This window comes from Sphaerotilus natans (assembly GCF_900156335.1).
In the GTDB taxonomy this organism is placed as follows: Bacteria; Pseudomonadota; Gammaproteobacteria; order Burkholderiales; family Burkholderiaceae_C; genus Sphaerotilus; species Sphaerotilus natans.
Genome location: NZ_FTMZ01000002.1, coordinates 1 through 223,515, shown reverse-complemented (window position 1 = coordinate 223,515; position 223,515 = coordinate 1). Strand labels below are relative to the sequence as shown.

The following is a 223,515-nucleotide window of genomic DNA, read 5'->3' as shown; positions in this document are numbered from 1 at the left end:
CGGTCGAGCCGGATCTGGTGATGCTGCCGCAGTGGGTGCCGTCGGACAGCCAGTTCGCCAGCCAGTGGCACTACTACGAGGCGGTGGGCGGCATCAACCTGCCGGCCACCTGGGACCGCTCGTTGGGCGCGGGCGTGCGGGTCGCGGTGATCGACACCGGCTACCGGCCGCATGCCGATCTGGCGGCCAACATCGTCGGTGGCTATGACTTCATCGCCGACACCGCCACCGCCAACGACGGCAACGGCCGGGATGCCGATGCCCGCGACCCGGGCGACTGGTGCTCCGGCTCGAGCAGCTGGCACGGCACCCATGTGGCCGGCACCATCGCCGCCGTCACCAACAACGGCCTGGGGGTCGCGGGCGTGGCCCCTTCGGCCAAGATCGTGCCGGTGCGGGTGCTGGGCACCTGCGGCGGCTACACCTCCGACATCGCGGCCGGCGTGGTCTGGGCCTCGGGGGGCACCGTGTCTGGGATTCCCGCCAATGCCTATCCGGCGCGGGTGCTCAACCTGTCACTGGGCGGCTCGGGCGCCTGCGGCACGACGATGCAGAACGCGATCAATTCCGCCCGCTCGCGCAGCGCGATGCTGGTGATCGCGGCCGGCAACTCGAACCTCAATGCGTCCAACGCCAGCCCGGCCAACTGCGCCGGCGTGATCACCGTCGGCGCGACCACGCGCACCGGTGCGCGGGCCTCGTTCTCGAACTATGGCTCGGTCGTCGACGTGGCCGCACCGGGTGCCGGCATCCTGTCGACGCTCAATGCCGGCAGCACCGTGCCCGGCGCGGACAGCTATGCGTCCTACAACGGCACCTCGATGGCCACGCCGCATGTGGCCGGCGTGGCCGCGCTGATGCTGGCCAAGAATGCCGCGCTGACGCCCGATCAGGTCGAGAGCATGCTCAAGAGCTCCGCGCGGGCCTTCCCGGTCAGCCCGGGCACGACGACGACGATCGGCACCGGCATCGTCGACGCGAAGAAGGCGGTCGACACCGCGATGGGCTCGCAGCCGACCGCGATCACCGAGGTCGAGTCGAACAACACCGCCACCACGCCCAGCGTGATCGCCGCGACCCATGCGCGCATCGCCGGCACGGTGGCCTCGACCACCGACACCGACTATTTCCGGGTGAGCGTCGCGGCCGGCCGCACGCTGTCGGCGACGCTGAACCACACGGTCAGCACGCAGAACTACCAGCTCTATCTGTACAACGCTGCGGGCACCTCCGCGCTGGCCTCGAGCACGCGAGCAGCCGGCCTGCCGGAGACGGTCACGGTGCGCAACAGCACGACCGCAGCGGTCAACTATCTGGTGCGGGTGGTCTATGCCAGCGGTGGCACCGGCAGCGCTAGCGGCCAGTACGTGCTCAACCTGCTGCAGCAGTGATGGAGATCCGGCCGGTCCGGTGAGCCAGGCCGCGGGTCGGCTCCGGTGCCGCGCTGGTGCCCGCGCCCGTGCCGGGGCCGGTTCCGGTCGTGCAGTCCAGCACCACCCGGTGCTGGACCCGGGCATGCATCAGCACCTGGGTCATCGTCGTGGCGCCGACCGGCAGCGACAGCACCGGGCCCTGGAACTCGTCGCAGTGGCGAGCGCGCAGAAAGTCGAGCTGCTCGTCGCTGCGCACGCCCTCGGCGACCACCCGCAGTCCCAGCGCCTGGCCCAGGCCGATCAGCGCGGCGGCCATGCGGGTGCCGTCACGCTGGCCGAGGCGCTCCAGCACCCGGGCGTCGAGCGTCAGCTCGTCGAGCGGCAGGCGACCGAGCGTGTCCAGCGAGACCGGTCCGGCATCGCCCAGGCGCGCCAGCCCGACCCGCACGCCGGTGGCGCGCAGCGAGCGCAGCATGCCGCGCAGCAGGTCCGCGTCGCCCGACAGCGCCGCGCCGGGCATCAGCAGCGTCAGCGTGCCGCCGGGCAGGCCCTGGTCGACCAGCGCGTCGAGCACCATCGACACCAGCGTGCGGTCCTGCCAGAGCCCGACCGGCAGATCGACCGACAGGCTGGGCACCTCCAGCCCCTGGTCACGCCACTGGCGCACCTGGCGGCAGATGCCGTGCAGCAGCATCAGGGTCAGCCGGTGCATCAGCCCGGCGTCGGCGGCCACCGCGGCCCAGCCGCGACCGCTGTCGGCCACGCCCGCGCCCAGCGCCGGGGTCCAGCGCGGCAGGGCGACCGCACCGGTCAGCGCGCCGGTGCACATGTCGGCCTGGATCTCGAACAGCAGGTCGAGCCGGATCTGGTCGACGCCGCGGTGCAGAGTGTCCTCGGCGCGCAGCCGACGCATCGCGGTCATCGTGGTGGCCGCCTCATGCCGGACACACTGGCCGCGACCGAGCCGGCGGGCCTCCAGGCTGGCCAGATCGGCCTGGCGCAGCAGCGTGGCGACCTCGTGCCCGCTCTGCGCATCGAAGTCGACCCGGCCGGCGCAGCCGCCCAGGCAGAAGCGCTGGCCGGCGACCTCGACCGGATGCTCCAGCGCATCCAGCAGCCGGTGCGTCACGGTGTCGGCATGCTCGGGCGACGCATCGCCCAGCACCACCAGGAAGCCGTCGCCGCGGCGGTGCAGGACTTCGGCCTCGCTGGCGGCTTGCAGGGCGCGCAGCGCCGTCTCGAGCGGCAAGGCGGCCGCCTGCAGCACCGTCTCGCGCAGGGCCGCGCCCAGCAGGGCGGCCATCTCGTCGAGCCGCGCCGGCACGATCAGCAGCAGCGTGCCGCGGGCGCTGGCGCTCAGCGCGCGTGACAGGCGGGAATCGGTGACAGGGGGCGCAAGAGGGCGGTCCATGGCATCGATATCGGTTGGCGCTTTTGCCGCCTTGACCCCCGGCCCGGGCGGGTGGGGTCGCCCGGGGTCCGGTCGGTTTCCGGACACCCCTACAATCGTGCGCTTTTTCCCTTGTTTCCCCTTTGCAGGAGCCGAACGTGTTCATTTCCAATGCCTACGCCCAGGCGGCTGGCGCCGCACCCGCAGGCGGCTCGTCCCTGATGCAGCTGCTGCCGCTGGTGCTGATGTTCGTGGTGCTGTACTTCATCATGATCCGGCCCCAGATGAAGAAGCAGAAGGAGCACAAGGCGATGATCGACGCGCTGGCCAAGGGCGACGAGGTCGTCACCGCCGGCGGCCTGCTGGGTCGGGTCACCAAGGTGGCCGAATCCTTCGTGTCGCTGGAAGTGTCCTCGGGCGTCGAGGTCCAGTGCCAGCGCAGCGCGGTGGTGCAGGTCCTGCCCAAGGGCTCGATCAAGTAAGCCGGGCCGTCGCCCGCTGCCTTGCTGCTTCCCTGCCGATTTCTTGCTCTCAGGCTGAACGATGAACCGCTACCCCTGGTGGAAGTACCTGATCCTGGCCATCGCGATGGTGGTGGGCCTGCTCTACACGCTGCCCAACTTCTTCGGCGAGGCGCCGGCCGTCCAGGTCTCCAGCGGCAAGGCCACGCTGAAGGTCGATGCCGGTCTGGTGCCCCGGGTCGAGCAGGCCCTGCAGGCTGCCGGCCTGAAGCCTGATTTTGTCCAGCTCGAGGGCAATTCGGTGCGCGCCCGCTTCGGCGACACCGACACCCAGCTCAAGGCGCGTGATGCGATCATCCGCGCGCTCAATCCCGATCCGGCCGATCCGTCCTACATCGTCGCGCTGAACCTGGTCTCGCGCTCGCCGCAGTGGCTGACCGGGCTGGGCGCGCAGCCGATGTACCTGGGTCTGGACCTGCGCGGCGGCGTGCATTTCCTGATGCAGGTCGACATGGCCGCGGCGCTGACCAAGAAGACCGAGTCGCTCGCGGGCGACGTGCGCACGCTGCTGCGCGACAAGTCGATCCGTCACGCCGGCATCCAGCGCAGTGGCGATGCCATCGAGGTGCGCCTGCGCGACCGCGAGACCCTGACCAAGGCGCGCGAGGCGCTGACGCTGGCCCAGGCCGACATGCTCTGGACCGAGGCCGGCGACGCCGCCGAGCCCCGGCTGATCGGCCGCATCAAGCCCGAGGCGGTCCGCAACGTCCAGCAGCAGGCGCTGACGCAGAACATCAACACGCTGCACAACCGCATCAACGAGCTCGGCGTGGCCGAGCCGGTGATCCAGCAGCAGGGCGCCGACCGGGTGGTGGTGCAGCTGCCGGGCGTTCAGGACGTGGCCAAGGCCAAGGACATCATCGGTCGCACCGCCACGCTGGAAGTGCGCATGGTCGACGACGGCCCCGAGGCCCAGGCCGCGCTGGGCGGCGGTGCGCCGGTGCCCTTTGGCACCGAGCGCTTCCTGGAGCGCGGCGGCGTGCCCATCATCGTCAAGCGCCAGGTGGTGCTGACCGGCGAGAACCTGACCGACGCGCAGGCCGGCTTCGACGACAACCAGCAGCCGGCGGTGCACCTGACGCTCGACGCACGCGGCGCGCGCATCTTCCGCGACGTCACCCGCGAGAACATCAACAAGCGCATGGCCATCCTGCTGTTCGAGAAGGGCAAGGGCGAGGTCGTGACGGCCCCCGTGATCCGCTCGGAGATCGGTGGCGGCCGGGTGCAGATCTCCGGCTCGATGACGCCCGTCGAGGCGGCCGACACCGCGCTGCTGCTGCGCGCGGGCTCGCTGGCCGCGCCGATGGAGATCATCGAGGAGCGCCTGATCGGCCCCAGCCTGGGCGCCGAGAACATCGCCAAGGGCTTCGACAGCGTGCTGTACGGCTTCCTGGCCATCGCCGTCTTCATGTGCGCCTACTACATGCTGTTCGGCGTGTTCTCGACGCTGGCGCTCGGCGTGAACCTGCTGCTGCTGGTGGCGATCCTGTCGATGATGCAGGCCACGCTGACGCTGCCGGGCATCGCCGCGATCGCGCTGGTGCTGGGCATGGCGATCGACGCCAACGTGCTGATCAACGAGCGGGTGCGCGAGGAACTGCGCGCCGGTGCCTCGCCGCAGAAGGCGATCCACATGGGCTACGAGGCCGCCTGGGGCACCATCCTGGACTCCAACGTGACCACGCTGATCGCCGGCGTGGCGCTGCTGGCTTTCGGCTCCGGCCCGGTGCGCGGCTTTGCCGTCGTGCATTGCCTGGGCATTCTCACCTCGATGTTCTCGGCGGTGCTCTTCTCGCGGGGGCTGGTCAACCTCTGGTACGGCCGCAAGAAGAAGCTGCAGGGCGTCTCGATCGGCCAGGTCTGGAAGCCGGCCGCGCAGCCGGGACCGGCCGACGCCGCCTCGGCCGTCACCTCGCCCAAGGCCTGAAGGGAGTCACCTCATGGAATTCTTCCGCCTGCGCCGCGACATCCCGTTCATGCGGCATGCGCTGGTGTTCAACATCATCTCCTTCGCCACGTTCGCGCTGGCGGTGTTCTTCCTGCTGACCCGCGGGCTGCACCTGTCGATCGAGTTCACCGGCGGCACGGTCATCGAGACCGAGTACGCCCAGAGCGCCGACATCGCCAAGGTGCGCACCACCGTCGAGGCGATGAACTTCGGCGAAGTGCAGGTGCAGAAGTTCGGCACCTCGCGCGATGTGCTGATCCGCCTGCCGCTGCGCGAGGGCGTCAAGCAGAACGAGGTGGTCGGCCGCGTCTTCGCCCAGCTGTGCTCGGCCGAGGGCGGCCTGGTCAAGCCGGTGCAGATCACCACCGACAAGGGCGAGAGCATCAGCCGCCAGGTCTGCGAGGCCGGCAGCAATGGCAGCGCCACCGAGCCGCTCAAGCTCACCCGCAGCGAGTTCGTCGGCCCGCAGGTCGGCAAGGAGCTCGCCGAGGACGGTCTGAAGGCGCTGGCCTTCGTGGTCGTCGGCATCATGATCTATCTGGCGATCCGCTTCGAGTGGAAGTTCGCGGTGGCCGCGATCATCGCCAACCTGCACGACGTGATCATCATCCTGGGCTTCTTCGCCTTCTTCCAGTGGGAGTTCTCGCTGGCGGTGCTGGCGGCGGTGCTGGCGGTGCTGGGCTACTCGGTCAACGAGTCGGTGGTGATCTTCGACCGCATCCGCGAGGCCTTCCGCAAGTTCCGCAAGATGACCACGCCCGAGGTCATCGACCACGCGATCACCAGCACGATGAGCCGCACCATCATCACGCACGGCTCGACGCAGATGATGGTGCTGTCGATGCTGCTGTTCGGTGGCCCGACGCTGCACTACTTCGCGGTGGCACTGACGATCGGCATTCTCTTCGGCATCTACTCGTCGGTGTTCGTCGCTGCAGCCATCGCGATGTGGCTGGGCGTCAAGCGCGAGGATCTGGTCAGTGCGGGCGCCAAAAAGGACCAGGATCCGAACGATCCGAACGCCGGCGCGGTCGTGTGAGGCATCGACCGGCTGGTGTAAAGTAGTACACACTATTTTTCCAGATTCCGACGGTCGATTCCTCCTTCCCCCACCTTTCCCATGGCTGCCGCAACCCCCTCCTCGCTGCTGGCCGCACAGGCGCGGCGACTCTATTGCGAGCAGCTGCAGCGGCTGATGCCCCGGGTGGCCGGCTCGCTGACCGAGCGGGTGCGTGACCGCATCGCCGAGCAGGCACGCACGCCGTCGGCGCATCATGCGGTCTACCGCGATCTGCTGGTGGATCTGCCGCTGCAGTCCGGCCGCTGGGCCATCGCCTTCGGGCAGCAGCTTCAGCAGGCGGCGGCCGGTCGCCAGGTCGCGCCGCAGGGTGCGGGGCGCAACGCCACCCGTGCCGACGAGCTCGCGATCGTCGACGACGCCTCGGTCGACCAGGAGATCGTCGTCTCGCACATGGCGATGGCGCTGCTGGACAAGGCCAGCTGGGAGTTCTCCGACCTGCGCTACCGGATGGCGGCGCTGGATCACCGCGACGAGCTCGACGAGCTGGATGTGCTGCGTCCGCACGCGCTGGCCCGGGCGGTGTCGGAGAGCTGGTTCACGGCCGGCTTCAGCGCCGAGGCCTGGCGGGCGCTGCAGCCGATGCTGCACGAGGAATTCGCGGTACTCATCCATGAGGCCTACCACGAGGTCAACCGCTGGCTGATCGGGCAGGGCGTTTGTCCCGAGGTCAATCTGCGCCATTTCATTCGCCGCAGCAAGGACGGCAGCCGCGTGTCGCGTGCGGGCGGCCTCTCGCCGGAGGCAGCGGTTGGCGCTGCGGTCCCTGCAGCCCGACCCGGGGGGGCCGCCCAGCCGCCGCAGGAGCGCTTTCCCTCGCCAGCCCATCTGAACCGCAACGACAACCGCAACGACAACCGCCCCGGCTCCGATTCGTCGACGCCGTCCCGCTGGGCTTCGGGTGGCGGCCCCGGTGCGGGCTCGGGCGTCGGCGGCGCGGCGGCCGGATCGGGCGCTGCGGGGGCGAGTGCAGGCAGTGGCCCGGCCTGGGGCGGCGGTGGCGGCTCAGGCGGCGCAGCCCGTGCCGACCAGCCTGGCGACACGACGGCACCGGACAGCCGCGATGCCCATCTCTATGCGCCGACGATGATGGCGGATGTGTCGCCGCCGTCTTCCGCCGGTGCGGCCACCGTGCCGGTGCCGCTGCGCGACGTGCACGACGAGACGCGCATGATGACGCACTCGCCGGGCCTGCTGCGCAGCATCGAGCAGGCCGAGGCGGTGCTGGGCCGGCTCAACCGGCTGGTCGCGCGGCAGGTGCCCGACTTCTACAGCTCGACCATCGCGCATCCGCAGGTGCAGCCCTCGCCCGGGCTGAGCGCGGCGATCAGCGATGCCGAGCAGGCGGTGCGCCGTCGCTTCGAGGGCGGGGCCTCCGCGGCCGGTGTGGCTTCGGGCGTGCCGGTGCTGTCGCAGGCAGTCGCGGTGTCGACGCCGGGGCTGCTGCAGGAGCTGCAGAGCCGCAAGGTCGCGCTCAAGCAGGCCGCGACCACGCCGGTCGAGCGCGCCACCATCGAGATCGTCGCGCTGATGTTCCAGAGCCTGCTGACCGAGGAGCGCATCCCGGCCACCGTGCGGGTGTGGTTCGCGCGGCTGCAGATGCCGGTGCTGCGGGTGGCGATCGCCGAGCCCGACTTCTTCGCCACCATCGACCATCCGGCGCGCAAGCTGATCGACCGCATGGGCGGCTGCGTGATGGGCTTCGAGGTGGGCGCAGCCGGCGTCAGCGAGCCGATGGAGCGAGAGATCAAGCGGGTCGTGCAGGTCGTCGAGGCCTATCCGGACACCGGTCGGCGGGTCTTCCAGACGGTGCTGACCGAGTTCGAGCGCTTCATCGAGGAGTATTTCAAGACCGAGCATGTCGCCGCGAGCAAGGGCGTGTCGCTGGCGCAGCAGATCGAGCAGCGCGAGACGATGGCGATCCAGTACACCATCGAGATGCGCAAGATGCTCGACAAGGTGCCGGTGCATGACAGCGTGCGCCAGTTCCTCTTCCATGTCTGGGCCGACGTGCTGGCGACCACCGCGGTCAAGACCAGCGCCAGCAGCGAGCAGACCCGGGCGATGAGCAAGGTCGCCTCCGACCTGATCTGGCTGGCCAGCGCCAAGGTCTCGCGCGAGGAGCGGGCCGAGGCGATCCGCCGGCTGCCGCCGCTGCTCAAGCGCCTGCGCGAGGGCATGGGCTCGGCCGGCGTGCCGATGCCGCGGCAGGACGAGTATCTGCAGTCGCTCAACAATGCGCTGCAGGCGGCCTTCTCGGCCCGCACCGCGACCATTCCGACCGAGCGTCTCGACGAGCTGATGATGCAGCTCGAGGCGCTGGAGGATCTGCTGCCCGAGGCCGGCGACATCGAGATCGACGAGTCGATGGTGCGCGATCTCTCGGGCCACGAGACCCAGGATCTGGAGGTGGTCGCCGAGGGCGGCTCGATGCCGACGCCGGCGATGGTGGCCTGGGTGGCCGACCTGACGGTCGGCAACTGGTTCCGGCTCGACTACCGCGACCGCATCGAGCCGGTGCAGCTGGCCTGGCAGGGCAGTCGCAAGCAGTTCAGCCTGTTCGTGTCGGTGCAGGGGCGCGGCATCATGTTCCAGAAGCACCGCCTGGCGTCCTTCCTGCAGGCCGGCCTGCTGGTGCCCTTCGAGGAAGAGTCGCTGACGGTGCGCGCCACTCGCAACGCGCTGGCCAAGCTCGACGCCGATCCGGCGCGGCTGCTGCACTGAGGCGCTGCAGTCACGCCACCGCGCCCTGCACGTCCGGCCTTGGCGCGTCAGTGAATGAGCCGGTCGGCGTCGTCGACAAAGAGCTCGTCGAGGATCAGCGCGTCGGGCTCCTCGCCCATGCTCCAGAAGACCATCAGCACGATGATCTTCAGGTCCTCGAGCGCCAGCGATCCACCCGGGGCGGCCATCGCCCGGTCGACGGCGATCTCGCGCATGTGCGCCGGCAGCACGCCGGCCGACTCCAGGAAGCTCAGGAAGGCGATCGAGGTGGTGCCGAGCCGGTCCTGCTCCGAGGCGGTGTAGATGCGCATCGACAGCGCGCTCTGCATCTGCGCCTGGGTCTCGGCCACGCTGGTCAGGCCGTCGAGCCAGCTCAGCGCCTCCTCGATCTCGTCGTTCTCGAAGCCGACCGAGGTCAGCTTGCGCGACAGCTGGTCATGCTCCGGACAGGAGTCCGGCCGCCAGTAGTTTTCGTAGAGGTAGACGAGCACGTCGAACATGGATTCACTATACCCGAGGGCATGGTGACCCGGAGAACCCGTGCCGGTCGGCCCCCGTGAGCGGGGTCACGCACGATTCTGGCGTTGAAAGATCTGTCCGGGCAGCCGAACGATCTGTTCCAGCATTTCCAGCTCGAGCAGCCGCGCCTGCAGCTCGGGCGTCGGCCAGCCGGTGCGTGCCTGCAGCGCGTCCAGCGTGGCCGGGCTCCAGCCCAGGGCCTGCAGGATCGGGTCGGAGGCTTCCTCTTCCCCCTCGGACTCCGCGACCGCGACCGCTGCCGCTTTCGCTTCCTGCTGCGCGTTCGTGGCGGGCGCGCGGCGCAGCGGCCGCAGGTCTTCCAGGATGTCCTCGACCGATTCGACCAGCCGCGCGCCATCGCGGATCAGCCGGTGGCAGCCGCGCGACTGCGGGCTGCGGATCGGGCCCGGGATCGCGAACACCTCGCGGTTGCTCTCCAGCGCCAGCCGTGCGGTGATCAGCGAGCCCGACTGCAGCGCCGCCTCCACCACCAGCGTGCCCAGCGACAGCCCGGCGATCAGCCGGTTGCGCTGCGGGAAATGCGGCGCCAGCGGCCCGGTGCCGAGCACATGCTCGCTGACGATCAGGCCACCTGCAGCGACGATGCGCGCGGCCAGCGCCTCGTGCTGGCGCGGATAGCAGCGGTCGATGCCGGTGCCGATGACCGCCACCGTGGGGGCGCCCGCGTCCAGCGCGCCCAGATGGGCGGCCGCGTCGATGCCCTGCGCCAGTCCGGAGACGATGCCCAGGCCGTCACGGCCCAGCCCGGCGGCGAACTCGCGTGCCAGCGCGGCGCCGCTGGTGGTCGGATGACGGCTGCCGACCAGCGCGATCAGATCCCGGTCGTTCAGGCGCTGCGGTGCGCCGTGCAGGTGCAGCAGCAGCGGCGAGTCGGGCATGTGCATCCAGCCCGGCGGGTAGCCCTCGTCGCCGAGGGTCAGCAGATGGTGGTCGGGATGCGCGAGCCAGTCCAGCGTGGCGGCCACCAGCGCATCCAGTCCGTCGGGCGGCGAGCGCAGCGCCTGCACCAGCGCTTCGCCGACGATCTGGCGCTGCGCGATCGTCGAGGCCGCGAACACGCCCTCGGGCGAGCCGAAGGCCGCGAGCAGCTGGCGCGCGCGCTGGCGGCCGCAGCCCGGCGTCTGCAGCAGCCGCAGCCAGGCGGCGATCTCGTCGGGCGCGTGTCCGGCCAGCGGCATCGTCGCGCTCCCGGCCGGACTCAGGGCTGGGTGAAGCGGTCGCCGGGGCGCACCGCGGTCTGCGCGTCGAGGATCAGCGCGTAGGCCACCCGCTCGAAGACGCGGAAGACGAACAGGTGTCCGTGGGTCTCGTCGGGCAGCTGCAGTGCGGCGCGCTGCGGGTCGGTGCGGTCGGCGATGCGCTCGCCGGCGCGCTGGATCGCCAGCACATGGCCGCGCTCGATGCCGTCGACCCGGCCGCGGTTCAGCGCGACGATCTGGTTCTGGCCGGCCGACATGCCGTCGCCGTAGATCGAGACGATGCGCCCTGCGATCGGCGCCGAGGGCGCATGCGGGACGAAGTTGGTGGTGTCGCGGGTCGGGGCCTGGGCCAGACGGTCGCCGGCGCCGGCCTCCTGGCGCAGCGTCGTCAGCACCACCGTGCCGGGCACGATCTCCTGGGTCTTGCCGTCGGCGCTCGGGGTCACGCTGCCCGGGCGGACATATTCCGCCGAGCCGACGAAGGCCGCCTCGTAGCCGAGCAGCGCCTTCGTGTCCGGATCGAGCAGCGGCCGGGCCTGGCGGAAGACGCGCCAGTTGCGCAGCGGCGGCATCTCGCCGCGCACATAGGCGGTGTCGCCGCGGCCGAGCAGCACCCGGCCCTCGCGGCCGGCGACGATGCGCGGCGCGTTGTCCAGCTCGTCGGCCTCGAGCACGATCGCGTCGTTCAGGAAGGGCTCGATCAGGTGCAGCGAGATCGAGGCGACCGGCCCGTTGTCGACATCGCCCGCGCGCACCCGCGGCGAGAGCTTCACGGTGCCTGAGCCGGCGCGGCCGAACTGCAGCCGCGCGCGGCCGCCCTCGCGCACCAGTACCAGCTCCTGGCCCGGATAGATCAGGTGCGGATTGCGGATCTGCTCGAGGTTCATGCCCCAGAGCTCCGGCCAGCGCCAGGGGCTGCGCAGGAAGAGCTTCGAGATGTCCCAGAGCGTGTCGCCGCGGCGCACGACATGGCTTTCGGGCGCGTTGGGCGCGAGCTCGGAAAGCGGCACGCCGGCCTCGGCGACCTGACGGGCCGTGCTGCGCTGCGCGGCAGTGACCGGATAATCGGGGGCTGCGTGAGTCGCCTGGAGCGACAGGCCCAGCAGCGTCGCCGCCAACAGCCTCAAGGGACTGGCGAGGGCGCGCCGGGTTCGAGCGTGCTCGCCGTGGCACAGGATCATGGAGTTCTTCTCCGTGCGCCGACCCGGCAGGCCCGCGCGAAACACTTCATTCAGACTCGTCGATTCTGCCCCCGAAGCCCTGAGGCTGCAATGAAATCGGCTGTTTTGCCACTTCTGCCGCTTCGGGCCTGCCCTTCACTGTCGCGTCGCGACCGATCGCCCTCGTCATCGCCATGAGCCTGCTGACCATTCTTCGCTATCCCGATCCCCGCCTGAACAAGGTCGCCAAGCCGGTGGCGGCCGTCGATGCGCGCATCCGCACGCTGATCGACGACATGTTCGAGACGATGTACAAGTCACGCGGCATCGGCCTGGCCGCGACCCAGGTCGACGTGCACGAGCGGCTGATCGTCATCGATGTGTCCGAGGACCGCTCGGAGCAGCTGGTGCTGATCAACCCGGAGCTGATCGGGCGCAGCCCGGAGCGGGTCGTCGGCGACGAGGGCTGCCTGTCGGTGCCGACGATCTACGACAAGGTCGAGCGCCATGAGCGCGTCACGGTGCGCGCGCTCGACCGCGAGGGCCGCTCCTTCGACCTCGAGGCCGACGGCCTGCTGGCCATCTGCATCCAGCACGAGATGGACCACCTGATGGGGCGGGTCTTCGTCGAGTACCTCTCGCCGCTCAAGCGCAACCGCATCCGTACCAAGCTGCTCAAGCGTGGTCGCGACGAGGACGACGTCGCATGAGCGCCGCAGTCATGATCGCTGAACCTGCACAGGGACTGCGCGTCGGCTTTGCCGGCACGCCGGAGTTCGCCCGCGAGGCGCTGGCGGCGATGCTGGGGGCCGGCCTCTCGGTGCCGCTGGTGCTGACCCAGCCCGACCGCCCGGCCGGGCGCGGCATGAAGCTGCAGCCCTCGCCGGTCAAGCAGCTGGCGCTGGAGCACGGCATCGCGGTGGCGCAGCCGACCAGTCTGAAGCTCGACGGCCGCTTCCCCGACGAGGCGGCGGCCGCGCGCGAGGCGCTGCAGGCCGCGCAACTGGACGTGCTGGTGGTCGCCGCCTACGGCCTGATCCTGCCGCGCTGGGTGCTGGCGCTGCCGCGCCTGGGCTGCCTGAACATTCACGGCTCGATCCTGCCGCGCTGGCGCGGCGCCGCGCCGATCCACCGCGCGATCGAGGCGGGCGACGCCGAGACCGGCATCACCCTCATGCAGATGGACGAGGGCCTGGACACCGGTGACATGCTCGCGGTCGAGCGCGAGCCGATCGGCCCGGACGACACCACCGCGCTGCTGCACGACCGGCTGGCGCGGCTGGGCGGGCGCATGATCGTCGCGGCGCTGGCCGACGCGGCCGCCGGGCGTCTGCAGCCGGTGCCGCAGCCGCTGGAGGGCGTGACCTACGCGCACAAGATCGACAAGAAGGAGGCAGCGATCGACTGGACGCTGCCGGCGGCCGTGATCGCGCGCCGGGTGCGCGCCTTCGATCCCTTCCCTGGTGCGAGCTTCGTGCGCGGCGCCGAGACGATCAAGGTCTGGCAGGCGCGCCTGGCCGACGGGCAGGGCGCCCCCGGCGAGGTGCTGGTGGCGGAGGCGGGCGTGCTGCGGGTGGCCTGCGGCGAGGGCGCGCTGGAGATCGAGCGGGTGCAGCGCCCGGGCGGGCGGCGCCAGCCGGTGCGCGAATGGCTGGCGGGCTGTGACATCCGCCCTGGCGAGCGGCTGGGCTGAAACGGGACGCGTCGCCCGGAATGCTCAAGTCGCTCCGGGCGACAGACGATAAGCGAGGCAGCCCCCGCCCTTCGCTTGCCCTCCTCCCGCCATGAGACTGCCGAGACTTTCCGTCATCGCCCTGCTCGCCGCGCTGCCCCTGCTGGCCAGCTGCGACCTGCTCGGCATCGAGTCCGGCGAAGCCGTCGCCGCCCGCAACGAGGCCGAGGGCAAGGCCATCGGCAGCGCCTGCCGCCACGCGATGCGTGCGATCGAGGACTGCTACACCCTCAATCCGAAGGCGGTGAAGGCCTCCGTCTACACCGGCTGGCGCGAGATGGACGAGTACATGCGCGAGAACAAGCTCGAGGGCATCGCGCCGGTCGTGCCGCGCCCGGTCGAGCCGTCGAAGAAGAAGAAGCCCAAGCCGGCCGAGGATGAGGACATCATCGACGAGCCCAAGGCCAAGGCGGACGACAAGGCCCACGGCAAGTCGACGCACTGAGGCGCAATCCCTGAGGTCCGCGTGCCGGACCTGATCCGTAGGACCTCTCCCGATGTGACAATCGCGGGATGTCTTTCCCCGGCTCTACTGCGGCCGCACTGAAGCGGCATGTGCAGTCCCTCTGTCGCCATCCGGAATTCCGGCGTGGCCTGCGGGACATGGCGCCGATGGTGCCGGGTCTGGCCGCCTGGGGCCTGGTCACCGGCGTGGCGATGGTGCGCAGCGGGCTCGACCCCTGGCTGGCGCTGCTGATGTCGCTGACGGTCTATGCCGGCTCGTCGCAGCTGGCCTCGCTGCCGCTGATCGCCGCCGGCGCGCCCATCTGGGTGGTGCTGCTGACCGGCTTCGTCGTCAACCTGCGCTTCGTCATCTACAGCGCGCAGTGGCGCTTCTACTTCGGCCACCTGCCGCGCTGGCAGCGCATGTCGCTGGGCTATTTCGGTGCGGACATCAGCTACGCGATGTTCATGCGCCGCTGGACCGAGCCCGAGCCGCAGCCGGGCCAGATCGCCTATTTCGCCGGCGGGGCGCTGCCGCTGTGGCTGGGCTGGCAGATTCCGTCGATCCTCGGCATCGTGCTGGCCGACGGGGTGCCGGCGCAGTGGGGCCTGGGATTCGCCGGCACGCTGGCGCTGATCGGCCTGACCTGCTCGCTGCTGGTCGACCGCGCGACCTGGGTCTGCGCGGGCGTGGCGGCCGCTGCCGCGGTGGCGGCCTTCGCGCTGCCCTACAAGCTGCACATCGTCGTCGCGGTGGCGGCGGCGGTGGCCGCCGGCCTGATGATGGAAATGCCCGGCGGCGGGGGCGGCCGGCCGATCGGCCCGCAGCCGGCCCGGCGCCCGTCCTGACCCCTTGCCCGGAGCGCGCACGCACGATGTCCAGCCTCGAAGCCTTCTTCACCATCCTCGGCCTGGCGCTGGTCACCGTGCTGACCCGCGGCTTCCTGATGCTGCCCGCGCGCGAGCTGCCGATGCCGCCATGGGCGCGGCGCGCGCTGAAATACGCGCCGCTGGCCGCGCTGGTGGCGATCATCGCGCCCGAGGTGCTGATGAAGAACGGCGCACTGATCGCCACGCCGCTCGACGCCCGCCTGATCGGTGCGGCGGCGGCAGTGGCCTGGTTCTTCTTCCGTCGCGGCATTCTCGGCACCATCGTCGTCGGCATGGCGGTCTTCCTGCCGCTGCGCATCGGTCTGGGCTGGTAGCCGCGCGCCTCTTTCATTTCCTCAACTCCGCAACTGCGACCCACCATGAAAGTTCTCCGCCTCCAGGACCTGATCGCCGACGGCCAGATCGCCGGCAAGCGCGTCTTCATCCGTGCCGACCTGAACGTGCCGCAGGATGACGCGGGCAACATCACCGAAGACACCCGCATCCGCGCGTCCGTGCCCTGCGTGAAGATGGCGCTCGATGCCGGCGCCGCCGTGATGGTCACCAGCCACCTGGGCCGCCCGACCGAGGGCGAATTCAAGCCCGAGGACACGCTGGCGCCGGTGGCCGCGCGCATGAGCGAGCTGCTCGGCCGCGAGGTCAAGCTGGTGTCGAACTGGGTCGATGGCGTGGACGTGGCCCCGGGCCAGGTCGTCATGTTGGAAAACTGCCGCCTGAACAAGGGCGAGAAGAAGAACAAGGAAGACCTGGCGAAGAAGATGGCCGCGCTGTGCGACGTCTTCGTGCACGACGCCTTCGGCACCGCGCACCGCGCCGAGGCCTCGACCTACGGCATCGCCCAGTTCGCCCCGGTCGCCTGCGCCGGCCCGCTGCTGGCCGCCGAGATCGACGCCATCTCCAAGGCACTGGCCAACCCGAAGCGCCCGCTGGTGGCGATCGTCGCCGGCTCGAAGGTCTCGACCAAGCTGACCATCCTGAAGGCGCTGTCGGCCAACGTCGACGGCCTGATCGTCGGCGGCGGCATCGCCAACACCTTCATGCTGGCTGCCGGCCTGAAGATCGGCAAGTCGCTGGCCGAACCGGATCTGGTCGGCGAAGCCAAGGCCGTGATCGAGGCGATGGCCGCACGCGGCGCTGCCGTGCCGATTCCCGTCGACGTGGTCTGCGCCAAGACCTTCTCGGCCGACGCCGAAGCGACCGTCAAGGCCGCTTCTGAGGTCGCCGACGACGACCTGATCCTGGACATCGGCCCGAAGACCGCCGAGATCCTGGCCGCCCAGCTCAAGGCCGCCGGCACCATCGTCTGGAACGGTCCGGTCGGCGTGTTCGAGTTCGACGCCTTCGCCCGTGGCACCGAGACGCTGGCGCGCGCGATCGCCGAGTCCGAGGCCTTCTCGATTGCCGGCGGGGGCGACACCCTGGCGGCAATCGCCAAGTACGGCATCGAGAAGGACGTGGGCTACATCTCCACCGGCGGCGGCGCCTTCCTGGAGGTGCTGGAGGGCAAGACCCTGCCGGCGTTTGAGATCCTGGCGAAGCGGGCGGCTGGCTGATCACGTCCCAGACTCGACCTGTCCAGGCCGCCTTCGGGCGGCCTTTTTATTGACACTGCAGCTGCGTGAGCTTGCCGGAAATTCGCCTCTTTTCGAAAAATACGCGCAAGCAAGCGCGTTTTCTGGGAGGCAGGAAGGGTTCAGCGCGGGTGGCGGTGGACAACAAGCTGGACACATCGAAGGGCGAGCCGCCAAAGCCGTTGCCCAAACGGCGGCCGAGGTTCGTCGTCTGACCGGCCGCCCATGCCAGAAGGATCAGGCTGCCAAGCTCAGCGGATGGCTCAACTCGAACACCCGCGCCCCACTCAGTTCCAGCCCGTTCGGCCAGCAGACAGCGCCCGCTTCGACAAAGCAGCGCCGGAAGTAATCGGCCTGACGCAGTGGCTCCAGCAACGGTCCTTGACGCGTGAGCAGATAGGCCGCCCCGTCGAAACGTCCTCGTGCGCCGTTCGAGAAGGTCAGGACCAGTTCGAAGTCCCCTGCAGGGTCGAGGGTCAGCACTTTAATCACGGTCAGCTCCTTGGATGCGTTCCAGCGGCTCGAAGCGTTGTGCCCGATCCCAGTTGGCGCGCAGTTCGTCGCGGTGGGTGGCACACCATTCCTTGAGGATGGCGGCCACCTTGCGTGGCAGGTTGCCTTGGACCACCTCTCCGGTGTCGATGGCGATCAGTGCCTCGAAGCCTTGGTACTCCGCGTGGATGTGTGCGGGCGGGTGGTCGTCGTGCCACATCCGGACAATGATGCCGAAGAAGATGGCGATGGTGGGCATGGGCGGATTCTAGGCATCCGCGCTATCGGTGGCGCCGCTGTCGATGTGCAGTGCGCGTAGAGGCAGCCGCGCCGCAGGCTGGTTCCGCGCGCTCACGCCGGGCCTGTGTCGTTCTGGTACAGGGGCGTGTTTGGCGCATCTTCATGCATTTTCTGCATGAGCACTGCGGCTGGCGGCATGAACCCCGCTTTCAGGCCCTTTCACGCGGGAAGTACGCATGCGAGCAACTTTTGTCGGCAGTAATCTGCGCTCCCCTTGTTGATTTGTGTGCTTCAGGAGCGCCCTCGATGACCCAACCCTTGTCGCCCGCCGAACAGGCTCTGCATGATGCCGCGCTGGAATACCACCGTGCGCCGGTCCGGGGCAAGATCGCCGTCACCCCGCTCAAGCCGCTGATGAACCAGCGTGACTTGTCGCTGGCCTATTCGCCGGGCGTGGCCTATCCCTGCCTGGCCATCGAGCAGGATCCGTCCAAGGCGGCCGAGTACACCTCGCGCGGCAACCTGGTGGCCGTGGTCACCAACGGCACCGCGGTGCTGGGCCTGGGCGACATCGGCCCGCTGGCGTCCAAGCCGGTGATGGAGGGCAAGGGCTGCCTGTTCAAGAAGTTCGCCGGCATCGACGTGTTCGACATCGAGCTGGCCGAGCGCGATCCTGACAAGCTGGTCGAGATCATCGCCTCGCTGGAGCCGACGCTGGGCGGCATCAACCTCGAGGACATCAAGGCGCCCGAGTGCTTCTACATCGAGAAGAAGCTGCGCGAGCGCATGAAGATTCCCGTCTTCCACGACGACCAGCACGGCACCGCGATCATCTCGGGCGCGGCGCTGCTCAACGGCCTGGAGCTGGTCGGCAAGAAGATCGGCGAGGTCAAGATGGCGGTGTCGGGCGCCGGCGCGGCGGCGATCGCCTGCCTGGACCTGATGGTGGGCCTGGGCGTGAAGGTCGAGAACATCTTCGTCTGCGACTCCAAGGGCGTGATCCGCGAAGGTCGCGGCGACCGCCTCGACGAGTCCAAGCAGCGCTACTGCCAGAAGACCGAGGCCAGGACGCTGGCTGACGTGGTGCGCGACGCCGACGTCTTCCTGGGCTGCTCGGCCGCCGGCGTGCTGACCGCCGAGATGGTGGCCACGATGGCCGACAAGCCGATCATCCTGGCGCTGGCCAACCCCGAGCCGGAGATCCGCCCCGAGGTCGCCAAGGCCGCGCGTCCCGACTGCATCATCGCCACCGGCCGTTCGGACTATCCGAACCAGGTCAACAACGTCCTGTGCTTCCCCTACATCTTCCGCGGCGCGCTGGACTGCGGCGCCACGAAGATCACCGAGGCGATGAAGCTGGCCTGCGTGCGCGAGATCGCCGCGCTGGCCAAGGAGGAGACCAGCGACGAGGTCGCGGCCGCCTACGCTGGCCAGGACCTGAAGTTCGGCCCCGAGTACCTGATCCCGAAGCCGTTCGATGCGCGGCTGATCCTGCGCATCGCGCCGGCGGTGGCCGCGGCCGCGGTCGAGTCGGGGGTCGCCGAGCGCCCGATCGCCGACCTGGACGCCTACCGCGACTCGCTGACGCGCTACGTCTACCAGACCGGCATGTTCATGCGCCCGGTCTTCGCCACCGCCAAGGCCAATCCGGCGCGTGTCGTCTACGCCGAGGGCGAGGACGAGCGCGTGCTGCGCGCGGTGCAGGCGGTGCTGGCCGAAGGCATGGCCCGGCCCATCCTGGTGGGTCGCCCGGGCGTGATCGCCTCGCGCATCGAGCGCGCCGGCCTGCGCTTGAAGCCGGGCGTCGACTTCGAGGTGGTCAACCCCGAGGAAGACAGCCGCTTCCGTGCCTGCTGGGAGGAGTACCACCGCATCATGAAGCGCGACGGCGTCTCGGTCGAGGCCGCCAAGGCGGCGGTGCGCCGCTCGACGACGCTGATCGCGACCATGCTGCTCAAGCTCGGCCATGCCGACGCGATGCTCTGCGGCCTGCATGGCCGCTACGACACCCACTTCGAGTACGTGAAGAGCGTCATCGGCCAGAAGCCCGGCGCCAAGGTCTTCGCGACGATGAACGCGCTGATGCTGGAGGAGCACAACCTCTTCATCACCGACACCTTCATCAACGAGCAGCCCAGCGCCGAGGAACTGGCCGAGATCGCGCTGATGGCCGCCGACGAGGTGCGCCGCTTCGGCCTGCCGCCGAAGGTGGCCTTCCTGTCGCACTCGATGTTCGGCACTTCGCACCGGCCGTCGGCCAAGCGGGTGCGTGCCGCGCGCGATCTCTTCGTCGAGCGTGCCCCCGAGATCGAGTGCGACGGCGAGATGCACGGCGACGCGGCCCTGTCGGAGGCGATCCGCCGCAACATCCTGCCGGATTCCAGCCTGAGCGGGGCTGCCAACCTGCTGGTGCTGCCCAACATCGACGCCGCCAACATCCTGTTCAACGTGCTGAAGGTGACCGCCGGCAAGGGCGTGACGGTGGGGCCGATCCTGCTGGGCTCGGCCGCGCCGGTGCATATCCTGACGCCGTCGGCCTCGATGCGCCGGGTGGTCAACATGACCGCGCTGGCGGTGGCGGATGCGGCCGAAGCCCGGCGTTCTTCGTAACCACCTTGTACTGAACGGCGGTCGATAATCCCCGGACTCGAGATTTTTCGACACCCAGGAGACCGCCCGATGCCTCGCCACACCAAGATCGTCGCCACCCTCGGCCCCGCCTCGTCCGACCCGGCGGTGCTGGAGCGGATCATCCGCGCCGGGGTCGACGTTGTGCGGCTGAACTTCAGCCATGGCAAGGCGCAGGACCACATCGACCGCGCCACGCTGGTGCGCGAGGTCGCCGCCCGCGTCGGCAAGCCGGTGGCGATCATGGCCGACCTGCAGGGGCCGAAGATCCGCGTCGGCAAGTTCGCCGAAGGCAAGGTGATGCTGGAAGCCGGCGCGCCCTTCGTGCTTGATGCCTGCCGGACCGAGCCGGGCGATCTGGGCGGCGTGGGCCTCGACTACAAGGAACTGCCGCGCGACGTCCGTCCCGGCGACACGCTGCTGCTCAACGACGGCCTGATCGTTCTGGTCGTCGAGCTGGTGCGAGGCGACAAGGTCCACACCGTCGTCAAGATCGGCGGCGAGCTGTCCAACAACAAGGGCATCAACAAGCAGGGCGGGGGCCTGACCGCCCCGGCCCTGACCTCTAAGGACATGGAGGACATCAAGACCGCGATGTCCTTCCAGTGCGAATACCTGGCGGTGAGCTTCCCCAAGAGCGCCATCGACATGGAGATGGCGCGCCAGCTGGCCAACGTCGCCGGCGAGCCGTGGCGCCACAAGCCGGGCATGATCGCCAAGATCGAGCGCACCGAGGCCATCCCGCAGCTCGAGGCCATCCTGAAGGCCTCCGACGGCATCATGGTCGCGCGCGGCGACCTGGCCGTCGAGGTCGGCAACGCCGCGGTGCCGGCGCTGCAGAAGAAGATGATCCGCATGGCGCGCGAGATGGACAAGGTCGTCATCACCGCCACGCAGATGATGGAGTCGATGATCCAGAACCCGGTGCCGACCCGCGCCGAGGTGTCTGACGTCGCCAACGCGGTGCTCGACGGCACCGATGCGGTGATGCTCTCGGCCGAGACGGCCGCCGGCAAGTACCCGGTCGAGACAGTCGAGCAGATGGTGGCGATCGCCGAGGCGGCGGAGGCCGCCGAGGAAGTCCGCTTCGAGGCCGACATGGGCAGCCGCACCGTCGGCCGCATCGACCAGTCGATCGCGATGGGCGCGCTGTTCACCGCGCATCACCTGGGCTGCAAGGCCATTCTGGCGCTGACCGAATCGGGCTCGACCGCGCTGTGGATGAGCCGCCACCGCATCGACGTGCCGATCTACGCGCTGACGACGCAGCCGTTGTCCGAGCGCAAGATGGCGCTCTACCGCAACGTCCGCCCGATCCTGATGCCCAAGTTCGAGGACCGCGACACCGCGCTGGCTGCGGCCGAGCAGCTGCTGGTCGAGCGTGGCGTGCTGCGTCCTGGCGACACCTACGCGATCACCTGCGGTGAACCGATGGGGTACCCGGGCGGAACCAACATGCTGAAGGTCTGCCGCGTCGGCTGAGGACACGGACTCGCCCGCGGTCCGCGGGGGTGGCGATGTAACCCGGTGGGGGTGGCGTGTAACGCACCACCCTCGTTGTGCAAAATTGGCACGCATCGGGCCTCGTGCAAGGGGCCGCTTCAGCGGAAAACGCGCATCTGCACGATGGCGTGCCCGTAGAATCTCGGAAGTTTCAGGGTGGTTTCAGGGGTGTTCGACCCATCGGGTGCCCGGTCAGCCGCCCGCGCCGGTTTCCAGTCCCTTCTGAGGTTCTTCCCATGCCCCTCGTTTCCATGCGCCAGCTGCTGGACCATGCCGCCGAAAACGGCTATGGCATCCCGGCGTTCAACGTCAACAACCTCGAGCAGGTCCAGGCCGTGATGGCCGCCGCCGACGAGGTCGGTGCCCCGGTGATCCTGCAGGCCTCGGCCGGCGCGCGCAAGTACGCGGGCGAGCCCTTCATCAAGCACCTGATCCAGGCCGCGGCCGAGATGTATCCGCACATCCCGATGGTGATGCACCAGGATCACGGCACCAGCCCGAAAATCTGCGCCGGCGCGCTGGAGCTGGGCTTCGGCTCGGTGATGATGGACGGCTCGCTGCGTGAGGACGGCAAGACCCCGGCCGACTTCGGCTACAACGTCGACGTGACCCGCCAGGTCGTCGCGATGGCGCACAAGATCGGCGCCACCGTCGAGGGCGAGCTGGGCTGCCTGGGCAACCTCGAGACCGGTGACGCCGGCGAGGAAGACGGCATCGGCGCCGAGGGCAAGCTGGACCACAGCCAGATGCTGACCGACCCGGAAGAGGCCGCTCGCTTCGTCCAGGAAACCCAGCTGGACGCGCTGGCCATCGCCATCGGCACCAGCCACGGCGCCTACAAGTTCAGCCGCCCGCCCACCGGCGACATCCTGGCGATCTCCCGCGTCAAGGAAATCAATGCCCGCATCCCCAACACCCACCTGGTGATGCACGGCTCCTCGTCGGTGCCGCAGGACCTGCGCGCGATCATCAACCAGTACGGCGGCGCGATGAAGGAGACCTACGGCGTGCCGGTCTCCGAGATCCAGGAAGCCATCAAGTACGGCGTGCGCAAGATCAACATCGACACCGACATCCGCATGGCGATGACCGGCGCGGTGCGCAAGTTCCTGGCCGAGAACCCGGAAAAGTTCGACGCCCGCGAGTGGCTCAAGCCCGCCCGCGAAGCCGCCAAGGCGATCTGCAAGCAGCGCTACATGGAGTTCGGCTGCGAAGGCCAGGGCTCGCGCATCCAGGGCGTCTCGCTGGCCGTGATGGCCCAGAAGTACGCTGCCGGCGAGCTGGCGCAGAAGGTGCTCTGATCCCCGGAGTTCGCGCGGCCCGCTGCCGGGTGCCTGCGCGTTTTTCCTGATCCGACGGCCCGCCTCTGGCGGGCCGTTCTTCTTGGTACCCGGGGGCGCGCGCCTACAATCGGTCGGTTCCAAGACAGCCTCAGCCGAGTCCACGCCGTGACCATCGCCCTGCACAACTCCAGCCTCCACTCCCTGCCGCTGCTCGCGCGCGGCAAGGTGCGCGACAACTACGCCGTCGGCGAGGACCGCATCCTGATGGTCGCCACCGACCGGCTGTCGGCCTTCGACGTCATCATGGAAGAGCCGATTCCCGGCAAGGGCGCGCTGCTGACGCAGGTGGCGCTGTTCTGGTTCGATCGCCTGGGCCACATCGTCCCGAACCACCTGACCGGCGAGGATCCGCTGTCGGTCGTCGCCGACGACGAGAAGGACCAGGTCAGCGACCGCTCGATGCTGGTCAAGCGCCTGAAGCCGCTGCCGGTCGAGGCGGTGGTGCGCGGCTACCTGGCCGGCTCGGGCTGGAAGGAATACCAGGGCAGCCGCTCGGTCTGCGGCGTGGCGCTGCCCGAGGGCCTGACCAACGCGGCCAAGCTGCCCGCGCCGATCTTCACGCCGGCCACCAAGGCCGACGTCGGCGACCACGACGAGAACATCAGCTTCGACCGCATGGTCGAGATCATCGGTCGCGAGCTGGCCGAGCAGGTGCGCGACATCTCGATCCGCCTGTACACCACCGCGGCCGAGCATGCGCTGACCCGCGGCATCATCATCGCCGACACCAAGTTCGAGTTCGGCCTCGACGAGAACGACACGCTGGTGCTGATGGACGAGGTGCTGACGCCCGACTCCTCGCGCTACTGGCCGGTCGAGCACTACGCCGCGGCGCTGGCCGCCGGCGAGAACCCGCCCAGCTTCGACAAGCAGTACCTGCGCGACTGGCTCGAGGCGGTGCGCATCGACGGCCAGCCCTGGGGCAAGGTCAAGCCGGCGCCGGCGCTGCCCGCCGAGGTGATCGAGCACACCGCGGCCAAGTACCGCGAGGCCCTCGAGCGCCTGATGGGCTGAGCCGGCGCACCCGGACGGATCCCGATCGCCCGCCGGCAGGTGAAGCGATGATGAACCGGCTGCTGTCCCGGCTCGATGATGCGATCGCCGCCTCGCGCCTGCCGCGCGAGGTGCCGCTGCTGCGCGCCGAGCGTGCGGTGGTGCTGGCGCGGCTCGGCGAGCTGGACCGCATGCGCCAGGAGGTGGCCACGCTCAGGGCCTCGCCCGAGATGCTGACGATGCCGGTGCTCAACGCCTGGCTGCTGCTGGCCGAGGGGCTGGGCGACTTCTACGCGGACCTGTCGCTGCGCTCGCACGAGCGCGTGCGCCGCTCGCTGGCGCTGGGCAAGACCGCGCGCAACGCGCGGGTGCAGTCGCTGGCGGCGGCCTGGCTGGCGCATCTGGATTTCTATGTGCGCGACGACGCGTCGGCGCTCGAGCATGTCGCGCTGGCGCTCAAGCTGGCGCGTGCCGATCATCACGGCGCGCGCTCGCGCGCCAGCCTGGTGGTGGCGGGCATGCTGCACTACGCGCGCCGGGACGAGGAATCCCAGGCCTGGTACGCCCTGGCGCGCCGCCACGCCACCACCGAGGGCGACGGCGCCGCGCTCAGCTCCATCATGTATAACATGGCCTTCCTGCGGGTGCTCGACGCCCGGGTGGCCGATCTGCGCGATCCCGGTGGCTGCCCGGAAGGCGTGCTGCGCCGCGCGGTGCTGGGCACCGAGTCCTCGGTGCATCTGGACCGCAGCGTGCAGACCCGTGCGCTCAGCAACCATCCGCCGATGCGCCGGGCGCAGATCCTGCTGCTGACCGGCGAGTTCGAGGCCGCGCTGGCGCTCTACGAAGAGCACACCCGCAAGGCGCTCGAGGAGGGGCTCGGCGTCTCGGAAAGCGTGTTCCGTGCCGATCAGGCCTGGTGCCTGGCGATGCTTGGCCGCAGCGACGCGGCGCTGCGCACCGCCCGCGATGCCGAGGCCGCGCTCCATGGTGCCGTCGAGCCCGAGGATCTGGTCATCGCCCACGGCATGCTCGAGCGGGTCTTCCGCCGGCTCGGTCTCGACGAGGTGGCCGCGATCCATGCGGACCGCGGCGCGGCGCACTACCGCGTCTACAGCGATCGCATCGCGGCGCTGCTGGCCGGGCTGGACCGGCTGGGGCTCAGAACAGCACCATGCTGAGCTTGCGGCGGTAGCTGTCGATCACCGGGTCGCCCGGCACGACCACCGCCTTGCCGGCGATCTCGACGGCGCCCTTCTTGGCTTCCGGCGTCGCGGCCTTCGGGGCCGGCTTGCTCATCAGCTCCAGGATGGCGACATAGGTCTTGCGCGCCAGGCCGTCGCTCCAGCCCTTGTCGCGCATCAGGATCTCGAGCAGCTCGTCCATCGCCTCGGTCATCGCGCCGGCGGCGAAGAAGTGGCGGGCCAGCTCCAGCCGGGCGGCGAAGTCGCGCGGCGTGGCGGCGATGGCCGCGCGCAGCGCCTCGGGGCTGCGGCCGGCGGCGCGGGCGTCGCGCACCGCCTCGGCGGCCAGCAGCCCGTGCTCGAGCGCGGCGAAGCGCGCATCGGCCAGCGCGCGCGGCGCCACCTGCGCGTAGGCCTGGCGGGCCTCGGCCAGCGCCGCGTCGTCGTGGCGGGCCAGGCCCAGCAGCACCTTCAGGTAGTCGATCCAGGCGACGTCGTTGGCCGGATCGGTCTCGACCGCGGCGCGCAGGCGCTCCAGCACCGCGTGAATGTCCGGCTTGTCGCTGGCGAGCATCTGCTCGGCCTCCTCGACCTCCTCCTCGGCCTCGACCTGCTCGGGCGTGGCCACATGCTTGGCGAGGAACTCGCGGATCTGTGCCTCGGGAATCGCGCCGACGAAGCCGTCGACCGGCTGGCCCTGCGCGAACATCACGCAGAAGGGGATCGAGCGCACGCCGAACATCTGGCTGAGCTGGCCGGCGATCTCCGGCACCTCGTCGGCGTTGAGCTTGGCCAGCACGAAGCCACCGGCGTATTCGGTCTCGAGCTTCTCGAGCACCGGGCCGAGCTGCTTGCACGGGCCGCACCACGGCGCCCAGATGTCGAGCAGCACCGGCTGCTGCATCGAGGCCTGGATCAGTTCGGATTCGAAGTTCTGGAGGGTGATGTCGATCATCGCGGCACCTGGTGGGCGGCATGCGCGCGGCGCATGCGCAGGGGTCTGGTCGGACGGGTCTGGCCGGTTCATCTGAGGGCGGCGCGGGGGAAAAGCAAGTCCGGCGCGGCCGGCACGCCTAAAATCCCTCCTTTGCCCAAGCCCGGAGCCCCGCCTTGAACAGCGCCTCGCCCGTGGTCGGCATCGTCATGGGGTCCAACAGCGACTGGGACACCATGAAGAACGCCGCCCAGATTCTCGCCGACTTCGGCGTGCCCTTCGAAGCCCAGGTCGTCTCGGCGCACCGCATGCCCGACGACATGTTCCGCTACGCCGAGCGCGCGCGCTCGCGCGGCCTGCAGGCCATCATCGCCGGCGCCGGCGGCGCGGCCCACCTGCCGGGCATGCTCGCGGCCAAGACGCCGGTGCCGGTGCTCGGCGTGCCGGTGGCCAGCCGCCACCTGCAGGGCGTGGATTCGCTGCATTCCATCGTGCAGATGCCCAAGGGCGTGCCGGTGGCGACCTTCGCCATCGGCGTGGCTGGCGCGGCCAACGCGGCGCTGTTCGCGGTGGCGCTGCTGGCCAACCACGACGAGCGGCTGCGCGCCGAGCTCGACGCCTTCCGTGCCCGCCAGACCGAAGCCGCCCGCGCGATGGAGCTGACACCGCTGGAGGGCCAGGGCTGATGAGCACCCGACTGCTGCCCGGCGACCGCGCCGCGGCCGATCCCGAACGCGCCCTGACGCTGGGCGTCATGGGCGGCGGCCAGCTCGGCCGGATGTTCGTCCACGCCGCGCAGCAGCTCGGCTTCCGCACCGCGGTGCTCGACCCGGACGCGACCAGCCCGGCCGGGCTGGTCGCGCACGCGCATGTGCAGGCCGAATACCTCGACGAGGCCGGTCTGCAGGCGCTGGCTGACACCGCCGACGCGATCACCACCGAATTCGAGAACGTGCCGGCCGAGGCGCTGCGCCGGCTGGCCGCGCGCCGCCCGGTGGCGCCCTCGGGCGACGCGGTGGCGGTCTGCCAGGACCGAGCCGCCGAGAAGGCGCACTTCGTCGGCTGCGGCGTGCCGGTGGCCCCGCATGCGGTGATCGCCGACGAGGCGACGCTGGCCGCGGTGTCCGACGACCTGCTGCCCGGCATCCTGAAGACCGCCCGCCTGGGCTATGACGGCAAGGGTCAGATCCGGGTGGCCGACCGCGCCGCGCTGGAGGCCGGCTGGGCCGAGCTTGGGCGCGTGACCTGCGTGCTGGAGAAGCGCCTGCCGCTGGCCTTCGAGGTCAGCGTGATCGTGGCGCGCGGGCGTGACGGCCGCGTCGTCGCCTTCCCGCTGCAGCAGAACCTGCACCGCGACGGCATCCTGGCGGTGACGACGGTGCCCGCGCCGGCCGGCACGCCCGCGCTGGAGGCCGAGGCCATCGGCTGCGCCGCGCGCATCGCCGCCGACCTGGGCTATGTCGGCGTGCTGTGCATCGAGTTCTTCATCCTGGAGGACGGCTCGCTGGTCGCCAACGAGATGGCGCCGCGCCCGCACAACTCCGGCCACCACACCATCGACTCCTGCGACCTGTCGCAGTTCGATCTGCAGGTGCGCACGATGGCCGGCCTGCCGCTGGCCAAGCCGCGGCTGCATTCGCCCACCGTGATGCTGAACCTGCTGGGTGACCTCTGGTTCGACGCCGCGGGCGCGGAGCGCACGCCCGACTGGGCCGAGGTGCTGGCGCTGCCCGGCGCGAACCTGCATCTGTATGGCAAGGAATCGGCGCGGCGCGGCCGCAAGATGGGCCACCTGACGATCACCGGCGCGACGCCGGCGGCCGCGCGCGAGACCGCGCTGCAGGCCGCGGCGCTGCTGGGCATCGCGCCGTTCTGAGCCACGCCATGCCGCGCCTGCTCGACGCCACGACGCCCGAAGGGCTGACCGTCGCCGTGACCGAGGCCGCCCGGCGGCTGGCCGCCGGCGAGCTGGTCGCGCTGCCGACCGAGACGGTCTACGGCCTGGGCGCCCGCGCCGACCAGGCCGGGGCGGTCGCGAAGATCTTTGCCGCCAAGGGCCGCCCGAGCGATCACCCGCTGATCGTGCATGTGGCCGATGTTGCCGGGGCGGAGGTCTTCGCCCGCGACGGCGCGCTGCCCGAGGTGGCGCGCCGGCTGATGGCCGCGTTCTGGCCGGGGCCGATGACGGTGATCGTGCCGCGCCGCGCCGACCTGGCGGCCGAGGCGGCGGGCGGGCAGGACACCGTGGGCCTGCGCTGCCCCGATCACCCGGTCGCGCTGGCGCTGCTGCGCGAGGCGGCCGGCCTGGGCGTGCCCGGCGTGGCCGCGCCCAGCGCCAACCGCTTCGGCCGCGTCAGCCCGACGCAGGCCGCGCATGTGGTGTCCGAGTTCGCGGGGCAGCCCGGCCAGGAGGACCTGCTGGTGCTCGACGGTGGCGCCTGCGAGGTCGGCATCGAATCGACCATCATCGACTGCAGCCGCGACCACGGCCGGCCGGTGCTGCTGCGTCCCGGTCGGCTGACGGTGGCCGAGATCGAGGCCGCCGCCGGCCAGGTGCTGGTGGCCAGGGACGGCTCGGCGCCGCGTGCGTCGGGCACGCTGGAGGCGCATTACGCACCGACCGCGAAGGTGCGGCTGATGACGGCCGCGCAGATCGACGCGGCGCTGACGGTGTGGGGCGCGACGGCCGCCCCGCTCAAGGGCGCGACATCTTCCGCACCGACGCTGGCGGTATATTCCCGCAGCGCCCGCGCCGCGGTCGCCGGCACGGTGCTGCGCCGGATGCCGGCGGATGCGGCGGCGGCCGCGCACGCGCTGTTCGCCGACCTGCGCGCGCTCGATGCCAGCGGCGCGCCGCTGATCTGGGTCGAGACGCCGCCGGACGATGCCGCCTGGGATGGCGTGCGCGACCGGCTGCAGCGCGCCGCCGCGGCCTGAGCGCTGAGAACCCCTCGCTGGAGATTGCATGAGAGTCCTGAAGTCCATCCTCGTCCCGGCGGCCCTGGCCGCGCTGCTGGCCGCCTGCGGCGGCTCCGAGCGGGTCGAGGACTATGTGCCGACGAAGCTGGTCGCCTTTGGCGACGAGCTCAGCGTCATCAACAGCGACGGCAGCAAATACAGCGTCAACGCGCTGAAGACCAATTCGACCGAACTGGACTGCGCGACCTACCCGGTCTGGCCGCAGGCGGTGGCCTCGGGCTATGGCCTGGTCTTCCCGCAGTGCAACAGCTCCGGCGTGCTGACCACCTCGGCCGAGATGAAGGCGGTGGCGGGCGCGAAGGTCGCCGACGTGGTCGCTGCGGTGCAGGCCTACCAGGGCACGACCGGCTTCACCCGCGCCACGCTGGTCACGCTGATGGCCGGCCAGAACGACATCCTGGCGGCCTATGCCGACTGGGTGGCTGGCACGCTGACCCGCGCCCAGGCCACCGCACAGGTCGCGGCGGCCGGCAAGACGCTGGGCACGCTGGTCAACACCATCACCGCGTCGGGCAATGGCGGCCGCGTGCTCTACGCCACGCCGCCCAACATCGGCTACTCGCCGTTCGCTGCGTCCGAGGTGGCCAGCTCCGGCTCGGAAGACCGCCGCACGATGCTGCGCGAGCTGACGGCCGCCTTCGTCGAGGCGATGCGTCTGGCCGTCACCAATGATGGCGCCTACGCTGCGCTCATCACTGCCGACCAGCTGACGGTCAGCATGGCCACGAACACCAATCTCTCGGCCTACGCGCTGACCAACAACACCGAGGCGGCCTGCACCGTCACGCCGCTGACCTCGTGCACCGTGGCCACGCTGGTGTCGGGCGCGGCGTCCAGCGGCACCACCTACCTGTGGGCCGACGCCAAGGTGCCGGGCCCGAACTGGCAGGCCCGCGTCGGCAGCGCCGCGCTGAGCCGCGCCCGCAACAATCCGTTCTGAGCGATCTTCGGCTCAGGCCGGCCGGCGGCCGAACCAGAGCTTCATGCCCAGGATCGACGCCGCCAGCGCCAGCGTCAGCGCGTTGGCGATGATGACCGGCCAGGCGCCGAGCGTCAGCCCGTAGACCAGCCACAGCCCGACGCCGAGCGTGAAGGCGCTGTACATCGACAGCGAGATGCCGCTGACATCGCGGGTGCGCAGCGTCAGCAGCGCCTGCGGCAGGAAGGACAGCGTCGTCAGCAGCGCGGCGACGAGGCCGATCAGCTCGTTCAGGGGCAAGGCGGTCGGGTCGAGGCTCACGGGGAATCCTTCGGGGCAGAGAGAGCGTGCGGGCCGGGGCGGGAGAGATCGTCGGCGGCCCAGCGCACGATCTCGTCGAGCACGGCGCGCGCCTGGGCGCCGCCGGCCTTCGGATGATTCAGGATGGCGACCAGCGCATGGCGGCGGCCGTCGTCGCCGTGCACATAGCCGGCGATGGCCGCCACGCCGTCGAGCGTGCCGGTCTTCAGGTGCGCGCGGCCGCTGGCGCCGGTCATTCGGCGCGCGGTGGTCTCGATGCCGGCCACCGGCAGCGAGGCCAGCAGCTCCGGCATCCACGGCTGGCGCCAGGCCCACTGCAGCAGCCGGCCCAGGCAGCGCGGCGTGATGCGTTCCTGGCGTGACAGGCCCGAGCCGTTGTCGATCACCAGCTCGCCCTCGCGGCAGCCGCGTGCCAGCGCCAGCGCCTGCACCTCGGCCCGGGCGGCCTCGAAGGTGGCGGGCTGCGCCGGCTGACCCGGGGCCAGCGCCAGCAGCACCTGCTGCGCGATCATGTTGTTGCTGTGCTTGTTCATGTCGCGCAGCACCTCGGGCAGGACCGGCGAGCGCCATTCGGTCAGCACGGTCGCGCCGGCCGGCGTGAGGCCTTCGCGCACCCGGCCCTGCAGACGGCCGCCCAGCGCTCGCCACTGCGCCTCGATCGCGCGGGCGGCAAAGCCGGCCGGCAGCGGATCCGGGAAGGCGACCGGCCAGCTGCGTTCGCCGCAGGTCGCCGGGAAACTGCCGGTCAGCCGGGGGCGCGACAGATCGGCAAAATCCGGCGCCAGCTGCGCACGCCAGTCCTGGCAGTCGCCGCCGGCCAGCGGCACGGTCTCGGGCCACTGCACGCCGGCCAGCGGCAGATCGACCGCGATGCGCGCCACGCCACGCGTCGGATCGGGCCGCAGCGTCAGCATCACGCTGCGGTGCGCCACCATCAGCGCGTCCGGTCCGACGTTGTAGGGCCGCAGCGGCTGGCCGTCGAAGGCCGCCGGATCATGGGCGGGCAGGGCGTAGGCGCTGCGGTCGAGAATCAGGTCGCCGTCGATCGTGGCGCCACCGGCGTCCATCGCCTGACGCAGCAGCGGTGCCAGCCGCTCGGCGGTCAGACGCGGATCGCCGCTGCCGCGCAGGATGCGGTCCGGCCCGGCCGCCAGCACCGTCGTTGGCCACTGGAAGACCGGGCCGAGCCGGTCCAGCGCCGCGATGCCGGTCACCAGCTTCATCACCGAGGCGGGTGCGGCCATCTCGGCCGGGCGCAGCGCCAGCCGGGCCTCGCCGCCCTCGGCCGGTGCGACCCAGGCCGACAGCGCCCCCGGCTCGATGCGTGCGCGCTCGAGCGCGGCCCGCACGCCTGCGGGCAGGGCCTCGACGCTCGTGGCGGCGGGCTCGGCCTGCACGCTGCAGGACGTGGCGGCCAGCAGCAGCGGCAGCACGGTCAGCAGCGGGCGCAGTCCGGCGCGAAGCCGGGTTGAAGGCAGGGCGGGCATGGGGAGGAATCAGGGAAAGCCCTGATGATACGGATCAAGACCCGCTCCGGTTGACGCTCAGGCCTTCTTCCGACCGTGCTTTTTCCGGCTCCGGCCTCGATCCGGCGTGAATGGCTCGCCCCGGGAGGGCGCCGCTACACTGGCGGACCGCCGTCGCTCGCTCTGCCCCATGTCCTCGCCCCGTCTTCTTGCGGTCGATACCGCCACCGACACCGTCCATCTTGTGCTGGTCGACGGCCCGGATGCGCTTGTCCGGGCGCTGCCCGGCGGTGCACAGGCCTCGGCGGCGCTGCTGCCGCAGGTGGCTGCGCTGCTGGCCGAGGCCGGTCTGGCGCTGCGCGATCTCGACGCGATCGGCTATGGCCGTGGCCCCGGCGCCTTCACCGGTCTGCGCACCGCCTGCGCGATCGCGCAGGGCCTGGCGGTCGGCGCCGACCGGCCGATGCTGGCGCTCGACACGCTGGCGGCGCTGGCAGCGTGTGCGCGGCGTCGGCTTGGCGCGGCCGCCACCCCGACGGTCTGGAGCGCGCTCGACGCACGCATGGGCGAAATCTACGCGGCGCGCTGGATCGCCATGCCGGATGGCGGCTGGCAGGCCGACGGCGCGGTCGCACTGTGGTCCCCTGCGGCGCTGGCCGAGGCCATCACGGCGCGGCCAGCGCCGATCGTCGGCAACGCGCTGCTGGCACAGGCCGAGGTGCTGCCGCCGCTGGCCGCCGCGCTCGGCCTGGCGACCGACGCGCAGGCGGTGCCCGACGGCCTGGCGCTGGCCGAGCTGGCACGTGCGGCCTGGGCGGCCGGCGCGACGCTCGATCCGGCGCTCGCGCTGCCGCTCTATGTGCGCGACAAGGTCGCGCAGACCACCGCCGAGCGCGAGGCCGCGGCCCGCGCCGCCCGCGGGGAGGCCGCATGAGCGCCGCGGTCGGTGCGGCCGAGCCGATGCTGCTGCCGATGGGCGTGCAGCTGCTCGACGCGGTGATGGCGATCGAGGTGCGCGCCTATCCCTTCCCGTGGAGCCGAGGCAACTTCGTCGACTCGATCGCGGCGGGCTACCTGACCCGCTGCCTGGTCTCGCCCGAGGGCGAACTGCTCGGCTACATGGTGGCGATGGCGGGCTTTCGCGAGTGGCATCTGCTGAACGTGGCGGTCGCGCCCGAGCACCAGGGCCGCGGACTGGCGCGCCAGCTGATGCAGGCGCTGCGCGAGCATGCCGAGATCGAGGGCGCCGACTGCCTGTGGCTGGAGGTCCGCCCCAGCAACCACCGCGCCCGGGCGCTCTATGCGCGGCTGGGCTATGCGCAGGTCGGCGTACGGCGCGACTATTACCCGGACGCCGGCGGCCGGCGCGAGGACGCGCTGGTGCTGTGCCTCGAGCTCCAGCCCGGAGCAGCCGGATGAGCGCGCGCTGGAGCGAGCGCCAGCAGGCGATGCTGCGCGAGATGGGCGTGACGCTGTGGCTGCCGCCGGCGCCCGCCGAGGCTGCCTTGCCCGAAGCGGCGACGCCCGAGCCGGTGCCCGCTGAGGCGCCGGTGCCGTCTCCTGCACCCGCACCTGCACCGCCGCCGGTCCTGATGTCCCGACCGGCGGTGGTGTCGGCCGCGCCGAATCCGCCGTCCGCCCCGCGGCCGCTGGCCGCGCGTCCGTCCGGCGTGGCGGCGATGGACTGGCCGGCGCTGCGCGAGGCGGTCGCCGGCTGCGAGGCCTGCGGCCTGTGCCGCAGCCGCCGCAACACCGTCTTCGGCGTCGGCCATCAGCAGGCGCAGTGGATGATCATCGGCGAGGCGCCCGGCGAGCAGGAGGACCGACAGGGCGAGCCCTTCGTCGGCAAGGCCGGCCAGCTGCTCGACAACATGCTGCGCGCGGTCGGCCTGACCCGCGCCGAGGCCGGGCCCGAGCAGCAGGTCTACATCGCCAACGTGCTGAAGTGCCGCCCGCCGCTGAACCGCAATCCCGAGCCGCAGGAGGTCGCGCAGTGCGAGCCCTTCCTGAAGCGCCAGGTCGAGCTGGTCGCGCCGAAGCTGATCCTGGCGATGGGGCGCTTTGCGGTGCAGTCGATCCTGCAGACCGGCGAGCCGATCGGGCGGCTGCGCGGGCGGGTGCACGCCTACCACGGCGTGCCGGTGGTGGTCACCTACCACCCGGCCTATCTGCTGCGCAACCCGGCCGACAAGGCGCGCTCCTGGGACGATCTCTGCCTGGCGCGCGAGGTGCTACGCGGGGGCGCGACGCCCGCCTGAGCGCGGGCGCCGCTCAGTGGCGCGTGCCCAGGTAGCGCTTGCGCCAGAACAGCGCGCCCAGCCCGCCGCCGATGCCGGCCATCAGCAGCAGCGCGATCCAGAAGCCGGTCGCGTCGTGGATCAGCGGCAGCGCGTCGAAGTTCATGCCGAAGATGCCGGTGATCAGGTTCAGCGGCAGGAAGATCGCCGTCAGCACGGTGAGGGTGCGCATGATGTCGTTGGTGCGCTGGCCGACCGCCGAGAAATGCATCTGCACCGCGCTCTCGATCGAGGATTCCAGCCGGCGCACATGGCCGAGCACCCGCTCGATGTGCTCGAGCACATCGCGCGAGCGCACCCGCAGCAGCTCGCGCTCGCGCCGCGCCAGCTCCTCCGGCTCGACCGGCCACTCGTCGAGCGCGTCGATCCATTCCTGCACCGCGCTGCGCTGGTCCTCGCAGATGTCCTCGAGCATGTGCAGCGTGTTGCGCGACTCCAGCAGCATCTGCCAGTCGACGCTGCGGCTGCGCGGGCCGAACAGCTCCTGCTGCAGCGTCGCGAGCTGGCGGGTCAGCAGCCGGCGCAGCTCGAGGTAGCTGTCGACCATGTGGTTGACGATGCGCAGCATCAGGTCGGCCGGGCTGGGCGGGATGCGGCTGCTGCCGTTGCCGCCGGCCGGCATCTGCAGCAGCCGCTGCGCGAAGTGGTCGCGCACCTGGCAGTCGGCCGGATGCACCGTCAGCAGCAGCCGGTCATAGACCGCAAAGCCGACCGGGCTGGTGTCGATCGCCTGCAGCGCGCGCCGTGCCGAAGCCAGCGTGCCATGCTCCTCGTCCAGGAACAGGCTGCTGCTGCCGGGAGCCGCCGCCAGCCGGCGAAAGACCATCAGGTCGTACCAGGAGGTGTAGTCGAACTGCGAGGGCAGCTGGTTGCTGAGCAGGTCGGAGACATGCAGATCGACCAGCGGCCCGCAGCCCCACTGGTGCAGCCGCGACTGCAGCACCGGCACGCCGACCTCGAACTCGCGCCGCGCGCTGGCGATCCAGACGAAGCCGCGCTCGGGCAGGCTGTCGGGCAGGGCGTCGAGCTCGGTGCAGGTCTCCGTGATCAGGAAGATCCGCATTGGAGGATGCGGACTCAGCCGCGCTGACGCAGCAGCCGTGCGGCCTCGAGCGCGAAGTAGGTCAGGATGCCGTCGGCGCCGGCGCGCTTGAAGGCCAGCAGCGACTCCATCATCACCGCGTCATGGTCGAGCCAGCCGTTCTGCGCGGCGGCCTTCAGCATCGCGTACTCGCCGCTGACCTGGTAGGCGAAGGTCGGCACGCGGAACTCGTCCTTCACCCGGCGCACGATGTCCAGGTACGGCATGCCGGGCTTGACCATCACCATGTCGGCGCCCTCGGCGATGTCGAGCGCCACCTCGCGCAGCGCCTCGTCGCTGTTGCCGGGGTCCATCTGGTAGACCTTCTTGTTGCTCTTGCCCAGGTTGCCGGCCGAGCCGACCGCATCGCGGAAGGGGCCGTAGAAGCTGCTCGCGTACTTGGCGCTGTAGGCCATGATGCGGGTGTGGATCAGGCGCCGGGCTTCGAGTGCCTCGCGGATCGCGCCGATGCGCCCGTCCATCATGTCGCTGGGCGCGACGATGTCGACGCCGGCCTCGGCCTGGGTCAGTGCCTGCTGCACCAGCACCTCGATGGTCTCGTCGTTGAGCACGTAGCCGGTCTCGTCGATCAGGCCGTCCTGGCCATGGCTGGTGTAGGGGTCGAGCGCGACGTCGGTCATTACGCCCAGATCGGGGAAGCGGCTTTTCAGTTCGCGCACCACCGTCGGTACCAGGCCCTCGGGGTTGCAGGCCTCGCGGCCGTCGGGCGTCTTGCCCTGCGGGCCCAGCACCGGGAACAGCGCCATCACCGGGATGCCCAGCTCGACGCACTGCTCGGCCACCGGCAGCAGCTGGTCGAGGCTGCGGCGCTGCACGCCCGGCATCGAGCCGACCTCCTGCACCTGACCCTGGCCCTCCAGCACGAAGACCGGATAGATCAGGTCGCTCGGGTGCAGGCGGTGCTCGCGCACCAGATCGCGGGTGAAGGCGTCACGGCGCAGGCGACGGGGGCGGTGCAGCGGATGGCGAGCGGAGGTCGGCATGGGCAGGATCGATGGAAGCGGAGGATTCGTGAGTTGCGGCACGCGGATCACGCGGCCTGCCAAGGCCTGCCAGTGTCGGCGAAGTCCTGCCGATCGCCTACACCATGCCCACCCGCAAAGCCACCGGGAGTCCCCGGGCATTGTCAAAACCGGGGGCGGTGTTAAGATTCATCCTGAATGACACGCCGCTCGGCGTTCATTCCCTGCTTTTCCTCCCTGAGCAGGTGCCTTACCGTGTTGACAGCGCTAAGGCTTCGAAGCCCCGGCACATGCCGGGGCTCTTTTTTTGTCTCGCCGCTTTTCAGCGATTCATCAGCGATTCAGCGCGACTGCAGGACGGGTGCAGCGCGACCCGGCGCCAGCGCCTGCGGCGGCACCGGCGCATCGATCGACACATCCACGCCTTCGTCGAGCCGGACCGGCTGGGTGGCGTGCAGCTCGTCGAACCAGGTGCTGCGTGGCGGATCGAGGTCGCGTGTGCCCGGGCGGCGTGCGCCGGCCTGTCCCAGCGGGTGGGTATCCGGGCCGGTGTCGACATGACGCTCGGCATCCTGGTCCTCGGGCAGCAGGGCCCGACGCACCGCCACCGGATCCGGCAGGACCGACTCGTTCCAGACATGCAGCGGAATGCCCGCGGCGCGCAGCACCCGCTCGACGCGCTGGTGGCGCTTGCGGGCTCGCTCGGATTCGGTCCTGTCGGCCTGGCGCACCTCGATGATGGCCACCACGTTCGAGGCGGCGTCGCACACCATCAGGTCGACGCAGACATGGCCGACACGGCGCAGCCATTCCACATACGACAGCCGCGTCGGCACCTTGATGAAGTGCGACAGCGGCACCTGCGCCAGGATCAGATGGCCGGGCATCGCGCGGCGCAGCACCTCCATCGCGCGCTGGTGGCGCACTGTCAGCACCCGGGTGGCCTCCGGCGGCCAGCCGATCACCGTGTCGACCGCATCGAGCGTGCGCGGCCGTCCCGGGCGGCTGGCCGGGGTGCCGCGCTGGGCGCGCAGACGCCAGACCAGCAGGGCGACGAGGATCAGGCCGCCCGCCAGAAGCAGTGCGCCATCGAGTGGGTTGGCAAGTAAAAAATCCATTCCGTCAAGCTATCCGTGCGCCTGCTTGACGTCAATCCCGCCGAGGGTGTGATGGATGTAACAGAAGTCGGGGTGGTGCCCAGGTCACCGATGTGGCGTTACAACTGTGAATCTTCGCTTGAAAACACCGCCGGGGGTTTTCAGGCCAACTCAGGCCCTGTCAGAACCCCATGCCGCCCATGCCTCCGCCCATGCCGGGCAGGCCCTTCTTGCCGCCGAAGCGTTTCATCATCTTCATCAGGCCGCCGCCCTTCATCTTCTTCATCATGCCCTGCATCTGCTCGAACTGGTTGAGCAGGCGGTTGACCTCCTGGACCTGCACGCCGGCGCCGGCGGCGATGCGGCGCTTGCGGCTGGCCTTGATCAGCTCGGGCTTGCGGCGCTCCAGCGGCGTCATCGAGCGGATGATGCCCTCCATGCGGCGCACGTCGCGCTCGGCCTTGTTCATGTCGGCCTGACCGGCCTTGGCGGCCAGCTCGGTCGGCAGCTTGTCGAGCAGGCCCGAGAGCCCGCCCATCTTCTTCATCTGGCTGATCTGGGCCAGGAAGTCGTCGAGGTCGAAGCCGCCGCCGCCCTTGACCTTCTCGGCGAGCTTCTGCGCGGCCTCGATGTCGACGCCCTTCTGGACCTCCTCGACCAGCGCGACGATGTCGCCCATGCCGAGCACGCGTCCGGCGTGGCGCTCGGCGTCGAAGACTTCCAGGCCGTCGATCTTCTCGCTGACGCCGGCGAACTTGATCGGCGCGCCGGTGATCTGGCGCACCGAGAGAGCCGCGCCGCCGCGGCTGTCGCCGTCGAGCTTGGTCAGCACGATGCCGGTCAGCGGCAGCGCTTCCTTGAAGGCGCGGGCGGTGTTGATCGCATCCTGGCCCTGCATCGCGTCGACCACGAACAGCGTCTCGACCGGGTCGAGCGTGGCGTGCAGGTCGCGGATCTCGGCCATCAGCGCCTCGTCGATCGCTAGGCGGCCGGCAGTGTCGACCAGCAGCACGTCGATGAAGTGCTTCTTCGCGTAGTCCAGCGCGGCCAGCGCGATGTCGCGCGGCTTCTGGTCGCCCGAGGAGGGGAACCACTCGCCGCCGGCCTGCTTGGTCACGGTCTTGAGCTGCTCGATGGCGGCCGGGCGGTAGACGTCGGCCGAGACGGTGAGCACCTTCTTCTTGCGGCGCTCGATCAGGTGGCGGGTCAGCTTGGCGGTGGTGGTGGTCTTGCCGGCGCCCTGCAGGCCGGCCATCAGGATGATCGCCGGCGGCTGGGTGGCCAGGTTCAGGTCGGCCACGCCCTCGCCCATGGTCGCGGCCAGCTCCTTGTGCACGATGCTGACCAGCACCTGGCCGGGCGTGAGCGAATTGGCGACCTCGGCGCCGAGCGCGCGCTCCTTGACGCGGGCGATGAAGTCGCGCACCACCGGCAGCGCCACGTCGGCCTCCAGCAGCGCCATGCGCACCTCGCGCAGCATGTCCTGCACGTTCGATTCGGTGATGCGGGCCTGGCCCCGCATCGTCTTGACCATGCGTGACAGGCGTTCAGAAAGAGCGGAGGCCATCGGGTGTCCCGGGTAAGGAGGATAAGTACACTGTGCGGGTGATTCTATCGACCCCCATGTCCCTCGGACTGACCCCGTGGCTGGTGCCGTCGCTGGCGGCGCTGGCGGGCTATCTGCTGGCGATGCGCCCGGGCGAGCGGCCCTGGCGGGTCCGGCTGCTGCCGCTGGCCTGGCTGGCGCACGGTCTGGCCGGCGTGCTGCATCTCTTCGGCATCGGCGAGCCTGGCCAGGGCGTGCGCTTCGGCTTCGCGCCGGCACTGGCGGCCACCGCCTGGCTGGTGATCGGCCTGCATGCGCTCGAGAGCCGCTTCGTGCCGGTGCCCGGGGTGCGGCGCTGGCTGGCGCTGGCCGGGCTGATGACCCTGGCGCTGGCGATGCTGTTTCCCGGCGAGGGCCTGCGCTCGAGCTCGCCCTGGGCGCCGCTGCACTGGATGATGGGCCTGGCCTCCTACGGCCTGGTGGCGGCCGCGGTGCTGCACGCGGCCTGGCTGGACCGGGCCGAGCGCCAGATGCGCGACCGCTCCCGCGCCCGGCTCGAGGCGCCTGCCGGCGCCATCGGCCTGCCGCTCCTGACGCTGGAGCGGCTGACCTACCGCTTCGTCGCCGCCGGCTTCGTGATGCTGACGCTGGCGCTGCTGCTGGGCGCGTGGTTCACGCCGGTCTGGCACTGGGACCACAAGACGGTGTTCTCCCTGTTGGGCTGGGTGGTGCTGGCCGGGCTGATGGCCGGGCGGCAGTTCTTCGGCTGGCGCGGCCGGCGCGCCACCCGCTGGCTCTATGCGGGCAGCGTGCTGCTGCTGCTGGCCTATGTGGGGTCGCGCTTCGTGCTGGAGGTGCTGCTGCAGCGCCTGCCGGCCAGCGCCTGACCGGACCGCCTCCTTCCCGAACCCGACGACGACACGCACTCCTTCACCATGCTGGGCAAGCTGCTGCTGATCATTCTGGCCGTTCTCGGCATCGTGTGGCTGCTGCGTGGTGCGCGTCGCACTGGGGGCGACGCTGACCGGACTTCGCGCGCGCCGCAGGACGCCGGGGCGCTGCAGCCGATGGCGCGTTGCGCGCATTGCGGCTTGCATCTGCCCCAGGCCGAGGCGCTGCTCCACGACGGCCAGGCCTACTGCGGCCGGCTGCACCGTCTGGCCGGTCCGCGTGCGCCCTACGGGCGGCGCTGAGGCGGTGCCGGGGCGGGCATGACGGGCGGGCAGGGTCAGCAGCGTCGGCGGGGGCGCCACGGCGGCATCTGGTTCCAGACCATGGTGCTGGGGGCCGAGCGCACCGGCCCGCTCGACGCTGATCTCGACACCGACCTGTCGCCCGACACCCGGCCTGGACCGAGCACCGCCCCGGCCGCTTCCGAGGCGGGCGAGCCGGTGCGACCCTTCGTGCGACGGGGCCCGCAGACGCCGCCGGCCGCTGCCGAGACGCCGGGGCCGGCCGCGCCCGACAGCCCGCCCCGGCCGCGCAGCGAGCCGCCGGCGCCGCTGCTGCGGCTGTTCCGCGCCTTCTCGATCGCCCGGCTGCTGCTGGGGCTGCTGCTGCTGGGCATCCAGGGCCTGGTGGTCTTCTATCTGGGCGGGCGGGCGCAGTGGCCGACGCTGGCCGTCTGCGCGCTGCAGGTGGCCGCCGCGGTGGCGGTGCTGGCCTGGCCGGTGCCGCCGGACGGCTACATGGCGATTTCCGGCCGGCTGCGCGGGCGCTGGGCGCTGGCGACGGTGGCGGTGGACCTGATCGCCTTCACGCTGCTGCTGTCGCTGAGCGGGCCGTCGGTCAACGCGGTGGCGCTCTACATGCTGCCGGTGCTGATGGCCGCCACGCTGATGCCACGCCGCCCGGCGCTGGGTGTGGCCTCGCTGGTCGTGCTGCTGATGCTGGCCGCGGCCTGGTGGGGCACCGACACCCCGGCCGAGCTGGCCGCCGCGATGATGCATGCCGGCATCGCCGGCGGCGGCGTGATGACCGTCGCGGCGCTGGCCGGCGAGCTGGCCGACCGGCTGGCGCGTCAGGAGCTGGCCGCGCGCAACACGCTCGAGCTGGCGCGCCAGCAGGCGCGGCTGAACCGGCTGATGATCGAGGAGATCCAGGACGGGGTGATGGTCGCCGATCGCCACGGGCGGGTGCAGGCGGCCAATCCGGCCGCGCTGCAGCTCATCGGGCTGCCGGAGGGCGGGCGCTTCGAGGCCTTCGGGCTCGACCGGTCGCCGAGCTGGGCGCCGCTGCAGCAGGCGCTGGCGCAGGCCTTCGCCGAGGGCGCCTGGCCCGAGGCAGGCCGCGAGCTGAGCCTGCGCCTGCCCGGCCCGGGCGGCGACGAGCGCCAGGCCCAGGAGCGGCCGCTGCGCCTGCGCATGCGCTTCGCCCGGCGCCGCACCCGTCCGGGCGAGGCGCTGTGCGTGCTCTTCCTGGAGGATGTGCGCACGCTGCGCGCCCGCGAGCGCCAGGAGCGGCTGGCGGCGATGGGCCGGGTCTCGGCCGGCATCGCGCACGAGATCCGCAATCCGCTGGCGGCCATCGCCCAGGCCAACGCGCTGCTGGCCGAGGAGCTGCTCGACCCGGCGCAGCAGCGCCTGGCGCGCATCGTCGCCGACAACGTGGTGCGGCTGCAGCGCATCGTCGACGATGTGGCCGAGGTCTCGCCGGGCGCGCCGCGCGAGGCGCCGGTGATCGATCTCGGCGCCCAGGTCAGCGCGCTGTGCGCCGACTGGTCGCGCACCGCCGGCATCCGGGCCGACCGCGACGCGGTGCTGTTCGTCGATGCCGGCGACCAGCCGCTGCCGGTGCGCTTCGACATCGAGCATCTGCGCCGGGTGCTGGTCAATCTGCTCGACAACGCGCTGCGCCACGGCAGCGGCCAGCCGCATGCGGTCTGGGTGCGCGCCTGCGCACGGCCGCAAGGCCTGGTCGAGCTGTCGGTGGCCAGCGACGGCGCGGTGATCGCGCCCGATGTCGAGCCGCATCTCTTCGAGCCCTTCTTCTCGACACGCAGCCGCGGCACCGGCCTGGGCCTGTACATCTGCCGCGAGCTGTGCGGGCGCTACCGCGCCGCGATCGAGTTCCGTCCGCGCGGCCCCGGCGCGCGCCACCGCAATGTCTTCGTCGTCACCATGCCGCGGGTCGCGCTGGCTTCGGGCGCGACGATGCTTCCTGCCGCCGCCCCATGACTCCGCCCCTGGTTGCCGCCGCGCCGCGCCTGCTGGTCGTCGATGACGAGCCCGATCTGCGCACCCTCTACGAGCTGGCGCTGCTGCGCGAGGGCTACGACATCGAGACGGCAGACTGCGTCGAGGAGGCCTGGGCGCTGCTGCAGGCCGCTCGCTTCGATGCCGTCATCACCGACATGCGCCTGCCCGACGGCAACGGGCTGGAGCTGCTGCGCCGGCTCGAGCAGGCCGGCCGGCCCGAGAAGACGCTGGTCATCACCGCCTACGGCTCGGCCGAGAACGCGGTGCTGGCGCTCAAGGCCGGTGCCTTCGACTATCTGACCAAGCCGGTCGACCTGCGCCAGTTCCGCAGCGTCGTGGCCTCGGCGCTCGGGCGGGTGCCGGCGCCGCCGCGTGCCACCGCGGCCGTGATGGGGATCATGGGCGCCGCCGTGCTGGCGGCCCCGCCGGTCGCGGCGCTGCAGCGCCTGTCGGGCGGCTCGGCGGTGATGGGCCAGGTGCGCGAGCTGGTGACCAAGGTGGCGCGCAGCATGGCGCCGGTGCTGGTGCACGGCGAGTCCGGCACCGGCAAGGAGCTGGTGGCCCGCGCGGTCCATCAGGTCAGTCACCGCGCCGCCCAGCCCTTCGTCGCGGTCAACTGCGGCGCGATTCCCGAGCCCCTGCTCGAGGCCGAGTTCTTCGGCTACCGCAAGGGCGCCTTCACCGGCGCCAGCGAGGACCGCGAAGGCTTCTTCCAGGCCGCCAGCGGCGGCACGCTCTTTCTCGACGAGATCGGCGAGCTGCCGCTGGCGATGCAGAGCAAGCTGCTGCGCGCGATCCAGGAGCGCGCGGTGCGCCCGGTCGGCGCCACCGCCGAGCAGGTGCTCGACGTGCGCATCATCAGCGCGACGCACCGCGATCTCGAGGCCGAGGTGCGTGCCGGGCGCTTTCGCCAGGATCTGTACTACCGCCTCAACGTCATCCAGGTGCGGGTGCCGCCGCTGCGCGAGCGGCTCGACGACCTGCCGCTGCTGTGCGAGACGGTGCTGGCGCGCATCGCCGCCGAGTCCGGCCTGACGACGGTGCCCCGGCTGACGCCGTCGGCCCTGGCCCGGCTGGCCCGGCACGACTTTCCCGGCAATGTGCGCGAGCTCGAGAATCTGCTGCACCGGGTGGTGGCGCTGTCGGGCGGCGGCCGGGTCGATGTCGACGATCTCGGGCTGCCGGGCGCGTGCGTGTCGGATGCGCCGGCCGTGCCGCCGGCTGCCGTGCCTGCCGGGCGCACGGGTCCGACGGGTCTGGTGGGTCCGACGGGCGAGCCCCCGTTGCCCGCGGACCTGATGGCCCATCTCGACGAGGTCGAGCGCGAGGTCCTGGTGCGCGCGCTGGCGCTGCACCGTGGCAATCGCACCGCCGCCGCCGCCGCCATCGGCCTGACGCTGCGCCAGATGCGCTACCGCATGAGCCGGCTGGGCGTGCAGGCCGCCGGCGACGGCAGCGAGGGCAGCGACGAGGGCGAGGAGGGCGGCGCATGAGCCCGGTTGCCGTCCGGCGTCGCCAGCCTGCGCCGACGCCCGTCTCGCCCTGGCAGGACGGCTGGCACCGCGACGCGCGTCGGGTGCCGAGCCCGAACTTCGGGCCGCGTCCCCCGGGTCGGGCGGTCGCGCTGGCGATCATTCATTCGATCAGCCTGCCGCCCGGCCGCTACGGCGGCGACGCGATCGAGCGGCTGTTCACCAACCGGCTCGACCGGGAGGCGCACCCGTATTTCGCCGGTCTGGCCGGGCTGGAGGTGTCGGCGCATTTCCTGATCCGCCGCGACGGCGAGCTGGTGCAGTTCGTGCCGGTGGACGGGCGCGCCTGGCATGCCGGGCGCTCGTCGTGGCGCGGCGTCGACAACTGCAACGACCACTCGCTGGGCATCGAGCTCGAGGGCCTGGAAGGACACGCTTTCCGCGCCGCGCAGTACCGGGCGCTGGCGCGGCTGCTGCGGCAGGCCGCGCAGGCCTGGCCGATTCTCGAGGCGGTCGGCCATGAGCATGTCGCGCCCGGGCGCAAGCAGGATCCGGGCGCGGGCTTCGACTGGCGCCGACTGGCGCGCCACCTCGGCGCACGCAAGCCGCTCCTGCCGGTCCTGTCAAGAGGCATGTGAACTGAGGAACACTAGCCATAGTGTTTTGCAGATCGCAGCACACTACAGCTAGTGTTATGCTCGCGTCCGTCGCGGCTGCGGGCTCTCCGCAGAACGGCCGCGCGTCCCGCACAGCAGAGCCAGAACCACTCCCCATTCCACCGTCCAGGACGGCCCGCCACAGGCAGGTCGACCGGGGCGGCGCATTGCCGACGACGACCGCCTGACGTCCTCAGGGAACGAACCCAGGAAGACTCCATGTCCATGCAGACCACCGACTTCAGCTCCATCGATCCGACCTCGACCGCCCCGACCGCGCCGTCGGCCTCCGCCTACGCCGGCTACCAGATCATCCGCCGCAACGGCGCGGTGGTCGCGTTCGAGCCGCACAAGATCGCGGTGGCGCTGATGAAGGCCTTCCTGGCGGTGCGCGGCGCGCAGGGCGCGGCCTCGGCCAGCGTGCGCGAGACGGTCGACGTGCTGACCGAGTCGGTGGTGCGCGCGCTGCTGCGCTCGCGCCCGAGCGGCGGCACCTTCCACATCGAGGACGTGCAGGATCAGGTCGAGCTGGGCCTGATGCGCGGCAGCCACCATGATGTGGCACGTGCCTATGTGCTGTACCGCGAGCGCCGCGCGCAGGAACGCCTGAGCCAGGGCCGCGCGCCGGCGCAGGCGCCGGCCGACGTCGTCGTGCAGGACCACGGCCAGCGCAAGCCGCTGGACAAGGGCGGCCTGCAGGCGCTGGTCGAGTCGGCCTGCGCCGGCCTGGGCGAGGAGGTCACCGCCGCGCCGGTGCTGGCCGAGACGCGCCGCAACCTGTATGACGGCGTGCCGGTCGAGGAGGTCTACAAGGCCGCGATCCTGGCCGCGCGCACGCTGATCGAGAAGGACCCGGGCTACACCCGCGTCACCGCCCGCCTGCTGATGCACACCATCCGCCGCGAGGTGCTGGGCGACGACGTGACCCAGGCCGAGATGAGCCAGCGCTACCCGCTGTATTTCCCCGAGTTCGTGCGTCGTGGCGTCGAGGCCGAGCTGCTCGACGAGCGCCTGCTGCAGTTCGACCTGCCGCGCCTGGGCGCCGCGCTGCGTCCCGAGCGCGACATGAACTTCGACTACCTCGGCCTGCAGACGCTGTACGACCGCTACTTCCTGCATGTCCGCAAGGCCCGCATCGAGCTGCCGCAGGCCTTCTTCATGCGCGTGGCCATGGGCCTGGCGCTCAACGAGGTCGACCGCGAGTCGCGCGCGATCGAGTTCTACGAGGTGCTGTCCTCGTTCGACTTCATGTCGTCCACGCCGACGCTGTTCAACGCCGGCACGCGCCGCTCGCAGCTGTCGAGCTGCTACCTGACCACGGTGCCCGACGATCTGGATGGCATCTACGAGGCGATCAAGGACAACGCGCTGCTGAGCAAGTTCGCCGGCGGCCTGGGCAACGACTGGACCCCGGTGCGCGCGCTGGGCTCGCACATCAAGGGCACCAACGGCGAGTCGCAGGGCGTCGTGCCCTTCCTGAAGGTGGTCAACGACACGGCGGTGGCCGTGAACCAGGGCGGCAAGCGCAAGGGCGCCGTCTGCGCCTACCTGGAGACCTGGCACCTCGACATCGAGGAGTTCCTGGAGCTGCGCAAGAACACCGGCGACGACCGCCGCCGCACCCACGACATGAACACCGCGAACTGGATTCCGGACCTGTTCATGAAGCGCGTGATGGAGGGCGGCGAGTGGACGCTGTTCAGCCCGTCGACCTGCCCGGACCTGCATGACCTGTTCGGCACCGCCTTCGAGCGCGCCTACGCCGCCTACGAGGAGAAGACCCGCTCCGGCGAGATCAAGCTCTTCAAGCGCGTGCGTGCGGTCGACCTGTGGCGCAAGATGCTGACGATGCTGTTCGAGACGGGCCATCCGTGGATCACGTTCAAGGACGCCTGCAACCTGCGCTCGCCGCAGCAGCATGTCGGCGTGGTGCACTCGAGCAACCTCTGCACCGAGATCACGCTCAACACCAATGCCCAGGAGATCGCGGTCTGCAACCTCGGCTCGGTCAATCTGGCGCATCACCTGACCACCGGCGCGGACGGCGCCAAGGTGCTCGACCAGGCCAAGCTGAAGAAGACGGTGTCGGTGGCGATGCGCATGCTCGACAACGTCATCGACATCAACTACTACGCGGTGGCCAAGGCGCGCAACTCGAACCTGAAGCACCGCCCGGTCGGCCTGGGCCTGATGGGCTTCCAGGACGCGCTCTACCAGCTGCGCGTGCCCTACGCCTCGCAGGCGGCGGTGGAGTTCGCCGACCGCTCGATGGAGGCGATCTGCTATCACGCCTACTGGGCCTCGACCGAGCTGGCGGCCGAGCGCGGCCGCTACGCCACCTACGACGGCTCGCTGTGGTCCAAGGGCATCCTGCCGCTGGACTCGCTCAAGCTGCTGGCCGAGGCGCGCGGCGGCTATGTCGAGGCCGACACCTCCTCGACGCTGGACTGGGAGGCGCTGCGCCTGCGCATCCGCGACAACGGCATGCGCAACTCCAACTGCGTGGCCATCGCGCCGACGGCGACCATCTCGAACATCATCGGCGTGGACGCCTCGATCGAGCCGTGCTTCGGCAACCTCTCGGTCAAGTCGAACCTGTCGGGCGAGTTCACCGTGGTCAACGAGTACCTGGTGCGCGACCTGAAGAAGCTGGGCCTGTGGGATGACATCATGGTCATGGACCTGAAGCATTTCGACGGCTCGCTGCGCCGCATCGACCGCGTGCCCGAGGAGCTCAAGCAGCTCTACGCGACCGCCTTCGAGGTCGAGCCGCGCTGGCTGGTCGAGGCCGCCTCGCGTCGCCAGAAGTGGATCGACCAGGCGCAGAGCCTGAACATCTACATGGCCGGCGCCTCGGGCAAGAAGCTCGACGAGACCTACAAGCTCGCCTGGATCCGCGGCCTGAAGACCACCTACTACCTGCGCACGATGGGCGCCACGCACGCCGAGAAGTCGACCGGCCGCGCCGGCCAGCTCAACGCCGTCAGCGCCGGTGGCAGCAGCACCGGCCAGAGCGCGATGGAGAAGGCCGCCGCCGCCGCGCAGGCGCAGATGGCCGCCGCCAGCGCCGCCTCGACGCCGGCCACCGACGTCAAGTTCTGCGCCATCGACGACCCCGGCTGCGAAGCCTGCCAGTGATCGCCCGGCATCGCCGGCGCCTCATGCGCGCCGCAGCGATGCCCCCGCTGCCACGGTCCATGACCCCGTGGTGAAACCGGTCCGCGCACCTCGCATTTCGCCGAAGAAATGCTTGGTGTTTGCGGGCAAGGTTCCGATAATTCACCCCCACTAGGAAGTCAGACATGTCAGACATGCTGGACTGGGACGACACCCCTCTCTCCACGCTCACTCCCCCGAACACGAACGCGTCGAATCTTGACGGCGCCGGCTCGGCAGCGACCGTCACTGCTGACGAAGGCGCCAGCCAGCGCCGCGTCAACATCGCCGACAAGCGCATCATCAACGGCCAGACGGACGTCAACCAGCTCGTCCCGTTCAAGTACAAGTGGGCCTGGGACAAGTACCTCGCCACCTGCGCCAACCACTGGATGCCGCAGGAAGTGAACATGAGCCGCGACATCGCGCTCTGGAAGGACCCGAACGGCCTGAGCGACGACGAGCGCCGCATCATCAAGCGCAACCTCGGCTTCTTCGTGACCGCCGACTCGCTGGCGGCCAACAACATCGTGCTGGGCACCTACCGCCACATCACCGCCCCGGAGTGCCGCCAGTTCCTGCTGCGCCAGGCCTTCGAGGAGGCGATCCACACGCACGCCTACCAGTACATCGTCGAGTCGCTGGGCCTGGACGAGAGCGAGATCTTCAACGCCTACCACGAGGTGCAGTCCATCCGTGACAAGGACGAGTTCCTGATCCCGTTCATCGACGCGATCATGGATCCGAACTTCGTCACCGGCACGCCCGAGACGGACCGCACGCTGCTGAAGTCGCTGATCGTCTTCGCCTGCCTGATGGAAGGCCTGTTCTTCTACGTCGGCTTCACGCAGATCCTCGCTTTGGGCCGCCAGAACAAGATGACCGGTGCCGCTGAGCAGTACCAGTACATCCTGCGCGACGAGTCGATGCACTGCAACTTCGGCATCGACCTGATCAACGCGATCAAGCTCGAGAACCCGCACCTGTGGACGGCCGATTTCCGCGAGGAGATCAAGGCGCTGTTCCTGAAGGCGGTCGACCTCGAATACCGCTACGCCGAGGACACCATGCCGCGTGGCGTGCTGGGCCTGAACGCGTCGATGTTCAAGGGCTACCTGCGCTTCATCGCCAACCGCCGCGCGACCCAGATCGGTCTCGACGAGCTCTTCCCGAACGAGGAAAACCCCTTCCCGTGGATGAGCGAGATGATCGATCTGAAGAAGGAGCGCAACTTCTTCGAGACCCGCGTGATCGAGTATCAGTCGGGCGGCGCCCTGTCCTGGGACTGAGTCCTGCCGTGCTGCTGCCGTCGGTCGTCCGCCTCTCGAGACTTTCCCATTCACGGCCCCGGGCGTCTGTGCTGAACAGCTGCGCGGACCGAGGATCACCCCCGGCTCCTGCGCCTGCGGCCAGCCGGGTGCGCAATGTCAATCTCATCTAGGAGAACTGTGATGGCAACGAAGAAGACGGCTGCGGCCCCGAAGGCTGTCGCGGCAACCCCGGCCGCCGCACCGGCCGAGAAGCCGGCCCGCAAGACCACGAAGAAGGCAGCCGCTCCGGCCGTCGTCGAGACGGTCGCTGCAGCACCTGCCCCGGCGCCTGCCCCGGCCCCGGTGGTCGAGGAGGCCAAGCCGGTCGCCAAGAAGGCTGCGGCCAAGAAGGCCACGCCGAAGCCGGCGCTGAAGAAGGCTGCCGCCGCCCCGGTCGTCGCCGAGCCGGCCCCGGCACCCGCCCCGGCCCCGGTGGTCGAGGAGGCCAAGCCGGCCGCCAAGAAGGCCGCGGCCAAGAAGGCCACGCCGAAGCCGGCGCTGAAGAAGGCGGCCGCCCCGGTCGCCGCCGAGCCGGCTCCGGTGCCCGCCCCGGCCCCGGTGGTCGAGGAAGCCAAGCCGGCCGCCAAGAAGGCCGCGGCCAAGAAGGCCACGCCGAAGCCGGCGCTGAAGAAGGCCGCCGCCCCGGTCGCCGCCGAGCCGGCCCCGGCGCCCGCCCCGGCTCCGGTGGTCGAGGAAGCCAAGCCGGCCGCCAAGAAGGCTGCGGCCAAGAAGGCCACGCCGAAGCCGGCGCTGAAGAAGGCGGCCGCCCCGGTCGTCGCCGAGCCGGCACCGGCACCCGCCCCGGCCCCAGTGGTCGAGGAAGCCAAGCCGGCGAAGAAGGCTGCGGCCAAGAAGGCCACGCCGAAGCCGGCGCTGAAGAAGGCGGCCGCCCCGGTCGTCGCCGAGCCGGCACCGGCACCCGCCCCGGCCCCAGTGGTCGAGGAAGCCAAGCCGGCGAAGAAGGCTGCGGCCAAGAAGGCCACGCCGAAGCCCGCGCTGAAGAAGGCCGAGCCGGCGAAGAAGGCCGCGAAGAAGAGCGCCACCGCCGCCGCGCCGTCGACGACCGCCAAGACGACGCTGAACCCGAAGGCCGCCTGGCCCTTCCCGACCGGCGAAAAGCCGTGATCGCGGCCTGACCGGGAGCCTTGGCTTCCAGCCTGACGAAGCCCGGCCCTGGCCGGGCTTTTTCATGCCTCAGCCGGAAAAGAGCCGGCGGAAGTCGGCCAGCACCCGTGTGACGTCGACGCCGGTGCAGGCCTGCTGCTCGGGCTGCGCGTCCCAGTCGGTGGCGGGAAACTGGCTGCCGCGCACGCGCTGGATGGTCTGGCCGGCCGCCATTCCCTCGGTCACCACCCGCACCGCGCCGGGTCGGCGCACGAAGGCCGAGGCGTCCAGCGCGCAGGCCACCGCGGTGGCGTCATGGCAGCAGATGCCGCCGCCGGTGCGGAATTCGTAGAAGGCCTCGTAGAAGCGGGTGATGTCGCGGATGAAGGCGCCGTGCGCGCCGCCCTGCGCGCCCAGTTCGTCGAGGTAGGCGGTCGTCATCACCACCTCGTGCGTCACGTCCAGGCCGACGAAGGTCACCGGCCACGGTGCTGTGGCGACGAGGTCGGCTGCGTGCGGGTCGTTGAAGATGTTGGCCTCGGCCACCGGCGACATGTTGCCGCCGTGGCCGTGCGTGCCGAAGGCGCCGCCCATCAGCACCACCTCGCGCACATGGCGGGGCAGCTCGGGGTCGAGCTGCAGCGCCAGCGCCAGGTTGGTCAGCGGCCCGACCGGCACCAGCACCAGCTCGCCCGAATGCTGGCGCGCCATCTCGACGATGAACTGCGCCGCCGGCCGCGGATCGAGCGCACCGGCCGGCTCGGGCAGCACGACGTTGCCCAGGCCGTTGGCGCCATGGACGAAGTCGGCAAAGTCACCGGCCGGCTTCACCAGCGGCCGCGCCGCGCCGCGCGCCACCGGGACGTGGTCGATGCCGAAGCGCTCGCGCAGCGCCAGCGCGTTGCGGGTGGTCCGCTCGATCGGCACATTGCCGAACACGGTGGTGATGCCGATCAGCTCGGCGCGCGGGTCGAGCGCCAGCATCGCCAGCGCCATCGCGTCGTCGATGCCCGGATCGGTGTCGAAGAGGATGCGGGTGCGGTTCACGGGGTGTCTCCCTGAAGGGGCTGGGCGGCGACGAGGCGATCGACCTCGGCGGCCGTGGGCATGGCCGACTGGGTGCCGAGCCGGGTGACGGCCAGCGCGGCGGCGGCCTGGGCGCGCACCAGCGCCTCGCGCAGCGGTCGGCCGGCGGCCAGCGCGGCGGCCAGCGCGCCGACCACCGTGTCGCCGGCGCCGGTGGTGTCGACCGCCTGGACCCGCGGCGCCGGCAGCGCCAGCGTGCCCTCGGGGCCGGCCAGCACCAGGCCCTCGGCGCCGAGCGTCACCAGCACCTGGCGCGGGCCGCGCTGGCGCAGCCGCTCGGCGACCTCGCGCGCCTCGGTCGGGCCGGGCACAGGCATGCCGGCCAGCGCCGCCGCCTCGATCTCGTTGACCACCAGCCAGTCGAGCTGGCCGAGCAGCGCGTCGTCCAGCGGCTGCACCGGCGCGGCGTTGAGCACCGTGATCGCGCCGGCCTCGCGCGCGATCGTCAGCGCCTCGGTCACCGCGTCGAGCGGGCATTCGAGCTGCGCGACCACCACGCGCGCCTGGCGCAGCCGCCCGGCCTGAGCGCGCACCCGCTCAGGGGTCAGCGCGTGGTTGGCGCCGGCAATGACGACGATGCTGTTCTCGCCGTCGGGCATCAGCAGGATGGCGGCGGTGCCGCTGGGCATGCCCGCGATGCGCTCGACCGCGCCGGTGTCGATGCCGTCGGCCTGCAGCGCCGCGAGCAGCGCGGCGCCGTGGGCGTCCTGCCCGACCGCGCCCAGCATCGCCACCCGGGCGCCCTGGCGCGCGGCGGCCACCGCCTGGTTGGCGCCCTTGCCGCCGCCGTCGGTGTCGAAGCCGCTGCCGGTCAGCGTCTCGCCGGGTGCGGGCAGGCGCGGCGTGCGGATGCGCAGGTCCATGTTCAGGCTGCCGACCACCAGCACGTCGGCGGCAGTCGCGGCAAAAGGCTCACTCATCGGCGTCTCCTGGATCGCGGCATCAGGGCGGGGCAGGGCGCCGGGCTGCCGCGGTCAGCGCGGCAGCGGCCGACCTCAGAACGGCCAGGCGCCGTAATGCTGCTCGAACTGCGCGCGGATCTCCTCGCGCGTCGGACGGTGATTCTGACAGCCCTGCACCGCGATCTTGATCGAGCCCAGCACGCTGCCCAGGCGCGCGCCGTCGAGCAGCGGGCGGCCGGTGGCCATCGCCAGCAGCAGGCCGGCGCGGTAGGCGTCGCCGCAGCCGGTCGGGTCCTTGACGGCCGCGGCCGGCACCGGCGCGATGGCGTGCTCGGTGCCCTTCTGCCAGACGATCGATCCCTCGGCGCCGCGGGTGACGATCAGCGTGTCGACCCGCGCGGCCAGCTCGGCCAGCGTCAGGCCGGTCTTGTCGCAGATCAGCTCGGCCTCGTAGTCGTTGCAGACCAGCACCGGCGCGCGGTCGATCATTTCCAGCAGCTGCTCGCCGCTGAACAGCACGATGTTCTGGCCGGGATCGAGGATGAAGGGCAGGCCGGCCTCGGCCATCTCGCGGCTGTGCTGCTGCATCGCGTCGGGCGCGTCCGGGCCGACCAGGCCGACCGCGACCTCGCCGGCCTCGGCCAGCGCGATCTCGGCCGAGCGACCCATCGCGCCAGGGTGGAAGCCGGCGAGCTGGTTGTTCGACAGGTCGGTGACGATGAAGCACTGCGCGGTGTAGCTGTCGGCGGCGACGCGGATGGCGCGCTGGTCGATGCCGCAGCGCTGGTAGTGCTCGCGGTAGGGGCCGAAGTCGTCGCCGACCATGCCCATCGGCACCGCCTCGCCGCCGAGCAGCGCGTAGTTGTAGGCGATGTTGCCGGCGCAGCCGCCGTACTCGCGGCGCATGCGCGGCGACAGGAAGGACAGGTTGATCTTGTGGATCTGGTCCGGAAGGATGTGGTCGGTGAACTGGCCCTCGAACACCATGATGGTGTCGTAGGCGATCGAGGCGGCGATGGCGGCGCGGGTGCTCATGCTCATGGGTCGCGGTCAGCGGCAGGGGAGGGAGGGCCGGCGCGGCGCAGGCCGGGCGCGGAAGTGGCCGCGAGAATACCGCAGCGTCTGCCAGGCGGTCGGCTGAAACGGTGGTCAGGGGGCGGGGTGTTCTTCGGGCGCCGGCCTCGACGCCGGTGGCACGGGGTATGCCCAAAAAAGAAGGGAGGCGGGACGTGGAAACCGGGTGCTCGCTCTCTCAGGCCCGGATCGCCCGCCTCCCTGGGACTGGACCCAGTCCCCAAGGCTTCTCTGAGGAGGAGTTGCTCGGACGCGGACCTTCAGCGCGCAGGCAGCGCAGGCGCGGGGGCCTGCGAGACGGTGGGCTCGGGCGCGACATCATGGGCGATGTCGGCACCGGCAAAGGCGCTGAAGGCGAAGATGAGGGCGGCTGCGGTGAGCCATTCGGACCAGCGGAACTTCATGTCGGACTCCGTTTGAAGCCTAATCGCCAGCGCAGCGTACGCCCGGGCGCTGCGGTCCGCTGCGTCAGGTTGCAACGGTGACGGCGCTGTGCGGCAGAAGTTCACGCATTCTTGCGACTGCTTGCGCTTGCGATGTTTCCGACAGGTTTCCGCGGCGTGTCAGCAGAGCATCAGCGGGCGCGGGCGAGCACCGGCGTGTCGTCTGGCGGCGAGACGGCGGCCCCGGCGCTCAGGGCCAGGGCCAGGGCAGCGGCGGCAAGCCAGTCGGTCCAGCGGGGTTTCATGGGGGATCCTTGCGAGATGGCGGACAGCCAATAGTCGCAAGGCGAGGCCGGTCCGCATCAGCGGATGAATGCGGGCAACCGGACCCAGAAAAGTCGATGCGGGAAACGGCTCAGTTCATGGGGCCGGTGCGTTGGGCGCGTCCCGCCAGGCCGCGCGGCACGGCGGCCAGCAGCCGGCGCGTGTAGTCCTGGCTCGGTGCGGCCAGCAGCGCGCGGGTCTCGCCCTGCTCGACGACGCGGCCGTCCTTCATCACCAGCAGCTCGTCGGCCATGAAGCGCACGACGGCCAGGTCGTGGCTGATGAAGACATAGGCCAGGCCCAGCTCGTCCTGCAGGTCCTTGAGCAGGTTGAGCACCTGGGCCTGCACCGAGACGTCCAGCGCCGAGACCGCCTCGTCGAGCACCAGCACCTCGGGCGAGAGCGTCAGCGCGCGCGCGATGGCGATGCGTTGGCGCTGGCCGCCGGAGAACTCGTGCGGGTACTTGCCGAACGCCGTGGCGTCCAGCCCGACGCGCTCGAGCAGCGCCAGCGCCCGGCCCTCGCGCTCGCGGTCGTCGGTGCCGAGGGCGTGGATCTGCATCGGCTCCAGCAGCGTCTGGCCGATGGTGAAGCGCGGGTTCAGCGACGCGTACGGGTTCTGGAACACGATCTGGATGCGCCGGCGCAGCGCCTGCCGCGCCGGGCCCTGGTGTGCGAACAGGTCCTCGCCGTCGAACAGCACCTGCCCGGCGCTGGCCTCGTGCAGCCGCAGCAGCGTCAGGCCCATCGTCGTCTTGCCCGAGCCGGATTCGCCGACCACGCCCAGCGTGCGCCCGCGCCGCAGCCGGAAGCTCACCTCCTGCACCGCCTTGAACTCGCGCCGGCGCCACAGGCCCTCGCGGAAGAAGAAGGACTTGCCCAGGCCGCGCGCCTCGATCAGCACCGGCGCGTCGTCGGCCGATTCGGGGCGGGGGCGGCGGGCCGGGGCGGGCGCGCGGCCGGCGAGGTGGTCGTCGATGACCGCCAGTCGGGGGGTGTCGCTGTCGAGCGCCGGCCGGCAGGCCAGCAGCGCGCGGGTGTAGGCGTCCTGCGGCGCGGTGAAGATCGCCTCGACCGGGCCCTGCTCGCGCACCTGGCCGTGGCGCATCACCACCACCCGGTCGGCGATCTCGCCGACCACGCCGAGGTCGTGGCTGATGAACAGCAGGCTCATGCGCCGCTCGCGCTGCACCCGCTCCAGCAGCTCCAGGATCTGGCGCTGGATGGTGACGTCGAGCGCGGTGGTCGGCTCGTCGGCGATCAGCAGGCGCGGCTCGCAGGCCAGCGCCATGGCGATCATCACCCGCTGCTGCTGCCCGCCCGAGAGCTCGTGCGGATAGGCCGACAGCCGCCGGCGCGGCTCGGGCAGGCCGACCTCGGCGAGCAGCTCCTCGGCCCGCGCCAGCGCGGCGCGCCGGCTCAGGCCCAGGTGCAGCCGCAGCGGCTCGGCGATCTGCGAGCCCACCGTGAAGACCGGGTTCAGCGAGCCCATCGGGTCCTGGAACACGCAGGCGATCTGGCGCCCGCGCAGGCGCCGCAGCTCGGCCGGCGTCGCGCCGAGCAGGTCGCGACCGTCCCAGAGGATGCGCCCGCTGCGCTCGGCGTTGTCGGGCAGCAGGTTCAGGATCGACATCGCCGTGACGCTCTTGCCCGAGCCGGACTCGCCGACCAGCGCGACGGTGGTCTCGGCCGGGATGTCGAGGTGCAGGCCGCTGCCGGGCGCCTCGCCGCCGACCGCGCGGCCCCAGCGCGGCGCGCTGCCCGGCCCCGCCTCGCGGCCGAGGCGAAAGCGCACCCGCAGGTCCTCGATGCGCAGCAGCGGTGCATCCGGGCGCGCCAGACCGGCGGGCAGGGCGAGGTTCGGGATCGGCAGGTCCATCGCGTCAGCCCTCCAGCCCGCGCAGCTTCGGATCGAGCGCGTCGCGCAGCGCGTCGGTCATCAGCGAGAAGGCGGTGACGAACACCGCCATGAAGGTGGTCGCGGTGGCGATCTGCCACCAGTAGCCCAGGATCAGCTCGCTCTGCGCCTCGGCCAGCATCGTGCCCCAGCTGACCTGGTCGACGCTCACGCCCAGGCCCAGGTAGGACAGGATGACCTCGTACTTGATGAAGCCCACGACATGGATCGAGAGCTGCACCAGCACCACATGGCTGACGTTGGGCAGGATGTGGCGGAACATGCGCTGCATGCGGCTGGCGCCGATGGCCTCGGCGGCGCGGACATAGTCGCGTGCGGCGTGCTTCATGAACTCGGCGCGCACCAGCCGGTAGATGCCGGTCCAGCCGGTCAGCCCGAGGATCAGCACCACGCTGGTCACGCCCCGCCCGGCCACCGCCGCGAAGGCGAAGATCAGCAGGATGCCGGGAATGGACGTGAAGACGTTGTAGACCCACTCCAGCAGGTCGCCGACGCGCCCGCCGAGGAAGCCCGCCAGGGCGCCCAGCACCGTGCCGATCGCTGCAGCCACCACCGCCGCCAGCACGCCGACCAGGATGGAGATCTGCGAGCCCTTGATCGCCTTGTCGAGCACGCTGCGCCCGAGCCGGTCGCCGCCCAGCGGCAGCGTCTCGGCCGGTGTCGTCGTCTCGATCGACTGGCGCGCGGTGGCCTCGTCCCATTCGCGGTAGCGCGGGGCGAGCGGGTCGACGCTGGAGAGATCGAGCAGCGGCGCGCTGGCCGAAGGCGCCGGCAGCCCTGGCATCGGCAGCGCCTGTGGCGCCGGTCCCAGCAGCGTCGGCGGCGCGTAGGACACGCCGCGCTCCTGCTGCCAGTGCGCGCCCGCCAGGCCGGTGACGGCCGCCAGCACCAGGAGCGCATACAGCGCCACGACGACGATCGCCGTCATGCCGACGCGGTCGCCGCGCAGCCGCCGCGCCGCCAGCGCCCAGACGCCTTCGGAGGGCGCGCTCATTTCAGCGTCACCCGCGGATCGACCGCCTTGTAGAGCAGGTCGGTGAGCAGATTGATCAGCATCGTGATGACCGCCAGATAGATCGTCACCGCCTGGATGACGGGGTAGTCGCTGCGGTTGACCGCCAGCATCACCTCGCGGCCGATGCCGGGGATGGAGAAGAAGACTTCGATCAGGAAGGAGCCGACGAAGATGCCGGGCAGCTGCATCGACACATTGGTCAGGATCGGGATCAGCGCGTTGCGCAGCACATGCCGCATCAGCACCGCACGCTCGCCCAGGCCCTTGGCGCGCGCGGTGCGCACATAGTCCTGGCCGATCTCGTCGAGGAAGAAGCTGCGGTACAGGCGCATCTGCGGCGACAGGCCCACCATCACCGCCAGCAGCACCGGCAGCGGCGCGTAGGTGGTGAGGTTGGTCCAGACGCTGTCGGTCCAGCCCTGCACCGGGAACCAGCCGAGCTGGAAGGCGAACAGCCACTGGCCGACGATCACATAGACCAGGAAGCTGATCGACAGTGCCACGGTGGTGACCACCATGATCGCGCGGTCGGTGAGCGAGCCGCGCACGGCGGCCACCGCCAGCGCGAAGGGAATCGCCAGCAGCGCGTCGAGCACCAGGATCGGCACCATGACCGTCAGCGTCGCCGGCAGCCGGGTGGCGAAGAGCTGCGCGACCGGCTCGTTGGTGGCCCAGCTCTTGCCCCAGTCGAACTGCAGGATCTGGCCGACGAAGATCGCCAGCTGCTCCCAGACCGGGCGGTTCAGGCCGAGCTGATCGCGGATCTGCTCGACCTGCTCGGGCGAGGCGTTCAGGCCGGCGAGGATCTCGGCCGGATCGCCGCCGAAGCCCTTGAACAGGAAGAACACGCCGAGCACGACGCCGGCGAGCGTCGGCACCATCTGCCAGAGGCGGCGCATCAGGTAGGCCATCATCCGAGTCGGTCTCCATCGACGAACACCGCCAGCTCGCCCGGCGCCAGCGCCACCCAGGTCTCGTTGGTGGTCAGCGGCTCGGTGACGATGACGGCGACGCGGTCCTGCGGCGTGGTGTGCTCGGCGAAGTCGACCGTCAGGTCGGCGTCCTGCAGCTGCGCGTCCGCGAAGGGGTGGCGGCGCAGCACGTAGTGCAGCTGGGTGGTGCAGTGCGCCCACAGCGCCTCGCCCTGGCTGAGCAGGAAGTTGAAGGTGCCGTGGCGGGCGATCTGCGGGGCCAGCTCGGCCAGCGTCTGCGTCAGGTCAGGGATGCTCGGCATGCGCGCGTGGTTCTTCGCCAGCTCCTGCATCAGCCAGCAGAAGGCGCGCTCGCTGTCGGTGTCGCCGACCGGGTGGAAGCTGGCGTGCAGCTTGGGGTGGTAATCGACCAGATTGCCGTTGTGGGCGAAGACCCAGTAGCGCCCCCAGAGCTCGCGCACGAAGGGGTGGGTGTTCTCCAGCGCGACCCGGCCCTGGGTGGCCTTGCGGATGTGGGTGACGATGTGGCGGCTGCGGATCGGGTAGTGGCGGATCATCGCCGCCACCGGCGATTCGGCCGCGCTCTGGTGATCGACGAACAGGCGCAGGCCCGCGCCCTCGAAGAAGGCGATGCCGAAGCCGTCCCGGTGCTCGACCGCGCGGTGGGCGAAGCCGGTGAAGCTGAAGACCAGATCGGTCGGGGTGTTGGCGTTGAGGCCGAGCAGCTGACACATGGCCCGAGACACTAACATGCCGGACATGATTTTCAGTGCCGGGGAGCCTGCGGATGATGGACGGATGGATGGACGGATTCCTGTCCCGGCTGGGACGACAGATCGCCGACCGCTGGCACACGCCGCGCCAGCCGCGCACGCCACGCGCCTACCGCTGCCTGTGCGGCGCGGCGGTGTTCTTCCGCAACAGCCGCTGCCTGAGCTGCGGCCGCGGTCTGGGCTTCGATCCGGCCGGGCGCACGCTGCTGGCGCTGGAGCCTGACCGCGAGGACGCCAGCCTGTGGCTGGAGGCGCGGCCGGCCTCGGCGCTGCACCTGCGCTCGGCGCGGCGCTGGCGGCGCTGCGCCAACGCGGTGTCGGCGGCCGGCTGCAACTGGCTGGTGCCCGACGAGGAGCGCACCGGCGCCGGCGAGCGGCCGGCGTTCTGCATCGCCTGCCGGCTCAACCGCATCATTCCGGACCAGACCTTCGAGGCCAACCAGCGCGACTGGGGCCGCATCGAGCTGGCCAAGCGCCGGCTGGTGTCGCAGCTGCTGGCGCTGGGGCTGCCGGTGCAGTCCCGCCTGGCGGGCGCCGGCGGCGAGGACAGCACGCGCGGTCTGGCCTTCGACTTCCTGCGCCCGGTCGACGGCATGCCGGTGATGACCGGCCACGCCGGCGGCATCGTCACGCTCAATGTCGACGAGGCCGACGACCCGGTGCGCGAGCAGATCCGCGCCCGCCTGCGCGAGCCTTACCGCACGCTGCTGGGCCATCTGCGCCATGAGGTCGGCCATTACTACTGGGACCGGCTGGTGGCCGACAGCGACTGGATCGGGCCCTTCCGCGCCGTCTTCGGCGACGAGCGCGCCGACTACGGCGCGGCGCTGGAGCGCCATTACCGGCGCGGTCCGGCGCCGGACTGGGCGCAGTGGCATGTCAGCGCCTATGCCGCCAGCCACCCGTGGGAGGACTGGGCAGAGACCTGGGCGCACTACCTGCACATGGTCGACGCGCTCGACACCGGCCTGAGCTTCGGGCTGGATGCCGACGATGTCGAGGTCGATGTGGCGATGTTCGGCGCGGACGTTCTGGAGACGCCGGACCCGGCGTTCCTGCGCCTGGTCAACGCCTGGGTCGAGCTGACCGCGCTGCTCAACGAGATGTCGCGCAGCATGGGCGTGCCGGACTTCTATCCCTTCGTGCTGGTGCCGGCGGTGGTGCGCAAGCTCCACCTGGTGCATCGCATCGTCACGCCGCCTGCAGCGGCGCCGCACTGAGCGGGCCGACCGGCACGCGCTGCGCCGCCACATGCTCGCCGAAGGCCTGCGGCGGCATCGGGCGGCCGTAGAGCCAGCCCTGCGCCAGCTCGCAGCCCTGCTCGCGCAGGAAGGTGGCCTGCTCCTCGGTCTCGACGCCTTCGGCGACCAGGCCGAGCTTCAGGCTGTGGCCCATCAGGATGATCGCGCGCACGATGCCGGCGCGGTCCGGCCGGGTGGTGATGTCGCGCATGAAGGACTTGTCGATCTTCAGCGTGCCGATCGGGTAGCGCGTCAGGTAGCCCAGTGCCGAGTAGCCGGTGCCGAAGTCGTCGATCGCCAGCGTCAGGCCCAGCGCGCGCAGGCCGTTGAGAATGTCCTCGGCCTGGTTGCGCTCGTCGAGCAGCAGCCGCTCGGTGATCTCCAGCTCGATCCACTCCGGGCGGCAGGCGCTGGCGTCGAGCGCGTCGCGCACCGTCTGCACCAGGTCATGGTTCATGAACTGGCGCGGCGACAGGTTGATCGCGATGCGCAGCAGGTCGCCGGCCGGGCGATCGCGGTTCCAGGCGGCCGCGGCGGCGCAGGCCTGCTGCAGCACCCAGGTGCCGATCGGCACGATCAGGCCGCAGTCCTCGGCCACCGGGATGAAGCGGTCGGGCGGCACCATGCCGCGCACCGGATGCTTCCAGCGCAGCAGCGCCTCGGCGCCGACGATGTGCGCGTCGCCCAGGCCGACCTTGGGCTGGTAGTGCAGCTCGAACTGGCCCTCGGCGATCGCGCGGCGCAGGTCGGCCTCGAGCGCGAGACGCTCGCGCGCGCGCTCCGACAGCGATTCCGAGTGGAACTCGTGGCGTGCGCGGCCGCGTGCCTTGGCTTCGAACAGCGCGGTGTCGGCCTGGCGCATCAGCAGCTCCGGCTCCGACAGCGTCTGGCCTTCGCCCACCGTGGCGATGCCGATGCTGGCCGACACGAAGACCTGCTGGCCGTCGATCTCGTAGGGCTGCGACAGCGCCTCGACGAGGCGCCGGGCGATGCGCTCGAGCGTCTCGCGTCCGGGCGCGTTGTGCGTCAGCACCGCGAACTCGTCGCCGCCCAGGCGTGCCACCGTGTCGCGATCGCGCAGGCAGTGCAGCAGGCGCTGCGCCGCGGCGACCAGCAGCCGGTCGCCGGCGGCATGGCCGAGCGTGTCGTTGACGTTCTTGAAATGGTCCAGGTCCAGCATCAGCACCGAGCTGACCGGCTGCGCGCGCAGCCGCGCCTGGAAGCCGGCGCGGTTGATCAGGCCGGTCAGCGTGTCGCGGAAGGCCAGGTCGTGCAGGTCGCGCTGGGTGGTCTTCAGCTCGGTGATGTCCTGCGTCGTCGTCATCGTGAAGCGCGCGCGCCCGTCCGCCCCGTACTCGAAGCGGTGCACGACACGCAGGTCGCGCAGGCCGTCGGGGCCGTCGATGCGGGTGTCGAAGTGCAGCTCGGCCTCGCCGCGCTGCATCGCCTCGCGGGTCAGCGTCTGCACCCGGTCGCGGTCGCTGGCGACGACGCGGGCCCACAGCGGCGACAGGTCGCCGACCGTCTGGCTGTCGATGCCGAACTGGCGCCGCGCATGCGCCGACAGCGTCGCGGTGCGGGCCTGGTGGTCCCACAGCACATGGCCCATGCGGCCGACCCGCTCGGCATCCTCGAGCCGGCTGACCAGCAGCTCGCGGTCGCGCCGGCCGTCATGCAGCGCCTGCATCGCCCGACCGGTGCGCCCCGGGCCCTTGACCATCACCAGGTGCAGATACCACAGCAGCGCCAGGCCCAGGAAGAGGTGGGCGGTGTCGCCGCGCAGCACCAGCAGGACCGACAGCGGCCCGAGCGCCAGCGTGCCGAAGATGGGCAGCGTGCCCTTGACCATGCCGGTCAGCGCGGCGCTGCCGGCACACACGCCCATCAGCGTGAACAGGATGATGATCTGGTGCAGCGGGTTGGCGCTCTGGTCGAAGAACAGGCCCAGCGCACCCCAGGCCAGACCGCTGAAGACCGTCTGCCCCAGCGCGATGCGGCGCCATGTGGGGCTGCGCCAGCGCAGCCGGCCGCCACCGCGCAGATAGAACCAGGTCAGCGCCAGGCGCGAGGCCATCACCAGCTCGGCCACCAGCACCCAGGCCGGCAGGGCCAGGCCCGGCACCGAGTCGTGGATCACCAGACCGACGGCCGCGGCCACGACCATGCCGGAGCCGAGCGTCAGCGGCGACTCCTCGTAGTGCATGTCGATCAGGCTGCGCTCCCAGGCGTCGTCGGCCTGGGGCGGGTGCGGTGTGCTGCTCATGATGCCGGGGCCGAGGCCCGTCTGTCCCTGGCGGGACATCGGCCGTGGCGCCGGAAACTGGAGCCCGCGACCGGGCGGGGTGGCCCGTGCCGGCGATCCGCTCAGCGGGTCAGCGGGTCAGCAGCCGCAGCATGCCGCGCAGCGACACCAGATGGCCGGGATTGGCGGTCTCGTCGAGCACGCCGCTCATGCGCTGCAGCAGTCGCGGGCTGCGGCGGGCGCGCCAGATCACCAGATCGGCTAGCCAGGGGTGGCGGTTGACGCTGTTGGCGCGCTCGTAGAGCGCGAACTTCGGCTTCAGCGCCGCCAGCCGGGTCGCGTAGTCCTGCCGGATCGCCGCTTCGTCCTGGCCGGCGCGCTCGCCCGCCAGCAGCGTGTCGGCGGCCAGGATGCCGGTCTCGAGCGCCTTGCCGATGCCCTCGCCGGTGAAGTCGTAGGTCGAGCCGAGCGCCTCGCCGGTGGCGATCAGGCCGGCGCGGCCCTCGTGCCGTGCGCCCTCGAGCGTGCAGCGCAGCGGCGCGCCCTTCAGGCCGCCCAGCAGCTCGCCGCCGTCCATCAGCCGGCGCGCCGGCTCGTAGACCCGGGTGAAGTCGTCGAACATCTGGCGCAGGTTGGCGTCGGCGGCGCGGTCACGGCCGTCGTCGCCGCGGCGGAAGAAGGCGCCCACGCCGATGTTCCAGGTCGCCTCGCCGCAGGGGAAGATCCAGCCGTAGCCCGGGCGCAGCGCGCGGTCCCAGACGACGTCCATCGTCGCGAGCTGCCCGGCCAGCGCCGGATTGCGCACATGGCCGCGCAGCGCGATGCCGCTGGGCGTGCGCCGGGTGCACAGGCCGGTGGCGACCATCGGCCCGACCGTGGCGCCGGTGGCCAGCACCACCCAGCGCGCGCACACCTCGTGCGTCAGGTCGCCCTGGCGCAGCCGCGCGCCGACGACCCGGCCGCCGGCCTCGATCACCGCATCGAAGCGCACCGGCGTGACCCGCCGCGCGCCGGCGCGCTCGGCATGCCGCGCCAGCAGGAAATCGAGCTGCCGGCGCGGCAGCACCGCCAGCGTGCCGGGCACGTCGACCTGCCCGCCACGCGGCGCCACGCAGCGCACATGGCTGACCCGCGTCGCATGGCGCATCACCTCGTCGAGCAGGCCCAGCCGGGCCAGCGCCGCGTGGGCGTCCGGGATCAGCCCGTCGCCGCAGACCTTGTCCCGGGGAAAGTCATGCTGGTCGACCAGGCAGACCTGCAGCCCCGCGCCGGCCAGCACCGTGGCGCAGGCGCTGCCGGACGGGCCGGCACCGATGATCAGCACGTCGCAGGCATCCGGCAGCGTGCCGGCGGGGGCGGGTTCGGGCAGGCTCAGCATGAGCCCGATTCTAGGCAGCGCGACTAGGCAGCGCGAATGGCGCGCAGCGTGTCGAGCGTGATGTCGGCGATCACCGTGCCGTCGTCGGCCAGGATCTCGTAGAGCTTCTGGCCGGGCTCCGGGCGCATGCTGAACAGCACGATCGCGTCCTGGTCCGGGCCGCCGCCCTCGCGGTGCGGCACCTCGCTGGCGGGCGAGACGGTCAGCGTGCCGGCCGGGCGGATCTCGCGCAGCGCGCCGTCGGCCTCGTACAGCCGGTGTTCGCCCTGGATCACGAAGGTGTGGTTGGCCGCGAGGTGGCGGTGCAGCACGATCTGCTGCCCGGCCGAGAAGCGGAACAGCACGTCGGCGATGCCGCGCGGCTCGTCGATGTGCAGGATCGAGAACAGGAAGTGCGGCATGTCGCCGAAGGGCATCCAGCGCACCTGGCGGTCATCGAAGCGGGCGGGGGGCATGGGCAGTCTCCTCTTGGGGGTGGGTCACGCCGGGATTGGAGCGTGCGTGCGGGCCGGATGTCCCGGGCAGGCTGCCCGCGCAGGCCGGGGCAGTCTGCCTGGCGCAGGTCATGCAGCTTGAGCGGGATCAGTCTGGCCGCACCGCGACGGTGCGACGATGGTCGCCAGGCGGGTGCTGCTCGCCGCTGTCCAGGAGATCCGACGCCATGACCACGCTTGCCTGTTCCCCCGTTTCCACCGGTGCCGCGCTGGATGCCGCGCAGCGGGGTTCGCTGCGCGAGGTGCTGCTGGCGCGTCGCCAGGCGCTGCTGGACTCGCTGGCGCTGCACACCGGCGGGGCCAGCCGCGCCCAGCATGCGCATGAGGTGCTGCAGCAGGGCCGCGACGATCTGCGCGAGCATGCGGCCGACCGCGAGGTCGATCTGGCCTTCACCGATCAGGAGCGGCTCGAGCTGGCCGCGATCGGCCAGGCGCTGCAGCGCCTGGAAGCCGGCGCCGAGGGCGACTACGGCCTGTGCGAGGACTGCGGCGCCGCGATCGCCTTCGAGCGGCTGCAGGTGCAGCCGCAGGCGCTGCGCTGCATCGGCTGCGAGACCTTGCGGGAGCGGCGCGGCGGCCGCAGCGCTGCCGGCACGCTCTGAGCGCTCTGATTCGTTCTGATTCGCTCCGATTCCCGCTGATCAGGGGGTCCGGGCACCGGCACAATCGGCGCCCATGATCGGATCAAGATCCTGGTGCGCGCGCCTGCTGGGCGTCGTGCTGGCCCTGCTGAGCTCCGCCGTGCACGCGCAGATGCCTGCGGGCGTGTCCGGCGGCGACCCCGAGGTCGACACCCTGGTCGGGCCGGCGCTCGGGCGCCCGCGCATCGGCCTGGTGCTGTCGGGCGGCGGTGCGCGCGGCCTGGCGCATGTGGGCGTGCTGGAGGTGCTCGAGCGCGAGCGCATCCCGGTCGACGCGATCGCCGGCACCTCGATGGGCGCCATCATCGGCGGGCTCTACGCCAGCGGCATGGGCGCCGAGGAGATGCGCCGCGAGCTCGGCGCGATCGACTGGGGTGCGATGTTCGCCACCCGGCTGCCGCGCGAGAGCCTCGGCCAGCGCCGCAAGGAGGAGGACTTCGAGATCTCCCCGGCGATCGAGGTCGGCCTGAGCCGGCTGGGGGGCGATCCGATGCTGCCGATCGGCTCGGTGTCGAGCCGCGAGCTCGAGCTGCTGCTGCGCCGCCACACGCTGGCGGTGCGCCGCGCGCCGAGCTTCGACGGCCTGCCGATTCCCTTCCGCGCGGTCGCCACCGACATGGAGAGCGGCGAGGCGGTGGTCTTCCGCGACGGCGACCTGGCGCAGGCGCTGCGCGCGAGCATGTCGGTGCCCGGCCTGTTCGCGCCGATCGAGGTCGACGGGCGCATCCTGGGCGACGGCGGGCTGGTCGACAACCTGCCGGTCGACGTGGCCCGCGCGATGGGGGTCGACCGCATCATCGCGGTCAACATCGGCACGCCGCTGGCCGGGCGCGAGACGCTGGGCACGGTCACCGGCGTGACCACGCAGATGATCAACATCCTGACCGAGCAGAACGTGCAGCGCTCGCTGGCGCGGCTCGATCCGCGCCAGGATCTGCTGATCGCGCCGCCGCTGGGCCGGCTGACCTCGGCCAGCTTCGACCGTGCCGCCGATCTGGTGGCGGCCGGACGCGAGCATGCCGAGCGCATGCTGCCGCAGCTGGCCGCGCTGCGCCTGAACGAGACCGACTGGCAGGCGCACCGCCGCGCCCAGGCGCGGCCGCAGGATCCGCCCGAGCCGATCGCCTCGGTGCGCTTCGAGGGCCAGGAGCTGACGCAGCCGCAGCGTCTGGCCCCGGTGCTGGCAGTGCGCCCGGGCCAGGACTTCACGGTGGCAGGGGCCGAGCGCGACAGCCGGGTGCTGGCTGCCAGCGGCGACTACATGCAGGTCGACTACCGGGTCGAGGACCTGCCCGCCGGCGCCGGCCTGGTCTACCGGCTGGCCGAGAAGCCCTGGGGGCCGAACTATTTCCGGCTCGGTCTGGCGCTGCAGAGCGACTTCGCCGGCCAGGGCGAGTTCAACATCCAGCTCAGCCACAACCGCCACTGGCTCGACGAGGCCGGCAGCGAGTGGCGCAACCGGGTGCAGCTCGGCTCGGTGCCGCGCTGGTTCAGCGAGCTCTATGTGCCGCTGGGCGCCGGCAGCGGCCCGGCCAGCGACTGGTTCGTCGCGCTCTCGACCGATCTGTCCCGGCGCCGGCAGACCACCTACCGCACGATCGGGCCGGACCAGGACGGCGGTGACCCCGAGGTGCTCGGCCGCCATGTGCGCGGCAGCCTGGGCGTGGGCATCGACCTGGGCCAGCCGCTGGGCGAGCTGGGCGAATGGCGCATCGGTCTGGTACGGCAGATGTTGCGCATCCAGCCGGAAAGCGCCTACACCGTGCGCACCGAGACCGGCAGCGTGGCGCTGCAGTCCCTCCATGCCCGCGAGGAGGCGCTGCGCAGCACCCTGGTGATGGACCAGCTCGATCATGCGGTCTTTCCGCGCAGCGGCTGGCGGCTGAGGCTGGAGGCGCAGACCGGCCGGCGCCGCCTCGACGAGCTGGCGCTGGAGGCGGCGCAGCGGCGCTTTCACCGGCTCGAGCTCGATCTGGCGGAGGTGGCCAGTCGCGGCCGCCACACCGTCGATCTGACGCTGAAGCTGCGGGCGGCGCGCCAGTCGCAGGTCGACGGCGCGCCGGGGCACTACACGCTCGGCGGCTTTCACCAGCTCTCCGGCTACGAGACCGATCAGCTCTCCGGCGACGGGGTGCTGCTGGGCCGGCTGACCTGGCAGGTGCGACTGACCGGCCGGCCGGTGCTGACCCGCGGCGTCTTCGCCGGCATGACGCTGGAGGCCGGCAATGCCTGGGCCCTGCCGCGCGAGATGCGCCTGACGCCGCTGCGCTGGGGCACCAGCGCCTTCCTGGCGGCCGACACCGGCATCGGGCCGCTCTACCTGGGTCTGACTTGGGCGCCGCAGGGGCGTGCCGGCATCACGCTGATGCTGGGCCGGCCCTGAGCGGGCGGTGGCCGGTTCAGCGCATCGAGCTCTGGCGCACCACCAGCTCGACCGGCAGCGTGCGCGGCGGCGCATCGCGCCCGGCCACCCGCTCGAGCAGCGCCTCGACCATCTCGATGCCGGCGCGCGCCACCGGCTGGCGCACCGTCGTCAGCGGCGGGTCGGCGTGGCTGGCCCACTCGATGTCGTCGTAGCCGACCACCGCGACATCGCGCGGCACCTCGCGGCCGTGCAGCCGCAGCACCGGCACCACCGCGGTGGCCAGCACGTCGGAGCAGGCCACCACCGCATCGAAGTCGACGCCCTGCTCGAGCAGCCGGCCGACCTCGGTGCGTGCGCGCGCCGCGTCGAAGCCGACCGCCAGAACCCGGCAGGCCTCGGGCTCGAGCCCAGCCTCGGCCAGCTCGTGCTGGTGGCCGCGCAGGCGCAGCGCCGATTCCGGCGTGGTCGGATCGCCCAGGAAGACGAAGCGCCGGCAGCCGCGCTCGATCAGGTGCCGGGTGGCCAGGCGGCCGCCGCCGAGGTTGTCGCCGCCGACCGAGCAGTAGCGCTGCTGCGGCAGCTGCGCGCCCCAGACCACCAGCGGCACGCCCTGGTCGGCCAGGCGGTTGAGCTGATCGTGGCTGTGCCACTGGCCGATCAGGATGATGCCCAGCGCGGTGCCGCTGTCGTAGGACAGCGAGGCGTTCTCAAGCTGGTCGGCGTCGATGCGCGACACCAGCATGTCGTAGCCGCGATCGGTCAGCGCATCGGCCAGGCTGCCCAGCATCGACAGGAAGAAGGGGTCCGAGACATGCAGCCGCGTCTGCCGGTCGTACGGGATGACGACCGCGACGGTGCGGTTGTGGCGCAGCCGCAGGTTCTTCGCGCTGATGTTGATGGTGTAGTTGAGCGAGCGCGCCAGCTCGGTGATGCGCTGGCGGGTGGCGGCGCTGACCTCGGTGCTGCCGTTGAGCGCACGCGAGACGGTGGCCACCGACACGCCCGCGATGCGGGCGATGTCGGCCATCTGCAGCCGGCCCGGGCGCGTCTGCGTGCCCGGGCCGGGCGGATCGGACTCAGGCGCGGCCGGCGGCAGGCTCATCGTCGGGCTCGGCGGCAGGGGGCGGGGTGAAGTCCGGCAGCACCATCGCACCGAGCGCCCACTGCTGCAGGATCTCGGCGGCGTCGCCGACGCCCTGGCGCTTCAGCGCGGAGAACAGCGTGATGCCGATGTCGGACTCCTCGGTCGAGAGCTCGCCCAGCACCTCCTGCGCGCGGCGCAGCGATTCGGCCTGCTCCTTGCGGTTGAGCTTGTCGGCCTTGGTCAGCAGCACCAGCAGCTTGACCTCGCCGTTGACCACGCGCGGCGCCACGAAGCTCAGCAGCTGGCGGTCGAGGTCGGTGAAGCCGTGGCGCGAGTCCACCATCTGCACCACGCCGGCGAGGTTGCGCCGCACCCGCAGGTAGTCGGCCATCACCTCCTGCCAGCGCAGCTTGGAGGCGCGCGCCACCGCCGCGTAGCCGTAGCCGGGCAGGTCGGCCCACAGGGCCTGCGGCGTCTCGCGCGGGCCGACCTCGAACAGGTTGATGTGCTGGGTGCGCCCGGGCGTCTTGGACGCGAAGGCGAGCTGGCGCTGCTGCGCCAGGGTGTTGATCGCGGTCGACTTGCCGGCGTTGGAGCGTCCGACGAAGGCGATCTCGGGCAGTTCATGGGCCGGCAGCTGGTCCAGACGGCTGGCCGTCGTCAGGAAACGGGCCGTGTGGGTCCAGGCGAGTGCCGCGCGCGTGGCGTCGGCGCCACCCGGGGGTGGTGTGGTGGTGAGGCTCATCGCTGGCATTGTAAAATCGTCCGGTTTCACGTCTGCCACCTTCCCGCCAGCCCACGGGGCCGCTTCATCATGAAATCGCACTTCAAGTCGCTTCTTGCTCTGCTCGCGGCAGCCGCCATGGCCACCCCGCTTGCCGCTTCCGAGTCCAAGCCTGCCGCGAAGGCCGATCTGGTGAAGGGTGAGGCCATCGCCACCCAGGTGTGCAGCGCCTGCCACACCGCGGACGGCTCGCGCGGCTCGGCCGCCAACCCGATCATCCAGGGCCAGCACCCCGAGTACCTGGTCAAGCAGCTGACCGAGTTCAAGTCCGGCAAGCGCGACAACGCGATCATGAAGGGCATGGCCTCCGCGCTGAGCGAGGACGACATGAAGAATGTCGCCGCCTTCTACGCCAGCAAGCAGCCCAAGCCGGGCGCGGCGCGCAACAAGGAGCTGGTCGCGCTGGGCGAGAAGATCTACCGCGGCGGCATCGCTGACCGCCAGGTGCCCGCCTGCGCCGGCTGCCACAGCCCGAGCGGCTCCGGCATCCCGGCCCAGTACCCGCGCCTGTCGGGCCAGCATTCGGACTACACCGAGCTGCAGCTCAAGAACTTCCGCGACAGCGTGCGCAAGAACAATGCCGTGATGACCGGCGTGGCCGCCAAGATGAACGATCGCGAGATCAAGGCGGTCGCCGACTACATCGCCGGCCTGCACTGAGGCGGGCGGCTTGCCGGAGATTTCATCTCGGGCGCCGATTGACGAAGATCAAAAAGGCCGGTCCCAGACCGGCCTTTGTGCATCTTTACACTGTCTTCAGTCCCTGTTCGCATAATCCGGTCCGCCATGTCCGCCTCATCCTCCTCCTCCACCGCCGGCCTCGAGATCGGTCGCGGCTCGCGCTGGCTGCGGGAGAGCGTCGAGCTGCTGTCGTCGATGCGCTTCGCCATCGCGCTGCTCACGATCATCTGCATCGCCTCGGTGATCGGCACCGTCATCCAGCAGCACCAGCCGCCGGTCAACTATGTCAACCAGTTCGGCCCGTTCTGGTCCGACGTGTTCGGCCGGCTCGGGCTGTATGCGGTCTACAGCGCCGGCTGGTTCCTGGTGATCCTGGCCTTTCTGGTGCTGTCGACCAGCCTGTGCATCGCGCGCAACACGCCGAAGATCCTCGCCGACCTGCGCACGACGAAGGAGGGCATCCGCGAGAGCGCGCTGCAGGCCTTCCCGCACAAGGCGCGAGGTGAGCTCTCGCTCAATCGAGACCAGGCGCTGGCCCGGGTGCAGGCGCTGCTGTCGGGTGCGGGCTGGAGCGGCAAGGCCCAGATGCGCGAGCGCGGCGTGATGGTGGCGGCCCGCCAGGGCGCGACCAACAAGCTGGGCTACATCGCCGCGCATGGCGCCATCGTGCTGATCTGCATCGGCGGCCTGTTCGACGGCGACCTGATCGTGCGCGCGCAGATGGCGCTGCTGGGCAAGACGCCCTTCGAGGGTGGCGGCATGATCCGCGACGTGCCGGCCGAGCACCGCCTGTCGCCGTCCAATCCGACCTTCCGGGGCAATCTCTACGTGCCCGAAGGTGCCACCGCCGGCACCGCGGTCATCAACCTGAGCCGCGGCATCGTGCTGCAGGACCTGCCCTTCAGCATCGAGCTGAAGAAGTTCGTGGTCGAGTACTACGACACCGGCATGCCCAAGCTCTTCGCCAGCGACATCGTGGTGCATGACGCCGACGGCACCAAGACCGAGGCCAAGATCAAGGTCAACGAGCCCTTCATCCACAAGGGCATCGCGATCTACCAGTCGAGCTTCGAGGACGGCGGCTCGAAGCTGACGCTGCTGGGCCGGCCGATGGGGCGTCCCGGCGCGCCCTTCGAGGTCAAGGGCGAGGTCGGCGGCGTGACCACGCTGAGCAGCGGCGCCGACGCGAAGAACAGCTTCCAGCTCGAGTTCACCGGCCTGCGTGTCATCAACGTCGAGAACATGGCCGCCGAGGCCCCCTCGGCGTCCGGCGCCGACGTGCGCAAGGTGGATCTGGTCGATTCGCTCGGCCAGCATCTCGGCTCGGGCGCGCGGCCGTCGGGCGACAAGCAGCTGCGCAATGTCGGCCCTTCGGTGGTCTACAAGCTGCGCGATGCCGCCGGCCAGGCCCGCGAGTACAGCAACTACATGCTGCCGGTCGACCTGGACGGCCTGTCCGTCTTCCTGGTCGGCGTGCGCGACACGCCCGATCAGCCCTTCCGCTACCTGCGCATTCCGGCCGACGAGCGCGGCACGATCGACGACTGGATGGGCCTGCGCGCCGCGCTGGCCGATCCGGCCAGCCGCATGGAGGCCGCGCGCCGCTATGTGCGCAAGTCGGCCCCCGAGGGCAAGCCCGAGCTGGCGACCCAGCTCGAGGCCTCGGTGCTGCGCGCGCTGACGCTCTACGCCGGCGACGAGGTGGTGCGCAAGTCCGCGCCCAGCGCCGGCCTGCAGGCGCTGCAGGACTTCATCGAGGACTCGGTGCCCGAGGCCGACCGCGCCCGCACCTCCGAGGTGCTGATCCGCATCCTCAACGGCGGCCTGTTCGAGCTGACCAACCTGGTGCGCGAGCGCGCCGGCCACGCGCCGCTGCAGCCCAGCGATGCCACCCAGCGCTTCATGGGCCAGGCGGTGCTGTCGCTGTCGGACTCCTTCGCCTATCCGGCGCCGGTGGTGCTGAGCCTGACCGGCTTCGAGCAGATCCAGGCCAGCGTCTTCCAGCTCACCCGCGCGCCGGGCAAGACCCTGGTCTACGCCGGCTGCGTGCTGCTGATCATCGGCGTGTTCGCGATGCTCTACATCCGGGAACGCCGGCTCTGGATCTGGATCGAAGGACCGGCCGACGCGACGAGCACCACGGTGACGATGGCGCTGTCGGCCACCCGCCAGTCCCTGGACAACGACAAGGACTTCGACGCGCTGGCGTCGAGGATGCTGAAGCCATGAACACCACCACCGCGTCCCCGACGACCACGACGACGACACTGCAGCTCGGCCGCGCGTCCTACTTCGGTTCGCGCAGCCTCTACGACTGGCTGTTCGCGCTGCTGCTGCTGGGCGGCGCGGTCTTTGTCTGGCAGCGCTACGGCGCGGCGATGAACGGCTACGAGGAGGGCATCCTGATCGGTGCGGTGCCCAGCCTGATCGCGCTGGGCTGGTTCTGGGGGCCGCTGCGCACGCTCAGCCTGGGCGTGGGCGCAGCCTCGCTGATGGCGATCTCGCTCTACCTGCGCCAGACCGACGCCTTCGGTGCCGATCTGGCCGCCGCCGAGCAGGTCTTCCTGCTGAAGTACATGCTTTCCAGCCAGAGCGCGATTCTCTGGATGAGCGTGCTGGTCTTCATGAGCACGATCGCCTACTGGGCCGGCCTGCTCGCGGGGTCCGAGGCGGCGCAGCGCATCGGCTCCTGGCTGGCCTGGGGCTCGGTGGTGATGGCGCTGATCGGCACCTTCGTGCGCTGGTTCGAGAGCCATCAGATCGGCCCCGACATCGGCCACATCCCGGTCAGCAATCTGTACGAGGTGTTCGTGCTGTTCGTCTGGATGACGACGCTGATCTACCTCTACTACGAGCGCCACTACGCCACCCGCTCGCTGGGCGGCTTCGTGATGCTGATCGTCAGTGCGGCGGTCGGCTTCCTGCTCTGGTACACCGTCTCGCGCGGCGCGCACGAGATCCAGCCGCTGGTGCCGGCGCTGCAGAGCTGGTGGATGAAGATCCATGTGCCGGCCAACTTCGTCGGCTACGGCACCTTCGCGCTGGCGGCGATGGTCGCGCTGGCCTATCTGGTCAAGACGGCGCCGCCGCGCTCGCTGTGGATCGGCCTGGTGGGCGTGCCCGGCGCGATGCTGCTGGTGCTGGCTGGCTTCTGGGCCTTCGGCGGCGTGTCGCCGGAAGTCTCGCAGGCGCTGCTCAAGACGATGCGCATGCTGGGCGGCTGCCTGGCGCTGTTCGCCTTCACCATCGTGGCGCGTGGCGTGATCGGCGCCCGCACCCCGGCGCCCGAGGTGCTCGACGACGTGATGTACCGCGCCATCGCGCTGGGCTTCGCCTTCTTCACCATCGCCACCATCCTGGGCGCGTTCTGGGCCGCCGAGGCCTGGGGCGGCTACTGGAGCTGGGACCCGAAGGAGACCTGGGCGCTGATCGTCTGGCTGAACTACGCCTCGTGGCTGCACATGCGTCTGGTCAAGGGCCTGCGCGGTCAGGTCGCGGCCTGGTGGTCGCTGGTCGGCCTGGTGGTGACGACCTTCGCCTTCCTCGGCGTCAACATGTTCCTGTCGGGCCTGCACTCCTACGGCGAGCTGTGAGCGCCTGAGCTGCGCTTCAGCCCGGGCGGCGCCCGGCCGATAGCGCGGGGCAGAGAGGTTCCCTGCCATGCCCCACATCCTGCGCGACGCCAGCGGTCGCATCGCCAGCGTGCACCGCGATCCGCAACCCGGCAGCGAGGCGGTGCCGGCCGATCACCCGGAGCTGGCCGAGCTGCTGGGGGAGTCCGCCACCGAAGCGGCCTTCGCCAGCCTGGACGCCGGACTGATCCGGGTGCTCGAGGATCTGGTCGATGTGCTGGTGGCGCGCAACATCATCTGCATCACCGACCTGCCGCCCGAGGCGCAGCACAAGCTCTTCACCCGCAAGAACTTCCGCGACCGATTCCAGCGCAATGCGCTGCAGCTCTGGGGCGACGGGCCCTCGACTGCCTTTGGTGGCGACACGCTGATCCCCACGATCGGCGGGGACGAGCCGGTGCCGCCTCGTCCGCGTCGCCGGCCGCTGTAAGAATTGGGCGTCTTCCCCGACAGAAGGGCTGCCCTGCTGCCCTGCTGTCTGCCCTGGAGCGCCCGATGCCCGTCCGACCCCACGCCCATTCCGATCACGGCTTCATTCATCCGCGCTCGAGCGAGATCACGCCGCGCGCGCTGCACGACGGTCGCCGCGACTGGCTGCGCCAGCTCGCCGCCGGCGCGGGCGGCCTGGCACTGGCGGGCTGGGCCGGGCGCGAGGCGATGGCGCAGCCGCAGCCGCAGCCGACTCCCGCACTGGCCCGTCCGGGACGTCTGGCCGCGCTGCCGGGCGCGCGCAGCGCGGTGGCCGGCGCCACGACGATGGAGCGCGCCACCGCCTACGCCGACATCACCGCCTACAACAACTTCTACGAGTTCGGCACCGACAAGGCCGATCCGGCGCGGCTGGCCGGGCGGCTGCAGACGCGGCCCTGGAGCGTCGTCATCGACGGCGAGGTGAAGCGGCCGCAGACGCTCGACCTCGATGCGCTGCTGCGCCTGGCGCCGATGGAGGAGCGCATCTACCGGCTGCGCTGCGTCGAGGGCTGGTCGATGGTGATCCCGTGGGTCGGCTGGTCGCTGGCCGAGCTGATCCGCCGCGTCGAGCCGACCGGCAACGCCAAGTACGTCGAGTTCCACACGCTGGCCGATCCGAAGCAGATGCCCGGCGTGGCGTCCCGGGTGCTCGACTGGCCCTATGTCGAGGGCCTGCGCCTGGACGAGGCGATGCATCCGCTGACGCTGCTGGCCTTCGGCCTCTACGGCGAGGTGCTGCCGAACCAGAACGGTGCGCCGGTGCGGCTGGTGGTGCCGTGGAAATACGGCTTCAAGAGCGCCAAGTCGATCGTGAGGATCCGCTTCACCGAGCGCCAGCCGCTGACGGCCTGGAACCGCTCGGCGCCGCAGGAATACGGCTTCTTCTCCAACGTCAATCCCGAGGTCGATCACCCGCGCTGGAGCCAGGCGACCGAGCGGCGCATCGGCGAGGACGGCCTGTTCGCCCGCAAGCGCCCGACGCTGCCCTTCAACGGCTACGGCGCGCAGGTGGCCTCGCTGTATGCGGGCATGGACCTGAAGAAGTTCTTCTGATGGCGACCCCTGCGGCCCCTGCGGTCGCGCGGCTGGATGCGGTGCTGCGCCGGCTGGGTGCCAAGCGCGTCGTCTGGCTGCTGTGCCTGCTGCCGCTGCTGGGCTGGGTCATGCGCGGCAGCACTGGCTGGGCCGGCGGCCTGGGCGTCAATCCGGCCGAGACGCTGCTGCGTGGCACCGGCGACTGGACGCTGAACCTGCTGCTGGCCGGCCTGGCGCTGACGCCGCTGCGGCGCCTCTTCAGCCTGAACGGCCCCGTGCGCTGGCGCCGCACCGTCGGGCTGTGGGCCTTCGCCTATGCGCTGCTGCATGGGCTGGCCTATGCCTGGCTGGACATGGGCCTGGATCCGGCCGCGATCGTCAAGGATCTGGGCAAGCGGCCGTTCGCACTGGTCGGCTTCGTGGCCTTCGTGCTGCTGCTGCCGCTGGCGCTCACCTCGACCGACCGCGCGATGCGTGCGCTCGGCGGCCGGCGCTGGCAGCGGCTGCACCGGCTGGTCTACCTGATCGCGCCGCTCGGGCTGCTGCATCTGGCCTGGATGCGGGCCTCGAAGGGGCGGCTGGCCGAGATCGCACCCGAGGTGCTGGCACTGCTGTTGCTTCTCGGGCTGAGACTGTGGCGTCGTCCAGCCCCACGTTCCCTGGATTGACGCAGCAGGAGGCTCTCCGAATGCCACCCGATCTGCTCCGGGTGTGACAAAGTTGGCAAATTTGTTGACACAATTTTCAGGCATCCTTAGGATTGATGTAACAAATTGTCAGGGAGGGGATCGTGAATGCCAACACGACAGAGACGGACATCGAGACCCAGCCGCCCTGGGATCTGATCGCGCTTCTGGTGCTGGCCTTCATCGTGCTGGGCTGGATGGCGCTGGCGGTGTCCTACAACCCGAGCCGGGGCGCGCAGCACACCTTCGAGAGCCTGCACAGCGTGGTGCTGCACCAGTACCAGACGCTGCCCTGGCGCAGTTTCCTGACCGAAATGCACAGCCGCCATGGCCCGGCCTTCTATGCGCTGGTCAGCGCGCTGGGGCTGTCGCTCGAGGGCATGCGTGCGGCCGGGCTGGTGATGCATCTGACCTCGACGCTGCTGCTGCTGCAGATCGCCTTGCGTCTGGGCACGAGCTGGCAGAAGGCGGCGCTGCTGGCCAGCGCCTTCTTCGCTTCGCCCTTTCAGTTCGGGCCGGCGCTGTGGGGGCATCCTGAAGCGCTGGCCATGCTGCTGCTGGTGCTGGGTCTGGCGGTTCCGCGCCTGACCCGCGGCCTGTCGCGGCATGCGCCGGTCGTGCTGCTGCCGCTGACGGTCACGGTCGAGCCGTCCGGGGCGGCGGCGGTGGTCGCCTCCTGTCTGGATGATTGGCGCCGTCGCCGCTGGCTGGCGCTGCTGCCCAAGGCGGGCGTGGCGCTGCTCGCGCTGCTGACGATCCATCTGACCTGGCGCGAGATGGCGCCGCCCGACCTGTCGGGCACGCTGCCGCTGCCCCATGCCCGGGCCTTCCTGATCGCGCTGGCGCTGCTGGTGCTGGGGCTGCTGGCGGGCGAGCGCATCAACCGGCGTGTCCGGCCCGCCGTGCTGCTGCATCGCTTCCTGCTGCTGTGGCCGGGGGTGGTGCTGCTGTATGCGCTGTCGCCCGCGCTGGTCGGTGGGGGCTTCGTGTTCTCGCGGCTGGATCGCATCGAGGGCGTGCTGCTGGGGGTGCATCTGGCCAGTCCGGCGCTGATCGCCCTGGTGCTGGCCTGGAGCTGGAACGCGCTGCGCGGCGACCGGCTGGCCAGCGCGCAGATCCTGATCTGTGCGGCGGCGCTGGCCTGCGCCGGCCAGGGCTCGCTCTATCTGAAGGATGTGGATTTCTTCTTCTGGCCCCTGCTGCTGATGCGGCTGCTGCGCTGGGGCGCGTGCCGTCCGGCACTGCGCGAGTCGCTGCTGCAGGCCGCGATCCTGTGGACCGGCATCGCGCTGACGCTGGCGACCCTGTCCTATCCGACGCGCTGAGCCACCGGCTGCACGCACATCGATCGTGCTGATTGCACGGCGATCCTGCCGCTTTTCTCGCGCACCCTGAGGCGAGGGGGAGGCATGGAACGTCGGTCTGCCTAGGATCGAGGCCTGTCGAGCGACCGGTTTCAGCGTCGCCGGCAAGCGGGGGAAAGAAGCGATGTCGATGAACATGCATCACGAGAAGGCAGCCGGCCGGCTGGAACAGGAGGCGCGTCAGGACGGCTGGATCCAGCGGCTGGAGCTGGCCCGCCAGCGGCGCGACCATCTCGAGATGGCGCGGCTGCTGCTGGCGGCGGCCGACCAGGCGATGGCCGAGGCCGGCGCAGATGACGAGACGCTCGAGCATGCGCAGTGGCTGCTGGCGCGCACGCAGCGCTCGGTCAGCGCCACCGGCAGCCATGCCGAGGGCATCCGGGCGACGGCCGAACTGCTCGAGGCGATGGCTCGGCTGCTGCGGATGTGGGTCGAGCGAGATCGTCCGGCCGCTGCGCGGCTGGCCATCGAGCAGGTGCGCGACACCGCCTTCGACCTGGCGCGCCGCGTCGAGCGCAGCGAGGATCTGGGCCTGCGCTGCACCCTGCTGCTGCGCACCGCCGACGTGCTCGAGCGCATCGGCGATGCGGTGGACGCGCAGTCGCTGCGCGCACGGGCCTTCCACCGGCTCGGCAGCGCGCTGGGCGGGGTCGACATCGCGCTGGCCGCCTGACGGACTGTGGCGGGCAGGGCGGTGTGACAATGCCGCATGACTGCCGCCACGATCCCTGCCCACGCTGACCTGTCCGGCCCGCTGCTGCGCATGCTCGGCCGGGTCGAGCACGGCCCCACCTTCGACGCGATGCGCGCCTTCACCGAGGCCCGCACGCCCGACACGCCCGACGAGATCTGGCTGTGCGAGCACCCGCCGGTCTTCACGCAGGGCGTGGCCGGGCGGCCCGAGCATGTGCTGGGCGCGGGCAGCATTCCGGTGGTGGCGACCAACCGCGGCGGCCAGGTCACCTTCCACGGCCCCGGCCAGGTGGTGGCCTATCCGCTGATCGACCTGCGCCGGCTGGGCATCTTCGTCAAGGAATACGTCTACCGCGTCGAGGAGGCGGCGATCCGCACGCTGGCCGAGTTCGGCGTGACCGGCCACCGCGTCGCGGGGGCCCCCGGCATCTACGTGCGGCTGGACGATCCGTTCGCGCACGGCGCGCTCACCGGCCCGGCCGATCCGCGCGACCCGTTCCGCGGCCTGGGCAAGATCTCGGCGCTGGGCATCAAGGTCAGCAACCACTGCACCTACCACGGCGTGGCGCTGAACGTGGCGATGGACCTGGAGCCCTTCGACAGGATCAATCCCTGCGGCTATCCCGGGCTTCGCACGGTCGACTTGGCTACACTCGGCGTCTCGACCGACTGGGCGACGGCCGCCGACCTGCTGGCCCGCTACCTCGCCCGTCTGCTGAGCCGCTGAAGGCTCGCCGCCGCCGCCCCCGCTTCGCCGCCTCTCCGTCCCCATCGGGATCCTGGACGCACCATGCCGACCGACAACGTCACCCACACCGCGCAGACCGGCGCGAACTACGACCCGACCGCCAAGCAGAAGGCCGAGGCCAAGACCGCGCGCATCCCCATCAAGATCGTGCCGGCCGAGACGCTGAAGAAGCCCGACTGGATCCGCGTCAAGGCGGGCAGCCCGACCACGCGCTTCTACGAGATCAAGCAGATCCTGCGCGAGCACAAGCTGCACACCGTCTGCGAGGAAGCCTCGTGCCCGAACATCGGCGAATGCTTCGGCAAAGGCACCGCGACCTTCATGATCATGGGCGACAAGTGCACCCGGCGCTGCCCGTTCTGCGATGTCGGCCACGGCCGCCCGGACCCGCTGGACGTGGACGAGCCGGCCAACCTGGCCAAGACCATCGCCGCGCTGAAGCTGAAGTACGTCGTCATCACCAGCGTGGACCGCGATGACCTGCGCGACGGCGGCGCCGGCCACTACGCCGAGTGCATCCGCGCCACCCGCGAGGCCTCGCCGCAGACGCAGATCGAGGTGCTGGTGCCCGACTTCCGCGGCCGCCTGGACAAGGCGCTGGCGATCCTGAAGGACGCGCCGCCCGACGTCATGAACCACAACCTCGAGACCGTGCCGCGCCTCTACAAGGAAGCGCGCCCGGGCGCCGACTACCAGTTCAGCCTGACGCTGCTCAAGCGCTTCAAGGAAGAGGTGCCGCACGTCCCGACCAAGAGCGGCCTGATGGTCGGCCTGGGCGAGACCGACGAGGAGATCCTCGAGGTCATGCGCGACATGCGCGCGCACGACATCGACATGCTGACCATCGGCCAGTACCTGGCGCCCTCGGGCCACCACCTGCCGGTGCGCCGCTACGTGCACCCGGACACCTTCAAGATGTTCGAGGCCGAGGCCTACAAGATGGGCTTCACGCACGCCGCCGTGGGCGCGATGGTGCGCTCGAGCTACCACGCCGACCAGCAGGCGGCGCACGCGGGCGTGACGCCGGCGGCCTGAGCGGCACCGCCGGATCAGGCGGTCCGCGCCGCGTCCTCTCCGAAGCGGTGGCCGCGGGCCGGATGCAGCGACCAGCCGCCGTCGCCATGCAGCCGCAGCACCTGCTGGTGATAGGCCAGCAGCGCCGGCCGGTGGCTGATGCTGACCGGCGTGCTGCCGGCGGCCACCAGCCGCGCGTACAGCAGCGCCTCGTTGGCCGCGTCCAGCGCGCTGGAGGCCTCGTCCAGGATGACGAAGCGAGCCCGCGAGCGCAGCGCCCGCGCGAAGGCCAGGCGCTGCTGCTCGCCGGTCGACAGCACCTTGGCCCAGTCGCGCACCGCGTCGAGCCCGCCGACGCGGTCGGCCAGGTCGGGCAGGTTGACCTCGCGCAGCAGCGCCCGCAGCTCCTCGTCGGGCAGCGGTCGGTCCGGATGCGGGTAGAGCAGCTCGTCGCGCAGCGTGCCGGTGCCCAGGTAGGGGTGCTGCGGCAGGAACATCACCTCGTCGCCGTCGGGCCGGACGATGCGGCCCGAGCCGGTGGTCCACAGCCCGGCGATCGCACGCAGCAGCGAGCTCTTGCCGCAGCCGCTCGGGCCCTCGATCAGCAGGCCGTGGCCGTCACGGATCGTCAGCGACAGGTCGCTGATCAGCAGGTGCTCGCGCTGCGGCGTCATCACCGCGACATGCTCGAGCGCGAAGTCGCGCCCGGGCAGCGTCTCGATGCGGCTGTCGCTGCGGCCGCCGCCGGCCTCGAGCCGGTCGAGCGCGAGGCTGAACTCGTGCAGCCGGTTCACGCCGGCCCCGAAGCGGCTCAGGCTCTCGAAGTGCTGCACGATCAGCGTCAGCGCGCCGAGGATGGCCGAGAAGGCGCCGGCGGCCTGGATCGCGCGGCCGACCTCCATCTCGCCCGACAGCACCTGGTCGGCGATGATGACGCTGGGCAGCGCCATGGTCAGGAAGCTGTGGCCGTACTGGAACAGGTTCAGGCCGAACTGCCAGCGCAGCACCTGGCGTGCATTGCCGTACAGGCTGGCGAACAGGCCGCGCAGCCGGCCGAGCTCCTCGTGCTCGCCCTCGTGGAAGGCGATCGGCTCGGCATGCTCGCGCAGCCGCACCATGCCGAAGCGGAAGTCGGCCTCGCGGCGCAGCTGGCGGAAGTTCAGCCCGATCAGCGGTCGGCCGAACACCGCGATCGTGATCCAGGTGCCCGCCACCGCGTAGACGATCAGGAAGGCGACGAGCAGGCGCGAGATCGACCACAGCACGCCGGTGAAGGCCACCAGCTCGATGAGCGCACCCAGCAGCACCATCAGGAAGTACAGCGACTGGCCGGTGAAGCTGTTGACGTCCTCGGCGATGCGCTGGTCGGGGTTGTCGATCGCGGCGCCGGACTGCTGCGTCAGCCGGTAGAAGGCGCGGTGGCCGAGGTAGCGGCCGAGCAGGTGCGTCGTGAGCCAGCGCCGCCAGCGCAGCCCCAGCGTGTCGCGCACGAAGTAGTAGCAGGCCCACAGCGGCACGGCCACCACCAGCAGCAGGCTGAAATGGCGGATCGCGCGCCAGAAGCGCTCGGCGTCGCCGGCAGCCAGCGCCGAGGTGAACTCGCCGCTCTGCTGGTTGAACAGCACGTTGAAGCTGGTCTGGCCCAGCAGCAGCACGATCAGCAGCGCCATCAGGCCGATGGCGTGCGTGCGCTCGGCACCGCTCCAGTACGGACGGGCCATCGCGACGAAGCGCCACCACAGGCGGCGGTCGACGGGAGGATGGTCGATGGGTTCGGCTCGGTTCATCGGGAGGCGGGTGCAGGACAGGACTGTCGCGGTCCGGACTCACAGGCCGGCACAGGCGCGATGCCTATCCGGAAGTCAGTGGTCCCGTGGGCTTCGGGGGCGGATCATCATGGGCCCTGGAGTGTTCATCATGGATCTTTCTGTCCGCTGCCTGTCCGTCCACCGTGTGCGCCCGGGGGCGCTGATCGCCTGCCGGGCGGGCAGCTCCTCGCGGCTGCGCCGCCAGGGGCGCAGCCTGGTGCCGGCCGGCGTGGGCACGATCGTGCGCTGCCGGTGGAACGAGCGGCTGCACGGCATCAGCCTGCAGGCGAGCTGCGGCTGAGCACGGCCTCGCGCACGGTCTGGTGCACGAAGGCAAGCCGGTCCAGCACCGGATCGGCGACCACGAAGGGCCAGGCGTCGCCCTGGCCGAGGCTGCGGCCCATGCTGTTGAGAAAGCGTGACAGCGGCAGCCACTCGTCGACCAGCGCCCGGCGGAAGTCGCGCGTGCCGGGCAGCGCGGCCAGCGTGGTGTCGGGCGAGTCCGAGATGTGCATCCAGTGCGCCTAGGTCTCGGCCCAGTCTTCCCAGGGGTGCATGGTCGCGTAGGCGCTGATGTGGCGCTGCGGCCAGTCGGCTGGCACGCCCTCGCGGGTGGCCGCAGGCCTCGCAGCGGGTGTTCTCGAAGAAGACGGTCTGGCTGCAGTGACAGGTGTTCATGACGGGTCGAAAGAGGCGGCGGGGGGCAGGGGTGGAGGGCGCGCGGTCGTCGTCCGAGGGTGTGAGCGTGCGTCGGTGCCGTCCTACAGCGGGCGTGGCGCTTCTCCGATCGAGATGTCGCAGACGGGCTCCCACAATGAATTCATCGGGAATCGAACCCGATGATCGGTGGATCGATCCTGATCGCCACCACTTCCAAGGAGATGCACCATGTTCCGTACCACCGTCGCCGCTCTTGCCGCCGTGTCCGCCCTCGTCGTCCTGCCGGGCTGCGCCGTCAGCCGCGGCCAGTCCACCGTCGGCCAGTATGTCGACGACACCGCGATCACCACCGCGGTGAAGGCCCGCTTCGTGGAGGCCAAGAGCGTCGACGCCACGGCCATCAGCGTCGAGACGCTCAACGGCACGGTGATGCTCTCGGGCTTCGCCAAGAACGCGACCGAGAGGAGCTCGGCCGAATCGCTGGCCCGTGCGGTCAACGGGGTGAAGGAAGTCCGCAACGAGATCGTGGTCCGGATGTGATGCTGTGCGACGGATCGCCGCCCGAGCTGCATCCGGCTGGGCTGATGCCGTGCAAGGCCGGGGCGCTGCTGCGCCGCGGCGCCGCCGGGTACGATCAGGGCATCATGAAGACCACCGGATCCTGCGCGAGTGGATGACGCTCCGTCTCCTTCACCGGGGCCTGCGCCCCATGTCCATGCCGCCGGCGAACCCGGCGGCATGACCGTCTGGACGCTGTCGGGCGACTGGCGCGCCGCTGCGCTGCCGGACTGGCCGCAGCGCCCGGCGGCCGCGGGCCTGAGGCTGCGCGCCGAGGCGCTGCAGGGCTGGGACGCGCGCCTGGCCGCGCGCCTGTGGGGCCTGCAGCGGGACGGAGCATCGCCGGCGGTGGTGCTCGACGACTCGTTGCCCGAGGGCCTGCGCGCGGTCATCGCCCAGGCGGGAGCGCTGGCCGCAGCAGATCCCGCAGCCGCTGCCTCGCCGCAGCGGGCCGTTTGGTGGCGCGGGCTGGAGCGCCTGGGCCGGCGCGTGCTCGACGGTCACGGCCAGTTCGCGGTCAGCCTGGGCTTTGTCGGCCAGACGCTGCTGGCGCTGGCGCGCGTGCCCGGCGGCGGCAGCGGCCTGCGCGGGCGCGATCTGGTCTGGCAGGTCGAGCAGACCGGCCCGCGCAGCCTGCCGATCGTCTCGCTGGTCAGCCTGCTGGTCGGCATGATCCTGGCCTACATGGGCGCCGAGCAGCTGCGCCGCTTCGGCGCGCAGGTCTTCATCGCCGATCTGGTGACCATCGGCAGCGTGCGCGAGATCGCCGCGCTGATGATGGCCATCCTGCTGGCCGGCCGGGTCGGCGCCGCCTTCGCCGCCGAGCTCGCCAGCATGAACGCCAGCGAGGAGATCGACGCGCTGCGCACGCTCGGCCTCGATCCGGTCGAGCATCTGGTGCTGCCGCGGCTGCTGGCGCTGCTGCTGGTGGCGCCGCTGCTGACGGTCTATGCGGCGCTGCTGGGCATGGTCGGCGGCTGGGTGGTCGCCGTGGGCGTGCACGGCGTCGATTCCTTCCAGTACCTGCAGCGCGCCCGCGAGGCGCTGACGCCCGCCCATCTCGGCATCGGCCTGTTCAAGGGCACGCTCTACGCCGGCCTGGTCGGGCTGGCGGGCTGCCGCCAGGGGCTGAACGCGCAGCGCAGCGCCGAGGGCGTCGGCCGGGCGGTGACCGCCTCGGTGGTGCAGGCCATCGTCTGGGTCGTCGTGGCCGCCTCGGTGACGACCATCGTCTTCCAGCGGCTCGGATGGTGATGGCGACGGAGGCCGACATCATGCGGGTCGAGGGCCTGACGATGGCGCACGGCGAGCGCATCATCCAGCAGGGCCTGGACTTCGCGGTGCGCCGTGGCGAGATCCTGGCGATCATGGGCGGCAGCGGCTGCGGCAAGAGCACGCTGCTGCGCCACATGATCGGGCTGCAGATGCCGGCGGCCGGGTGCATCCGGCTCGAGGGCGAGGACCTGAACGACGCCGACGAGCGGGTGCGCCGGCGCCTGCGCCGCCGGCTGGGCGTGATGTTCCAGGCCGGTGCGCTGTGGAGCTCGATGAGCGTCGGCGAGAACCTGATGTTCGCGCTGCGCGAGAGCCTGCGCGACGACGATGGCCGACTGCGCCAGCGCCAGCGCATCGACGACGAGGCGCTGGCGCTGCAGGCGCGCTTCCGGCTCGCGCTGGTCGGGCTGGACGGCAGCTTCGAGCGCCTGCCCGCCGAGCTCAGCGGCGGCATGCGCAAGCGCGCCGCCATCGCGCGCGCGCTGTGCGCCGACGCGCCGCTGCTCTTTCTCGACGAGCCCTCGGCCGGGCTGGACCCGCTGGCCTCGGCCCGGCTCGACGCGCTGATCCTGCAGCTGCGCGACCGGCTCGGCACGACGGTGGTGCTGGTCACGCACGAGCTCGACAGCCTGTTCGCGGTCGCCGACCGCGCGCTTTTCCTCGACGCGCGCCAGCGCACGATGACCGCGCTCGACAACCCCCACCATCTGCGCGAGCACGGCCCCGACGAGGTCCGCGCCTTCCTGCGCCGCGACCGGAGCGATTCCCGATGAACGACGGCCCGTCTTCCCGAGCCCCCCGATCTCCTCGGCCTTCCCGCGCCTCACGCCCGGTGCTGATCGGCGCCTTCGTGCTGGGCGCGATCGTGCTGATCGTCGCGGCGGTGCTGGCCAGCGCCGACGGCCGGCTCTTTGCGCGCAAGGACAGCGTGGTGATGCACTTCAGCGGCTCGATCTTCGGGCTGCAGGTCGGCGCGCCGGTGGTCTTTCGCGGCGTGCGCCTGGGCAGCGTGACCTCGATCGGCCTGAGCTACGACGCCGGCCAGGACCGATTTTCCATCCCGGTGGTGGCCGAGCTCGACCCGGCGCTGATCGACCAGGTCGGCGCCGGCGGCGAGCGCCGCGACGGGCTGCGGCTGCAGACGCTGGTCGAGCGCGGCCTGCGCGCGCAGCTGCAGATGCAGAGCCTGCTCACCGGCCAGCTCTACGTCGACCTGGATTTCCGGGCCGACCGGCAGGCCTCGCGGCTGGGCGCGCGCGGCGGCATGATCGAGATCCCGACGGTGACCACCGCGATCCAGGACATCAAGAACCAGGTCGACGGCATGGACCTGCGCCGCATGGTCGACGATCTGGCCTCGATCGCGCATTCGGTGCGTCAGACGGTGGGCTCGCCCCGCATCGCGTCGACGCTGGACCAGGTCGAGCAGACCGCCGCCAGCCTGAACCGGCTGGCCGAGCGGCTGGACCGGCGCAGCGGCCCGCTGCTCGATGCCGCCGATCGGGCGCTGGGCGACACCCGGCGCTCGATGGGCGACATGTCGGCGGCGGCAGCGCGGGTCGGCGCGGCCGCTTCGGGCGCCGAGGCGCTGCTGCAGCCCGATGCGCCGCTGATGCGCAGCCTGGGCCGCAGCGCCGACGAGCTGGCCCGCACCGCCGCGGCGCTGCGCGAGACGGCCGAGGCCGCTGGCCCCGACAGCGTGCTGCAGCAGAAGCTCGAGCAGACGCTCGATGACTTGTCCCGTGCCGCGCGCTCGCTGCGCGCGCTGTCCGACACGCTGGAGCAGCAGCCCCGCTCGCTGCTGACCGGCCGCCCCCAGGAGCTGCCATGACGATCTCGCGCCGCCGGATGCTGTCCGGCCTGGGCCTGAGCCTGCCCCTTGGGCTGACGCTGGCCGGCTGCGCCGCAGCGCCCACCCGGGTGCCGCGCCTGTTGCGCCTGGAAGCCGATCCGGAGCCCGAGCTCGGTGCCGCGATCGATCTGTCGGCCGCACCGGTCTGGCACCTGCAGCGCGTCCAGCTGCCGGCCTATCTCGACCGCGAGCTGGTGCTGGCCGGGCAGGGCGCGGGGGCGCTGCAGGCGCTGCCGGAGGTGCGCTGGGCCGAGCCGCTGGCCGAGGCGGTGCCGCGCCTGCTGCGCCGAGACCTGGCGCGGGCGGCGGCCGAGGCGGGGCAGCCGGCCCAGGTCTGGGGCGCCGCGCTGCCGGCCGGGCTGCGCGCTGCGCTGCGCCTGCGCATCGACATCGAGCGGCTCGAAGCCGATCGGGTCGCCGGTCGGATGCGGCTGGCCGCGATCTGGGGGGTGTCCGATCCGGCCGGACGGCAGGCGGCCCGCGCCGGCCAGCTCGAGCTGGCCGAGCCGCTGGTCGGCGACAGCTCGGCCGAGGCGCTGGTCGCCGCCCATCGCTGCGTGCTGCAGCGGCTGGCCCAGGCGGTCGCGGCCTCGTGCCTCCGCGCCGCTCAGCCCAGCGCCGGATAGTCGGTGTAGCCGGCCTCGCCGCCGCCGTAGAAGGTGGACGGATCGGGTCGGTTGAGGGCTGCGCCCTGGCGGATGCGCTCGACCAGATCGGGGTTGGCGATCGCCAGCCGGCCGAAGGCGACCGCCTCGGCCTCGCCGCGCCCGAGCAGGGCCTCGGCGCTGTCCGGATCGAGGCCTTCATTGGCGATGACCGCGCCGCCGAAGGCCTCGCGGATGAGCGGCAGCAGCCGGCCGGCGCCCAGGTGCTCGCGCAGGCACAGGAAGGCCACGTCGCGCCGGCCCAGCTCGCGCGCCACCTGCGTGAACAGCGCCTGCGGGTCGGAGTCGCCCATGTCGTGCGCGTCGCCGCGCGGCGCCAGGTGCACGCCGACCCGCCCTGCGCCCCAGACCTCGATCGCCGCGTCGACGATCTCCAGCAGCAGCCGCATGCGGTTCTCGATCGGGCCGCCGTAAGCGTCGGTGCGGCGGTTGCTGCGGTCCTGCAGGAACTGGTCGATCAGGTAGCCGTTGGCCGCGTGGATCTCCACGCCGTCGAAGCCGGCGCGCCGGGCGTTCTCGGCGCCCTGGCGGTAGGCGGCGACGATGCCGGGCAGTTCCTCCAGCGCCAGCGCCCGCGGCGTCACGTAGGGGCGCTTCGGACGCACCAGGCTGACCTCGCCGGCCGGCGTGATCGCGCTGGGCGCGACCGGCGGTTCGCCGTCGAGAAAGACCGGGTCGGAGATGCGCCCGACATGCCAGAGCTGCGCGACGATGCGCCCGCCGGCGGCATGCACCGCCTCGGTCACGCCGCGCCAGCCCTCGACCTGCGCCTCGCTCCACAGCCCCGGCGTGTCGGCATAGCCCACGCCCTGCGGCGTGACCGCGGTGGCCTCGCTCAGGATCAGGCCGAAGCCGGCGCGCTGCGCATAGTGGCGCGCCATCAGCGCGTTGGGCACCCGGTCGGGGCCGACCGCGCGGGCCCGCGTCAGCGGCGCCATCACGACGCGGTTGGGCAGATGCAGATCACCGAGCTGCAGCGGAGCGAGAAGTTGTCGGGTCATGGCGTCGTGTTGCTGATTTGTTTAGGAAAGCTGAAGACGCGCGGGGCGCGCGTCATCGTGTGCCTGCCTTCAGCCGTTGTGGGGGCTCCGACAGCGATCACAAGCACCGTCCCACCGCCATGAAGCACTTCCTTCGCACCATCGAACATCAAGCTCCGCGCCGTCTGCCGGTGCAGGAGCGCCAGACCGACAAGGGCCGCAAGCAGGAAACCTTCGACTACGGCCGCATCGACAGCCACTCGCGCGGTCTGGCCTTCGCGCTGCGCATGGACCGCAAGCGCTGACGCGCTGCTGCATCTGGGGCGCAGGCCTGGCCAAGGAGGCCGGGTCCTCCGCCAAGAAAAGCCGGGTCCGGACCCTGGCCGACACAAGTCTTCAGTTCGTGATGTAATTCACTGAAATGAATAATTCGTGTCGGTTTCGTGAAGCGTGGCAAGTGCGTGGAAGCGACTTGTCATGTCTGCAGACGGCAGGAGGCCCCGCACCATGAACTTTCATCGCTCCTCTCTGCGCAGCCTGTCCGAGCGTGCGCTGATCCCGTGTGCCCAGCTGGCGCTGCTCTGCCTGGCGCTGCCCGCCATCTTGCTGGCCGTGCTGGCCGGCGGGCTGGTGGCCGTGCTGGCCGGGCTGCTGTCGACGGTGGGCCTGACCCACCGCCAGCCTCGCGCACCCTGGCACCGGGCCGGCGTGGCGCTGCGGGTGCTGCTGCGCCGGACCGCGGGCTGATCCGCTTACTGCTTGACCGCCTCGACCTGGATCACCAGGCGCATGTCGTCGGCGAAGCCGTAGTTCAGGCCGTAGCTGGCGCCCCACTGGCTGCGCTTGATGGTGGTCTCGAAGTCGCCGCCGCAGACCTCGCGCTTGAGCATCGGGTTCTGGTAGCAGTTGAACTTGGTCGCCTTCAGCGTGACCGGGTGGGTCTTGCCCATCAGCGTGAACTGGCCGGTCACTTCCTTGACCTTGTCGCCCTCGAACACGAACTTGTCGCCGACAAAGCGGGCGGTCGGGTAGGCCGCGACGTTCAGGATCTCGGCGCTCTTCAGGTGGCTGTTGAACGGGCCGGTGCCGGTGTTGACCGAGTCGACGTCGATGGTGATGTCGACCTTGCCGGTCTTGCCGGCGCGATCGAACTGGACGGTGCCTTCCTTCTTGTCGAAGCGGCCGCGGTTGGTCGAGGTGCCGAAGTGGTCGATCTCGAAGGTCACGAAGGTGTGCGTCGGCTCGATCGCGTAGGTGGCCGACTGGGCCTGGGCAGCGGTGGCGAACAGGGCCGAGGCGGCGGTCAGGGCGAGCAGGGTCTTCTTCATGGCAGGGTCTCCGTCAAGGGGGTCAGGGTTGGGTGAGAGAAAAGAGGGAATGCGGTTCAGAGCGCCGGCACGCCGCTCAGGTTCAGCTTGAACTTCACCTGCACGTCGTTGGCGACCATCGAGGTGTCGGCCCAGTCGCCTTCGCCGATCTTGAATTCGAGGCGCTTGATCGCGAAGGCGCCGGTGGCGGTGGTGCTGCCGCCGGCCTGGGTCAGCGCGACCGGCACGACCACGTCGCGGCTGCTGCCCTTGATGGACAGCTTGCCGGCCACCTCGAACTTGCCGGCGCCGACGGCCTTGATCGCGCTGGACTGGAAGGTGGCCTGCGGGAACTTCGGCACGTTGAACCAGGTGGCCTTGGGCAGCTCGACATCCACCTCCGGCGAGCCGAAGGTGGCGCTGCCCATGTCGATGGTGAAGGCGACCTTGCCGGCTTCCGGCTTCTTCGGGTCGAAGGCGATCTGCGCGTCGAACTTGCGGAAGCGCCCTTCGACCGGCACGCCCATCTGCTTGCTGACGAAGAGCATCTCGCTCTTGGCAGCGTCGAGCTTCTGCTGGGCCAGGGCGGGCGTCGGCGCGACGACCAGGGCGGCGAAGGAGGCGGCGGCCAAGGCCGCGGTGCGCAGGATGACGGTCATGGAAGAACTCCGGAAATCAGGATGAGCGGGTGGCTGCTGGGCGATCAGCGCGTCTCAGCGCGGCGCCGGACCCAGGCCCATGCGGCCGAGCAGGCGGTCGCGGTCGATGAGCTGGTGCTTGAGCGCGGCGGCCACATGCAGCACCACCAGGCCGGCCAGGCCGAAGGCGCTCAGTTCGTGCAGCGGCTTGATCGATTCGGCCAGCGCCTTGTCGACCGGCATGAAGTCCGGCAGCGGCAGCACGCCGAACCAGACGATCGGGAAGCCTGCTGCCGAGCTGTAGGCCCAGCCGGTCAGCGGCACGGCGAAGAACAGCACATACATCAGGTGGTGCGTGCCGTGGAAGGCGCTGCGCTGCCAGCCCGGCATGGCCTTGTCGATCGAGGCCGGCAGCGCCGGCGGGCGGTTCGCCAGGCGCCACAGCAGCCGGGCGGCCGACAGCGCCAGGATCGTCACGCCGGCCCACTTGTGCCAGTTGTAGAGCTTGAGCCGCGTCGGCGAGAAGGGCAGGCCGGTCATGTAGACCCCGACGCCGAAGGCTCCGACGATGCCCAGCGCCAGCAGCCAGTGCAGCGCGATCGCGGTGGCGCCGTAGCGCGAGGAGGAAGAGGGTGTGCTCATGGCGGAGGGATCTCTTGTCAGCTGGTGCACAGCTTAGAGGGCCCTCCGTTCAGGCAGATTCACGGGTCTTGATGCATGCGTATCAATCGTTTGAATGACGATCGTCGCTCTGCCGGGTCGTTCCGGCCCGCGCGTGCCAGCGACCGATGCCCTGATGGATCTCGCCCAGCGTCGGCAGCATCAGGACGCCTTCGACGCCGCGCCGCTGCATCGCCGCCTGCGGCGTGCCGGCCCACAGCTCGACCGGCTGCGGCAGCCGGGCGCGCAGCTCGGCCAGATGGTCGAGCGAGGCACCGGCCGGGCTGACCATCGAGAAGCCGAGCGCGACGATGTCGGCGCGATGCGCGCGCGCGGCGGCGACGATGTCGGGCATCGGCGTCTGGCAGCCCAGGTTCATGCAGCTCGCGCCCTCGAGGGTGAACAGCGCCTCGGCCATCAGCAGGCCCAGGCCGTGCAGTTCTCCGGGGAAGGTGGTCAGCAGCACCCGCGGCGTGCCGTCGGCGCGCATTTCCGGCGCGGTGGCGATCGCGGTGCGCAGCACCGTCTCGATCGCCTCGCTGCACAGGTGTTCCTCGAAGACCTCGAGCTGGCCGCGCGACCAGGCCTCGCCGATCTCGACCAGCAGCGGCTGCGCGACCTCGCCGATGAAGTGCGCCAGGCCGCGGCGCAGAAGCGTCTGCATCAGCGCGCGGCGCAGGCCGGCCACGTCATGCGCGCGCAGCAGCTCGTACAGCGCCTTCGGCTCAGCCTTCAGGGCCGGCTCGGCCGCTGCGGCGGTCTCGCCGCCCGAGAGCTGGCCCACCCGCTGCAGCTCCTCCAGCGGCAGGCCGACGATGCGTCCCGGGCGCCAGCCCGCATCGAGCAGGCGGCGGATGTGGCGCAGCTGCTCGACCTGCTCGTGCGGGTAGAGGCGCTCGCCATTGTCGTCGCGCAGCGGACGGGGGAAGCCGTAGCGGCGCTCCCAGACGCGCAGCGTGTCCTTGCCGAGGCGGGTGTCGCGTTCGACGGCGGCGATCGTGAACATGGTCAGTGCGGTGGGTGCCCGGTCATTCATCAGGGGGCTCCGAGTGTGCCGCACATCGCCGGCCGTGAGCCCGGTCTGCGATGTCGCGTTTTCGTCGATAAATTGTCCTGGACAAACATTGTGGTTTTTGTCTGTCATGCCTAATATTAGAACCACATCCACTGTTTGCCCAAGACAAATCATGTTCAAGGCAACTCTTCTTGCGGCGCTGTGCGCACTGTTCATCGGCATGGCTCCGGCGCAGGCCGCCACGCCTGCCGCGGCCACGCCCTCCGGCGCTGCGGCCTGTCCCGCCTTGCTCGACCGCACGGTGCCGCGGCTGCAGGACGAGAAGCCGCAGTCGCTGTGCCAGTACGCCGGTCGCGTGGTGCTGGTGGTCAACACCGCGAGCCAGTGCGGCTTCACCTCGCAGTACCGAGGGCTGGAGGCGCTCTACCGCAAGCACCAGGGCGATGGCCTGGTGGTGCTGGGCTTTCCGTCGAACGACTTCGCCGGCCAGGAGCCGGGCTCGAACGCGGAGATCGCCGCCTTCTGCGAGGACCAGTTCGCGGTGCGCTTCCCGATGTTCATGAAGACGCCGGTCACCGGCGCGAAGGCCCATCCCTTCTATGCCGATCTGGCCAGGCTGTCGGGCAGCACGCCGAAGTGGAACTTCCACAAGTACCTGATCGGGCGCGACGGACGCACCGTCAAGGCCTACACCAGCTTCACCACGCCGGAGGACGGCGCGCTGCTGCGCGACATCCGCGCCGAGCTGGCCCGCCGCTGAGCGGCGTCCTCCCCGCATCTTCTCCCCACCGGAGCCCGGACATGTCTGCTCACATCTCGACCCTCGCGGCGGCTGCCGTCCGGGAACTTCCGCACGCAGGTCGGCTCACAGCCAGTGCATCCGATCGGCTTCGGCCTGCGTATCCGGTCCTCATGGACACCGAATTCGCCGCTCCTGCCGATCGGGCAACGATTTTCACGCCGTGCAGCCTGTCCGGACCCCGCGTTCCGGCAGCCCCCCGGAGGCGGATCCTCTCCTCCTCCCTCCCTCCCTTCTTCCCCTTCGGGCGCTGCACGGCGTCTCTTCTGTCCACCCCTCGCACCGCCGGGAGGGCCTGAGCCATGCGACGCATCGCGATCATCGGCTCAGGCATCGCCGGCCTGTCGAGCGCCTGGCATCTGTCGGCGCCGGGCTCGGACTGCAGGGTCACGCTCTACGAGGCGGGCTACTACCTCGGCGGCCACACCCACACCGTCGACGTGACGCTGCCCGGCCCGGACGGGCGGGCGCACACGCAGGGCGTCGACACCGGCTTCCTGGTCTTCAACCACCGCACCTACCCGGAGCTGCTCAAGCTCTTCGCCGAGCTGCGCGTCGACACGGCGCCCTCGGACATGTCCTTCTCGGTCCAGGCCGAGCAGGGGCGGCTGGAGTGGAGCGGCTGCAACCTCGACACGGTGTTCGCGCAGCGCGCCAACCTGTTCAGCCCGCGCTTCCTGGGCATGCTGCGCGAGCTGCTGCGCTTCAACCGCCGCACCACCGAGCTGGCGCGCACGGGCAGCGAGGCGCAGCTGGCGCAGTCGATCGGCGAGTTCCTCGATGCCGAGCGTTTCTCCGACACCTTCCGGCGCTGGTACTTCCTGCCGATGATCGGCTGCATCTGGTCCTGCCCGACCGAGCAGATGCTGCAGTTCCCGATCGCGACGATGATCCGCTTCTGCCACAACCACGGGCTGCTGCAGGTCAGCGACCGGCCGCAGTGGCACACGGTGCGCGGCGGTGCGCGCCACTATGTCGAGAAGATCGCCGCGCGGCTGCCCGATGTGCGGCTCTCGACGCCGGTGCGTTCGCTGCGCCGCCTGCCCGAGGGCGGCGTGATCGTCAGCGCCGCCGACGGCGAGGCGCGCTACGACGAGGTGGTGCTGGCCTGCCATTCCGACCAGGCGTTGCGCCTGCTGGGCATGGATGCCAGCGCGGACGAGCGAGCGGTGCTGGGCGCGATCCGCTACCACCCGAACCGCGCGGTGCTGCACACCGACGAGAACCAGTTGCCGCAGCGCCGCAAGGCCTGGGCCGCCTGGAACTACGAGCACGCCGGCGACGCGGGCCGCGAGCGCTCGGGCGTGTGCCTGCACTATCTGCTCAACCGCCTGCAGCCGATGCCGTGGACGCAGCCGGTGATCGTCTCGCTCAATCCGGTGCGCCAGATCCGGCGCGAGCACATCCTGGGCGAGTACGACTACAGCCACCCGGTCTTCGACCTGGCGGCGATCGAGGCGCAGCGCCGGCTGCCCGCGATCCAGGGTCGGCGCCACACCTGGTTCTGCGGGGCCTGGACCGGCTACGGCTTCCATGAGGACGGGCTGAAGTCGGGCCTGGCGGTGGTCGCGGCGCTGCGCGAGCGTGTGGCCGATGCCGGTCCGCATCTGAAGCTGGTCCGGCCCGTTTCGGCAGCGGAGGCGGCATGAACCCGCCGCGTGCGCTGATCGGCCGAGGCCCGGTGCGCCATGCGCGGCGCCGGCCGGTGGCCCGCGCCTTTCGCTACGACACCTGGTTCCTGCTGCTGCCGATGCGCACGCTGCGCCAGCAGCCCGATCCGGTGTTGGCGCGCAACCGCGCTGCGCGGGTCAGCTTTCATGACTGCGATCATGGCGACGGCGGCGACGATGCGCTGGCCTGGTTCGAGCGTCTGCTGGCGGCCGAGGGCATCACGGACGCCGACGGCGAGATCTGGCTGCACACCTACCCGCGCGTGCTGGGCTACGCCTTCAAGCCGGTGAGCTTTTGGTACGCGCACCGCGCTGACGGCGCGCTGCGCGCCATCGTCGCCGAGGTCAACAACACCTTCGGCGAGCGCCACTGCTACCTGCTCGACCGCCCGGCCTGGGGCCGCGAGCTGCGCGCCGACAAGGTCTTCCACGTCTCGCCCTTCTGTCGTGTCGAGGGCCGCTACCGCTTCCGCTTCCTGCGCACCCCCGAGCGCACCGTGGTGCGCATCGACCATGACGACGCCGACGGCCGCGAGCTGATCAGCACCAGCGTCAGCGGCCACCTGGAGCCGCTGACGGCCGAAGCCCTGCACCGTGCCTGGACCGCCCACCCGCTGCTGACGCTGGGCGTGATGGCGCGCATTCACTGGCAGGCGCTGCAGCTGTGGTGGCGCCGCGTTCCCTTCTTCCACAAGCCGGTGCCGCCTGCGGCGCTGGTGAGCCGATGAGCCTGACCGAGCGAGATCCACGATGAACCAGCCCGTCCGTTCCGCCGCGCTGCCCGGCCTGTCACTGCGCCCGTCCGTGTCCGCGTCGACCCCGACCGAGATGCTGCTGCCCCGGGGCGCCAGCGCCGCCACCCGCACCGTGCTGGGCCTGCTCAAGCGCATCGAGCACGGCACGCTCGACCTGCGCTGGCCGGACGGCTCGCACCTGCGCCTGGGCTCGGGCCTGGAGCCGCGCGCCACGCTGGTGGTGCACGACCAGAAGGTGTTCGCCGCGGCGCTGAAGTCCGGCGACATCGGCTTCGCCGAGGCCTTCATCGCCGGCGACTGGGACACCGACGACCTGCCGGCGCTGCTGCGCCTGCTGCTGCTCAACCGCGAGGCGATCGAGCGGCTGATCTTCGGCGGCTGGTGGGGCTCGCTGCTGCACCGGCTGCAGCACTGGCGCAACCGCAACAGCCGCGAGGGCAGCCGGCGCAACATCCACGCGCACTACGACCTCGGCAACGCGTTCTACCGGCTGTGGCTCGACCCGACGATGAACTACTCGAGCGCCTGGTTCGACGGCGATCACGGCCGCGCGCTGACCGAGGCGCAGGACGCCAAGGTGGCCCGCGCGCTGGTCGAGGCCGGTGTGCAGCCGGGCGGCCGGGTGCTGGAGATCGGCTGCGGCTGGGGCGCGGTGGCCGAGGCGGCGGCGCGGCGCGGCGCGCACCTGACCGGCGTGACGCTGTCGACCGAGCAGCTCGCCTGGGCCCAGGAGCGTCTGGCGCGCCAGAGCCTGGGCGGCCAGGCCGAGCTGCGGCTGCAGGACTACCGCGACATCGCCGACGCGCCCTTCGACGCGCTGGTGTCGATCGAGATGTTCGAGGCGGTCGGCCGTGCCTACTGGCCGTCCTACTTCGAGACGGTGGCGCGCTGCCTGAAGCCGGGCGGGCGCGCCTGCATCCAGACCATCACCATTCGTGATGACCTGTTCGATCGCTATGTGCGCTCGACCGATTTCATCCAGCAGTACATCTTTCCCGGTGGCCTGCTGCCCAGCGACCGCGAGTTCCGCCTGGCCGCCGGACGCGCCGGGCTGGAGGTGGAGCGCACGCTGGCCTTCGGGCCGGACTACGCCGAGACGCTGCGGCGCTGGCGCACGGATTTCCATGCGCAGGCCGAGCAGATCCGCCCGCTGGGCTTCGATCTGCCGTTCATGCGCACCTGGGACTTCTATCTCGCCTACTGCGAGGCGGCCTTCGACACCGGCAACACGAATGTCGTGCAGTACACGCTGAGGCGGCCATGACGACGCGCCGAAGCTGGCTGCGGGTCGCGCCGGCGGTGGCGCTGGGGCTGCTGGCGCCGGTCGCTCGGGCTGCCGAGCCGCCGGCGGAGGTGCGCGCCGCGCTGCCCGAGCCACGCCTGCAGGGCACGATGCGCTTTCGCTGGCTCGGGCTGTCGATCTATGACGCCCGGCTGTGGCGACCGGGTGCGGCCGCGCCGCTGAGCGCCGAGGACTACGCCGGCCGCGACTTCGCGCTCGAGCTGATCTACGCCCGGCGCCTGTCGGGCGAGGGCATCGCCGACCGCTCGATCGAGGAGATGCGCCGCCTCGACCGCTTCGACGAGGCGCGCGCCGAGGCCTGGCGCGCGGCGATGCGCGCCGCGTTTCCCGACGTGCAGTCCGGCGAGCGCCTGGTGGGCGTGAACCGGGCGGGCCGGGGGGCGCGCTTCCTGCATCAGGGCCGCCCCACCGGCGAGGTGGCCGAGATCGAGTTCGCACGGCTCTTCTTCGGCATCTGGCTGTCGCCGCGCGGGCCCGAGCCGCAGCTGCGCGCCGCGCTGCTGGGCACGGGCGGATGAGCGCCGCGATCGGCGCCGGCCTGCGCTATGGCGCGCTCGGGCTGCCGCTGGCCTTCGTCGCGCTGCCGCTCTACGTGGTGCTGCCCAACCATTACGCTGAGCAGTTCGGCGTGCCGCTGGCGGCGCTGGGCGGCGTGCTGCTGGCGGTGCGCTCGCTCGACGCGCTGCTCGATCCGTGGATCGGCCAGCGGGTGGATCGGCTGCTGTCGGGCCCGTTCTCGCGCACGCTGCGCTGGCTGGCGCTGGCGGCGGCGGTGCTGATGCTCGGGCTGACCGGGCTGTTCTTTCCGCTGCCGGCGCTGGGCGGCGAGCTGCCGGCGCTGCTGGCCTGGTGCGCGGCGCTGCTGCTGGCGACCTGCCTGGCCTGGAGCGTGGCCAGCGTGCTGCACCAGGCCTGGGGCGCACGCCTGGGCGGCGACGATGCGATCCAGGCGCGCCGGGTGGCCTGGCGCGAGGGCGCGGCGCTGGTCGGCGTGGTGCTGGCCAGCGTGCTGCCCTCGCTGGCCGGGCTGTCGGCGAGCCTGACGGTCTTCATCGTGACGCTGGCGCTGGGCGTGCTGGCGCTGGCCCGCGCGGATCGGCCGGTGCCCGCGCCCGATCTGCCGGACACCGAGGCGGCCTCGCCCGGGCCGTGGCAGCTGCCGGCCTTTCGGCGGCTGCTGGCGGTGTTCATGCTCAACGGCATCGCCAGCGCGGTGCCGGCGACGCTGGTGCTGTTCTTCATCCGCGACCGGCTGCAGCTGCCGCAGTGGGAGGGCGCCTTCCTGGCGAGCTATTTCCTGGCCGGCGCGCTGTCGCTGCCGCTGTGGGTGCGCGCGGTCGATCGTCTTGGCCTGGTGCGTGCCTGGGGCGCCGGCATGGTGCTGGCGGTGCTGACCTTCTGCGGCGCGGTGCTGCTGGGCGAGGGCGACGGGCGCGGCTTCCTGCTGGTCTGCGTGGCCAGCGGCCTGGCGCTCGGCGCGGATCTGGCGCTGCCGGGCGCGCTGCTGGCGGCGGTGGTGCGGCGCAGCGGCCTGGGCGGCCGGGCGGAGGGGCGCTTCTTCGGCTGGTGGACGGCCGCCTCGAAGCTCAATCTGGCGCTGGCCGCCGGTCTGGCGCTGCCGCTGCTGCAGTGGGCCGGCTACCAGCCGGGCTCGCGCGATCCGCAGGGCCTGGAAATGCTCGGTCTGACCTACGCATTGCTGCCCTGCGTCTTCAAGCTGATGGCGCTGGCGCTGCTGTGGCGGCTGGCCGGCGCGCTGCCTCCGACATCCCTGCAAGGAGATCCGCGATGACATCCCTGTCCCCCCCGCTGCGCCGCGTGGCCGGTGCCGGTCTGCTCGGCGCGCTGCTGATGCTGGCTGGCTGCGCCTCGCCCGCGGTCGAGCAGTACGCCGCCGAGCAGCCGCGCCTGCTGCTGCGCGAGTATTTCGACGGCCCGATGACCGCGCATGGCGTCTTCACTGACCGCTCCGGCCAGGTCGTGCGCCGCTTCACCGTGAAGCTGGTCGGGCGCTGGAACGGCCCGGAAGGCGTGCTGGAGGAAGACTTCGTCTACAGCGACGGCAAGACCGAGCGCCGCGTCTGGCGCCTGACCGACCACGGCGGCGGCCGCTACACCGGCCGCGCCGACGACGTGGTCGGCGAGGCGCAGGGCCAGGCCGCCGGCAACGCGCTGCGCTGGCGCTACACGCTGGCGCTGCCGGTCGACGGTCGCGTCTGGAACGTGCAGTTCGACGACTGGATGTACCTGATGGACGCCGAGCGCAAGGTGATGCTGAACAAGGCGACGATGAGCAAGTTCGGCATCCGCCTGGGCGAGGTCACGCTGGCCTTCCACAAGCCATGAGCAGCGCCGGCCTCAATCCGTGTCTGCGCGACTGGCACGGGCAGGGCGTCTGGATCGTCGGGGCGTCCTCGGGCATCGGCCTGGCGACCGCCGAGGCGCTGGCGGCGGCGGGTGCGCGGGTGGTGGTGTCGGCGCGCAAGGCCGGGCCGCTGCAGGACTTCGCCGCGCGCCACGCCGATGCGCTGGCGCTGCCGCTCGATGCCTGCGCGCCGGGGGCGCTGGCGGATGCCATGCCGCGGGTTCTGGCGCACCTGGGCCGGCTCGATCTGGCGATGTACTGCGCCGGCCACTACGCGCCGATGCGCGCCGACCGCATCGATCTGGAGGATGCGCTGCGCCATCAGGACATCAACGTCGGCGGCGCCTGGCGGCTGCTCGACGCGGTGCTGCCAGTGCTGCTGGTGCAGCGCACGGGCCATGTCAGCCTGGTGTCGAGCGTGGCTGGCTACCGTGGCCTGCCGATGGCGCTGGCCTACGGGCCCACGAAGGCCGCGCTGACCAGCCTGGCGCAGAGCCTGTGGCAGGACCTGCATCCGCGCGGGCTGGGCGTGTCGGTGATCTGCCCGGGTTTCGTCGCCACGCCACTGACCGCGGGCAACACCCACCCGATGCCGGCGCTCATCTCGCCGGAGGAGGCGGCGCGCCAGATCCTGCGCGGCTGGGCGCGCGGCGAGTTCGAGATCCATTTCCCCAAGCGCTTCAGCCGGGTGATGAAGCTGCTCGGCCTGATCGGCCTGGTCAGCGATCGCGCAGCCTTTGCGATGCTGCGGCGCACGACCGGGCTGTGACGATTTTCAGCGTCCGGTCGGTGGGCTGTCCGCTTCATCCGCTTCGTCATCCGCGCTGTCCGGCGCCTGCTGCTGGCCCTCCGACAGGGTGTGCAGCTGGAAGCGGCCGCTGCGGTCGATCAGCCAGATCTCGTCCCAGCGCACCGTGTCCAGCCCGGCCGGCGGGCGCGGATAGGGCTCGGCGGCGCGGATCAGATGCTCGATCCACGGCAGCACCTCGCGGGCAACCGCGGGCTCGCGGGTGATCTCGATGCGGCTGACCCGCCCGTGCGCGTCGATCGTGGTGCGCACGCCGGCGATCGCGTGCAGGAAGGGCGGCAGCAGGCCGTCGTGAATCCGCTCGGGATGGTTCAGGTAGAGGTGGCGGGCGCCGTCGATCCGATAGGCCGCCTCGGTGGTGGCCATCGTCGCCAGCGCAGGGCGGGGGGCGCGCGCGGGCAGCGCCGTGTCGAACTGGGCAAGGGCGGGCAGGGCGATGCCGATCAGCAGCCCTGCCAGCCAGCCTTTTTTCCCCCGCAACCGTGACGGGGGGGCGCTCGGGCTTTCGAGGGGCCGGCGCCGACATGGGGCCGAGGCCGACGGCGTCAGTCGGGCGGCGGCAGGATGGGCTCTGGCGTGCATGGTGCGCGAAGCGTCGAGGGTGGCGCGCTCAGCGCATCCAGCCCTTGCGGCGGAAATACACCAGCGGTGCGGCGATCGACAGCGCCATCAGGCCGAGCGCGAGCGGATAGCCCCAGCGCGAGCTCAGTTCGGGCATGTGCTGGAAGTTCATCCCGTAGATGCTGGCGATCAGCGTCGGCGGCAGCATCGCCACCGAGGCCACCGAGAAGATCTTGATGATCTTGTTCTGGTTGATGTTGATGAAGCCGACGGTGGCGTCCATCAGGAAGTTGATCTTGTCGAAGAGAAACGCGGTGTGGCTGTCGAGCGAGTCGATGTCGCGCATGATCTGGCGCGCCTCCTCGAACTGCTCCGCGTTGAGGAGCCGGCTGCGCATCATGAAGCTGACGGCGCGGCGCGTGTCCATCACGTTGCGGCGGATGCGGCCGTTCAGATCCTCCTGGTGCGCGATGGCCGACAGCGCCTCGGCGGCGGCATGGTCGTCCACCTCCTGCTTGAGCACCCGCGCGCTGACCTTCTCCAGCGCGTCGTAGATGCCCTCCAGCGCATCGGCCGAGTATTCCGCGTCGGCGTCATAGAGCTTGAGCAGCACATCCTTGGCGTCCTCGATCATCGCCGGGATGCGCCGCGCGCGCAGCCGCAGCAGCCGGAACACCGGCAGATCCTCCGCATGGACCGAGAACAGCACGCCGTCCTTCAGGACAAAGGCCACGCGCACGTTGCGCGGCGTCTCGCCGTCATCGATCAGGAAGTCGGAGCGGATGTGCAGCTCGCCGTTGTCTTCCTCGTAGAAGCGGGCGGACTCCTCCAGGTCGTCGTCGACGATGTCGTCGGGGATCGTCAGGCCGAAGCGCCCCAGGATCCAGCCTTTCTCGATCGGCGTGGGGGCTTCCAGATCGACCCAGACCGGCGACACATGGGCCAGTGCGTCCGGCTGGTCGACCTCTTCCTGGAACAGACGGCCGCTGGCCAGCGTGAAGACGTTGAGCATCGGGAACGGCGCGCGCAGGGGAGTTCAGGGCCAGCCGATTATTGCACCGTCGCAGGGTGCGGGCCTGAATGAGCGCAAACCCGGAGATTAATCCCGTTCTCGCGGTACCAGCGCAATTCCACACAGTGCCTGCAGGGTGTGATGACCCGGGCTTGTCAGCCTTTCATGAAAGGGTCACACTGAATCCAAGCCAGACATCAAGAGCAAGAGGCAAAGACCTGCGGATTCCTTCTGTCCTCGAGAAAACCGCCCTCATCAGGCCGTGTCTTCTCCAGGCTGTTTTCCTGACAACGACAGCATCTTCCCACCCCAACCTCTCGAAAGGAGGCCACATGAATCTGACGATCAGCGGTCATCATCTGGAAGTCACCCCGGCTCTGCGCGAGTATGTGCTCACCAAGCTCGACCGCGTGACCCGGCACTTCGATCAGGTGGTGGACGTCAACGTGCTGCTCACCGTGGAGAAGAACAAGGAGAAGGAGCGTCGTCAGCGTGCCGAGGTCACGCTGCATGTGAAGGGCCGCGACATCTTTGTTGAGAGTTCGCACGAGGATCTGTATGCCGCGATCGACCAATTGATGGACAAGCTCGACCGACAGGTCGTCCGCCACAAGGACAAACTTCAGAACCACCACCACGTATCGCCGAAGCGAGGCACTGCGTTCACCGAGGCCGTCTGAGGCCTGTTCACCTGCCACGGCAGGTATCGCGACCTCCGCCGGGTCGCACGGAAGACGGCCCCTCGACGGGGCCGTCGCCACTTCTGCGCTTCTGCGGTCGACCTGAAAAGCAAAATATGATCATGAGGTCGATCCCTGCGGCCTTCTGATGGCGCTCTGACTGCGTCCGCGATACAACATGACGCTCTTGGTCCTGCATCTGCCCCGTCGGGGTGCGCGCAAGCTGGGCAGCACTTCCTATAATCGGTCCCCCGAACACACCTGACTGCGCGTTTGCGACGGCCTCCAGCCCGAGTCGGCGCCTGATCCCGATGAACCGTCTCGCCGCGATCCTTCCCGCCGGCAATGTGCTGGTCAACGTGGACGCTTCCAGCAAGAAGCGCGCGTTCGAGCAGGCGGGCCTGCTCTTCGAGAACCAGCAGGCCATTGCCCGGGCCACCGTCTCCGACAACCTGTTCGCGCGCGAACGGCTCGGCTCCACCGGGCTGGGTCATGGCGTCGCGATTCCGCACGGCCGCATCAAGGGGCTGAAGAATCCGCTGGCTGCCGTGATCCGTCTGGCGCAGCCGATCGGCTTCGAGGCGCCGGACGACGAGCCGGTCAGCCTGCTGATCTTCCTGCTGGTCCCCGAGGCCGCGACACAGCGCCATCTCGAGATCCTGTCCGAGATCGCCGAGCTGCTGTCCGACCGCGACCTGCGCGAGCGCCTGAAGACCGAAGAGGATCCGGCGCGGCTGCATGAGCTGATTTCCCGCTGGGAGCCGATGCGCTCGGTGGCCTGAGTTGAAGCCGACCGTCATCAGCGCCGAGGCGCTGTTCGATGCGCATCGCTCTTCGCTGAAGTGGGAGTGGATCGCCGGTCATGCGCACCCTGAGCGTCGTTTCGACGAGGTCGCCGTCCGCGATGCCCAGTCCGCAGCCGACCTGGTCGGCTACCTGAACTACATCCATCCCTACCGGGTGCAGATCGTCGGCCGTCGCGAGGTCGACTATCTGCAGGAGTCCGACAGCGACACGCAGGAGCGGCGCATCTCGCGCATCGTGGCGCTCGAGCCGCCGGTGCTGGTGGTGGCCGATGGCTGCACGCCGCCCGACCGCCTGGTGGCGATGTGCGAGCGCGCGGACATTCCGCTGTTCTGCACCCAGGATTCGGCCGGTCATGTCATCGACGTGCTGCGCGGCTTTCTCGGTCAGCACTTCGCCGAGCGCACCTCGCGCCATGGCGTCTTCATGGACATTCTCGGCCTGGGTGTGCTGCTGACCGGCGAGTCCGGCCTGGGCAAGAGCGAACTGGGGCTGGAGCTGATCTCGCGCGGTCACGGCCTGGTGGCCGACGATGTGGTCGACCTGTTCCGCGTCTCGCAGTCGGCGATCGAGGGGCGCTGCCCGGAACTGCTGCGCGACCTGCTCGAGGTGCGCGGCATCGGCCTGCTCGACATCAAGGCGATCTTCGGCGAGACCGCGGTGCGCCGGAAGATGCGGCTGAAGCTGATCGTGCACCTGGTGCGCAAGGAAACGCTCGAGCGCGACTTCGAGCGCCTGCCCTACGAGCCGCTGCACGAGACCGTGCTGGGCATGCCGGTGCGCAAGGCGGTGATCGCGGTCGATGCCGGGCGCAACCTGGCGGTGCTGGTCGAGGCCGCGGTGCGCAACACGGTGCTGCAGCTGCGCGGCATCGACACCTACAAGGAATTCATCAAGCGCCACCGCGAGCTGATGGAGCGTGGCGACCAGGCACTGTGAGCCCCGTGGCGCTCGCTTGGGGGCTCACTTGATGCTGCGGTGCGGGCAGGCGTCCTTGGTGCAGTGCGCGTACAGCGCCAGCGTGTGTTCCTGCAGCGTGAAGCCGCGCTCCTGGGCGACCATGCGCTGGCGCGACTCGATCTGCGGGTCGAAGAATTCCTCGACATGGCCGCAGTCCAGGCAGACCAGATGGTCGTGGTGCTGTCCCTCGTTGAGCTCGAAGACCGACTTGCCGCTCTCGAAGTGGTTGCGGCTGAGGATGCCGGCCTGCTCGAACTGCATCAGCACCCGGTACACGGTGGCCAGGCCGATGTCCGAGCCTTCGCCGAGCAGGATCTTGAAGACATCCTCGGCTGTCATGTGGCGCTGCTGGGCGCGCTGGAAGATGTCGAGGATCTTGATGCGCGGCAGGGTGGCCTTCAGGCCCGAGCTCTTGAGTTCTTCCGCGTTGGTCATGGGGTCGCCTGTGTCATGCAGGCCTCGGTGGCCTCGCTAGAATCCCCGGATCATATCGGGATGCGCCTATCCCGTCTCTCGTCGGTCTCCTCCACCCAAAACGACATGGCTGCTCTGACCCGCCTTTTTCGACCCGCCCTGGCCGTCGTGGTGCTTGCCGCGGGAGCAGGGTGTTCGACCATCTCGTCCGACGGTCGCCTGCTCGGCCTGGTCACGCCCTACCGGATGGAAGTGGTCCAGGGCAATGTGGTCACCCGGGAAATGGTCGCCCAGCTGCGCCCCGGGCTGAGCCGTGATCAGGTGCGGCAGCTGCTCGGCTCGCCGCTGCTGACCGATGTCTTCCACGGCGACCGCTGGGACTATGTCTTCACGATCCGCCGCCAGGGGACCGAGCCGCAGCAGCGCCGGGTGACGGTCTTCTTCGATGGCGAGCGGCTGAGCCGCTTCGATGCCGGCGAGGCGCCGAGCGAGCGCGAGTTCGTCGATTCGATCACCGTCTCGCCGCCGAAGCCGCGCCGCACGCCGCTGGAGCTCGACGAGCAGCAGCTGCGCGCGATCGCCCCCCCGAAACCCACGCGCGCCGCCGCGCTGGTGCCGGGCACCGCCGCCAGCGGGCCTGCCCGTTCCTATCCTCCGCTCGAGACCGTTTCCCGATGAACGCTTCCGCTTCTTCCGCCGACGCCCGCCTGCGCGTCGCCATCGCCGGCTGCACCGGCCGCATGGGCCACATGCTGATCGAGGCGGTGCTTGCCTCCGACGACTGCGTGCTCGCCGGCGCGCTCGACCGCGAGGGCAGCCCGGCCGTCGGCCAGGACGCCACCGCCTTCCTGGGCAAGGTCAGCGGCGTGACGATCGCCTCCGACCTGCGCGAGGGCCTGAAGAACGCCGATGTCCTGATCGACTTCACCCGCCCCGAAGGCACGCTGGCGCATCTGGCCGTCTGCCGCGAGCTCGGCGTCAAGCTGGTGATCGGCACGACCGGCTTCAGCGGCCCGGAGAAGGCCGAGATCGGCGCGGCCGCCAAGGACATCGCCATCGTCATGGCGCCGAACATGAGCGTCGGCGTCAACGTCGTGCTGCGCCTGCTCGACACCGCGGCGCGGGCGCTCTCGCACGGCTACGACATCGAGATCGTCGAGGCGCATCACCGCCACAAGGTCGATGCGCCCAGCGGCACCGCGCTGAAGATGGGCGAGGTCGTGGCCGCCGCGATCGGCCGCGACCTGAAGGAATGCGCCGTCTACGGCCGCGAAGGCGTCACCGGCGAGCGCGATCCCAGCACCATCGGCTTTGCCACCGTGCGCGGCGGCGATGTGGTCGGCGACCACACCGTGATGTTCATGGGCACCGGCGAGCGCATCGAGATCACCCACAAGTCCAGCAGCCGCGCCACCTACGCCCAGGGCAGCCTGCGCGCGGTGCGCTTCCTGGCCGGCCAGGCCAGCGGCCTGTTCGGCATGGACGACGTGCTCGGCTTCTGAGCCGCGCCATCGGGTTCCGCGCGTGAACACGCTCGCTCAGATCTGGTCGGTGGGTGACGCCGTGTCGCGGGCGGTGGCGCTGGGGCTGCTGGCGATGTCGGTGTCGGCCTGGGTGGTGATCCTGTGGAAGGCCTGGGTGCTGACGCGGGTCCGCGCCGATCTGGCGCGTGCGGTGCCGGCCTTCTGGGCGGCGCCCGATCTGCAGGCCGGCCGTGCGCGCCTGGCCGGGCTGGACCGCGAGCAGGTGCTGCTGCCGATGCTCGATACCGCGCTGCAGCCGCCCGAGACGGGCACGCTCGACGCCGGCAGCGAGGCCGAATCGCGCCTGACGCGCCGGCTGCGCGACGCGCTGCACCGGGCGCTGGCGCAGCTGCAGTCGGGCCAGGTGCTGCTGGCCTCGGTGGGCAGCACCGCGCCCTTCGTCGGCCTGTTCGGCACCGTCTGGGGCATCTACCACGCGCTGGTGGGCCTGTCGGCGGGCGGCGCGATCAGCCTGGACAAGGTGACCGGCCCGGTCGGCGAGGCGCTGATCATGACCGCCGCCGGTCTGGCGGTGGCGATTCCTGCGGTGCTGGCCTACAACCTGTTCGGCAAGCGCGTCGCCGCGTGCGAGGCCGATCTGGAAGGCTGGGCGCACGATCTGCGCGAGCTGGCGCTGCAGCGCGCCCGCCAGGAGGCCTGAGATGGCCTTCGGCCGGCTCGAGCGCCGCCAAGCCGATGCGCCGATGAGCGACATCAACATGACGCCGCTGATCGACGTCATGCTGGTGCTGCTGGTGATCTTCATGATCACCGCGCCGCTGATGAGCTCCAGCCTGAAGCTGGAGCTGCCCGAGGCCGAGGGCGCACAGCCCACCGAGCCGGCGCCTGAGGCGGTGCAGCTCTCGCTGCAGGCCAATGGCGCGCTCTACTGGGGCGAGGAGCGCCTGGAGGCCGAGGCCTTCGCGCGCCGGCTGGCCGAGGTGGGCGCCCGCCCCGGCGAGCGGCCCGAGGTGATGCTGCGCGCCGACCAGTCGGTCGCCTATGGTCGGGTGGCCGAGCTGATCGGCCAGCTGCAGCAGGCCGGGCTGAACCGGATCGCCTTCGTGACCGAGCGCGCCGCAGAAGGCTCTGCGCGGTAAGGCTGGACTTCAGATCAGGCTGAACTGGCGAGTCGCATCCGCTGCGGCGATGCAGCGAGCCTGGCGCAGCAGATCGGCCAGCCGCGCCTGCCCGCCTTGCCACTCATCGACCAGATCCTCCCCGAGCAGCACGTAAGACCAGTTCCGGTCGGTTCTGACGTCGGCCGGCAGGGCGTTGATGCGCTCGCACCAGGCCACGGCTGCGCGGCGCTTGCGCTGCACATCGGGGTGAACGACTTGCTGTTGCGCCTTGGTCTCGACGAGATGGATCGCGTCGGCTGTGCGCACGAGAAAGTCTGGCGAATAGAACGCGGGTAGTCCGTCTTCCTTCACGTAGCGCAGCCGCATGAAGTCATGGCGGGTCTCGCTGATCTTGCAGAAGGCCTCGATGTGGCTGTCTGCCTGGGCCCAGTGGATGAGGCGCTTCTCCAGTCCGCCGTTGCGCGCCGGATAGGGCAGGCGCGGATAGATGCACTTGCTGACCTCGACCGAACTGCTTTCACGCACCAGCAACTGTGGCACTTCCGAAAGCCTGCGGTGGCGGACCTCGGTCTCGCCGACAGGGCGCGATTGGGCGGCTTCGCGCAGGGCGTGACCGAAGATGCGCGTGAGGTGGTCGATGACAGGTTTCAGCAACAGCACGCGCCAGTTCTCGCCGTCATGTGGATTGAATGCGGTGTCGAACAGGCGGCTCCAGATGTAGTCGTCCAGCCAGCCGGTCAGCTCTGCGGTGTTCACCTGCAGATACGGCAAGTCGAGGTGATGGGCAATCTTGTTGCCCTTGGGCAGGGGCTGGCTCAGGGACTGTCCGATGCGGCGGGTCAGTCGCGACAGGTAATCGTTGTAGCCGCTCACCGTCATCACTGCACCATCGACGCGGTAGTCTCCGAACAGCGTGCTGCTCTGCAGGTCTTGAGAAATGAACTGATCGCCCCGCCCCAGCAGCTCGGTCAACTGCTCAAGCGGCATCGCCGTGAAGGCGGGTAGCAAGGAGACCTCCAGTTCAGTGTGCGCGATGACCTCGTCGGCCTCCTGAAGGATGAACGGAATGGCGAAGTCGAATGTCTCGAAGCCCTCGCGCAACCGGGCCGCCATCAGGTCGCCGGTGCTGGTGTCCCGGTCGCTTTGCTCGGTGGTGGTTCCCGCCAGCTTCTCGTCCATCAGCTCCTGGTAGAACGTATTGAACGCCGGGTGTTCGACGATGGTCAGCACATCGAGCAGGCTGCCCGGCTCCTGGCCGTTGTTGATGCGCTGGCGGTTGTCGGCCTTGATCTCGTCGTATTCGCGGTCGCGCCACATCAGCCGCAGGCCGCGCCCGATCGTCTGCTCCAGCAGGATCTGCGCCTGCGACGAGCGCAGCGGCACGATGACGCAGATGTTGTTCACGTCGAAGCCTTCGCGCAGCATCAGCACGCTGACGATCACGCGGGGGGTCGGGTGGTGATCGACGCTGAACAGCCGTTCGCGCACGGTGGCCCAGTCCTTCTCGCCCAGTTCGGCCTTCTTGCCCGAGTCGACCGACATCACGGCGTCCTCGGTCAGCCCCTCTTCTTCGACCAGGAATTGGGCGACCAGCGGCGTCACGTTGGTGTCCTCGCAGACAACCAGCATCTTCGGGTGGCGCGTCGGGTCGATCTTGGCGAAGTCGGTTTCCAGCTTGCGCAGTTTCATCAGCCCGGCGCGCAGCATGACGCGCTGGCCTGCGCTGAGTTCGACGGCGCGGCCCTTGTCGTCGCGCTCCACGGTGAAGTCCAGCGGCAGCGCACCCACCTCCTTGCGCCGATCCAGCACCAGCGACTTGACCAACCCGGCGCGCATGGCGTCCTTCAGATCGAAGTCGGTGACGATGTGCGGGAAGTAGACCTTGCGCCGGTTCTTCGGCGTGCCCACGTCGTTGTACGGGGTGGCCGAGAAATCGATCTGCACGAAGCGCTGGCCTTTTGGCGCGGCGATGCGAGACAGGCTTTTCTGCCACTCGACCTCGGTGGCCTCACCCTCGCGCTTGATTTCGTGGATGTGGTGCGCTTCGTCGTTGAACACCATCAGGTCGGGCAGGGCGCTCAGGTACTCCAGCACGTCGCCGCGGGCGTAGCGGCGGTCGAGCATGTCGAGGCTGTTGCCGGCGGCACGGCCTGGGGTCAGCGGCAACACGGCGTCGATCACGCGGTGCGCTTCCAGGGGAAGCGGGGTGTCACTGGTGTCGGCAGTTTCGTCGGCCTCGTCGTCCACGCCGGTGAGGAGGTGCCAGTTCGTGATGGCGATCATCCCGTTCCCGGTCGCCTTCAGACCGATCTCGCCTTTGGCGCAGACGTTGCCCCGCACGAAGGCCAGCACGCTGTCGCGGTGCGCCTCGGGGATGAACAGCTCGGCGTTGCGCGCGATGTCGGAGGTGCCGAAATCGCGCCCGCTGCCCACCAGCCGCCCGCAGAACGCATCCAGCAGCCGCTCGTAGACGATCAGGCCCGGCGCCACGACGAGGAAGCGGCGCGTGAAGCGCGGGTCGTCCACGCCCTCGGCCTGCGCGGCATTGCGGTTGAGCAGCTGCCAGACCATCAGCGCCTGCATGACCCAGGTCTTGCCGGTGCCGGTCGCCATCTTGAGGCAGTACTTCGGGTGGTCGTGCTTGGGCTGCGCGACCTCCTGGCGGCGTGGCGGTGTCAGCGCGTGTGGCGCGACCTGCTCGTACAGATCCAGCAGCGAGCCGGATTCGAGCACCTCGTGCGCGACGATGGTGTTCAGGATCGCCTGCTTCTGGCCGGCGTGGAAGTTCAGCGGTCCGCGCACGGCGCACATCTCGGCGCTGAACCACCAGTGCAGCAGGTCGGCGGTGTGCGGCGTGACCTGGTTCAGGATCTCGGCCGAGCCGTCTTCCAGGCCTTGGCAGAGGGCGCGGGTGTGTTCGGTCAGCGCGATCGACAGCGCGAGCGGGTTCGGGCTCGGGGCTGTGGCCGGTTTCGGCTTGGCGGCGCTCATTGCACGGCCTCCGCCACCGTGGTGACCACTTCGGCCTCGAAGCCGAACACATCCACCGCCCGCACGCACACGCGCCGCGGGCCGGCCTTGTGCGGCACGGTCAATCGGGCGTGGGTGACGACGCGCAGTGCGTCCTCGTCGTTGGCGGTGTTGCCGCGGTAGTCCTGCCAGACCGAGCGGAAGACCCGGCCGTCGTAATCGGGATCGACGGCCCAGTATTCGACCAGCGCCAGCGGCTCCTGGTTCATCACGGCCTGGAGTTTCTTGCGGTTGTCCTCGTCGAGGTTGATCGCCTCGGGCGACAGCAGCACATAGTTTCTGAGCTTGACGGTCAGGTGTTCGTCGGCGGCGCTGCGGGTGCGCTCGACCGGGTGGATCGTCAGGTATTGCAGCGACGAGAACCGGACCTGGCCGCGCAGTTTGTCGATGCCGCCTTTTTTCTTCAGGCGGTCGAGCAGGTCGGGCGGGATCACCAGCACTTCGAGGCGGTTGTCGTTGAGTGCGGTGATGTCCTGGCCGATCGAGGGCTCGAAATTCCAGCCGAGCACGACCACGCGGTCCCAGCCGCCGAGCAGATTGTCGCGTTGGGCGATGGCTTTTTTCAGCGTGGCGATGCCGGTGAGTTTGTTGGGGGAGTCGGCCAATACCAGCGTCTTGCTGCTTTTTCGGGGGCCGAGGTCGAGTCCGGCAATTTGGCCGAGGTTGCGCTGCGGGTTGAATTCGGCGGGCAGCGACTGGGCGCCGTAGAGCGACAGCACGATCTGCGACAGGTCGCCGATGCGGAACTCGCGGCCCAGCGTCGCCTTGGCGGCCTCGACCTGGTAGTCGCCGATCGCTTGGTACAGGAAGGGCTTGGCGCTCTGGTCGATCAGCCGCTTGCGCATGATCATGCAGGCGGGCTTGCCGAGGTCGGTCGTGATCCAGCGGCGGCCGAGCTTCTCGGCGACGGCGGCGGTGGTGCCGGAGCCGCCGTTGAAGTCCATGACCAAATCACCAACATTGCTCGAAGCGGCGATCACCCGTTCAACGAGAGATTCGGGTTTCTGAGTGTCAAATCTGAGGTTTTGAGTTTTGTCCGCAGGTTGGAGCATTGAGAGGCGCCATACGTCATCTATTGTGCGGTGAGTGGATTCTTGGTATATCACTTTTCCATGCTCATCCTTTGCGTTAACAATTGCCCCCTTCTCTTTGCTCCAAACTCTTTTGATTTGCTGTATCGGCTTGTCTCGTATTTCTTTCTGTGGATTAAAGGTGGCGTCCTCAGATTTCCTGTAGTGAAGAATATTGTCATGATTTCTGGGGAAGCAATTCGCATTGCCTTGCATTTTGTTGTAATACCACCAGATGATTTCATTTGTGAATTGTTTTCCGCCAAAGACATCATCCATCACCAACTTGACGTAGTGCCCCACATGCCAGTCAAGGTGAACATAGATCGACCCCGTATCGGCCAGCAGCTCGCGCATCAGGACCAGCCGCGGCGTGATCATCGCCAGATACGACGCCGTGCCATCCGCCCAGGTGTCGGAGTAGGCGAACTGCTCGATCACGGTCGGCTTCTGTTCCAGCTCGACGCCGGGCAGCGTGACCTTGGTGCGGTAGTCGGCCTTCGAGTCGAACGGCGGGTCGATGTAGATCAGGTCCACTTTGCCGCGCAGTGACGGCGTGCGCTCGTCGCCGGCCAGCAGCGCGGCCATCGCCAGCAGGTTGTCGCCGTAGATCAGGCGGTTGACCCACGCATCCTGTTCCGACTGCGCCAGCCGGTCCTGCCGGGCGGCGCCCTGAATCCAGTCGGTGGCGCTGCTGTCCTTCGAGGGCAAGATCCACTCGCGGGTCTGCAGGCTCACGCGGTGGCGGCTTTCGAGGCTCTCCAGGATCTTCTCGGCTTGGCGGCGCCCGTTGGCGACGATCTCGGGCAGTTGTTCCAGCAGTGACTTCGGCATGAGGTCGATCAAGTGGCAGTTGATAGAAATATCAATCGAAACCTGATTTTCGCCTCAAGTGAAAAGTGAGGTCTCCAGGCGCGTGAACTTAAGTTCCGCGTGATGAACGAGAAGCTGGACTTCAGTCACCGACTGCGCGCAGCACTGCTGGCGGCGGGCTACGAGGCGCGACCCTCGGTGGTCGAGCACGAGTTCAATCTGCGCTGGTGGGGCAAGTCGATCAGCATGCAGACGGCATGGAGCTGGCTCAACGCCAAGTCGATTCCAGCGCAGGACAAGCTCCAGACCCTCGCCGAATGGCTCAAGGTCGAGCCGCAGGTCCTGCGCTTCGGCGAGGGCGTCGCGAAGTCGGTCCGCGAGTACCGTCAGCGCTGGGACGAGAAGCTGACCTACCTCGAGCGCGAGACGGTGGATGCCTATCTGCAGCTGCCTGCGCCGCAGCGCAAGGTCGTGCGGGAGGTGATCCTGACCTTCGCCCGCGTGCATGGACAGGGCGGGGGCGAGCCGGGCGACCGGTCGCCCTGAGCGGCTGCGGGCCGCGGGCGATAATCACCGGATTGCGCACACCGATGCCCGCCAGCCCCATGAGCCTCCAAGACCGCTACGATCCCGCCGCCGTCGAAGCCGCCGCCCAGTCCGCCTGGACCGCCGCCGACGCCTACCGCGTCACCGAAGACGCCAGCCGCCCGAAGTTCTACGCCTGCTCGATGCTGCCGTACCCGAGCGGCAAGCTGCACATGGGCCATGTGCGCAACTACACCATCAACGACATGCTGGCGCGCCAGCTGCGCATGCGCGGCTTCAACGTGCTGATGCCGATGGGCTGGGACGCCTTCGGCCTGCCGGCCGAGAACGCGGCGCTGAAGAACGCCGTGCCGCCCGAGAAGTGGACGCGCGAGAACATCGCCTACATGAAGGGCCAGATGCAGGCCATGGGCCTGGCCATCGACTGGTCGCGCGAGGTCGCCACCTGCGACCCCGAGTACTACAAGTGGAACCAGTGGCTGTTCCTGAAGATGCTCGAGGCCGGCATCGCCGAGCGCCGCACGCAGGTCGTCAACTGGGATCCGGTCGACCAGACGGTGCTGGCCAACGAGCAGGTGATCGACGGCCGCGGCTGGCGCTCAGGCGCCTTGGTCGAGAAGCGCGAGATCCCCGGCTACTACCTGAACATCGTCAAGTACGCCGACGAGCTGCTGGGCGCGGTGGCCGATCCGCAGGACCCGAACTACCTGTCGGGCTGGCCCGAGCGCGTGCGCCTGATGCAGGAGAACTGGATCGGCAAGAGCGCGGGCGTGCGCTTCGCCTTCCCGCACGAGATCAAGGATGCCTCGGGTGCGCTGATCCAGGACGGCCGGCTCTACGTCTTCACGACGCGCGCCGACACCATCATGGGCGTGACCTTCTGCGCCGTCGCGCCCGAGCACCCGCTGGCCGCGCACGCCGCGGCGACGAATCCGGCGCTGGCCGCCTTCATCGCCGAGTGCGCCCAGGGCGGCACGACCGAGGCCGAACTCGCCACGCAGGAAAAGAAGGGCATGGCGACGGGCCTCTTCGTCACGCACCCGCTGACGGGCGCTGAAGTAGAGGTCTGGGTCGGCAACTACGTGCTGATGAGCTACGGCGACGGCGCGGTGATGGGCGTGCCGGCGCATGACGAGCGCGACTTCGCCTTCGCGAAGAAGTACGGCCTGACGATCAAGCCGGTCATCGCCGTCGAGGGCGAGACCTTCAGCCTGGAGGCCTGGGCCGAGTGGTACGGCGACAAGCAGCGCGCGGTCTGCGTTAACTCGGGCGAGCTCGACGGCCTGGGCCACAAGGCCGCGGTCGACAAGGTGGCCGAGCTGGTCGGCGCCAAGGGCCTGGGCGAGAAGAAGATCACCTGGCGCCTGCGCGACTGGGGCATCAGCCGCCAGCGCTACTGGGGCACGCCGATCCCGATCATCCACTGCGACGCGTGCGGTCCGGTGCCGGTGCCCGAGAAGGACCTGCCGGTCGTGCTGCCGATCGACTGCGTGCCGGACGGCTCGGGCAATCCGCTCAAAAAACGCACCGACTTCCTGAACGTCGCCTGCCCCTGCTGCGGCAAGCCGGCTCAGCGCGAGACGGACACGATGGACACCTTCGTGGACTCGTCGTGGTACTTCATGCGCTACTGCGACGCGCGCAACGACCAGAAGATGGTCGCCGAAGGTACCGACTACTGGATGCCGATGGACCAGTACATCGGCGGCATCGAGCACGCGATCCTGCACCTGCTCTACGCGCGCTTCTGGACCAAGGTCATGCGCGACCTGGGCCTGGTCAAGGCCAGCGAGCCCTTCACCAAGCTGCTGACGCAGGGCATGGTGCTCAACCACATCTACTCGCGCCGCACCGAGAAGGGCGGCATCGAGTACTTCTGGCCGCACGAGGTCGAGAACGTGCTCGACGCCGGCGGCAAGGTGGTCGGCGCCCAGCTCAAGGAAGCCAAGGGCGACCTGCCGGCCGGCACCGCGATCGACTACCAGGGCGTGGGCACCATGTCCAAGTCGAAGAACAACGGCGTCGATCCGCAGGAGCTGATCAACCGTTTTGGTGCCGACACCGCGCGCCTGTTCGTCATGTTCGCGGCGCCCCCGGAGCAGACGCTGGAATGGAACGAGTCGGCCGTCGAGGGCGCGCACCGCTTCATCAAGCGCATCTGGGCCTTCGCGGCCAAGAACGAGGCGGTGCTGACCGGCGCGCCGGCCGAGGTGCCGGGCGAGCTGTCCGCCGAGGCCAAGGCGCTGCGCCGCGAGGTCCATCTGGTGCTGCGCCAGGTGAGCCATGACTTCGAGCGCATGCAGTACAACACCGTCGTCTCCGGCGGCATGAAGCTGCTCAACGCGCTGGAAGGCTACAAGCACGACGGCAGCGCAGGCTCCGCTGCGGTGCTGCGCGAGGGCTTCTCGGTGCTGCTGCGCGCGCTCTACCCGGCCTGCCCGCACATCACCTGGAAGCTCTGGGCCGACCTCGGCTATGCCGGTGCGGCGGGCGATCTGCTCGACGCGCCGTGGCCGGTGGTGGTCGAGGCCGCGCTGGTGCAGGACGAGATCGAGCTGGTGCTGCAGGTCAACGGCAAGACGCGTGGCGCCATCAAGGTGCCCGCCGGCGCCGACAAGGCCGCCATCGAGGCCACCGCCGCCGCCAGCCCCGAGGTCGAGAAGTTCTCCGAAGGCCGCACGCCCAAGAAGATCATCGTCGTGCCGGGTCGCCTGGTGAACGTGGTGGTCTGAAGCCGTGATGCTTCGCCCGTCACGCCGCCGTCTGCTGGGGGGCGCCGCGCTGGCCGCGACGCTGCTGGCGGGCTGCGGCTTCCAGCTGCGCCGCCCGCCCGAGCTGGCCTGGAAGCGCATCTTCCTGTCGGGCTTCACGGAAGACTCGACGCTGGCCGACGAGCTGCGCCGTCAGCTGCGCGCCAGCCCGGGCGTGACGCTGGCCGACACGCCGGCCGAGGCCGACCTGATCGTCGAGTCGCTGCAGGACAGCAGCGAACATGTGGTGGCCGCCACCACCTCGACCTCGCAGATCTCGGAAATGACGCTGCGCGCACGGCTGCGCTTCCGGGTGCGCACCGCGGCCGGGCGCGAGCTGATCGCCCCGACCGAACTGGCGCAGACCCGCGACATGAGCTACAGCGAGAGCAGCGCGCTGGCCAAGCAGCATGAGGCCGCGCTGCTGTTCCGCTCCATGCACGTCGACCTGGCGATGCAGGTGCTGCGCCGGCTGGCGGCGCTCGGGCCGGCCTGAGCGCGGGCGCAGGGCACACCGATGCAGATCCGCGCCGAGCAGCTCGCCGCCGCGCTGGCCAAGGGCCTGCGCCCGCTCTATGTCATTCACGGCGACGAGCCGCTGCTGGCGCAGGAGGCGGCGGACGCGGTGCGCGCCGCCGCGCGCGCGGCCGGCTGCGCCGAGCGCACGGTGCACACCGTCGCTGGGGGGCATTTCGACTGGGCCGGCCTGCTGGGGGACGCCGGCGCGCTGAGCCTGTTCGCCGAGCGCCGGCTGATCGAGATCCGCATTCCCTCGGGCAAGCCGGGCAAGGACGGCTCGGAGGCGCTGCAGCGCTATGTCGAGCAGCTCGGCGCCGACGACATCACGCTGGTGCTGCTGCCGCGCTTGGACCGCACCCAGCTCGGCAGCGCCTGGTTCGGCGCGCTTGACGGCGCGGGCCTGGCGGTGCGGGTCGATCCGGTCGAGCGCCGCGCGCTGCCGGTCTGGATCGCGCAGCGCCTGGCGCAGCACGGCCTGCGGGTCGAGGACGGCGAGTCCGGCCAGCAGGCGCTGGCCTTCTTCGCCGACCGGGTCGAGGGCAATCTGCTGGCGGCGCATCAGGAGATCGCCAAGCTGGCGCTGCTGCATGCGCCGGCCGATGCGCGCGGCGCGCCCGCGGTGCTGGCGCGCGAGCAGATCGAGGCGGCGGTGCTCGATGTCGCGCGCTACGACGTCTTCCGCCTCGGCGAGGCGGTGCTGGCGGGCGATGCGGCGCGCGCGCTGCGCATGCTCGACGGCCTGCAGGCCGAGGGCGAGGCGGCGGTGCTGGTGCACTGGACGCTGGCCGACGACCTGCGCGGCCTGCAGCGGGTGCATGCGGCCGTGCGCCAAGGCCGGCCGCTGCCGATGGCGCTGCGCGAGGCGCGGGTCTGGGGGCAGAAGGAAAAGCTCTTCGAGCGGGTGCTGCCTCGGCTGGAGGCGACCGCGCTGGCCGCGCTGGTCGACGCGGCCCATGTCTGCGACGGCATCGTCAAGGGCCTGCGCGATCCACGCTGGCCGGACGATCCCTGGGCGGCGCTGCAGCAGCTGGTGCTGATGACGCTGGCGGCGGTGGCGCCCCGTGCCGGGGTGCCGGCGCTGGCACCAGCGGGGCGCTCCCCGCGCCAATAGCGGCCGCTTCGGCGCGGTTTTCCGGCGGATGGAAACGGCGGGTATCGGGGATGCTCGGCTTCTGCCCGCGCCGTGCGCGCCGCTCGCCGCCCCTGTCATGCGCCTGTCCGTTTGTCCTGTCGCTCTGTCGATGCTTCTGTCCTGTCTGCTGGCGGGCGCCGCGCAGGCTGCTGCGCTGACAGTCAGCGTCGCCGACGCCAATGGCCGGCCGCTGGCCGGCGCGGTGGTGGCGGTCGAGATCGGGGGCGCGGTTCGCGCCGCGGCGGCCGGCACGCGCGCCGAGGTGGTGCAGCGCCAGCGCAACTTCGAGCCCGGCGTGCTGGTGGTGCAGACCGGCACGCTGGTGGACTTTCCCAATCAGGACACGGTGCGCCACCATGTCTATTCCTTCTCGCCGGTCAAGACCTTCGAGATCAAGCTCTATGCGGGCCGACCGGCGGCGCCGGTGCTGTTCGATCGGGCCGGCGTGATCACGCTGGGCTGCAACATTCACGACCAGATGATCGCCCATGTGGTGGTGGTCGACACCCCGCTGTTCGGTCGCACCGATGCGGCGGGGCGGCTGGCACTGGAGGTGCCGGCCGGCGAGCACCGCCTGAAGGCCTGGCATCCCGACATGCGCGAGGGGCTCGATCTGCAGGCCCAGCCGCTGCGCGTCGGCACTTCGCCTGTGGCTGCTGCCGTGCGGCTGCCGGTCCAGCCCTGAGGCCGCGATGCGCCGGATGCTCGGTCGGCCGAACCGCTCGCTGGCGCTCTACATCGCGCTGCCTTTTGTCGCGATGGTGCTGCTGTGGCAGACGGTGAGCCTGTGGCTGGCCCATGACGCGATCGACCAGAGCGCTACCCGCGCCATCGAGACCGAGCTGCTGACCGGCCGGCGCATCTTCGAGCAGCTGCTGGTGCAGCGCGCCGAGCGGCTCGGCGAGGCGGCCCGGCTGCTGTCGAGCGACTACGGCTTTCGCTCCGCGATCGCCAGCGGCGACACCTCGACGCTGCAGGATGCCCTGCTCAACCAGGGCCAGCGCATCGGCGCGGCCCTGGCGCTGTATGTCGATCCGGACTGGCGTGCGGTGGCCACCACCCCGCTGGATGCCGCCGAGATCGCGCCGTTGCTGGCCGAGGCCCGGGCGCTGCAGCAGGTCCGCAGCGATGCGGCCGGCGAGGGTGCGGCGATGCAGGTGCCCGGGCTGGTCATGGTGGGGGGGCGCCCCTACCAGATCGTCGCGGTGCCGGTGCGCGCGCCTCGGCTGATCGGCTGGGTGCTGATGGGCTTCAGCCTCGACCGGGCGCTGCTCGATCGCATGGGCGAGATCACCGGGCTGCGGGTGGCGCTGGCGCTCGATCGTCCGGGCGCTTCCCAGGTGATCGCCAGCACGATCGATGCGCCGTTGCCGGCTGCGCCGCTCCAGGATGTGCGCTGCGATCTGCTGCTGCAGCTGCATGGCGAGGACTGGCAGGCCTGCGACTTTCGCATTCGGCTGGCCTCGGCTCGCGCCGACGCGCCGGCCGACAGCCAGACGCTGCATGTGGTGCTGGCCCGCGCGATCGCGCCGGCGCTGCTGCCCTTCCGTGATCTGCAGCGCCAGCAGATCCAGCTGGCTGTGGTCGCGCTGGTGCTGCTGGCGCTGGGCAGCCTGGCGCTGGCGCGGCGCTTCAGTGCGCCGATCCTGGCGCTGCGCCGGGCGGCCGAGCGTCTGGGCGCCGGCGAGATCGACGCGCCGGTCGCGCTGCCGGATCCGGCCCGCACGCCGCAGGACCTGCTGCGTCTGACGGCCTCCTTCGAGGCGATGCGCCAGGCGGTGCGGCAGCGCGAGCAGCACATCGGCCGGCTGGCCTACTGGGACACGCTGACCGGTTTGCCCAACCGGGCCCAGTTTGTCGATCGGCTGGGCGAGCGGCTGGCCGTGGCCGATGCCCGGCGGCCGCTGGCAGTGCTGATGCTCGACCTGGACCGTTTCAAGCATGTCAACGACGGCCTGGGCCATGGCTTCGGCGACCGCATGCTGTGCGAGGTGGCGCTCCGGCTCGAGCCGGCGGCGCAGGCGGCCGGCGGGCTGCTGGCGCGTCTGGGCGGCGACGAGTTCGGGCTGATGCTGCCGCAGGCCGATGCGGCGCGCGCCTGCGAGGTGGCGCGCGCACTGCTGGCGACGCTGCAGCAGCCGCTGCGCATCGACGAGCAGATGGTCGACTGCTCGGCCGGACTGGGCATCGTGCTGGCCCCTGAGCACGGCACCGAACCCGAAGCCCTGCTCGGCCAGGTCGAGGTGGCGATGTACGAGGCCAAGCGCCGGCTGGCCGGCGTGCTGGTCTACCAGCCGTCGATGGACAGCCGCAGCAGCGTCTCGCTGTCGCTGCTCAGCGAGCTGCGCCGGGCGGTGCTCGGCAACGAGCTGCGCCTGTTCCTGCAGCCCAAGGTCGGGCTGAAGAGCGGCCGGGTGCTGGGCGCGGAGGCGCTGGTGCGCTGGGTCGATCCGGCGCGCGGCATGGTGCCGCCGATGCAGTTCATTCCCTTCGCCGAGCAGACCGGCTTCATCCGCGAGATCACCCGCTGGATGCTGGCCACCGGCGTGCGCGAGATGGCGCGCTGGGCCGAACTGGGCCAGCCCCTCAAGCTCAGCATCAATCTCTCGACCCGCGACCTGCTTGATGTCGATCTGGTCGAGCGGGTCGACGCGCTGCTGCGCCAGCACGATGTGCCGGCGGGCCGGCTGTGCCTGGAGATCACCGAGAGCGCGATCATGGACGACCCCACCCGCGCGCTGCAGACGCTGCAGCGCCTGAGCGAGCTGGGCGTGCAGCTGTCGATCGACGATTTCGGCACCGGCTACTCCTCGCTGGCCTACCTGAAGCGGCTGCCGGTCGACGAGCTCAAGATCGATCGCAGCTTCGTGATGGGCATGGAGCGCGATCTGGACGATGCGCGCATCGTGCGCTCGACCATCGGCCTGGCGCACACGCTGGGGCTGACGGTGGTGGCCGAAGGCGTCGAGAACCCGAAGCTGATGGCCATGCTCGAGCATCTCGGCTGCGACGAGGCCCAGGGCTACGGCATCGCCCGGCCGATGCCGATCGACGACTGGCTGCCGTGGGTCGAGCGCTGGCAGGCGCCCCAGACCGGCGCGGTCAAGCTCGACACCGATTTCCAGCTGCTTTGACGGCAGCGCGATCGCCGCTCAGTAGCCGCGGCTGCGCTCGACCCGGTTGGGCACCGCGCGGCCCTCGCGCCAGGCACGGATGCCGGCGGCGGCGATGCGCGCGGCACTGCGCGGATCGGTCTGCGCCGCGGCATGCGGCAGCAGCGTGACCGCCGGGTGGTGCCAGAAGCGGTGCGCGGGCGGCAGCGGCTCGTGCTGGAAGACATCGAGCACTGCATGCGCGATCTGCCCGGCATCCAGCGCGGCGAGCAGGTCGGCCTCGACCAGATGCGCGCCGCGCGCCAGGTTGACCAGGCTGGCGCGTGCGGGCAGCCGCGCCAGGAAGGTCGCGTCGATCAGGCCGCGGGTGTCGACGGTCAGCGGCAGCAGGTTGATGACGATGCGGCAGTCGGCCAGCACCGGCTCGAGCGGCTCGCCCCGGCGCCAGCCCGCGGCGCGGTAGCCGCGCTGGCGCAGCGCGTGCATCACCGTGCCGCCCATCTGGCCCTGACCGAGCACGGCGACCTTGACCTCGTCGGCGCGCAGCTGCGGCAGCGCCTGCCAGACGCCGGCGCGCTGCTGGCGGGCGTACAGGTGGAAATGGCGATGCAGCGTCAGCACCGCCCACAGCGCGGTCTCGGCCATCGCGGTGTTCATCGCCGGATCGACCATGCGCGCCAGCGGCACCTCGGCCGGCAGTGTCGGGTCGGCCAGCAGCCGGTCGACGCCGGCCCACAGCGACTGGATCAGCCCGAGCCGCGGCAGCCCGGCCAGCAGCCCCGGCGGCGGATTGGCGACGATGGCCACGTCGATGTCCTGGCGCAGCGCGGGCTGCGCGGCGAGCTGCTCTGGGCGCAGCAGCGTCTCGCCCGGCAGCGCTGCCTGCAGCGCCGGCAGCCAGGCGGCCCAGTCCGCGGCGTCGAAGTCGCAGGCCAGCAGCACGCTCATCGCAGCGCGTCCAGCAGCACCGCCAGCGCGTGGTCGCGGGTCTGGCGGCGCACGTCGGCGCGGTCGCCGTCGAAGTGGCGCACCTCGGTCCAGCTGCGTCCGGGCAGCGTCCAGCCGAACCAGACCGTGCCGACCGGCTTGGCCGCGCTGCCGCCGCCGGGTCCGGCGATGCCGGTGACCGCCAGCGTGCACTGCACCGGCGCGTGGCGCGCCGCGCCCTCGGCCATCGCACGCGCCACCGGCTCGCTGACCGCGCCGTGCGCCTCGATCAGCGCGGCCGGCACGCCCAGCAGCTCGGTCTTGGCGGCGTTGCTGTAGGTGACGAAGCCGCGCTCGAACCAGTCGCTCGAACCGGCCAGATCGGTGCAGGCCGCGGCGATCAGGCCGCCGGTGCAGCTTTCGGCGCTGGCCAGGCGCCAGCCGCGGCCGCGCAGCGCGGCGGCCAGGGTGTCGAGGTCGGAATCGTTCATCGCATCATCCCGAGAGTTGGCCGTGCAGCAGCCGTGCGAAGGTGATCGCGGTGGCAATCACGAACAGGGTGCAGCCGGCGGCGACCAGATCGTCGAACAGGATGCCGAAGCCGCCGCGCCAGCCCCCGCCCTTGAAGCGGCGGTCGGCCCAGCGCACCGGACCGGGCTTGGCGGCATCGAAATAGCGGAACAGCCCGAAGGCGACCAGCTGCATCACCGGCGTGGCCGGCGTCAGCACCCACAGCACCAGCCAGAAGGCCAGCACCTCGTCCCAGACGATGAAGCCGGGATCGTCGATGCCGGCGTGGCGCGCGGTCAGCGTGCAGGCCCACCAGCCCAGCGGCAGGCCGCCCAGCAGCGTCCAGCCCCAGGCGGTGGCGTCGAGCCAGTTCGACAGCAGCACGAAGCCGATCCAGGCCCACAGCGTGCCGACCGTGCCGGGCGCGATGCGGCTCAGGCCGCTGCCCGCCCCCAGCGCGATGAAGTGCGCCGGATGCGCGATCAGGAAACGCAGATCGATGCTCATCGGCCCAGGATCACCGGCTGAGGAAATGGTCGAAGGACGCCCAGGCGGTGGCCAGCGGCCGGCCGTCGGCGCCGATCACCTCGACCGGCGCCCCGACCTCGCCGAGCGTGCCGATGCGGGTCACGCCGCAGCCGGCGCGCGCAGCCAGCGCGGACACGGTGTCGCGGTCGGCCGGGTCGGCGCTGAACAGCAGCTCGTAGTCGTCGCCGCCGGCGAGCAGGCATTCGAGCTGCAGCGCCTCGGTCTGCCGGGCGATCGCCGCGCTGCGCGGCAGCGCCGCCGCCTCGATGCGTGCGCCCAGGCCGCCGGAGCGGCGCAGCACATGGCCCAGGTCGCCCAGCAGGCCGTCGGAAACGTCGATCGCGCTGCGCGCCACGCCGCGCAGCGCCAGGCCCAGCGCCACCCGCGGCTGCGGGCATTCCATCGCCAGGCGCAGCCGGTCCAGGTCGAGCCCCTCGGTGCGCACGCCCGGCGTGCCGCGGAAGATCTCGAGCATCAGCCGCGCCTCGCCGAGCCAGCCGGGCTCGTCGGGCGTGGCCGGGTGGCTGATCCACAGGTCGTCGCCGGCGCGTGCGCCGCTGCGCAGCAGCGCGTCCCCCCGAGGCACCTCGCCGAACACGGTGATGCACAGGTTCAGCGGCCCGGCGGTGGTGTCGCCGCCGACCAGCTCGATGTCGTGGCGGTCGGCCAGCGCGTGCAGGCCCGAGGCCAGCGCGGCCAGCCAGGCGTCCTCGGCGCGCGGCAGCGACAGCGCCAGCGTGTAGGCCAGGGGCCGCGCGCCACAGGCCGCCAGGTCCGACAGATTGACCGCCAGCGCCTTGTGGCCGAGCCGCTCCGGCGCGACGGTGGACAGGAAATGCCGCCCCTCCACCAGCATGTCGCTGGAGACGGCCAGCTGCATGCCGGCGGCCGGCGCGATCAGGGCGCAGTCGTCACCCACGCCCAGCGGGCTGCGCCGCACCGGGCGGGTGAAGTGACGGGCGATGAGGTCGAATTCTCCGAGGGCCATGCGCGCATTCTCGCCGCTGTCGCGCGGCGAGGCCTCTTTCAGTCCAGGCCGGCGCCGCGCAGCAGGTTGGCCAGCTCGACCGCCGACTTCACGTCCATCTTGTCGAAGACGCGCGCACGGTGCACCTCGACGGTGCGCACGCTGATGTCGAGCTCGTCGGCGATCTGCTTGTTGGCCCGGCCGGCGATGACCAGGCGCATCACCTCCTGCTCGCGCTCGGTCAGCTCGGAGAGGTGGCGGCGCAGGCCCTCGCGCTCGTGGCGCTGCGCCAGCGCCTCGACCACCCGGTCGACCAGCGCGTTGTCCGAGAAGGGCTTCTCGACGAAGTCGAAGGCGCCGCGCTTGACCGCCATCACCGCGGTGGCCACGTCGGCGTGTCCGGTCAGGAAGATCACCGGCATCAGGCCGAGCCAGCCGTTCTCGATCAGGCGCTCGAACAGCGCCATGCCGTTCATGCCGGGCATGCGCATGTCCAGCAGCAGGCAGGCGGGCGAGTCGGGCCGCACGTCGCCGCGCTCGGCCGCGGCCCAGAAGTCGTCGGCCGAGGCGAAGGCCCGCGGCAGCAGCCGGCGCGAGCGCAGCAGCCACGACAGGGCGTCGCGCAGCACCTCCTCGTCATCGACGACGAAGACGGTGCCGCTGGTGTGCTGGACGCGTGCGCTTTGGGTCATGACTCAGGGGCTGGACGAGGACAAGGGGGGCGCCGCCGGCGCCGAGGCCGGAAGGGTAAACCGGAACACCGTGCCCCGACCATCGGGTCCGGCCTCGAAGTCGAGCGCGCCGCCGTGCTGCTCGACCACCGTGCGGCACATCGCCAGGCCGATGCCCATGCCCTCGGGCTTGGTGGTGAAGAAGGGCGTGAAGAGCTGGCGCGCGATCTCCTGCGGGATGCCGGGGCCGCGGTCGATGATGCGCAGCTCGACCCAGCGCTCGCCCTGGGCGCGCACCTCCAGGCGCAGCTCGCGACCGGCCGGCTCCACCGCCTCGTCCTCCATCGCCTGGATGCCGTTGCGCGCCAGGTTCAGCAGCACCTGCTCGACCATCGTGCGGTCGCACGACACCCGCGGCGGCGGCTCGGGAATGTCGACCTCGATGCGGGTGTGGCTGCGCCGCGCGGCCAGCCGCACCAGCGGCAGCACCGCCTCGATCAGCTCGGTGGTGCGCACGTTCTCGCGCAGCCGCTCGCGCCGGCGCACGAACTGGTGCACGCTGCGGATGACGCGCCCGGCGCGCTCGGCCTGCTCGGCCATGCGCACCATCGCCTGGCGGATCATCAGCTGCGTCTCGAGGTCGGCGGGCGGGTCCGCCTCGGTGGCGGGCATCAGGTTGAGCGAGCCGGTGGCGTAGCTGGCGATCGCTGCCAGCGGCTGGTTGAGCTCGTGGCTGAGCAGCGTGGCCATTTCGCCCATCGTCGCCAGCCGGGCGGCGGCCTGCAGCTTTTCCTGCTGCTGGCGCGAGAGCTCCTCGATGCGGCGCTGCGCGCTCACGTCGAGCACCGTGCTCATCCAGCCGCTGCGCCGGCCGCGTGCGTCCACCAGCGGCGCCTCGAAGATCAGCACGGGGAATCGCTCGCCACCGCGGCGCATGAACAGCGTCTCGTGGCCCTCGCGCGGGGGCGTGTCGCCGGCGTTGCGCTCGGCCTGGCGGCGGGTGTAGGTCTCGACCATTTCCGGCGGCCAGTAGGGCGGCACCGTCGCGCCGAGCAGCTCCTCGGCGCTGAAGCCGACCATCTGGCAGAAGGCAGCGTTGACATGGGTGATGCGCCCGTCCGAGGAGCGCGCGCGCAGGCCGGTGACCAGCGAATCCTCCATCGCCTTGCGGAAGGCCAGCGCCTCGGCCAGCGCCTGCTCGGCGGCGGTGCGCCGGCGCACGTCGTGCAGCAGCACCACCAGCACGCCGCTGAGCGCCGCCGACAGCATCACCACCAGCGCCGCGCTCAGGTTGGGGATCAGCGGCGGGCGCCCGCCCAGGTTGTCCAGCCGCAGCAGCGCGGTGAAGCCCGAGATGTCGACCAGCCGATCGGCCATGAAGATGCCCGCGCCGCGCCGTGCGCCGGTGCGTGCCAGCCGGGTGCCGTCGGACTCGACCAGCAGCACCTCGTGGCGGCGTGTCACCTCGGGCGGCACCGCCTCGCGCAGCAGATCCTGCAGGGCCAGCGTCGCCACCAGCGTGGTGTCGGTGCGGCCCTCGACCGACTGCGGCACGCACAGGTCCACCACCTCCAGCCCCAGGCCGCCGGCCGAGGGCAGGAAATAGCTGCGCGAGAAGGCCGGCGCCGAGAAGCGCCGCGCCGTGGCGCAGGCGATCTCCGCATCGACCGACATCGCGCTGCGCGGAATGGTGCTGAACTGCTGCGGATAGGCCGGCGAGCGCACCGAATCGATCACCGTGAAGCGATTGTCGCGCCGCTCGACCCGGATGATCTCGGGATTGGCGCGCAGCAGCGCCTCGGCCTGCAGATGCCAGCCGGGGCCGTCGGCGCTCTGCCAGAGCAGGCGCTGCAGCGCCTGCATGTCGTCGCCCAGGCGCTGACGCACGTCGGCTGCGGCGGCCTGCGCGGCCGTCTCGGTCGATTCCTGCACCTGCGTCTGCTCATGCTGCCAGGTCATCCACAGCAGCGCGGCCAGCACCAGCGCCACCAGCGCCACCAGCGCCACCCACAGCGGCGTGCCCCGCCAGCGGCGCGACAGTCCGAAGATCATCGATGGCGGATCGGGCAGCGGCATGTCGGACATGATCGCAGTATTCCCGGCCGGACCCGGGGGGGCGGCTACGCAGTTTCTCGGATGAACCCGGCCGTGCGGGCGGCGATGATCCGGCTCATGCGCGCTGCGCATGGCCCCATGCGGCGAGCGGTCAGACCGGGCCGCGCATGATGGCTCCCCGCTTCCTACAATCGCCAGCCGCTCCGGATCGGCCACCGTGCCGACCCCGAGATCGAGACGCCCGACTCTCTCCCCGCGGAATCCTTCCATGACCATGTCCGAACAGAAACAAGCCGAACTGCGCCGCGCCGCACTCGAGTACCACGAGTTCCCGACGCCGGGCAAGATCGCCATCGCGCCGACCAAGCAGCTGGTCAACCAGCGCGATCTGGCCCTGGCCTATTCGCCGGGCGTGGCCGCCGCCTGCGAGGAGATCGTGGATGACCCGGCCAACGCCTTCCGCTACACCTCGCGCGGCAACCTGGTCGCCGTGGTCACCAACGGCACCGCGGTGCTGGGCCTGGGCAACATCGGTCCGCTGGCGTCCAAGCCGGTGATGGAGGGCAAGGGCGTCCTGTTCAAGAAGTTCGCCGGCATCGATGTCTTCGACCTGGAGATCGCCGAGAACGACCTCGACAAGCTGGTCGACATCATCGCCGCGCTGGAGCCGACCTTCGGCGGCGTGAACCTCGAGGACATCAAGGCGCCGGACTGCTTCTACGTCGAGCGCAAGCTGCGCGAGCGCATGAAGATTCCTGTCTTCCACGACGACCAGCACGGCACCGCCATCGTCGTGGGCGCGGCGCTGCTCAACGGCCTGAAGGTGGTCGGCAAGTCGCTCAAGGAGGTCAAGCTGGTGTCCTCGGGCGCGGGCGCGGCGGCGCTGGCCTGCCTGAACCTGCTGGTCAAGCTGGGCCTGCCGCGCGAGAACATCTGGGTGACCGACCTGGCCGGCGTGGTCTACGAGGGCCGCACCGAGCTGATGGACCCGGACAAGGCCGAGTTCGCGCAAAAGACCGAGCTGCGCACGCTGCGCGAGGCGATCGCCGGCGCCGACATCTTCCTGGGCCTGTCGGCCGGCGGCGTGCTCAAGGCCGACATGGTGGCCTCGATGGCGGCGAAGCCGCTGATCTTCGCGCTGGCCAATCCGAACCCGGAAATCATGCCGGAGCAGGTCCGCGAGGTGCGCGACGACGCGGTCATGGCCACCGGCCGCACCGACTATCCGAACCAGGTCAACAACGTCCTGTGCTTCCCCTACATCTTCCGGGGGGCGCTGGACTGCGGCGCGACGACCATCACCGACGAGATGGAGATCGCCGCGGTGCATGCCATCGCCGAGCTGGCGCAGGCCGAGCAGAACGATGTGGTGGCCGCTGCCTACGGCGGCGCGACGCTGACCTTCGGTCCTGACTATCTGATCCCCAAGCCCTTCGATCCGCGCCTGATGATGCAGATCGCGCCGGCGGTGGCGCGTGCCGCGGTCGAGTGCGGCGTGGCGCAGCGTCCCATCGCCGACATGGACGCCTATGTCGAGAAGCTGCGTGCCTTCGTCTACGCCGCCGGCACGGTGATGAAGCCGATCTACGCCATCGCCAAGCGCGCCAAGGCCCGCCGTGTCGCCTACGCCGAGGGCGAGGACCGCCGCGTGCTGCGCGCGGTGCAGGTCGTCGTCGACGAGGGCCTGGCCTTCCCGGTGCTGATCGGCCGCAGCGCGGTCATCCGCACCCGCATCGAGAAGCTCGGCCTGCGCCTGGAGGAGGGCCGCGACTACGAGATCGTCAGCATCGACGACGATCCGCGCTACCGCGACTACTGGGAAACCTACCACCGGATGATGGACCGCAAGGGCGTCACCGAGCAGCTCGCCAAGATCGAGATGCGCCGGCGCATGACGCTGATCGGCTCGATGCTGCTGCACAAGGGCGAGGTCGACGGCATGATCTGCGGCACCTGGAGCTCGACCTCCTACCACCTGCAGTACATCGATCCGGTGATCGGCCGCCGTGCAGGGGTCAAGACCTACGCCTGCATGAACGGCCTGGTGCTGCCGGGCCGCCAGGTCTTCCTGGTCGACACCCACGTCAACTACGACCCGACCGCCGAGCAGCTCTGCGAGATCACGCTGCTGGCGGCCGAGGAGATGCGCCGCTTCGGCATCCAGCCCAAGGTGGCGCTGCTGTCGCATTCGAACTTCGGCTCGAGCAACCAGCCCTCGGCGGTGAAGATGCGCGAGACGCTGGCGCTGCTGCGCGAGCGCGCACCCGACCTGCAGGTCGACGGTGAGATGCATGGCGACACCGCGCTCGACCCGGCCTACCGCGCCGAGCTGATGCCGCGCAGCACGCTCTCGGGCGAGGCCAACCTGCTGGTGCTGCCCAACATCGATGCGGCCAACATCAGCTACAACCTGCTGAAGACGACCGCCGGCGGCGGCATCGCCATCGGCCCGGTGCTGCTGGGTGCGGCCAAGCCGGTGCATGTGCTGACGCCCTCGGCCACCGTGCGTCGCATCGTCAACATGACCGCACTGACGGTCGCCGACGCCAACGCGACGCGCTGAGCGGCATGGGCCGGGTGATCCGGCCCGGGCGCATCGCCTGCACGATTCCTGCGGATCCGGTCCGGATTCCGCCCCGACAAGCCCCCTCGGTGTCCCGCGCCAGGGGGCTTGTCCCTGTCGGCATGCTGAAAATTGAGGCAGAAGGCTTGAGATCGGGGCCCCGATTCGCTACCATCGCCCCTCCACGATTCAGGAAAACCCGTGTCAGATCAGGCTCGACCTGCGGTTCCATGGCTTGCCAGGGCAACTCGCGGGCGTTTCGTTGCTGCGGCGCTCCATGTGCTGGTGGCCGGCTCCATGCTGGCTGGCGCGCTGGCCGTGTCCTCGCCCGCTCTGGCGCGGTCCTCGCAGGAACTCTCCGAGCCCGCCGCTTCGGCGACCGTGTCGCTGACCGAGCTGCCGCAAGAGGCCGGCGACGTGCATCGGCAGATCCTGGCCGGCGGGCCCTTCCGCCATCCGGAGAAGGACGGCAGCGTCTTCGGCAACCGGGAAAGGCTGCTGCCGCGACAGACGCGAGGATACTACAGAGAATACACCGTCCCGACTCCGGGATCGCGCGACCGGGGCGCGCGGCGCATCGTGTGCGGCGGCAGAGAGCCGAAGACTCCGGATGTTTGTTACTACACGCAGGACCACTACGCGAGCTTCCGCCGCATCGCGCCGTGAGTTCCTCGAGGATCGAGAGCCCCAAGGGACCATCCACCATGCTTATGCAGACCGTGCGTCCGAACATCGTGCAGGCGATCCGCGCCTTCCGTGTGGACGACCTCATGTCGGCGGCCCAGGATCTGGGCCACCACTTCCTGTACGCCAATCTTTCCGGCGCCACCACCAAGCAGGAGGTGCTGGAGACGATCGCCCGGGCCTTCCTGTTTCCCGCCCACTTCGGCAAGAACCTGGATGCGCTGCATGACTGCATGACCGATCTGGTCTGCAAGTCGGGCACGCAGCCCGGCTTTGTCGTGGTGCTGGAGCAGCTGCCCGACAGTGCCAAGTTCGACCGCGAGGGGCGCGAGCAGCTGCTCGATGTCTTCCGCGATACGGCCGACTTCTGGGCCGAGCGGAAGATTCCCTTCCGGTGCTTCTATTCTTTTCAGTAGCCCGCTCCCAGGACAACGGGCAATGGGAGCGGGCGGAAGTCGCCCAGGAGCCGGTCAAGCCGCCTCCGAAACCGAGCAAGAACGCCGCACCGGCCTTCGCGCCGCACATGCCGGTGATGAGCAGTGCCTTCGACACCTCGGCGCTGGTCGCCGTGGCTGCATGAGCCGGCACTGACGGCAGTGTCGGCCGCAGCCGACCTGCCGGATTCGCCATCAACGAACAGGGTCCGCCGCGTGCGGGCCCTGTGCATTTCAGCGGGTGTGCCGGTCGCTGGGGTCAGCGGCCTGGTGTCAGTGGCGGGGCGACAGCGCTGCGGCCAGCGCGATGTAGTCGGCCACCGGCACTTCCTCGGCGCGGCGCTGCAGGTCGAAGTCGGGCACGCCCTCGCGGCCCTCGAGCCAGCGGCCCAGCGTGTTGCGCAGCACCTTGCGCCGCTGCGAGAAGGCGACCGTCACCAGCTCGCCCAGCAGCGCCGCGTCCAGCGCCGGCGCCACCGCCTTGGGCACCACCCGCACCACCGCCGAGTCCACCCGCGGCGGCGGATCGAAGCATTCCGGCGGCACATCGATCAGCGACTCGACCTCCTGGCGCCACTGCAGCATCACCGACAGCCGGCCGTAGTCCTTGCTGCCGGGGGCGGCGGCCATGCGGTCGACCACCTCCTTCTGCAGCATGAAATGCTGGTCCTCGATCAGGTCGACCGCATCCTGCAGGTGGAACAGGATCGGGCTGGAGATGTTGTAGGGCAGGTTGCCGATCACGCGCAGTCGCCGGCCGCTGCCCGGCGCGGCGCCGAGCGACTCGGCCAGCGCGCGGAAGTCGACCTTCAGCACGTCGGACTCGACCACGTTCAGCTCGGGGCGGCGGCGCAGCCGCGCGGCGAGATCGCGGTCGAGCTCGATGACGGTCAGGCGCTCGCAGCGCTCGACCACCGGATCGGTCATCGCGCCCATGCCGGGGCCGATCTCGACCAGGATCTCGTCGGGGCGCGGGTCGATGGCGCGCACGATCGCGTCGAGAATGCCGGTGTCGGTCAGGAAATGCTGGCCGAAGCGCTTGCGGGGAATGTGCTTCAAGGTAGAGGGCCCGCGCAGGCGGGCCGGCAGGCGGTGGTTGCGGTGGTCAGACGGGGATCGGGTGGTGATCAGGGGCCAGGCGGGTCGCGCAGCTCGACATAGGCGCGGGCACGCACGTCGCGGGCCCACTCGGCGTAGGCTTCCTCGGATTTCTGCTCGCGCAGCGCGTTGCGGGCGAGCTCGCGCTGCTCGCGCACGTCCAGGCGCACCTCGCGGCGTTCCAGCAGCTGGATCAGGTGCACGCCGAAGCGCGAGACCACCGGATCGGACAGACCGCCCGGACTCAGCGCCGACAGCGCCTGCTCGAACTCCGGCACGAACTGGCCCGGGCCGGCCCAGCCGAGATCGCCGCCCTGTGCGGCGCTGCCGTCTTCCGAGTGCTGGCGCGCCAGATCCTCGAAGCGGGCGCTGCCGGCCTCGACCTGGCGTTTCCAGCCGGCCATGCGGCGCAGGATGGTCTCCTGCGTCAGGCCGGCGCCGGGGCGCAGCAGGATGTGGCGCGCACGCTGCTGGGTGACCGTCAGCGCGGCGTCGCGGCGCTCGACCAGCTTCAGGATGTGCAGACCGGCGCCCGAGCGCAGCACCTGCGGGGCGACCTCGCCGGCCCGCAGCGGGGTCAGCGCGTCGACGAAGAGATCGGGCAGCCGGTCGGCGCGGCGCAGGCCGAGCTCGCCGCCGTTGTCCTTGGCCGCGTCGGAGAACTCGCGCACCAGCGCGGCGAAATCCTCGCCGGCGCGCAGGCGCTGCAGGATCGTCACGCCGAGCTGGCGCTTCTGCGCGACCTGGTCGGGCGTGGCGTTCTCCGGCAGCGTCAGCAGGATCTGCGCGGCGTTGTATTCGGTGGCGGCGCCGTTCTTCTGGCGCTGCTCGGTCAGCCAGCTCTCGATGTCGGCATCGACGATGCGGATGCGGCCCTGGACCTCGCGCTCGCGCACCCGCTCGAGCAGCATCTGGTCGCGCAGCGTCTCGCGAAAGCGCGCGTAGTCCATGCCCTCGGCGCGCAGCCGCTCGCGCAGCTGCGCCACGCTGAGCTGGTTCTGCGCGGCCACATTGGCCAGCGCGCGGTCGATCTCGGCCTCGTCGACGCGGGTGCCGCTCTCGCGCGCCTGGCTGAGCTGGGCGCGCTCGTCGATCAGCTGGTCGAGCACTTCGCGCTGCAGCGTGTCGCGGTCGGGCAGGCGCGTGCCGCTGCGGGCGGCTTCCTGCTCGATGCGGGCCACCCGCAGCTGGACTTCGCTGTTGGTCACCAGCTCGCGGTTGACGACCGCGACGATGTGGTCGCCGCCACGGCGACTGGCCGGCGCTGCGACCGCCTCGGCCGCTGCAGCCCCAGGGGCCGCAGCCGCCGGGGTGACGGGCGCGGCAGGGGCGGCGGGCGCGACCGGTGCGGGGGCTGGAGCGGCCTTGGGCGCGGCGGGCGTGCGGGCGGGCTTGCGGGTGTTGCCGCCGCTCTGGGCCTGGGCCGGCAGGGCCCCGCACAGCAGCGCGGTGGCCAGCAGGACGCCGAGGCGGCGCTGCCACGGCGAGGCCGCCGTGCGGCGCGGATCGGAAGGCGGGAACGTCGGCTCGGACATGGCGGGATCAGGGGGCACCGGAGTTGTCGGCGGTCGCGCCGCGCGGGTCGCGCAGCAGCTGGTAGCCGGGGATATTGTCCTTCAAGATCGACAGCGGATTGCTGCCGGCGCTGAGCCGGGACAGGCCGACCAGCTCGAGCTGCAGCATCAGCTGCGTCGAGGCGTTCTGCGCGCTGGTGGACTGCCGGCGCGCGACGACCCGGCCGATCCAGCAGCCGGCGTCGTACTCGAAGCCGACGATGGCGCCGCTCAGCCGGCGGTCGCGCAGGCTGTAGTCGAGGGCGCCGACGCCGTAGACGCGGCCCCGGCAGTCGCCCGCCGAGGCCGCCGCCGGCGCGACGCGCGCGCCCAGCAGTCCGGTCAGCGGACGGCCCAGATCGGCCAGCGGCCACTGCCAGCCCAGCGCAAGCTGCTCGCTGCTGCCGCGCTTGAGGCGGTGGCTGGCATAGAGCGTGCGCAGCGGCCCCGGCGACCAGCGGGCACTGGTGACCGTGCGCACCAGGCGGTCGGTGTCGGGGTTGAACTGCATCGAGGTGTCGAGCGTCCAGTCCGGCACCACCCCGATCGAGGCCTGCAGCAGCAGGTCTGAGAAGCGGTTCGACAGCGGCACGCCGTCGGCGGTGATGCGCTGGTCGCGCAGCAGGTAGCGCTGCGCGATGCCGAAGCGCGCCAGCTCGGCGCCGCTGGAGCGGTCCAGGTAGCGGGTGGTCAGGCCGGCGGTGACCTGGTTGGCGTCCGAGACCCGGTCGATGCCCGAGAAGATGTTGTCCGAGAAGACGGTCGTGGCGTTGAAGTCGAGCGCCGCGCTGTCGAAGTCCGGCAGCGTCGACTGGTCGCGCCACGGGGTCAGCGCATAGAGCAGGCGCGGCTCGAGCGTCTGCACCAGCGCGCGGCCGAAGGCGGCGGTCTCGCGCTCGAGCGTCCAGGCGCTGTCGACGCTGAAGCCGGGAATGGTGCGGTGGGCGCGGCGGCGGCCATCGCTCATCGGCCGGTCGGTCTGGTAGGCGGCGCTGTTGAGGCTCAGGCGCGGCGTGAGCCGCCAGCCGGCGTCGCCCAGCGGCAGCGCGATCTGGCCGAGCAGGTGGGCGCGGCTGCCCTGGATCTGGTCGGCGTCGGCATGGACGAACTGGTTGACCTCGGTCTGCAGCGACCACTGCAGCGGCCCGCCGCCCAGATCGCTCCAGCGTGCACCGGCCTGCGGCGCGCGCTGGTAGGGCGCCATGATGCGGGTGCTCGAGCCGCTGTCCTGCAGCAGCTGCCAGCGCTGCACCCGGGCGTAGAGCTGCTGCTCGACTTCGCCCAGCGGGGTGGCACGCAGGCGGCGGCGCTGCTCCAGCCGGCCGCGGCTCGACAGCAGCCGCGGCGTCAGCGATTCGGCGCCGCGCAGGCCGTCCTTCCAGTAGTCGCCGTCCGAGACGCGCAGCACGCTCCAGTCGTAGCGCAGGCCGCCGGCCGCGGCGAAGGCGCCCCGCTGCTCCGAGCGCAGCGCCCAGCGCTGCTGGCCGGTCTGCAGGTCGTTGGGCAGCGCGAACAGATTGGCCTCGCCGCTCCAGCCGGGCTGCAGGTAGCGGTATTCGGTCTCGAGTGCCGCGCCGCGCTTGCTCATCAGCGTGGGCGTGAGCGTCATGTCCTGCTCGGGCGCGATGTTCCAGTAATAGGGCGCCGACACACCCAGACCGGTGGTGCTGGAGGTGCTGATCATCGGCGGCAGCCAGCCGGACTTGCGCGCGTCGGTGACGGGAAAGCTCATCACCGGCAGCGCCAGGATCGGCACGCCCTGGAAGCGCAGCACCGCGCCCTCGGCCAGGCCCTCGTTGGCATCGAAATCCAGCCGCACCCGCCGGGTGCTGAGCTCCCAGGCCGGCGTCTCGCCGTCGACCAGATCGCAGCTGCTGTAGCTGGCCCGGCTCACCACCATGCGGTTGCGGCCGATGAAGTCGACCCGCTCGGCGCGTCCGCCCGCCTGGGTGCGGCCCAGATAGAAGCGTGGCGACAGGAAATAGCCTTCCTGATGCTCGGTCTGCAGGTCCAGCTCGGTGCCGAGAAAATGGCTGTCCTCGCGCTGCAGCCGCACCGTGCCGAGCGCGTGCACCCGGTCGTCGTCCTGGCGGTACTCGATGCGGTCGGCCTGCAGCGACAGCAGGCCGCGGCGCAGCGTGGCCCGCCCTTCCGCCCGCAGCGACTGGCCGGTCTGGCCGATCAGGCGGTCGGCCTCGACCAGGATCGGGTCCTCGCCGCCGGCGGCGGCATCGGCAGACGGCTCCGCCGTGTTCGGGCTCACCCAGGGCAGCTGCAGGCCGCCCTCGCGCACCCAGGCCGGCGCGGCCGGGCGGCAGGCGGCCTCCTGGGCGAGGGCGGGCGCGGCCAGACCGTGCAGCAGCAGGCAGGCGCAGGCCCGGGCCACCGGCGAGAGCGATCGCGATCGCGGGCGCGGCAGCGGACGAGAGCAGGGGCGGGAGGTCGGCAGGGGCGGCAAGGGCGGCTCGCTAGAATCAGCCGATTATTTCACGCAGCCCTGTTCCGCCCGTGACCACCGCCGAATCCCAGCCCACCTCGCCCGCTCCGTCGTCTTCCTCTACCGAGATCGCCTGGAGCGATGACGCGCGCCGCGCGGCCTTCGCGCAGTGGCTGGCCGTGCAGGCCGCCGCGCATGGCCTGGACGCCGCCAGCGTGCGCCCGGCCAGCGCCGACGCGAGCTTTCGCCGCTATTTCCGCGTCGATGCCGCCGACGGCCGGGGCCGCAGCCTCGTCATCATGGACGCGCCGCCCAGCCACGAGGACTGCCGCCCCTTCGTGCAGGTCGCCGGCCTGCTGGGCGCGGCCGGCCTGAACGCGCCCGAGGTGCTGGCCTGGGACGAGGCGCAGGGCTTCCTGCTGCTGACCGACCTGGGCGCGCGCACGCTGCTGGCCGAGCTGCAGGCGCAGGACTTCAGCACCCGCGAGGGCCTGAAGGTGGCCGACACCCTGTACCGCGGCGCACTCGACGCGCTGATCGGGCTGCAGAAGATCGACGCGCAGGCGCAGGTGCCGGCCTACGACCGCGCGCTGCTGCGCCGCGAGCTCGACCTCTTCCCCGAGTGGTACGTGGCGCGCCACTGCGGCGTGACGCTGGACGCCAAGCAGACCGAGCAGCTGGAGAAGTGCTTCGAGCTGATCCTGAAGACCTGCGAGGCCCAGCCGGCCGTGCTGGTGCACCGCGACTTCCACAGCCGCAACCTGATGGTGAACGCCGATGGCGACGCGACCCGGCCCGGCATTCTCGACTTCCAGGACGCGGTCTGGGGCCCAGTGACCTACGACGTGGTCTCGCTGCTGCGCGACGCCTACATCGGCTGGGACGAGGCGATCCAGATCGACTGGGCCGCGCGCTACTGGGAGCGTGCCCGCAAGGCCGGCGTGCCGGTGCAGGAAGACTTCGGCCTCTTCTGGCGCGACCTCGAGTGGATGGGCCTGCAGCGCCACCTGAAGGTGCTGGGCATCTTCGCGCGCCTGTCCCACCGCGACGGCAAGGACGGCTACCTGAAGGACCTGCCCAAGGTCTGGCGCGATGCCCACCATGTGGCGATGCGCTACTCGGTGCTGACGCCGCTGGCGCGTCTGCTCGAGCAGCTCGGCGACGTCAAGGCCGAGGACGGCTACACCTTCTGATGGCCCTGATGCCTGCCCGGACGCCGCCGTGAACCGCCTGAGCGCCTTCGGGCGCGACCTCTCCGTGTCGGCGGTCGTCGCCGGCTTCGTGGCGATGCTGGTCGGTGTGACCAGCTCCATCGTCGTCGTCTTCCAGGCCGCGCAGGCGCTCGGCGCCGATGCGGCGCAGGTCACGTCCTGGATCTGGGCCACCTGCGTCGGCACGGGACTCACCAGCCTGGGCCTGAGCGTCTGGTACCGCCGCCCGGTGCTGACCGCCTGGTCCACGCCCGGCGCGGCGATGCTGGTCAGCGCCGCCGCCGGCGTCACGCTGCCCGAGGCGATCGGCGGCTTCGTGGTCTCGGCGCTGCTGATCGCGCTGTCGGGTGCGACCGGCCTGTTCGCGCGGGTGATGGACCGCATTCCGCAGCCGCTGGCGGCCGGGCTGCTCGGCGGCGTGCTGGCGCGCTTCGCGCTGGACGCCTTCGCGGCGATGCCGGGCGACCCGCTGCTGGTGGGCGCGATGTTCCTGGCCTACCTGCTCGGACGGCGGCTGTGGCCGCGCTACGCGGTGCCAGGCGTGCTGCTGGTGGGCCTGCTGGTGGCCGCCGGCACCGGGCGCATGCACCTGGAGACGGTCGACTGGCGCCTGGGCGCCCCCGTCTGGATGGCGCCGGAGTTCACGCTGCGCGGCCTGTTCAGCGTCGCGCTGCCGCTGTTCGTCGTGACGATGGCCTCGCAGAACCTGCCCGGCGTGGCGGCGCAGAAGGCCGCCGGCTACGACACGCCGGTCTCGCCGGTGATCGCCACCACCGGCGTGGCCACGCTGCTGCTGGCGCCCTTCGGCGGCTACGCGCTCAACCTGGCGGCGATCACCGCCTCGATCTGCATGAGCCGCGAGGCCCACGAGGATCCGGCGCGGCGCTGGACCTCCTCGGTGATGGCCGGGCTGTTCTATCTGGCGGTGGGGCTGGCGGCCGGTGCGGTGGCCGGGCTGCTGGGCGCCTTCCCGAAGGCGATGGTGCTGGCGGTGGCGGGCTTCGCGCTGCTGGGCACGATCGGCGGAGGCCTCGCCACGGCGATGGGCGACCTCACCTGGCGCGAGCCGGCGCTGGTGACCTTCCTGGTCACGCTCAGCGGCCTGTCGATGGCGGGCATCGGCTCGGCCTTCTGGGGCGTGGTCGCCGGCACGCTGTGCGTGGCGGTGATGCGACTGCGCGCGGGCTGATCCGGGTCGCGGCAGGGCCGCGCGGGCTGTGCAACACTGCGCCGGACTTCCTCCAGCCCGCTTGCCCCGCACGACCATGGACCTGCTCTTCGTTGCCGACCCGATCGAATCGTTCAAGACCCACAAGGACTCGACCTTCGCGATGATGCGCGAGGCCGCCCGGCGCGGCCACCGCCTGATCGTCTGCGAGCCGAGCGATCTGGTGTGGGTGCGTGGCCACCGCGTCGTGGCGCGGCGCGCGCGCACCCTGGCGCTGACCGGGCGCGAGCAGGCCGACTGGTTCGAGGTGCTGGCCGAGGGCGAATGCATCCTGGCCGAGACCGGCGCGGTGCTGATGCGCAAGGACCCGCCCTTCGATGCCGAATACATCTACGCGACCCACCTGCTGCAGCAGGCCGAGCGCGAGGGCGCGCGGGTCTTCAACCGGCCTGCGGCGCTGCGTGACCACCCCGAGAAGCTCGCGATCCTGGAGTTTCCCGAGCTGATCGGCCCGACGCTGGTCACCCGCCAGCCCGAGGCCATCCGCGCCTTCCACGCCGAGCACCACGACATCATCCTCAAGCCGCTCGACGGCATGGGCGGCATGGGCATCTTCCGCGTCGGTCCGGACGGCATGAACCTGGGCTCGATCATCGAGACGCTCACCGACGACGGCGCCACCACCATCATGGTTCAGCGCTTCCTGCCGGAGATCGCGCAGGGCGACAAGCGCATCCTGTTGATCGGCGGCATGCCGGTGCCCTTTGCGCTGGCGCGCATCCCGCAGGGCGGCGAGGTGCGCGGCAACCTGGCCGCCGGCGGGCGCGGCGTCGCGCAGCCGCTGTCGCGCCGCGACCGCGAGCTGGCCGAGCACCTCGGCCCGATCCTGGCCGCGCGCGGCCTGCTGCTGGTGGGCCTCGACGTGATCGGCGAATGTGTCACCGAGATCAACGTCACCAGCCCGACCTGCTTCCAGGAGATCACCCAGCAGACCGGCTTCGACGTGGCGGCGATGTTCGTCGACGCGCTGGAGGCGGCGCTGCGCGACCGCGAGGCCTGAACGAAAAAAAGGCCGCATCCCCGGTGAGGGATGCGGCCCGCAAGGCCCACAGGGGCAGGGGTTCGAGAAAGGTCCGGACGTGCGTCGTCCGGACTCAGCGTTCCTTGCGCAGCGAGCCGGTCACGCTGCTGCCGCTGGGCAGCATGAAGACGGTGTAGACGCCCTTGGCCGACAGCGTCACGTCGCTGAGGCTGTACAGCGCGCTGGCCAGCGTGGTGTCGCTCACCTCGATCGTGGTGCTGGAGCCGGCGGTCACGCTGGTCGAGGTCGATGCCGCGCCCAGCGCGATGTTCTCGGCCACCGCTGAGTAGTTGGTGGTCAGCGTCAGCGGGTTGCTGTTGGTCGAGGCGCCGTGGATCAGGCGGATCTTCGCGCTGGTGCTGCTGGTGGGCAGGCGGTTGTCGTCGCTGATGACGCTCAGGCTGGCGCTGGCGGCCGGGCCCCAGACCATCAGCGTCGTGTCGCTGCCGGCCGCCAGCGTGATCGCCGTGGTCGACAGGCTGGCGCCGTTGACGCTGATCGTCGGCGTGGCGCTGCCGGCCTTGACCAGCGCGTAGCTGCCGATGGCGGGCGAGGTGACCGAGGTGGCCAGCGTGCTGCCGTTGAAGCTGGCGCCGACCGCACCGCTGCTGGCCACCGCCGAGACCAGGCGCACCCGGGCCAGATCGGTGTCGATCGCGGTGATCGCGCCGCCTTGGCTCACCAGCAGGCTGTTGACCAGCACGCCGCCGCTGGTGGGCGTGACCACCAGCGTGTAGACGCCCTGGCTGCCCAGCGTCATGCTGGCGGCGTCCAGGCGCAGGTCGGTGGTGCTGCCGGCCGCGGCGATGCGCAGCCGGTAGGTGCCGCTGCCGACGGTGGTGTAGCTGCCGCTGCTGCTGCCTGCGCTGACGGAAGACGCCACCAGCGTGGCGTTGTCCAGCGTGTCGCTGCTGCCGCTGAGGTAGACGTCGACGCTGCCCGCGTCCGGCGAGGCGTTGAACACCAGCAGCTTGGCGCGGCCGGACGAGGGCGCGCTCTCGCTGTCGCTGAGCTGCGCGGTCTTCAGGCTGCCGTCGGCCTGGTAGGCGATGACGGTGGTGCCGTAGTCCTCGCTGAGCGAGCGCGACACGCTGCTGAGCGCGGTGGTCGAGCCGGTGCGCGTCAGCGTGGTGGTGTGGCTGCCGGCCTCGAAGCCGATGTAGCCGCTGGTCTGGCCGTAGGCGATGGCCGAGCTGCGCAGCGTGTCGTCCACGTACAGGTCGAGCGCGCCGTAGTTCGTGCTGGCGTTGATCACCCGCACGGTGGCGTTGTCGTCATCGGAGGCGCCGCCGCAGCCGCCGATCAGGGCGACGGTGGCGGACAGCAGCAGGGCAGGGAGCCAGCGCAGGGGATTCATGAGGCGGTGTGTCGGTCAGCCGGTGGGGATGACCGAGTGGAACCGCTGCGCTTCAAGGACTGATTGCCGAGGGTGTCGGCGAGGTAAACCTGAGCGAAATCAGAAAATCAGAAACTTTCCCAGTTGTCCACCGCATTGCCGCTGGTGGCGGCCACCGGTGACGGCGCGGGGGCCGGGGTGGCGGCACGCGGGGCCGGTGACGGCGCCGGCCGGGGCGCTGCCGAACGGGGGCTGGCCGGGCGTGGAGCGCCGGTCTGGGCCGGGCTGCTCGGGCGGGGGGCGACGACCGGCGCTGCTGCCGGGCTCATGTCGATGCGGAAGCGCTGCACGGCCGCGTCCAGCCGGGCCGCCTCCTCGCGCAGGCCATCGGCGGCGGCCGCGCTCTCCTCGACCAGCGCGGCGTTGCGCTGCGTCATCTCGTCGAGATGGCTGATCGCATGGTTGACGTGCTGGATACCGCTGTTCTGCTCGGCCGCCGAGGTGGTGATGCGGCCGATCATCTCGGAGACGCGCTGCACCGAGCCGACCAGCTCGTCCATCGCCTGGCCGGCCTCCTCGACCAGACGCGCGCCCTGGTCGACGGTGCCGGTCGAGGCCTGGATCAGTCCCTTGATCTCGCGCGCGGCGGCGGCCGAGCGCTGCGCCAGGTTGCGAACCTCGCTGGCGACGACCGCAAAGCCGCGACCCTGCTCGCCGGCGCGAGCCGCTTCCACCGCGGCGTTCAGCGCCAGGATGTTGGTCTGGAAGGCGATGCCGTCGATCACGCCGATGATGTCGCCGATGCGCCGGCTCGACGAGGAGATCTCCTGCATGTTGCTGACCACCTGACTGACGACCTGGCCGCCGCGCTCGGCCGCCGCCGCGGCCGAGCTGGCCAGGCGGTTGGCCTCTTCGGCCGCCTCGACGCTCTGGTGCACCGTCTGCGTCAGCTCGCCCATCGAGCCGGCGGTGTCCTGCAGACTGCTGGCGGTCTGCTCGGTGCGCTGCGACAGGTCGAGGTTGCCGGCGGCGATCTCGGTGCTGGCGGTCTTCAGGGTGCCGGCGCTGCCGCGCACCTCGCCGACGAGCTGGCGCAGCGAGGCGGTCATGCGCTCGAGGCCACGCATCAGGTCGCCGAGCTCGTCGCCGCGGCGGGTGTCGATCTGTGCGGTCAGATCGCCGCTGGCGATGCGCTCGGTGGTGTCGATCGCCTCGCGGATCGGCTGCAGGATCGAGCGCGACATGCGCCAGGTCGACAGCAGCAGCAGCGCCACCAGGCCCAGCATCAGCCCGGTGACGATCTGCACGACGGTCATGCGCGAGCTGGCCACCGTGGTGGAGAAAGCTTCCACCTGCGCCTTCTGCGTCTGCACGAAGGCCTGCTGGGCGCCGAGGTAGTCGGCGAGGCGGTCGCGCAGGCCCCGCAGGCGCGCCTCGTCGAGGTTCTCGCCGGCCGACTGCGCGGCGGTGAGCTGCTTGCGCAGGTCGATGTAGGCCTTGCGGGTGTCGGCCACCCGGGCCAGTGCGGCCTTCTCGTCGGGCCGCTGCGCTGCCGCCTCGATGCTCTTCTGGATCTCGGTGATGCGCGCCGAAGTGGCCTCCATGTCGGCCTTGACCTTGGCGCCCAGGCTGGTGTCGGTGCTGGACAGCACGGTCATGCCGCGTGCGGCATTGGCCTCGGTCAGCGCGGACCAGCGCGCGGCGCGGTCCAGACGCTCGTTCAGATCGCGCTCGATCTGGCGGCCGGCCTCGATGTTGTCGCGCGTCTGCAGGCTGACGGTCACTGCGACGACGCCGATCACCACGGCCGCCAGGACGGTCGGCAGCCACAGACGGCGGTTGAGGGAAGTCTTCTTCATCGACATCAGATTGCTCATGTGCAGGCCCGGAGGGCGAGGTGGGCCGGACTCGGTGGGATGACCGGGAGACATGCATGGCGTCGGCCCCACGACTCGGCCGCTTTTTGCATGAATCAAGGTCGGTATTCCGGCTGCGGACTGGAGGGCGGGCAGGGCACCAACAAGCGGGTTGACGGGGCTCAATTCCGCCCTTGCCGCTGGCACGGTGCGCCGAGCATCGCCAGTCTGTGCAAGACCCGGAACAAGGAGTCGCTGCCATGCTGTCCTGGCTGATGAAGATCGATGGTCTGATTCCCGTGCGCTACCTGACGCTGGCGGGCTTCGCGTGCGCGGCCCTGCTGGGCGCGCTGGGCTGGTGGCGAGGGCATGGCGCCGGACCGTGGCTGCTGCTGGTCGGCGGCGCCGGCACGCTGCTGGGGGTGCGCGACCTGCGCCAGACGCAGCGCTCGGTGCTGCGCAACTACCCGGTGCTGGGGCACATGCGCTACTGGCTGGAGTTCATCCGGCCCGAGATCCGCCAGTACTTCATCGAGAGCGACAACGAGGCTGCACCCTTCTCGCGCCAGCAGCGTTCGCTGGTCTACCAGCGCGCCAAGGGCGACCCGGACAAGCGCCCCTTCGGCACGCAGGTCGACGTGCACGCCGAGGGCCACGAGTGGATCAACCACTCGCTGGCGCCGACGACGCTGGACTCGCACGACTTCCGGGTGCTGATCGGCGGTCCGAACTGCCTGCAGCCCTACAGCGCCAGCGTCTTCAACATCTCGGCGATGAGCTTCGGCGCGCTCAGCGCCAACGCCATCCTCGCGCTCAACGGCGGCGCGAAGAAGGGCGGCTTCATGCACGACACCGGCGAGGGCTCGATCAGCGCCTACCACCGCAGCCACGGCGGCGATCTGGTCTGGGAGATCGGCTCGGGCTATTTCGGCTGCCGCGACGCGCAGGGCCGCTTCAGCGAGGAGAAGTTCGTCGCCAACGCCACCTCCGCGCAGGTCAAGCTCATCGAGATCAAGCTGTCGCAGGGCGCCAAGCCGGGGCACGGCGGCGTGCTGCCCGGCCCGAAGGTCACGCCCGAGATCGCCGAGACGCGCGGCGTGGCGGTGGGCGAGGATTGCGTGTCGCCGGCCGCGCACACCGAGTTCGGCACGCCGGTCGAGCTGCTGCTGTTCCTGTCGCGGCTGCGCCGGCTCTCGGGCGGCAAGCCGGTGGGCTTCAAGCTGTGCATCGGCCATCCCTGGGAATGGTTCGCGATCTGCAAGGCGATGCTGGAGACCGGCCTGACGCCGGACTTCATCGTCGTCGATGGCGCCGAGGGCGGCACCGGCGCGGCGCCGCTGGAGTTCTCCGACCATGTCGGCGCGCCGCTGCAGGAGGGGCTGCTGCTGGTGCACAACACGCTCGTCGGCCTGAACCTGCGCGACCGCATCCGGCTGGGTGCCTCGGGCAAGATCGTCAGCGCCTTCGACATCGCTCGCGCGATGGCGCTGGGCGCGGACTGGTGCAACTCGGCGCGCGGCTTCATGTTCGCGCTGGGCTGCATCCAGGCCCAGCATTGCCACACCGGCGCCTGTCCGACCGGCGTGGCGACCCAGGATCCGCAGCGCCAGCAGGCGCTGGCCGTGCCCGACAAGATCGAGCGGGTGGCGCGCTACCATCGCAACACGCTGCACGCGCTGCAGGAGCTGGTCCAGGCCGCCGGGCTGCACCATCCGGGCGAGATCACGGCCGCGCACATTGTGCGCCGCGTCGCCAACGACCAGGTGCGGCTGCTGCGCAACCAGCTCTGCTTCCTCGAGCCGGGCGAGCTGCTGGCGGCAGCCCGCGGCGAGGGCGACTGGCCGCACAACGTCTACCGGGTCTACTGGCCGATCGCGCGCGCCGAGAGCTTCCAGCCCGCCGAGACCGAGGGCGCTGCGCCGCGCCGACCGGTCGGCGCGCTGCAGCGCCGGGTCGTGCCGCTGCATCCGGCCGCGGAGAACGCCGGCCGCTGAGCCGCGCCGGCGGCAGGCCTTCAGTCGCTCAGCACGATCACCGCGACGCGGCGGTTCTGCGCCCGGCCGGCCTCGGTCGTGTTGTCGGCGATCGGGCGGCTTGCGCCAAGGCCGCGTGCCTGCAGGCCGGAGGCCGGGAAGCCGCGGGTCTCCATCTCGCGCGTCACCACCTCGGCGCGGCGCAGCGACAGGCGCTGGTTGACCGCCGCGTCGCCGATGCTGTCGGTGTGGCCCTCGACCCTCACCCGAGTCAGGCCGACCTTGACCAGCGAATCGGTCAGCCGGGCCACGGTCTCGACCTCGTCCGGACCCAGGCGGTCGGCGCCGAAGCCGAACAGCACCCGGCTGCCCATGCTCAGCGTCCAGCCCTCGTCGGTCTCGACGAAGCCGAGGTCGCGCATCGTGCGCACCTGCTCGGGGCTGAACTTCGGCGCGGGCGGCGGGGGCGGCGGCGGCGTCGCGCAGCCGCTGGCCAGGGCGGCCAGCGCCAGGCCCAGGATCATCATCCGCCGGCGAGGGGTCCGGGCGGGCAGGGGGAGCGAGGACATCTTCTTTTCTCCTGGAGAGCAGGTCAGGTCGCGGCGCCTTCGTGGCGGCCGCTCAGGGGCCGGCGATGCTGCCGTCCGGCCTGCTTGGCGCGATACATCGCGCGGTCGGCGGTGTCGAGCAGCGCCGGAATCGTGTCGCCGTCCTGCGGGAAGGTCGCGATGCCCGCGCTCAGGCCGCAGCGGAAGCTGCCCGCCTCGCCGAGGTCGAAGGGCCGTTGCATGGCCCGGCCGATCTCGCGCGCGATGCGGCGCGCGTCGTCGACCTGGCGCAGCGGCTGCAGCAGCACCGCGAACTCGTCGCCACCGAGCCGGGCGACCAGATCGTCCTCGCGCACCACCGCACGCAGCCGCTCGCCCATCTGCACCAGCAGCCGGTCGCCGGCGGCATGGCCGGCGGTGTCGTTGACGGCCTTGAAGCCGTCGGCATCCAGATAGAGCACGCCGAAGGTCTGGCCCTGCGGCAGCGACACCTGCAGCGCCTGTTCCAGGCGCTGCTCGAAGCGCGCCCGGTTGGCCAGCCCGGTCAGCGCGTCATGCCAGGCGCGCTGCGACAGGCGGTCGCGGTCCTGCTGCAGATGGCGGTGGTGCTGGTCGATCTCGGCCAGCATCGCGTTGAAGTCCTCGCCCAAGGCATTCAGCTCGGCGATCGGCGCGGCCGGCGCGCGCCGGTCGAAGGCGCGCTCGCAGCGGATCGAGCGGGTCAGCGCCGCCAGCCGGTCGATCGGCTCGACGATCGAGCGCTCGAGCCGGCGTGTCATCAGCGAGGCCACGCCCAGTGTCAGCAGCACGCACAGCAGGCCGGCGCCGCTGCCCCACAGCAGCAGCTGGATGAAGTCGCTGCCCTCGCTGTCGAGCTCGACCTGGGCGATGACGCGGCCGCTGCCGTCGAGCACCGGCGCCTCGGCCCGGCCGGGCATCAGCCGGCGGCCGATCTCGGCCTGCAGCGCCGCCAGTCCGGTCGGCTCCGGTCGCTGCAGCTCGGTCAGCAGCTGGCCGTCGGGCAGCACCACGCGCAGCCGGCCCAGCCGCTCGCGCTGCACGATCGGCCGCAGCACCTCATGAATGGTGTCGAGGTCGCGGAAGACGACCGCCGCCTCGATCGAGTAGCCGGTGGTGCGCGCCAGCAGCTCCAGATGGCGCGCCTGCATCGAGCCCAGCACCGCATGGCCGATCACGCCCAGCAGCAGCCCGAACAGCAGCAGCGTGACCGAGGCCACCTGCCAGTGGCCGCGTCGCAGCATGCCCGCCAGCGTCGGGCGCGCCGTCATGAGCCTCCCCCCTCGGCACGCGGCTGGCCCAGGCGCAGCACCTGCGGATGCACCTTCAGGCCGCTGCGCGCGACGATGTCCAGATTGAGCTCGAGCCGCACGCCCGGTGTGCTGTCGCGCGGCACCAGGCAGAACATGCCCCCGCGCGAGCAGAAGGCCGCGCCCTCGCCGATGGTCACCACCGGCAGGCCGGCCAGCCGGGGCAGCGCCGCCTCGGCACCGGGGCCGCTGCCCAGATAGATCGCGTCGCAGCCCCCGGGCAGCTCGGTCCCGGCGGGCAGCGTGCGCACCGGCAGCAGCCGGCCCGGCGGCACCTCCTCATGCAGCCGGCCCAGATCGGCCGCGTGCAGGCTGGTGTTGCTGACGCACAGCTGCACCGCCCGCGCTCCGCCCGGCCAGCGCACATGGCCGACGATGCCCGCCACCGCGTCGGCCACGCCGAGCACCGGCTGGCCCGGCGCGTGCAGCGGCCAGACCACGCCGATCAGCGCGGCAAGCAGGGAGATCGGCAGGGCCGTCAGACGACGCAAGACAAGTTCCTCTCGAGGCGTTGCCCGGTCAGGGCGGGCGCGGCGGATTCTCGATCTGCAAGAACGCCAGCACACCCGCCGCAAGCCGGTCGCGGAGCCGAAAGCGCGATTTGTTCCGTGAATTATTCACGCGGTACCGCTTTGATCCTAGTGTTCTTGGATGAAGCACGGAAATCGAAAATTTGTGTCAAGCGGTTCAGGCGCGTGAAGTCCGGCGCAGCCAACCCCGGGGGACCGCGGCAGCATTCCGTCATGAATTGAATGGGATGTTTTCCCATTTTTTGATCGGATCCGGCAGCATCGGGCCGCATTCCTTCTTTGTCCCCCCTGGAGAACCGCAACATGTCCCGTCTCACCCCCTGTCTTCCTGTTCGCCTTGCTTCCCGCCGTGCCGTGTGGTCGGTCGGCTCGCTGGTGCTGGCACTCACGCTGGGCGCCTGCGGCGGCAGCAGTGGCGATGACGCCACCAGTGCCACCGTCGCCGTTTCGACCGGCAGCCCGACGGCTGCGGCCGCCTCGGTCACGCTGCAGACCTACATCACCGACAACCTCACCAGCGATTACGCGAAGGTCTGGGTGTCGATCCAGCGCATCGTGGCCACCGCCGCCGACGGCACCGAGGCGGTGCTGCTCGACGCCTCGGCCGAGCCGGTCGTGGTCGATCTGGCCTCGCTGGCCTCGGTGGGCGAGCTGGTGTCGAGCGCCACCGTGCCGGTGGGCGTGTGGACCGGCGTAAAGGTGACGCTCGCGAACGCGGTGCAGCTGGTCTCGCTCGACGGCTTGACCACCACGGACGCGAAGTTCGCCGCCAGCGGCGACACCTTCGACTGGACGGTGCGCGGCGTCACGCTCGACACCGCGACCGCGGCGCAGCTGGTGCTCGACTTCGATCTGGAGCATTTCAGCTACAGCGCCACCACCGGCCTGGTCACGCCGGACGTGAAGGTGCCGACCACGGGCACCGCCTTCGGCAAGTTCGTGCGCCAGCAGGGCCGGGTGCATGGCACGGTCAGCGCGATCGACGCCAGCGCCGGCACGCTGACGATCACCGATGCCCGCCTGGGCAGCGTCGTGGTGACGCTGGCCAGCGATGCGGTCATCACCAACGCCGCCACCGGCGCGACGATGACGCTGGCCGAGGTCACCGCCGGTGCCACGGTGCGGGTCAAGGGCACGGTCACGCCGGGCGCCACCACCGACGACCCGGTCACGGTGACCGCGACGCTGGTGCAGGTCGAGCCGGCTTCGTCGTCGAGCGCGGCCACGACGGTGGCGGTGCGCGGCGCCGGCACAGTGGTGTCGCTGTCGGGCACGACGCTGACGATCGCGCTGACCGAGGCCAGCTTCCTGCCCTCGAGCGCGACGCTGGTGCTCGACCTGGCCTCGGCGCGCTATGCGCACGGCACCGCGGCCGATCTGGTGGCGGGCGCGACGATCCATTTCCGCGGCAAGCTCTCCGGCAGCGGCTCGTCGTCGAGCGTGAGCGCGTCGATGATCGATGTCGAGGGTGCGGCCTCGGCCACCGAGCGTGCGCGTCGAGGCGCCGACAGCACGTCGGCCACGCTCTCCACGCTGTCGGGCACGGTGGGCAGCGTGGCCACCGACGGCACCTTCACCGCGACCACCGCCGCATCGAGCTCGGCGCGCGCCGTGGCGGCAGGCACCTACACCGTCGATCCGAGCGGCGCAGTCTGGCGCGCCGGCAGTGCGAGCTGCCTGGTGGCAGGGGCCAGCGTGCGCGCCAGCGGCACCCTGGCCGACACCACCTTCACCGCCCGCACGATCGAGGTGCCGGGCTGCAGCGGCACGACCAGCCGCTCGGCGGCGGGTCGCCGGCACTGAGGCCCCGACGAATCAGGTCCAATCGCGGGATGACGACGCCCTCTCTCGCCGATTCCTCCCGCCCGGCCCCGCCGGACACCGACGCCCGCCTGACCGCGCTGGAGATCAAGGCCAGCTACGCCGACGACCTGCTCGACCACCTCAACGGCGTGGTCGCGCGCCAGCAGCAGCAGATCGACCTGCTGGTGCGCGAGGTGGCGCGGCTCAACCGCCAGCTCGGCGAGCAGGCTGCCGCCTCGGGTGGGGCGGGGGCGCGTGATCCCCGCGACGAGATCCCGCCGCACTGGTGAGGCGGCGGCCGTGCGCCGCTGCCGGCCTCACTCGATGCCGACGACCTTGTGCATCTGCACGCCCAGGCGCCATTGCGGGTGGGCCATGCAGTAGTCGGTCGCGGCGCGGGTGTTCGCCAGCCGCGCCAGGCCGTCCATCGGCTGCAGGAAGAAGTGATCGAAGGCCAGGCCGGCGAAGCGCTCGGGCCGGGCCAGCGGCTGCGGATAGACGAGTTTCAGCTCGTCGCCGGCGGTCAGCATCAGCGGCGCGTCCGCCTTGGGGCTGACGCAGATCCAGTCCAGGCCCGCGGGCGCGGGCTGCGTGCCGTTGGTCTCGACCGCGACCTCGAAGCCGCGGGCGTGCAGCGCCTCGATCAGTGCCTCGTCGAGCTGCAGCAGCGGCTCGCCGCCGGTGCACACCACGTAGGGCCGTCCGCCCGCGCCTGCCGGCCAGCGCGCCGCCACCGCGTCGGCCAGCGCCGCCGCATCGGCGAACTTGCCGCCGTTCTGGCCGTCGGTGCCGACGAAGTCGGTGTCGCAGAAGCTGCAGACGGCCGCGGCGCGGTCGCTCTCGCGCCCGCTCCAGAGGTTGCAGCCGGCGAAGCGGCAGAACACCGCCGCGCGGCCGGCCTGCGCGCCTTCGCCCTGCAGCGTGTAGAAGATTTCCTTGACGGCGTAGCTCATCAGACGGGCACCAGTTCGTCGGCGCGCGCGCTGGCCAGCACGATGGCGCCATTGCCGCGGGTCTCGTAGACATCGATGCGGTCGAGCTGCGGCAGCACCGCTCGGCCCTCGGCCAGCACCCAGCGCGCCAGCGAGAGCGCGTCGCCGTCGTCGATGGCGGTGTTCTCGAACAGCGGACGGTGGTCGATGGCCTTGAAGACCGGATCGAACAGCGTCTTCACGTCGCCGAAGTCGACCGTCCAGCCCATCACCGCGTCCAGCGGCGCGTTCAGGTGCAGCCGCAGCGCCCAGGTGTAGCCGTGGATGCCGCGCAGCGGGCTGCCCTCGGGCGCGTGCTTCAGCCGGATCGCGCTGTCGAAGGTCATCTCCTTCCAGATGCGGTAGTTCTGGCCGTCGAAGTTGGCGCCGCAGGAACCTGTCTCGTAGACGGTGACCCAGGACAGCTCGGGCAGCAGGGGTTTCAGGCGCCGCCACAGCCAGGCCGAGATCACCTCGCTGGTCGGGTTCTCCAGGCCGGCGATCTCGTTCAGGCACTGGTAGTTCAGCTCGAAGTGCAGCGGCGCCCAGATGTCGTCGATGCGGTCGTAGTCGAGGCCGTAGGCGCGCTCGCCGATGTCCTGGTCGGCGTGCAGGATCACCTCGAAGCCGTGGCCGTGCATGCGGCCGCACTTGTGGCCGGCCGGCACGTTGGGCAGGCGGTGCGCGGCCTGGAAGCGGTAGCGCCGCCACAGGTGGGCGTGGCCGGCGCGGTCGAGGTCGACGCCGGTGTGCGCGGTGCTCTGCACGCCGACCTGCTCGATGCCGGGCACGCCGAACTCGGCCTCCAGGCGGCGGCGGATCCAGCGCGCGATGTTCTCGTCGGTCGGCGCGCCCAGGCCCTCGACCGCGTTGAGCAGCGCGTAGTCGAGCGGCGCGCAGCAGGCCTCCATGCGGCGCTGCAGCTCGGCGACCTCGCCGCCGGCAAACGGCGCCCAGCCCGCGGGCAGCTCGGCGCGCACCGTGGCGAAGAAGCTGTGACCGTGCAGCCGGCGCGAGCGGTGGCCCTCGGGCAGCAGATCGACATGCAGCGCGGCCTCGAAGCCGGCCGAGGCAGAGTGGAAGGAGCGTGGGGACATGGGGCGGAACGGCAATGCAGGGCGTGATTGTCGCCGTCCGGGCCGACCTTGGCGACAGCCGGGGCGCCTTGGCGCGGCTACACTCGCCTCCCGGTGCCGTTCCGTGGTCTGAATCTGCAAGAAGCCTGCAGAAGCCGACACGAGCGCTGCACCTGCGTTCTCAGGGCGGGGTGGAAGTCCCCACCGGCGGTAAGCGGTCGACGCGGTCCTTCGTGACAGCCTGGCCGCAAGCCCGCGAGCGCCCGGCCACCGTCACGGCGGCCGGGGTCAGCAGATCCGGTGCGATTCCGGGGCCGACGGTCACAGTCCGGATGAAAGAGAACCGCGCCCGGCGCCGCTGCCTTGACCGCAGCGGTGCCGGCGCGTTCCTGCGCCCTGATTCTGGCCTCCGTGTCCCGGGCCGCGAGCCCGCTTCGCTCACCATGAATCAGTCCACTGCTTCCCTCGCTTCTTCTTCTGCCGTTGCCGTTGCCGCTGCCGCTGCCGGCGTGCGCCGCGTCGCGGCCATCAGCGCCTCCTGGCACACCGACATCGTCCACCAGGCGCGCGACGCCTTCGTCGCCGAGCTGGGCCGCAGCGGCGTCGCCGCCGACGCGGTCGAGCACTTCGACGTGCCCGGCGCCTTCGAGATCCCGCTGCTGGCGCGCCGCCTGGCCGAGTCCGGCCGCTATGACGCCATCGTCGCCTTCGGCCTGGTGGTCGACGGCGGCGTCTACCGCCACGACTTCGTCGCCACCGCGGTGATCGACGGCCTGATGCGCGTGCAGCTCGACAGCAGCGTGCCGGTGCTGTCGGCGGTGCTGACGCCGCACCAGTTCCACGAGCACGCCACCCACCGCGAGTGGTTCACCGCCCACTTCGTCATCAAGGGCCAGGAAGCCGCGCGCGCGGCGCTGCAGACCATCGCGCTGCACCAGCGGGTGTCGACGCTGACGGCGCGCTGAGGCTCGGCTCGCCTTACTTCGCGTCGACCAGCGCGCCGATGTCGAGCAGCGTCAGCTCGTTGTCGTCCGGCTGGCCCAGGCGGCGGCCCGACGAGAACGGGAAGTTGTTGTCGTTGACGACGACGATGTGGCTCGCGTCGACCACCGTCAGCCCTTCGGGGCCCAGGTGCGGCAGCACGAACACCTCCTCGTTCGGGCCGGCATGGGCCTGGCGCTTCGGGTTGGCGATCTTCGTCAGGTCGATGAAGGCGATCTTCTTCACGAAGCCGTCTGCGTCCGCCTGGGCCAGGTCGATCTTGTAGATGCGCTTGAACTTCGCCGGCCGCGTGAAGCAGTCGGTGCGCGGCGCGTCCGGGCAGCCCGGGCCGGCGCCCTCGGTCGCATCGTCGCGCTCGATCACCAGACCGGTCGTGGCGTCGAGCAGCTGGAAGTCGGCTGCGACGTTGCCGGCGGCCTCGAAGCGGTATTTCCACTGCCGGCCGGTGTAGTGCCGGCTGGCGACGTCGAGTTCGAGAATGCGCGTGTACGGCCGGCCCTCGTGGCTTTCGGGCGCCCTCGCGGCGGCGTCCCACAGCGGCCACTCGAACATCGGGTAGAGCAGGCGGCCGTCCGGCGACTTCGCCATCGGCTCGAAGCCGCCCGAGCGACGCACCTCCCAGCCGCCGGCCTCGCCGGGGTAGTTCGGCAGACGGCCCTGCAGGTAGTGGTCCGGGCTGCGGTAGGTCCGGTCGCCGACCTGCGTCTCGATCAGGCCGAGTGCGCGCCCCTGCGCGTCGAAGCGGATCACGTAGGGGCCGAACTCGTCGCCGATCCACCACTCGTCGCCGACCTGCTGCAGCGACTCGATGTCGAGGTCGGCGCCGGTCAGGTAGCGCTCGCGGGTGGCCTCGTTCTGGATCGCGAAGGGAATGCGCCGCTGCGGATCGCGCAGGAAGGTGGTGTGCTCGCGCTGCACCCGGCCGCTCGCCCAGTCGACCTTCAGGCGATGCACCATCAGCAGCGCGTCCTGCGAATTGATCTTGCTGCCGAAGCCGTTGTCGCTCATCGCCAGGAAGCGGTCGCCACCCAGCGAGACGATGGCCGAGAAGCCCTGCACCGACTGGCCGCGCACCGGCAGCGCACCGCCGGATGCGCGCGGATGTTTCGGGTCGCCGACGAAGGTGTTGGCGGGGATGGCGCCGATCGTCTCGGTGCGCAGCCGGCTCGGCGCGGTGAACTTGCCGGCCGTGGCGAAGAAGGCGCCGGCGTCGCGCGGTGCGGCGACCGTGGTGTCGTGCGGCAGCAGCGCGTGACCGGCCAGCACGGCAGTCACTTCGGTCTGGGCCTGCGCGGCCAGGGTGGCAGCGCCCAGGCAGGCGAGGGCGACGAGGCGGGACAGCAGGGACATCGGCGCATCCGGTGAGGCGGTGGGGATGCGCCGGATGCTAGGCCGCGGGCGTGAAAGGGGCGTGACCGGCCACGCGGGCACGCCAGCCGGCGCTTCAGCCCCGGCCTGCGGCCTCGAGTGCGGCCCACTTCGCCCGCACCTTCGCCAGATTCGCCGCCTTGACATGCCCGAAGCCGCGGATCTCCAGCGGCAGCCGGGCGATCTCGACTGCGTCGGCCAGGCGCTCCTTCGAGAGCCGCGCCAGCAGTGCCTCGACGCTGGCGCGGTAGTCCTGGATCAGCGCGCGCTCGGTGCGGCGCTCCTCGGTGCGGCCGAAGGGGTCGAAGGCGGTGCCGCGCAGGAACTTCAGCCGCGCCAGCCACGGCAGCGCGCGGTGCATCCACGGCCCGAAGGCCTGCTTGAGTGGCCGGCCCTGCGCGTCGGTCCGGCCCAGGATCGGCGGCGCGAAGTGGTGCACCAGCTTCACCTCGCCGTCGAACATCTCGCCGATCTTCGCGGCGAAGGCGCCGTCGGCATGCAGCCGCGCGACCTCGTACTCGTCCTTGTAGGCCATCAGCTTGAACAGGCCCTGCGCGACCGCCTCGGTCAGCCGGGTGCTGGAGAGCGGTGCCTCGGCCTCGCGCACCCGCGCGACGAAGGCGCGGTACTGCTCGGCGTAGGCGGCGTTCTGGTAGGCGACGAGAAATTCGGTGCGGCGCGCGATCGTCTCGTCGAGCGAGGGCCGGCGCACGATCTGGATCACCTTCTGCGCCGCGAACAGGCTGCGCACGCCCGACAGATCATGCGCGCAGCGCCGTCCCCACTCGAAGGCGGCCTGGTTGGCGGCGACCTGCACGCCGTTGAGCTCCATCGCGCGCAGGATCGCCGCGCGGCCCAGCGGGATGCGGCCGTGCTGCCAGGCGTAGCCCAGCAGCAGCGGGTTGGCGTAGATCGAGTCCCCGAGCAGCTCGGTGGCGGCCTGCTCGGCGTCGAAGGCGCCCAGCCCTTGAGCGCCGACCGCCGTCTCCAGCGCCGTGTCGCAGCCGACTTGCGGGAACTGCCAGTCCGGGTTGCGCACCAGGCTGGCGGTCGGCGCGCCGTGGCGGTTCAGCGCCACCCAGGTGCGCCCGGGCTGCATCGTCGCCAGCGTCGGGCGCTGCGCCGCCACCAGCGGATCGCAGGCGATGACCAGATCGGCCTGCGCGGTGTCGACCTTGGTGGTGAAGAGGGCCTCGGGCCGGTTGGCGATCTGGATGTGGCTCCAGGTCGCGCCGCCCTTCTGCGCCAGGCCGGCGGCGTCCTGCGTCACCACGCCCTTGCCCTCCAGGTGCGCCGCCATGCCCAGGATCTGGCCGATGGTGATGACGCCGGTGCCGCCGACGCCGGCCACGACGATGCCCCAGGCGCTCTCGGCCACCGGCAGCACCGGCTCGGGCAGCGGCGGCAGCGCGGCCAGGTCGCCCTTCTTCTGGCGCTGCGGCTTCTTCAGCTGCCCGCCCTCGACGGTGACGAAGCTCGGGCAGAAGCCCTTCACGCAGGAGAAGTCCTTGTTGCACGAGTTCTGGTTGATGCGGCGCTTGCGGCCGAACTCGGTCTCGACCGGCTCGACGCTCAGGCAGTTGCTCTGCACCGAGCAGTCGCCGCAGCCCTCGCAGACCGCCTCGTTGATGACGACGCGCCGGGCCGGATCGGCCATCGTGCCGCGCTTCCTGCGCCGGCGCTTCTCGGTCGCGCAGGTCTGGTCGTAGATGATCGCGGTCGTGCCCTTGAGCTCGCGGAACTGGCGCTGGATCGTGTCGAGCTCGTCGCGGTGGTGCACCGTCACGCCGGGCGAGAGCGCCACGCCGGCGTACTTGGCCGGATCGTCCGAGACGATGACCAGCTTCGCCACGCCCTCGGCCACCAGCGTCTGCATGATCTGCGGCACCGAATGGCCTTCCGGGCGCTCGCCCACGCGCTGGCCGCCGGTCATCGCCACCGCGTCGTTGTAGAGGATCTTGTAGGTGATGTTGACGCCCGAGGCGATCGACTGGCGGATCGCCAGCAGGCCGCTGTGGAAGTAGGTGCCGTCGCCGAGGTTGGCGAAGACATGCGCGTCGGTGGTGAAGGGCGCCTGGCCGACCCAGGCCACGCCCTCGCCGCCCATCTGGCTGAAGGTGACGGTGTCGCGGTCCATCCAGGTCGCCATGTAGTGGCAGCCGATGCCCGCCAGCGCGCGCGAGCCCTCCGGCACCCGGGTGCTGGTGTTGTGCGGGCAGCCCGAGCAGAACCAGGGCGTGCGCTCGCCCACCGGCGCCTTGGCCTGGGCGGCCAGTGCCTGCTCGCGGGCGTCGATGACACGCAGCCGCTCGTCCATGCGCGCGGCCACCTCCGCCGGCACGCCCAGGCGCTTGAGCCGCCGGGCCACCGCGCGGGCGATGATCGACGGCGTCAGGTCCGCCTTGGCGCGCAGCAGCCAGTTCTGGCTCGGGTTGGGCATCGACCACTCGCCGCCGCTCTGGTCGCCGTCGGGCTCGTCGAACTTGCCCAGCACGTTCGGGCGCACGTCGGCGCGCCAGTTGTACAGCTCCTCTTTCAGCTGGTACTCGATCATCTGGCGCTTTTCCTCGACGACGAGGATCTCCTGCAGCCCCTCGGCGAAGCGGCGGGTGATGCTCGCCTCCAGCGGCCAGACCACGCCGACCTTGTGCACCCGCACGCCGATGGCGCGGCAGGTGGCGTCGTCCAGGCCGAGGTCGTGCAGCGCCTGGCGCAGGTCGTTGTAGGCCTTGCCGCTGGCGATCAGGCCGAAGCGGTCGTTCGGCCCCTCGACGACGTTGTGGTTGAGCCGGTTGGCGCGGATGTAGGCCAGCGCGGCATACCACTTGTGGTCCATCAGCCGCGCTTCCTGCTCCAGCGGCGCGTCCGGCCAGCGGATGTGCAGACCGCCGGGCGGCATCAGGAAGTCCTCGGGCAGCACGATGTCCACCCGGTCCGGATCGACGCTGACCGAGGACGAGGACTCCACCACCTCCTGGATCGTCTTCATGCCCGACCAGACGCCGGCATAGCGGCTCAGCGCGATCGCGTGCAGGCCGTGGTCGAGGATCTCCTGCACGGTGCTCGGGAAGAACACCGGCATGCCGCAGGCCTTGAAGACATGGTCGCTCTGGTGCGCGGCGGTGCTGCTCTTGGCGATGTGGTCGTCGCCGGCGATGGCCAGCACGCCGCCGTGGCGCGCGGTGCCGGCCATGTTGGCGTGCTTGAAGACATCGATGCAGCGGTCCACGCCGGGCCCCTTGCCGTACCAGATGCCGAAGACGCCGTCGTGCTTCTTCGTCTGCGGGAACAGGTCGAGCTGCTGCGTGCCCCAGACCGCGGTGGCGGCCAGCTCCTCGTTGACGCCGGGCTGGAAGACGATGCGGTGCTCAGCCAGATGCTGCTTCGCCGCCCACAGCGACTGGTCGTAGGTGCCGAGCGGCGAGCCGCGATAGCCGCTGATGAAGCCGGCGGTGTCCAGGCCGGCGGCGCGGTCGCGCTGGCGCTGCAGCATCGGCAGCCGCACCAGCGCCTGCACGCCGCTCATGAAGGCGCGGCCGCGGTCCAGGGTGTACTTGTCGTCGAGCGTGATGTGCTCGAGGGCGCGGCGCACGGCGTCGGGCAGCGGGGCGTTCATCAGGCGGTCTCCATCTCGTGAATGGGGGCGCGCGCGGCAGGGTGGGCCGGTCGGCGCCGATGCCGCCAGTCTAGGAGCCCTGTCCCGAGAGGTGTTTTCTTTCGATGGCGCTTGTCCGCTAATCTGAGCAACATTCATCCTCGGAAAAGATCATGAGCGAAAGAGAATTTCAGGAAAACGCGATTTCAGGGATAACCCGCACGCCAGCGGGCACCGATCTGGACCGCTACGACATCGCGATCCTGGGCGAGCTGCAGCGTGACGGCCGGCTGTCGAACGCCGAGCTGGCCAGCCGCATCGGCCTGTCGGCGGCTCCCACTTGGCGCCGCGTGAAGCGTCTGGAGGAGGAGGGCTACATCACCGGCTATCGTGCGGAAATCGACAGAAGGCGAATTGGCTTGGGCGTCTTTGCATTCGTTCGCATCGACGCAGAACGAAACAACGCCGCAGCAACACAGGCTCTCGAGGATGGGATCCGCGCCCTGCCCGAGGTCGTCGCCTGCCACTACATCAGCGGCACCGGCACCTTCGAGCTGCAGGTGGTCACCACCGATCTGGATGCGTACTCGCGATGGGCCCGGGACACACTCTTCAAGCTGCCGAACGTCAAGGACATGCACACCAGCTTCTCGCTCGGCGAGGTCAAGCCGGCGGGCTCGGTCTGGCCGCTCACGCATTTGCCGCTCACGCACTTGCGTGGCCGGACCTGAGGGATGGGCAGCGGGGCGGGAATCGTTCAATATTCACGAAGGTAACACTGTGTTTCCATTTTTTCGTGCATTCATTCTCATCCCGCGCTGTTGCCTTGCTGCTGGGCCCGCCAGGCCAGCAGCGCTGGCGCATCACCCAGAGCCTGATCGGCCTGGGGGGCTATCTGGCGCTGGTGCTGCTGCTGTGGCTGGTCAGCCGGGGTGAGGCCGCGCTGCTGGACCGCGCCCGCGTGCTGCCGCCGATGCTGGCGATGGGCCTGGCCGGCCTGCTGGGCTACGCGCTGATGCGCAGCGGCGTCAACCGCCGGCTGGCGCTGCGCTGCGGCTGCGAGCCCTCGCTGACGCTGCCGCAGACGCTCGTGGGCGTGCTGCTGACCACTTGGCTCTACACGGTGACCGGTCAGGCGCGCGGGGCGGTGCTGGCGTTGCTGGCGGTGGTGGTGATGTTCTCGATGTTCGCGCTGCAGCGCCGGCAGGCCCTGGTGCTGGCCGGCGTCGCGCTGGTGATGCTGGCTGCCGTGATGCGGGCGATGACGCTGGCCGATCCATTTCGCTACCGCGCCGAGGTCGAGGCGGTCCATCTGGGCGTGACCGCGCTGGTGCTGATCGGCGTGACGCTGCTGTCGCTGCGCATGGCGCGGCTGCGCCAGCGCCTGCGCGACCAGCGCACCGCGCTGGCCCGTGCGCTCGAGAAGCTCAGCGAGATCGCCACTCGCGATGAGCTGACCGGGCTGCCCAACCGCCGTGCGATGGGCGAGCTGCTGCTGACCGAGACCGCGCGCCATGCGCGGCTGAAGGCGCCGCTGTCGCTGGCGCTGATCGACATCGATCATTTCAAGCAGATCAACGACCGCCTGGGGCACGCGGCCGGCGACGCGGTGCTGCGCGGCTTTGCGCAGCGCATCGAGGCCGAGCTGCGCGGCGCCGACGTGATGGCGCGCTGGGGTGGCGAGGAGTTCCTGCTGCTGCTGCCCGGCACCGGTGCCGAGCCGGCGCTGCAGGCGGTCGAGCGCCTGCGCGAGAGCCTGCGCCAGCAGCCCTTCGACCGGGTCGAGCCGGGCCTGCGCATCACCTTCTCGGCCGGGGTCGGCAGCTGCCTGGGGCAGGGCGACATCGACAGCGCGATCGAGCGCGCCGACCGGGCGCTCTACCGCGCCAAGGCCGCCGGGCGCGACCGCTCCGAGCTGGCCTGATCCGGTCAAGTCGACCATGCCGGCGTCGATAGGCCGGCATGGCCAAGCCGTTTCACGCCTCATCTCCCTGCAAGCAGCCGGTTGCGGACAGGCTGCATCCGATGGTGCATCTGCTCGTGTGCCTCGTGCTGGGACCGGCCGGGCGGCAGCGGGTTCGGGTGTCGCAGACCCTGCTCTCGCTCGGGGTCTTCCTGCTGTTCGCGCTGATCCTGCAGATGGCGGTGCTGCTCGGACTGGCTGAGGCGGATCGGGCCTTCACGCTGACCGCCTTCAGCCTGTCGACCGCAGGCGGCCTCTATCTCTTGATCCGCAGCGGCTGGAACGAGGTGCTGCACCCGCCTGAGCCCTCGCTGACCCTGGTGCAGATGAGCTGCGCGATCACCGAGGTCTGCTGGGCCTACGCGGTGCTGGGCGAGGCCCGCGGCGTGGTGGTGGTGATGCTGATCGTGGTGCTGACCTTCGGCATGTTCGTGCTGCGCCCGGGCCAGGCGCGGGCGATGGCCCTGCTGGCCGGCCTGGAGCTGGCGGTGGTGATGGTGCTGTGCAACCGCTTCGATCCGCAGCGCCATCCGTCCGAGGTCGAGATCATTCATGCCGGCATCGCGGTGCTGGCGCTGGGTGCGGTGGCCATCCTGACGATCCGCTTCGGCCAGCTGCGCCGGCGTCTGTCCGATCAGCGCGAGGAGCTGCGTCAGGCGCTGGCCAGAATCCACGAGATGGCCACACGCGACGAGCTGACCGGCCTGCCCAACCGGCGCACGCTGCGCGAGCGCCTCGGGCAGTTCGGCGCCGAACCGGTGCCGCTGTCGGTCGCGCTGATCGACATCGATCACTTCAAGCGCATCAACGACGAGCACGGCCACCCGATCGGGGATCAGGCCCTGTGCCATTTCGCCCGGCTGGCCGAGGACGAGCTGCGCGGCAGCACCGACATCGTCGGCCGGTGGGGCGGCGAGGAATTTCTGCTGCTGCTGCCGGAAACCCGTCCGGAGCAGGCGCAGGCCTGCGTGGACCGGCTGCGCCGGCGGCTGATGCGGCATCCGCTGCCGGGCGTCTCGCCGGTGCTGGTGATGAGCTTCTCGGCCGGCATCGGCGAGTGCCACGGCGCCGAGGATATCGACGCCGTCATCGAGCGCGCCGATCAGGCGATGTACCGCGCCAAGCAGGCCGGGCGCGGGTGCACCGCGCTGGGCTGATGCGGGTTCAGCTCACTTCGGCCACAGCGCCCACAGGCGCAGCGGCTGCTTGGTGCGGCCGGCGCGGTCCTCGGCGCCGTCGCCCCAGCCCCAGAAGTAGTCGGCCCGCACCGCGCCGATGATGGCGCTGCCGGTGTCCTGCGCGACCACCAGGCGCTGCAGCGGGCGCGGCGCGGGCGGCGTGGCGCTCCAGGGCTGCGGCTCGGTGCTGGCCAGCCAGACCGGGGTGCCGTAGGGAATGCTGTCCTTGTCGACCGCGATCGAGCGGCCTGGCGTCAGCGGCACGCCCTGCGCGCCGACCGCACCGATCGACGGATCGGGCAGCGGCTCCTCGCGGAAGAAGACGTAGCGGGTGTTGACCGCCAGCATTTCCTTGACGCGCTGCGGGTTCTGGCGCGCCCACTGGCGGATCGCCGGCCAGCTGGCCTGCTCCAGCGTGAAGGCGCCTTGCTCGACCAGCCAGCGGCCGACCGATTGGTAGGGCTGGTCGTTGTGCCCGGCGAAGGCCAGGCGGGTGATGCTGCGCTGTCCGTCCGGGGCGGTGAAGGCCAGCCGGCCCGAGCCCTGGATCTGCACCAGCAGCAGGTCCATCGGATCGGCCAGCCAGGCGATCTCGCGGCCCTTGAGCGCGGCCTGCGCGGCCGGCAGGCTGTCGATCTCGCCGCGGGTGTACCAGGGCTTGCGGCTGGCCAGATCGACCGGCACCGCATGGATCGGCACGGTGTGGCGGGCGGTGCGGGTGCGGCTGGCCTCGAGCAGCGGCTCGAAGTAGCCGGTCAGCAGGCCGTCGGTCTTGCCCTCGGTGCTCTCGATCCGCCAGGGCTGCAGGCGCTGCTGCAGCAGCTGGCGCACCTGTGCCTCGGAAGGCGTCGGGCCCAGGCGGCGAACCTCGCGGCAGGTGGCATTCCAGGCCGAGGCGACCGCAAACGGGCTCAGGCCGACGGTGCCGGTGGCCACCGCGGCGGCGGCCAGGCCGCGCCCGCTGGTGTTGCCGCCGTTGGCGGCGGTCAGGGCCTTGTCGCAGCTGCGGGTCAGCGCCGGCCAGGCCAGCGTCAGCGTGTCCTGCTCCCAGCCGGGCAGGTCGCGCCATTCGGCCTTGACCCAGCGCCCGCGCGGGGTGGTGCGCACCTCGGCATCGCTGGCCAGCGGCGGCGGCGTCTGCACCGAGGGCGGAATCTCCAGCGGCGGCACGCTGTCGGTCGGGCGCGGCGGGGTGCTGCAGCCGGCCAGCGTGCCTAGAATCAGCGCGGCGGCCAGGGGCAGCCCGCTGCGGGGCCGGAGCGCCGCGCGGCACAGGCCGACGGAACGGGATCGGAAGAACGAGGGCGAGGACGACATGACGCTGCTGATTCTCGAAGCACTGGGGGCCGGGCTGCTGCTGGTGGGCATCGTCTGGTGGACGATGTTCTCGGGCCGCCGTGGCGGCGAGCGCCGCCGCGACGAGCCGCCGTCAAAGGACTGAGGCCTGAGCCCGCCCGCCCGGCAGCGCGCCGCGACTGTAGCGCGATCGCCCGGTCCGGGGCGGCCGGAAATGCGCCGGGCTCAGTGGTCTGACACGCGTCCGGCCGCTGCCTGCTCGACCTGCGCGGTCGGCCACAGGAAGCTGGCCGGCGCCTGGCGCAGCCGGCGGCGCAGCGCTGCATGGATGCGGCTGCGGTCACGCACCTTCAGCCCGCGCGAGCGCAGCGCCAGCCGGAAGGCCAGCAGGAAGCTCACCAGCACGTTGAGCATGCCGGTCAGCGGGATCGCGGCCATGCACCACCAGAAGCCCGGCTCGTGCAGCACCTGCACGCCCAGCGTGCCCAGCGCCGCGGCGATCTGCCCGGCCGACAGCGTCACATGGCGCACCTCGACCGGCAGGCCGAAGAAGGCCGCCAGCACTGGCACGATGCCCAGCATCAGCCCGAGCGAGACATTCGCGGCGAGGCCGGAAATGTTCTCGCGCCACCAGCGCGACCAGCGCTGCGCCCGCTCCGGGCCCAGCCGGCGCACGAAGCCGGGGTTCCAGGCGATCGCGCTGTCGATGCGGTGAAAGACGAAGGCGTTCTCCACCCAGCCGGCGATCAGGCTGGAGGCGAACAGCAGCACGCCGGTGAAGGCGGCGAAGCCCAGCGTCGGCCCCAGCAGCGTCAGGTTGTGCAGCGCGTAGTGCGCGGTCTTGTCGGCGATCAGCGGCGCGTCCTGCACCAGCCAGGCCAGCGCCTGCAGCAGCAGCACCACCGGCATGACCGTCATCACGTTGCCGATGATGCCGGCGATCTGGCTGCGCAGCAGGTGCGCGACCTCGTCGACGAAGTCCTCGATCGCCGCGTCGCTGTCGCCGACATGCTCGAGCCGCGCAGCCATCGCCGGCGCGGTCATCGCCGGCTGCTTGGTCGCCACCGTCCAGTGCAGCAGCTGCACCATCACGAAGCTGACCGCGTAGTTCATGCCGGCCCAGAAGCCGCCCCAGAAGGCCGACAGCCCGAGCGCGCCGATGGCGAACTTCATCAGCGTGGTGCCGGCGATCACCAGGCCGCCGCCGCAGGCCCGGCTCAGCATGTCGCGCCATTCGGCGCGGTTGCGGGTGATGTAGTGCTCGCCGGTGGCGGCGCTGCGCTCGGCCACCTTGCGCGCCAGCATCGAGTAGTGGTGCGAGAACAGCCGGCCCAGGCTGCGCCGGCCCTGCACGCCCCGAGCGAGCTGCGCCAGCAGCCACTGCCAGTCGCGCGCTGGCGCCGGCGAGGCCAGGCAGCCCAGCAGCGCCTCGATGCGGTCGATGCGCTCGTGGACCTGCTCGACCTGGAAGACGATGTCGACCGAGACGCCGTGCTCCTCGAGGTGCTCGCGCACGCTGTCGATCGCGCGCCGGCAGGTCGACAGCAGCGCGCGCAGGTAGCGGATCTGCTGCAGCTGCGCGCCGCCGTCGCCGGCCGCCTCGGCCTCGGCGAGCTGCGCGGCGCTCTGCGCGAGCTGGAAGAAGGGTCGGTCGGCCAGCAGCGCCGGGTCGAGCCGCGGCCGGATCGCCGCCGACAGCGCCACCGCGCGGATCTGGCTGGCGAGCATCTGCACCGAATCGATGAGCGCGCCGCGCCAGTGCCGTGTCTGCGGCTCGTCGAGCAGCAGCGCGCCCAGGCGCTGCAGCGTGGCCTCGTCGATCGCCTCGAGCCAGGCGGCGTCGCCGACGTCATGCAGCACCATCTGGAAGAGCTGGCCGAGGTCGCCGGTGTCGGGCGTGGCCGGCAGCAGCCGCGTGCGCAGCCGCTCCGAGAATTCGCTGCTGAAGCCCGAGCGCGGCGAGAAGCCGAAGTCGGCCAGCAGCGTGGTGGCGTCCAGCGTGCCGAAGATCGACTGCAGCAGCGTGCGCACCCGGCGCGCATGCTCGGGATGCGCCTCGAGCACGTCGAGCAGCAGCCGCAGGCGGTGCAGCGGCGCCGGGGCGCTGTCCTGGCGGCCGAGCGGCCGGCGCAGCCATTCGGCCAGACGGATCAGCCACAGATGCCGCTCCGGCCGGGGCGCGCGGGCGTCGGCCGTGTCCAGCAGCGCGCTCAGATCGCCGTCGCCGGTCGACGGGCTCGGGCGGCGCCAGCCGCGCAGGGTCTGCAGCAGGCCCTTCAATGCAGCGCGTGAGCCTGCGACAGCTCGAATTCAGGAATCTCGGCCTCGAAGGGGCGGGCTTCGTCGGTCATGCAGAAATAGGTGCCGCGCATGCGCCCGCGCGGCGTGGCCAGCCGGGTCCAGCTGGTGTATTCGAAGCGCTCGCCGGGCTGCAGCATCGGCTGGTGGCCGACGACACCCAGGCCGCGGACCTGCTCGACATGGCCGGCGCCATCGACGATGACCCAGTGCCGGCCGATCAGCTGGCCGGCGACATCGCCGGTGTTGACCACCGTGACGGTGTACGAGAACGCATAGACGCCCTGGGCGGCATCGGACTGCTCGGCCAGATACGCGGGCGTGACGGTGCAGGTGAACTGGGGCTTGGGCATGCGGGGCATCATAGACGCCATGGGAATATCCCCATGTTCCAGGATTTCCTGGCCCCAACCGACCTTCGACCGTGAAAGGAATCGCGATGTCCACCGAACTGACCCTGAAGATTGCCGGCATGAGCTGCGGCGGCTGCGTGCGCAGCGTCAGCGGCGTGCTGTCGGCGCTGCCCGGCGTCGAGCATGCCGAGGTCTCGCTCGAGCGCGGCGAGGCGACGGTGCGCTTCGACGCCGCGCAGGTCTCGCCGCAGCAGCTGCTGGCCGCGATCGACGACGCCGGCTTCGAGGCGGCGTTGCCGGCCTGACGCTGTCGCCGAACGCTGCGGCGTCGCGCGGGGAGTTGCCGGGCATGATAGAAAACCGCATGCCCAGCCCCACCCAGAATCCGCATTTCGAGATCAACGGCTACCGCGCGCGCGCGCAGATCGGCTGCGCGCCCGACGAGCATGGCGTCACCCAGGAGACGATCGTCGACCTGCGGGTGAACCTGTTCTTCGATCCGGCCCTGTATCTCGACCGCTACGAGATGCCCTACGACTACCTGCAGGCGCTCGACGCGATCACCACGACGGTCGCCGAGGGCCATCACATCCTGCAGGAGTCGATGGCGCTGAAGATCGCGCGCCGGGTGCTCGAGAGCGAGCATGTCGAGAGCGTGGACGTGCGCATCCGCAAGACCGAGCGCTACGAGGGCGTCGAGAGCATCGGCTTCTTCACCCATGTCGACCGCGACCTGCTGATGAAGGTCGACGCGGTGGCGCGGGCCCGCGCCCAGGCCGGCGCATGAGCGCGCCGCAGCGGCTGGCCATCGTCACCGGCGGCCACGCGCGGGTCGGCGAGGTGATCTCGCGCACGCTGGCCGCGCGGGGCTGGACGGTGCTGGTGCATGCGCGCCAGGGCGCCGCCCGTGCCGAGGCGCTGGCGCACGCGCTGCACGGCGCGGCCTCGCCCGGCATCTGGGTGGCCGATCTGGCCGAGCCGGAGGCGGCGCTGGCTTCCTTCGAGGCGCTGCTGGCGCGGCTGCGCGAGACCCTGGGCGAGGGCGCCGAGATCGCGCTGGTGCACAACGCCAGCGCCTTCGAGAACGACGACCGCCGCAGCGTGACCGGCGCGCGCTGGCATCTCCACCACGCGGTCCACTACGAGACGCCGGTGCGGATGATGCTGGCGCTGGCGCAGGCCTTCCCGCGCGGGCAGGCGGTGCTGCTGCTGGACCAGAACGTCGAGAACCTGCACGAGCAGTTCCTGAGCTACTGCCTGTCCAAGGGCGCGATGCATGCGGCGATGAAGCGCCTGGCGCTGGCGCTGGCGCCGTTCCGGGTCAATGCGGTCGCGCCGGGGCCGACGCTGCCGCTGCCCGAGGCCGACCAGGCCGCCTTCGCCGCCGCCGCGCAGGCCACGCCGCTGCAGGGCGCGGTCGATCCGGCCGAGGTGGCCGATGCGGTGGCCTGGCTGCTCGACGCCCGCCGGGTGACCGCGCAGACGATCTTCGTCGATGCCGGCCAGCATCTGCGCCAGTGGAAGGAGCCGGCCGCCTGAACGCCGCCGCCTCGGGATATTCCTGAAACCGCTCTGTTACCGGCCCCTAGAATTCCGGGCCATGAGCTCCACCCCCACCTACCGCATCGCCCCGTCCATCCTGTCGGCCGACTTCGCCCGCCTGGGCGAGGAAGTGAAGAACGTGCTGGCCGCCGGCGCCGACTGGATCCATTTCGACGTGATGGACAACCATTACGTCCCCAACCTGACCTTCGGCCCGATGGTCTGCCAGGCGCTGAAGAAGCACGCCGTCAAGCCCGACGGCACCCCGGCCCCGATTGACGTGCACCTGATGGTGCAGCCGGTCGACGCGCTGGCCCAGGCCTTTGCCAAGGCCGGCGCCGACATCGTCACCTTTCACCCGGACGCCTCGACGCACGTCGACCGCACGCTGCAGCTCATCCAGGCCGAGGGCTGCCAGGCCGGTCTGGTCTTCAACCCGCACATGCCGGTCGACGTGCTGGAGTGGGTGATCGACAAGGTCGACGTGGTGCTGCTGATGAGCGTGAACCCCGGCTTCGGCGGCCAGAGCTTCATCGACAGCACGCTGCGCAAGGCCGAGAAGGTGCGCCGCATCATCGACGCCTCCGGCCGCGACATCCGTCTGGAGATCGACGGCGGCGTCAAGACCGACAACATCCGCCGCATCGCCGACGCGGGCGCCGACACCTTCGTGGCCGGCAGCGCGATCTTCAACGCGCCCGACTACCAGGCCGTCATCGACGCGATGCGCGCCGAGCTGGCGCGCTGAACGGGCGTCTCGTTCAGAGCCGGCCCGGACGACGGCGCCGGCTGATGAAGGCCAGCGCGAGCAGGCCGCCCGCCGCCAGCGCGACCTGCTCGAGCAGCGAGGCATCGACCCGGTCGGTCTGCACGAACAGCGGGCCGAGGACCGGCAGGTCGATCGCGCCATTCATCGCGGCGGCGGTGCTGGCCACCAGCGTCGAGCCGATCAGCAGACCCGCCAGCCGCCACGGGTGGCGCTGGCGTGCGGGCGGTGCGGCACCCGGCTTGTGCGTGGTCTTGTCCATATGGGGAACCTCTCTGTGTTGTGTCGATGCCGTCCGGTGACGATCCGGCTTGGTGTCCACTGTAGAAACCCCAGGTCCGCGAGGCGATCCCTCATCTGAATGCCGAAGGCTCGCCCGCCGAGCCTGGCGTCCACAGTTGGCGGGGCTGTTGCGCGGTGCTTATCGGCAGATGCCGACGAAAGTCACAGTCCATGCGCCCCACCGCCTTCTGGCCGACACAATGGAACGATTCGGTTTCGATTCGGGCCCATGCGGGGCCGTCGTCGCCGGATGGCGACGCCCGCCCGCCGGTGCTGGCGCCGCTGCGCGTGCTCGACCTGTCGCGGCTGCTGCCCGGGCCGATGGCCTGCCGGCATCTGGCCGATCTGGGCGCGCAGGTGCTGAAGGTCGAGCCGCCGCTGCCCGGCCGGCCGGGCCTGCCGGGCGACGACGCGGCCTTCATGGGCGCCGGCGACGACGGCGTCTCGCACTTCTACCGGGTGGTCAACCACGGCAAGCGCCGGCTGACGCTCGACCTGAAGGATCCCGCCCAGCTCGATCACTTGCGCGCGCTGGTGGCCGAGGCGCACGCGGTGGTCGAGGGCTTTCGCCCCGGCGTGATGGAGCGGCTCGGCCTGGGCTACGAGGCGCTGCGGGCGATCAATCCGGCCATCGTGCTGACCCGCATCAGCGGCTACGGGCAGCAAGGGCCGCTGCGGCTGGCGGCCGGTCACGACCTGAACTACCTGGCGCTGGCCGGCGTGGTCGACCAGACCCGCACGCCGGATGATGGCCGCCCGGTCTTCAGCCACCTGCAGATCGCCGACCAGCTCGGCGGCGCGCAGACCGCGGCGATCGGCACGCTGGCGGCGGTGCTGGGGGCGCAGTGGAGCGGCCAGGGCCGCGAGGTCGACGTGTCGATGACCGACGCGGTGCGCCAGCACCAGGTCATTCTCGGCTGCGAGGCGCTGGCCGAGGGCGGCGCGCCGCAGGCCGGGGCCTCGCTGCTCAATGGCGGCGTGGCCTGCTACAACCTCTACCGCTGCGCCGACGGCGGCTGGCTGGCGGTGGGCGCGCTGGAGCTGAAGTTCTGGCAGGGCGTGTGCGACGTGATCGGCCGCCCCGACTGGCGCGAGCGCCACTGGAGCCGCGGCGAGGCGCCCGGCAGCACCGCGGCCCGGGCGCTGATCGACGCGCTGGCGGGCGTGATCGCTGGCGCGCCGCTGGCCGCCTGGGCCGAGCGCTTCGCCGGCCAGGACTGCTGCGTCACGCCGGTGCTCGACGCGCACGCGGCGCTGTTTGGCACCGCGCCGCTGTCGCGCGACGCGGCGATGCAGCGGCTGACGGCGCCCGCGCTGACCCTGCGTTGAGGGGTTTCAGTCCCGGCGCGTGAAACGGCACAGGCGCCGCATTCCCCCCCACCCCGTCATCCTCGCGAATGCGAGGACCCACGCCCGCCCCGTGCGGCCATCTTCATGCGTGGGTGCCCGCCTTCGCGGGCATGACGGGGGCGGCGCGGTGTTCGCGCAGGCGCTGTGTCAAGTCAGCGCGACGCGACGCCGCATCTCGAAGCGGTGCGTGGGCTGCTGCCGCACTGTGAAAAATGGCGCACTTTTGCGGGCTCCGGCCGGCGCAGGTGGCCCCCTCGTTCAGCGGCTATGGTCTGCTTCCAGCCTGAACAAGAAAAAGCGATTCACGCTTCAGGGGTGCAGACTTGGCCATCTTTCCACAGGGATACCAGAACATCGCGGCACGTTGCCGCAACACCGAGGACGGCGGCGCCGAGCGGCGCGTGCTGCGCCAGCTCCAGCGCTGTCTGGAGGACGACTACCTCGTCTGGCACAACGTGCCGGTGGGCAACAAGGGCCGCCTGCCCGACTTCGTGGTGCTGCATCCGGGCCGCGGCCTGCTGGTGCTGGAGGTCAAGGGCTGGCGGGCCGGTGCGCTGCACCAGGTCTCGCGCCACGATGTCGAGCTGAACCTGGCGAACGGGCAGGGCCGGGTGAGCAGGATCCACCCCGGCCTGCAGGCGCGCGGCTACGCGATCGAGCTGGTCAACCAGATGCAGCGCGACCCCGGCCTGTGCCAGACCGAAGGGCGCCACAAGGGCAATCTGGTCGTGCCCTGGGGCAGCGGCGTGGTGTTCGCCAACATCGAGCGCCAGCGCGTCACCGATCCGCACTGGGACGAGTTCTTCCCGCCGGCCACCACGCTGACCCGCGAGGATCTGGCCGAGGAGCTGGATCCGGCCGTCTTCCAGGCGCGGCTGTGGGGCATGTTCACGGTGGAGTTCCGCCTGAAGACGGCGTTGACCTTGCCGCAGCGCGACCGCATCCGCTGGCACCTCTTCCCCGAGATCCGGCTGCAGACGCAGGCCTCGCTGCTGGACGAGGACGGCGACGGCGCGGGCGAGCCTGGCGCCGCGGCGGCGCCGTCGCCGAGCGACGCGCTGATGCTGGTGATGGACCTGCAGCAGGAGCAGCTCGCACGCTCGATGGGCGAGGGGCACCGGGTCATCCACGGCGTGGCGGGGTCGGGCAAGACGATGATCCTCGTCTACCGCGCCCAGCAGTTGGCGGCTGCGGCGCGGCCGGACTGGCCGATCCTGGTGCTTTGCTACAACCGGCCGCTGGCGGCGCGCATCGACGCGCTGATGCGCCAGCGGGGGCTGGACGAGCGGGTGCAGGTGCGCACCTTCCACGGCTGGTGCTACGACATGGCCGACACCTACCAGCTCGGCATCCCGAAGAAGGGCTTCCGGCCGGACTACGACGCGCTGGCCGACCGGGTGGTCGCGGCGGTGGCGCATGGCCGCATCCCGCGGGCGCAGTACGCGGCGCTGATGATCGACGAGGCGCACGATTTCGAGGATGCGTGGCTGCGGCTGGCGCCCCAGTTGGTCGATCCGGCGACGAACTCGCTGCTGGTGCTGTATGACGACGCGCAGTCGATCTACCGCCAGCCGCGCCGCAAGTTCAGCTTCGCCAGCGTCGGCATCGAGGCGCGCGGGCGCACCAGCGTGCTGAAGGTGAACTACCGCAACACCGCCGAGGTGCTGAAGCTCGCCACCGCGACCGCCGGCCAGTTGCTGCGCGGCGGCGAGCCGGACGGGGTGGGCGAGGGCGACAGCGACATCGTCCAGCAGAGCCCGCTCGGCGCCGGCCGCAGCGGCCCCGCGCCGGAACTGCTGCGCGGGCGCACGCCGCGCGAGGAAGCCGAACTGGTCGCCGACCGCCTCGTCGATGCGCTGACGGACGGCGTGTCACCGGCCGACGTCGGCATCCTGGCGCGCCGGCATGACCTGCTCGACCCGGTGGAAAAGGCGCTGCACCAGCGCGGCGTCCGCACCCAGCGCCTGCAGCGCGCGGGGACGTGGGAGCCGGACAGCGTCAAGCTCACCACGCTGCACGCCTCCAAGGGGCTGGAGTTCCACACCGTCGCCATCGTCGGATTGCAGGCGGTGCCGGACGCGCACCACAGCGAGGAGGAGGAATGGCGCCTGCTGTATGTGGCGATGACGCGGGCGACGTATCGGCTGGTGTTGGGGGCGTGTGGGGAGTCGGGGGCGGTGGAGAGGGTTGTGGCTGGGGTGGGGGAGCGGGCTGTCAGGGCGGCGTATTCGCCAGTCGCTGCTCAAGCCTGAGTGCCAGCCGGGGCAGATGCCCGCTGGCGACGTCCCATACCAGCCGGTCGTTCACCGACGCATAGCCGTGGATCAGGATGTTGCGCAGACCGACCGCCTGCGCCAGTTCGGGGAAGGTTCCTGCCGTTTCCGGATCGAGCTTTCGCAACTGGTTGAGCGCTTCGCCGACGATTTCGAGCTGTCGCTCCACGGCGGATCGCAGCATGGCATCGCCGCCGTAGTCGTCGAATGACCGCCCCTGCACGAACTGCATGGCCAGCCGCGCCGCCTTCAGCGCATCCCACAGATAGGTTGCCGCTTCAGGCGCCATAGACCGCGACCCGTTCGGCGTTGATGCGCTGGCGCAGATAGGGATTGACCAGCGAGGCGTCGGTCAGCAGATCGACCGGGCGATCGAACAGCCGCTCCAGCCCTTGCTTCAGGCCGAAGAAGGCGTCGGCGTAGCCGCCCGGCGGCTGGTCTTCGGGCAGGTCCACGACAAAGTCCAGATCGCTGGTCTCCGGTGAGAAGTCCGGCCGGGTGGCCGATCCGAAGAGTTCCAACCGCCGCGCACGGTGCTGGCGGCACAGCGCGGCGATGTCGTCGCGGCGGTCGAGGATGAAGCGGGGGACGGCCATGTGGGGATTGAAGGGCGATCGGGCGTGGGCGTCAAGCGTGCCCCGATTGATCACCACACCCCTGCAGACTCTGGAAAGCCGTGGTCTGTTTGACGGGTGAGCTTACGACCCGACAACACGTCACGCGTCGATGTTCCCTGCCCTCAGCGCATTCGTCTCGATGAAGTCGCGGCGCGGCTCGACCTCGTCGCCCATCAGCATCGTGAAGACCTTGTCGGCCTCGATGGCGTCCTCGATCTGCACGCGCAGCAGGCGGCGGACCGTCGGGTCCATCGTCGTTTCCCAGAGCTGCTCGGGGTTCATCTCGCCCAGGCCCTTGTAGCGCTGGCGGCCGACCGAGCTCTCGGCCTGCTGCAGCAGCCAGGCCATTGCGGCGCGGAAGTCGGCGACGCGGATCTCCTTCTGGCGCTCGCCCTCGCCGCGGCGTGCGACCGCCTCAGGGGTCAGCAGGCCCTTGAAGGTGCGGCCGGCCTCGCTCAGCGCCTCGTAGTCGGCGCCGTGCACGAAGTCGGCGCTGATGACGCTGCTCTTGACGTTGCCGTGGTGGCGGCGGCTGATGCGCAGGTAGGGCTTGTCGCTGCGCGGGTCGATCTCGGCGCTGACCTCGGCGTCGTGCAGCGCGGCCTTCAGCGCCTCGGCGCTGGCGGCGGCGGCGCCGGCGTCGTCCAGGTTCAGCGTCAGGCCGTCGCTGATGGCGCGCAGCGCCTCGACGTCCATCCAGTTCGACAGCCGATCGATGACGTTGGCCGCCTTCATGTACTGGCCGGCGAGCTGGTCCAGCGCCTCGCCGCGGATGGCCTCGCGGCCCGCGCCCGGCTCGACCACCGCGCCGTCCAGCGCCACCCGCACCAGATAGTCGTCCAGCGCGGAGGCGTCCTTCAGGTACTGCTCCTGCTTGCCGTGCTTGACCTTGTAGAGCGGCGGCTGCGCGATGTAGATGTGGCCGCGCTCGACCAGATCGGGCATCTGGCGGTAGAAGAAGGTCAGCAGCAGCGTGCGGATGTGGGCGCCGTCCACGTCCGCGTCGGTCATGATGATGATGCGGTGGTAGCGCAGCTTGTCCGGGTTGAAGTCATCGGTGCCCATGCCCTGGCCGATGCCGGTGCCCAGGGCGGTGATGAGCGTGATGATCTCGTTGCTGGACAGCAGCTTCTCGTAGCGCGCGCGCTCGACGTTCAGGATCTTGCCGCGCAGAGGCAGGATCGCCTGGAACTTGCGGTCACGCCCCTGCTTGGCCGAGCCGCCGGCGGAGTCGCCCTCGACGATGTAGATCTCGCACAGCGATGGATCCTTTTCCTGGCAGTCGGCCAGCTTGCCCGGCAGGCCTAGGCCGTCGAGCACGCCCTTGCGGCGCGTCATCTCGCGCGCCTTGCGCGCGGCGTCGCGGGCGCGCGCGGCGTCGACGATCTTGCCGCAGATGGTCTTGGCGTCGGTCGGGTTCTCCAGCAGCCAGTCGGTCAGCAGGCGGCTGACGATGTCCTCCACCGGCGCGCGCACTTCCGACGACACCAGCTTGTCCTTCGTCTGCGAGCTGAACTTCGGCTCCGGCACCTTCACCGAGACGACGCAGGCCAGACCTTCGCGCATGTCCTCGCCGCTGATCTCGACCTTCGCCTTCTTGGCGATGTCGTTGTCCTCGATGTACTTGTTGATGACGCGCGTCATCGCCGCGCGCAGACCGGTCAGGTGGGTGCCGCCGTCGCGCTGCGGGATGTTGTTGGTGAAGCACAGCACGTTCTCGGAGAACGCGTCGTTCCACTGCATCGCGACCTCGACGCCGATGGTCGTGCCCTGGTCGCTGGGCTTCTCGCCGAGCGCGTGGAAGATGTTCGGGTGCAGCGTGCGCTTGCCCTTGTTGACGAACTCCACGAAGCCCTTGACGCCGCCGGCGTAGGCGAAGTTGTCCTCCTTGCCGCCGTTGCGCTCGTCGACCAGGCGGATCTTCACGCCGTTGTTCAGGAACGAGAGCTCGCGCAGGCGCTTGGCCAGGATGTCGTAGTGGAACTCGTTGTTCTGCTGGAAGATCTCGGTGTCGGGCAGGAAGTGCACCTCGGTGCCGCGCTTGTCGGTCTCGCCGGTCACGCGCATCGGGCTGGTCTCGACGCCGTCGCGCCGCTCGATCACGCGGTCCTGCGGCACGCCCTTGCGGAACTCGATCTGGTGCACGCGGCCGTCGCGGCGTACCGTCAGGCGCAGCCACTTCGACAGGCCGTTGACGCACGACACGCCCACGCCGTGCAGGCCGCCCGACACCTTGTACGAGTTCTGGTTGAACTTGCCCCCGGCGTGCAGCTCGGTCAGCGCGATCTCGGCGGCCGAGCGCTTGGGCTCGTGCTTGTCGTCCATCTTCACGCCGGTCGGGATGCCGCGGCCGTTGTCGATGACCGAGATCGAGTTGTCGGTGTGGATGGTGACGACGATGTCGTCGCAGTGGCCGGCCAGGGCCTCGTCGATCGAGTTGTCGACGACCTCGAAGACCAGGTGGTGCAGGCCGGTGCCGTCGGACGTGTCGCCGATGTACATGCCCGGGCGCTTGCGCACCGCTTCCAGCCCTTCCAGGATCTGGATGCTGCCCTCGCCGTAGGCGGCGGAGGCGTCCGCGGTGGCCGGGATCGGAGTGGGGGAGGGCGGGTTCAGGTCGCTCATGTCGCTCTTGCAGAAAGGCCGGAGCGGGCCGCAGCCCGCTCGGGTGATGGGTTCACGCCATGCCGGTCGGTCTGACATTGTCGCCGACCCGGTCACCGGACCACGCGGGTCCGGTCCGATCCGCTCAGATGCGCATCGGCATGACCACGTACTTGAAGCCGCTGTCGTCCGGACGGGTGAACAGCGCCGAGCTGCCGGCGTCCTGCAGCGACAGCCTGACCATCTCCTGCTCCATGTTGGACAGCACGTCCATCAGGTAGGTGACGTTGAAGCCGATCTCGATGGTCGGGCCGTCGTAGTCGATCTCCAGCTCTTCCTTGGCCTCTTCCTGCTCGGCGTTGCTGGAGGCGATCTTCAGCAGGCCGGTCTCGAAGTTCAGGCGCACGCCCTTGAACTTCTCGCTGGTCAGGATGGCCGCGCGCTGCAGGCTGGTCAGCAGCGCGGCGCGGCCCAGCGTGACGTGGTTGCGGTGGTTCTTCGGGATGACGCGGTTGTAGTCGGGGAACTTGCCCTCGACCAGCTTGGTGACGAACTCCATGCCGCCGAAGACGAAGCGCGCCTGGTTGGTGGCGAAGCCCATCTCGATCGGCGCGCCCTCGTCGTCCTTGGCCGCCTTGCCGCTGTCCTTGAGCAGGCGCTGCAGCTCCAGCACCGTCTTGCGCGGCAGGATGACCTCCTGCTTGGGGATCTCGACGTCGAGCGTGGCCTGGGCCAGGGCCAGGCGGTGGCCGTCGGTGGCCACCAGCGTCAGCGTCTTGCCCTCGGCGACGAAGAGAATGCCGTTGAGGTAGTAGCGGATGTCATGCACCGCCATCGCGAAGTGCACCTGGTCGATCAGGTGCTTGAGCGTCTTCTGCGGCACGCTGAAGGTCGGGCCGAAGTCGGCCGCCTCCTGCACCAGCGGGAAGTCGTCGGCGGGCAGCGTCTGCAGCGTGAAGCGGCTCTTGCCGCCCTGCAGCGTCAGCTTGTTCTGCGCCGCGCTCAGCGTGACGATCTGGTCGCCGGGCAGCGTGCGCAGGATGTCGATCAGCTTGCGCGCGCCCACCGTGATGCTGAAGTCGCCGGCGTCGCCGCCCATCTCGGCGCGGGTGCGCACCTGGATTTCCAGGTCGCTGGTGGTGAACTCGCATTCCGGCCCCTGCTTGCGCAGCATCACGTTGGCCAGGATCGGCAGCGTGTGGCGGCGCTCGACGATGCCGGAGACCGCCTGCAGGGCGGCGAGGAGTTTGTCCTGCGGTGCTTTCAAGACGATCATGAGGTGGGTCTCTGCGGTGGGGGGTTCCGTCCTGTGACCCGCTCAGCCCTTCAGGGTCTGCTCGAGCACATGCAGCTGCTGGTTCAGTTCGGTGTTCTTGTGGCGCTCCTCGGCGATCTTGCGCACCGCGTAGAGCACCGTCGTGTGATCGCGCCCGCCGAAGAGCTCGCCGATCTCGGGCAGGCTCTTCTGCGTCATCTCCTTGGCCAGGTACATCGCGATCTGGCGCGGCCGCGCGATGCTGGCCGGGCGCTTCTTGCTGTACATGTCGGCGATCTTGACCTTGTAGAAGTCGCCGACCGTCTTCTGGATGTTCTCGACCGAGATCTGGCGGTTCTGGATCGACAGCAGATCCTTGAGCGCCTCGCGCGTCAGCGCGATGTTGATGACCTTGTGGCTGAAGCGCGAGTAGGCGACGACCTTGCGCAGCGCGCCTTCGAGCTCGCGCACGTTGGCGCGCACGTTCTTGGCGATGAAGAAGGCGACTTCCTCGGGCATGGCGCAGCCCTCGGCCTCGGCCTTCTTCATCAGGATGGCCACGCGCATCTCCAGCTCCGGCGGCTCGATGGCCACCGTGAGCCCGGAGTCGAAGCGGCTGGTCAGGCGCTCGTCGATGTCCACCAGCCCCTTGGGGTAGGTGTCGCTGGTCATGACGATGTGCGCGCGCTTGGACACCAGCGCCTCGAAGGCGTTGAAGAACTCCTCCTGCGTGCGGTCCTTGCCGGCGAAGAACTGCACGTCGTCGATCAGCAGCAGGTCGAGCGAGTGGTACTTGGCCTTGAGCTCGTCGAAGGTCTTGCGCTGGTAGTTGCGCACCACGTCGGAGATGAACTGCTCGGCATGGAGGTAGAGCACGCGCGCGTCCTGTTTCTCCTTGAGCATCGCGTTGCCGACCGCGTGGATCAGGTGCGTCTTGCCCAGGCCGACGCCGCCGTACAGGAACAGCGGGTTGTACATGCCGCCGGGTGAGCCGACGACATGCAGCGCGGCGGTGCGCGCCATCTGGTTGGCGCGGCCCGGCACCAGGGTGTCGAAGGTCAGCAGCGGGTTGATGCGCCCGCGGGTGCTGGTCGGCGCCGAGGGCGGCGGCACGGTCGGGATGACGAGGGCGGGTGCGGCCAGGCCGGACGCCCCCGGCGCCGGTGCAGGCGGCACCTGCCGGGCGACGATCGGCGCGGGCGCGGCGGCCCGGGCGGGCGATGCGCTGGACGATCCGGTGGGCGCCGGCACCGGAGCGGGCGAGGGCGAGTCCTCCGCACCGGCGCGGCGTCGGCGCGAGGCCACCGCCGCCGAGGCCTTGGCCAGCGCCGCAGACGCGGAGATCGCGCCCAGCACGTCGGTCGGGCGCGCCGAGGCGTTGACCGGCGCCGCACTGGCGGTCGCCGCGCCCGCAGCCGGGCTCGCGACGACCGCCGGTGCGGCGACCGGCTTCGCAGTGACTTCGATCGGGCGCGTCGGCTCGACCGCCGGCTCGCTGGCCCTGTCGGGCCGCGGTGCGGGTGGCGTGGCGTCCAGCCGGCCGGAAATGAAGGAGGCTGCCGCCGCCGCATCCGCCGCCAGCCGGGCCAGAGCGGGCGACTCGGCCAGCGGCGAGAGGTCGGCGGCCAGCACCAGCGGCGTGGCCGGCTCGGCCACTTTTCGCGCGCCTGCGCGCGTGCGAGCACGCGCACCTGAGGCGGCCGGCGTGGCCGCGCCCCGTGCGCCTCCTGCCGGTGGCAGGTCGAGCATCGACATCTGCACCGGATCATGGCCCGGCGTCTCGGCCGGGGCCGGGTCGGCCCGCTCCGGCGGTCCGGCGGGCAGCGGCGGGCTCGCAGGCGCAGGCACCGTGGCAGACGCAGGGGCCGCCTCGCGCGCGCCCGCGATGTGCAGTTCGAGCCGGACCGGCATGCCGGCGATCTCGCTCAGGGTGCGCTCGATGCGCTCGCCGAACTGCGAGCGCAGCCAGTCGCGCTTGAACCGGTTGGGAGCGCACAGGTCGACGCGCACCGCCGCGCCGTCCACGGTCACGTCGGCCGGGGGAAGCGGGCGGATCCACGTGTTGAACTGCTGTTGCGGCAGCTCGGCGGCGAGGCGTTCAAGGCCTCTATCCCACAGGTCCGTTTGCATGTGCTGAAAATTGTGGACAACTTCGAGCGAAGGGGCGCGATTGTATCGACATCGAAGCGGCCCGGGTGAGGTTATCCACAGATTCGCCGACAGGGTCAATCCCCCCTGGCGAGTCGACGATCCGGGTTCAGCATTGACTCTTCGGCAAGTCACGTGCTGTAATCGAGGGTTTCCCGAATCAGGGCGCCTTCGGGGTGCTCACACGTCAAGGCAAGAGGATTCATCATGAAGCGCACCTACCAACCGTCGAAGACCCGCCGTGCCCGCACCCATGGCTTCCTGGTCCGCATGAAGACCCGTGGCGGCCGTGCCGTGCTGAATGCACGCCGCGCCAAGGGCCGCAAGCGTCTGGCCGTCTGATTTCCGGGACTTCAGGTCCTTCCCGGGCGTGAGCGGACCCTCAGAGTCGCGTCGGTTCGACCGGCTCAGCGGCCCCTCCCGCTTCGAGGCCGTGATGGCAGTGCGGCCCTGTGCGCGCACTGCCCGTTTCATGGTCCACCACCTCCCCCTTCCGCTGCTCATGCCCGCGCCGATCGCCTCAGTCGATCCGGCGGCCGCTGGCGTGGCTTTGCCTGTGGACAACTCTGACGGATGCACCACCGCCCCGGCTGTGGATAACTCTGTGGAAAAGTCTGTGGATGAATCTGTGGAAAAGGTTGTGGAAAACCTGTTGGTTCCTGGTCAGTCGGCTTCGCTCCGGCTGGGTCTGGTCGTGCCGAAACGGCATGCCCGGCGCGCGGTGACCCGCACGCTCGTCAAGAACCAGCTCCGCGACGCGATGCGACGCCATCTTGCGCACCTCGCCCCTGGCGACTGGGTGCTGCGCCTGCGCGCCCCGATCGACCGTGCGCGTTTCCCGAGCGCCCGCTCCGAAGCGCTGGCCGCCGAACTGCGCGCCGAGATCGATCGCCTGCTGGCCGATGCGATGCGTCGCACGGCCCGGCATTGCGCCGCACCTTCGTCCTGATCCGGACGTCCGTGACCGTGCTGCCGGCGTCCGACCCCGATTCTTCGTTGCGGACCCGGCTGCGCCGGTGGCCGTCAGCCGCGCTGATCGGGCTGATCCGCGCCTACCGCCTGCTGCTGAGCCCCTGGCTGGGCTCATCCTGCCGCTTCGAGCCGACCTGCTCGGCCTACGGACTTGTTGCCTTGGAACGTCACGGTGCCCGGCGAGGCGGCGCGTTGACGCTCTGGCGCATCGCTCGCTGCCATCCGTGGTGCCAGGGCGGGCATGATCCGGTCCCTGACCGGTCGCCGCCGTCGCGGCGGCTGTTCACCTCTCTTCTGGAGCGCTCCGACGCGCAGGCGCAGCAGGATGACGATCCTGCCGCAGCCCTGCCCGACCGGGCGCGTTCGCTCGCCAATCGAAAGACCTCTGTATGACCGACACGCGGCGTGCCCTGCTCTGGGGCATCTTTTCCGTCTCGCTCGTGATGCTGTGGGACGGCTGGAACAAGCACAACGGCCAGCCGTCGATGTTCGCTCCGCCGGTCGCCGCCTCGGCGGCCGCTGCCGGCAGTGCGCCGGGCGTGCCTGCTGCGCCGGCCCAGCCGGCTGGCGTGGCGCCGCTGCCCGGCCTGGCCGCTGGCGGCGAGCCCTCGCGCACCATCGACATCAGCACCGATCTGGTCCGCGCCAGCATCGACACCCGCGGTGCCAGTCTGGTCGGCCTGACGCTGCCGCGCTACCGCGACGAGCATGACACCAGCAAGCCGGTGGTGCTGTTCGACCGCTCGGCCCAGCGGGTCTACCAGGCCGATTCCGGTCTGATCCCGCAGCTGGCCGGTCAGGCCGCGCTGCCCAACCACACCACGCCGATGACGCTGGTGCCGGGCCCGCTCAAGCTGGCCGACGGCCAGAACGAGCTGGCGGTCAGCTTCGAGTCGGCCGAGCAGGGCGGCGTGAAGCTGCGCAAGACCTATGTCTTCAAGCGCGGCGACTATGCGGTGCGGGTGCGCCATGAGGTGGTCAACACCTCGGCCGCGCCGGTGGCCGCGCAGCTCTACCTGCAGCTGGCGCGCGACGGCACGGTGCCGTCGACCTCGATCTTCATGGGGCCGGCCGCGTTCACCGGCCCAGCCGTCTACACCGATGCGGCGAAGTTCCAGAAGGTCGAGTTCGACAAGATCGAGTCGGGCAAGGCCGCGCACGAGAAGTCGGCCGACAATGGCTGGATCGCGATGGTCCAGCATCACTTCGTCGGCGCCTGGGTCTTCAATGACAAGATCGCGCGCAGCTTCCAGACCAAGCGCGAGGGCACCAACCTCTACTCGGTGGCGATGACGCTGCCGGTCGACGCGATCGCGCCGGGCGCGACGAAGACCGTCGAGACGACGCTCTACGCCGGTCCGCAGGAAGAGAAGAAGCTCGAGGCGCTGGCGCCGGGGCTGGAGCTGGTCAAGGACTATGGCTGGGTCACGATGCTGGCCAAGCCGCTGTTCTGGCTGCTCGACAAGCTGCACGGCCTGATCGGCAACTGGGGCTGGTCGATCGTGGCGCTGGTGGTGCTGCTGAAGATCGCCTTCTACTGGCTCAATGCCAGCGCCTATCGCTCGATGGGCAAGATGAAGGCGGTCAACCCGAAGATCATGGAGATCCGCGAGCGCCACAAGGCCGACCCGCAGAAGATGCAGCAGGAAATGATGCGCATCTACCGCGAGGAGAAGGTCAATCCGCTGGGCGGCTGCCTGCCGATCTTCATCCAGATGCCGTTCTTCATCGCGCTGTACTCGGTGCTGCTGGCCTCGGTCGAGATGCGCGGCGCGCCGTGGATCGGCTGGATCACCGACCTGAGCGTGCAGGACCCGTACTACATCCTGCCGGCGCTGATGACTGCGACCACGCTGTTCCAGACCTGGCTGAACCCGACGCCGCCGGATCCGGTCCAGGCCAAGATGATGTGGATCATGCCGCTGCTGTTCAGCGTGATGTTCATCTTCTTCCCCGCCGGTCTGGTGCTGTACTGGTTCGTCAACAACCTGCTGTCGATCGCGCAGCAGTGGATGATCAACCGTCAGCTTGGACTGAATCGCTGAGCTTGGCTCGGATGCGGCAAGGGTCGTGAAGGGGGCGCGCCGCGCCTCTTTTGCGGCCTTTGTTGCTTTGTGCAATTCGGACGCGACAAGTGGCACGGCCTTTGCCGCCGGTTGCAATGGCTGCCTTGAGTCTGTCATGGACACCCCGCATCATTCGTTCTGCGGGGCGTGACCCCGGGATTGTGGTGGCAGGCTTGCAAGCCAGCAGAAGACGGGCCGGGAGGCTCGCCCCCACAGGCCCGGCTCCGGGGGTCGATGGCGATGAGCCGGCTCCCCTCCGCGCGAACACCCTGACGCCCTGTCGGCCCGACCGCCGACAGGGCGTTTCTCATGGTGCGGACCGGCCGTGCGGCGTCGGCGAGAATGCGCGCCATGCTTGCTCGACATCAGGATCCGATCGTGGCGGTCGCCACCGCTCCCGGCCGCGGCGCCGTGGGCATCGTGCGTGTTTCCGGCCGAGGTCTGGCGCCGCTGGCCCGGCGCCTGACCGGCCGCGATCTGGTCCCGCGCGTGGCCACCTACGGCCCCTTTCTCGACGCCGAGGACCGGCCGATCGATCAGGGCCTGGCGCTCTATTTCCCCGCACCGCACAGCTACACCGGCGAGGACGTGCTGGAGCTGCAGGCCCACGGCGGTCCGGTGGTGCTGCAGCTGCTGATGGCGCGCTGCCTGCAGGCGGCGGCCGAGGGCGAACTGCTGCCGCGGCTGCGGCCGGCCGAGCCGGGCGAGTTCACCGAGCGCGCCTTCCTGAACGACAAGCTCGACCTGGCGCAGGCCGAGGCGGTGGCCGACCTGATCGACGCCAGCACCGAGGCGGCGGCGCGCAGCGCGGCGCGCTCGCTCTCGGGCGACTTCTCCCGGCGCATCGAGGCGCTGCGCGACGGCCTGGTCGAGCTGCGCATGCTGGTCGAGGCGACGCTGGACTTCCCCGAGGAGGAGATCGACTTCCTCGAGAAGGCCGACGCGCGCGGGCGGCTGGCGCGGCTGGCCGAGCGGCTCGACGCGGTGCTCGACACCGCGCGCCAGGGCGCGCTGCTGCGCGAGGGCCTGACGGTGGTGATCGCTGGCCAGCCCAATGCGGGCAAGAGCTCGCTGCTGAACGCGCTGGCGGGTGCCGAGCTGGCCATCGTCACGCCGATCGCGGGGACGACCCGCGACAAGGTCAGCGAGACGCTGCAGATCGAGGGCGTGCCGGTGCATGTGATCGACACCGCGGGCCTGCGCTCCGACGCCGAGGCGGCCGACGAGGTCGAGCGCATCGGCATCGCGCGCAGCTGGGAGGCGATCGCCGGCGCCGATGCGGTGCTGATGCTGCACGACCTGACGCGCGCGCTTGACCCGGACTACGCCGCGGCCGATCGTGCCATCGAGGCGCGGCTGCCCGACCGCTCGCGCCGCGTGCATGTCTTCAACAAGACGGATCGGGTCGACGCCGAGCACCGGGCGGCGGTGCTGGCCGGCGTGCCGGAGGGCGAGCGGACGCTCACCTTGTCGGCCAAGACCCGCGACGGACTGGAGGCGCTGCGCCGCCTGCTGCTGGAGCTGGCGGGCTGGCATGCCTCGCCCGACGGCGTGTTCATCGCGCGCGAGCGCCATCTGACGGCGCTGCGCCGCGCCCGCGAGCATCTCGAGCTGGCCGCGGGCTGGGCCGCGCGCCGCGACGAGGCGCTGGACCTGTTCGCCGAGGAGCTGCGCCTGTCGCACGACGCGCTGGGCGAGATCACCGGCGCCTTCTCGGCCGACGACCTGCTGGGCGTGATCTTTTCGCGTTTCTGCATCGGCAAGTAGGGCCGGCCGCGAGGGTTGCGTGATCATGGCTTGCCGGTTTGTGGCGTGACATGTTTCACGAATCGCCGGAAGTGTTATTTTCGTAAACCTTTTGTGCCGCCCGCCGGAGCATCATGCCGGCCCGGGTGGCCGGATATGCTCCTGCCCTGCGGAAAGTGCGAGAGGTGAACGGCAATGGGAATGGATGAACTGATCGAGGCGGTGCAGTCCCTGCGGGCTGACGACGCCTTTCGCGCTCGCTTCAACCTGCCGCAATGGCGCAACTTTGCCGCCTACCTGACGCCCTACCAGCTGCGCGCCGGCGATCTGCTGATCAAGCAGGGCGAGTGCGACCGGGCCGCCTATTTCGTGGGTCAGGGCAGTCTGCAGGTCTATGTCCAGGGCGCAGCGCCCGGTGCCTTCCGGGTCGCCCTGATGCGGCCCGGCGCGCTGGTCGGCGAGACCGGCCTGTTCAGCGACCAGCCGCATTCGGCCAGCGTCGAGGCGATGACGCCGACCATCGTCTGGGCCCTGCACCTGCCGCGCTACGAGGAACTGGCCGCCCGGGCGCCGACGATCGCCAACGAGGTGCTGCGCGCCGCCGGTGCGGTCATGGTGGCGCGGCTGCGCGCCAATCTGGCGCAGCGGGTCGCGGTCGCCTGAGCCGGCTCAGCCCTTCTTCAGCAGCAGGGCCTCGGCCAGCGCCAGGGTCTCGGGCAGGCCGCTGAGCACCAGCACGTCGCCGCCGGCCAGCACGAAGTCGTCGTCGACCTCGAGCACCTGGCCGCTGGCGCGGCGTACCGACACCACCGACACGCCCATCACCTGCAGCGTCAGGTCGCCCAGGCGTCGGCCGACGCAGGGGGCACCCGGTGGCAGGCCGATCGACTGCAGCCGGGCCTGCTGCAGCTCCTCGACGGTGTCGTCGTCGGCGCCATGGAAATAGCCGCGCAGCAGGCCGTAGCGGGCGTCGCGGGCGTCCTGGGTGATGCGGATGACCCGGCGCATCGGCACGCCCACCAGGGCCAGCGCATGGCTGGCCAGCATCAGCGAGCCCTCCAGCGCCTCCGGCACCACCTCGGTGGCGCCGGCGGCGCGCAGTCGTTCCAGATCGGTGTCGTCGGGCGTGCGCACCACCACCGGCACATGCGCGGCATGCTCGCGCACATGCTGCAGCACCTTCACGGCGGATGGAGTGTCGTTGTAGGTGACGACGACGGCGGTCGCGCGCGACAGGCCGGCGGCGATCAGGCTGGGCAGCTTGGCCGCATCGCCGAAGACCACGCTCTGGCCGGCCGCCGCGGCCTGGCGCACCCGGTCGGGGTCGAGGTCCAGCGCCATGTAGGGAATGCGCTCCTTGTCGAGCAGCCGGGCCAGGTTCTGGCCGCTGCGGCCGTAGCCGCAGATGATCAGGTGCGCCTCGGTGCGGATCGACTTCTTGACGATGGTGGTCAGCTGCACCGACTGCATCAGCCAGTCGGTGGCCGACAGCTTCATGACGATGCGGTTGCTCGCCATGATGATGAAGGGCGTGGCCAGCATCGACAGCACCATCGAGGCCAGCACCGGGCTCAGCCAGCGGTCGGCGACCAGATCGACCTGGGCGCTGAGCGTCAGCAGCACGAAGCCGAACTCGCCGGCCTGGGCCAGATAGAGGCCGGTGCGGATCGCCACGCCCGGCGCCGAGCCGAAGGCGCGCGCCAGCAGCGCGACCAGACCGGCCTTGGCCAGCACCGGCAGCGTGCTCAGCAGCAGCACCAGCACCCACTGGTCCAGCACCGGGCGCCAGTCCAGCTTCATTCCGATGGTGATGAAGAACAGCCCCAGCAGCACGTCATGGAAGGGTCGGATGTCGGTCTCGACCTGGTGCTTGAACTCGGTCTCGGCGATCAGCATGCCCGCGACGAAGGCGCCCAGCGCCAGCGACAGCCCGGCGTGCTCTGTCAGCCAGGACAGGCCCAGCGTGATCAGCAGGATGTTGAGGATGAACAGGTCCTCGCTCTTGCGGCGCGCCACCAGCGTCAGCCACCAGCGCATCAGCCTCTGGCCGCCCCACAGCAGCAGCGTCAGCAGCACCGCAGCCTTCAGCGTCGCGCGGCCCAGCGTTTCCCACAGGTCGCCGCCGCCCTGGGCCAGCGAGGGGATCAGCACCAGCAGCGGCACCACGGCCAGATCCTGGAACAGCAGCACGCCCATGACGTTGCGGCCATGCTCGCTTTCGAGTTCGAGCCGCTCGGCCATCATCTTGGCCACGATCGCGGTGCTCGACATCGCCATGGCCGCGCCGAGCGCGACCGCGCCCTGCCAGCTCAGCTCCCACGCCCGGCCCAGCAGCGAGAAGGCGGTGATCAGCAGCATGTTGCCGATGGCCGCCCCCGCCAGCGTCAGCAGCACCTGCCCGGCGCCGAGGCCGAAGACCAGCCGCTGCATGCTGCGCAGCTTGGGCAGGTTGAACTCCAGCCCGATGACGAACATCAGGAAGACGATGCCGAACTCCGCCAGATAGCGGATGCCGGCCGAGTCCTTGGCCAGCGCCAGCGCGTTCGGGCCGATCAGCACGCCGACGAGCAGGTAGCCGAGCATCGACGGCAGCTTCAGCAGCCGGCAGCCGACGACGCCGGCGACTGCGGCAAGAAGGTAGAGCAAGGCAATGTCGAGAGTGCTGGCCATTCACCATCCTAGAATCCGGCAATCGTAATTCAGCTTCCGGCCTCTCGATCCCGTGACCGACACCCCTGCCGCCACCGCCGCCAGCGCGCCCCCCCGCTTCGAGGCCGAGCGCGTGCTGCGCATGGCCCGCCAGACCCTGCGCATCGAGGCCGAGGCGCTGATGCAATTGCAGGACCAGCAGGGCGAGAGCTTCGTGCGCGTCGTGCACGCGATCCTGAACGGCCGCGGCCGTGTGGTCGTGATGGGCATGGGCAAGAGCGGCCATGTCGGGCGCAAGATCGCCGCCACGCTGGCCTCGACCGGCACGCCGGCGATGTTCGTGCACCCGGGCGAGGCCAGCCACGGCGACCTGGGCATGGTCACGCCGGGCGACATCGTGCTGGCGCTCTCCAACTCCGGCGAGAGCGACGAGATCGCCGCGATCCTGCCAGCGCTCAAGCGCCTGGGCGTGACGCTGGTGGCCATGACCGGGCGTCCCGGCTCGACGCTGGCTTCGCACGCCGACTGGGTGCTGTCGAACCGGGTCGAGCAGGAGGCCTGCCCGCTCAACCTCGCGCCCACGGCCAGCACCACCGCGCAGCTGGCGCTGGGCGACGCGCTGGCGGTGGCCCTGCTGGACGCACGCGGCTTCCGCCCCGAGGACTTCGCCCGCTCGCACCCGGGCGGTGCGCTCGGGCGCAAGCTGCTGACCCATGTGCGCGACATCATGCGCCAGGGCGAGGCGGTGCCGCGGGTGGCGCCTGCGGCGAGCTGCCTGGAGGTGATGCGCGAGATGAGCGCCAAGGGCCTGGGCGCCGCGGCGATCGTCGACACCGAGGGGCGCGCGATCGGCATCTTCACCGACGGCGACCTGCGCCGCGCGGTCGAGCAGGGCACGGACCTGCGCGCGCTCTCGGCCGCCGACCTGGTGCGCAGCCGCCCGCGCAGCATTGGCGAGGACGCGCTGGCGGTCGAGGCCGCCACGCTGATGGAGGACGCCTGCATCACGACGCTGCTGGTGCACGACGGCGAGGGCCGCCTGGTCGGCGCGCTCAACACCAACGACCTGATGCGCGCGAAGGTGATCTGATGAGCGCTCCCGCCTCGAGCCTTTCTGCGACCTCCTGGCCGCGCCCGATTTCTCCGGTGCTGAGCTTTGCGCCGGAGCTGCTGCTGGCGGCGCAGGGCGTGCGCGCCGCGATCTTCGATGTCGACGGCTGCCTGACCGACGGGCGCATCTACATCGGCGAGCACGGCGAGAGCGTCAAGGCCTTCAGCACGCTCGACGGCCACGGCATCAAGCTGCTGGCGCGTGCCGGCATCGAGCCGGTGGTCATCACCGGGCGCGACACGCCGGCGGTGCGGCGGCGCTGCGCCGATCTGGGCATCGTGCACGCCTTTCACGGCATTCATGACAAGCTGGCTGCGGCCGAGCGGGTGCTGGCGCTGCTGGGTCTCGGCTGGCATGAGCTGGCGGTCATCGGCGACGACTGGCCGGACCTGCCGCTGATGGTGCGCTGTGCGCTGGCCTGCGCGCCGGCGCAGGCGCATGCGGAAGTGCGGGCCGCGGCCCACCATGTCACCGCGGTGCCGGGCGGGCAGGGCGCGGCGCGGGAGTTCTGCGATCTGCTGCTGTGCGCCAGCGGCCAGTACGCCGCGATGCTGGCGGGCCATCTGGCCACGCTCGACGGCACCCCGACCTGACGCGGGACACGATCGATTGGCCTCGCTCGACGACGATACCAGCCCGCTGCCGCTGCCCCCGCTGGTGGCCACCCGCGCGGTCGATGCGGCCCGGCCGACACTGCCGCGTCGCGAGCGCTGGCGCCAGGCGCTGCTGGGCAATTTGCCGCTGTTCCTGATGGCGCTGCTGGCGGGGGCCACTTGGTGGCTGGTCCAGCAGACGCCCGAGCCCGAGCCTGACCGGGTGGCCCAGGCGCCGACCCATGAGCCTGATTACGAGATGCACGGCTTCTCGGTGCAGCATTACGGGCAGGCGGGTCCGGCCCGTGGCGTCATCGAGGGCGAGGTCGTCCGCCATCATCCCGACACCGACACGCTGGAGATCGACGGCCTGAGCCTGCGCTGGCGCGATGACGCCGGCAACCTGCTGCGTGCCCGTGCCGCCCATGCGATCGCTCAGGGCGATGGCAGCGAGGTGCGGCTGATGGGTGGTGCCACCGTGGAGCGCGACCGGCTGCCGGGCGAAAGCGCGCCGCTGCAGTTCAGCAGCGAGGAGATGGTCTTCGATCGGCGCCAGGACCAGGTGCGCAGCGATCGCCCGGTGGTGCTGCGCCAGGGGGCCAGCGTCATCGAGGCTCGCGGTCTGACCTACTGGCATGCGGACGCCCGGCTCGAGCTCCGGGGTGCGGTGCGCGGCCGCCTGCCCGCCCGATGACCCCCGAGGATCGCCAGAGGCTGGAGCGAGAGCGCGCGCCGCTGGTCTTCATCACCGGGGCTTCCAGCGGCATCGGCCGGGCGCTGGCCGAGGCCTATGCCGCACGCGGCTGGCGTCTGTCCCTGGTGGCTCGACGTGCCGAGAGGGTCCAGGCCTGGCTGGATGAGGCCGGCATCGGTCCCGCGCAGGCCCAGGTGCATGCGGCGGATGTGCGCGACCGCGAGGCGATCGTCGCGGCGGGCATGCGCTGCCTGATCGAGCAGGGTCTGCCGGACGTGGTCATCGCCAATGCCGGCATCAGCGTCGGCATCGACACCGCCGAGCGCGAGGACCTGGCCGTGCTCGAGGATCTCTACGCCACCAATGTCGTCGGCATGGCCGCGACCTTTCATCCCTTCATCCGGCCGATGCGGCTGGCACGTCGCGGCACGCTGGTGGGGGTGGCCAGCGTGGCGGCGATTCGCGGTCTGCCGGGGCACGGCGGCTATTGCGGCAGCAAGGCCGCGGTGGTGAGCTACTGCGAAAGCCTGCGCATCGAGCTGCGCGGCGACGGCATTCGTGTCGTCACGCTGCTGCCCGGCTTTGTGGACACGCCCCTGACACGCGGCAACCGCTATGCGATGCCCTTTCTGCTGAGTCCCCGGGAATTCGCGCGCAGGGCGCTGCCGGTGATCGACCGGGGGCGGCGCCATGCGGTCATTCCCTGGCCGATGGGCGTGCTGACCGTGTTGATGCGCTGGATGCCTCGGGTGTTCTGGGACCGGCTGATCGCAGGGCGTGGCCGCAAGCAGCGGCGTGGCGATCCGGGTTGAACTCGGACCGAGGCTGAAATGACAAGAGGGCGATCCCTTGGCGGGATCGCCCTCTTGTTCTGGACGTCTGTCGATCGGTGGCGTGCTTCTCAGCTCAGCTCACCGATCGCAGCGACATGGATCAGTAGCCGCCGCCGCCGTAGCCGCCGCGACCACCGCCGCCGCCACCACCTTCACGACGACCACCGCCGCCGTACGGGCTGCGGAAGCCGCCACCGTTGCCGCCACCACCACCGCCGCCGCCGTAGCCGCCGCCACCGTTGCCGCCGCCAAAGCCGCCGCCGCCACCGCCATCACGACGGCCGCCGTACGGGCTGCGGAAGCCGCCCGGACGCTCTTCACGGGGACGAGCCTCGTTGACGACGACAGCACGGCCGCCGATCGACTGGCCGTTCAGGCCGTTGATGGCTGCCTGGGCTTCGGCATCCGAGCCCATCTCGACGAAGCCGAAGCCCTTCGAGCGGCCGGTTTCACGGTCCATCATGACCTTGGCGGACTGGACCGCGCCGAACTCGGAGAAAGCAGCGTTCAGTTCTTCGTCGCGAACGCCGTAGGCCAGGTTGCCCACGTAGAGTTTGTTGCCCATGGAAGAGCGCCTTTCAAGCAAAACAGGGTACGTTGAGTACCAGGGGACCATGTGGCGGAGCTACAGCCAGCACTCATTCGATAGAACAGAGAAAAGGCGCCGCGTCCAATCACGAGGGGCCATTATGTATGACCGTCAAGCCCTGGGAACACCCCTTCTGGCAGAAGTGTTGTAAGCCTGCGCAGTTTTTTGATCTGTCCGTGATCTTGAACAGTCAAAAATTTCGGGTTAACCCTCGAATATGTCAGATCGAGGGTCGAGGAGACCTGTTGCCACAGGCCTTCACCCGAGAGGTGCCTGGGCGAGGCCGGCGCAGAATCACGCCATGGACCTGCTCAAGCCGCTGATCGCGCTGCTGGCGATCGTCAATCCGATCGGCGTCGTGCCGTTCTTCATCCATTTCACCCAGCACCTCGATGCCGCGGCGCGGCGTCGCACCATCCGGGTGTCGAGCTTCAGCGCCTTCCTGGTGATCTCGATCAGCGCGCTGGCCGGGCTGAAGGTGATCGAGTTCTTCGGCATCTCGCTGGCCTCATTCCAGGTGGGCGGCGGCACGCTGCTGCTGATCAGCGCGCTGCAGATGCTCAACGCGCAGCCGGCCGAGTCGCGCTCCGACGATGTCAGCGAGGGCCGCGAGCGGGCCGACTCGGGCGACAGCATCGCGGTGGTGCCGCTGACCATTCCGCTGCTGACCGGGCCCGCCACCATCTCGACGATGGTGATCTACGCCGACAAGACGCGCCACTGGTGGGAGCTGGGCGTGCTGATGGGCTACGGCGTGGTCGTCGGACTGGCGACCTTCGTCGCGTTCTCGGCGGCGGGCGGCGTGGCGCGACTGTTGGGCAAGACCGGCATCAACGTGATGACCCGGCTGATGGGCCTGATCCTGGCGGCGCTGGCGGTCGAGATCATGGCCGAGGGCCTGATCAAGCTCTTTCCGGTGCTGGCCTCGCATCTGGCCCCCTGACGGGGGTCTGAACCGTCGTCTCATCGCTGCCCCAGCTCCTGCGGGCGGCCGCATGCAGCCGCGCCACGAGAGGCTCGTGCTGGCGTGCGCGCAGGCTCACCAGCGCGAGCTGCGTGTCCAGCGCCAGCTGGCGCAGCAGCACCAGGCCCCGCTCGTGTGCGGCCCGCAAGGCCGGCGCCTCTCTGGCCAGCGACAGGCCGACGCCGGCCTCGACCAGATCGATCATCGAGGCCTCCTGATCCACTTCCGCCACAGGCACCGGGCTGGCGCCGCAGCGTGTCCAGACCGGCGAGAGCAGTCGGGCGTGCACCGATTCGATCGGGGTGCCGATCCAGGGCAGTGCGGCCAAGGCGGTCCAGCTGTCGCAGCCGGCCAGCCGGTGCTGCCACGCGCGCGGCGCGATGACCACATAGCGCACCGGTGCCAGAGGCTGGCGCATGAACAGCGTCTCGTCGCATTCGCCCAGATAGAAGCCGACATCGAGCCGGCGTTCACGCACCTCGCGCAGCGCCCAGCCGGATGTGCCGTGGCGCAGCACCGGGCGGACGGGCTGGGGCGTGTCCGTCTGCAGCCGGCCGATGAAGTCGCCCAGGCGGATGAAGGCCGGATCGAGAATGGTGCCGATGCCGGCCGGCACCGGATCACAGCGGTTCGGCTGGCTCAGGGCGCGGGCGGTGTGCTCGAGCCGGTGCATCGCCTCCAGCGCGGGGCGGGTCTGTGCGAGCAGCCGCTCGCCGTCGGGCGTCAGCTTCAGGCCGCGGCCGGTGCGTCTCAGCAGCACCAGGCCGAGCCGGTCCTGCAGCGCGCGCAGCTGCATCGACAGCGCCGACGGCGAACGGTTGAGCTGTTCGGCCGCCTGGCCGAGCGAGCCGGTTTGCGCCACCGCAGCGAAGGTGGCGAGCTGGCGCAGGTCGAGTTGAGACATCCTGAAATCAGCTTGCGGCGAAAGTGTGCACGCCGCGCAGTGACGCACATAGAGTCCGTCTGATCAAGGAGACAGGACAGCGCATGCCCGCATTCGACTACATCATCATCGGCGCCGGCTCGGCCGGCAGCCTGCTGGCCAACCGCCTGAGCGCCGACCCGGCCCACCGCGTGCTGCTGATCGAGGCCGGCGGCCGCGACGACTACCACTGGATCCACATTCCGGTCGGCTATCTGCACTGCATCGGCAACCCGCGCACCGACTGGCTCTATCAGACCGAGCCCGATCCGGGCCTGAATGGCCGGCGGCTGCGCTATCCACGCGGCAAGGTGCTGGGCGGCTGCTCCAGCATCAACGGCATGATCTACATGCGGGGCCAGTCGCGCGACTACGACCAGTGGGCCGAGCTGACCGGCGATCCTGCCTGGCGCTGGGCGCATTGCCTGCCCGCCTTCCGGCAGCACGAGAACCACTGGCGGCTCGATGCCGCGAACGCTGCACAGGCCAGCACCGAGTTCAAGGCGCTGCACGGCCACGGCGGCGAGTGGCGGGTCGAGCGCCAGCGGCTGCGCTGGGACATTCTCGACGCCTTCGCGCAGGCTGCGCAGCAGGCCGGCATCCCGGCCACCGACGACTTCAACCGCGGCAGCAACGAGGGCGTGGGCTATTTCGAGGTCAACCAGAAGTCGGGCCTGCGCTGGAACACCGCCAAGGCCTTCCTGCGCCCGACCTGCTACGGCCGGCCGAACTTCGAGATGTGGACCGGCGCGCAGGTGCGCTGCCTGACGCTGGCCCGCGGCACCGACGGCGCGCTGCGCTGCACGGGGGCCGAGGTGCTCACGCCGACGGGCGTCGAGACGGTCACCGCCACCCGCGAGGTGCTGCTGAGCGCCGGCAGCATCGGCAGCGTGCAGATCCTGGAGCTGTCGGGCATCGGTGATGGTCAGGTGCTGCAGTCGCAGGGCATCGAGGTGCAGCACGAGCTGCCCGGCGTCGGCGAGAACCTGCAGGATCATCTGCAGATCCGCTCGGTCTACAAGGTGCAGGGCACGCGCACGCTCAACACCCGCGCGGCCACGTCCTGGGGCAAGGCGATGATCGGCCTGGAGTACCTGCTGCGCCGCACCGGCCCGATGAGCATGGCGCCGTCGCAGCTCGGCGCCTTCACCCGCTCGTCGCCGCAGTTCGAGTGGCCGAACCTCGAGTATCACGTCCAGCCGCTGTCGCTCGATGCCTTCGGCGAGCCGCTGCACGGCTTCGACGCGATCACCGCCAGCGTCTGCAACCTCAACCCGACCTCGCGCGGCCAGGTCCACATCCGCTCGCCGCGTCCGGAGGAGGCGCCGGCGATCCGGCCGAACTACCTGTCGACCGCGCAGGATCGCCAGGTGGCCGCCGATTCGCTGCGGGTGACGCGCCGCATCGTCGCGCAGCCGGCGATGCAGGCCTTCCGGCCCGAGGAGTTCCGGCCCGGCGTCCAGCACCAGAGCGACGAGGAACTGGCTCGACTGGCTGGCGACATCGGCACCACCATCTTCCATCCGGTCGGCACCTGCCGCATGGGCCGCGATGGCGATGCGATGGCGGTGACCGACACCCGGCTGCGGGTGCGTGGCGTGGCGGGTCTGCGGGTGGTCGATGCCAGCGTGATGCCGACCATCACCAGCGGCAACACCAACTCGCCGACGCTGATGATCGCCGAGCGAGCGGCGGGCTGGATTCTTGACGCCGCGCAGGTTTCGTGAGGCTCTGCGAGCGGCAAGGCTGACATGGCCAGGTACTGCATCGTTCTGGTGCGGGAAACCCCGGATATGGCGGACTGTTGCGAAACCCTACAGTCTCGCCACTCGCAGACGCCGCCCCGCGGGGCAGGCGGGCAGGAGCGAGGGACGAGACTGGTTACCGTAGCGCAACAAGAAACGCCGCCCCACATCACACAACATCCGGCGGCACCACTCAGACGCTCCAGAAGATTCGGCGCCATGTGGCGCAATGAGACAATTCGATGGCACCGGCGATCCCTGATCCCGGTGCCTTCTTTTTTCCGCCTGCGTTGTCGCGCTGCACCTGTCCTTGTCCTGATTGATGCTTGATCTGCTGTGGGTGACGCTGGCCGCCGGGCTGGCGGGTTTCGTGGATGCCATCGTCGGGGGCGGTGGACTGATTCTGCTGCCGACCCTGTTCGCGGTGCATCCGTCCGCGCTGCCGGCGACGCTGTTCGGCACCAACAAGGCTGCTGCCATCGGCGGCACCGCCTGGGCCTGCAGCCAGTACGCGCGCCGAGTGACGATGAACTGGGGCACGCTGGCGCCTGCGGCCGCCGCCGCGCTGCTGGCGAGCTTCGCCGGCGCCTGGCTGGTGACGATGGTGCCAGCCACCGGGCTGCGCAAGGCCTTGCCTCTGGTGCTGCTGGTCGTGCTGCTCTACACGCTCTGGCGCAAGGATCTCGGGCGGGTGCATGCGCCGCATCTCTCGCCACGTCGCGAGGCGCTGCGCGGCAGCGCGATCGGCGCAGGCATCGGTTTCTACGATGGCTTCTTCGGCCCCGGCACGGGCAGCTTCTTTGTCTTCCTGCTGGTGCGCGGGCTGGGCTACGACTTCCTGCATGCCTCGGCCGGCGCCAAGCTGCTCAACACCGCGACCAATCTGGCGGCGATCGCGCTGTTTGCTGCCAAGGGGCATGTGTGGTGGCATGTGGCCGCGGTGATGGCCGTGGCCAATGTGATCGGCAGCCTGCTGGGGGCCCGGCTGGCGCTGCGCCACGGTGCAGGCTTCGTGCGCGGCATCTTCATCGCCGTCGTCAGCCTTCTGATCCTGCGTACCGGCTGGGATGCGCTGCGGCTTTGAGCTGGGCGCTCAGAAGCGGTAGCGCTCGCCGCGGGTCAGCGCGAAGACCGGCACACGGATGTCGAGCTCGGCGAGCTGGCCGGTGACTGCGGCCATCTCGCCCGGCTTGACATGCGTGATCGCGATCGAGGTGTCGCAGTCCAGATCGAGTTGCTCGAGCTCCTCGGCCAGCATCGAGGGGGACAGGTGGCGGCTGATCTCGGCCAGCGCACGCTCCTCGTCGCTGAAGGCGGTCTCGATCACCAGCTGCGCGATCGCGCGGCCGCGCAGCCGCTCCCACAGCGCCGGATTCGGGCCGGTGTCGCCGGTGTAGATCCACCAGCCCGAGGGCGTGTCGACCCCGAAGCCGCAGGCCGGCACGGTGTGATGCGCTGGCAGCACCTCGATCGTCAGTCCGGCCAGTTCCAGGCGCTCGCCGATCTGGAAAGGCACCAGCTCGATGATCGGGCGCTCGCGGCTGGGCAGCCGGGTGAAATCCGGCCAGATGATGTTGTTGAACAGGTGCGCGCGCAGCGCCTCGAGCGTCTCGGGCAGGCCGTGGACCTGGATCGGGCGAAAGTCGGGCCGCGACAGGCGATGCTGCATGACGCTGTCGGCCAGCAGCGGGATGCCCAGCACATGATCGAGGTGGGAGTGCGACAGCAGGATGTGGTCGATCCCGGCCATCTCGTCGAGCGTCAGGTCGCCGACACCGGTTCCGGCGTCGACAAGAATGCGTTCGTCGAGCTGGAAGCAGGTGGTCCGGTTGTCGAGGGCGATCGAGCCCGAGCAGCCAAGGACACGCAGGTTCATCGGGATTCCAGGTGAGAGCAGGCAGAACAGGCGGCCATGCTGCCCCCCGCGGGATGCGGGTGCAAGCTGGCTGCTGCGCACTTCCGCACTGCTTGTCCATCCCCGTGAACCAGGGGCGGCAGGGTCGTGAACAAGGCCACGAGGCCGCGTGAGACCGGGGCGACGATCAGGGCTGCACGAACTGCATCTGCGTGCCCGCCAGCTCGATGACGTCGCCATCCTTCAGATGGATCGGCTCGGCATGGACCGGCATGCTGTTGACGGTGGGTCGCGCGGTGCCTTCGACATGCGCGAAGACATAGCCGCCGGGCCGCTTCGTGATCGAGGCCACCTGCACGCCGGGCTTGCCGACGGTGGTGACCACCTTGGTCAGCACCACTTCGCGACCGGCCGCCGCGCCCGAGAGCACGCGGATCGAGGCCTGCGGCACGGTGCCACCGGTCAGGCCGCCGAAGCCCGAGGCCGGAAAGTTGCCCGGCATCGGTGCGGTCGGTCGGCTGGCCATGCCGGGCGGCATCTGGCCCGGCTTCAGGATCATGGTCTTCTCGTAGTCGGAGCTGTCCTCGACCAGGTACTTGATCTTGTACTTGCCGATCTCGATCGTGTCGTTGTACTGCAGCAGCTGCTTCTTGACCGCACGACCGTTGATGTAGGTGCCGTTGGTGCTGTTCTGGTCCTCGATGTAGACATCCTGTCCGACCATCTGCAGCACGGCGTGCTCGCCGCTGACGGCCAGGTTGTCGATCACGATGTCGTTGTAGGGGCGGCGTCCCAAGGTCGTCTTGTCCTTGGTGAGCTGAACCTCCTTGATGACGACTCCGTCCAGCGAAACGACGAGTTTGGGCATGAGCGACCTCAGTGTTCTTGGCAGCCGGGATCCTTTGTCCCCTGATCCTCAGCGCCGGAAGGGCCACCACGGCTGACCCGATGAGGGCACGGCGTGGGCGGCGACCAGTATCACGGCAATATTATCCCGTCCGCCTGCCTGATTGGCGGCATCGACCAGCGCCTGTGCCGCTTTGCCGACGTCGGAGCCCTGCTCGCGCAGCACCGCCGCGATCTGTGCGTCATCGAGCATGTCGGACAGGCCGTCGGAGCACAGCAGGTACCAGTCGCCCGGATGCACGGCATGCGAGTGGATCTCCAGCAGCACGATGTCCTCGACGCCCATGGCGCGGGTGACCAGATTCTTCTGGTGGCTGTAGGCGGCCTGCTCGGGCGAGATCAGCCCGGCGTCGATCTGCTCCTGCAGCAGCGAGTGGTCGCGCGTGAGCTGCTGCAGCCGATCGTCGCGCCAGCGATAGGCCCGCGAGTCGCCGATGTGGCCGACCAGCAGCCGTCCGCCGCGGAACACGCCCATCACCAGGGTCGTGCCCATGCCGGCGTACTGCGCATGCGCGTGGGAGGCCTCGAAGATCGAGCGGTTGGCGTTGTCGACGCAGATGTCCATCGCCCGGCGCACTTCCAGGTCGTCGGTGTCCGGCGGGGTGTCCTGCAGCCAGCGGCCCAGGTCCTTCTCGATGAAGGCGGTGGCCATGCCGCTGGCGACTTCGCCGGCGTTGTAGCCGCCCATGCCGTCGGCCAGCACCATCAGTCCGGCCGCCTCGACGATGGCGATCGAATCCTCGTTGTTGCTGCGGATGCGGCCACGGTCGGTCGCGGAGTGGAACTCGAGGGTCATGGCTAGGGCGCGCGGGCGGTCCATCGGGAATCAGCGGTGCGATTGTGCCCCGCCGGCGCGGGGCGAAGGCGGCCGGGATTGGTCCGTGTCGGGACCGGGCGCGCATTCCTGCACCGAAGCGGCGATGCTGCCGGCAGGGCGGGTCGGTCGGCGCAGCGTGTCGGCCACGAGCTTGAGGTCTTCGGCCAGATCCAGGCCGTCGCGGTAGCGCAGCTCCGGGCGCTTTTCCAGCAGGATGCCGATCACCTCGGCCAGCGCCGCGGGCAGCGAGGGGCGCAGCGTGCGCACGTCGGGCGCCGGCGTGCGGGCGATCGCGCCGATCAGCTCGCTCATCGTGTTGCCCTTGAGCGGCAGCTCGCCGGTCAGCATCTGGAACATCAGCACGCCCAGCGAGTACAGGTCGCTGCGCCCGTCGACCGGCCGGCCCGCGAGCTGCTCTGGCGACATGTAGGACGGCGAGCCCAGCACCAGCCCGGTGCGGGTGCGGTTGGCGTCGGTGATGCGGGCGATGCCGAAGTCGGTCACCTTGACCTGGTTGCGGCCGATGTCGACCATGATGTTGGCCGGCTTGATGTCGCGGTGGATGATGCCCTGCGCATGTGCATGGGCCAGTGCCCGGGCGATGCGGCGGCTGATCGCCACGACGGTGGCCACCGGCAGCAGATGCTCCGGCGCCAGGTGCTGGCTCAGGTCCTGCCCGGTCAGCCGCTCCATCGCGATGTAGGCGATGCCGTCCTGCTCGCCGCATTCGAACACCCGCACGATGTCGGCATGGTCGAGCCGGCTGGCGGCCAGCGCCTCGCGCTGGAAGCGCTGGCGGGCCTCCTCGAGCGCGAAGCCGTCGAACTCGCGTCCCAGCGCCAGCGTCTTGAGCGCGACCACCGCGCCGGTGTCCCGGTGACGTGCCAGATGCACCCGGCCCATCGCGCCGCGGCCCAGCTCGCGCTCCAGCACGTAAGGGCCGAGCGCTGGCTGGCGGCGCACGGTGTCGCTGAGCACCGGGGGCTGGCGGAACACCGCCGGCGTGGCCAGGCAGGCGGCGAGCTCTTCGCGGGTCAGCGGCTGGGTGGCCTCGAGCGTGTCGGGCGAGTGCAGCACCTGGGTGTCGACGAAGGCCCGGCGCTCGTCGAGCACCTGGGTGTCCTGCAGATGGCTGGGCAGCGCGCTGGGGGCGGGCGTGGCGTGTGGAGCGCTGGGGGGGCGTGCCACTGCCGGTGGGGGGGCGGGCACAGGCCGCGGCGGGGCCTGGGGGACCGTCTCCGGCTCGTCATGCCGGATCACCGTGCGCTCGCGGGTGGTGACGGTCACCGTCTCGTAGGAGGTGATGACGGTGTCTTCGTCGAGCGTGGTGCTCAGCAGCGTGTTGCGGCTGCGGCTGCGGCGCTGGTGCATCTGCCAGCGGTCCCGGGCGATCAGCGCCAGATGGCCCAGCACCAGCGCGAAGATCGGCAGGGTCGGCGTGATCCACATGCCGCCCCAGGCCAGCAGGCCGTGCGAGCCCAGCGCCAGCGCCAGGCAGAGCGAGGCGCTGAGCATCAGCGCGGAGTTGCGTGTCAGGCGCGGCACGATGCGCCAGAGGTAGAGCCCGGCCGCCACCAGCAGCCCCCAGGGCAGCCACTGCATCGCCGCCGGCGTGCGTGCCCAGTGGCCGTCGGCCATCGCGCCCGAGAGTCGGGCCAGGGCCTCGGCCGGGCTGATCTCGCGCCGATCGGGCAGGCGCAGGCGTGGCGTGCTGCGGTCATCGCGTCCGATGACGACGATGCGGCCTTTCAGTCGGGCCAGTGCGGGTGAGCCGGCCAGCACCTCCAGGGCACTGAGGCTGGGCGGCGCGCCGTCCGGGCCGTCATGCACCGGCCAGAGCGGCATCAGGCCGCTGTCGCTGTCGTCGGGCAGGCTGTGGCCCGCCAGCCGCGGCGGGTGGTCGCGCAGGCCGGTCTCCACCGCGGCCATGCTGTCGCCACGGTACAGGCCTGCGCCCAGCGCGGCCAGCGAGGGCGCGTCCTGCGCGCTGCCGTGGCGCCACAGCGGATGGCGGCGGATCACGCCGTCCGCATCGGCGCCGGGGACGGCGTGGCCGATGCCGGCGGCGGCGCTGGCCAGCCGGGGCAGCGGCGGCAGGCCGTCGCCGGGCGGGCCCAGGCTCAGCAGCACGCGGGCGTGGCGCTCCAGGCTCTGGGTCAGGTGGGCGTCGCCGTTCAGGCTGGCTTCGCTGCGCTCGATCAGCGCGGGCAGCTCAGGGTGGCGCGCCAGCACCGGATCGGCGGCGATGGTGGCGTGGATGTTCTGCAGCTCGGCCAGCGCGCGTTCGCTCTCGGGTGTGCCGAAAGGCTCGGTGTCGATGACGACCCGGGCGCCGGAGAGCTGATCGATCAGGCGGGCGTGCAGGTCGCGCCGCCAGGGCAGCGGGCCGTGGCGGGCCTGGCTGGCCTCGTCGATCAGCACCGTCGCCACGCCGGTGCTGACCATCGGCCGGGCATCGGCGACCGCACGGTCCTGCAGCCAGTGCTGCAGCGGCCGGGCCAGCGGCGTGCTTTCGTGCGCCCAGCCGACCAGGCCGAGCAGCACCGCCAGCAACCAGGGCGTGGCGCCTCCCGGGGGCCGGGTGATCGGTCGCGTGCGGGGCATGGCGAGTTGCGGTCACTGCAAGGGAGTCGACGGACCGACAGTATCGCAGCGACCGGCAGGCAGAAGATCAGATGTCGCCCTGCCCCGATTGAAAGAACCGGAAACCGCGCAAGGTGCGTCCCGCGGTGCCGGTTCAGGCCGATTTCAGGCAGCGCTCGGCTTGCGGGCGGCCATCATCTTGCCGACAGCCAGCACCAGCAGCGCGCCGGCGATGCCCGCGCCATAGCGGATCGCGGCGCTGGCTTCCGGCTTGGCGCCTTCAGCGGCCGGCGCAGCGATGTAGCCGACGATGGCCGGATCGGTCACCGCCATCGTGCCGGCGATCCAGCCCAGCAGCATGCCGCCGACGACGATGACGACGGGGAAGCGGTCCATCAGCTTGATGACCAGCTGGCTGCCCCAGACGATGATCGGAATGCTCACCAGCAGGCCGAAGATGACCAGCGGCATCTGGTGGCCGTCGGAGGCACCTTCGGCGGCGCCGGCGATGGCGATGACGTTGTCCAGGCTCATCACGAAGTCGGCGACGATGACCGTCTTGACCGCGGCCCACAGCTTGTCGCTGGCCTGGATGTCATGGTCGCCCTCGTCCTCGGGCATCAGCAGCTTGATGCCGATCCACAGCAGCAGCGCCGCACCCACCAGCTTCAGGTAGGGCAGGGCCAGCAGCGTCAGCGCGAAGAAGATCAGCACGACGCGCAGGCCGATGGCACCCGCCGTGCCCCACAGGATGCCGGCGCGGCGCTGGGCCTCGGGCAGCTTGCGGCAGGCCAGCGCGATCACGACCGCGTTGTCGCCGCCGAGCAGGATGTCGATCATGATGATCTGGCCGACGGCAAGCCAGAACTCGGGGGTCAGAAACTGTTCCATGGGCAGGGGGGCGGTGGATTTCCGCGAAGAAAAGAGACGGTGGCAGGGTGGCCGGCGGCCACGGCGCGCGGCGGACCGCCGGCGCAGTGTAGGGTTATTCACGGGGGCCGCGCGTGCGTAGTCATGCGTAGCCCGGGCGCTGCGGGCGCCGCAGGTCCGGGCGCCTGCGGGGCGTCTCGGCTTCATCGTGGTGTCATTTCCCCCTTGATTTCCCCTTTGTGATGCCTTCTCAATGCCTGAGGGGCGCAGTACCATTCGCCCGCAGTGCCGACGCCGGCACATCACCATCCAAGACGGAGAAAACACACATGGCAACTGCCAAGAAGGCCGCCGCAAAGAAGGCTCCCGCCCAAGAAACCGCTGTCGCCGCAGCACCGGCCGTCGAGGCACCCGCAGCCGCTCCCGCGAAGAAGCCGAATGCGGCCTTCATGAAGCCGATGACGCCCTCGAAGGATCTGGCGGCCGTCATCGGCAAGACCGCGGTGCCGCGCACCGAGGTCACCAAGAAGGTCTGGGAGTACATCAAGCAGCACAATCTTCAGGACCCGGCGAACAAGCGCATGATCAATGCCGACGCCAAGCTGAAGAAGATCTTCAAGAAGGACCAGGTCTCGATGTTCGAGATGACCAAGCTGATCAGCGACCAGCTGTCCTGATCGACGGTCCCCACGACGACAAAAGCCCGGCGCTGCCGGGCTTTTTTGCGTCTGCCCGTGCGGGCTCAGCTCACAGGCCCAGGCCTTCGTCGACGCCCAGGTGCACGTTCATCGACTGCACCGCCGCACCGCTGGCACCCTTGCCGAGGTTGTCCAGGCGCGCCATCAGCAGCACCTGATCGCCGTTGGCGAAGACGAAGATGTCCACGCGGTTGGTGTCGTTGCAGCCCTGCACGTCGAAGAAGCCGTGCTCCATCGTCGCGGCGTCGTTGAGCGGCATCACGCGCACGAAGCGCTCGCCGGCGTAGTGCTCGGCGAAGGCGGCGTGGATGCGCTCGGCCGAGGCGCTCGTGCCCAGCTGCGCCAGCTGCAGCGGCACCGTCACCGACAGGCCCTTGTAGAAGGGGCCGACCACCGGCAGGAACAGCGGCTTGGTCGTGAGGCCGGTGTGGGCCATCATTTCCGGGATGTGCTTGTGCGACAGGCCCAGCGCGTAGGGCCGCGGCGAGGCCAGCTTCGGGTCGCCGCCGGCCTCGTACTGCTCGATCATCTTCTTGCCGCCGCCGGAGTAGCCGGTGATGGAGGTGGCGCTGACGGCCAGCGCCGGCGGCACCAGCTCGGCGTCGACCAGCGGGCGCATCAGCAGGATGAAGGCGCTGGCGTGGCAGCCGGGGTTGGCGATGCGCTTGACGCCGCGCAGCTGCTCGCGCTGGCCGGCGCAGAGCTCGGGCAGACCGAAGGCCCAGCCCGGCGCGGTGCGGTGCGCGGTGCTGGCGTCGATCAGGCAGGTCCGGGGGTTGCTCACCATCGCGGCGGCTTCTTTCGAGGCGGCGTCGGGCAGGCAGAGGAAGGCCACGTCGGCGGCGTTGAGCAGGCGGGCGCGCTCGGCGGCGTCCTTGCGCAGCGCCGGGTCGATGCGCAGCACCTCGATGTCGTCGCGGCCGGCCAGGTACTCGTTGATGCGCAGGCCGGTCGTGCCTTCCTGGCCGTCGACGAACACGGTGTGTTTCATGGTGGATCTTCCTCGGGAGCGGTGGCTGTGAAGCGGTTGGACGCGGAAGAATACGGCATGGACATGACCTCATCGAACTTCGATCTGCCCACGGACCTGCCTGCCGGCCTGCGGGTGCTGCTGCTGCCGGGCTGGCAGGACTCCGGCCCCGGCCATTGGCAGGCGCACTGGGCGAAGCGACCCGGCTTCGTGCGGGTCGAGCAGGACGACTGGCTCTGGCCGCGCCGCGGCGACTGGATGGCGCAGCTCGACGCGGCGCTGCTGGCCGATGCGCGCCCGGCGCTGCTGGTCGCGCACAGCCTGGGCTGCCAGCTCGTCGCCGCCTGGGCCGACCACAGCCGCCATGTCGCGCGGGTGCGCGGCGCGCTGCTGGTGGCGCCGCCCGACACCGAGCGCGCCGACATGCCGCCGCAGCTGCACAACTGGCGCCCGATGCGCCGGCCGCGGCTGCCGTTTCCGGCGATCGCGGTGGTGTCGTCCGACGATCCCTACTGCGCGCCCGAGCGCGCCGCCGGCCTGTGCGCCGACTGGGGCGCCGAGCGCATCGATGCCGGGCCGCGCGGCCACCTGAACGCCGACTCCGGCCTGGGCGACTGGCCCGAGGGCCTGGCGCTGCTGCAGCGGCTGATTCCGGCGGCCTGAGCGCGCGCATCGCGGCGAATCGCGGACAATCGCGCCATGGTCACCAAGAAGCCCAAAGGACTCGGTCGCGGTCTCGAAGCCCTGCTCGGACCGCAGGTCATGGATGCCGCGCAGGCGCGAGGCGGCCGCGAGGCGCTGCCGGCGGCGATCGCGCTCGATCAGCTGCTGCCCGGCAGGTACCAGCCGCGTACCCGCATGGACGAGGGCTCGCTGTTCGAGCTGGCCGAGAGCATCCGCTCGCAGGGCGTGATGCAGCCGGTGCTGGTGCGCCCGGTCGAGCCGCGCGACGGCCTGCCGATGTACGAGATCATCGCCGGCGAGCGCCGCACCCGCGCTGCGCGCCTGGCCGGACTCTCCGAGGTGCCGGTGCTGGTGCGCGACGTGCCCGACCAGGCGGTCGCGGTCATGGCGCTGATCGAGAACATCCAGCGCGAGGACCTCAATCCGCTGGAAGAGGCGCAGGGCGTGCAGCGCCTGATCACCGAGTTCGGTCTGAACCGCGAGGGCGCGGCCCAGGCGATCGGCCGCTCGGCCAGCGCCGTCTCGAACATGCTGCGCCTGCTGAACCTGGTCGAGCCGGTCCAGCAGATGCTGACCGCCGGCGACCTCGACATGGGGCACGCCCGGGCGCTGCTGTCGCTTGACCGCGCCCGCCAGATCACCTGCGCGCACGAGATCGTCGCGCGCAAGCTGTCGGTGCGCGAGACCGAGCGCCTGGTCAACCGCCAGCACGAGGACGAGGCCATCCGCACCGGTGCCGCCTCGGCCGCCGGCCGCACGCCGCCGCCGAAGTCGCGCGACGTGCTGCGCCTGGAGGAGCAGCTCGCCGATCTGCTGGCGGTGCCGGTGGAGATCCGCATCCGCAAGCGCACCAAGCGCGGCGATCAGGGCGAGCTGGCCATCTCCTTCGGCTCGCTCGATGACCTGGGCGCGCTGCTCGACCGGCTCGGCATCACCGAGCGCTGACTCGGCGAGTCCCCCAGGGCGGCGGGGGATTGTTTCAGGCTGATCAACCTGTTCCAGGGTCTTGATAGCCTGTGCGTCATGCGTCAGGATGTTCCCGAGCCCTGCAGCAAAGCATGTGCGCACCCGCGGCACGCCAATTGCATGGCTCGGCAGCGTGCGCTGTCCGCAGTGACGGATTGCGCGGCATGTGACGGCCAGATGAAAAAGCCGTGCCGTGCCGGGGTTCTTTCATGGACCGCGCCGCTCAAGTTGAACGAAGCTGACCACGCCGAGTCACAGCAGCCATCACGGTGACCTCTCCCCGTCGTCACCCGAACGGCCTGCAGCAGACCAACGGAAAGCTCTGATGGAGCCTCGCGGCTCCGAGCCCGGACCGGGCATCGGTCGCAGGGACTCCATCAGATCTTCCCTGGTGGCGCGACACTGAGGTTGTCGCCCATCGCCTGACTTCACAGGAGGCCTGCAATGGACGTGATCAGCAACTTCGCCGCTCGCTACGAACGTACTCGCGAGGAGGAAATCTCCATCGAGGACTATCTCGCCGAGTGCAAGCGCAATCCCCTGGCCTACGCTTCGGCGGCCGAGCGCATGCTCAAGGCCATCGGCGAGCCGAAGATGGTCGACACCCGCAACGATCCGCGCCTGTCGCGCATCTTCGCGAACAAGGTCATCAAGGTCTATCCCGCCTTCGCCGAGTTCTACGGCATGGAGGACGCGATCGAGCAGGTCGTCTCCTACTTCCGCCACGCCGCGCAGGGCCTGGAGGAAAAGAAGCAGATCCTCTACCTGCTGGGCCCGGTGGGCGGGGGCAAGAGCTCGATCGCCGAGCGCCTGAAGCAGCTGATGCAGGAGATGCCCTTCTACGCGATCAAAGGCTCGCCGGTGAACGAGTCGCCGCTGGGCCTGTTCGATCCGGCCGAGGACGGCCCGGTGCTCGAGAAGGAGTTCGGCATCCCGGCGCGCTATCTCAACCGCGTGATGAGCCCGTGGGCGGTCAAGCGCCTGGAGGAGTACGGCGGCGACATCCGCCGCTTCAAGGTCGTCAAGCGCTATCCCTCGATCCTCAAGCAGGTCGGCATCGCCAAGACCGAGCCGGGCGACGAGAACAACCAGGACATCAGCGCGCTGGTCGGCAAGGTCGACATCCGCAAGCTCGAGACCTTCGCGCAGGACGATCCGGACGCCTACAGCTACTCCGGCGGCCTGTGCCTGGCCAACCAGGGCCTGCTCGAGTTCGTGGAAATGTTCAAGGCGCCGATCAAGGTGCTGCACCCGCTCTTGACCGCCACGCAGGAGGCCAACTTCAAGGGCACCGAGGGCTTCGGCGCGATTCCCTTCGACGGCGTCGTGCTCGCGCACTCGAACGAGAGCGAGTGGAAGACCTTCCGCAACAACAAGAACAACGAGGCCTTCCTCGACCGCATCTACATCGTCAAGGTGCCGTACTGCCTGCGTGTCTCGGAAGAGGTGAAGATCTACGAGAAGCTGCTGAAGGGCTCCTCGCTGTCCGGGGCGACCTGCGCGCCGGGCACGCTGAAGATGATGAGCCAGTTCGCCATGCTCACCCGCCTGAAGGAGCCGGAGAACTCCAGCCTCTACAGCAAGATGATGATCTACGACGGCGAGAACCTGAAGGACACCGACCCGCGCGCCAAGAGCTACCAGGAGTACCGCGACTACGCCGGCGTCGACGAGGGCATGAGCGGCATCTCGACGCGCTTTGCCTACAAGATCCTGTCCAAGGTCTTCAACTTCGACACCACCGAGGTGGCCGCCAACCCGGTGCACCTGATGTACGTGCTCGAGCAGCAGATCGAGCGCGAGCAGTTCCCGGCCGAGACCGAGTCGAAGTACATCGCCTTCATCAAGGAGCTGCTGGCGCCGAAGTACGCCGAGTTCATCGGCAAGGAGATCCAGACCGCCTATCTGGAGAGCTACTCCGAGTACGGCCAGAACATCTTCGACCGCTATGTCACCTACGCCGACTACTGGATCCAGGACCAGGAGTACCGCGACACCGACACGGGCGAGGTGTTCGACCGCTCCAGCCTGAACGCCGAGCTGGAGAAGATCGAGAAGCCCGCCGGCATCGCCAACCCGAAGGACTTCCGCAACGAGATCGTCAACTTCGTGCTGCGCGCGCGCGCCAACAACCAGGGCAAGAACCCGGTCTGGACCAGCTACGAGAAGCTGCGCACGGTGATCGAGAAGAAGATGTTCTCGAACACCGAGGAGCTGCTGCCGGTCATCAGCTTCAACGCCAAGGCCAGCGCGGACGAGGCGAAGAAGCACGAGAACTTCGTGCAGCGCATGGTCGACAAGGGCTACACCTCCAAGCAGGTCCGCCTGCTGTGCGAGTGGTACCTGCGCGTGCGCAAGTCCAGCTGAGCCCCCGGTCGCCCCGGCGCCGGGAGGGGCCGGGGTGGCGTCACATCCCAAGGTGAACCATGTTGCAGCAGATCATCGACCGCAGGCTCTCGGGGAAGAACAAGTCCATCGGCAACCGCGAGCGCTTCCTGCGACGCTACAAGGAGCAGATCAAGGGGGCGGTGCGTCGGGCCATCGACGGCCGCGGCATCCGCGATCTCGAGCGTGGCGAGGACATCCGCATCCCGAAGAAGGACATCAGCGAGCCGGTCTTCCACCATGGCCAGGGCGGTCAGCGCGACATGGTCCATCCGGGCAACCAGGAGTATGTGACCGGCGACCGTATCGCCCGGCCGAAGGGCGGCGGCGGGGGCGGGGGCTCCGGCAAGGGGCAGGCGAGCGACTCGGGCGAGGGCGAGGACGACTTCGTCTTCAGCCTCAGCAAGGAGGAGTTCATGCAGGTCTTCTTCGAGGACCTGGCGCTGCCCCACCTGATCCGCACCCAGCTGGCCGAGACGCCGGAGTGGAAGTCGCACCGCGCCGGCTTCACCAACGACGGCACGCCCAACAACCTGCATGTGGTGCGTTCGATGCGCGGCGCCCTGGGCCGGCGCATCGCCCTGGGCACCGACAAGCGGCGCGAACTGCACCAGCTTGAGGCGCACCTGGAGACGCTGCTGGCGCAGCCGGCGGACGCCGAGCGTGACCAGGCCCTGGTCGTGACCCGCGAGCGCATCGCCCAGCTGCGCTCTCGCATCGAGGCGATTCCCTTTCTCGACCCGATCGACCTGCGTTTCCGCAGCCGGGTCAAGGTGCCGGTGCCGACCTCCAAGGCGGTGATGTTCTGCCTGATGGACGTGTCGGGCTCGATGGACGAGTCGCGCAAGGAGCTGTCCAAGCGCTTCTTCATCCTGCTCTACCTGTTCCTGACCCGGCACTACGAGAAGATCGACATCGTCTACATCCGCCACCACACCCAGGCGCAGGAGGTGGATGAACACGGCTTCTTCCACTCGACCGAGACCGGCGGCACGGTGGTGTCCAGCGCCCTGGTGCTGATGGAGGAGATCATCCGCGCGCGCTATCCCAGCGACCAGTGGAACATCTACGGCGCGCAGGCCAGCGACGGCGACAACTGGCACCACGACTCGGGCCGCTGCCGCGAGATCCTGCAGAACAAGATCCTGCCGCTGTGCCGCTATTACGCCTATGTGCAGGTGGCCGAGCCGGAGCAGAACCTCTGGGACGAGTACACCCGGCTGTCCGAGACCTCGGGGCCGCATTTCGCGATGCGCAAGGTCACCAGCGCCGACCAGATCTATCCGGTCTTCCGCGAACTGTTCAAGAAGGAAGGAGCCGCCGCATGAAGAGCCATCCGTTCATCGCGATGAAGGACCTGCGCGACGGCCCGCTGCCTGCCGGCGAGCGCCCGGCCGAGCCGCTGCCGGGCCAGAGCGACTGGAACTTCGAGCTGGTCGAGCGCTATCACGAGGTCATCCGCCGCACCGCCTCGCGCTTCGGCATCGATACCTATCCGAACCAGCTCGAGATCATCACGGCCGAGCAGATGATGGACGCCTACGCGTCAGTGGGCATGCCGGTGAACTACCGCCACTGGAGCTACGGCAAGGAGTTCATCTCGACGGAGAAGAACTACCGGCGCGGCCACATGGGCCTGGCCTACGAGATCGTCATCAACTCCAACCCCTGCATCAGCTACCTGATGGAGGAGAACACGATGGCGATGCAGGCGCTGGTCATCGCGCACGCCGCCTACGGCCACAACAGCTTCTTCAAGGGCAACTACCTGTTCCGGATGTGGACGGATGCGGCGTCGATCATCGACTACCTCGTCTACGCCAAGAACTACGTCGCCGCCTGCGAGGAGCGCCACGGCATCGACACGGTCGAGCTCTTCCTCGACAGCTGCCATGCGCTGATGAACCACGGCGTCGACCGCTACCGCCGCCCGAGCCGCAAGTCGCTGGCGCAGGAGCTGTCCGAGCGCAAGGAGCGCGAGGCCTACGCGCAGCAGCAGGTCAACGACCTGTGGCGCACGCTGCCGCGCCGCAGCGAGAAGGCCGACGACATCAGCGCCAACCGCCGCTTTCCCGAGGAGCCGCAGGAGAACCTGCTGTACTTCATCGAGAAGAACGCGCCGCTGCTCGAGCCCTGGCAGCGCGAGCTGGTGCGCATCGTGCGCAAGATCGCGCAGTACTTCTACCCGCAGCGCCAGAGCCAGGTGATGAACGAGGGCTGGGCCACCTTCTGGCACTACAAGCTGCTCAACACGATGTACGACGAGGGTTGGCTGACTGACGGCGTGATGATCGAGTGGCTGAAGTCGCACACCAACGTGGTCTACCAGCCCAAGGTGGGCGACCGCGGCTACAGCGGCCTGAACCCCTATGCGCTCGGCTTCGCGATGTACAACGACATCCAGCGCATCTGCCAGAACCCGACCGAGGAGGACCGCCAGTGGTTCCCCGAGCTGGCGGGCTCGCCGTGGCTGCCCGCGCTGGACCACGCGATGCGCAACTTCAAGGACGAGAGCTTCATCGGCCAGTACCTGAGCCCGAAGCTGATGCGCGACCTGCGCCTGTTCGCGATCCACGACGACGAGAAGAAATCCGAGATCGAGGTCGCTGCCATTCACGACGAGAGCGGCTACCGCCGGGTGCGCGAGCTGCTGTCGCAGCAGTACGACCTGGGCAGCCGCGAGCCCAACATCCAGGTCTGGAACGTCAACCTGCGCGGTGACCGCTCGCTGACGCTGCGCCACTTCCAGCACAAGGACCGCCCGCTGGCCGACAGCGCCAGCGAGGTGCTCAAGCACGTCGCGCGGCTGTGGGGCTTCGCGGTCCACCTCGAGAGCGTCAACGCCAAGGGCGACATCACCAAGCGCTGGGCCGTGCCGTCGCCGACGCACTGAGAAGGCGGGCGCGCCACCTCCCGCGCGTCCCCTCGTCACCCCCGCGCAGGCGGGGGCCCACGCAGTGGACCCTCTTCCCTCCCGCCGATGGCCGGCGCTGGTCTGCGTGGGTGCTCGCCTGCGCGAGCAGGACGGGTGGGTGGGGGGATGAGGCCGGTGGGCCCGAGAGGGCGCGCCAGCGCTCAGGCCTCGAAGATCTTCCCCGGATTCATGATGTTCTTCGGGTCGAGCGCCTGCTTGACCGCGCGCATCAGGCCGACCGCGGCCGGGCCGGCCTCGTCGAGCAGGAAGCCCATCTTGTGCAGGCCGATGCCGTGCTCGCCGGTGCAGGTGCCGTCCAGGCGCAGCGAGCGCCCCACCAGCTGCGCGCTGAGCGTCTCGGCCAGCACGCGCTCCTCGGGCTGCGTCGGGTCGATCAGGTAGCCGATGTGGAAGTTGCCGTCGCCGACATGGCCGACGAGGAAGTAGGGCAGGCCGGCGGCGTCGGCCTCGGCGACCGACTCGCCGATGGCCTCGGCCAGCCGCGAGATCGGCACGCAGGTGTCGGTGGTGACGCAGCGGCAGCCCGGGCGGGTCTGCAGCGCGGCGAAGTAGGCGTGGTGGCGCGCGGTCCACAGCCGGGTGCGCTCCTCAGGCGTGGTCGCCCACTCGAAGGACTCGCCGCCCAGCTCGGCCGCGATCTCCTGCACCGTGCGCGCCTGCTCGGCCACGCCGGCGGGCGAGCCGTGGAACTCCATCAGCAGCATCGGCTGCTCGCGCAGGGCGAGCCGGTCGTGGCGGTTGACCGCCGCCACCGTGCGGCCGTCGAGCAGCTCGCAGCGCGCGATCGGCACGCCCATCTGGATGATGGCGATCGTGGTCTGCACCGCCGCGTCGACCGACGGGAAGTGGCAGATCGCCGCCGACACCGCCTCGGGCAGCGGGTAGAGCTTGAGCGTGATCTCGGTCATCACGCCCAGCGTGCCCTCGCTGCCGACGAACAGGCGCGTCAGGTCGTAGCCGGCGCTGGACTTGCGCGCGCGCGTGCCGGTGCGCACCCACTCGCCGCGGGCGCTGACCACGCCCAGCGCCAGCACGTTCTCGCGCATGGTGCCGTAGCGCACCGCGTTGGTGCCCGATGCCCGCGTGGCGGTCATGCCGCCGATCGAGGCATCCGCGCCCGGGTCGATCGGGAAGAAGAGGCCCGCGTGGCGCAGCTCCTCGTTGAGCCGGGTGCGGGTCACGCCGGCCTGCACGGTGACGGTCAGGTCCTCGGCGTTGATCTCGAGGATGCGGTTCATGCGCGACAGGTCCAGGCTCAGCCCGCCCTGCACCGCCAGCAGGTGGCCCTCCAGCGAGGAGCCCACGCCGTACGGGATCACCGGCACCGCGAAGCGGTCGGCCAGGCACACCGCGTCGATCACGTCCTGGTTGGATTCGCAGTAGACGACCGCGTCGGGCGGCGGCACGTCGAAGGGCGACTCGTCGCGGCCGTGCAGCTCGCGCACCGCCATCGCGGTCGAGCAGCGATCGCCAAAGCGCGCGCGCAGCGCGTCGACCATCTCGGCCGGCATCGGGCGCGGCGCGATCACGGGGGTGGGGTGGGCATGCTGCGGGGCGTTCATCGGCGATCCTTCCGGCCTGTGTCGGCGCTGTCTCCAGAGGAGGGCCATTCTAGGCAGCGGGCCCGACGGCCGGTACCGGTCCGGCGGTGGCATCGTGGAACATGATCCAGATCATCCTGCAGTGGTACTGCAGAGGGATACTTCAGGGGGCATCCTTGCCCCTGCCCTGAAGTCCCTGAAGTTCCTGTCCTGGAGAGCGACCATGATGAAGACCAATGTCGGCGGCCTCGACCGCATCCTGCGCATCCTCGTCGGGCTGGTGCTGATCGCGCTGGCGGCGACCGGCACGGTCGGCGCCTGGGGCTGGATCGGCATCGTGCCGCTGGCCACCGGCCTGCTGCGCAGCTGCCCGCTCTATTCGATCGTCGGGCTCAACACCTGCCCGCTGTCCTCGCGGTAAGCCTGGAACAGGTCGCGCGAGCGGCCTGCGCGTGTGCCGGCGCGCACCCGCGGCTCCTCGAGCGAGCGCTCGATCTCCTGCAGGTGGCGGCGCATCTCGGTGGCGGCGCTGGCGCCTGTGCCGCTCAGCGCGGCGATCAGCTCGACATGGCGGTGCGCGACGCAGGCCGGCGTGCCGGCCGGCTGGTACAGCGCCGTCAGCAGCGAGGTGGTCGGCAGCAGTCCGTCGAGCATGCGCACGAAGACCGGGTTGCCGCCCATCAGCGCCAGCCGTCGGTGGAACTCGCCCGAGAGCCGGATCGCCGCCGCGCGGTCGCCCTGGGCCTGTGCGCGTGCCTCGGCCTCGACCAGCGTCTCCAGCTCGGCCACCTGCTCGGCGCGCAGCCGGCCGGCCAGCCGACGGGCGATCTCGCATTCCACCACGCGGCGCGCGTCGAAGACATGGCGCGCGTCGTCGCGGGTCGGTGCGGGCACCTGCGCGCCGCGGTTGTGCTGCAGCTCGATCACCTGCTCCTGCGCCAGGCGCTGCAGCGCCTGCCGCACCACGGTGCGCGAGACCTCGAAGCGCGCGGCCAGCTCCTCCTCGCGCAGCCGCGTGCCTGGGGCCAGGCGGCGCTCCAGGATGTCGGTGTAGAGGCCTTCGTAGACGCGCTCGGTGGCGGTCGGCGGCGCGGGCGTGTCGTCGTCGTTCATCGGCGGCGACTTTGCCAGAACGCCACGATGCCCAGCGTCAGACCCATCACCAGGAAGGAGATGACGGTGGTGACCGTGCCCAGCGCGTAGATCACCGGCGTGGTCACCGTGGTCGTCAGGCCCTGCAGTTCCAGCGGCAGCGTGTTGAGGTCGCCCATGGCCTGCGAGCTGCGCGCGATCTCGTCCCAGCTCAGCGTGAAGCCGAACATGCCCACGCCGACCAGGCTCGGCCCGATCAGCGGCAGCACCACATGGCGGAAGCTCTGCCACGGCGTGGCGCCGAGGTCGCGCGCGGCCTCCTCGTAGGCCGGGTTGAAGCGGTTGAAGACCGCGAACATGATCAGGAGGCCGAAGGGCAGCGTCCAGGTGAGCTGCGCGCCCAGGCCGGAGCTGAACAGGCCCATGGTCGTCGTGAAGGTCTCCAGCAGCGCCGGCGCGTGGGCCTCGAGCAGCGTCTTCAGGCCGGTGTCGAGCAGCCGGAACATCAGCCCGATGCCCAGCGAGACGATGATCGAGGGCATGATCAGGCTGGCCACGACGACATAGAACAGCGGCGTGCCGCCGGGCAGCTTCTTGCGGTAGGCCAGGCCGGCCAGCAGCGACAGCCCGACGGTCAGCGCCATCACCACGGTGCCCAGCGCCAGCGAGCGCCGGAAGGCCGCGCCGATGTCGATCACGCCGATGCCCTCCCAGAGCTGGCGGAACCAGTGCAGCGAGGTGCCGCGCATCGGGAAGGTCAGCCCGCCCTCCGGCCCCTGGAAGCTCAGCACGAAGATCGCGAACATCGGGCCGTACAGGAAGAGCACGAAGGCGGCGAACACGGCGCCCAGCAGCCAGAAGCTCAGCGGGCGTTGCTTGCGGACAGGGCGTCGGGCCATCTCACAGCTCCTTGCGCAGGTTCACCAGCCGCATCAGCGCGGCGATCATCATCAGCACCACCGCCAGCAGGATCACCGCGTTGGCCGCGGCCATCGGGAACTGCAGGTAGCTGGTCTGCACCTGGATCACCTTGCCGACCGAGGCGATCTGCTGCCCGCCCATCACGCCCACCGTCACGAAGTCGCCCATCACCAGCGCCAGCACGAAGATCGAGCCGATGATCAGCCCGGTGCGGCTCAAGGGCAGCACCACATGCACCATCGTCTGCCAGGGGCTGGCGCCGTTGTCGCGCGCGGCCTCCAGCAGGCTGCGGTCGATGCGCATCATCGAGTTGAAGATCGGCACGATCATGAACATCGTGTACAGGTGGACGAAGGCCAGCACGACCGAGAAGTCCGAGAACAGCAGCCAGTCGACCGGCTCGTCGACCAGGCCGGCGCCCATCAGCGTCTGGTTGACCAGGCCGTTGCGCCCCAGCAGCGGCACCCAGGAAATCATGCGGATGACGTTGCTGGTCCAGAAGGGCACGGTGCAGACGATGAACAGCACCGTCTGCATCAGCGTGCCCTGCACATGGAAGGCCAGGAACCAGGCGATCGAGAAGCCCAGCACGGCGGTGATCGCCCAGGTCAGCACGCCGAACTTCAGCGTCGACAGGTAGGTCTTGAAGGTGACGCAGAGGTCGCCGTCGGCGTTGACCGGGCAGCCGGCGAAGACGTCGATGTAGTTCTGCCCGGTGAAGGCCGGCAGCAGCTCGTACTCGGTCGCTTGCCAGAAGCTGACGACCAGCACGAGCGCCAGCGGCACGACGAAGAACAGCGCGAACACCGCCGCGAGCGGCGAGGCCTGCGCCCAGGCGATGGCGGCGGTGCGAGCGCTTTTCATCTCAGGCCGCGACGAACTCGTTCCACTTCTGGACCATGTAGGCGTTCTCGTCCATCACCGCGTTCCAGCAGGCGATGCCGCCCATGCGCGACTCGTAGGAGCCGCCGTCGCGCACGGCGCCCTTCTTGGCCAGCACGTCGCCGTTCGGGCTCTTGATGTCCTGCGTGGCGGGCTTGCCTTCCATCCAGTAGGCCCACTCGTAGGCCTCCATCTTGGCCTTGGCGGTCTCGAGCACGGCGCTGTAGTAGCCCTGGCGGTTCAGGTAGGCGCCTGCCCAGCCGTCGAGGAACCAGTTGATGAACTCGTAGCAGGCGTCGAGCTTCTTGCCGGTGGTCGTCTTCGGCACGCCGAAGCCCGCCGCCCAGGCGCGATAGCCCTCTTTCAGCGGCTGGAAGGTGCAGTCGATGCCCTTGGTGCGCACGGCCGTCACCGCCGGCGACCACATCGACTGGATCACCACCTCGCCCGAGGCCATCAGGTTGACCGACTCGTTGAAGTCCTTCCACAGCGCGCGGAACTGGCCGGCCTTCTTGGCCTCGATCAGCGTCTTGATGGTGAGGTCGATCTCCTTCTTCGTCATGTTGCCCTTGTCGGGGTACTTGTACAGGCCCATGGCCTCGACCACCATCGCCGCGTCCATGATGCCGATGGACGGGATGTTCAGGATCGCCGCCTTGCCCTTGAACTCGGGGTTGAGCAGCTCGGCCCAGGAGCTGATCGGGCGCTTGATCAGGTCGGGGCGGATGCCCAGCGTGTCGGCGTTGTAGACGGTGGGGATCAGCGTCATGAACTGCGTCGGCTCCTTGGCGAAGTCCTTCGCGGTGCCCGAGGGCAGGTACATCACCTTCTTCGGCGCGGTGCCCTGGTCGCCCACCTTCTTGCCGCCGATCTCGCCCTTGGTGAACAGCGGGGTGATCTTGTCGGCGTTTCGGATGCGCTTGCTGTCGATGCCCAGCAGGTTGCCGGTCGGGATGATCTTCTTGAGCGAGAAGTACTCGGTGTCGATCAGGTCGAAGGAGTTGGGCGCGGTGACGGCGCGCTTGGTCACGTCGTCGGTGGTGACCGGGATGTACTGGATCTTGATGCCGGTGTCGGCCTCGAACTTCTCGGCGATGGCCTTGTCCTGGTTCACCGCGGTGCCCAGGTAGCGCAGCACGATCTTCTCGGACGCGTGCACGAAGGGGAAGCCGGTGATGCCGGTGGCGGCCACGCCGACGCCGGCGGCGGCACGCAGGAAGCCGCGGCGCTGCAGTTCGGGCGTGTCGGGGGTCGGCGCGGCAGCCGGGGTGACCAGGGCGTTCTGCGGTTCGAGATCAGCGGACATGGCGAGAGCTCCAGGGTTGGGGGCGGGGAAGGGGATTCAGGCGGCGAGCGCGTGGGCGTCGGCGGGCTGCCAGCGCAGCGCGACGCGCCGGCCGGGCTCGATCGGCGCGGCGTGGAAATCGGCGTCGGGCAGCGCGGCGGTCCAGGCGGGCGCGTCGTCGGCGGCCGCGTCGGGCGCGGCCAGGTGCACCAGCACCTGCGCGCCCTGGTACTCGACCGCGGCGACCTGCGCGACGGGGCCGCCGGCCGCATCGGCCTCGGTCAGGCGCAGCCGGTCGGTGCGCACCGCGATGCGGCCCGCCGGCGTGTCGATGACGTTGTGCGCACCGATGAAGCGCGCGACGAACTCGGTGCGCGGGCGCTCGAAGACCTCGCGCGCGCTGCCGGCCTGCTCGATGCGGCCCTGGTTCATCACGACCACCAGATCGGCCAGCGCCATCGCCTCTTCCTGCGAGTGCGTGACGTGGATGAAGCTCATGCCCAGCTCGCGGTGCCAGCGCTTGAGCTCGGCGCGCATCTTCACCCGCAGGAAGGGATCGAGCGCCGACAGCGGCTCGTCGAGCAGCAGCACCTTGGGTTGCAGCATCAGCGCGCGCGCCAGCGCCACGCGCTGCTGCTGGCCGCCCGACAGTGCGGCGGGCAGACGCGCGGCATACGGCTCCATGTGTACCAGCCTGAGCAGCGCCATCGCGCGAGCATGGCGCTCGGCCTTCGCCGTGCCCTTCATGCGGGCGCTGAAGGCGACGTTGTCCAGCACCGTCAGGTGCGGGAACAGCGCGTAGCTCTGGAACATCATCGCGGTGCCGCGCTCGGCCGGCGACAGGTGCGTGATCTCGCGCCCGCCCAGCACGATGGCGCCGTCGGTGGGATCCTCGTGGCCGGCGATCATGCGCAGCGTCGAGGTCTTGCCGCAGCCCGAGGGCCCGAGCAGGCAGCAGTAGCTGCCGGCGGCAATCTTCAGGTCGATGCCGGCCACGGCCAGCGAGTTGCCGTAGTCCTTGACCAGGCGGACCAGTTCCAGATCGGTGCGTGCGGCGGGCGATGTGCTCATGCTGGTTTTTGTATGCAATCGGTGTGCCACCTCGTTCGGGCCCGATCGGAACCAGGGCGGCCGGCGCGGATGCACCGACATGCGGCGCACCTCTTGCTTTGTATGCAAAATGGGTCGGACGTCGGCCCCGAACGCACCAACATGAATGCACCAACATGAGCGCACCGACATGAACCTGCTGATCCTCAATCCGAACACCTCCGAGGCGATGACCGCCTCGATCGCGCAGGCCGCACGGGCGGCGGCTTCTGCCGGCACGACGGTCACCGCGGTGCAGCCCGCCTTCGGGCCGCGCTCGATCGAGGGCCACTACGACGAGACGATCGCCGCCGCCGGCGTGGCCGAGACGGTCCGGCTGCACGGCGCCGGGATGGACGCGGTGGTGATCGCCTGCTTCGGCGATCCGGGGCTGGACGCGGCGCGCGAGGCGCTCGAGGTGCCGGTGCTCGGCGTGGCCGAGGCGGCCTTCCATGCGGCGAGCTTCGTCGCCACCGGCTTCTCGGTGGTCACGACGATGACGCGCACCTGCGTCACCGCCGAGCACCTGCTGCAGCGCTATGGCCTGGCCTCGCGCTGCCGGGGCGTGCATGGCACCGACATCCCGGTGCTGGCGCTGGAGGACGGCGGCGCGGCCTGCGTCGATGCGATCGAGGCCGCGGCGCGCGAGGCGCTGGCGCGCGACCGCAGCGGCGCCATCGTGCTGGGCTGCGCCGGCATGGCCGGGCTGTGCGCGACGCTGTCGGCGCGGCTGGGCGTGCCGGTGATCGACGGGGTGGCGGCGGCGGTGCGCTTCGCCGAGGCGCTCTCGGGCCTGGGCCTGCGCACCTCCAAGCAGGGCGACTACGCGCGCCCGCTGCCCAAGCAGTACGTCGGCTGGGCGGCGCCGCTGGGCTGGTGAGGAGGCGGAGTGTGGCGCCGGCTCAGCCGCCCTGCACCGTCTGCTTGCGCCATGCCCGCTCGAAGGGCAGGCGCCAGGCGTGCGGTGCGATGAGCTGGTGCACCGCCTTCGGGCCCCAGGAACCCTGCTGGTAGAGCCGCACCGGCGGCGGCGCCTCCAGCAGCGGCTGCGACACCTCCCACAGCCGCTCGATGCCCTCGGCGGTGGTGAACAGCGTGCGGTCGCCGCGCATCGCGTCGAGGATCAGCCGCTCGTAGGCCTCCAGCACCTCGCCGGCCAGCCCCGTGTCGGTCATCGCGAACTGCAGGCTCAGCTTGTCCAGGCGCATGCCCGGCCCCGGGCGCTTGCCGTAGAAGGACAGCGACATCTTCGAGGCGTCGGCCAGGTCGAAGGTCAGGTGGTCCGGCCCCTGCGAGCCCACGCCCGAGTTCGGCGGGAACATGCTCTTGGGCGGCTCGCGGAAGGCGATCGAGATGATGCGCTGCCCCTCCGCTAGCCGCTTGCCGGTGCGCAGGTAGAAGGGCACGCCGGCCCAGCGCCAGTTGTCGATGTGGCACTTCAGCGCGATGAAGGTCTCGGTGTCGGAGTCCGGGTCGATGCCCTCCTCGTCGCGGTAGCCGCTGTACTGGCCGCGCACCACCTCGTCGGGCTGGATCGGCAGCATGCTGCGAAAGACCTTGTTCTTCTCCTCGCTGATCGGGACGGGCTCCAGCGAGGTCGGTGGCTCCATCGCCATGAAGGCCAGGATCTGGAACAGGTGCGTCACCACCATGTCGCGGTAGGCGCCGGTCTGCTCGTAGAAGGCGGCGCGCTTGCCCAGGCCGAGCGTCTCGGGCACGTCGATCTGGACATGGTCGATGAAGTTGCGGTTCCAGATCGGCTCGAACAGGCCGTTGGCGAAGCGGAAGGCCAGGATGTTCTGCGCCGGCTCCTTGCCGAGGAAATGGTCGATGCGGTAGATCTGCTCCTCGGCGAAGACCTCGTGCAGCCGCGCGTTGAGCGTGACGGCGCTCTGCAGGTCGGTGCCGAAGGGCTTCTCCATGATGATGCGCGCACGCTCGACCAGACCGGCCGCGCCCAGCAGGCGCACCGCCGGCAGCGCCGCGCTGGGCGGCACGCTCAGGTAGTGCAGCCGGCGGCATTCGGTGCCCAGGCTCTGCTCGGCGGCCTCGACCGCGGCGCGCAGCGCCTCCGGCCCGGCCGACAGCGGCACATAGTCGAGGCAGGCGGCGAAGTCCTGCCAGTCCGGCTCGGTCACGCGCCGGCTGGAGAACTCGTCGAGCGCGCCGCGCGCCTGGCGCCGGAAGGTCTCGACATCGATGTCGTCGAGCGACACGCCGATGATGCGGCAGCCGGGAATGAAGCCGGCCGAGGTCAGGTGGTACAGGCCGGGCAGCAGCTTGCGCCGGGCCAGGTCGCCGGTGGCACCGAACAGTACGACGACCTGCGGGAAGCGCGGGCCGACGCCGGGGGGGATCTTGGCCAAGACGGGTCTCCTCTGGAGCTGGGAACGACGGATTCTGGAGGCCGTCGCGTGCGCGCAAGAGTCGGACCAGGGCCGGGTCCGCCCCGGTTTTCCGGCTCAGTCCGCCGGGAGGAAACCTGCGGCCAGCACCTCGACGATCTCCGCTGCCGGCACCGCGCGGCAGCCCGCGCGGTTCGTGCCCGACCACAGCGGCGTGAAGTCGTCGCGGCCCAGGCGCTCGGCGGCGGCGCGCAGCGGCGCCAGCGCGGCGCTGGCCAGCGGGAAGGGCGGCGCCAGCGGGCTGACCGGGCCGAACTCGGCCATCAGCCGGTTGTGCAGGCCGCGCGCCAGACCGCCCGAGAACAGATTGGTCAGCGCGGTGGGGGCCTGCGGGTCGAGCAGCCGGGCGCGGTGCAGCGGCCCGGTCGTGGCCTCGTCGCAGCACAGGAAGGCGGTGCCGACCTGCACCGCCCGCGCGCCCGCCGCCCGCGCCGCGCGCACGTCCTCGGCCGTGGCGATGCCGCCGGCGGCGATCACCGCAATGTCGAGCGCCCGCGCACAGGCTGCCACCAGCGCCAGCGTGCCGCTCTGCTGGTCGGGATCGGTGTCGAGGAAATGGCCGCGGTGGCCGCCGGCCTCCAGGCCCTGGGCGATCACCGCGTCGACGCCCTGCGCCTGCAGCCACTGCGCCTCGCGCAGCGTCGTCGCCGATGCCAGGATGCGGCAGCCCAACGCGCGCACACGCGCCAGCAGCGCGGCGTCCGGCAGGCCGAAGTGGAAGCTGACCACCGCCGGCGGGCAGCGCTCGAGCACCTCGGCCATCGCCGGGCCGAAGGGCTGGCGGCTGGCGGGCACGGGGCCGGCGTCCTCGTCCAGGCCGAGCTCGGCGCGCAGCGGCGCCAGCGCCTGGCGCCAGCGGGCGTCGGTCGCGGCGGCCTGCACGGCGTCCGGCGGCCGGTGGGCGAAGAAGTTGACGTTGCAGGGCAGGTCGGCGGCCTGCATGCGCTGCAGCTCGCGCGCGAGCGCCTCGGGCGCGAGCATCGCTGCCGGCAGCGAGCCCAAGGCGCCGGCGCGGCCGACCGCCAGGGCCAGCCGGGCGTCCTGCGCGCCGGCCATCGGCGCCTGGATCAGCGGCCAGCGCAGGCCGGCGAGTTCCGGAAAGAGGGGGCGAGGCGAGCTCATCGGTGATTCTCCTGAGGCGGGTCGGTGAAGGCGGACAATGCCCGATCATGAATCGCCATGTCCACCTGCTCGCCACGGCCCAGGGCCTGCTGCTGACCAACAACATCGTCTTCATCGCCATCAACGGCCTGGTCGGCATGCAGATGGCGCCCCGACCGTGGATGGCGACGCTGCCCGTCATGGGCTATGTCGTCGGCGGCGCGCTGGCCACCGGTGCGGTGGCGCGGGTGCAGCGGCGCTGGGGGCGGCAGGCGTCCTTCCAGAGCGGTCTGGCGGTGGCGCTGGGCTCGGCGCTGCTGTGCGCGCTGGCGGCGTGGATCGGCAGTTTCTGGCTGCTGCTGGCGGCCACGGTCGTCGCCGGCTACTACAGTGCCAACGGCCAGCTCTACCGCTTCGCCGCCGCCGAGCTGGCGCCGCCGGCCGACCGGGAACGTGCGGTTTCCAGGGTGCTCGCGGGCGGCCTGATCGGCGCGGTGGCCGGGCCCAATCTGGCCAGCCACACCCGCGACCTGCTGCCGGTGCCCTTTCTCGGCGCCTATCTGGCACTGGCGGCGGTGGCGCTGCTGTCGATGGCGGTGATGGCGATGATCCGCTTCCCCGCCGTGGCGCCGATGCCGGCCGGCGCGCCGCAGGGGCGCTCCACGGCCGAGCTGCTGCGCGAGCCGACCTTTCTGGTCGCGGCACTGGCCGCGGCCATCGGCTACGGCGTGATGAACCTGCTGATGGCGGCCACCCCGCTGGCGATGGATGTCTGCGGCATGCCTTTCTCCGACGTGGCCTGGGTGCTGGAGTGGCATGTGATCGGCATGTTCGCGCCCGGCTTCTGGACCGGCGGCTGGATCCGTCGCTTCGGGGTGATGCGCGTCATGGCCGTGGGCGTGCTGCTGAACCTGGCCTGCGTGGCGGTGGCGCTGACCGGCCAGGACCTGCACCGCTTCGTGGTCGCGCTCTTCCTGCTCGGCGTGGGCTGGAACTTCCTCTTCACCGGCAGCACCACGCTGGCGATGCAGGCCTACCGGCCCGAGGAAAAGGACCGTGCGCAGGCGGCGATCAACTTCGGCGTCTTCGCGACGATGGCGCTGACTTCCTTCGCTTCCGGCGCGCTGGTGACGACGCAGGGCTGGTCGGTGCTGAACCTGGGTTCGCTGCCGGCGCTGCTGGTGATGGGCGTGGCGCTGGCCTGGCTGGCGCGGCGGCCCGGCCTCAGTCGAACACCGGCACCACCCCGTCCTTGAGCTGGCGCCGGCGCTGCTCGTAGTCCGGCATCGCCGCGTGCACGATGGCCCAGAAGGCGGGGCTGTGGTTCATCTCGCGCAGGTGGGCCAGCTCATGCACGACGACGTAGTCGATCGTCTCGACCGGAAAGTGGATCAGGCGCCAGTTCAGGCGGATCGAGCCGTCGCTGCTGGCACTGCCCCAGCGGGTGCGCGCCGAGCTCAGGCGCAGCTGCCGGATCTGCACGCCCATCGCGCCGGCGTGCAGCGCGATGCGGGCCTCGAACAGCGTGCGTGCCTGGCGCTGCAGCCAGCGCTGCACCGCGGCGCGCAGCGCCTCGGGCGGGGTGTCGGCCGGCAGCGCCAGCAGCAGCGTGGCGGGTTCCTGGGTGAGCGGGCGGGCGGCCTGCAGCAGCGTGCGCGAGAGCAGCGGCGCCAGCCGCAGGCGCAGCGGCGCGCCCAGCCATGGCAGCTCGGCGCCGTCGCGCCAGTCGACGCGCGCGTCCTGGTGCGCCTGGTGGCGCCGGCCCTGCGCGGCGAGCTGGCGCAGGATCCAGGCGCTCTTGTGCCGCAGCGCCGCGTCGATCTGCGCCTGCCCGACCCAGCGCGGCACGCTGACCGTCAGCCCGGCCGGACCGACGGCGAAGCCGATGGTGCGTCGGCTGGCGCGGCGCAGCCGGTAGCCCAGGCGGATGCCACCCAGCTCGATCTCGTGGTGCATGCCCTCGGGGCGCAGCAGCGCCTCGCAGCCGGCCAGTGCCGCGGTGTCGGGCGCGGCGGCCGGCGGGCTCATGCGGCGGGCGGGTAGGCCTCGGGATCGAGGCGGCGCATCTCGGACTCGATCCAGGCCTCGACTTCCTTCATCAGCTCGTCAGGCCGGCGGCCCTGCGGCGCGATCGGCCGGCCGATCGAGATGTCGATCGTGCCCGGGCGCAGCAGGAAGCTCTTGCGCGGCCAGCAGCGCGCCGAGGTCACCGCGATCGGCACGATCGGCACGCCGGCGGCGATCGCCAGCCGCGACGCGCCGGTCTTGTAGTCGCCCTGGCTGCCGCGCTCGGTGCGGGTGCCCTCGGGGAACATGATGATCCAGTTGCCCTGCTTCATGATCCGCGTGCCCTGCTCGGCGACCTTGCGCCAGGCCTCGGAGCGGCGGCCGCGGTCGATGTGCACCATGTCGAGCCGGCCGATCGCCCAGCCGAAGAAGGGAATCATCAGCAGCTCGCGCTTGAACACATAGGCCAGCGGATGGGGCATGACCGACGGGAAGGCGAAGGTCTCCCAGGTCGACTGGTGCTTCGGCGCCAGGATGACCGCGGCGGTGCCGTCGTCGGCCGAGGGCACGTTCTCCAGGCCCTGGATGCGCCACTTCACGCCGCAGATCCATTTCGCGCCGTGGATCGCCGTCTTCAGCCAGCCCGCGCAGATCCAGTACAGCGGCGTGCTGCGCATGAACGGCGAGATGACGACGACAAACAGGCTCCACGGGATGATCGTGATCAGCAGCCAGAGGAAATACAGGACGGAGCGCGGATAGGCGAGCATGCGGGGCGCGGAGCGGGTGCGAGGTCGTGAACGAAAGGAGAGGGCGCGCGGGGCGTGTGCGTCAGGCGCGGCGACCGTCGGCCACGCGGCGGCCCTCGGCGGCCAGCAGCGCGTCGACGAAGGCGGCCAGATCGGCATGGACCGTCAGGCCCGGCACCTTCTCGCGCATCGCCTGAAGGCCGGCCTCGTCGAGCGAGGCGGCCTTGCCGGTGCGCACCAGATGCGGCGCGCAGCCGACCGCGCTGGCCGCCTGCAGGTCGCGCAGCGTGTCACCGACCGCCGGCACGCCGGCCATGTCGACGCCGAAGCGCAGGCCGATGTCCTCGAACAGGCCCGGGCGCGGCTTGCGGCAGCGGCAGTCGTCCTCGGGCGCGTGCGGGCAGAAGAAGACCGCATCGACGCGCCCGCCCAGCGGCATCAGCAGCGCGTTCATCTTCGCGTGCATCTCGTTGAGCGTGTAGGCGTCGAACAGGCCGCGGCCCAGGCCCGACTGGTTGGTGGCGACCACCACATGCCAGCCGGCCTGGTAGAGCCGGGCGATCGCGGCGAGCGCACCCGGCAGCGGCACCCACTCGTCGGCCGACTTCACGAAGTCGTCGCGGTCCTCGTTGATGGTGCCGTCGCGGTCGAGAACGACCAGCTTGATCGGGTTGCTGCGCTCGCCCATGGTCGGTGCTCCTGGCTGGCGTGCGGGTCAGGCCGCCAGGCGCGACAGGTCGGCGACGCGGTTCATCGCCTCGTGCAGCGTCTTGAGCAGGCCCAGGCGGTTGGCGCGCAGGCTCAGGTCTTCGGCGTTGACCATCACGTCGTCGAAGAAGGCGTCGACCGGGGCCTTCAGCGCAGCCAGCGCCTTCAGGCTGCCGGCGTGGTCGCCCTGCGCGAACAGGCGGTCGGCCTCGGGCTGCACCGTACCCAGCGCCTCGAACAGCGCCTGCTCGGCGGCTTCCTGCAGCAGCGCGGTGTCGACCCGGGCCTCGACCTCGCCCTCGGCCTTCTTCAGGATGTTGCCGATGCGCTTGTTGGCCGCGGCCAGCGAGGCCGCTTCCGGCAGCGCCGAGAAGGCGCGCACCGCCGCCAGACGGCGCGGCACCTCGCCCAGGCGGGCGGGGGCGAGCGCCAGCACCGCGTCGATCTCCTGGGCGCTGTAGCCCTGCTCGCGCAGGGAGACGGCCAGGCGGTCGGCGAAGAAGGGCAGCAGCTTCGCGGTCGGGTCCTCGATCAGGCCGCCGAAGACCGGCGCGGCCGAGGCCAGCAGCTCGGGCAGGTCCAGCGGCAGGTTCTTCTCGACCAGGATGCGGATCACGCCCAGCGCGTGGCGGCGCAGCGCGAAGGGGTCCTTGTCGCCGGTGGGCAGCTGGCCGATGCCGAACAGGCCCACCAGGGTTTCCAGCTTGTCGGCCAGCGCGACGACCGTGCCGGTGTGGTTGCGCGGCAGCGCGTCGCCGGCGAAGCGCGGCTTGTAGTGGTCCTCGATGGCGATGGCCACGCCGTCGCGCAGGCCCTCGAAGCGGGCGTAGTAGCCGCCCATGATGCCCTGCAGCTCGGGGAACTCGCCGACCATGTCGGTCAGCAGGTCGGTCTTGGCCAGCAGCGCGGCCTGGTCGGCCTTGTGCGCGAGCATCTGCAGCTCGTCATGCGACTGCACCGACGCGGCCTGATGCTCGCCGAGCTGGCGCACGATCAGGTGGGTCAGCGCGCGCACGCGCTCGGTGCGCTCGCCCTGGGTGCCGAGCTTGCCGTGGTAGACCACCTTGGCCAGACCGGCCACGCGCGACTCCAGCGTCTTCTTGCGGTCCTGGTCGAAGAAGAACTTGGCGTCGGCCAGGCGCGGGCGCACCACGCGCTCGTTGCCGCCGATGACTGCGCTCGGGTCGGCCGGGCTGATGTTGCTGACGATCAGGAACTTGTTCGTCAGCTTGTCCTGGGCGTCCAGCAGCGGGAAGTACTTCTGGTTGGCCTTCATCGTCAGGATGAGGCATTCCTGCGGCACCTCGAGGAATTCCTTCTCGAACTGGCAGGTGAGCACGTTCGGGCGCTCGACCAGGGCCGTCACCTCGTCGAGCAAGGCCTCGTCGTCGATGGGCTTCAAGCCTTCCTTGGCGGCGGCTTGGTCCAGCTGGCGCACGATCTCGGCGCGGCGGGCGTCGAAGCCGGGGATCACCGCGCCTTCGCTGACCAGCTGCTCGGCGTAGCTGTCGGCGTCACGCAGCGTGACCGTCGGATTGGCGGCCTCGAAGCGGTGGCCGGTGGTGGTGCGGCCGGCCACGAGGCCGAGGGTGGCCACCGGCACCACGTCGGCGCCGTGCAGCGCCACCAGCCCGTGCGCCGGGCGCACGAAGTTCACCGAGGTCCAGCCATCGGCGAGCTGGTAGCTCATCACCTTGGGGATCGGCAGCTTGGCCAGGGCCTCGTCCAGGGCCTTCTGCAGGCCGTCCAGCAGCGAGGCGCCGGCGACGACCGAGTCCAGGAACAGCGCTTCGGCCTTGCCGTCGGGCTGGCGCTTCAGGCTGGGCACGACCGAGGCGTCGGCGCCGACCGACGCGAGCTTCTTCAGCAGCGCGGGCGTGGGCTGGCCGTCGGCGGTCAGCGCCACGGCGACGGGCATCAGCTTCTGCTGCACGGCCTTGTCGGCGGCCTTGTCGGCCACGCCGGTGACATGCACCGCCAGGCGGCGCGGCGAGGCGAAGGGCGTCACGGCGGCGTCGGCCGCGGCCAGGCCGCTGGCCTTCAGCGCGGTGGCCAGCGTCGTGGCGAAGGATTCGCCCAGCTTCTTCAGCGCCTTCGGCGGCAGTTCCTCGACGAAGAGTTCGACGAGCAGGTTCTTCGTGGTGCTCATGGTTCAGTCAGCCTTCTTCGATTCGTTCTTGGCGGCCTTCTCGGCGTTCTTGGCGGCGTCGGCGTCGAGCTTGGCGATCACCTCGTCGGCCCAGGCCTTCGGGGCCATCGGGAAGCCCAGGCGCTTGCGGCTCTCCAGGTAGGCGGCGGCCACGCTGCGCGCCAGGTTGCGGATGCGGCCGATGTAGGCGGCGCGCTCGGTCACCGAGATGGCGCCGCGCGCGTCGAGCAGGTTGAAGGTGTGCGCGGCCTTGAGCACCTGCTCGTAGGCCGGCAGCGCCAGCGCTTCGGCGATCAGGTGCTGCGCATTGCCCTCGTGCGCGGTGAAGGCGGTGAGCAGGAACTCGACGTTGCTGTGCTCGAAGTTGTAGGTCGACTGCTCCACCTCGTTCTGGTGGTACACGTCGCCGTAGCTCAGGCCGTCGGCGAACTTCAGGTCGTAGACGTTCTCCACGCCCTGCAGGTACATCGCCAGGCGCTCCAGGCCGTAGGTGATCTCGCCGGTGGCGGGCTTGCAGTCGATGCCGCCGACCTGCTGGAAGTAGGTGAACTGCGTCACCTCCATGCCGTTGAGCCAGACCTCCCAGCCCAGGCCCCAGGCGCCCAGCGTCGGGTTCTCCCAGTCGTCCTCGACGAAGCGGATGTCGTTCTTCTTCAGGTCGAAGCCCAGCGCTTCCAGCGAGCCTAGGTAGAGCTCCAGGATGTTGGCCGGCGCCGGCTTCAGGACCACCTGGTACTGGTAGTAGTGCTGCAGGCGGTTGGGGTTCTCGCCGTAGCGGCCGTCCTTGGGGCGGCGGCTGGGCTGCACGTAGGCGGCCTTCCACGGCTCGGGGCCGAGGGCGCGCAGGAAGGTCGCGGTGTGGCTGGTGCCGGCGCCGACTTCCATGTCGTAGGGCTGCAGCAGCGCGCAGCCCTGGCGGTCCCAGTATTCCTGAAGGCGGAGAATGATTTGCTGGAAGGTCAGCATGGCAAGGGCGGGCTCGGACGAAGGAGGCGGGAGGCCGCAGGCCGCGCGAATCGCACGCTCGGCCCGCGATGAGGATCACGGATTCTAGTGTCGTGCCACGGCCGACCTCCCGGCCTCGCACCGGCCAGCCCCCACCCCCCGTCATCCTCGCGAAGGCGAGGACCCACGCCCGCCACCGCCATGCGCCCATCGTGGGTGCCCGCCTTCGCGGGCATGACGGCAGAAGATCTCGGCCATGACGGTGCAAGATCCGCGCAGCATGTCGATCTCGTCACCCTCGCGCAGGCGAGGGCCCACGATGGGCGGACGCTGTGCCTTGCGTGGGTGCCCGCCTTCGCGGGCATGACGGCAGAGGATCTTGGGCATGACGGGGCAAGATCTCGGGCTGCATGTCGATCTCGTCACCCTCGCGCAGGCGAGGGCCCACGATGGGCGGACGCTGTGCCCTGCGTGGGTGCCCGCCTTCGCGGGCATGACGAGCGGGCGGGCCGTGGCCGGCGCTGACAAGCCCCGACCGTCGACAGCTCGCTACGCGCCCGGTGCGCTGTCGCTCTGCAGCGCGGCGAGCTGCGCCGGCGTGCCGACGTTCTCCCAGCGCCCGGACCAGGTCTCCAGCGAGATGCGGCCCGCCGCCACGCCCTCGATCAGCAGCCGGCCGAGCGCGGCGCGCCGGCCCTTGGGCAGCCCGGCGCAGACGCTCGGGCGCATCAGCGCGAGGTTGGCGTAGGTGGCGCGGCCGCCCTCGTGGTCGAAGTCGCCGGCCGGGTGATAGGGCGGGTTGGGCACGACCCACAGGTGCGCGTCGCGGCCGCTGGCGACGAAGCGCTCGACCGCCTCCGGCGCGAAGCGGAACTCCGGTGCCCAGATGTCGCCCGAGACCACCCAGAAGGCCTCGCGCCCGTCCTCGCAGAGCCAGTCCTGCACGGTGGCGATGCCGCCGCCCGTCTCCAGCGCGCCGCCGAAGTCGCGGCCCTCATGCGACCAGCGGATCGACAGCCCGAAGCGGCTGCCGTCGCCGAGCACCTCGGGGAAGCGCTCTTCCAGCCAGGCGGTGTTGATCACCACCTCGCGCACGCCGCCGGCGGCCAGCGCGAGCAGATGCCACTCGATCAGCGGCCGGCCGAAGACCGGCAGCAGCGGCTTCGGGGTGGAGTCGGTCAGCGGGCGCATGCGCTCGCCACGGCCCGCGGCGAGCACGATCGCGCGCGGGGGCAGGGTGGGGCGTTGGGGGGTGTTCACGAGGGTGCAGTGTATTCAGCGCGGGCGGGCGATGGCCCGCCTCGTGTCGGCATGGCGAGCTTCGTGACCTTTGCCGCAAGGTGCGGGGCGCGTGGCCCGTAGACGGTAAATCTGGCAATCGATATGCTTGCTGTCGTCACGACGACGGTGTCAACGTCAAACCCTGCGGCAGGGTTTCGAGTCGATTTTTACGGGGCAGGAACAATGCAGAGGATTAAAAAATTCCTTGTGCGATAACAGCATGTGCGTGTCGCAGGAAGAGGTGAAAGCCTGCAGGCGGCTGGTACGCCAGCAGGGCTTGCGGTCTAAATTGCGTTAGGCCTCTTAAGGAGAGAGTTTTGCTTTTCACAGACGATTTTATCGAGAATCTTCGCGACGACCCGGTACGCGGAACAATCGATCTTTGCGATTTTACGATAAATAAACTTCAATCTGATGACCATGAGGGCTGGACCGAGGGAGATCTCGGTGTACTAATTGAAGCTTACTCGCTCTTGGTTGAATTAATGGATGCCGGCATTCTGCCGATCAAAGTACAGCCGCCGAATGTCGAAAACGGCAGCCCTGATCAATGTCCTAACCTATACTCCTTTGTCAATTTCGTTCGCGATGCGTGCAAAGCCGAAGAGGCAAAGCTGCGTGTCACAGCATTGCGCAGCCGATTCCGCACCTCACTCGGTTCAGGATTTACATATGAATTCTCACAGGGTGATCTGGATCGGGTCCAAGAGCTTGTCAACCAGTTGCGATCGTTAATTTCGGCAGGAACTAACTTAGACAAGGAACACCAGCAACGACTACTTCGGCGACTAGAAAAACTTCAGTCAGAGCTGCATAAAAAGGTATCTGACCTAGATCGCTTCTGGGGCTTAATCGGAGATGCTGGTGTTGTTCTTGGTAAATTAGGAAGTGACGCCAAGCCAATTGTTGATCGAATTAGGGACATTGCGGATATTGTTTGGCAAACGCAGTCACGCGCTGAGGAGCTACCAAGCGGAACGAAACTCCCACAGCTAGAGCATAAACCTACTATCGGTGGCGAAGAGGCCTAACCCATCATTCCGCCGGACCTGCGCGAAAAGCCGCGCAGGTCGGTGAATTCAAACGTTGCGCAAAAAAGGAACGCATGAAAGTAGATGATGTAAAGACCGTATATGAGCTAATGAAAGACGCAACTCATGTACAGATAATTTGGATCGGTTTCCTGGTTGCTCCATTTGCAATAACAGCTTGGTTTGATCTCTTTGAGAAAATTCCATTTCTAAGCGATCATAAACTACTTACATTAATCGCTATATTTATTGCATTTCTCGCAATGCTTATCACTGCAGTTGTATTTGACTCAAGAGAAAAAAATAAAAAGCTGCTTTTGGCAAAAATAACTACTTACATGGCTGCGCATAATTATCGGGTTGTTGGGTTTTAAGTAATTCGCAGCCAGCTAAATATTCATGCCTCCGATATTGAGCTTGTTGCCTTAATAAATGCATTCCCTGAAATACTGCGCTTGGCAAAAACAAAAAAACAAAATAATGATGGCAGCTATGTCGCCGGCGCCAACGAAAACGAAGTAACCGAAAATGCATTTGGAATAACGCGGAGCATATTAAGGGGAGCCTCTCGAAACCGGCCCTGACCGCCCCTTGAGCCGCGCGCTGCGTCAAGATGCCGCCTCATGATCACGCCCCGCATCAAGCCATTGGCGCGGACAAGCCGGGACCCCCCCACGTCAGAATAGTTGCCGCGTCGATAGAACCCGAAGAGGGGGCGAAGACGAGGAGAAGACGTGGCTCGATACGGCAAGGAATACAAGGACCGGGTGGTGGCGAGGCTGCTGCCACCGGAGAGTGCCCCGGTGGAGCGGGTATCCGCAGAAGTGGGCGTGAGCACTTCAACGCTGGAGCGGTGGCTGGCCGACGCGCTGGAATCGGCGAGCGGCGGAGAGCCGCGCCGGGTGTGGACGGCTGCAGCGCGACTGCAGGCGGTGATTGCAACGGCATCGCTGGACGAGACGGCGAAGTCGGCGTGGTGCCGCGAGCAGGGGGTGTATCCGCAGGAGCTGACGCAGTGG

Annotated in this window: 206 protein-coding genes, 2 pseudogenes and 1 riboswitch (1 of these 209 only partly in view); of the genes and pseudogenes, 119 read left to right on the top strand and 89 right to left on the bottom strand. The window is 70.4% G+C overall.

Features of this window, described 5'->3' with window-relative positions; genetic code table 11:
• On the top strand, nt 1–1,391 hold the 3' portion of the coding sequence (locus BW996_RS02740) for a S8 family peptidase (RefSeq protein WP_051631916.1). 361 nt of this gene lie to the left of the window's left edge; 1,391 of the gene's 1,752 nt are visible here — the last part of the coding sequence; its start codon lies beyond the left edge, outside the window; the stop codon is at nt 1,389–1,391.
• Here the strand turns inward: BW996_RS02740 and BW996_RS02735 are convergent.
• Entirely contained in the window at nt 1,372–2,784 is a 1,413-nt protein-coding gene (locus BW996_RS02735) for an EAL domain-containing protein (protein WP_037481799.1), read from the bottom strand. The two genes, BW996_RS02740 and BW996_RS02735, sit on opposite strands and share 20 nt — an antisense overlap.
• Before the next feature lie 137 nt (nt 2,785–2,921).
• Here BW996_RS02735 and yajC point away from each other — a divergent pair, with 137 nt between their 5' ends.
• The 4 genes from yajC (at nt 2,922) to BW996_RS02715 (ending at nt 9,034) form a co-directional block, all read left to right on the top strand.
• Nucleotides 2,922–3,245, top strand: coding sequence for a preprotein translocase subunit YajC (gene yajC / locus BW996_RS02730; protein ID WP_037481801.1), 324 nt, complete (start codon nt 2,922–2,924; stop codon nt 3,243–3,245).
• A gap of 61 nt (nt 3,246–3,306) precedes the next feature.
• The gene (gene secD / locus BW996_RS02725; protein WP_037481803.1) at nt 3,307–5,211 is read left to right on the top strand and encodes a protein translocase subunit SecD; all 1,905 of its coding nucleotides are present in this window, start codon (nt 3,307–3,309) and stop codon (nt 5,209–5,211) included.
• Between the two features lie 13 nt (nt 5,212–5,224).
• Complete coding sequence (secF, locus tag BW996_RS02720) at nt 5,225–6,271, top strand: protein translocase subunit SecF (protein ID WP_037481806.1); 1,047 nt, start codon at nt 5,225–5,227, stop codon at nt 6,269–6,271.
• A gap of 81 nt (nt 6,272–6,352) precedes the next feature.
• A complete protein-coding gene (locus tag BW996_RS02715; RefSeq protein WP_037481808.1) occupies nt 6,353–9,034 on the top strand; it encodes a DUF1631 family protein in 2,682 nt (893 codons plus the stop codon).
• Between the two features lie 47 nt (nt 9,035–9,081).
• Here BW996_RS02715 and BW996_RS02710 read toward each other — a convergent pair whose 3' ends face one another.
• From BW996_RS02710 to BW996_RS02700, 3 genes are all read right to left on the bottom strand, one after another.
• Nucleotides 9,082–9,534 (bottom strand): Smg family protein, encoded by a 453-nt coding sequence (locus tag BW996_RS02710; protein ID WP_037481811.1) that lies wholly within the window; start codon nt 9,532–9,534, stop codon nt 9,082–9,084.
• A 66-nt stretch (nt 9,535–9,600) separates the two neighbouring features.
• Nucleotides 9,601–10,752, bottom strand: coding sequence for a DNA-processing protein DprA (gene dprA, locus BW996_RS02705; RefSeq protein WP_037481812.1), 1,152 nt, complete (start codon nt 10,750–10,752; stop codon nt 9,601–9,603).
• A gap of 20 nt (nt 10,753–10,772) precedes the next feature.
• Nucleotides 10,773–11,954: a LysM peptidoglycan-binding domain-containing protein gene (locus BW996_RS02700; RefSeq protein WP_051631917.1), complete on the bottom strand. Its 1,182-nt coding sequence runs from the start codon at nt 11,952–11,954 to the stop codon at nt 10,773–10,775.
• A gap of 173 nt (nt 11,955–12,127) precedes the next feature.
• On the opposite strand from BW996_RS02700, the gene def reads away from it, so the two are divergent.
• The 6 genes from def to BW996_RS02670 all read left to right on the top strand — a co-directional run bounded on the left by def (nt 12,128) and on the right by BW996_RS02670 (nt 16,553).
• Complete coding sequence (gene def / locus BW996_RS02695; RefSeq protein ID WP_037481819.1) at nt 12,128–12,643, top strand: peptide deformylase; 516 nt, start codon at nt 12,128–12,130, stop codon at nt 12,641–12,643.
• Nucleotides 12,644–12,678: 35 nt separating this feature from the next.
• A complete protein-coding gene (gene fmt / locus BW996_RS02690; protein WP_037481861.1) occupies nt 12,679–13,626 on the top strand; it encodes a methionyl-tRNA formyltransferase in 948 nt (315 codons plus the stop codon).
• A 91-nt stretch (nt 13,627–13,717) separates the two neighbouring features.
• The gene (locus BW996_RS02685; protein ID WP_037481821.1) at nt 13,718–14,110 is read left to right on the top strand and encodes a hypothetical protein; all 393 of its coding nucleotides are present in this window, start codon (nt 13,718–13,720) and stop codon (nt 14,108–14,110) included.
• Nucleotides 14,111–14,220: 110 nt separating this feature from the next.
• The gene (locus BW996_RS02680) at nt 14,221–14,958 is read left to right on the top strand and encodes an AzlC family ABC transporter permease (protein ID WP_310732040.1); all 738 of its coding nucleotides are present in this window, start codon (nt 14,221–14,223) and stop codon (nt 14,956–14,958) included.
• 26 nt (nt 14,959–14,984) lie between these two features.
• Entirely contained in the window at nt 14,985–15,314 is a 330-nt protein-coding gene (locus BW996_RS02675; protein WP_037481863.1) for a branched-chain amino acid transport AzlD family protein, read from the top strand.
• Nucleotides 15,315–15,359: 45 nt separating this feature from the next.
• Nucleotides 15,360–16,553, top strand: coding sequence for a phosphoglycerate kinase (locus BW996_RS02670; protein ID WP_037481823.1), 1,194 nt, complete (start codon nt 15,360–15,362; stop codon nt 16,551–16,553).
• A 255-nt stretch (nt 16,554–16,808) separates the two neighbouring features.
• Here the strand turns inward: BW996_RS02670 and BW996_RS02665 are convergent, their stop codons facing one another.
• Both BW996_RS02665 and BW996_RS02660 read right to left on the bottom strand, forming a co-directional pair.
• On the bottom strand, nt 16,809–17,063 hold the full coding sequence (locus BW996_RS02665; RefSeq protein WP_037481826.1) for a DUF2442 domain-containing protein: 255 nt from the start codon (nt 17,061–17,063) through the stop codon (nt 16,809–16,811).
• On the bottom strand, nt 17,056–17,322 hold the full coding sequence (locus BW996_RS02660; protein WP_037481827.1) for a DUF4160 domain-containing protein: 267 nt from the start codon (nt 17,320–17,322) through the stop codon (nt 17,056–17,058). The genes BW996_RS02665 and BW996_RS02660 overlap by 8 nt, the downstream gene beginning before the upstream one ends.
• A 287-nt stretch (nt 17,323–17,609) precedes the next feature.
• On the opposite strand from BW996_RS02660, the gene BW996_RS02655 reads away from it, so the two are divergent.
• The 5 genes from BW996_RS02655 (at nt 17,610) to BW996_RS02635 (ending at nt 24,951) form a co-directional block, all read left to right on the top strand.
• Nucleotides 17,610–19,913 carry an NADP-dependent malic enzyme gene (locus tag BW996_RS02655; RefSeq protein ID WP_037481830.1) on the top strand — a complete coding sequence of 768 codons (2,304 nt, stop codon included), beginning with the start codon at nt 17,610–17,612 and terminating at the stop codon, nt 19,911–19,913.
• A gap of 69 nt (nt 19,914–19,982) precedes the next feature.
• The gene (gene pyk, locus BW996_RS02650; protein WP_037481833.1) at nt 19,983–21,413 is read left to right on the top strand and encodes a pyruvate kinase; all 1,431 of its coding nucleotides are present in this window, start codon (nt 19,983–19,985) and stop codon (nt 21,411–21,413) included.
• A 257-nt stretch (nt 21,414–21,670) separates the two neighbouring features.
• Nucleotides 21,671–22,735: a class II fructose-bisphosphate aldolase gene (gene fba / locus BW996_RS02645; protein ID WP_037481836.1), complete on the top strand. Its 1,065-nt coding sequence runs from the start codon at nt 21,671–21,673 to the stop codon at nt 22,733–22,735.
• 147 nt (nt 22,736–22,882) lie between these two features.
• A complete protein-coding gene (locus BW996_RS02640; RefSeq protein WP_037481839.1) occupies nt 22,883–23,791 on the top strand; it encodes a phosphoribosylaminoimidazolesuccinocarboxamide synthase in 909 nt (302 codons plus the stop codon).
• 50 nt (nt 23,792–23,841) lie between these two features.
• Complete coding sequence (locus BW996_RS02635; protein WP_139330713.1) at nt 23,842–24,951, top strand: hypothetical protein; 1,110 nt, start codon at nt 23,842–23,844, stop codon at nt 24,949–24,951.
• On the opposite strand, the gene BW996_RS02630 is transcribed toward BW996_RS02635, so the two are convergent.
• A complete protein-coding gene (locus tag BW996_RS02630; RefSeq protein ID WP_037481845.1) occupies nt 24,932–25,909 on the bottom strand; it encodes a tetratricopeptide repeat protein in 978 nt (325 codons plus the stop codon). The two genes, BW996_RS02635 and BW996_RS02630, sit on opposite strands and share 20 nt — an antisense overlap.
• Before the next feature lie 188 nt (nt 25,910–26,097).
• Here BW996_RS02630 and purE point away from each other — a divergent pair, with 188 nt between their 5' ends.
• From purE to BW996_RS02610, 4 genes are read left to right on the top strand one after another with little or no spacing between them, the layout of a single operon-like run.
• Complete coding sequence (purE, locus tag BW996_RS02625) at nt 26,098–26,574, top strand: 5-(carboxyamino)imidazole ribonucleotide mutase (protein ID WP_037481865.1); 477 nt, start codon at nt 26,098–26,100, stop codon at nt 26,572–26,574.
• Nucleotides 26,574–27,764: a 5-(carboxyamino)imidazole ribonucleotide synthase gene (locus BW996_RS02620; RefSeq protein ID WP_037481848.1), complete on the top strand. Its 1,191-nt coding sequence runs from the start codon at nt 26,574–26,576 to the stop codon at nt 27,762–27,764. The genes purE and BW996_RS02620 overlap by 1 nt, the downstream gene beginning before the upstream one ends.
• Before the next feature lie 8 nt (nt 27,765–27,772).
• Nucleotides 27,773–28,825, top strand: a complete 1,053-nt coding sequence (locus BW996_RS02615) for an L-threonylcarbamoyladenylate synthase (RefSeq protein ID WP_037481850.1) — start codon at nt 27,773–27,775, stop codon at nt 28,823–28,825.
• Nucleotides 28,826–28,853: 28 nt separating this feature from the next.
• Nucleotides 28,854–29,807 (top strand): SGNH/GDSL hydrolase family protein, encoded by a 954-nt coding sequence (locus BW996_RS02610; RefSeq protein ID WP_037481853.1) that lies wholly within the window; start codon nt 28,854–28,856, stop codon nt 29,805–29,807.
• A gap of 12 nt (nt 29,808–29,819) precedes the next feature.
• Here BW996_RS02610 and BW996_RS02605 read toward each other — a convergent pair whose 3' ends face one another.
• Both BW996_RS02605 and dacB read right to left on the bottom strand, forming a co-directional pair.
• Nucleotides 29,820–30,086: a SemiSWEET transporter gene (locus tag BW996_RS02605; protein ID WP_037481867.1), complete on the bottom strand. Its 267-nt coding sequence runs from the start codon at nt 30,084–30,086 to the stop codon at nt 29,820–29,822.
• Nucleotides 30,087–30,103: 17 nt separating this feature from the next.
• Nucleotides 30,104–31,594, bottom strand: a complete 1,491-nt coding sequence (gene dacB, locus BW996_RS02600) for a D-alanyl-D-alanine carboxypeptidase/D-alanyl-D-alanine endopeptidase (protein WP_051632227.1) — start codon at nt 31,592–31,594, stop codon at nt 30,104–30,106.
• A 169-nt stretch (nt 31,595–31,763) separates the two neighbouring features.
• Between dacB and tsaB the strand changes: the two genes are divergently transcribed.
• From tsaB to BW996_RS02585, 3 genes are read left to right on the top strand one after another with little or no spacing between them, the layout of a single operon-like run.
• Entirely contained in the window at nt 31,764–32,507 is a 744-nt protein-coding gene (gene tsaB, locus BW996_RS02595; protein WP_037484925.1) for a tRNA (adenosine(37)-N6)-threonylcarbamoyltransferase complex dimerization subunit type 1 TsaB, read from the top strand.
• Nucleotides 32,504–32,992 carry a ribosomal protein S18-alanine N-acetyltransferase gene (rimI, locus tag BW996_RS02590; protein ID WP_037484923.1) on the top strand — a complete coding sequence of 163 codons (489 nt, stop codon included), beginning with the start codon at nt 32,504–32,506 and terminating at the stop codon, nt 32,990–32,992. Before tsaB ends, rimI begins: the two co-directional genes overlap by 4 nt.
• On the top strand, nt 32,989–33,831 hold the full coding sequence (locus BW996_RS02585; protein WP_037484922.1) for a uracil-DNA glycosylase: 843 nt from the start codon (nt 32,989–32,991) through the stop codon (nt 33,829–33,831). Before rimI ends, BW996_RS02585 begins: the two co-directional genes overlap by 4 nt.
• 13 nt (nt 33,832–33,844) lie before the next feature.
• Here BW996_RS02585 and BW996_RS02580 read toward each other — a convergent pair whose 3' ends face one another.
• From BW996_RS02580 to ffh, 4 genes are all read right to left on the bottom strand, one after another.
• A complete protein-coding gene (locus BW996_RS02580) occupies nt 33,845–34,933 on the bottom strand; it encodes a magnesium transporter CorA family protein (protein ID WP_037484921.1) in 1,089 nt (362 codons plus the stop codon).
• Between the two features lie 14 nt (nt 34,934–34,947).
• The gene (gene hemB / locus BW996_RS02575; RefSeq protein ID WP_037484920.1) at nt 34,948–35,955 is read right to left on the bottom strand and encodes a porphobilinogen synthase; all 1,008 of its coding nucleotides are present in this window, start codon (nt 35,953–35,955) and stop codon (nt 34,948–34,950) included.
• A 320-nt stretch (nt 35,956–36,275) separates the two neighbouring features.
• A complete protein-coding gene (locus BW996_RS02570; RefSeq protein WP_037484919.1) occupies nt 36,276–37,052 on the bottom strand; it encodes a DUF2726 domain-containing protein in 777 nt (258 codons plus the stop codon).
• A 160-nt stretch (nt 37,053–37,212) separates the two neighbouring features.
• Nucleotides 37,213–38,598: a signal recognition particle protein gene (gene ffh / locus BW996_RS02565; protein ID WP_037484918.1), complete on the bottom strand. Its 1,386-nt coding sequence runs from the start codon at nt 38,596–38,598 to the stop codon at nt 37,213–37,215.
• A gap of 56 nt (nt 38,599–38,654) precedes the next feature.
• Here ffh and BW996_RS02560 point away from each other — a divergent pair, with 56 nt between their 5' ends.
• The 8 genes from BW996_RS02560 to BW996_RS02525 all read left to right on the top strand — a co-directional run bounded on the left by BW996_RS02560 (nt 38,655) and on the right by BW996_RS02525 (nt 49,493).
• Nucleotides 38,655–39,464: a cytochrome C assembly family protein gene (locus BW996_RS02560; protein WP_139330712.1), complete on the top strand. Its 810-nt coding sequence runs from the start codon at nt 38,655–38,657 to the stop codon at nt 39,462–39,464.
• A gap of 48 nt (nt 39,465–39,512) precedes the next feature.
• Entirely contained in the window at nt 39,513–39,770 is a 258-nt protein-coding gene (locus BW996_RS02555; protein WP_076458550.1) for a PP0621 family protein, read from the top strand.
• Nucleotides 39,771–39,788: 18 nt separating this feature from the next.
• Nucleotides 39,789–41,753 (top strand): ATP-binding protein, encoded by a 1,965-nt coding sequence (locus tag BW996_RS02550; RefSeq protein ID WP_076458547.1) that lies wholly within the window; start codon nt 39,789–39,791, stop codon nt 41,751–41,753.
• On the top strand, nt 41,750–43,267 hold the full coding sequence (locus BW996_RS02545; protein ID WP_037485276.1) for a sigma-54-dependent transcriptional regulator: 1,518 nt from the start codon (nt 41,750–41,752) through the stop codon (nt 43,265–43,267). Before BW996_RS02550 ends, BW996_RS02545 begins: the two co-directional genes overlap by 4 nt.
• Complete coding sequence (gene ampD / locus BW996_RS02540) at nt 43,264–43,884, top strand: 1,6-anhydro-N-acetylmuramyl-L-alanine amidase AmpD (protein ID WP_037485274.1); 621 nt, start codon at nt 43,264–43,266, stop codon at nt 43,882–43,884. Before BW996_RS02545 ends, ampD begins: the two co-directional genes overlap by 4 nt.
• 243 nt (nt 43,885–44,127) lie before the next feature.
• Nucleotides 44,128–47,040, top strand: a complete 2,913-nt coding sequence (locus BW996_RS02535; protein ID WP_081838284.1) for a ribonucleoside-diphosphate reductase subunit alpha — start codon at nt 44,128–44,130, stop codon at nt 47,038–47,040.
• A 173-nt stretch (nt 47,041–47,213) separates the two neighbouring features.
• A complete protein-coding gene (locus tag BW996_RS02530; protein WP_037485279.1) occupies nt 47,214–48,347 on the top strand; it encodes a ribonucleotide-diphosphate reductase subunit beta in 1,134 nt (377 codons plus the stop codon).
• A 162-nt stretch (nt 48,348–48,509) separates the two neighbouring features.
• Nucleotides 48,510–49,493 (top strand): hypothetical protein, encoded by a 984-nt coding sequence (locus BW996_RS02525; protein WP_076458544.1) that lies wholly within the window; start codon nt 48,510–48,512, stop codon nt 49,491–49,493.
• A gap of 69 nt (nt 49,494–49,562) precedes the next feature.
• Here the strand turns inward: BW996_RS02525 and BW996_RS02520 are convergent, their stop codons facing one another.
• From BW996_RS02520 to BW996_RS02490, 8 genes are all read right to left on the bottom strand, one after another.
• Nucleotides 49,563–50,519, bottom strand: coding sequence for a nucleoside hydrolase (locus tag BW996_RS02520; RefSeq protein ID WP_037485654.1), 957 nt, complete (start codon nt 50,517–50,519; stop codon nt 49,563–49,565).
• Nucleotides 50,516–51,478, bottom strand: coding sequence for a ribokinase (gene rbsK, locus BW996_RS02515; RefSeq protein WP_037485653.1), 963 nt, complete (start codon nt 51,476–51,478; stop codon nt 50,516–50,518). Before rbsK ends, BW996_RS02520 begins: the two co-directional genes overlap by 4 nt.
• 75 nt (nt 51,479–51,553) lie before the next feature.
• Nucleotides 51,554–52,501 (bottom strand): carbohydrate kinase family protein, encoded by a 948-nt coding sequence (locus tag BW996_RS02510; protein WP_037485652.1) that lies wholly within the window; start codon nt 52,499–52,501, stop codon nt 51,554–51,556.
• Between the two features lie 293 nt (nt 52,502–52,794).
• Nucleotides 52,795–52,938: a hypothetical protein gene (locus tag BW996_RS21595; protein ID WP_156027895.1), complete on the bottom strand. Its 144-nt coding sequence runs from the start codon at nt 52,936–52,938 to the stop codon at nt 52,795–52,797.
• 394 nt (nt 52,939–53,332) lie between these two features.
• Nucleotides 53,333–55,120, bottom strand: a complete 1,788-nt coding sequence (locus BW996_RS02505) for an ABC transporter ATP-binding protein (protein WP_076458541.1) — start codon at nt 55,118–55,120, stop codon at nt 53,333–53,335.
• Between the two features lie 4 nt (nt 55,121–55,124).
• A complete protein-coding gene (locus BW996_RS02500) occupies nt 55,125–56,153 on the bottom strand; it encodes an ABC transporter permease (RefSeq protein WP_037485341.1) in 1,029 nt (342 codons plus the stop codon).
• Complete coding sequence (locus tag BW996_RS02495) at nt 56,150–57,088, bottom strand: ABC transporter permease (protein WP_037485337.1); 939 nt, start codon at nt 57,086–57,088, stop codon at nt 56,150–56,152. Before BW996_RS02495 ends, BW996_RS02500 begins: the two co-directional genes overlap by 4 nt.
• Nucleotides 57,085–57,840 carry a class II glutamine amidotransferase gene (locus BW996_RS02490; protein WP_037485334.1) on the bottom strand — a complete coding sequence of 252 codons (756 nt, stop codon included), beginning with the start codon at nt 57,838–57,840 and terminating at the stop codon, nt 57,085–57,087. Before BW996_RS02490 ends, BW996_RS02495 begins: the two co-directional genes overlap by 4 nt.
• 68 nt (nt 57,841–57,908) lie before the next feature.
• Between BW996_RS02490 and BW996_RS02485 the strand changes: the two genes are divergently transcribed.
• The gene (locus tag BW996_RS02485) at nt 57,909–59,099 is read left to right on the top strand and encodes a zinc-binding metallopeptidase family protein (protein WP_037485331.1); all 1,191 of its coding nucleotides are present in this window, start codon (nt 57,909–57,911) and stop codon (nt 59,097–59,099) included.
• Here BW996_RS02485 and BW996_RS02480 read toward each other — a convergent pair.
• The 3 genes from BW996_RS02480 to BW996_RS02470 form a co-directional block, all read right to left on the bottom strand.
• Nucleotides 59,071–61,383, bottom strand: coding sequence for a putative bifunctional diguanylate cyclase/phosphodiesterase (locus BW996_RS02480; protein ID WP_139330711.1), 2,313 nt, complete (start codon nt 61,381–61,383; stop codon nt 59,071–59,073). The genes BW996_RS02485 and BW996_RS02480 overlap by 29 nt on opposite strands.
• Before the next feature lie 109 nt (nt 61,384–61,492).
• Nucleotides 61,493–62,740 carry an NAD(P)/FAD-dependent oxidoreductase gene (locus BW996_RS02475; RefSeq protein WP_051632054.1) on the bottom strand — a complete coding sequence of 416 codons (1,248 nt, stop codon included), beginning with the start codon at nt 62,738–62,740 and terminating at the stop codon, nt 61,493–61,495.
• Between the two features lie 23 nt (nt 62,741–62,763).
• The gene (locus tag BW996_RS02470; protein WP_037483281.1) at nt 62,764–63,195 is read right to left on the bottom strand and encodes a cupin domain-containing protein; all 432 of its coding nucleotides are present in this window, start codon (nt 63,193–63,195) and stop codon (nt 62,764–62,766) included.
• Nucleotides 63,196–63,401: 206 nt separating this feature from the next.
• Here BW996_RS02470 and BW996_RS02465 point away from each other — a divergent pair, with 206 nt between their 5' ends.
• Nucleotides 63,402–63,836, top strand: coding sequence for a TraR/DksA family transcriptional regulator (locus BW996_RS02465; RefSeq protein WP_081838181.1), 435 nt, complete (start codon nt 63,402–63,404; stop codon nt 63,834–63,836).
• A 73-nt stretch (nt 63,837–63,909) separates the two neighbouring features.
• The gene (locus tag BW996_RS02460) at nt 63,910–66,258 is read left to right on the top strand and encodes a patatin-like phospholipase family protein (protein WP_051632055.1); all 2,349 of its coding nucleotides are present in this window, start codon (nt 63,910–63,912) and stop codon (nt 66,256–66,258) included.
• A gap of 16 nt (nt 66,259–66,274) precedes the next feature.
• Here BW996_RS02460 and BW996_RS02455 read toward each other — a convergent pair whose 3' ends face one another.
• Entirely contained in the window at nt 66,275–67,342 is a 1,068-nt protein-coding gene (locus BW996_RS02455; protein ID WP_310732045.1) for a LacI family DNA-binding transcriptional regulator, read from the bottom strand.
• Nucleotides 67,317–68,069 carry a ribosome biogenesis GTP-binding protein YihA/YsxC gene (gene yihA, locus BW996_RS02450; RefSeq protein ID WP_051632056.1) on the bottom strand — a complete coding sequence of 251 codons (753 nt, stop codon included), beginning with the start codon at nt 68,067–68,069 and terminating at the stop codon, nt 67,317–67,319. Before yihA ends, BW996_RS02455 begins: the two co-directional genes overlap by 26 nt.
• Before the next feature lie 69 nt (nt 68,070–68,138).
• Here yihA and BW996_RS02445 point away from each other — a divergent pair, with 69 nt between their 5' ends.
• The 10 genes from BW996_RS02445 to lipA all read left to right on the top strand — a co-directional run bounded on the left by BW996_RS02445 (nt 68,139) and on the right by lipA (nt 78,453).
• Nucleotides 68,139–68,768, top strand: coding sequence for a c-type cytochrome (locus BW996_RS02445; protein WP_037483284.1), 630 nt, complete (start codon nt 68,139–68,141; stop codon nt 68,766–68,768).
• 126 nt (nt 68,769–68,894) lie between these two features.
• Entirely contained in the window at nt 68,895–71,018 is a 2,124-nt protein-coding gene (locus BW996_RS02440; protein ID WP_037483287.1) for a cytochrome c biogenesis protein ResB, read from the top strand.
• Nucleotides 71,015–72,382 carry a c-type cytochrome biogenesis protein CcsB gene (gene ccsB, locus BW996_RS02435; RefSeq protein WP_037483288.1) on the top strand — a complete coding sequence of 456 codons (1,368 nt, stop codon included), beginning with the start codon at nt 71,015–71,017 and terminating at the stop codon, nt 72,380–72,382. The genes BW996_RS02440 and ccsB overlap by 4 nt, the downstream gene beginning before the upstream one ends.
• Before the next feature lie 67 nt (nt 72,383–72,449).
• Nucleotides 72,450–72,851: a hypothetical protein gene (locus BW996_RS02430; protein ID WP_076458536.1), complete on the top strand. Its 402-nt coding sequence runs from the start codon at nt 72,450–72,452 to the stop codon at nt 72,849–72,851.
• Between the two features lie 65 nt (nt 72,852–72,916).
• Nucleotides 72,917–73,945: a protein-methionine-sulfoxide reductase catalytic subunit MsrP gene (gene msrP, locus BW996_RS02425; RefSeq protein WP_037477301.1), complete on the top strand. Its 1,029-nt coding sequence runs from the start codon at nt 72,917–72,919 to the stop codon at nt 73,943–73,945.
• Nucleotides 73,945–74,595 (top strand): protein-methionine-sulfoxide reductase heme-binding subunit MsrQ, encoded by a 651-nt coding sequence (gene msrQ / locus BW996_RS02420; protein ID WP_051631422.1) that lies wholly within the window; start codon nt 73,945–73,947, stop codon nt 74,593–74,595. The genes msrP and msrQ overlap by 1 nt, the downstream gene beginning before the upstream one ends.
• A 122-nt stretch (nt 74,596–74,717) precedes the next feature.
• The gene (locus BW996_RS02415) at nt 74,718–75,938 is read left to right on the top strand and encodes a hypothetical protein (protein WP_037477299.1); all 1,221 of its coding nucleotides are present in this window, start codon (nt 74,718–74,720) and stop codon (nt 75,936–75,938) included.
• A gap of 169 nt (nt 75,939–76,107) precedes the next feature.
• A complete protein-coding gene (locus tag BW996_RS02410; RefSeq protein ID WP_139330710.1) occupies nt 76,108–76,650 on the top strand; it encodes a hypothetical protein in 543 nt (180 codons plus the stop codon).
• Between the two features lie 90 nt (nt 76,651–76,740).
• Nucleotides 76,741–77,397 (top strand): lipoyl(octanoyl) transferase LipB, encoded by a 657-nt coding sequence (gene lipB / locus BW996_RS02405; RefSeq protein ID WP_037477344.1) that lies wholly within the window; start codon nt 76,741–76,743, stop codon nt 77,395–77,397.
• Between the two features lie 63 nt (nt 77,398–77,460).
• Nucleotides 77,461–78,453 (top strand): lipoyl synthase, encoded by a 993-nt coding sequence (gene lipA / locus BW996_RS02400; protein ID WP_037477294.1) that lies wholly within the window; start codon nt 77,461–77,463, stop codon nt 78,451–78,453.
• Between the two features lie 14 nt (nt 78,454–78,467).
• On the opposite strand, the gene BW996_RS02395 is transcribed toward lipA, so the two are convergent.
• On the bottom strand, nt 78,468–80,219 hold the full coding sequence (locus BW996_RS02395; RefSeq protein WP_037477292.1) for an ABC transporter ATP-binding protein/permease: 1,752 nt from the start codon (nt 80,217–80,219) through the stop codon (nt 78,468–78,470).
• A 130-nt stretch (nt 80,220–80,349) separates the two neighbouring features.
• On the opposite strand from BW996_RS02395, the gene BW996_RS02390 reads away from it, so the two are divergent.
• A complete protein-coding gene (locus BW996_RS02390) occupies nt 80,350–80,541 on the top strand; it encodes a hypothetical protein (protein WP_076458534.1) in 192 nt (63 codons plus the stop codon).
• Here the strand turns inward: BW996_RS02390 and BW996_RS02385 are convergent.
• Nucleotides 80,516–80,851 (bottom strand): annotated as a pseudogene (locus BW996_RS02385) (putative zinc-binding metallopeptidase); the annotation flags it as partial. The gene BW996_RS02390 and the pseudogene BW996_RS02385 sit on opposite strands and share 26 nt — an antisense overlap.
• 277 nt (nt 80,852–81,128) lie before the next feature.
• On the opposite strand from BW996_RS02385, the gene BW996_RS02375 reads away from it, so the two are divergent.
• The 5 genes from BW996_RS02375 (at nt 81,129) to BW996_RS02355 (ending at nt 85,211) form a co-directional block, all read left to right on the top strand.
• Nucleotides 81,129–81,440 (top strand): BON domain-containing protein, encoded by a 312-nt coding sequence (locus tag BW996_RS02375; RefSeq protein WP_037477287.1) that lies wholly within the window; start codon nt 81,129–81,131, stop codon nt 81,438–81,440.
• A 198-nt stretch (nt 81,441–81,638) separates the two neighbouring features.
• Nucleotides 81,639–82,712: an MlaE family ABC transporter permease gene (locus BW996_RS02370; protein WP_051631421.1), complete on the top strand. Its 1,074-nt coding sequence runs from the start codon at nt 81,639–81,641 to the stop codon at nt 82,710–82,712.
• Nucleotides 82,706–83,506: an ABC transporter ATP-binding protein gene (locus BW996_RS02365; RefSeq protein WP_037477286.1), complete on the top strand. Its 801-nt coding sequence runs from the start codon at nt 82,706–82,708 to the stop codon at nt 83,504–83,506. Before BW996_RS02370 ends, BW996_RS02365 begins: the two co-directional genes overlap by 7 nt.
• Complete coding sequence (locus BW996_RS02360) at nt 83,503–84,564, top strand: MlaD family protein (RefSeq protein ID WP_051631420.1); 1,062 nt, start codon at nt 83,503–83,505, stop codon at nt 84,562–84,564. The genes BW996_RS02365 and BW996_RS02360 overlap by 4 nt, the downstream gene beginning before the upstream one ends.
• Nucleotides 84,561–85,211 carry a PqiC family protein gene (locus tag BW996_RS02355; protein ID WP_037477282.1) on the top strand — a complete coding sequence of 217 codons (651 nt, stop codon included), beginning with the start codon at nt 84,561–84,563 and terminating at the stop codon, nt 85,209–85,211. The genes BW996_RS02360 and BW996_RS02355 overlap by 4 nt, the downstream gene beginning before the upstream one ends.
• Here the strand turns inward: BW996_RS02355 and BW996_RS02350 are convergent.
• On the bottom strand, nt 85,193–86,251 hold the full coding sequence (locus BW996_RS02350; RefSeq protein WP_037477280.1) for an alkene reductase: 1,059 nt from the start codon (nt 86,249–86,251) through the stop codon (nt 85,193–85,195). The genes BW996_RS02355 and BW996_RS02350 overlap by 19 nt on opposite strands.
• 119 nt (nt 86,252–86,370) lie before the next feature.
• Between BW996_RS02350 and BW996_RS21590 the strand changes: the two genes are divergently transcribed.
• Both BW996_RS21590 and BW996_RS02345 read left to right on the top strand, forming a co-directional pair.
• The gene (locus tag BW996_RS21590; RefSeq protein WP_156027794.1) at nt 86,371–86,535 is read left to right on the top strand and encodes a hypothetical protein; all 165 of its coding nucleotides are present in this window, start codon (nt 86,371–86,373) and stop codon (nt 86,533–86,535) included.
• Between the two features lie 202 nt (nt 86,536–86,737).
• Nucleotides 86,738–86,977 carry a hypothetical protein gene (locus tag BW996_RS02345; RefSeq protein ID WP_037477279.1) on the top strand — a complete coding sequence of 80 codons (240 nt, stop codon included), beginning with the start codon at nt 86,738–86,740 and terminating at the stop codon, nt 86,975–86,977.
• 5 nt (nt 86,978–86,982) lie between these two features.
• Here BW996_RS02345 and BW996_RS02340 read toward each other — a convergent pair whose 3' ends face one another.
• From BW996_RS02340 to BW996_RS02325, 4 genes are all read right to left on the bottom strand, one after another.
• Complete coding sequence (locus BW996_RS02340) at nt 86,983–87,558, bottom strand: YceI family protein (RefSeq protein WP_037477277.1); 576 nt, start codon at nt 87,556–87,558, stop codon at nt 86,983–86,985.
• Between the two features lie 56 nt (nt 87,559–87,614).
• On the bottom strand, nt 87,615–88,196 hold the full coding sequence (locus BW996_RS02335; RefSeq protein WP_037477275.1) for a YceI family protein: 582 nt from the start codon (nt 88,194–88,196) through the stop codon (nt 87,615–87,617).
• Between the two features lie 54 nt (nt 88,197–88,250).
• Complete coding sequence (locus tag BW996_RS02330) at nt 88,251–88,817, bottom strand: cytochrome b (protein WP_037477273.1); 567 nt, start codon at nt 88,815–88,817, stop codon at nt 88,251–88,253.
• 82 nt (nt 88,818–88,899) lie between these two features.
• Nucleotides 88,900–89,841 carry a MerR family transcriptional regulator gene (locus BW996_RS02325; RefSeq protein WP_245801899.1) on the bottom strand — a complete coding sequence of 314 codons (942 nt, stop codon included), beginning with the start codon at nt 89,839–89,841 and terminating at the stop codon, nt 88,900–88,902.
• Nucleotides 89,842–90,022: 181 nt separating this feature from the next.
• Between BW996_RS02325 and BW996_RS02320 the strand changes: the two genes are divergently transcribed.
• The 8 genes from BW996_RS02320 (at nt 90,023) to BW996_RS02285 (ending at nt 97,511) form a co-directional block, all read left to right on the top strand.
• Nucleotides 90,023–90,610 carry a glutathione peroxidase gene (locus BW996_RS02320; protein WP_037477271.1) on the top strand — a complete coding sequence of 196 codons (588 nt, stop codon included), beginning with the start codon at nt 90,023–90,025 and terminating at the stop codon, nt 90,608–90,610.
• Nucleotides 90,611–90,951: 341 nt separating this feature from the next.
• The gene (locus BW996_RS02315; RefSeq protein ID WP_051631418.1) at nt 90,952–92,298 is read left to right on the top strand and encodes an NAD(P)/FAD-dependent oxidoreductase; all 1,347 of its coding nucleotides are present in this window, start codon (nt 90,952–90,954) and stop codon (nt 92,296–92,298) included.
• Nucleotides 92,295–93,047 (top strand): DUF1365 domain-containing protein, encoded by a 753-nt coding sequence (locus BW996_RS02310; protein ID WP_037477269.1) that lies wholly within the window; start codon nt 92,295–92,297, stop codon nt 93,045–93,047. Before BW996_RS02315 ends, BW996_RS02310 begins: the two co-directional genes overlap by 4 nt.
• A gap of 22 nt (nt 93,048–93,069) precedes the next feature.
• Nucleotides 93,070–94,338 (top strand): SAM-dependent methyltransferase, encoded by a 1,269-nt coding sequence (locus BW996_RS02305; RefSeq protein WP_051631417.1) that lies wholly within the window; start codon nt 93,070–93,072, stop codon nt 94,336–94,338.
• The gene (locus BW996_RS02300; protein WP_037477267.1) at nt 94,335–94,895 is read left to right on the top strand and encodes a chalcone isomerase family protein; all 561 of its coding nucleotides are present in this window, start codon (nt 94,335–94,337) and stop codon (nt 94,893–94,895) included. Before BW996_RS02305 ends, BW996_RS02300 begins: the two co-directional genes overlap by 4 nt.
• A complete protein-coding gene (locus tag BW996_RS02295) occupies nt 94,892–96,169 on the top strand; it encodes an MFS transporter (RefSeq protein ID WP_037477265.1) in 1,278 nt (425 codons plus the stop codon). Before BW996_RS02300 ends, BW996_RS02295 begins: the two co-directional genes overlap by 4 nt.
• The gene (locus BW996_RS02290) at nt 96,166–96,723 is read left to right on the top strand and encodes a DUF3833 domain-containing protein (RefSeq protein WP_037477263.1); all 558 of its coding nucleotides are present in this window, start codon (nt 96,166–96,168) and stop codon (nt 96,721–96,723) included. The genes BW996_RS02295 and BW996_RS02290 overlap by 4 nt, the downstream gene beginning before the upstream one ends.
• Entirely contained in the window at nt 96,720–97,511 is a 792-nt protein-coding gene (locus BW996_RS02285; protein ID WP_076458533.1) for an SDR family NAD(P)-dependent oxidoreductase, read from the top strand. Before BW996_RS02290 ends, BW996_RS02285 begins: the two co-directional genes overlap by 4 nt.
• Nucleotides 97,512–97,517: 6 nt before the next feature.
• On the opposite strand, the gene BW996_RS21585 is transcribed toward BW996_RS02285, so the two are convergent.
• A complete protein-coding gene (locus BW996_RS21585; protein WP_051631416.1) occupies nt 97,518–98,030 on the bottom strand; it encodes a hypothetical protein in 513 nt (170 codons plus the stop codon).
• 130 nt (nt 98,031–98,160) lie between these two features.
• Nucleotides 98,161–99,123: a magnesium/cobalt transporter CorA gene (gene corA, locus BW996_RS02275; RefSeq protein ID WP_037477258.1), complete on the bottom strand. Its 963-nt coding sequence runs from the start codon at nt 99,121–99,123 to the stop codon at nt 98,161–98,163.
• 332 nt (nt 99,124–99,455) lie between these two features.
• Between corA and hpf the strand changes: the two genes are divergently transcribed.
• The 3 genes from hpf to hprK all read left to right on the top strand — a co-directional run bounded on the left by hpf (nt 99,456) and on the right by hprK (nt 101,546).
• Nucleotides 99,456–99,803: a ribosome hibernation-promoting factor, HPF/YfiA family gene (gene hpf / locus BW996_RS02270; protein WP_037477256.1), complete on the top strand. Its 348-nt coding sequence runs from the start codon at nt 99,456–99,458 to the stop codon at nt 99,801–99,803.
• A 311-nt stretch (nt 99,804–100,114) separates the two neighbouring features.
• Entirely contained in the window at nt 100,115–100,585 is a 471-nt protein-coding gene (locus BW996_RS02265) for a PTS sugar transporter subunit IIA (protein WP_037477254.1), read from the top strand.
• Nucleotide 100,586: 1 nt separating this feature from the next.
• Nucleotides 100,587–101,546, top strand: coding sequence for an HPr(Ser) kinase/phosphatase (gene hprK, locus BW996_RS02260; protein WP_037477252.1), 960 nt, complete (start codon nt 100,587–100,589; stop codon nt 101,544–101,546).
• A 24-nt stretch (nt 101,547–101,570) separates the two neighbouring features.
• On the opposite strand, the gene fur is transcribed toward hprK, so the two are convergent.
• Nucleotides 101,571–102,002, bottom strand: coding sequence for a ferric iron uptake transcriptional regulator (fur, locus tag BW996_RS02255; RefSeq protein WP_037477250.1), 432 nt, complete (start codon nt 102,000–102,002; stop codon nt 101,571–101,573).
• Nucleotides 102,003–102,107: 105 nt separating this feature from the next.
• Between fur and BW996_RS02250 the strand changes: the two genes are divergently transcribed.
• The 4 genes from BW996_RS02250 to BW996_RS02235 are packed head-to-tail and all read left to right on the top strand — an operon-like array spanning nt 102,108 to nt 104,604.
• A complete protein-coding gene (locus BW996_RS02250) occupies nt 102,108–102,659 on the top strand; it encodes an outer membrane protein assembly factor BamE (RefSeq protein WP_037477248.1) in 552 nt (183 codons plus the stop codon).
• A complete protein-coding gene (gene dapB, locus BW996_RS02245) occupies nt 102,656–103,483 on the top strand; it encodes a 4-hydroxy-tetrahydrodipicolinate reductase (RefSeq protein WP_037477246.1) in 828 nt (275 codons plus the stop codon). Before BW996_RS02250 ends, dapB begins: the two co-directional genes overlap by 4 nt.
• Nucleotides 103,484–103,505: 22 nt before the next feature.
• A complete protein-coding gene (locus BW996_RS02240; RefSeq protein ID WP_037477244.1) occupies nt 103,506–104,165 on the top strand; it encodes a MotA/TolQ/ExbB proton channel family protein in 660 nt (219 codons plus the stop codon).
• Between the two features lies 1 nt (nt 104,166).
• Nucleotides 104,167–104,604, top strand: coding sequence for an ExbD/TolR family protein (locus BW996_RS02235; RefSeq protein ID WP_037477242.1), 438 nt, complete (start codon nt 104,167–104,169; stop codon nt 104,602–104,604).
• Between the two features lie 9 nt (nt 104,605–104,613).
• Here BW996_RS02235 and BW996_RS02230 read toward each other — a convergent pair whose 3' ends face one another.
• Nucleotides 104,614–107,577 (bottom strand): DEAD/DEAH box helicase, encoded by a 2,964-nt coding sequence (locus BW996_RS02230; RefSeq protein WP_051631415.1) that lies wholly within the window; start codon nt 107,575–107,577, stop codon nt 104,614–104,616.
• On the bottom strand, nt 107,574–109,520 hold the full coding sequence (locus BW996_RS02225) for a DNA methyltransferase (protein WP_037477330.1): 1,947 nt from the start codon (nt 109,518–109,520) through the stop codon (nt 107,574–107,576). The genes BW996_RS02230 and BW996_RS02225 overlap by 4 nt, the downstream gene beginning before the upstream one ends.
• A gap of 102 nt (nt 109,521–109,622) precedes the next feature.
• On the opposite strand from BW996_RS02225, the gene BW996_RS02220 reads away from it, so the two are divergent.
• The 6 genes from BW996_RS02220 (at nt 109,623) to BW996_RS02195 (ending at nt 117,580) form a co-directional block, all read left to right on the top strand.
• Nucleotides 109,623–110,045, top strand: a complete 423-nt coding sequence (locus tag BW996_RS02220; protein WP_037477239.1) for a hypothetical protein — start codon at nt 109,623–109,625, stop codon at nt 110,043–110,045.
• 59 nt (nt 110,046–110,104) lie between these two features.
• A complete protein-coding gene (gene leuS / locus BW996_RS02215; protein ID WP_037477236.1) occupies nt 110,105–112,777 on the top strand; it encodes a leucine--tRNA ligase in 2,673 nt (890 codons plus the stop codon).
• A gap of 7 nt (nt 112,778–112,784) precedes the next feature.
• On the top strand, nt 112,785–113,291 hold the full coding sequence (locus BW996_RS02210; RefSeq protein ID WP_037477233.1) for an LPS-assembly lipoprotein LptE: 507 nt from the start codon (nt 112,785–112,787) through the stop codon (nt 113,289–113,291).
• A gap of 21 nt (nt 113,292–113,312) precedes the next feature.
• Nucleotides 113,313–114,425, top strand: a complete 1,113-nt coding sequence (holA, locus tag BW996_RS02205; RefSeq protein ID WP_051631414.1) for a DNA polymerase III subunit delta — start codon at nt 113,313–113,315, stop codon at nt 114,423–114,425.
• Nucleotides 114,426–114,555: 130 nt separating this feature from the next.
• On the top strand, nt 114,556–115,131 hold the full coding sequence (locus BW996_RS02200; RefSeq protein WP_241461794.1) for a methylamine utilization protein: 576 nt from the start codon (nt 114,556–114,558) through the stop codon (nt 115,129–115,131).
• Nucleotides 115,132–115,138: 7 nt separating this feature from the next.
• A complete protein-coding gene (locus BW996_RS02195; protein WP_037477228.1) occupies nt 115,139–117,580 on the top strand; it encodes a putative bifunctional diguanylate cyclase/phosphodiesterase in 2,442 nt (813 codons plus the stop codon).
• 18 nt (nt 117,581–117,598) lie between these two features.
• Here the strand turns inward: BW996_RS02195 and BW996_RS02190 are convergent, their stop codons facing one another.
• Genes BW996_RS02190 through BW996_RS02165 form a run of 6 tightly spaced genes read right to left on the bottom strand, consistent with a single transcriptional unit; the run spans nt 117,599 to nt 123,247 of the window.
• Nucleotides 117,599–118,507: a 2-hydroxyacid dehydrogenase gene (locus tag BW996_RS02190; protein WP_037477226.1), complete on the bottom strand. Its 909-nt coding sequence runs from the start codon at nt 118,505–118,507 to the stop codon at nt 117,599–117,601.
• Entirely contained in the window at nt 118,504–118,977 is a 474-nt protein-coding gene (locus BW996_RS02185; protein ID WP_037477224.1) for a CinA family protein, read from the bottom strand. The genes BW996_RS02190 and BW996_RS02185 overlap by 4 nt, the downstream gene beginning before the upstream one ends.
• Before the next feature lie 4 nt (nt 118,978–118,981).
• Entirely contained in the window at nt 118,982–119,503 is a 522-nt protein-coding gene (locus BW996_RS02180) for a phosphatidylglycerophosphatase A family protein (protein ID WP_051631413.1), read from the bottom strand.
• Nucleotides 119,504–119,513: 10 nt separating this feature from the next.
• Nucleotides 119,514–120,512 (bottom strand): thiamine-phosphate kinase, encoded by a 999-nt coding sequence (gene thiL, locus BW996_RS02175; protein WP_037477222.1) that lies wholly within the window; start codon nt 120,510–120,512, stop codon nt 119,514–119,516.
• Between the two features lie 38 nt (nt 120,513–120,550).
• Nucleotides 120,551–121,183: a response regulator transcription factor gene (locus tag BW996_RS02170; protein WP_037477220.1), complete on the bottom strand. Its 633-nt coding sequence runs from the start codon at nt 121,181–121,183 to the stop codon at nt 120,551–120,553.
• Between the two features lie 3 nt (nt 121,184–121,186).
• A complete protein-coding gene (locus tag BW996_RS02165; protein WP_310732027.1) occupies nt 121,187–123,247 on the bottom strand; it encodes a two-component system sensor histidine kinase NtrB in 2,061 nt (686 codons plus the stop codon).
• Nucleotides 123,248–123,485: 238 nt separating this feature from the next.
• On the opposite strand from BW996_RS02165, the gene BW996_RS02160 reads away from it, so the two are divergent.
• The 4 genes from BW996_RS02160 (at nt 123,486) to BW996_RS21205 (ending at nt 127,044) form a co-directional block, all read left to right on the top strand.
• A complete protein-coding gene (locus tag BW996_RS02160) occupies nt 123,486–125,780 on the top strand; it encodes an NADP-dependent malic enzyme (protein WP_037477218.1) in 2,295 nt (764 codons plus the stop codon).
• 297 nt (nt 125,781–126,077) lie between these two features.
• Nucleotides 126,078–126,446 (top strand): guanyl-specific ribonuclease, encoded by a 369-nt coding sequence (locus BW996_RS02155; protein ID WP_051631423.1) that lies wholly within the window; start codon nt 126,078–126,080, stop codon nt 126,444–126,446.
• Nucleotides 126,332–126,880, top strand: a complete 549-nt coding sequence (locus BW996_RS02150) for a barstar family protein (protein WP_375130815.1) — start codon at nt 126,332–126,334, stop codon at nt 126,878–126,880. Before BW996_RS02155 ends, BW996_RS02150 begins: the two co-directional genes overlap by 115 nt.
• A complete protein-coding gene (locus BW996_RS21205; RefSeq protein ID WP_139330708.1) occupies nt 126,859–127,044 on the top strand; it encodes a hypothetical protein in 186 nt (61 codons plus the stop codon). The genes BW996_RS02150 and BW996_RS21205 overlap by 22 nt, the downstream gene beginning before the upstream one ends.
• Nucleotides 127,045–127,171: 127 nt before the next feature.
• On the opposite strand, the gene rsmA is transcribed toward BW996_RS21205, so the two are convergent.
• The 3 genes from rsmA to BW996_RS02135 all read right to left on the bottom strand — a co-directional run bounded on the left by rsmA (nt 127,172) and on the right by BW996_RS02135 (nt 131,935).
• Nucleotides 127,172–127,957, bottom strand: coding sequence for a 16S rRNA (adenine(1518)-N(6)/adenine(1519)-N(6))-dimethyltransferase RsmA (gene rsmA / locus BW996_RS02145; protein ID WP_037477212.1), 786 nt, complete (start codon nt 127,955–127,957; stop codon nt 127,172–127,174).
• 68 nt (nt 127,958–128,025) lie between these two features.
• Nucleotides 128,026–129,531: a peptidylprolyl isomerase gene (locus tag BW996_RS02140; protein WP_081837893.1), complete on the bottom strand. Its 1,506-nt coding sequence runs from the start codon at nt 129,529–129,531 to the stop codon at nt 128,026–128,028.
• A 7-nt stretch (nt 129,532–129,538) separates the two neighbouring features.
• Complete coding sequence (locus BW996_RS02135; protein WP_051631412.1) at nt 129,539–131,935, bottom strand: LPS-assembly protein LptD; 2,397 nt, start codon at nt 131,933–131,935, stop codon at nt 129,539–129,541.
• Between the two features lie 122 nt (nt 131,936–132,057).
• On the opposite strand from BW996_RS02135, the gene BW996_RS02130 reads away from it, so the two are divergent.
• From BW996_RS02130 to gshB, 3 genes are all read left to right on the top strand, one after another.
• A complete protein-coding gene (locus BW996_RS02130; protein ID WP_375130789.1) occupies nt 132,058–133,179 on the top strand; it encodes an aminoglycoside phosphotransferase family protein in 1,122 nt (373 codons plus the stop codon).
• A gap of 37 nt (nt 133,180–133,216) precedes the next feature.
• The gene (locus BW996_RS02125) at nt 133,217–134,386 is read left to right on the top strand and encodes a benzoate/H(+) symporter BenE family transporter (protein WP_037477313.1); all 1,170 of its coding nucleotides are present in this window, start codon (nt 133,217–133,219) and stop codon (nt 134,384–134,386) included.
• Nucleotides 134,387–134,462: 76 nt separating this feature from the next.
• Entirely contained in the window at nt 134,463–135,425 is a 963-nt protein-coding gene (gene gshB / locus BW996_RS02120) for a glutathione synthase (protein WP_037477209.1), read from the top strand.
• A 94-nt stretch (nt 135,426–135,519) separates the two neighbouring features.
• Here the strand turns inward: gshB and BW996_RS02115 are convergent, their stop codons facing one another.
• Both BW996_RS02115 and BW996_RS02110 read right to left on the bottom strand, forming a co-directional pair.
• The gene (locus BW996_RS02115; RefSeq protein ID WP_037477206.1) at nt 135,520–136,803 is read right to left on the bottom strand and encodes a DUF4397 domain-containing protein; all 1,284 of its coding nucleotides are present in this window, start codon (nt 136,801–136,803) and stop codon (nt 135,520–135,522) included.
• 107 nt (nt 136,804–136,910) lie between these two features.
• A complete protein-coding gene (locus tag BW996_RS02110; RefSeq protein ID WP_037477311.1) occupies nt 136,911–138,641 on the bottom strand; it encodes a methyl-accepting chemotaxis protein in 1,731 nt (576 codons plus the stop codon).
• Nucleotides 138,642–138,898: 257 nt separating this feature from the next.
• Between BW996_RS02110 and BW996_RS02105 the strand changes: the two genes are divergently transcribed.
• On the top strand, nt 138,899–140,632 hold the full coding sequence (locus BW996_RS02105) for an FMN-binding glutamate synthase family protein (RefSeq protein WP_081837891.1): 1,734 nt from the start codon (nt 138,899–138,901) through the stop codon (nt 140,630–140,632).
• Nucleotides 140,633–140,652: 20 nt separating this feature from the next.
• On the opposite strand, the gene yfiB is transcribed toward BW996_RS02105, so the two are convergent.
• Genes yfiB through yfiR form a run of 3 tightly spaced genes read right to left on the bottom strand, consistent with a single transcriptional unit; the run spans nt 140,653 to nt 142,978 of the window.
• On the bottom strand, nt 140,653–141,180 hold the full coding sequence (gene yfiB / locus BW996_RS02100; protein ID WP_051631410.1) for an outer membrane lipoprotein YfiB: 528 nt from the start codon (nt 141,178–141,180) through the stop codon (nt 140,653–140,655).
• A 23-nt stretch (nt 141,181–141,203) separates the two neighbouring features.
• A complete protein-coding gene (gene dgcN / locus BW996_RS02095; protein ID WP_051631409.1) occupies nt 141,204–142,448 on the bottom strand; it encodes a diguanylate cyclase DgcN/YfiN in 1,245 nt (414 codons plus the stop codon).
• Nucleotides 142,445–142,978 carry a regulatory sequestration protein YfiR gene (yfiR, locus tag BW996_RS02090; RefSeq protein WP_051631408.1) on the bottom strand — a complete coding sequence of 178 codons (534 nt, stop codon included), beginning with the start codon at nt 142,976–142,978 and terminating at the stop codon, nt 142,445–142,447. The genes dgcN and yfiR overlap by 4 nt, the downstream gene beginning before the upstream one ends.
• A gap of 342 nt (nt 142,979–143,320) precedes the next feature.
• Between yfiR and BW996_RS02085 the strand changes: the two genes are divergently transcribed.
• Nucleotides 143,321–144,820 (top strand): DUF4382 domain-containing protein, encoded by a 1,500-nt coding sequence (locus BW996_RS02085; RefSeq protein ID WP_081837889.1) that lies wholly within the window; start codon nt 143,321–143,323, stop codon nt 144,818–144,820.
• A 29-nt stretch (nt 144,821–144,849) separates the two neighbouring features.
• Nucleotides 144,850–145,110, top strand: coding sequence for a SlyX family protein (locus tag BW996_RS02080; protein ID WP_076458528.1), 261 nt, complete (start codon nt 144,850–144,852; stop codon nt 145,108–145,110).
• Nucleotides 145,111–145,137: 27 nt separating this feature from the next.
• Here the strand turns inward: BW996_RS02080 and queE are convergent, their stop codons facing one another.
• Entirely contained in the window at nt 145,138–145,773 is a 636-nt protein-coding gene (gene queE / locus BW996_RS02075; protein ID WP_076458525.1) for a 7-carboxy-7-deazaguanine synthase, read from the bottom strand.
• Nucleotides 145,773–146,888 carry a 6-carboxytetrahydropterin synthase gene (locus tag BW996_RS02070; RefSeq protein ID WP_037482484.1) on the bottom strand — a complete coding sequence of 372 codons (1,116 nt, stop codon included), beginning with the start codon at nt 146,886–146,888 and terminating at the stop codon, nt 145,773–145,775. The genes queE and BW996_RS02070 overlap by 1 nt, the downstream gene beginning before the upstream one ends.
• 152 nt (nt 146,889–147,040) lie before the next feature.
• Nucleotides 147,041–147,215, top strand: a riboswitch (FMN riboswitch).
• Nucleotides 147,216–147,310: 95 nt separating this feature from the next.
• Between BW996_RS02070 and BW996_RS02065 the strand changes: the two genes are divergently transcribed.
• The gene (locus BW996_RS02065) at nt 147,311–147,832 is read left to right on the top strand and encodes a 6,7-dimethyl-8-ribityllumazine synthase (RefSeq protein ID WP_037482486.1); all 522 of its coding nucleotides are present in this window, start codon (nt 147,311–147,313) and stop codon (nt 147,830–147,832) included.
• A gap of 13 nt (nt 147,833–147,845) precedes the next feature.
• Here BW996_RS02065 and BW996_RS02060 read toward each other — a convergent pair whose 3' ends face one another.
• Nucleotides 147,846–149,219, bottom strand: a complete 1,374-nt coding sequence (locus BW996_RS02060) for an esterase-like activity of phytase family protein (protein ID WP_037482488.1) — start codon at nt 149,217–149,219, stop codon at nt 147,846–147,848.
• Between the two features lie 94 nt (nt 149,220–149,313).
• The gene (locus BW996_RS02055; RefSeq protein ID WP_037482489.1) at nt 149,314–152,853 is read right to left on the bottom strand and encodes an indolepyruvate ferredoxin oxidoreductase family protein; all 3,540 of its coding nucleotides are present in this window, start codon (nt 152,851–152,853) and stop codon (nt 149,314–149,316) included.
• A 152-nt stretch (nt 152,854–153,005) separates the two neighbouring features.
• On the opposite strand from BW996_RS02055, the gene BW996_RS02050 reads away from it, so the two are divergent.
• The 3 genes from BW996_RS02050 (at nt 153,006) to BW996_RS02040 (ending at nt 155,952) form a co-directional block, all read left to right on the top strand.
• Nucleotides 153,006–153,563 carry an Lrp/AsnC family transcriptional regulator gene (locus tag BW996_RS02050; protein WP_037482492.1) on the top strand — a complete coding sequence of 186 codons (558 nt, stop codon included), beginning with the start codon at nt 153,006–153,008 and terminating at the stop codon, nt 153,561–153,563.
• A gap of 95 nt (nt 153,564–153,658) precedes the next feature.
• The gene (locus tag BW996_RS02045; RefSeq protein ID WP_051631980.1) at nt 153,659–154,756 is read left to right on the top strand and encodes a GGDEF domain-containing protein; all 1,098 of its coding nucleotides are present in this window, start codon (nt 153,659–153,661) and stop codon (nt 154,754–154,756) included.
• Between the two features lie 101 nt (nt 154,757–154,857).
• Nucleotides 154,858–155,952 carry a GGDEF domain-containing protein gene (locus tag BW996_RS02040; RefSeq protein ID WP_051631981.1) on the top strand — a complete coding sequence of 365 codons (1,095 nt, stop codon included), beginning with the start codon at nt 154,858–154,860 and terminating at the stop codon, nt 155,950–155,952.
• A 12-nt stretch (nt 155,953–155,964) separates the two neighbouring features.
• Here the strand turns inward: BW996_RS02040 and mltA are convergent, their stop codons facing one another.
• Nucleotides 155,965–157,290, bottom strand: coding sequence for a murein transglycosylase A (gene mltA, locus BW996_RS02035; protein WP_175619082.1), 1,326 nt, complete (start codon nt 157,288–157,290; stop codon nt 155,965–155,967).
• Here mltA and BW996_RS22375 point away from each other — a divergent pair.
• Nucleotides 157,289–157,414, top strand: coding sequence for a hypothetical protein (locus BW996_RS22375; RefSeq protein ID WP_259373311.1), 126 nt, complete (start codon nt 157,289–157,291; stop codon nt 157,412–157,414). The genes mltA and BW996_RS22375 overlap by 2 nt on opposite strands.
• Before the next feature lie 80 nt (nt 157,415–157,494).
• On the opposite strand, the gene tlpB is transcribed toward BW996_RS22375, so the two are convergent.
• Complete coding sequence (gene tlpB / locus BW996_RS02030) at nt 157,495–159,549, bottom strand: transporter-like protein TlpB (protein ID WP_310732042.1); 2,055 nt, start codon at nt 159,547–159,549, stop codon at nt 157,495–157,497.
• Entirely contained in the window at nt 159,546–159,920 is a 375-nt protein-coding gene (apaG, locus tag BW996_RS02025; protein WP_037482551.1) for a Co2+/Mg2+ efflux facilitator ApaG/CorD, read from the bottom strand. Before apaG ends, tlpB begins: the two co-directional genes overlap by 4 nt.
• A gap of 86 nt (nt 159,921–160,006) precedes the next feature.
• Between apaG and BW996_RS02020 the strand changes: the two genes are divergently transcribed.
• The 4 genes from BW996_RS02020 (at nt 160,007) to rpe (ending at nt 162,210) form a co-directional block, all read left to right on the top strand.
• Nucleotides 160,007–160,225 carry a heavy-metal-associated domain-containing protein gene (locus BW996_RS02020; RefSeq protein WP_037482493.1) on the top strand — a complete coding sequence of 73 codons (219 nt, stop codon included), beginning with the start codon at nt 160,007–160,009 and terminating at the stop codon, nt 160,223–160,225.
• A gap of 59 nt (nt 160,226–160,284) precedes the next feature.
• Nucleotides 160,285–160,707 carry a dihydroneopterin aldolase gene (locus tag BW996_RS02015; RefSeq protein ID WP_037482495.1) on the top strand — a complete coding sequence of 141 codons (423 nt, stop codon included), beginning with the start codon at nt 160,285–160,287 and terminating at the stop codon, nt 160,705–160,707.
• On the top strand, nt 160,704–161,459 hold the full coding sequence (locus BW996_RS02010) for an SDR family oxidoreductase (RefSeq protein WP_037482497.1): 756 nt from the start codon (nt 160,704–160,706) through the stop codon (nt 161,457–161,459). Before BW996_RS02015 ends, BW996_RS02010 begins: the two co-directional genes overlap by 4 nt.
• Before the next feature lie 61 nt (nt 161,460–161,520).
• A complete protein-coding gene (gene rpe / locus BW996_RS02005) occupies nt 161,521–162,210 on the top strand; it encodes a ribulose-phosphate 3-epimerase (RefSeq protein WP_037482498.1) in 690 nt (229 codons plus the stop codon).
• Nucleotides 162,211–162,223: 13 nt separating this feature from the next.
• Here rpe and BW996_RS02000 read toward each other — a convergent pair whose 3' ends face one another.
• Nucleotides 162,224–162,490, bottom strand: coding sequence for a hypothetical protein (locus BW996_RS02000; RefSeq protein ID WP_037482501.1), 267 nt, complete (start codon nt 162,488–162,490; stop codon nt 162,224–162,226).
• A 191-nt stretch (nt 162,491–162,681) separates the two neighbouring features.
• Between BW996_RS02000 and BW996_RS01995 the strand changes: the two genes are divergently transcribed.
• Nucleotides 162,682–163,839 (top strand): CaiB/BaiF CoA transferase family protein, encoded by a 1,158-nt coding sequence (locus tag BW996_RS01995; protein WP_081838138.1) that lies wholly within the window; start codon nt 162,682–162,684, stop codon nt 163,837–163,839.
• Nucleotides 163,840–164,183: 344 nt separating this feature from the next.
• Nucleotides 164,184–166,112 (top strand): DEAD/DEAH box helicase, encoded by a 1,929-nt coding sequence (locus BW996_RS01990; RefSeq protein WP_051631982.1) that lies wholly within the window; start codon nt 164,184–164,186, stop codon nt 166,110–166,112.
• Here BW996_RS01990 and BW996_RS01985 read toward each other — a convergent pair.
• The 6 genes and pseudogenes from BW996_RS01985 to BW996_RS21985 all read right to left on the bottom strand — a co-directional run.
• Nucleotides 166,075–166,422, bottom strand: a complete 348-nt coding sequence (locus BW996_RS01985) for a HepT-like ribonuclease domain-containing protein (RefSeq protein WP_037482504.1) — start codon at nt 166,420–166,422, stop codon at nt 166,075–166,077. The two genes, BW996_RS01990 and BW996_RS01985, sit on opposite strands and share 38 nt — an antisense overlap.
• Nucleotides 166,412–166,729: a nucleotidyltransferase family protein gene (locus BW996_RS01980; protein WP_037482506.1), complete on the bottom strand. Its 318-nt coding sequence runs from the start codon at nt 166,727–166,729 to the stop codon at nt 166,412–166,414. The genes BW996_RS01985 and BW996_RS01980 overlap by 11 nt, the downstream gene beginning before the upstream one ends.
• Before the next feature lie 120 nt (nt 166,730–166,849).
• Nucleotides 166,850–169,375: a DNA topoisomerase (ATP-hydrolyzing) subunit B gene (gene gyrB, locus BW996_RS01975; protein WP_051631983.1), complete on the bottom strand. Its 2,526-nt coding sequence runs from the start codon at nt 169,373–169,375 to the stop codon at nt 166,850–166,852.
• A 124-nt stretch (nt 169,376–169,499) separates the two neighbouring features.
• Nucleotides 169,500–170,630 (bottom strand): DNA polymerase III subunit beta, encoded by a 1,131-nt coding sequence (gene dnaN / locus BW996_RS01970; protein WP_037482509.1) that lies wholly within the window; start codon nt 170,628–170,630, stop codon nt 169,500–169,502.
• A 42-nt stretch (nt 170,631–170,672) separates the two neighbouring features.
• Complete coding sequence (gene dnaA / locus BW996_RS21885; protein ID WP_241461984.1) at nt 170,673–172,076, bottom strand: chromosomal replication initiator protein DnaA; 1,404 nt, start codon at nt 172,074–172,076, stop codon at nt 170,673–170,675.
• Between the two features lie 468 nt (nt 172,077–172,544).
• Nucleotides 172,545–172,739 (bottom strand): annotated as a pseudogene (locus BW996_RS21985) (DnaA N-terminal domain-containing protein); the annotation flags it as partial.
• 225 nt (nt 172,740–172,964) lie between these two features.
• Between BW996_RS21985 and rpmH the strand changes: the two are divergent.
• From rpmH to BW996_RS01935, 6 genes are all read left to right on the top strand, one after another.
• Nucleotides 172,965–173,099 (top strand): 50S ribosomal protein L34, encoded by a 135-nt coding sequence (gene rpmH, locus BW996_RS01960; RefSeq protein ID WP_037482511.1) that lies wholly within the window; start codon nt 172,965–172,967, stop codon nt 173,097–173,099.
• 160 nt (nt 173,100–173,259) lie between these two features.
• On the top strand, nt 173,260–173,706 hold the full coding sequence (locus BW996_RS01955; RefSeq protein WP_375131666.1) for a ribonuclease P protein component: 447 nt from the start codon (nt 173,260–173,262) through the stop codon (nt 173,704–173,706).
• A gap of 59 nt (nt 173,707–173,765) precedes the next feature.
• A complete protein-coding gene (yidD, locus tag BW996_RS01950) occupies nt 173,766–174,122 on the top strand; it encodes a membrane protein insertion efficiency factor YidD (protein WP_076458598.1) in 357 nt (118 codons plus the stop codon).
• The gene (gene yidC, locus BW996_RS01945) at nt 174,119–175,774 is read left to right on the top strand and encodes a membrane protein insertase YidC (protein WP_037482514.1); all 1,656 of its coding nucleotides are present in this window, start codon (nt 174,119–174,121) and stop codon (nt 175,772–175,774) included. The genes yidD and yidC overlap by 4 nt, the downstream gene beginning before the upstream one ends.
• A 372-nt stretch (nt 175,775–176,146) precedes the next feature.
• Entirely contained in the window at nt 176,147–177,562 is a 1,416-nt protein-coding gene (gene mnmE / locus BW996_RS01940) for a tRNA uridine-5-carboxymethylaminomethyl(34) synthesis GTPase MnmE (protein WP_037482567.1), read from the top strand.
• 180 nt (nt 177,563–177,742) lie between these two features.
• Complete coding sequence (locus BW996_RS01935; protein ID WP_241461982.1) at nt 177,743–178,204, top strand: cyclic nucleotide-binding domain-containing protein; 462 nt, start codon at nt 177,743–177,745, stop codon at nt 178,202–178,204.
• Nucleotides 178,205–178,210: 6 nt separating this feature from the next.
• Here BW996_RS01935 and BW996_RS01930 read toward each other — a convergent pair whose 3' ends face one another.
• A complete protein-coding gene (locus tag BW996_RS01930) occupies nt 178,211–180,211 on the bottom strand; it encodes a monovalent cation:proton antiporter family protein (RefSeq protein WP_037482517.1) in 2,001 nt (666 codons plus the stop codon).
• 121 nt (nt 180,212–180,332) lie between these two features.
• Between BW996_RS01930 and BW996_RS01925 the strand changes: the two genes are divergently transcribed.
• The 4 genes from BW996_RS01925 to BW996_RS01910 are packed head-to-tail and all read left to right on the top strand — an operon-like array spanning nt 180,333 to nt 183,400.
• Nucleotides 180,333–181,280, top strand: a complete 948-nt coding sequence (locus BW996_RS01925; protein ID WP_051631990.1) for a KpsF/GutQ family sugar-phosphate isomerase — start codon at nt 180,333–180,335, stop codon at nt 181,278–181,280.
• Nucleotides 181,280–181,894, top strand: coding sequence for a KdsC family phosphatase (locus BW996_RS01920; protein ID WP_037482521.1), 615 nt, complete (start codon nt 181,280–181,282; stop codon nt 181,892–181,894). Before BW996_RS01925 ends, BW996_RS01920 begins: the two co-directional genes overlap by 1 nt.
• A 16-nt stretch (nt 181,895–181,910) precedes the next feature.
• A complete protein-coding gene (gene lptC / locus BW996_RS01915) occupies nt 181,911–182,588 on the top strand; it encodes an LPS export ABC transporter periplasmic protein LptC (protein ID WP_081838140.1) in 678 nt (225 codons plus the stop codon).
• Nucleotides 182,585–183,400 carry an SDR family oxidoreductase gene (locus BW996_RS01910; protein ID WP_051631985.1) on the top strand — a complete coding sequence of 272 codons (816 nt, stop codon included), beginning with the start codon at nt 182,585–182,587 and terminating at the stop codon, nt 183,398–183,400. The genes lptC and BW996_RS01910 overlap by 4 nt, the downstream gene beginning before the upstream one ends.
• A 121-nt stretch (nt 183,401–183,521) precedes the next feature.
• Here BW996_RS01910 and rbp read toward each other — a convergent pair whose 3' ends face one another.
• Nucleotides 183,522–183,986: an RNA-binding regulator gene (gene rbp, locus BW996_RS01905; protein ID WP_037482523.1), complete on the bottom strand. Its 465-nt coding sequence runs from the start codon at nt 183,984–183,986 to the stop codon at nt 183,522–183,524.
• Between the two features lie 325 nt (nt 183,987–184,311).
• Between rbp and BW996_RS01900 the strand changes: the two genes are divergently transcribed.
• Entirely contained in the window at nt 184,312–184,953 is a 642-nt protein-coding gene (locus tag BW996_RS01900) for a MarC family protein (RefSeq protein WP_037482524.1), read from the top strand.
• Here BW996_RS01900 and BW996_RS01895 read toward each other — a convergent pair.
• The gene (locus BW996_RS01895) at nt 184,913–185,878 is read right to left on the bottom strand and encodes a LysR family transcriptional regulator (protein ID WP_051631986.1); all 966 of its coding nucleotides are present in this window, start codon (nt 185,876–185,878) and stop codon (nt 184,913–184,915) included. The two genes, BW996_RS01900 and BW996_RS01895, sit on opposite strands and share 41 nt — an antisense overlap.
• A gap of 83 nt (nt 185,879–185,961) precedes the next feature.
• On the opposite strand from BW996_RS01895, the gene BW996_RS01890 reads away from it, so the two are divergent.
• Nucleotides 185,962–187,623: a GMC family oxidoreductase gene (locus tag BW996_RS01890; RefSeq protein ID WP_037482527.1), complete on the top strand. Its 1,662-nt coding sequence runs from the start codon at nt 185,962–185,964 to the stop codon at nt 187,621–187,623.
• A 340-nt stretch (nt 187,624–187,963) separates the two neighbouring features.
• On the top strand, nt 187,964–188,725 hold the full coding sequence (locus BW996_RS01885) for a sulfite exporter TauE/SafE family protein (protein WP_037482529.1): 762 nt from the start codon (nt 187,964–187,966) through the stop codon (nt 188,723–188,725).
• A gap of 9 nt (nt 188,726–188,734) precedes the next feature.
• On the opposite strand, the gene BW996_RS01880 is transcribed toward BW996_RS01885, so the two are convergent.
• From BW996_RS01880 to BW996_RS01855, 5 genes are all read right to left on the bottom strand, one after another.
• Nucleotides 188,735–189,517 (bottom strand): MBL fold metallo-hydrolase, encoded by a 783-nt coding sequence (locus tag BW996_RS01880; RefSeq protein WP_037482532.1) that lies wholly within the window; start codon nt 189,515–189,517, stop codon nt 188,735–188,737.
• Nucleotides 189,518–189,683: 166 nt separating this feature from the next.
• Complete coding sequence (locus tag BW996_RS01875; protein ID WP_037482535.1) at nt 189,684–190,364, bottom strand: FHA domain-containing protein; 681 nt, start codon at nt 190,362–190,364, stop codon at nt 189,684–189,686.
• A gap of 48 nt (nt 190,365–190,412) precedes the next feature.
• Entirely contained in the window at nt 190,413–191,198 is a 786-nt protein-coding gene (locus BW996_RS01870) for a Stp1/IreP family PP2C-type Ser/Thr phosphatase (protein ID WP_037482539.1), read from the bottom strand.
• 30 nt (nt 191,199–191,228) lie between these two features.
• Nucleotides 191,229–193,823, bottom strand: a complete 2,595-nt coding sequence (locus BW996_RS20955; protein WP_081838209.1) for a CHASE2 domain-containing serine/threonine-protein kinase — start codon at nt 193,821–193,823, stop codon at nt 191,229–191,231.
• Between the two features lie 144 nt (nt 193,824–193,967).
• Entirely contained in the window at nt 193,968–194,693 is a 726-nt protein-coding gene (locus tag BW996_RS01855) for a TerC family protein (protein WP_037483650.1), read from the bottom strand.
• Nucleotides 194,694–194,914: 221 nt separating this feature from the next.
• Between BW996_RS01855 and BW996_RS01850 the strand changes: the two genes are divergently transcribed.
• On the top strand, nt 194,915–195,349 hold the full coding sequence (locus BW996_RS01850) for an SWIB/MDM2 domain-containing protein (RefSeq protein ID WP_375131857.1): 435 nt from the start codon (nt 194,915–194,917) through the stop codon (nt 195,347–195,349).
• A gap of 70 nt (nt 195,350–195,419) precedes the next feature.
• Here BW996_RS01850 and argC read toward each other — a convergent pair whose 3' ends face one another.
• A complete protein-coding gene (argC, locus tag BW996_RS01845; protein ID WP_076458516.1) occupies nt 195,420–196,361 on the bottom strand; it encodes an N-acetyl-gamma-glutamyl-phosphate reductase in 942 nt (313 codons plus the stop codon).
• Nucleotides 196,362–196,418: 57 nt separating this feature from the next.
• On the opposite strand from argC, the gene BW996_RS01840 reads away from it, so the two are divergent.
• From BW996_RS01840 to BW996_RS01820, 5 genes are all read left to right on the top strand, one after another.
• Nucleotides 196,419–197,003 (top strand): RBBP9/YdeN family alpha/beta hydrolase, encoded by a 585-nt coding sequence (locus BW996_RS01840; protein WP_245801898.1) that lies wholly within the window; start codon nt 196,419–196,421, stop codon nt 197,001–197,003.
• Nucleotides 197,004–197,039: 36 nt separating this feature from the next.
• On the top strand, nt 197,040–197,969 hold the full coding sequence (locus tag BW996_RS01835) for a ParB/RepB/Spo0J family partition protein (RefSeq protein ID WP_037485611.1): 930 nt from the start codon (nt 197,040–197,042) through the stop codon (nt 197,967–197,969).
• A 465-nt stretch (nt 197,970–198,434) separates the two neighbouring features.
• Nucleotides 198,435–200,357 carry a PrkA family serine protein kinase gene (locus BW996_RS01830; protein WP_037485614.1) on the top strand — a complete coding sequence of 641 codons (1,923 nt, stop codon included), beginning with the start codon at nt 198,435–198,437 and terminating at the stop codon, nt 200,355–200,357.
• A 59-nt stretch (nt 200,358–200,416) separates the two neighbouring features.
• Nucleotides 200,417–201,703, top strand: coding sequence for a YeaH/YhbH family protein (locus tag BW996_RS01825; RefSeq protein WP_037485616.1), 1,287 nt, complete (start codon nt 200,417–200,419; stop codon nt 201,701–201,703).
• Nucleotides 201,700–203,268: a SpoVR family protein gene (locus BW996_RS01820; protein WP_051632281.1), complete on the top strand. Its 1,569-nt coding sequence runs from the start codon at nt 201,700–201,702 to the stop codon at nt 203,266–203,268. The genes BW996_RS01825 and BW996_RS01820 overlap by 4 nt, the downstream gene beginning before the upstream one ends.
• Before the next feature lie 182 nt (nt 203,269–203,450).
• On the opposite strand, the gene BW996_RS01815 is transcribed toward BW996_RS01820, so the two are convergent.
• Entirely contained in the window at nt 203,451–204,872 is a 1,422-nt protein-coding gene (locus BW996_RS01815) for an FAD-binding oxidoreductase (protein WP_037483725.1), read from the bottom strand.
• A 205-nt stretch (nt 204,873–205,077) separates the two neighbouring features.
• On the opposite strand from BW996_RS01815, the gene BW996_RS01810 reads away from it, so the two are divergent.
• Nucleotides 205,078–205,272, top strand: coding sequence for a YgaP family membrane protein (locus tag BW996_RS01810; RefSeq protein WP_037483734.1), 195 nt, complete (start codon nt 205,078–205,080; stop codon nt 205,270–205,272).
• On the opposite strand, the gene BW996_RS01805 is transcribed toward BW996_RS01810, so the two are convergent.
• The 5 genes from BW996_RS01805 to BW996_RS01785 are packed head-to-tail and all read right to left on the bottom strand — an operon-like array spanning nt 205,227 to nt 210,102.
• Nucleotides 205,227–205,964: a GntR family transcriptional regulator gene (locus tag BW996_RS01805; protein WP_037483722.1), complete on the bottom strand. Its 738-nt coding sequence runs from the start codon at nt 205,962–205,964 to the stop codon at nt 205,227–205,229. The genes BW996_RS01810 and BW996_RS01805 overlap by 46 nt on opposite strands.
• On the bottom strand, nt 205,961–206,842 hold the full coding sequence (locus BW996_RS01800) for an ABC transporter permease (RefSeq protein ID WP_037483720.1): 882 nt from the start codon (nt 206,840–206,842) through the stop codon (nt 205,961–205,963). The genes BW996_RS01805 and BW996_RS01800 overlap by 4 nt, the downstream gene beginning before the upstream one ends.
• A gap of 1 nt (nt 206,843) precedes the next feature.
• A complete protein-coding gene (locus tag BW996_RS01795) occupies nt 206,844–207,728 on the bottom strand; it encodes an ABC transporter permease (RefSeq protein ID WP_037483718.1) in 885 nt (294 codons plus the stop codon).
• A 1-nt stretch (nt 207,729) separates the two neighbouring features.
• A complete protein-coding gene (locus BW996_RS01790; protein ID WP_051632097.1) occupies nt 207,730–209,052 on the bottom strand; it encodes an ABC transporter substrate-binding protein in 1,323 nt (440 codons plus the stop codon).
• A gap of 36 nt (nt 209,053–209,088) precedes the next feature.
• A complete protein-coding gene (locus tag BW996_RS01785) occupies nt 209,089–210,102 on the bottom strand; it encodes an ABC transporter ATP-binding protein (RefSeq protein ID WP_037483716.1) in 1,014 nt (337 codons plus the stop codon).
• A 169-nt stretch (nt 210,103–210,271) separates the two neighbouring features.
• On the opposite strand from BW996_RS01785, the gene BW996_RS01780 reads away from it, so the two are divergent.
• Entirely contained in the window at nt 210,272–211,000 is a 729-nt protein-coding gene (locus BW996_RS01780) for an aspartate/glutamate racemase family protein (protein ID WP_037483715.1), read from the top strand.
• A gap of 22 nt (nt 211,001–211,022) precedes the next feature.
• Here BW996_RS01780 and zwf read toward each other — a convergent pair whose 3' ends face one another.
• Nucleotides 211,023–212,486, bottom strand: a complete 1,464-nt coding sequence (gene zwf, locus BW996_RS01775) for a glucose-6-phosphate dehydrogenase (RefSeq protein WP_037483712.1) — start codon at nt 212,484–212,486, stop codon at nt 211,023–211,025.
• Between the two features lie 96 nt (nt 212,487–212,582).
• The gene (locus BW996_RS01770; RefSeq protein WP_037483708.1) at nt 212,583–213,647 is read right to left on the bottom strand and encodes an NAD(P)H-dependent flavin oxidoreductase; all 1,065 of its coding nucleotides are present in this window, start codon (nt 213,645–213,647) and stop codon (nt 212,583–212,585) included.
• Nucleotides 213,648–213,694: 47 nt separating this feature from the next.
• On the opposite strand from BW996_RS01770, the gene BW996_RS01765 reads away from it, so the two are divergent.
• The gene (locus tag BW996_RS01765) at nt 213,695–214,882 is read left to right on the top strand and encodes an MFS transporter (RefSeq protein ID WP_051632096.1); all 1,188 of its coding nucleotides are present in this window, start codon (nt 213,695–213,697) and stop codon (nt 214,880–214,882) included.
• Here the strand turns inward: BW996_RS01765 and BW996_RS01760 are convergent.
• From BW996_RS01760 to BW996_RS01735, 6 genes are all read right to left on the bottom strand, one after another.
• Nucleotides 214,851–215,654, bottom strand: a complete 804-nt coding sequence (locus tag BW996_RS01760) for a M48 family metallopeptidase (protein WP_051632095.1) — start codon at nt 215,652–215,654, stop codon at nt 214,851–214,853. The genes BW996_RS01765 and BW996_RS01760 overlap by 32 nt on opposite strands.
• Complete coding sequence (locus tag BW996_RS01755; protein WP_037483705.1) at nt 215,651–216,403, bottom strand: lysophospholipid acyltransferase family protein; 753 nt, start codon at nt 216,401–216,403, stop codon at nt 215,651–215,653. The genes BW996_RS01760 and BW996_RS01755 overlap by 4 nt, the downstream gene beginning before the upstream one ends.
• A 61-nt stretch (nt 216,404–216,464) precedes the next feature.
• Nucleotides 216,465–217,070, bottom strand: a complete 606-nt coding sequence (gmhB, locus tag BW996_RS01750; RefSeq protein ID WP_037483703.1) for a D-glycero-beta-D-manno-heptose 1,7-bisphosphate 7-phosphatase — start codon at nt 217,068–217,070, stop codon at nt 216,465–216,467.
• A gap of 27 nt (nt 217,071–217,097) precedes the next feature.
• A complete protein-coding gene (gene glyS / locus BW996_RS01745; RefSeq protein ID WP_037483701.1) occupies nt 217,098–219,239 on the bottom strand; it encodes a glycine--tRNA ligase subunit beta in 2,142 nt (713 codons plus the stop codon).
• 3 nt (nt 219,240–219,242) lie between these two features.
• Entirely contained in the window at nt 219,243–220,205 is a 963-nt protein-coding gene (gene glyQ, locus BW996_RS01740; protein WP_037483699.1) for a glycine--tRNA ligase subunit alpha, read from the bottom strand.
• A 528-nt stretch (nt 220,206–220,733) separates the two neighbouring features.
• Nucleotides 220,734–221,444, bottom strand: coding sequence for a nucleotidyltransferase family protein (locus BW996_RS01735; protein WP_037483697.1), 711 nt, complete (start codon nt 221,442–221,444; stop codon nt 220,734–220,736).
• A 338-nt stretch (nt 221,445–221,782) separates the two neighbouring features.
• On the opposite strand from BW996_RS01735, the gene BW996_RS01730 reads away from it, so the two are divergent.
• From BW996_RS01730 to BW996_RS01725, 3 genes are all read left to right on the top strand, one after another.
• Nucleotides 221,783–222,496: a hypothetical protein gene (locus tag BW996_RS01730; RefSeq protein WP_076458514.1), complete on the top strand. Its 714-nt coding sequence runs from the start codon at nt 221,783–221,785 to the stop codon at nt 222,494–222,496.
• Between the two features lie 74 nt (nt 222,497–222,570).
• The gene (locus BW996_RS21200) at nt 222,571–222,870 is read left to right on the top strand and encodes a hypothetical protein (protein WP_139330707.1); all 300 of its coding nucleotides are present in this window, start codon (nt 222,571–222,573) and stop codon (nt 222,868–222,870) included.
• Nucleotides 222,871–223,230: 360 nt separating this feature from the next.
• Nucleotides 223,231–223,515 (top strand): transposase (locus tag BW996_RS01725; protein ID WP_510645189.1); only part of this gene is annotated, 285 nt, incomplete at its 3' end.

Coding starts and splice junctions, on each gene's coding strand:
- rpe (WP_037482498.1), top strand. CDS start 161,521: ATGAGCTCCACCCCCACCTACCGCATCGCCCCGTCCATCCTGTCGGCC.
- BW996_RS02700 (WP_051631917.1), bottom strand. CDS start 11,954: ATGATCCTGTGCCACGGCGAGCACGCTCGAACCCGGCGCGCCCTCGCC.
- BW996_RS01760 (WP_051632095.1), bottom strand. CDS start 215,654: ATGAGCCCGCCGGCCGCCGCGCCCGACACCGCGGCACTGGCCGGCTGC.
- BW996_RS01955 (WP_375131666.1), top strand. CDS start 173,260: ATGCCCGCGCCGATCGCCTCAGTCGATCCGGCGGCCGCTGGCGTGGCT.
- BW996_RS02050 (WP_037482492.1), top strand. CDS start 153,006: ATGAGCGAAAGAGAATTTCAGGAAAACGCGATTTCAGGGATAACCCGC.
- purE (WP_037481865.1), top strand. CDS start 26,098: ATGGGGTCCAACAGCGACTGGGACACCATGAAGAACGCCGCCCAGATT.
- BW996_RS02410 (WP_139330710.1), top strand. CDS start 76,108: ATGAACATGCATCACGAGAAGGCAGCCGGCCGGCTGGAACAGGAGGCG.
- BW996_RS22375 (WP_259373311.1), top strand. CDS start 157,289: ATGACGCTGCTGATTCTCGAAGCACTGGGGGCCGGGCTGCTGCTGGTG.
- secF (WP_037481806.1), top strand. CDS start 5,225: ATGGAATTCTTCCGCCTGCGCCGCGACATCCCGTTCATGCGGCATGCG.
- BW996_RS02000 (WP_037482501.1), bottom strand. CDS start 162,490: ATGGACAAGACCACGCACAAGCCGGGTGCCGCACCGCCCGCACGCCAG.
- BW996_RS01820 (WP_051632281.1), top strand. CDS start 201,700: ATGAAGAGCCATCCGTTCATCGCGATGAAGGACCTGCGCGACGGCCCG.
- BW996_RS02660 (WP_037481827.1), bottom strand. CDS start 17,322: ATGCCCACCATCGCCATCTTCTTCGGCATCATTGTCCGGATGTGGCAC.
- BW996_RS01920 (WP_037482521.1), top strand. CDS start 181,280: ATGAGCGCTCCCGCCTCGAGCCTTTCTGCGACCTCCTGGCCGCGCCCG.
- BW996_RS01800 (WP_037483720.1), bottom strand. CDS start 206,842: ATGGCCCGACGCCCTGTCCGCAAGCAACGCCCGCTGAGCTTCTGGCTG.
- BW996_RS02250 (WP_037477248.1), top strand. CDS start 102,108: ATGGCTGCTCTGACCCGCCTTTTTCGACCCGCCCTGGCCGTCGTGGTG.
- BW996_RS01885 (WP_037482529.1), top strand. CDS start 187,964: ATGCTTGATCTGCTGTGGGTGACGCTGGCCGCCGGGCTGGCGGGTTTC.
- BW996_RS01935 (WP_241461982.1), top strand. CDS start 177,743: ATGGATGAACTGATCGAGGCGGTGCAGTCCCTGCGGGCTGACGACGCC.
- rpmH (WP_037482511.1), top strand. CDS start 172,965: ATGAAGCGCACCTACCAACCGTCGAAGACCCGCCGTGCCCGCACCCAT.
- gshB (WP_037477209.1), top strand. CDS start 134,463: ATGGACCTGCTCTTCGTTGCCGACCCGATCGAATCGTTCAAGACCCAC.
- BW996_RS02635 (WP_139330713.1), top strand. CDS start 23,842: ATGAACCGGCTGCTGTCCCGGCTCGATGATGCGATCGCCGCCTCGCGC.
- BW996_RS02185 (WP_037477224.1), bottom strand. CDS start 118,977: ATGAACGATTCCGACCTCGACACCCTGGCCGCCGCGCTGCGCGGCCGC.
- BW996_RS02655 (WP_037481830.1), top strand. CDS start 17,610: ATGACCCAACCCTTGTCGCCCGCCGAACAGGCTCTGCATGATGCCGCG.
- BW996_RS01870 (WP_037482539.1), bottom strand. CDS start 191,198: ATGACCCTCGAGTTCCACTCCGCGACCGACCGTGGCCGCATCCGCAGC.
- BW996_RS02620 (WP_037481848.1), top strand. CDS start 26,574: ATGAGCACCCGACTGCTGCCCGGCGACCGCGCCGCGGCCGATCCCGAA.
- BW996_RS02345 (WP_037477279.1), top strand. CDS start 86,738: ATGAACTTTCATCGCTCCTCTCTGCGCAGCCTGTCCGAGCGTGCGCTG.
- BW996_RS02235 (WP_037477242.1), top strand. CDS start 104,167: ATGGCCTTCGGCCGGCTCGAGCGCCGCCAAGCCGATGCGCCGATGAGC.
- yfiB (WP_051631410.1), bottom strand. CDS start 141,180: ATGTCCTCGCTCCCCCTGCCCGCCCGGACCCCTCGCCGGCGGATGATG.
- yihA (WP_051632056.1), bottom strand. CDS start 68,069: ATGAGCCTCACCACCACACCACCCCCGGGTGGCGCCGACGCCACGCGC.
- rimI (WP_037484923.1), top strand. CDS start 32,504: ATGAGCGCCGCGGTCGGTGCGGCCGAGCCGATGCTGCTGCCGATGGGC.
- BW996_RS02485 (WP_037485331.1), top strand. CDS start 57,909: ATGGACGGATTCCTGTCCCGGCTGGGACGACAGATCGCCGACCGCTGG.
- ampD (WP_037485274.1), top strand. CDS start 43,264: ATGAGCCCGGTTGCCGTCCGGCGTCGCCAGCCTGCGCCGACGCCCGTC.
- ccsB (WP_037483288.1), top strand. CDS start 71,015: ATGAACACCACCACCGCGTCCCCGACGACCACGACGACGACACTGCAG.
- BW996_RS02440 (WP_037483287.1), top strand. CDS start 68,895: ATGTCCGCCTCATCCTCCTCCTCCACCGCCGGCCTCGAGATCGGTCGC.
- dnaN (WP_037482509.1), bottom strand. CDS start 170,630: ATGATCGTCTTGAAAGCACCGCAGGACAAACTCCTCGCCGCCCTGCAG.
- BW996_RS02155 (WP_051631423.1), top strand. CDS start 126,078: ATGCTGGCTGGCGCGCTGGCCGTGTCCTCGCCCGCTCTGGCGCGGTCC.
- glyQ (WP_037483699.1), bottom strand. CDS start 220,205: ATGCTGACCTTCCAGCAAATCATTCTCCGCCTTCAGGAATACTGGGAC.
- BW996_RS02455 (WP_310732045.1), bottom strand. CDS start 67,342: ATGAGCCTGCCGCCGGCCGCGCCTGAGTCCGATCCGCCCGGCCCGGGC.
- BW996_RS02630 (WP_037481845.1), bottom strand. CDS start 25,909: ATGATCGACATCACCCTCCAGAACTTCGAATCCGAACTGATCCAGGCC.
- BW996_RS02360 (WP_051631420.1), top strand. CDS start 83,503: ATGAACGACGGCCCGTCTTCCCGAGCCCCCCGATCTCCTCGGCCTTCC.
- BW996_RS02165 (WP_310732027.1), bottom strand. CDS start 123,247: ATGTCCGACATGCCGCTGCCCGATCCGCCATCGATGATCTTCGGACTG.
- dacB (WP_051632227.1), bottom strand. CDS start 31,594: ATGCCCGCCCTGCCTTCAACCCGGCTTCGCGCCGGACTGCGCCCGCTG.
- BW996_RS02570 (WP_037484919.1), bottom strand. CDS start 37,052: ATGGATTTTTTACTTGCCAACCCACTCGATGGCGCACTGCTTCTGGCG.
- BW996_RS02355 (WP_037477282.1), top strand. CDS start 84,561: ATGACGATCTCGCGCCGCCGGATGCTGTCCGGCCTGGGCCTGAGCCTG.
- BW996_RS02495 (WP_037485337.1), bottom strand. CDS start 57,088: ATGATGGCCTACCTGATGCGCCGCCTCTGGCAGATGGTGCCGACGCTC.
- corA (WP_037477258.1), bottom strand. CDS start 99,123: ATGCTCAACGTCTTCACGCTGGCCAGCGGCCGTCTGTTCCAGGAAGAG.
- BW996_RS01835 (WP_037485611.1), top strand. CDS start 197,040: ATGGTCACCAAGAAGCCCAAAGGACTCGGTCGCGGTCTCGAAGCCCTG.
- dgcN (WP_051631409.1), bottom strand. CDS start 142,448: ATGACGGCGCGCCCGACGCTGGCGGGCATGCTGCGACGCGGCCACTGG.
- BW996_RS01785 (WP_037483716.1), bottom strand. CDS start 210,102: ATGAGCACATCGCCCGCCGCACGCACCGATCTGGAACTGGTCCGCCTG.
- BW996_RS01840 (WP_245801898.1), top strand. CDS start 196,419: ATGGACATGACCTCATCGAACTTCGATCTGCCCACGGACCTGCCTGCC.
- BW996_RS02445 (WP_037483284.1), top strand. CDS start 68,139: ATGAAATCGCACTTCAAGTCGCTTCTTGCTCTGCTCGCGGCAGCCGCC.
- BW996_RS02550 (WP_076458547.1), top strand. CDS start 39,789: ATGACGGGCGGGCAGGGTCAGCAGCGTCGGCGGGGGCGCCACGGCGGC.
- BW996_RS02170 (WP_037477220.1), bottom strand. CDS start 121,183: ATGACCCAAAGCGCACGCGTCCAGCACACCAGCGGCACCGTCTTCGTC.
- dapB (WP_037477246.1), top strand. CDS start 102,656: ATGAACGCTTCCGCTTCTTCCGCCGACGCCCGCCTGCGCGTCGCCATC.
- BW996_RS02460 (WP_051632055.1), top strand. CDS start 63,910: ATGATCGGATCAAGATCCTGGTGCGCGCGCCTGCTGGGCGTCGTGCTG.
- mltA (WP_175619082.1), bottom strand. CDS start 157,290: ATGTCGTCCTCGCCCTCGTTCTTCCGATCCCGTTCCGTCGGCCTGTGC.
- tsaB (WP_037484925.1), top strand. CDS start 31,764: ATGTCCTCGCCCCGTCTTCTTGCGGTCGATACCGCCACCGACACCGTC.
- BW996_RS02040 (WP_051631981.1), top strand. CDS start 154,858: ATGGTGCATCTGCTCGTGTGCCTCGTGCTGGGACCGGCCGGGCGGCAG.
- BW996_RS02285 (WP_076458533.1), top strand. CDS start 96,720: ATGAGCAGCGCCGGCCTCAATCCGTGTCTGCGCGACTGGCACGGGCAG.
- BW996_RS02325 (WP_245801899.1), bottom strand. CDS start 89,841: ATGTTCACGATCGCCGCCGTCGAACGCGACACCCGCCTCGGCAAGGAC.
- BW996_RS20955 (WP_081838209.1), bottom strand. CDS start 193,823: ATGCCCCGCACGCGACCGATCACCCGGCCCCCGGGAGGCGCCACGCCC.
- BW996_RS02560 (WP_139330712.1), top strand. CDS start 38,655: ATGTCCCTCGGACTGACCCCGTGGCTGGTGCCGTCGCTGGCGGCGCTG.
- BW996_RS01795 (WP_037483718.1), bottom strand. CDS start 207,728: ATGAAAAGCGCTCGCACCGCCGCCATCGCCTGGGCGCAGGCCTCGCCG.
- BW996_RS21590 (WP_156027794.1), top strand. CDS start 86,371: ATGAAGCACTTCCTTCGCACCATCGAACATCAAGCTCCGCGCCGTCTG.
- BW996_RS02160 (WP_037477218.1), top strand. CDS start 123,486: ATGACCATGTCCGAACAGAAACAAGCCGAACTGCGCCGCGCCGCACTC.
- rbsK (WP_037485653.1), bottom strand. CDS start 51,478: ATGAGTGAGCCTTTTGCCGCGACTGCCGCCGACGTGCTGGTGGTCGGC.
- BW996_RS02735 (WP_037481799.1), bottom strand. CDS start 2,784: ATGGACCGCCCTCTTGCGCCCCCTGTCACCGATTCCCGCCTGTCACGC.
- BW996_RS02525 (WP_076458544.1), top strand. CDS start 48,510: ATGGCAACGAAGAAGACGGCTGCGGCCCCGAAGGCTGTCGCGGCAACC.
- BW996_RS02390 (WP_076458534.1), top strand. CDS start 80,350: ATGGATCTTTCTGTCCGCTGCCTGTCCGTCCACCGTGTGCGCCCGGGG.
- BW996_RS02265 (WP_037477254.1), top strand. CDS start 100,115: ATGAACCGTCTCGCCGCGATCCTTCCCGCCGGCAATGTGCTGGTCAAC.
- msrQ (WP_051631422.1), top strand. CDS start 73,945: ATGGCGACCCCTGCGGCCCCTGCGGTCGCGCGGCTGGATGCGGTGCTG.
- BW996_RS02020 (WP_037482493.1), top strand. CDS start 160,007: ATGTCCACCGAACTGACCCTGAAGATTGCCGGCATGAGCTGCGGCGGC.
- BW996_RS02220 (WP_037477239.1), top strand. CDS start 109,623: ATGAACGAGAAGCTGGACTTCAGTCACCGACTGCGCGCAGCACTGCTG.
- BW996_RS01850 (WP_375131857.1), top strand. CDS start 194,915: ATGCCTTCTCAATGCCTGAGGGGCGCAGTACCATTCGCCCGCAGTGCC.
- BW996_RS02115 (WP_037477206.1), bottom strand. CDS start 136,803: ATGAATCCCCTGCGCTGGCTCCCTGCCCTGCTGCTGTCCGCCACCGTC.
- queE (WP_076458525.1), bottom strand. CDS start 145,773: ATGAGCTACGCCGTCAAGGAAATCTTCTACACGCTGCAGGGCGAAGGC.
- BW996_RS02230 (WP_051631415.1), bottom strand. CDS start 107,577: ATGAGCGCCGCCAAGCCGAAACCGGCCACAGCCCCGAGCCCGAACCCG.
- BW996_RS02715 (WP_037481808.1), top strand. CDS start 6,353: ATGGCTGCCGCAACCCCCTCCTCGCTGCTGGCCGCACAGGCGCGGCGA.
- BW996_RS02065 (WP_037482486.1), top strand. CDS start 147,311: ATGAATCAGTCCACTGCTTCCCTCGCTTCTTCTTCTGCCGTTGCCGTT.
- BW996_RS02370 (WP_051631421.1), top strand. CDS start 81,639: ATGACCGTCTGGACGCTGTCGGGCGACTGGCGCGCCGCTGCGCTGCCG.
- BW996_RS01995 (WP_081838138.1), top strand. CDS start 162,682: ATGCGCCCCACCGCCTTCTGGCCGACACAATGGAACGATTCGGTTTCG.
- mnmE (WP_037482567.1), top strand. CDS start 176,147: ATGCTTGCTCGACATCAGGATCCGATCGTGGCGGTCGCCACCGCTCCC.
- BW996_RS01810 (WP_037483734.1), top strand. CDS start 205,078: ATGAAGACCAATGTCGGCGGCCTCGACCGCATCCTGCGCATCCTCGTC.
- BW996_RS02670 (WP_037481823.1), top strand. CDS start 15,360: ATGAAAGTTCTCCGCCTCCAGGACCTGATCGCCGACGGCCAGATCGCC.
- hpf (WP_037477256.1), top strand. CDS start 99,456: ATGAATCTGACGATCAGCGGTCATCATCTGGAAGTCACCCCGGCTCTG.
- BW996_RS02395 (WP_037477292.1), bottom strand. CDS start 80,219: ATGAACCGAGCCGAACCCATCGACCATCCTCCCGTCGACCGCCGCCTG.
- BW996_RS21595 (WP_156027895.1), bottom strand. CDS start 52,938: ATGAAGTTCCGCTGGTCCGAATGGCTCACCGCAGCCGCCCTCATCTTC.
- fba (WP_037481836.1), top strand. CDS start 21,671: ATGCCCCTCGTTTCCATGCGCCAGCTGCTGGACCATGCCGCCGAAAAC.
- BW996_RS01765 (WP_051632096.1), top strand. CDS start 213,695: ATGAATCGCCATGTCCACCTGCTCGCCACGGCCCAGGGCCTGCTGCTG.
- BW996_RS02015 (WP_037482495.1), top strand. CDS start 160,285: ATGCCCAGCCCCACCCAGAATCCGCATTTCGAGATCAACGGCTACCGC.
- BW996_RS01825 (WP_037485616.1), top strand. CDS start 200,417: ATGTTGCAGCAGATCATCGACCGCAGGCTCTCGGGGAAGAACAAGTCC.
- BW996_RS01930 (WP_037482517.1), bottom strand. CDS start 180,211: ATGGCCAGCACTCTCGACATTGCCTTGCTCTACCTTCTTGCCGCAGTC.
- thiL (WP_037477222.1), bottom strand. CDS start 120,512: ATGGCCCTCGGAGAATTCGACCTCATCGCCCGTCACTTCACCCGCCCG.
- BW996_RS01875 (WP_037482535.1), bottom strand. CDS start 190,364: ATGCCCAAACTCGTCGTTTCGCTGGACGGAGTCGTCATCAAGGAGGTT.
- BW996_RS02210 (WP_037477233.1), top strand. CDS start 112,785: ATGCTTCGCCCGTCACGCCGCCGTCTGCTGGGGGGCGCCGCGCTGGCC.
- BW996_RS02110 (WP_037477311.1), bottom strand. CDS start 138,641: ATGAAGAAGACTTCCCTCAACCGCCGTCTGTGGCTGCCGACCGTCCTG.
- BW996_RS02480 (WP_139330711.1), bottom strand. CDS start 61,383: ATGAGCAGCACACCGCACCCGCCCCAGGCCGACGACGCCTGGGAGCGC.
- BW996_RS01790 (WP_051632097.1), bottom strand. CDS start 209,052: ATGTCCGCTGATCTCGAACCGCAGAACGCCCTGGTCACCCCGGCTGCC.
- BW996_RS02330 (WP_037477273.1), bottom strand. CDS start 88,817: ATGAGCACACCCTCTTCCTCCTCGCGCTACGGCGCCACCGCGATCGCG.
- BW996_RS02010 (WP_037482497.1), top strand. CDS start 160,704: ATGAGCGCGCCGCAGCGGCTGGCCATCGTCACCGGCGGCCACGCGCGG.
- msrP (WP_037477301.1), top strand. CDS start 72,917: ATGCCCGTCCGACCCCACGCCCATTCCGATCACGGCTTCATTCATCCG.
- BW996_RS02615 (WP_037481850.1), top strand. CDS start 27,773: ATGCCGCGCCTGCTCGACGCCACGACGCCCGAAGGGCTGACCGTCGCC.
- BW996_RS02580 (WP_037484921.1), bottom strand. CDS start 34,933: ATGCGGATCTTCCTGATCACGGAGACCTGCACCGAGCTCGACGCCCTG.
- BW996_RS02335 (WP_037477275.1), bottom strand. CDS start 88,196: ATGACCGTCATCCTGCGCACCGCGGCCTTGGCCGCCGCCTCCTTCGCC.
- BW996_RS02365 (WP_037477286.1), top strand. CDS start 82,706: ATGGTGATGGCGACGGAGGCCGACATCATGCGGGTCGAGGGCCTGACG.
- BW996_RS01780 (WP_037483715.1), top strand. CDS start 210,272: ATGAACCTGCTGATCCTCAATCCGAACACCTCCGAGGCGATGACCGCC.
- BW996_RS02310 (WP_037477269.1), top strand. CDS start 92,295: ATGAACCCGCCGCGTGCGCTGATCGGCCGAGGCCCGGTGCGCCATGCG.
- BW996_RS01830 (WP_037485614.1), top strand. CDS start 198,435: ATGGACGTGATCAGCAACTTCGCCGCTCGCTACGAACGTACTCGCGAG.
- argC (WP_076458516.1), bottom strand. CDS start 196,361: ATGAAACACACCGTGTTCGTCGACGGCCAGGAAGGCACGACCGGCCTG.
- BW996_RS02470 (WP_037483281.1), bottom strand. CDS start 63,195: ATGCCCCCCGCCCGCTTCGATGACCGCCAGGTGCGCTGGATGCCCTTC.
- lipB (WP_037477344.1), top strand. CDS start 76,741: ATGCTCGGCCGGGTCGAGCACGGCCCCACCTTCGACGCGATGCGCGCC.
- BW996_RS02585 (WP_037484922.1), top strand. CDS start 32,989: ATGAGCGCGCGCTGGAGCGAGCGCCAGCAGGCGATGCTGCGCGAGATG.
- BW996_RS02510 (WP_037485652.1), bottom strand. CDS start 52,501: ATGAGCATGAGCACCCGCGCCGCCATCGCCGCCTCGATCGCCTACGAC.
- BW996_RS02375 (WP_037477287.1), top strand. CDS start 81,129: ATGTTCCGTACCACCGTCGCCGCTCTTGCCGCCGTGTCCGCCCTCGTC.
- BW996_RS02685 (WP_037481821.1), top strand. CDS start 13,718: ATGAGACTGCCGAGACTTTCCGTCATCGCCCTGCTCGCCGCGCTGCCC.
- BW996_RS21200 (WP_139330707.1), top strand. CDS start 222,571: ATGAAAGTAGATGATGTAAAGACCGTATATGAGCTAATGAAAGACGCA.
- BW996_RS02140 (WP_081837893.1), bottom strand. CDS start 129,531: ATGTCCGAGCCGACGTTCCCGCCTTCCGATCCGCGCCGCACGGCGGCC.
- dprA (WP_037481812.1), bottom strand. CDS start 10,752: ATGCCGCTGGCCGGACACGCGCCCGACGAGATCGCCGCCTGGCTGCGG.
- BW996_RS02710 (WP_037481811.1), bottom strand. CDS start 9,534: ATGTTCGACGTGCTCGTCTACCTCTACGAAAACTACTGGCGGCCGGAC.
- BW996_RS02080 (WP_076458528.1), top strand. CDS start 144,850: ATGACGACGCCCTCTCTCGCCGATTCCTCCCGCCCGGCCCCGCCGGAC.
- fur (WP_037477250.1), bottom strand. CDS start 102,002: ATGACCAACGCGGAAGAACTCAAGAGCTCGGGCCTGAAGGCCACCCTG.
- BW996_RS02290 (WP_037477263.1), top strand. CDS start 96,166: ATGACATCCCTGTCCCCCCCGCTGCGCCGCGTGGCCGGTGCCGGTCTG.
- BW996_RS02200 (WP_241461794.1), top strand. CDS start 114,556: ATGCTTCTGTCCTGTCTGCTGGCGGGCGCCGCGCAGGCTGCTGCGCTG.
- BW996_RS01895 (WP_051631986.1), bottom strand. CDS start 185,878: ATGTCTCAACTCGACCTGCGCCAGCTCGCCACCTTCGCTGCGGTGGCG.
- BW996_RS02300 (WP_037477267.1), top strand. CDS start 94,335: ATGACGACGCGCCGAAGCTGGCTGCGGGTCGCGCCGGCGGTGGCGCTG.
- BW996_RS02060 (WP_037482488.1), bottom strand. CDS start 149,219: ATGTCCCTGCTGTCCCGCCTCGTCGCCCTCGCCTGCCTGGGCGCTGCC.
- hemB (WP_037484920.1), bottom strand. CDS start 35,955: ATGCCGACCTCCGCTCGCCATCCGCTGCACCGCCCCCGTCGCCTGCGC.
- pyk (WP_037481833.1), top strand. CDS start 19,983: ATGCCTCGCCACACCAAGATCGTCGCCACCCTCGGCCCCGCCTCGTCC.
- BW996_RS02475 (WP_051632054.1), bottom strand. CDS start 62,740: ATGCTGAGCCTGCCCGAACCCGCCCCCGCCGGCACGCTGCCGGATGCC.
- lipA (WP_037477294.1), top strand. CDS start 77,461: ATGCCGACCGACAACGTCACCCACACCGCGCAGACCGGCGCGAACTAC.
- BW996_RS01910 (WP_051631985.1), top strand. CDS start 182,585: ATGACCCCCGAGGATCGCCAGAGGCTGGAGCGAGAGCGCGCGCCGCTG.
- BW996_RS02055 (WP_037482489.1), bottom strand. CDS start 152,853: ATGAACGCCCCGCTGCCCGACGCCGTGCGCCGCGCCCTCGAGCACATC.
- BW996_RS01805 (WP_037483722.1), bottom strand. CDS start 205,964: ATGAACGACGACGACACGCCCGCGCCGCCGACCGCCACCGAGCGCGTC.
- BW996_RS02340 (WP_037477277.1), bottom strand. CDS start 87,558: ATGAAGAAGACCCTGCTCGCCCTGACCGCCGCCTCGGCCCTGTTCGCC.
- gyrB (WP_051631983.1), bottom strand. CDS start 169,375: ATGAGCGACCTGAACCCGCCCTCCCCCACTCCGATCCCGGCCACCGCG.
- BW996_RS01980 (WP_037482506.1), bottom strand. CDS start 166,729: ATGGCCGTCCCCCGCTTCATCCTCGACCGCCGCGACGACATCGCCGCG.
- BW996_RS02610 (WP_037481853.1), top strand. CDS start 28,854: ATGAGAGTCCTGAAGTCCATCCTCGTCCCGGCGGCCCTGGCCGCGCTG.
- BW996_RS02225 (WP_037477330.1), bottom strand. CDS start 109,520: ATGCCGAAGTCACTGCTGGAACAACTGCCCGAGATCGTCGCCAACGGG.
- BW996_RS01880 (WP_037482532.1), bottom strand. CDS start 189,517: ATGAACCTGCGTGTCCTTGGCTGCTCGGGCTCGATCGCCCTCGACAAC.
- ffh (WP_037484918.1), bottom strand. CDS start 38,598: ATGGCCTCCGCTCTTTCTGAACGCCTGTCACGCATGGTCAAGACGATG.
- BW996_RS02545 (WP_037485276.1), top strand. CDS start 41,750: ATGACTCCGCCCCTGGTTGCCGCCGCGCCGCGCCTGCTGGTCGTCGAT.
- BW996_RS02315 (WP_051631418.1), top strand. CDS start 90,952: ATGCGACGCATCGCGATCATCGGCTCAGGCATCGCCGGCCTGTCGAGC.
- BW996_RS02530 (WP_037485279.1), top strand. CDS start 47,214: ATGCTGGACTGGGACGACACCCCTCTCTCCACGCTCACTCCCCCGAAC.
- BW996_RS01890 (WP_037482527.1), top strand. CDS start 185,962: ATGCCCGCATTCGACTACATCATCATCGGCGCCGGCTCGGCCGGCAGC.
- BW996_RS02295 (WP_037477265.1), top strand. CDS start 94,892: ATGAGCGCCGCGATCGGCGCCGGCCTGCGCTATGGCGCGCTCGGGCTG.
- BW996_RS02505 (WP_076458541.1), bottom strand. CDS start 55,120: ATGGACCTGCCGATCCCGAACCTCGCCCTGCCCGCCGGTCTGGCGCGC.
- glyS (WP_037483701.1), bottom strand. CDS start 219,239: ATGAGCACCACGAAGAACCTGCTCGTCGAACTCTTCGTCGAGGAACTG.
- BW996_RS02430 (WP_076458536.1), top strand. CDS start 72,450: ATGCCCCACATCCTGCGCGACGCCAGCGGTCGCATCGCCAGCGTGCAC.
- BW996_RS01855 (WP_037483650.1), bottom strand. CDS start 194,693: ATGGAACAGTTTCTGACCCCCGAGTTCTGGCTTGCCGTCGGCCAGATC.
- BW996_RS01815 (WP_037483725.1), bottom strand. CDS start 204,872: ATGAACGCCCCGCAGCATGCCCACCCCACCCCCGTGATCGCGCCGCGC.
- yidC (WP_037482514.1), top strand. CDS start 174,119: ATGACCGACACGCGGCGTGCCCTGCTCTGGGGCATCTTTTCCGTCTCG.
- leuS (WP_037477236.1), top strand. CDS start 110,105: ATGAGCCTCCAAGACCGCTACGATCCCGCCGCCGTCGAAGCCGCCGCC.
- BW996_RS02555 (WP_076458550.1), top strand. CDS start 39,513: ATGCTGGGCAAGCTGCTGCTGATCATTCTGGCCGTTCTCGGCATCGTG.
- BW996_RS02675 (WP_037481863.1), top strand. CDS start 14,985: ATGTCCAGCCTCGAAGCCTTCTTCACCATCCTCGGCCTGGCGCTGGTC.
- BW996_RS02320 (WP_037477271.1), top strand. CDS start 90,023: ATGTTCAAGGCAACTCTTCTTGCGGCGCTGTGCGCACTGTTCATCGGC.
- BW996_RS02105 (WP_081837891.1), top strand. CDS start 138,899: ATGCTGTCCTGGCTGATGAAGATCGATGGTCTGATTCCCGTGCGCTAC.
- BW996_RS02350 (WP_037477280.1), bottom strand. CDS start 86,251: ATGACCCGACAACTTCTCGCTCCGCTGCAGCTCGGTGATCTGCATCTG.
- secD (WP_037481803.1), top strand. CDS start 3,307: ATGAACCGCTACCCCTGGTGGAAGTACCTGATCCTGGCCATCGCGATG.
- BW996_RS02500 (WP_037485341.1), bottom strand. CDS start 56,153: ATGAGCGCGCCCTCCGAAGGCGTCTGGGCGCTGGCGGCGCGGCGGCTG.
- BW996_RS02190 (WP_037477226.1), bottom strand. CDS start 118,507: ATGAGCGTGCTGCTGGCCTGCGACTTCGACGCCGCGGACTGGGCCGCC.
- gmhB (WP_037483703.1), bottom strand. CDS start 217,070: ATGGGCGAGCGCAGCAACCCGATCAAGCTGGTCGTTCTCGACCGCGAC.
- BW996_RS02305 (WP_051631417.1), top strand. CDS start 93,070: ATGAACCAGCCCGTCCGTTCCGCCGCGCTGCCCGGCCTGTCACTGCGC.
- BW996_RS02490 (WP_037485334.1), bottom strand. CDS start 57,840: ATGTGTCAGCTGCTCGGCCTCAACGCCAACACCCCGACCGATCTGGTC.
- apaG (WP_037482551.1), bottom strand. CDS start 159,920: ATGCCCAAGCCCCAGTTCACCTGCACCGTCACGCCCGCGTATCTGGCC.
- BW996_RS02085 (WP_081837889.1), top strand. CDS start 143,321: ATGTCCCGTCTCACCCCCTGTCTTCCTGTTCGCCTTGCTTCCCGCCGT.
- BW996_RS02465 (WP_081838181.1), top strand. CDS start 63,402: ATGACCACGCTTGCCTGTTCCCCCGTTTCCACCGGTGCCGCGCTGGAT.
- BW996_RS02070 (WP_037482484.1), bottom strand. CDS start 146,888: ATGTCCCCACGCTCCTTCCACTCTGCCTCGGCCGGCTTCGAGGCCGCG.
- BW996_RS01925 (WP_051631990.1), top strand. CDS start 180,333: ATGGCCCGCCAGACCCTGCGCATCGAGGCCGAGGCGCTGATGCAATTG.
- def (WP_037481819.1), top strand. CDS start 12,128: ATGAGCCTGCTGACCATTCTTCGCTATCCCGATCCCCGCCTGAACAAG.
- BW996_RS01985 (WP_037482504.1), bottom strand. CDS start 166,422: ATGGCGCCTGAAGCGGCAACCTATCTGTGGGATGCGCTGAAGGCGGCG.
- BW996_RS01755 (WP_037483705.1), bottom strand. CDS start 216,403: ATGCTCGCCTATCCGCGCTCCGTCCTGTATTTCCTCTGGCTGCTGATC.
- holA (WP_051631414.1), top strand. CDS start 113,313: ATGCAGATCCGCGCCGAGCAGCTCGCCGCCGCGCTGGCCAAGGGCCTG.
- BW996_RS02180 (WP_051631413.1), bottom strand. CDS start 119,503: ATGAGCATCGATCTGCGTTTCCTGATCGCGCATCCGGCGCACTTCATC.
- BW996_RS02195 (WP_037477228.1), top strand. CDS start 115,139: ATGCGCCGGATGCTCGGTCGGCCGAACCGCTCGCTGGCGCTCTACATC.
- BW996_RS01770 (WP_037483708.1), bottom strand. CDS start 213,647: ATGAGCTCGCCTCGCCCCCTCTTTCCGGAACTCGCCGGCCTGCGCTGG.
- BW996_RS01900 (WP_037482524.1), top strand. CDS start 184,312: ATGGACCTGCTCAAGCCGCTGATCGCGCTGCTGGCGATCGTCAATCCG.
- BW996_RS02535 (WP_081838284.1), top strand. CDS start 44,128: ATGCAGACCACCGACTTCAGCTCCATCGATCCGACCTCGACCGCCCCG.
- rbp (WP_037482523.1), bottom strand. CDS start 183,986: ATGGGCAACAAACTCTACGTGGGCAACCTGGCCTACGGCGTTCGCGAC.